This is a genomic window from Sedimentisphaera salicampi (genome assembly GCF_002117005.1).
In the GTDB taxonomy this organism is placed as follows: domain Bacteria; phylum Planctomycetota; class Phycisphaerae; order Sedimentisphaerales; family Sedimentisphaeraceae; genus Sedimentisphaera; species Sedimentisphaera salicampi.
The window spans coordinates 115,343-346,028 of record NZ_CP021023.1 but is presented as its reverse complement, the minus strand read 5'-3'; the positions used below and the strand labels follow the sequence as shown (position 1 = coordinate 346,028).

The 230,686-nt window shown below is 45.4% G+C and carries 157 protein-coding genes, 2 tRNA genes, 1 pseudogene and 1 riboswitch (2 of these 161 cut by a window edge); of the genes and pseudogenes, 65 read left to right on the top strand and 95 right to left on the bottom strand.

Going from position 1 to position 230,686, the window contains the following annotated elements; translation table 11 throughout:
- Positions 1–1,687 carry the 3' portion of a hypothetical protein gene (locus STSP1_RS01265; protein ID WP_085754610.1) on the top strand. The gene continues 239 nt to the left of window position 1, outside the view, so the window shows 1,687 of its 1,926 coding nt (coding positions 240–1,926); its start codon lies beyond the left edge, outside the window; the stop codon is at positions 1,685–1,687.
- A 60-nt stretch (positions 1,688–1,747) separates the two neighbouring features.
- Here the strand turns inward: STSP1_RS01265 and STSP1_RS01260 are convergent, their stop codons facing one another.
- Positions 1,748–2,410, bottom strand: coding sequence for a TetR/AcrR family transcriptional regulator (locus STSP1_RS01260; RefSeq protein ID WP_085754609.1), 663 nt, complete (start codon positions 2,408–2,410; stop codon positions 1,748–1,750).
- A 196-nt stretch (positions 2,411–2,606) separates the two neighbouring features.
- Here STSP1_RS01260 and dapF point away from each other — a divergent pair, with 196 nt between their 5' ends.
- A complete protein-coding gene (gene dapF, locus STSP1_RS01255; RefSeq protein WP_085754608.1) occupies positions 2,607–3,482 on the top strand; it encodes a diaminopimelate epimerase in 876 nt (291 codons plus the stop codon).
- A 16-nt stretch (positions 3,483–3,498) separates the two neighbouring features.
- On the opposite strand, the gene STSP1_RS01250 is transcribed toward dapF, so the two are convergent.
- The gene (locus STSP1_RS01250) at positions 3,499–4,485 is read right to left on the bottom strand and encodes a hypothetical protein (RefSeq protein ID WP_123806944.1); all 987 of its coding nucleotides are present in this window, start codon (positions 4,483–4,485) and stop codon (positions 3,499–3,501) included.
- Positions 4,486–4,633: 148 nt separating this feature from the next.
- Between STSP1_RS01250 and STSP1_RS01245 the strand changes: the two genes are divergently transcribed.
- The 5 genes from STSP1_RS01245 to STSP1_RS01225 are packed head-to-tail and all read left to right on the top strand — an operon-like array spanning position 4,634 to position 11,309.
- A complete protein-coding gene (locus tag STSP1_RS01245) occupies positions 4,634–5,392 on the top strand; it encodes a uracil-DNA glycosylase (protein ID WP_085754606.1) in 759 nt (252 codons plus the stop codon).
- Between the two features lie 43 nt (positions 5,393–5,435).
- Positions 5,436–7,577 carry an ABC transporter ATP-binding protein gene (locus tag STSP1_RS01240; RefSeq protein ID WP_085754605.1) on the top strand — a complete coding sequence of 714 codons (2,142 nt, stop codon included), beginning with the start codon at positions 5,436–5,438 and terminating at the stop codon, positions 7,575–7,577.
- Positions 7,578–7,589: 12 nt separating this feature from the next.
- Positions 7,590–8,687, top strand: a complete 1,098-nt coding sequence (locus STSP1_RS01235; protein ID WP_085754604.1) for a phosphotransacetylase family protein — start codon at positions 7,590–7,592, stop codon at positions 8,685–8,687.
- A 25-nt stretch (positions 8,688–8,712) separates the two neighbouring features.
- Positions 8,713–9,600 carry a homocysteine S-methyltransferase family protein gene (locus tag STSP1_RS01230; protein ID WP_085754603.1) on the top strand — a complete coding sequence of 296 codons (888 nt, stop codon included), beginning with the start codon at positions 8,713–8,715 and terminating at the stop codon, positions 9,598–9,600.
- A 41-nt stretch (positions 9,601–9,641) separates the two neighbouring features.
- Positions 9,642–11,309 (top strand): 2-oxo acid dehydrogenase subunit E2, encoded by a 1,668-nt coding sequence (locus STSP1_RS01225; protein WP_085754602.1) that lies wholly within the window; start codon positions 9,642–9,644, stop codon positions 11,307–11,309.
- Between the two features lie 12 nt (positions 11,310–11,321).
- On the opposite strand, the gene STSP1_RS01220 is transcribed toward STSP1_RS01225, so the two are convergent.
- The 7 genes from STSP1_RS01220 to STSP1_RS01190 form a co-directional block, all read right to left on the bottom strand.
- Positions 11,322–11,573 (bottom strand): hypothetical protein, encoded by a 252-nt coding sequence (locus tag STSP1_RS01220; protein ID WP_085754601.1) that lies wholly within the window; start codon positions 11,571–11,573, stop codon positions 11,322–11,324.
- Positions 11,573–12,847, bottom strand: coding sequence for a Gfo/Idh/MocA family protein (locus STSP1_RS01215; protein ID WP_085754600.1), 1,275 nt, complete (start codon positions 12,845–12,847; stop codon positions 11,573–11,575). Before STSP1_RS01215 ends, STSP1_RS01220 begins: the two co-directional genes overlap by 1 nt.
- Positions 12,840–13,574, bottom strand: coding sequence for an FAD:protein FMN transferase (locus STSP1_RS01210; RefSeq protein ID WP_161491552.1), 735 nt, complete (start codon positions 13,572–13,574; stop codon positions 12,840–12,842). Before STSP1_RS01210 ends, STSP1_RS01215 begins: the two co-directional genes overlap by 8 nt.
- A 41-nt stretch (positions 13,575–13,615) precedes the next feature.
- Positions 13,616–14,941, bottom strand: coding sequence for a Gfo/Idh/MocA family protein (locus STSP1_RS01205; protein WP_085754598.1), 1,326 nt, complete (start codon positions 14,939–14,941; stop codon positions 13,616–13,618).
- A 10-nt stretch (positions 14,942–14,951) separates the two neighbouring features.
- A complete protein-coding gene (locus STSP1_RS01200) occupies positions 14,952–16,307 on the bottom strand; it encodes a 3-keto-disaccharide hydrolase (RefSeq protein ID WP_085754597.1) in 1,356 nt (451 codons plus the stop codon).
- A gap of 130 nt (positions 16,308–16,437) precedes the next feature.
- Positions 16,438–17,484 (bottom strand): uroporphyrinogen decarboxylase family protein, encoded by a 1,047-nt coding sequence (locus STSP1_RS01195; protein ID WP_085754596.1) that lies wholly within the window; start codon positions 17,482–17,484, stop codon positions 16,438–16,440.
- Positions 17,485–17,518: 34 nt separating this feature from the next.
- Positions 17,519–19,483, bottom strand: coding sequence for a glycoside hydrolase family 97 protein (locus STSP1_RS01190; protein WP_085754595.1), 1,965 nt, complete (start codon positions 19,481–19,483; stop codon positions 17,519–17,521).
- A 221-nt stretch (positions 19,484–19,704) separates the two neighbouring features.
- Here STSP1_RS01190 and STSP1_RS01185 point away from each other — a divergent pair, with 221 nt between their 5' ends.
- Positions 19,705–20,415, top strand: a complete 711-nt coding sequence (locus STSP1_RS01185; protein ID WP_085754594.1) for a hypothetical protein — start codon at positions 19,705–19,707, stop codon at positions 20,413–20,415.
- Positions 20,416–20,427: 12 nt separating this feature from the next.
- Here the strand turns inward: STSP1_RS01185 and STSP1_RS01180 are convergent, their stop codons facing one another.
- Positions 20,428–21,930, bottom strand: a complete 1,503-nt coding sequence (locus STSP1_RS01180; protein ID WP_085754593.1) for a hypothetical protein — start codon at positions 21,928–21,930, stop codon at positions 20,428–20,430.
- A gap of 147 nt (positions 21,931–22,077) precedes the next feature.
- Between STSP1_RS01180 and STSP1_RS01175 the strand changes: the two genes are divergently transcribed.
- The 4 genes from STSP1_RS01175 (at position 22,078) to STSP1_RS01160 (ending at position 27,031) form a co-directional block, all read left to right on the top strand.
- Positions 22,078–22,974 (top strand): HD domain-containing protein, encoded by an 897-nt coding sequence (locus tag STSP1_RS01175; RefSeq protein WP_123806943.1) that lies wholly within the window; start codon positions 22,078–22,080, stop codon positions 22,972–22,974.
- A gap of 124 nt (positions 22,975–23,098) precedes the next feature.
- Positions 23,099–24,520 (top strand): trypsin-like peptidase domain-containing protein, encoded by a 1,422-nt coding sequence (locus STSP1_RS01170; protein ID WP_085754591.1) that lies wholly within the window; start codon positions 23,099–23,101, stop codon positions 24,518–24,520.
- 98 nt (positions 24,521–24,618) lie between these two features.
- A riboswitch (cobalamin riboswitch) is annotated at positions 24,619–24,801 on the top strand.
- A 124-nt stretch (positions 24,802–24,925) separates the two neighbouring features.
- On the top strand, positions 24,926–26,218 hold the full coding sequence (locus STSP1_RS01165; protein ID WP_085754590.1) for a hypothetical protein: 1,293 nt from the start codon (positions 24,926–24,928) through the stop codon (positions 26,216–26,218).
- A gap of 54 nt (positions 26,219–26,272) precedes the next feature.
- On the top strand, positions 26,273–27,031 hold the full coding sequence (locus STSP1_RS01160) for a prepilin-type N-terminal cleavage/methylation domain-containing protein (protein ID WP_085754589.1): 759 nt from the start codon (positions 26,273–26,275) through the stop codon (positions 27,029–27,031).
- A gap of 55 nt (positions 27,032–27,086) precedes the next feature.
- Here STSP1_RS01160 and STSP1_RS01155 read toward each other — a convergent pair whose 3' ends face one another.
- From STSP1_RS01155 to STSP1_RS01040, 24 genes are all read right to left on the bottom strand, one after another.
- Positions 27,087–27,464, bottom strand: coding sequence for a carboxymuconolactone decarboxylase family protein (locus STSP1_RS01155; RefSeq protein ID WP_085754588.1), 378 nt, complete (start codon positions 27,462–27,464; stop codon positions 27,087–27,089).
- Positions 27,465–27,476: 12 nt separating this feature from the next.
- Entirely contained in the window at positions 27,477–28,247 is a 771-nt protein-coding gene (locus STSP1_RS01150) for a helix-turn-helix domain-containing protein (RefSeq protein ID WP_085754587.1), read from the bottom strand.
- A 19-nt stretch (positions 28,248–28,266) separates the two neighbouring features.
- Complete coding sequence (locus tag STSP1_RS01145; RefSeq protein WP_085754586.1) at positions 28,267–28,950, bottom strand: hypothetical protein; 684 nt, start codon at positions 28,948–28,950, stop codon at positions 28,267–28,269.
- Positions 28,940–34,648, bottom strand: coding sequence for an amino acid adenylation domain-containing protein (locus tag STSP1_RS01140; protein WP_085754585.1), 5,709 nt, complete (start codon positions 34,646–34,648; stop codon positions 28,940–28,942). Before STSP1_RS01140 ends, STSP1_RS01145 begins: the two co-directional genes overlap by 11 nt.
- Before the next feature lie 11 nt (positions 34,649–34,659).
- Positions 34,660–35,061 carry a VanZ family protein gene (locus tag STSP1_RS01135; protein ID WP_085754584.1) on the bottom strand — a complete coding sequence of 134 codons (402 nt, stop codon included), beginning with the start codon at positions 35,059–35,061 and terminating at the stop codon, positions 34,660–34,662.
- 26 nt (positions 35,062–35,087) lie between these two features.
- Complete coding sequence (locus STSP1_RS01130) at positions 35,088–37,028, bottom strand: hybrid sensor histidine kinase/response regulator (RefSeq protein WP_085754583.1); 1,941 nt, start codon at positions 37,026–37,028, stop codon at positions 35,088–35,090.
- Positions 37,028–38,659 carry a lipopolysaccharide biosynthesis protein gene (locus STSP1_RS01125; RefSeq protein ID WP_085754582.1) on the bottom strand — a complete coding sequence of 544 codons (1,632 nt, stop codon included), beginning with the start codon at positions 38,657–38,659 and terminating at the stop codon, positions 37,028–37,030. Before STSP1_RS01125 ends, STSP1_RS01130 begins: the two co-directional genes overlap by 1 nt.
- Positions 38,660–38,715: 56 nt before the next feature.
- Positions 38,716–39,930 (bottom strand): polysaccharide pyruvyl transferase family protein, encoded by a 1,215-nt coding sequence (locus tag STSP1_RS01120; protein ID WP_085754581.1) that lies wholly within the window; start codon positions 39,928–39,930, stop codon positions 38,716–38,718.
- Positions 39,931–39,982: 52 nt separating this feature from the next.
- Positions 39,983–41,323, bottom strand: coding sequence for an O-antigen ligase family protein (locus STSP1_RS01115; RefSeq protein WP_085754580.1), 1,341 nt, complete (start codon positions 41,321–41,323; stop codon positions 39,983–39,985).
- Entirely contained in the window at positions 41,320–42,366 is a 1,047-nt protein-coding gene (locus tag STSP1_RS01110; RefSeq protein ID WP_085754579.1) for a polysaccharide biosynthesis/export family protein, read from the bottom strand. The genes STSP1_RS01115 and STSP1_RS01110 overlap by 4 nt, the downstream gene beginning before the upstream one ends.
- 9 nt (positions 42,367–42,375) lie before the next feature.
- Complete coding sequence (locus STSP1_RS01105) at positions 42,376–44,424, bottom strand: GumC family protein (protein ID WP_085754578.1); 2,049 nt, start codon at positions 44,422–44,424, stop codon at positions 42,376–42,378.
- On the bottom strand, positions 44,417–45,562 hold the full coding sequence (locus STSP1_RS01100; protein ID WP_085754577.1) for an alkaline phosphatase family protein: 1,146 nt from the start codon (positions 45,560–45,562) through the stop codon (positions 44,417–44,419). Before STSP1_RS01100 ends, STSP1_RS01105 begins: the two co-directional genes overlap by 8 nt.
- Positions 45,562–46,686 carry a hypothetical protein gene (locus STSP1_RS01095; RefSeq protein WP_085754576.1) on the bottom strand — a complete coding sequence of 375 codons (1,125 nt, stop codon included), beginning with the start codon at positions 46,684–46,686 and terminating at the stop codon, positions 45,562–45,564. The genes STSP1_RS01100 and STSP1_RS01095 overlap by 1 nt, the downstream gene beginning before the upstream one ends.
- Before the next feature lie 10 nt (positions 46,687–46,696).
- Entirely contained in the window at positions 46,697–47,311 is a 615-nt protein-coding gene (gene udk, locus STSP1_RS01090) for a uridine kinase (protein ID WP_085754575.1), read from the bottom strand.
- Positions 47,312–47,325: 14 nt separating this feature from the next.
- Entirely contained in the window at positions 47,326–48,723 is a 1,398-nt protein-coding gene (locus tag STSP1_RS01085) for a glycosyltransferase (RefSeq protein ID WP_085754574.1), read from the bottom strand.
- Between the two features lie 27 nt (positions 48,724–48,750).
- A complete protein-coding gene (locus STSP1_RS01080; protein WP_085754573.1) occupies positions 48,751–49,086 on the bottom strand; it encodes an STAS domain-containing protein in 336 nt (111 codons plus the stop codon).
- Between the two features lie 20 nt (positions 49,087–49,106).
- Entirely contained in the window at positions 49,107–49,826 is a 720-nt protein-coding gene (locus tag STSP1_RS01075) for a sugar transferase (protein WP_085754572.1), read from the bottom strand.
- Between the two features lie 2 nt (positions 49,827–49,828).
- Entirely contained in the window at positions 49,829–51,049 is a 1,221-nt protein-coding gene (locus tag STSP1_RS01070) for a WecB/TagA/CpsF family glycosyltransferase (protein WP_085754571.1), read from the bottom strand.
- A complete protein-coding gene (locus tag STSP1_RS01065) occupies positions 51,046–52,164 on the bottom strand; it encodes a glycosyltransferase family 4 protein (RefSeq protein ID WP_085754570.1) in 1,119 nt (372 codons plus the stop codon). The genes STSP1_RS01070 and STSP1_RS01065 overlap by 4 nt, the downstream gene beginning before the upstream one ends.
- Before the next feature lie 3 nt (positions 52,165–52,167).
- Complete coding sequence (locus STSP1_RS01060) at positions 52,168–53,328, bottom strand: glycosyltransferase family 4 protein (protein ID WP_085754569.1); 1,161 nt, start codon at positions 53,326–53,328, stop codon at positions 52,168–52,170.
- An 18-nt stretch (positions 53,329–53,346) separates the two neighbouring features.
- Positions 53,347–54,519, bottom strand: a complete 1,173-nt coding sequence (locus STSP1_RS01055; protein WP_161491551.1) for a glycosyltransferase family 4 protein — start codon at positions 54,517–54,519, stop codon at positions 53,347–53,349.
- 148 nt (positions 54,520–54,667) lie between these two features.
- Positions 54,668–55,507, bottom strand: coding sequence for a glycosyltransferase family 2 protein (locus STSP1_RS01050; RefSeq protein WP_085754567.1), 840 nt, complete (start codon positions 55,505–55,507; stop codon positions 54,668–54,670).
- An 8-nt stretch (positions 55,508–55,515) separates the two neighbouring features.
- A complete protein-coding gene (locus STSP1_RS01045; protein WP_085754566.1) occupies positions 55,516–57,138 on the bottom strand; it encodes a response regulator in 1,623 nt (540 codons plus the stop codon).
- 18 nt (positions 57,139–57,156) lie between these two features.
- A complete protein-coding gene (locus tag STSP1_RS01040; RefSeq protein ID WP_085754565.1) occupies positions 57,157–57,606 on the bottom strand; it encodes a hypothetical protein in 450 nt (149 codons plus the stop codon).
- 252 nt (positions 57,607–57,858) lie between these two features.
- Between STSP1_RS01040 and STSP1_RS01035 the strand changes: the two genes are divergently transcribed.
- The 14 genes from STSP1_RS01035 to STSP1_RS00970 all read left to right on the top strand — a co-directional run bounded on the left by STSP1_RS01035 (position 57,859) and on the right by STSP1_RS00970 (position 76,857).
- Positions 57,859–58,383: a sigma-70 family RNA polymerase sigma factor gene (locus tag STSP1_RS01035; RefSeq protein WP_085754564.1), complete on the top strand. Its 525-nt coding sequence runs from the start codon at positions 57,859–57,861 to the stop codon at positions 58,381–58,383.
- Complete coding sequence (locus STSP1_RS01030) at positions 58,361–60,016, top strand: NPCBM/NEW2 domain-containing protein (RefSeq protein WP_123806941.1); 1,656 nt, start codon at positions 58,361–58,363, stop codon at positions 60,014–60,016. The genes STSP1_RS01035 and STSP1_RS01030 overlap by 23 nt, the downstream gene beginning before the upstream one ends.
- Positions 60,017–60,042: 26 nt before the next feature.
- Complete coding sequence (locus STSP1_RS01025; RefSeq protein ID WP_085754562.1) at positions 60,043–60,822, top strand: LamG domain-containing protein; 780 nt, start codon at positions 60,043–60,045, stop codon at positions 60,820–60,822.
- Between the two features lie 100 nt (positions 60,823–60,922).
- Positions 60,923–62,899 carry a LamG-like jellyroll fold domain-containing protein gene (locus STSP1_RS01020; protein ID WP_161491550.1) on the top strand — a complete coding sequence of 659 codons (1,977 nt, stop codon included), beginning with the start codon at positions 60,923–60,925 and terminating at the stop codon, positions 62,897–62,899.
- Between the two features lie 83 nt (positions 62,900–62,982).
- Positions 62,983–64,701 (top strand): RICIN domain-containing protein, encoded by a 1,719-nt coding sequence (locus STSP1_RS01015; RefSeq protein ID WP_085754560.1) that lies wholly within the window; start codon positions 62,983–62,985, stop codon positions 64,699–64,701.
- 65 nt (positions 64,702–64,766) lie between these two features.
- A complete protein-coding gene (locus STSP1_RS01010) occupies positions 64,767–65,768 on the top strand; it encodes a LamG-like jellyroll fold domain-containing protein (protein ID WP_085754559.1) in 1,002 nt (333 codons plus the stop codon).
- 166 nt (positions 65,769–65,934) lie between these two features.
- On the top strand, positions 65,935–68,760 hold the full coding sequence (locus STSP1_RS01005) for a LamG domain-containing protein (protein WP_161491549.1): 2,826 nt from the start codon (positions 65,935–65,937) through the stop codon (positions 68,758–68,760).
- A 23-nt stretch (positions 68,761–68,783) separates the two neighbouring features.
- Positions 68,784–69,857, top strand: a complete 1,074-nt coding sequence (locus tag STSP1_RS01000) for a glycoside hydrolase family 43 protein (protein ID WP_085756633.1) — start codon at positions 68,784–68,786, stop codon at positions 69,855–69,857.
- Positions 69,858–70,039: 182 nt separating this feature from the next.
- The gene (scpB, locus tag STSP1_RS00995) at positions 70,040–70,678 is read left to right on the top strand and encodes an SMC-Scp complex subunit ScpB (protein WP_226997492.1); all 639 of its coding nucleotides are present in this window, start codon (positions 70,040–70,042) and stop codon (positions 70,676–70,678) included.
- 14 nt (positions 70,679–70,692) lie between these two features.
- Positions 70,693–71,187, top strand: a complete 495-nt coding sequence (locus STSP1_RS00990) for an ExbD/TolR family protein (RefSeq protein WP_085754557.1) — start codon at positions 70,693–70,695, stop codon at positions 71,185–71,187.
- Position 71,188: 1 nt separating this feature from the next.
- Positions 71,189–73,402, top strand: coding sequence for a hypothetical protein (locus tag STSP1_RS00985; protein ID WP_085754556.1), 2,214 nt, complete (start codon positions 71,189–71,191; stop codon positions 73,400–73,402).
- Entirely contained in the window at positions 73,374–74,354 is a 981-nt protein-coding gene (locus STSP1_RS00980) for an ABC transporter ATP-binding protein (protein ID WP_085756631.1), read from the top strand. The genes STSP1_RS00985 and STSP1_RS00980 overlap by 29 nt, the downstream gene beginning before the upstream one ends.
- Positions 74,347–75,321, top strand: coding sequence for an ABC transporter ATP-binding protein (locus tag STSP1_RS00975; RefSeq protein ID WP_085754555.1), 975 nt, complete (start codon positions 74,347–74,349; stop codon positions 75,319–75,321). The genes STSP1_RS00980 and STSP1_RS00975 overlap by 8 nt, the downstream gene beginning before the upstream one ends.
- Before the next feature lie 111 nt (positions 75,322–75,432).
- Complete coding sequence (locus STSP1_RS00970) at positions 75,433–76,857, top strand: sulfatase family protein (RefSeq protein ID WP_085754554.1); 1,425 nt, start codon at positions 75,433–75,435, stop codon at positions 76,855–76,857.
- 34 nt (positions 76,858–76,891) lie between these two features.
- On the opposite strand, the gene cyaB is transcribed toward STSP1_RS00970, so the two are convergent.
- From cyaB to STSP1_RS00930, 8 genes are all read right to left on the bottom strand, one after another.
- Positions 76,892–78,385 carry a class IV adenylate cyclase gene (gene cyaB, locus STSP1_RS00965; RefSeq protein WP_085754553.1) on the bottom strand — a complete coding sequence of 498 codons (1,494 nt, stop codon included), beginning with the start codon at positions 78,383–78,385 and terminating at the stop codon, positions 76,892–76,894.
- Positions 78,382–79,071, bottom strand: a complete 690-nt coding sequence (locus tag STSP1_RS00960) for an HAD family hydrolase (protein ID WP_161491548.1) — start codon at positions 79,069–79,071, stop codon at positions 78,382–78,384. Before STSP1_RS00960 ends, cyaB begins: the two co-directional genes overlap by 4 nt.
- Positions 79,064–80,809: a single-stranded-DNA-specific exonuclease RecJ gene (gene recJ / locus STSP1_RS00955; protein WP_085754551.1), complete on the bottom strand. Its 1,746-nt coding sequence runs from the start codon at positions 80,807–80,809 to the stop codon at positions 79,064–79,066. Before recJ ends, STSP1_RS00960 begins: the two co-directional genes overlap by 8 nt.
- Positions 80,810–80,970: 161 nt before the next feature.
- On the bottom strand, positions 80,971–81,495 hold the full coding sequence (locus STSP1_RS00950) for an RNA polymerase sigma factor (RefSeq protein ID WP_085754550.1): 525 nt from the start codon (positions 81,493–81,495) through the stop codon (positions 80,971–80,973).
- 51 nt (positions 81,496–81,546) lie between these two features.
- Complete coding sequence (locus STSP1_RS00945; RefSeq protein ID WP_085754549.1) at positions 81,547–83,256, bottom strand: FecR family protein; 1,710 nt, start codon at positions 83,254–83,256, stop codon at positions 81,547–81,549.
- A gap of 1 nt (position 83,257) precedes the next feature.
- The gene (locus STSP1_RS00940) at positions 83,258–83,782 is read right to left on the bottom strand and encodes a sigma-70 family RNA polymerase sigma factor (RefSeq protein ID WP_085754548.1); all 525 of its coding nucleotides are present in this window, start codon (positions 83,780–83,782) and stop codon (positions 83,258–83,260) included.
- A 164-nt stretch (positions 83,783–83,946) separates the two neighbouring features.
- Positions 83,947–85,482, bottom strand: coding sequence for an alpha-N-arabinofuranosidase (locus STSP1_RS00935; protein WP_118158581.1), 1,536 nt, complete (start codon positions 85,480–85,482; stop codon positions 83,947–83,949).
- A gap of 163 nt (positions 85,483–85,645) precedes the next feature.
- A complete protein-coding gene (locus STSP1_RS00930; RefSeq protein ID WP_085754546.1) occupies positions 85,646–86,497 on the bottom strand; it encodes a prepilin-type N-terminal cleavage/methylation domain-containing protein in 852 nt (283 codons plus the stop codon).
- A 437-nt stretch (positions 86,498–86,934) separates the two neighbouring features.
- Here STSP1_RS00930 and STSP1_RS00925 point away from each other — a divergent pair, with 437 nt between their 5' ends.
- Positions 86,935–89,340, top strand: coding sequence for a glycoside hydrolase family 3 C-terminal domain-containing protein (locus STSP1_RS00925; RefSeq protein ID WP_161491546.1), 2,406 nt, complete (start codon positions 86,935–86,937; stop codon positions 89,338–89,340).
- Between the two features lie 95 nt (positions 89,341–89,435).
- Here STSP1_RS00925 and STSP1_RS12430 read toward each other — a convergent pair whose 3' ends face one another.
- From STSP1_RS12430 to araA, 3 genes and pseudogenes are all read right to left on the bottom strand, one after another.
- Positions 89,436–93,014, bottom strand: coding sequence for a rhamnogalacturonan lyase family protein (locus STSP1_RS12430; protein WP_161491545.1), 3,579 nt, complete (start codon positions 93,012–93,014; stop codon positions 89,436–89,438).
- A gap of 681 nt (positions 93,015–93,695) precedes the next feature.
- A pseudogene (locus STSP1_RS00915) lies at positions 93,696–95,099 on the bottom strand (sodium:solute symporter); the annotation flags it as partial.
- Positions 95,100–95,160: 61 nt separating this feature from the next.
- Positions 95,161–96,657, bottom strand: coding sequence for an L-arabinose isomerase (gene araA, locus STSP1_RS00910; protein ID WP_085754543.1), 1,497 nt, complete (start codon positions 96,655–96,657; stop codon positions 95,161–95,163).
- A gap of 208 nt (positions 96,658–96,865) precedes the next feature.
- On the opposite strand from araA, the gene STSP1_RS00905 reads away from it, so the two are divergent.
- Positions 96,866–98,005 carry a XylR family transcriptional regulator gene (locus STSP1_RS00905; protein WP_085754542.1) on the top strand — a complete coding sequence of 380 codons (1,140 nt, stop codon included), beginning with the start codon at positions 96,866–96,868 and terminating at the stop codon, positions 98,003–98,005.
- 7 nt (positions 98,006–98,012) lie between these two features.
- On the opposite strand, the gene STSP1_RS00900 is transcribed toward STSP1_RS00905, so the two are convergent.
- Entirely contained in the window at positions 98,013–99,926 is a 1,914-nt protein-coding gene (locus tag STSP1_RS00900; protein WP_085754541.1) for a family 43 glycosylhydrolase, read from the bottom strand.
- A gap of 247 nt (positions 99,927–100,173) precedes the next feature.
- Between STSP1_RS00900 and STSP1_RS00895 the strand changes: the two genes are divergently transcribed.
- The 8 genes from STSP1_RS00895 (at position 100,174) to STSP1_RS00860 (ending at position 108,099) form a co-directional block, all read left to right on the top strand.
- The gene (locus STSP1_RS00895; RefSeq protein WP_085754540.1) at positions 100,174–102,534 is read left to right on the top strand and encodes a glycoside hydrolase family 95 protein; all 2,361 of its coding nucleotides are present in this window, start codon (positions 100,174–100,176) and stop codon (positions 102,532–102,534) included.
- A 109-nt stretch (positions 102,535–102,643) separates the two neighbouring features.
- Entirely contained in the window at positions 102,644–102,913 is a 270-nt protein-coding gene (locus STSP1_RS00890) for a hypothetical protein (RefSeq protein ID WP_085754539.1), read from the top strand.
- Positions 102,914–102,965: 52 nt separating this feature from the next.
- Positions 102,966–104,315 carry an electron transport complex subunit RsxC gene (gene rsxC / locus STSP1_RS00885; RefSeq protein WP_161491544.1) on the top strand — a complete coding sequence of 450 codons (1,350 nt, stop codon included), beginning with the start codon at positions 102,966–102,968 and terminating at the stop codon, positions 104,313–104,315.
- A 44-nt stretch (positions 104,316–104,359) separates the two neighbouring features.
- Positions 104,360–105,445, top strand: coding sequence for an RnfABCDGE type electron transport complex subunit D (locus STSP1_RS00880; RefSeq protein WP_085754537.1), 1,086 nt, complete (start codon positions 104,360–104,362; stop codon positions 105,443–105,445).
- Positions 105,435–106,046 carry an RnfABCDGE type electron transport complex subunit G gene (locus STSP1_RS00875; protein ID WP_085754536.1) on the top strand — a complete coding sequence of 204 codons (612 nt, stop codon included), beginning with the start codon at positions 105,435–105,437 and terminating at the stop codon, positions 106,044–106,046. The genes STSP1_RS00880 and STSP1_RS00875 overlap by 11 nt, the downstream gene beginning before the upstream one ends.
- Positions 106,039–106,653, top strand: coding sequence for an electron transport complex subunit RsxE (gene rsxE, locus STSP1_RS00870; RefSeq protein WP_085754535.1), 615 nt, complete (start codon positions 106,039–106,041; stop codon positions 106,651–106,653). The genes STSP1_RS00875 and rsxE overlap by 8 nt, the downstream gene beginning before the upstream one ends.
- A 4-nt stretch (positions 106,654–106,657) precedes the next feature.
- Positions 106,658–107,248, top strand: coding sequence for an electron transport complex protein RnfA (locus tag STSP1_RS00865; RefSeq protein ID WP_085754534.1), 591 nt, complete (start codon positions 106,658–106,660; stop codon positions 107,246–107,248).
- On the top strand, positions 107,245–108,099 hold the full coding sequence (locus tag STSP1_RS00860) for an RnfABCDGE type electron transport complex subunit B (RefSeq protein ID WP_085754533.1): 855 nt from the start codon (positions 107,245–107,247) through the stop codon (positions 108,097–108,099). Before STSP1_RS00865 ends, STSP1_RS00860 begins: the two co-directional genes overlap by 4 nt.
- A gap of 2 nt (positions 108,100–108,101) precedes the next feature.
- Here the strand turns inward: STSP1_RS00860 and STSP1_RS00855 are convergent, their stop codons facing one another.
- Positions 108,102–109,049 carry an alpha/beta hydrolase gene (locus STSP1_RS00855; protein WP_193432581.1) on the bottom strand — a complete coding sequence of 316 codons (948 nt, stop codon included), beginning with the start codon at positions 109,047–109,049 and terminating at the stop codon, positions 108,102–108,104.
- Between the two features lie 178 nt (positions 109,050–109,227).
- On the opposite strand from STSP1_RS00855, the gene STSP1_RS00850 reads away from it, so the two are divergent.
- The 5 genes from STSP1_RS00850 to STSP1_RS00830 are packed head-to-tail and all read left to right on the top strand — an operon-like array spanning position 109,228 to position 119,994.
- The gene (locus STSP1_RS00850; RefSeq protein WP_085754532.1) at positions 109,228–109,515 is read left to right on the top strand and encodes a glycogen-binding domain-containing protein; all 288 of its coding nucleotides are present in this window, start codon (positions 109,228–109,230) and stop codon (positions 109,513–109,515) included.
- Positions 109,516–109,560: 45 nt separating this feature from the next.
- The gene (gene glgP, locus STSP1_RS00845; RefSeq protein WP_085754531.1) at positions 109,561–112,116 is read left to right on the top strand and encodes an alpha-glucan family phosphorylase; all 2,556 of its coding nucleotides are present in this window, start codon (positions 109,561–109,563) and stop codon (positions 112,114–112,116) included.
- A 60-nt stretch (positions 112,117–112,176) separates the two neighbouring features.
- The gene (locus STSP1_RS00840) at positions 112,177–113,706 is read left to right on the top strand and encodes a glycogen synthase (protein WP_085754530.1); all 1,530 of its coding nucleotides are present in this window, start codon (positions 112,177–112,179) and stop codon (positions 113,704–113,706) included.
- 3 nt (positions 113,707–113,709) lie between these two features.
- Positions 113,710–115,746, top strand: a complete 2,037-nt coding sequence (locus tag STSP1_RS00835; RefSeq protein WP_085754529.1) for an alpha-amylase family glycosyl hydrolase — start codon at positions 113,710–113,712, stop codon at positions 115,744–115,746.
- Positions 115,747–115,764: 18 nt separating this feature from the next.
- On the top strand, positions 115,765–119,994 hold the full coding sequence (locus STSP1_RS00830) for an amylo-alpha-1,6-glucosidase (protein WP_085754528.1): 4,230 nt from the start codon (positions 115,765–115,767) through the stop codon (positions 119,992–119,994).
- A 9-nt stretch (positions 119,995–120,003) separates the two neighbouring features.
- On the opposite strand, the gene trpS is transcribed toward STSP1_RS00830, so the two are convergent.
- From trpS to STSP1_RS00815, 3 genes are all read right to left on the bottom strand, one after another.
- Positions 120,004–120,966 (bottom strand): tryptophan--tRNA ligase, encoded by a 963-nt coding sequence (gene trpS / locus STSP1_RS00825; RefSeq protein ID WP_085754527.1) that lies wholly within the window; start codon positions 120,964–120,966, stop codon positions 120,004–120,006.
- A gap of 27 nt (positions 120,967–120,993) precedes the next feature.
- The gene (folD, locus tag STSP1_RS00820) at positions 120,994–121,881 is read right to left on the bottom strand and encodes a bifunctional methylenetetrahydrofolate dehydrogenase/methenyltetrahydrofolate cyclohydrolase FolD (protein WP_085754526.1); all 888 of its coding nucleotides are present in this window, start codon (positions 121,879–121,881) and stop codon (positions 120,994–120,996) included.
- Positions 121,882–122,021: 140 nt separating this feature from the next.
- Positions 122,022–123,053, bottom strand: coding sequence for a hemolysin family protein (locus tag STSP1_RS00815; protein WP_085754525.1), 1,032 nt, complete (start codon positions 123,051–123,053; stop codon positions 122,022–122,024).
- A 395-nt stretch (positions 123,054–123,448) separates the two neighbouring features.
- On the opposite strand from STSP1_RS00815, the gene fusA reads away from it, so the two are divergent.
- The 5 genes from fusA to STSP1_RS00790 all read left to right on the top strand — a co-directional run bounded on the left by fusA (position 123,449) and on the right by STSP1_RS00790 (position 129,425).
- Positions 123,449–125,524: an elongation factor G gene (fusA, locus tag STSP1_RS00810; protein ID WP_085754524.1), complete on the top strand. Its 2,076-nt coding sequence runs from the start codon at positions 123,449–123,451 to the stop codon at positions 125,522–125,524.
- Between the two features lie 362 nt (positions 125,525–125,886).
- Positions 125,887–127,707: a 30S ribosomal protein S1 gene (locus STSP1_RS00805; RefSeq protein WP_085756629.1), complete on the top strand. Its 1,821-nt coding sequence runs from the start codon at positions 125,887–125,889 to the stop codon at positions 127,705–127,707.
- Between the two features lie 171 nt (positions 127,708–127,878).
- A complete protein-coding gene (locus tag STSP1_RS00800; RefSeq protein ID WP_085754523.1) occupies positions 127,879–128,616 on the top strand; it encodes a zinc ribbon domain-containing protein in 738 nt (245 codons plus the stop codon).
- Entirely contained in the window at positions 128,616–129,254 is a 639-nt protein-coding gene (purN, locus tag STSP1_RS00795; protein WP_085754522.1) for a phosphoribosylglycinamide formyltransferase, read from the top strand. Before STSP1_RS00800 ends, purN begins: the two co-directional genes overlap by 1 nt.
- Positions 129,255–129,351: 97 nt before the next feature.
- Positions 129,352–129,425, top strand: a tRNA-Val gene (locus tag STSP1_RS00790).
- 71 nt (positions 129,426–129,496) lie between these two features.
- Here the strand turns inward: STSP1_RS00790 and STSP1_RS00785 are convergent.
- Positions 129,497–132,169: a DUF3604 domain-containing protein gene (locus tag STSP1_RS00785; protein WP_085754521.1), complete on the bottom strand. Its 2,673-nt coding sequence runs from the start codon at positions 132,167–132,169 to the stop codon at positions 129,497–129,499.
- Between the two features lie 5 nt (positions 132,170–132,174).
- Positions 132,175–134,007, bottom strand: a complete 1,833-nt coding sequence (locus STSP1_RS00780; protein WP_123806940.1) for a GxGYxYP domain-containing protein — start codon at positions 134,005–134,007, stop codon at positions 132,175–132,177.
- A gap of 262 nt (positions 134,008–134,269) precedes the next feature.
- Between STSP1_RS00780 and STSP1_RS00775 the strand changes: the two genes are divergently transcribed.
- The 7 genes from STSP1_RS00775 to STSP1_RS00745 all read left to right on the top strand — a co-directional run bounded on the left by STSP1_RS00775 (position 134,270) and on the right by STSP1_RS00745 (position 145,271).
- On the top strand, positions 134,270–135,409 hold the full coding sequence (locus tag STSP1_RS00775) for a uroporphyrinogen decarboxylase family protein (RefSeq protein WP_085754519.1): 1,140 nt from the start codon (positions 134,270–134,272) through the stop codon (positions 135,407–135,409).
- Positions 135,369–136,382 (top strand): uroporphyrinogen decarboxylase family protein, encoded by a 1,014-nt coding sequence (locus STSP1_RS00770; protein ID WP_085754518.1) that lies wholly within the window; start codon positions 135,369–135,371, stop codon positions 136,380–136,382. The genes STSP1_RS00775 and STSP1_RS00770 overlap by 41 nt, the downstream gene beginning before the upstream one ends.
- A 73-nt stretch (positions 136,383–136,455) precedes the next feature.
- Positions 136,456–137,460, top strand: a complete 1,005-nt coding sequence (locus STSP1_RS00765) for a uroporphyrinogen decarboxylase family protein (RefSeq protein ID WP_085754517.1) — start codon at positions 136,456–136,458, stop codon at positions 137,458–137,460.
- An 11-nt stretch (positions 137,461–137,471) separates the two neighbouring features.
- The gene (locus STSP1_RS00760) at positions 137,472–138,590 is read left to right on the top strand and encodes a uroporphyrinogen decarboxylase family protein (protein WP_085754516.1); all 1,119 of its coding nucleotides are present in this window, start codon (positions 137,472–137,474) and stop codon (positions 138,588–138,590) included.
- Positions 138,591–138,619: 29 nt separating this feature from the next.
- Positions 138,620–140,608, top strand: a complete 1,989-nt coding sequence (locus tag STSP1_RS00755) for a sodium:solute symporter family transporter (protein WP_085754515.1) — start codon at positions 138,620–138,622, stop codon at positions 140,606–140,608.
- Between the two features lie 66 nt (positions 140,609–140,674).
- Positions 140,675–142,081: an FAD-dependent oxidoreductase gene (locus STSP1_RS00750; RefSeq protein ID WP_085754514.1), complete on the top strand. Its 1,407-nt coding sequence runs from the start codon at positions 140,675–140,677 to the stop codon at positions 142,079–142,081.
- A 178-nt stretch (positions 142,082–142,259) separates the two neighbouring features.
- Complete coding sequence (locus tag STSP1_RS00745) at positions 142,260–145,271, top strand: alpha-mannosidase (protein ID WP_085754513.1); 3,012 nt, start codon at positions 142,260–142,262, stop codon at positions 145,269–145,271.
- Between the two features lie 88 nt (positions 145,272–145,359).
- Here STSP1_RS00745 and STSP1_RS00740 read toward each other — a convergent pair whose 3' ends face one another.
- From STSP1_RS00740 to STSP1_RS00675, 14 genes are all read right to left on the bottom strand, one after another.
- Positions 145,360–146,067 (bottom strand): PEP-CTERM sorting domain-containing protein, encoded by a 708-nt coding sequence (locus STSP1_RS00740; protein ID WP_161491543.1) that lies wholly within the window; start codon positions 146,065–146,067, stop codon positions 145,360–145,362.
- Positions 146,068–146,184: 117 nt separating this feature from the next.
- Entirely contained in the window at positions 146,185–150,414 is a 4,230-nt protein-coding gene (locus STSP1_RS12605; RefSeq protein WP_085754511.1) for an FAD-dependent oxidoreductase, read from the bottom strand.
- A gap of 293 nt (positions 150,415–150,707) precedes the next feature.
- Positions 150,708–151,478: a PEP-CTERM sorting domain-containing protein gene (locus tag STSP1_RS00730; RefSeq protein WP_085754510.1), complete on the bottom strand. Its 771-nt coding sequence runs from the start codon at positions 151,476–151,478 to the stop codon at positions 150,708–150,710.
- A gap of 62 nt (positions 151,479–151,540) precedes the next feature.
- Positions 151,541–156,415, bottom strand: coding sequence for an FAD-dependent oxidoreductase (locus tag STSP1_RS00725; RefSeq protein ID WP_085754509.1), 4,875 nt, complete (start codon positions 156,413–156,415; stop codon positions 151,541–151,543).
- A 27-nt stretch (positions 156,416–156,442) separates the two neighbouring features.
- Positions 156,443–157,843 (bottom strand): sulfatase-like hydrolase/transferase, encoded by a 1,401-nt coding sequence (locus STSP1_RS00720; RefSeq protein ID WP_085754508.1) that lies wholly within the window; start codon positions 157,841–157,843, stop codon positions 156,443–156,445.
- A 66-nt stretch (positions 157,844–157,909) separates the two neighbouring features.
- Complete coding sequence (locus STSP1_RS00715) at positions 157,910–158,530, bottom strand: PEP-CTERM sorting domain-containing protein (RefSeq protein WP_085754507.1); 621 nt, start codon at positions 158,528–158,530, stop codon at positions 157,910–157,912.
- A 26-nt stretch (positions 158,531–158,556) separates the two neighbouring features.
- Complete coding sequence (locus tag STSP1_RS00710; protein ID WP_085754506.1) at positions 158,557–159,165, bottom strand: PEP-CTERM sorting domain-containing protein; 609 nt, start codon at positions 159,163–159,165, stop codon at positions 158,557–158,559.
- Positions 159,166–159,262: 97 nt separating this feature from the next.
- Positions 159,263–161,509 carry a metallophosphoesterase family protein gene (locus STSP1_RS00705; RefSeq protein WP_085754505.1) on the bottom strand — a complete coding sequence of 749 codons (2,247 nt, stop codon included), beginning with the start codon at positions 161,507–161,509 and terminating at the stop codon, positions 159,263–159,265.
- Between the two features lie 15 nt (positions 161,510–161,524).
- On the bottom strand, positions 161,525–163,663 hold the full coding sequence (locus STSP1_RS00700; protein WP_085754504.1) for a LamG-like jellyroll fold domain-containing protein: 2,139 nt from the start codon (positions 163,661–163,663) through the stop codon (positions 161,525–161,527).
- A 42-nt stretch (positions 163,664–163,705) separates the two neighbouring features.
- Complete coding sequence (locus STSP1_RS00695; protein ID WP_085754503.1) at positions 163,706–165,970, bottom strand: GxGYxYP domain-containing protein; 2,265 nt, start codon at positions 165,968–165,970, stop codon at positions 163,706–163,708.
- A gap of 137 nt (positions 165,971–166,107) precedes the next feature.
- Positions 166,108–167,007 (bottom strand): type II secretion system protein, encoded by a 900-nt coding sequence (locus STSP1_RS00690; RefSeq protein WP_085754502.1) that lies wholly within the window; start codon positions 167,005–167,007, stop codon positions 166,108–166,110.
- Positions 167,008–167,025: 18 nt separating this feature from the next.
- Positions 167,026–167,919, bottom strand: coding sequence for a type II secretion system protein (locus STSP1_RS00685; RefSeq protein WP_085754501.1), 894 nt, complete (start codon positions 167,917–167,919; stop codon positions 167,026–167,028).
- Between the two features lie 77 nt (positions 167,920–167,996).
- Positions 167,997–170,252: a carbohydrate binding domain-containing protein gene (locus STSP1_RS00680; protein WP_085754500.1), complete on the bottom strand. Its 2,256-nt coding sequence runs from the start codon at positions 170,250–170,252 to the stop codon at positions 167,997–167,999.
- Positions 170,253–170,320: 68 nt separating this feature from the next.
- Positions 170,321–172,129: a metallophosphoesterase family protein gene (locus STSP1_RS00675; RefSeq protein WP_085754499.1), complete on the bottom strand. Its 1,809-nt coding sequence runs from the start codon at positions 172,127–172,129 to the stop codon at positions 170,321–170,323.
- 176 nt (positions 172,130–172,305) lie between these two features.
- Here STSP1_RS00675 and STSP1_RS00670 point away from each other — a divergent pair, with 176 nt between their 5' ends.
- On the top strand, positions 172,306–173,487 hold the full coding sequence (locus tag STSP1_RS00670) for a LacI family DNA-binding transcriptional regulator (RefSeq protein ID WP_085754498.1): 1,182 nt from the start codon (positions 172,306–172,308) through the stop codon (positions 173,485–173,487).
- 110 nt (positions 173,488–173,597) lie between these two features.
- Here the strand turns inward: STSP1_RS00670 and STSP1_RS00665 are convergent, their stop codons facing one another.
- Genes STSP1_RS00665 through STSP1_RS00650 form a run of 4 tightly spaced genes read right to left on the bottom strand, consistent with a single transcriptional unit; the run spans position 173,598 to position 180,400 of the window.
- Positions 173,598–175,436, bottom strand: coding sequence for a GxGYxYP domain-containing protein (locus STSP1_RS00665; RefSeq protein ID WP_085754497.1), 1,839 nt, complete (start codon positions 175,434–175,436; stop codon positions 173,598–173,600).
- A gap of 10 nt (positions 175,437–175,446) precedes the next feature.
- Positions 175,447–176,511: a uroporphyrinogen decarboxylase family protein gene (locus STSP1_RS00660; RefSeq protein ID WP_085754496.1), complete on the bottom strand. Its 1,065-nt coding sequence runs from the start codon at positions 176,509–176,511 to the stop codon at positions 175,447–175,449.
- Positions 176,512–176,540: 29 nt separating this feature from the next.
- Positions 176,541–179,396 (bottom strand): alpha-mannosidase, encoded by a 2,856-nt coding sequence (locus STSP1_RS00655; RefSeq protein WP_085754495.1) that lies wholly within the window; start codon positions 179,394–179,396, stop codon positions 176,541–176,543.
- Positions 179,397–179,407: 11 nt separating this feature from the next.
- Complete coding sequence (locus STSP1_RS00650) at positions 179,408–180,400, bottom strand: HAD family hydrolase (RefSeq protein ID WP_085754494.1); 993 nt, start codon at positions 180,398–180,400, stop codon at positions 179,408–179,410.
- A 276-nt stretch (positions 180,401–180,676) separates the two neighbouring features.
- Between STSP1_RS00650 and STSP1_RS00645 the strand changes: the two genes are divergently transcribed.
- The 7 genes from STSP1_RS00645 to STSP1_RS00615 all read left to right on the top strand — a co-directional run bounded on the left by STSP1_RS00645 (position 180,677) and on the right by STSP1_RS00615 (position 188,254).
- The gene (locus STSP1_RS00645; RefSeq protein WP_085754493.1) at positions 180,677–181,825 is read left to right on the top strand and encodes a GntR family transcriptional regulator; all 1,149 of its coding nucleotides are present in this window, start codon (positions 180,677–180,679) and stop codon (positions 181,823–181,825) included.
- A 31-nt stretch (positions 181,826–181,856) separates the two neighbouring features.
- Positions 181,857–183,995, top strand: coding sequence for a metallophosphoesterase family protein (locus STSP1_RS00640; RefSeq protein WP_085754492.1), 2,139 nt, complete (start codon positions 181,857–181,859; stop codon positions 183,993–183,995).
- 314 nt (positions 183,996–184,309) lie between these two features.
- On the top strand, positions 184,310–185,137 hold the full coding sequence (locus STSP1_RS00635) for a hypothetical protein (RefSeq protein WP_085754491.1): 828 nt from the start codon (positions 184,310–184,312) through the stop codon (positions 185,135–185,137).
- Positions 185,138–186,130, top strand: coding sequence for an aldo/keto reductase (locus tag STSP1_RS00630; protein WP_085754490.1), 993 nt, complete (start codon positions 185,138–185,140; stop codon positions 186,128–186,130). It begins immediately after the preceding gene.
- Between the two features lie 55 nt (positions 186,131–186,185).
- Positions 186,186–186,794, top strand: coding sequence for an imidazole glycerol phosphate synthase subunit HisH (hisH, locus tag STSP1_RS00625; protein WP_085754489.1), 609 nt, complete (start codon positions 186,186–186,188; stop codon positions 186,792–186,794).
- Between the two features lie 4 nt (positions 186,795–186,798).
- Positions 186,799–187,560 carry an imidazole glycerol phosphate synthase subunit HisF gene (hisF, locus tag STSP1_RS00620; protein ID WP_085754488.1) on the top strand — a complete coding sequence of 254 codons (762 nt, stop codon included), beginning with the start codon at positions 186,799–186,801 and terminating at the stop codon, positions 187,558–187,560.
- Positions 187,561–187,657: 97 nt separating this feature from the next.
- Positions 187,658–188,254, top strand: coding sequence for a hypothetical protein (locus STSP1_RS00615; RefSeq protein WP_085754487.1), 597 nt, complete (start codon positions 187,658–187,660; stop codon positions 188,252–188,254).
- Between the two features lie 116 nt (positions 188,255–188,370).
- On the opposite strand, the gene STSP1_RS00610 is transcribed toward STSP1_RS00615, so the two are convergent.
- The 21 genes from STSP1_RS00610 to STSP1_RS00510 form a co-directional block, all read right to left on the bottom strand.
- Positions 188,371–190,551: a LamG-like jellyroll fold domain-containing protein gene (locus STSP1_RS00610; RefSeq protein ID WP_085754486.1), complete on the bottom strand. Its 2,181-nt coding sequence runs from the start codon at positions 190,549–190,551 to the stop codon at positions 188,371–188,373.
- A gap of 41 nt (positions 190,552–190,592) precedes the next feature.
- Positions 190,593–192,734 carry a LamG-like jellyroll fold domain-containing protein gene (locus STSP1_RS00605; RefSeq protein WP_085754485.1) on the bottom strand — a complete coding sequence of 714 codons (2,142 nt, stop codon included), beginning with the start codon at positions 192,732–192,734 and terminating at the stop codon, positions 190,593–190,595.
- Between the two features lie 296 nt (positions 192,735–193,030).
- Complete coding sequence (gene bamA, locus STSP1_RS00600) at positions 193,031–195,337, bottom strand: outer membrane protein assembly factor BamA (protein ID WP_085754484.1); 2,307 nt, start codon at positions 195,335–195,337, stop codon at positions 193,031–193,033.
- Positions 195,338–195,398: 61 nt separating this feature from the next.
- Positions 195,399–196,832, bottom strand: coding sequence for a replicative DNA helicase (dnaB, locus tag STSP1_RS00595; protein WP_085754483.1), 1,434 nt, complete (start codon positions 196,830–196,832; stop codon positions 195,399–195,401).
- Positions 196,792–197,325 carry a 50S ribosomal protein L9 gene (gene rplI, locus STSP1_RS00590; RefSeq protein ID WP_085754482.1) on the bottom strand — a complete coding sequence of 178 codons (534 nt, stop codon included), beginning with the start codon at positions 197,323–197,325 and terminating at the stop codon, positions 196,792–196,794. Before rplI ends, dnaB begins: the two co-directional genes overlap by 41 nt.
- 67 nt (positions 197,326–197,392) lie before the next feature.
- The gene (gene rpsR, locus STSP1_RS00585) at positions 197,393–197,641 is read right to left on the bottom strand and encodes a 30S ribosomal protein S18 (protein ID WP_085754481.1); all 249 of its coding nucleotides are present in this window, start codon (positions 197,639–197,641) and stop codon (positions 197,393–197,395) included.
- 76 nt (positions 197,642–197,717) lie between these two features.
- Complete coding sequence (ssb, locus tag STSP1_RS00580; protein ID WP_085754480.1) at positions 197,718–198,224, bottom strand: single-stranded DNA-binding protein; 507 nt, start codon at positions 198,222–198,224, stop codon at positions 197,718–197,720.
- A gap of 27 nt (positions 198,225–198,251) precedes the next feature.
- A complete protein-coding gene (gene rpsF / locus STSP1_RS00575; protein WP_161491541.1) occupies positions 198,252–198,755 on the bottom strand; it encodes a 30S ribosomal protein S6 in 504 nt (167 codons plus the stop codon).
- 48 nt (positions 198,756–198,803) lie between these two features.
- Complete coding sequence (gene pth, locus STSP1_RS00570; protein WP_085754478.1) at positions 198,804–199,373, bottom strand: aminoacyl-tRNA hydrolase; 570 nt, start codon at positions 199,371–199,373, stop codon at positions 198,804–198,806.
- A gap of 9 nt (positions 199,374–199,382) precedes the next feature.
- Entirely contained in the window at positions 199,383–200,027 is a 645-nt protein-coding gene (locus tag STSP1_RS00565; RefSeq protein ID WP_085754477.1) for a 50S ribosomal protein L25, read from the bottom strand.
- A 57-nt stretch (positions 200,028–200,084) separates the two neighbouring features.
- Entirely contained in the window at positions 200,085–201,035 is a 951-nt protein-coding gene (locus STSP1_RS00560) for a ribose-phosphate diphosphokinase (RefSeq protein ID WP_085754476.1), read from the bottom strand.
- 78 nt (positions 201,036–201,113) lie between these two features.
- Positions 201,114–201,185: transfer RNA gene (locus STSP1_RS00555), tRNA-Gln, on the bottom strand.
- Positions 201,186–201,452: 267 nt separating this feature from the next.
- A complete protein-coding gene (locus STSP1_RS00550; protein WP_085754475.1) occupies positions 201,453–201,830 on the bottom strand; it encodes a peptide chain release factor family protein in 378 nt (125 codons plus the stop codon).
- Entirely contained in the window at positions 201,827–202,594 is a 768-nt protein-coding gene (locus tag STSP1_RS00545) for an ABC transporter ATP-binding protein (protein ID WP_085756628.1), read from the bottom strand. The genes STSP1_RS00550 and STSP1_RS00545 overlap by 4 nt, the downstream gene beginning before the upstream one ends.
- Positions 202,591–203,709: an MlaE family ABC transporter permease gene (locus STSP1_RS00540; protein ID WP_085754474.1), complete on the bottom strand. Its 1,119-nt coding sequence runs from the start codon at positions 203,707–203,709 to the stop codon at positions 202,591–202,593. The genes STSP1_RS00545 and STSP1_RS00540 overlap by 4 nt, the downstream gene beginning before the upstream one ends.
- Before the next feature lie 129 nt (positions 203,710–203,838).
- Positions 203,839–204,828, bottom strand: coding sequence for a D-glycero-alpha-D-manno-heptose-1,7-bisphosphate 7-phosphatase (locus STSP1_RS00535; protein ID WP_085754473.1), 990 nt, complete (start codon positions 204,826–204,828; stop codon positions 203,839–203,841).
- Positions 204,829–204,847: 19 nt separating this feature from the next.
- Entirely contained in the window at positions 204,848–206,347 is a 1,500-nt protein-coding gene (gene rfaE2, locus STSP1_RS00530; RefSeq protein WP_085754472.1) for a D-glycero-beta-D-manno-heptose 1-phosphate adenylyltransferase, read from the bottom strand.
- Entirely contained in the window at positions 206,331–207,383 is a 1,053-nt protein-coding gene (lpxK, locus tag STSP1_RS00525; protein WP_085754471.1) for a tetraacyldisaccharide 4'-kinase, read from the bottom strand. The genes rfaE2 and lpxK overlap by 17 nt, the downstream gene beginning before the upstream one ends.
- A 30-nt stretch (positions 207,384–207,413) precedes the next feature.
- Complete coding sequence (locus STSP1_RS00520) at positions 207,414–209,636, bottom strand: NADP-dependent isocitrate dehydrogenase (RefSeq protein ID WP_085754470.1); 2,223 nt, start codon at positions 209,634–209,636, stop codon at positions 207,414–207,416.
- Positions 209,637–209,707: 71 nt separating this feature from the next.
- Positions 209,708–209,944 (bottom strand): NifU family protein, encoded by a 237-nt coding sequence (locus STSP1_RS00515; RefSeq protein ID WP_226997489.1) that lies wholly within the window; start codon positions 209,942–209,944, stop codon positions 209,708–209,710.
- A gap of 306 nt (positions 209,945–210,250) precedes the next feature.
- Complete coding sequence (locus STSP1_RS00510) at positions 210,251–214,513, bottom strand: InlB B-repeat-containing protein (protein ID WP_085754469.1); 4,263 nt, start codon at positions 214,511–214,513, stop codon at positions 210,251–210,253.
- 722 nt (positions 214,514–215,235) lie between these two features.
- Here STSP1_RS00510 and STSP1_RS00505 point away from each other — a divergent pair.
- The 4 genes from STSP1_RS00505 to STSP1_RS00490 all read left to right on the top strand — a co-directional run bounded on the left by STSP1_RS00505 (position 215,236) and on the right by STSP1_RS00490 (position 221,788).
- A complete protein-coding gene (locus tag STSP1_RS00505; protein ID WP_085754468.1) occupies positions 215,236–215,673 on the top strand; it encodes a LexA family protein in 438 nt (145 codons plus the stop codon).
- Positions 215,637–216,926, top strand: coding sequence for a Y-family DNA polymerase (locus STSP1_RS00500; protein WP_085754467.1), 1,290 nt, complete (start codon positions 215,637–215,639; stop codon positions 216,924–216,926). Before STSP1_RS00505 ends, STSP1_RS00500 begins: the two co-directional genes overlap by 37 nt.
- Positions 216,927–217,055: 129 nt before the next feature.
- On the top strand, positions 217,056–217,979 hold the full coding sequence (ftsY, locus tag STSP1_RS00495) for a signal recognition particle-docking protein FtsY (protein ID WP_085754466.1): 924 nt from the start codon (positions 217,056–217,058) through the stop codon (positions 217,977–217,979).
- Between the two features lie 38 nt (positions 217,980–218,017).
- The gene (locus STSP1_RS00490; protein ID WP_085754465.1) at positions 218,018–221,788 is read left to right on the top strand and encodes a DUF3857 domain-containing protein; all 3,771 of its coding nucleotides are present in this window, start codon (positions 218,018–218,020) and stop codon (positions 221,786–221,788) included.
- Positions 221,789–221,887: 99 nt separating this feature from the next.
- Here the strand turns inward: STSP1_RS00490 and STSP1_RS00485 are convergent, their stop codons facing one another.
- The 4 genes from STSP1_RS00485 to STSP1_RS00470 form a co-directional block, all read right to left on the bottom strand.
- The gene (locus tag STSP1_RS00485) at positions 221,888–224,242 is read right to left on the bottom strand and encodes a glycoside hydrolase family 2 protein (RefSeq protein ID WP_123806939.1); all 2,355 of its coding nucleotides are present in this window, start codon (positions 224,240–224,242) and stop codon (positions 221,888–221,890) included.
- A gap of 50 nt (positions 224,243–224,292) precedes the next feature.
- Positions 224,293–226,899, bottom strand: a complete 2,607-nt coding sequence (locus STSP1_RS00480; protein ID WP_085754463.1) for a glycoside hydrolase family 43 protein — start codon at positions 226,897–226,899, stop codon at positions 224,293–224,295.
- A 217-nt stretch (positions 226,900–227,116) separates the two neighbouring features.
- Positions 227,117–229,507 carry a LamG-like jellyroll fold domain-containing protein gene (locus STSP1_RS00475; protein WP_085754462.1) on the bottom strand — a complete coding sequence of 797 codons (2,391 nt, stop codon included), beginning with the start codon at positions 229,505–229,507 and terminating at the stop codon, positions 227,117–227,119.
- 86 nt (positions 229,508–229,593) lie between these two features.
- Positions 229,594–230,686, bottom strand: partial view of a LamG-like jellyroll fold domain-containing protein gene (locus tag STSP1_RS00470; RefSeq protein ID WP_085754461.1) — the 3' end only. Its footprint extends 1,301 nt past the window's final position; the window shows 1,093 of its 2,394 coding nt (coding positions 1,302–2,394); the start codon falls outside the window, past its right edge — the gene reads right to left on this strand; it ends in the stop codon at positions 229,594–229,596.

Below are 230,686 nucleotides of genomic sequence, written 5' to 3'. Positions count from 1 at the left end.
TATGCTCAGCTACCTGCAGGGCGAGCTCGGCTCTGCCGCTAAAGACGCTGACGAAAAGAGTGTACAGGATATTGAAGAGGACTTGGACTGGTGGCTGAGGCTTTATTTCGAGTTTCACCCGGATAAAAATCAGGGCAAGCACGCTCAGCTCAGCAGCACCCTTGCTAAAGAGCTTGAGTCGGTTTTCTTTACGTACGCTTCAGTTATGAGCAATTCGGAGGAAGTCCAGGGGGAGCTGATATGGGCAGTTGAAGGAAATAAAAGCAAAACAATTAAGCGTTGGATAAGAACCTACCTCTGCATAGAAGCAGTAAGAAATGAGCAGAAGTTCAAGGCCGCAGAATTCAGCGACGGCAAAACAATCGAATATCATTATGCTTTATGGACTGAATTCTTGGAACTATTTGTTCTTGAACACTGCAAATTCGGATTGTTTCCGGAAATTTTCTCAAGCCCTGATCAGGCCTCTATCCTGATTAGCCTGTTTAATCTTTATGATTTCACAAAAGACAGCGACCTAAAAAGAAAGGTAGATATTCTTATTACCTTTATCCTCGCAGACTGGTCTCACCTGCATTACAACGGGGTTTATGCTGGAGCAAGAACAGGGATGAATTTCGAATCTTCAGATATCTATTCCCAATCTGATAAATGGCGGTATTACACAGCACCGTTTGTGGGAAGCAGCAATGAATGGCTCGAAACCGAAAAAGATGTGTATGCAAACGACTTCGGGATCTATGTTTCCGCAACAACAAACTATCAGCTCCCAGATGTTGTTTTGGCAACAGCACTCGGCAAAAAACCTCGAAAGAGCTTTGTTTCAATATCTGCCTACCCTGCAAATATTATCGAAAAGCAAGGCAGAGAGTACCTTGATAAAGACGGGAAAAAATTCCTCTCATACTCATATGTAACAAATTATTACTGCCAATCATCAGTAATTGCATCACCAGAAGCTGTTAGTGGGTTTGAAGATGAAAAAAAAATGAATATTGCCTCAGATGCCTTCGAGAACATTATGAGCGGCCTGACTTTTCAAAGCAGCCCGGGGAGCATTATCTATCCGGTACTGAGAAACGGAGAAAACGAGATAAGAGAATACAACTCTTTAGTTTCTGTTCAAAATAAAAATATTACTCTTTACATGCCAAATCGAAGCAGATATCCCGAAGGTGCAGTTGAACTAATAATGTCATCTGGCCTTTCCTCTAATATGAGGCTAAGCAGCGGCTGGAAAATTTTCAAAACAGGCGGAGTATGGGTTGGAATAAAAGGGTTTTCGCCGAAGGACGGACAAACCACAGATGAAGGCAGATGGGCAAACGGCAGCAGGCTCATATTCGACAAAGAGAAAGGGCCTGTAGCAATGGTTACAGGGCTGAGCTATAAATACAAAGATTTTGAGGCTTTCTCGGCTTATCTTGAAAAACAGTTTGCTTCAATTGAAGATGGCAATCTTACTTTCTACGGCGTAAATACGGACAAAGAACCTGCGAAAATACAGACAGATCTCCAAGACTCCGAGCGGCCTTCTGTAAACGGAGAAAAACCTTCACTCCAAAGAGAATACCTTTATGACTGCCCCCTTATTAGGTCTAAGGAAGGCAGCGGAATCCTCTTTTTCAGCAATGAATCCAAAAGTATGGTAATCGACGTTGTAAAGGACATTATTTCAGAAAGCTGAAAAAACAAATGGCAAACACAAAACCTCCCGCCTTTTTGCGGGAGGCTTTTTATTTCTTTTTCAGCCCTTGTTCACCAACCCGTCTAAAAGGTAGTAAACTGAATCAACGTAAAGCTTTTCACCATCAAGCTTGTACTCTTTGAATTCGGGCATAGCCATCGTTTTCTGCAGGTTAGCTGAAGGCTTTATTAAAGACATCAATCCGGCAGACATTCCATAATGATAATAAATAAACTTCTGGCACTTAGTTACAGAAAGGTCAGGGAAGTATTTTTGTATAATTTCAGCTCCCTTTTCGATTAGGGGGAAAAGCCTGCTCTTGTAGTTGAAAAGACCTTTTTCGGAAGAATATCTCTCCAGTGAAGCGCCGAGTCTGGTAACCAGCCTGAGAAACCTCTCGCATTCCATTGTATTTTTCGCCCATGCAGAAGCAAAGACCTTAGCATTGCCCTTTTTAACACCGGAAAGATTTTTGGCCTGATAGTCGAGCATTAGATCGAAATACTTAATTACCAGTCTGAGGAAGATATCTTCCTTGGTTAAAAAATACCTGTAAATGTTAGGTTTGCTGATCCCCGCTCCCCGGGCGATTTCGTTAAGACTTATCTCTTCGAAATCTTTTTCCTGAAAGATCTTATCAGCAGACTGCAGAATTTCATCGGTGCGAAATTCCTTTTGCTCGGGGGTTCTTGCTCGAACCCAGTTCTCCCTTGGAGTATTCATAGTTACACCTCTTACTTTAAAAAATTACATCAACTTAATTACCATTTCCTGCAAAAGTAATTACCACGACAGCTCTTATTGAGTTTACAGCGGTAAACTTCTATTATTATTTTGACATATAAAAATTGAAATGCAAGAATATTTACATATAATGCTGTGAAAAATTGAAATATTTATAAAAAAGCGGGAAAAACAAATGAAATTTACTAAGATGCAGGGCCTCGGGAACGATTATGTCTACATAAACTGCTTTGAAGAGACAGTGGAGAACCCGGCAGAATTAGCAAGATGGGTAAGCGACAGAAACTTCGGAGTTGGTGCTGACGGACTGATCCTGATATGCCCCTCGCAGACGGCAGATGTGCGTATGCGAATGTTCAATTCAGACGGGAGCGAATCAGAGATGTGCGGAAACGGGATCCGCTGCGTAGCCAAGTACGCCTTCGACCACAAGCTTGCCGAACCCGGGACAAGCTTTTCTGTTCCCGGCCAGCGTCCCTGCCCGCATTCACTGAATATTGAAACCGGCAGCGGCATACTGAAAGTTGGTATTATTCCGGATGAAGAGGGTATCGCTGAAAGTGTATGCGTTAATATGGGAAGGCCAGTTCTTTCGCCAGATGAAATCCCAGTAAATTTTGAAGGTGAAAGGGTTGTAGATGAACCCTACGAGTATTCCGGCGCACAGCTCCGGATGACCTGCGTTTCGATGGGCAACCCGCATGCAGTGTTCTTCTGCGACGATCTGGAAGGGCTGGAGCTGGGAAAGATAGGGCCTTTCATAGAAACAGACCCCATATTCCCGAGAAGAACCAACGTGCATTTTGTAAAGGTAAACACGCCTGAGGAGATAACAATGAGAACATGGGAAAGAGGCTCCGGGATAACCATGGCCTGCGGTACAGGAGCTTGCGCGTGTCTTGCTGCAAGTGTTCTCAACGGAAAAAGTCAGAGGGCTGTGCTCTGCCACCTGCCCGGTGGAGACTTAGAGCTTCATTGGTGTGAAGAGGACGGGAATATCTATATGACAGGCGCTGCTACTGAGGTTTACAACGGCTACCTTCTCGGCTGAAGACTCTCGCCACACCTCAATTTATGCTTAAAGAGAGCTTCTCTACAGCCTCTTCAACATTCTGGGCATTAACGAGCTCTTCAATCCTGACAGCAGATTGAGGCGATGCTGAAATTTTTAATCTCTTCCTGTCTCCGTTTATCATCTCAAGCAAAGCTATTGAAAGCTGACGTGCAATATCAGGCGCATTGGCTCCTGGCTGGGCATTCACAATTTGAGCTGAGGCCTGCTGCCTGAGAACCTCAGGAGTCTGATTGGCCTGTTTGGCAGCTGCAGCAAAAATCTTGTCTATAAGTGTTTCATTTATCAGCTCAAAAGATATATGCTCCAAAGCTATCTCGAGCATTTCGGAATGGGGCATCTGATTTTTAACACCCTGATCCTGAAGCTTTTTGGCCTTAACCAGAAACTTGGCTATATCAAAACCGGAAACCTTAACCTCTTCAGTAAACTGAAAAACTCCTTCAAAATCCAAAGAGGCATTCAAGAAATGCTCATTTTTCTCAAAATCTGAATTAGATGTGATATTGTAATTTATCACAATCTCATCCCCCAGATCTAAAGATTCCACTACCGAATTGATCTCTTGAAAAAGTTCGTCCGCTACGAGAGGATTATTTGAAAGGCTCTCTAAATTCTTCGTTACCGGAACTGCAATTTCCTCGAAACTGACATCCATAGATTCCGGGATAGGCCTTGTCTGGCCGTTTGGCAATTGAACTTCAATACCGGGTTTGTAGTCGCTGATTCTAACGCTTCCGATACTTCCCCCTAAAAACGGGGAAGACAGTTTAACGTCTTCAATCGATACGCTTTGCCGCATAAGGGAAGTGTTCACTTTGTCATATTCGATATCGCAGAAGGTTTCCCAGCCTGCAAAAACGGCATCAACCTTCGCCTGTGCTTTTCTCTGAACAGTAAGCTTAACACCAAACACAGAAACACAGATAAAAACTGCTAAAACAGCCAACACCAACAAAGATTTCCTATTTTTAGAAGCCATTTGTATTCTCCAAATAAATGATTATTCTAATAAAATACCGGATTCAACTTGCGGCGTCAATTAAAATACCAGATTATAATTCAACCTTGACGGATTAGATGAAGGTATTTTGCTTGAAAGATAAAAGCGATACAATAAACTCTTCAGCATGGAAAAAGAGAAAAAAGCAATAAACCAGCTTCTTGATATTGACAATTTTTTCAGCGGGGGATTCGCGGTTAAAGGTGAAGGAATCTCTCAGAAGCTTGAAAGCTCAGAGGATGAAGCCGAAAAAAAAATCAGCAGCGTCCATGCTGAAACAACAGAAACGGAAAATGAATTGAGCAAAAGCGAACAGCTTGAAAAAATAGCAGAAGAAGTTAAAGTCTGCACGAAATGCAACCTCAGCCAAACAAGAACGTTCGCCGTACCCGGGGAAGGCAATCCCGATGCGCGTATAGTGTTCGTAGGCGAGGGGCCGGGAGGCGATGAGGACAAGAGCGGAAGGCCTTTTGTAGGCAGGGCCGGGCAGCTTCTTACAAAAATCATAAACGCAATGAGACTCACTCGGGAAGATGTGTTTATATGTAATGTGATTAAATGCCGGCCGCCCAACAACAGAGACCCTCTTGCAAGCGAGAAAGATGCTTGCAGAGATTATCTCTATAGGCAGCTTGCCGTTATAGAACCGGATATTATTGTCGCTCTCGGTTCTCATGCGGCTAAAGAACTCCTTGATACAGATACCGCTATCGGAAAACTCCGCGGGAGATTTCACGATTTTACGATAAAAGGCGGCACCGAGACAATAAAGTTTATGCCCACTTACCATCCAGCATATCTCTTGCGTAACTACAGCACCGAAAACCGAAAAAAAGTTTGGGATGATATGAAGATGGTTATGCAGGAAATCGGGATAAAATCCTGAGCTCAAACTAAAAATGATAACCCGCAATTAGGGACTCTCATCTGTGAATTATTTCAAGAGACTGTTAAATTATATCTGGCCACAGTGGCCTCGGATAATTGTAATACTTATCTGCGTGTTTGTTATTGCCCTCACCTTTTCGGCAAGCTTTCTGACCGTTATCCCGCTTTTGAAGGTTATGATGGGTCAGGAAGGCCTGCACGGCTGGGCGCACAGAAAAATCTGCAGCGACAGATACGGCATAGATTTTTACGTGCCTGATAATACCGAGCTTTCAGACCCCGAAAACGGCTACACGACCTTTCTGCTTCTCACAAAGGCAGAAGAAGACAAGCTGGGCTATAAAAGCGGACTTCGGGCAAACGACAGGATAGTTTACGTTTCTGAAAAGAACTTCGGAGACGATCCCGGGAGCATGGCGGCCTCAGAAATGCTCGATAAGCTGGCAAATCTCGGAGCGGATAAACGGCTCTATATAAAGTATGTAAGCTTTGAAGACTCCGGCGAGGAATCAGAACACAAAACAGAAATAAAGGCCAACGCTCCGCCCTTCTATCTCGGGGCATCTCAGGGACTTTTGAGTATGGTTTCGCAGGCAAATTCGCAAGACAGCAAAAGCGAGGCAATGCGGGTGGTGATGTTGATCGTTGCCGGCATGACTGTTCTAAGGTGTGTAAGCCGATTTTTCCAAGGTTACTTATCACAGAAGGTGGTTAATATCGGTCTTGCAGACCTGAGAAATGATGTTTTTTCGCACATAGTGGAAATGCCCATAGGCTACTTCTCGCTCAAGGGCTCCTCGGACACGGTGAGTAAGTTCCTCCAGGACTCTCAGATGGCTGGCAATGGGATTAAAACAGTTTTCGAAAAGGCTATCAGAGAACCTGCAAAGGGGCTTATGTGTCTTGTTATGGCGTTTATGCTGAGCTGGCAGATTGTGCTTGTTTTCCTGTGCGGAATACCTTTTCTGGGATTTGCTATTAACAAGCTCGGCAAAAGGATAAAAAAGGCCACAAGAAAATCTCTCGTTAGCTGGGGTCAGATGCTCTCAAAACTTGATGAATCTGTAAACGGGCTCAGGGCAGTGAAAGTTTACAATCAGCAGGACAGGGAGAAGGAATCTTTCCGCGGGGTAAACCAGAGGCTCCTTAAGGAACAGAATAAGATCGCCAAGGTTAATGCACTAACAAGCCCTCTGATGGAGATTTTAGGACTTTTTGCTGGCATTATTGGCTTTCTTATGGCTCTGGAGTGGGTGCTTGCCGGAAATATGGATGAAACAGAATTCTTTGCCATGCTTATGCTTCTGGGCACATCAGCAGAGTCCTTCAGAAAAGCGAGCAATGTATGGAACAAACTACAGCAGGCAAATGCTGCCTGTGAGAGGATATTCAGCCTTGTGGATACCGAAAAAGAGCGTGATACAAACAGGCCGGCAGCTCCAGCAAAAATTGAAAAAGAGATTAGTTTCAAAGATATCTCTTTCAGATATCCGGGTGCAAAAAATGATGCCCTGAAAAACGTAAATCTAACAGTTAGAAAGGGCGAGAATATTGCGGTTGTGGGCTCGAACGGCTCGGGAAAGACCACTCTGCTGAACCTGCTGCCGAGATTCTACGACCCCACTTCGGGTGAAATCCTTATAGACGGTGTAAATATTCAAGATATGTCTTTGAAAGGGCTTCGTGAAAAGATTGCAGTTGTATCACAGAAGGTTATAACGTTCCACGATACAGTTTCGCAGAACATAGCATACGGCCGCCCTTCTGCAAGCAAAGATGAAATTATTCAGGCCGCCAAACTGGCCTACGCTGATGAATTTATAAGGTCTATGCCTGAGGGGTATGATACATTTATCGGTGAGAATGGAGCAGGTTTAAGCGGCGGACAGCTCCAGAGGATAGTGATTGCAAGAGCGATTCTGAAAGACCCGGAAATTCTCATTTTTGATGAGGCGATGAGTCAGGTGGATGCCGACAGCGAGGCAAAGATAAATCGGGCCTTGGAGCAGCTTACAACTGAGCGAACAAGCTTTGTGATAGCGCACCGTTTCTCAACTGTAATCAATTCTGATGTGATTGCTGTGATACATGAAGGCAGGATAGTTGATACAGGCAAACACTCTGAGCTTATAGAAAGATGCCAAACATATAAGAATTTGTATGAAACCCAGCTTCTTCAGTAGGATTAAGCAAGTATGAATAATATATACATAGCAGCAACACTCAAAGACTGCGGAAAAACAAGCGTTACATTAGGCCTGATGCAGCAGCTTCGCGAAATCGGGCACAACCCGGGCTATATAAAGCCTGTGGGGCAGCAGTATATTGAGCATAACGGACAGAAGCTCGATGAAGATGCGGTTCTGATTCTTGACGGGCTGGGCTTTCAGATAGACAACCCAAAAGATATGAGTCCTATAGCAATAGAGAGAGGATTTACGAAAAAATATATAAATCACCCTGATCCCACAAGGCTCGAAAACAAGATACATAATGCTTTCAGCAAACTCAACGGAAATCACGAGCTCAATCTCGTAGAAGGCACCGGCCATGCTGGAGTAGGCAGCTGCTTCGGGCTTTCAAACGCAAGGGTAGCTGAGCTTACAGATTCAAAAGTTATAATTGTTGCCCCGGGCGGAATTGGCAAGATGCTTGATGAGGTTTCCCTTTCGCTCTCCCTTTTCAGAGAACATAATGTTGAAATTCTCGGGGTAATACAGAATAAAGTGCGTCAGGATAAATACGAAAAGGTTGTTGAAACCGTAACAAAGGCTCTTGACAACATGGGGATTAAATTTCTCGGAGCAATCCCCTACTACAAAATGCTTACTCAGTACACTATAGAGCAGATTGCACAAACCTTCAATTATGAGGTTTTGTGTGGCGGCTGCGCAGTGAGGAACAAGATCGACAGCGTGGTAGTAGCAGCAATGGAGCCTGAAAACGTGCTGAGGCACATCAGGCCGCGATCGCTTATTATTACCCCGGGAGACAGAATGGATAATATTCTTCTTGCCATAAGCCTTTCAAAAACTAAAACATACCATGACAGTTTTTGTACCGGCGGGCTTATTCTTACCGGCGGGCTTATGCCGCACGATGAAATTCTGAATCTGCTTGTGGCAAGCGAGATTCCTGTTCTTTTTACGCAGGAAGAAACATACACCGTTTCTGCGAGAATGAAAGACCTGCTCTTTAAGATCAGGCCTAACGATACCGATAAAATTAAAAAGACTCACCAGATGGTGAAAGAACATGTTGACGTTGATTACATATTAAGTAAGTTCAATTAATGTTGTTTAATTCATTAGGAGAAATATGTCCAGAAAGAAAATCAGTGAAATCGCAAAAACCAGAATTCTCATTTCAGACGGTGCTTGGGGCACTTACCTCCAGAGAAAAGGCTTAGAACCTGGGGAATGCCCTGAAAAATGGAACCTTGATAAGCCCGATGAAGTTTTGGATATTGCTCAAAGCTACGCCAATGCTGGCGCAGATATGATTGGAGCGAACAGCTTCGGCGGGAGCAAACTGAAACTCGAGCATTTCGGGCTTAGCGAACAATGCTTTGAAATAAACAAGGCAGCCGCTGAGATTTCACGTAAAGCCGCAGGCGAGGATAAATGGGTATTAGGCTCGCTCGGGCCTTGCGGGAAGATGCTCTTGATGGGAGATGTAACAGAACAGCAGATGTATGACAGCTTTGCAGAGCAGGTTAAAGGGCTTGAAGCGGGCGGCGCTGATGCGATTTGTGTGGAAACAATGAGCGACGTACAGGAAGCATCCCTTGCTGTAAAAGCTGCGAAAGACCATACAAACTGCGAGGTTATCTGCACGCTTACCTATGAGAGAACTACCGGCGGTGAGTACAGAACAATGATGGGAATCGACCCAGAGGCCGGCACGAAAGCCGCAATTGAAGCTGGGGCAGATATCGTTGGTACAAACTGCGGGAACGGCTTCGAAAGGATGATCGATATTGTAAAGCAGATTAAAGCAGTTTGCGGGGATAAGCCTATCCTTATACACGCAAACGCAGGGCTTCCGGAAAATGTTGACGGTGTGGATGTTTTCCCTGATACGCCTGAATTTATGGCCTCGCTCGTGAAAGATATTGCCCAGGCGGGTGCTAATGTAGTTGGCGGATGCTGCGGAACAACCCCCGAACATATTAACGCAATTGCTCAGGCAGCCAAAGATATTTAATGTAAGAAATACCAACCGAATTCAGCATCAGAAATACAATTATGGAAAAAGACATCACACTACCGGCTTTCGGGAGTTCCATGAAGGAAGGATTGATTGTTACGATTCTCGTGGAAAAGGGGCAGAAAGTTTCTAAGGGAGATAAACTCTTTGAGCTGGAAACAGACAAAGCCTCTTACGATATGAAATGCCCGGAAGATGGAACTGTAAGCGAGATTTTCGTGGGAATAGACCAGACTGTGCCGGTAGGTGAGCCTGTAATTCGGCTTGAAATCCCAGATTCAAAAGAAAGCGAGGATTTCCATATAGTCCGGCTTTCCGGGCTGGGAGATGACACAGATGAGGCAGTGGTCGCTGAGATATATTATAAAATCGGCGACCACATTAAAAAAGGCAGCGTAATTGCAGAAGTTGAAACTGACAAGGCTGCTTTTGATGTTATTAGCGAAAAAGACGGCTGGGTAAGAGAGCTTCTCGCCAGCGAGGGAGATGAAATCAACAACGGCTGCCCCGTGGCCGTCATTGGCCCAGAGGCTGGAGAGATACCGTCAGATATAAAAAAAGAGATCGAAGGCGTTTCTGGAGAAAGTGCTGAGCTTCCTGACGGGTTTGAGGTGGTGAAACTGCCTCGCCTTGGAGAAGAAACCAAAAGTGCTGTTATATCCGCCTTCCTATGCGAGGAAGGGGAAAATGTTCAAAAATCCGACCCGCTCATAGAGATTGAAACCGACAAGGCTGCTATGGAAGTGGAAAGCCATCTCAGCGGAATGGTTGAATGCATAGTTGCCGAAGAGGGAGAAGAGGCTGCAGTTGGAGCCGTTCTGGTTATAGTGAAAACAGAGCAGTCCGAAAGTTCCATTTCTGGAGAGCAGATTGAATCGATTAAGCAAAACAATAAGAATCTGCTAAACGAAGCCAAAAGGAGTGAGCCAGAAAACTTCAGATTTGAGGAATTCGGAGACTTGCAGGAAGGGCAAGTAAACGATTCAGATGTTAGCCAGAGCCTTACTGTAATCCCTGAAACTCCGGACAGAGGCGAAACTGTACCGCTCTCAAGGGTACAGAAAATAATTGGCGAAAGGATGGTGTTTTCTAAGCAGAATATACCGTGCTTTTATCTAAACAGCGTAGTGGATTTCACCGAGCTGATTGAATACCGCAAACAGGTAAATGCTTACGGGGATGTTAAGGTTTCATTCAACGATTTTATTATGAAAGCAGCAGCGGATGCCATGAAGGATTACCCGCTGATGACCGGCCAGGCAGCCGGAGACCATATCAAACTCGCTGAGGAGATTTCTATCGGGCTTGCCGTAGATACAGGAGAGGCGCTTCTTGTTCCGGTGTGCAAAAATGCCGCAGGAAAATCACTTCGTGAAACAGCACTTACAAATAAGCAGCTCATAGAAAAGGCCCAAACAGGGAGTCTAACAGCCGGGGAGCTTGAAGGCGCATCAACAGCCATAAGCAATCTAGGAAATCTCGGAATAGACTGGTTCATCCCGATTGTTCCCCCCGGACAGACAAGTATTATAGGCGTTGGACGAATAAAAGAAACGCTTACCAAGCGCGGCGGTGAGATTCAGGCAAAACAGGTCTGCACGCTAACGATCAGCGTCGATCACAAAGTGGTAAACGGAGCTTACGCTGCTCAGTATATGGATAAGGTTCGGCAGATTCTTGAAAGTCCGAACGAAAACTTCAACTGAGAAAACGGTCGTTCATTCCTTTGAGCGATTCTTCGTGAACGGGTAAGCTGCCAGCCTGAGAATCAATCGCAGGATATACAGCAGAGCAAATAACACAAAGCTCAACACAACAACAATATGAAGCTTGGTGATAAGCTCTGTAAAGCTTGTGTTATCGTATTTTACAATGCTGTAAATATTCATCCCGAATGCAGTAAGAAAACACAGCAGCCAAATCAGGAGCTCCTTCTTTATCGTTTTGGCCTTAATCACTAAATCCTTCATTATGCCAGCTCCTTCTGGAAATTAACTATCTCATTATCTACCATAGCCTTATCGCCTAATATCACAGCAACAGCAGCATCGATGCCGTGCTCTAGCATACCCGGAACAGGTTTGCCCTTCTTTACAGTTTCGGCAAATGCCTCAAGCGAAAGAAGCGTATTGTTGGGGATTCTGCTCCTGTGCATATCAACAATATACTCGCCCTTGTATTTTGATGCAGTTTCGGGCACCCAGCTCGCTCCGGCAATGGGAACGGGATCAAAGATTGAATGTTCAATATCATTTATCAGCCTGAGAATGCCGGCAGGTGCGGGAGGATTTTCCGAATAAAACTTTCCAAGCTCGAGCTCGTAAAGCCCTTTATCACCCATCATCTGAAGCTCGCAGCCGTAATGCTTATTGCTGATCAGCGAATCGTATATCACATGAATCCCGCCCGGATATCTGTAAACCACGTTTACATTGTCGTACACCTCACGTCCGTCTTTCCAGTAGTTAATGCTTCCTGAACCCATAACCTTTTCCGGAGTGGCGCCGAGGAACCAGTTAGCCACCTGGAGGTGGTGTGAGGCGAGCTCTGTCATTAACCCAAGGGAATACTCACGATACATCCGCCAGTTGATTTTTCTCTCGAGAGAGGGCTTTGGGACATGCCTTCGCCAGTCGCCGTTTCTGTGCCAATATGCCCTGATCTGAGTTATCTTGCCGAGTTTGCCCGCTTTCATATCCTCAAAGGCCTTGAGGTAGCGGATATCAAAGATTCTCTGATGCCCTGTTTGAAGTATAAGGCCGGTTTCCTTCTGCGCGCTGCTAACTTGTTTTGCTTCTTCAATAGTTTTGGTAAGCGTCTTTTCGCAAAATACGTGCTTGCCTGCTGCAAAGGCGTCCAGAACCATCTGAGCATGGAGATGCAAAGGTGTAGCGATTATAACGCAATCAATACTCTTATCTTTGAGGAGCTTCTTGTAGTCTTTGTATCCCTTTGGGCTGCCTTTGGCTATTTCCAGCCCTCTTTTGAAATTGGGCTCATAGTTATCGCATGTTGCAGCAATATTTATTGCAGGCACATTGTTGGCGTACCTTATCAGCGCTTTCCCTCGGGAACCTGTGCCTATAAAACCCACATTCACTTTATCTGACGGAGCAACTGATGCCGGTACATTTTCGCTCAAAAGGGATATCCAAGGCACTGTGCCCGCAAGGGCCCCGCCTGCGGCAATCGTTTTCATATTCTCTATTAATTCTCGCCGCGTAAACTTTTTATCATTAGACATAATGTTTCCTGATTATTTCACCATTACCATTCAATTCTATTACTGCTGTTTTAATTGAGGGGAAAAGATCTTTTCCTGGGAGCCACTTACCTGAACTGGCATAAACAGCTGTTGAAATCACTTCCGATTTTATGCTGCTATCTGATAAAACGCATACCAGCATATTGTTTTGGGCAAGTCGGCCGGTCTTCGGATCGACTATATGATATCCCGAGACACCGTTCTGCAAAACAGAAAAACCCGATACTGACAAAGAACTGTTTAGCAGTTTGAAATTGTCAAGGGACTCATCTTTCCTGAAAGGATTGCATACAGCAACCTCCCAGCAGTTCCCGTGCGGATGGCTTCCAAGGCCGTAAATGGAGCTCTCTCCAAAACTCACAAAAGCTCTGGAGAGAGCATAGTCCAATAATATTTTCCTCACTTCTTCAAGTGCATAGCCCTTGCCAATGCCCCCGAGGTCTATTTCACCTGAATATGAGGGGTTAAAATAGCCATCAGTTTTTTCAGAATAATCTTTGCAGATTCGCAGAGCCTTTGACAAATCCCCGGAAACAGTGATTATATCTTTTTCACTGCTCTGGTTAAATCTATAAAGCTCTGCTTCGCTGTCAAATCTGCTGAAAACTTTCTCAAGCCTCAAAACTTCGGTTTTTACTTGTTCGAAAATTTCTTCAGAATGTTCGAAATCAACACTCGGGAGAACGAGGTTAAACCTTGTGTTCATAGCCCAAAAACTGCTGTGAAAACAATCCTTCATTGAGATGATTAAACTTTCGGCTCCCAACCGGGCTCATAAACCCTTCTCCAATACCTCTGAGCATCGGGATTATCGAGAATATGTCCGTTTTTCGGATCGCAATGGAGCATAGTTGAGGTTTTGGCAGCAATATTCCCCAGAAGCCCGAGAAGGATGCTCTTATAGCCTTCATCCACAGGAGAGTTTATGCTGTCTTTGCCGAGGATCGAATAAACAAAATTCTCTGCGTGATAATCATTAAGGCCAGGGTCTATAACATTTGTGCTGTCCTTGCTTTTAGCAGCCTGATCTTCATGCCTTAGAAGCTTGCCGTTTAGATCGAAAACTTTATATGAGCTTGAGCCGTATTCAACGTATCCTTTTGTGCCTTGTATCAGAGCCCCGCGGCTGTGGCCGCAGATCTTCATTGAAGCGCTGCTGATTCCTTCCCATGTTATGAGTTTATCGCCTTCAAATTCAACACTTATATTCTGTGTATCAAAAAACTCCCAGTCATCTTTGGGGTAGTGGTATCTGCCGCCCAGACTTGTTACTTTTGTGGGGAAGTCCACGCCGAGAGCCCATCTGGCAACATCGAGTTCGTGCGTGCCGTTATTGAGGGCTTCTCCTGTGCCCCAGTTCCAAAACCAGTGCCAGTTGTACGGGTGTACGTTATCGCGATATTCTTCTCTCGGGGCTGGTCCCTGCCAGAGCTCCCAGTCCAAATATGAGGGTACATCAATCACCTTGCCCTTGCCTATCGGGCCGCGTTTTCTTGAATACCATGTGCGTGCGAAATACGGCCTTCCGATCTCTCCGCTCCTGATCTCATCAATCATCTGCTCAACAATACGGAATGAGCGGCGCTGGTTGCCCATCTGGATGAGTTTGTCATATTTATTCATAGCCTCCACCAGCATCTCACCTTCTGCGGGATTGTGGCAACACGGCTTTTCTACGTACACGTGCTTGCCGGCCTTCACAGCTTCAATGCTCATTGGGGCATGCCAATGTTCCGGCGTGGCAACAACTAATCCGTGAACGTCTTTATCATCAAGGGCTTCGCGGTAATCTTTGATAGCCTTCGGCGCCTTTCCCTGCTTTTGTTCCACACTCTTTGCGGCATGGTCAAGGTACCTTGAATCAACATCTATAACGTATTTAACTTCGCAGTCTTTTATGCCGGCAAAGTTTTCCGCCAACTGTCTTCCTCTGCTTCTGATTCCCGCAACAGCCAAAACGACCTTAGAGTTAGCCGAAGCTGCTGCTGAGATTTGCGATATTCCGCCAAGACTCAGCGCACCTGCGGCAGAAAGCGAGAGTTTGCCAAAATTTCTTCTTGTAATGTTGTCCATATCTAGCCCCTTATTTTAGTTCTCTTATTTTAATATTTCTGAATGATACTCTGTTTCCGTGGTCCTGAAGGAGGATATTGCCTTTGGGCAGCTCTCCGAAATTGTCCCATTTAACATACTTGCTTTCCTGAACTAGCTTCCTGAATTTCGGAGTACGTCTTTCATACTCCAAAACCTTTCTTCCGTTGAGCCAGTGCTGGATGTGATTGTCTTTTGAAACAATCCTCGCATGATTCCAATCACCCATAGGATTTGGGTGCTTATTAACCGCCATTATGAGATCGTAAAGAGATGCAAGCGTACGGCTCCCTACATGATTTCCTTTTTTGGCATCGGGATGCCTTTTGTCATCAAGAATCTGGTATTCAAGGCCAATCGATGAACCCGGGCCTTTGTTTATCTCAGTGTCAACGTAGTATTTGATGCCTGAATTTGCCCCGGGGGTAATCTTAAAGTCAACACGAAGCTCGAAATCTTTGTACTGCTTCTTTGTAACGATATCGCCTGCATTTGCGGCTTCTCCGCCGCCGGATTCCTTGATAGTAAGGATTCCGTCATGCACATACCAGCCGAAATCAGGAAATCTATCAAGCTTTGCTCCCCGCCATTTGTCTGTTGATTTGCCGTCGAAGAGAAGCTCCCAGCCGGCTCGTTCCTCGTTTGAAGTGAGTTTGTTGTGGAGGTCTCTCTTAGGCAGAGAAATCGGTTTGGAGTATTTCTCAGGATTATCCGTAATTATCTGGATATCCTTCCACATAACCTTGATCCCCTCTTTGCCCTTATCGTTGCCGATTGAATGTACCTGAAGGCCGATGAAGCCTTCTTTTGTCATATCGTCTTCAAGATGAACGGCAGGCTTACCGTTAAGCCAGGTTTTGAAGGTACTGCCGATTGCCTCTATTCTAAATTCGTTCCATTCATTCTGCTTGAATGCCTTCGCAGCGGGTTCGCCGTGAGAGAGCGGGTGAAGCCAGCCTCTTCTTGCTTCATCGTAGATGCCGCCTGTCCAGGCCCTGCTGGAGGGGTCTATTTCCACCTGATACCCATGGACTCTGTAGTTTCGGTAATCAGCCAAGCTGCGGCTGCGTATCTGCACGCCGGAATTGAGCTTTGAATCAACCTTGAACTTAAGCCTCAATATAAAATCTGAATACGTATTATTAGTGCAAAGAAAGCTGTTCGGCGTGTTCCTTACTGTTTTGCCTACAATTGCACCATCGGAAACTTCATAAACCGCTTCCCCATTTTTCTGATGCCAGCCGGAGAGGTCGTTACCATTGAAAAGCCACTTCCATGGGGGCGTATCAGCAGAACAGACTGCAATAAAACCTATAGATAAAACACAGAAAGCAATTTTTCTAAACATAAAAAGCTCCATAAAATAAATGATTATTATATGATTTCACGAAAAGCAAGATTAAACTCAAGCCTTGAGTTTGAAGATAACAATAAAATAACTTCTGTCAAGGAAATTTACGGTTATACAAGGATTTATCTTATGACGGCAAGGAGCTAATATCACCAAGTGCGTCAGTAAATGAGCGTATATTTTCGGTTGAAACCCCGTCCGGCATACCGCCGCCTGCTGAAGCAATAATTCGTGAAGTATTCTCCAAGCCTGAAAAGTTTGATTTTACGCTTTCTGCAACCTGCTCAGGAGTTCCCGATGCCAAGACATCTCTTGGAGGTATATTTCCAAATAATGTAATTTCTCCTCCTGTCCATTGCCTCAGCTCTTGTATTGAATGCAGGAAGCTGAAATTAAACATATTCACACCAACTTCCGCCAAGTGCGGGCTGCACCCTTTCGCATCAGCGTCGTTATGGAAGAATCGCACTGAACAGTCAAACGAAGAGAAAAGCCTCTTCAGGTATCTGGAAGCGAACTCCTGAAAATCCGGCTCCCCGCAGAATCCCACTATATCATCAAGTATGAGGATGCCGTCTATGGTATCGAACTCCTGCTTTTGCAGCCGCAGCCAGTTTTCTGTGTATTCTGTGATTATTCCAAGCAGCTTATGCGCCTTATCTGGATCCGTTCTAAGAGCAATAAGGAATTCTGTTGTACCCATCAGAAAAGAGGCTATATTGAGAGGCCCTCTTGCGCAGGCGAATCTAATTGAATGGCCAAGGCTCTCAATTTTCTTTCTGTTCAACCGAATGCGATTCAAAACAAAAGACGCCAATCCGTCTGTTTCGGTTTTCGGAAGAGTGAGGCTGTCTATATCGCCAACAGAGCTGATGATTTTCTCGGCATGGGGCAGATCATTCTTCTTGAAGCTGCATTTAGCCCCGAAGGCCGAAGGCTCGGTACACATCCCGTATTCAGACCAGAATCCTGGGAGAAACATTACATCAGGGAAGGTTTCCACTGCCCTTTTGTTAGCCTCAAACCATAGCTCATCATTTGAGAAATAATCAATTGTAGATATTCCGAACCACCCGGGAAGCCACGGGCTGTCTATAATAAATCCGGGGGGTATGGTTTCGCATTTAGTTCCGTTTATAGTCTCAAGAAGCTTTTTCCATTGTATCTCTTTCAAAGCGGGGCTCCAGTTAAATAAAAAATCTTTTCATCTATTCAGGTATAAACCTCGCAGCAAATCCGCCGCCGGAGGCAAGATCAATTTTCAGATTATCGCTGCTGGTTACTTTCTTCTTAATATATGCATAATCGCTTGCGTATCTATCCGCATTTGCGCCGTCTTTCCAAATATGCGCAGTATAGCTGCCTTCATTGAGGAATGAAAGATCTGCTTGGAGCTCTCTTTTGCTCCAGTCTGTCATAGCCCCGAGATACCACTCTTCGCCGGATTTCCTCGCAACAACCGCATACTCAGCTATCTCCGCATCAAGTACGTCAGTTTCATCCCATACAGTGGGCACGGCCGAGAGAAATTTCATACATTCAGGCTCTTGGTAATAAAGCGACGGGCTGTCGCATAGCATCTGCAGGGGACTTTCGAAAATCACATACATCGCAAGCTGATGGCAGCGTGTTCCGAGGCTCATCGGGCGTTCAAATCTCTCAGCGAAGTTGTCCTTCTGGGCATTAACCATCGCACCGGGCGTATAATCCAATGGCCCTGCATACATCCTCGTAAAGGGAAGAGTGATGTTATGTTCAGGGTTTGCATACTCGCTCCATTTGTTCTGCTCCCCGCCTCGCACGCCTTCGCGAGTTATAACATTCGGGTATGCCCTTCTGAGCCCGGAAGGTTTGTATGAACCGTGAAAATCCACAAGCAAATGCCGCTTTGCAGCCTCTTTGGCCACCTTCTCATAAAAATTCACCATCCACTGATCGTCTCTCTGCATAAAATCAACCTTGAGCCCCTCAGCGCCCCATTTCTCAAACATGGGCATCACCTGTTCAAACTGCTCATTTAGTGTGTGCCAGGTCATCCAGAGGATAATCCCAACATCCTTTTTCTCAGCATAGCTGAAAAGCTCAGGCAGGTTCATATCTTCAGCTGGAGCTGTAAGGTCTTTCAGCACATACCAGCCTTCATCTAGTATTATGTAATCAATGCCGTATTCAGAAGCGAAATCAATAAAATACTTGTATGTCTTGGTATTCACTCCGGCCTTGAAATCAACGCCGAAAATATTATTGGCATTGTACCAGTCCCAAGCTACTTTCCCGGGCTTTATCCATGAGGTATCTTCCAGCTCGCAGGGGCTTGCAAGCTTCCAGACAAGCTGGCTGTCTATGAGGTCCTCATCGGCTTGAGCAATCCCAACCACTCGCCACGGGAAAGCCCTGCTCCCCTTGGTTTCTGCAATGTAATCTGCGCGTTTATCTACAACCGGAACTCTGTCGCCCTTGCCAGCAGCCCTAATATGAGACTCTAATACATAGTTCGGGAAAACCGCCTCCAGCGATGTTGCTCCATTACCCTGCAGATAGAAACCCGGATAATCACGAAGGTCAGATTCTGTGAGAATAACCTTAGGGGCGTTCGTAGGCGCGATAAGGGCAGGAATCGAACAGAACCTCATTGAATCTATTTTTGAAAGGGAAGTATGAAGATATTCTCTCTCCTGATGGGTAATCATACTGTTTTCTTCCGGGAAATAGAGCTTGTGGTCTTCAGGAAAATTGAACTGGGCGGTTTCAGATTTTATTATCTGCTCTCCGGGCAAATCAGTTTTGAATCTGTAGGCAGCGCCGTCGTTATAGATCCGAAACTCCAAAGACCACTGCCCCTTAAAATTAAGCACCAGCTCCTGAAAATTATCCTTTACTTCACTTCGTTTCTCAGCTACTGCAGGCTTGAGTATCCTGCTCACGGTACGTTTATTTTGCGAGACCAAATCAGGTTTAGAGCCAAACGCCCCCCTGCTTGAATTGAGCATAATTTTTGATGGCGAGAGAACCTTTTTTCCGCTTTTTGAAACGGACCAGTGAATTTCTTTCCCAACATTTACAGAAACCGCTACAGATTCATCAGGTGATTTAACCTTTAAGGTTTGCGCATTAAGTGAATGAACCGCAAACAACAAGATGGTAACAAAAAGCATAAATCTCGAAAACCGCATAGTAATCCTTTCTTAATGATAACGCTTAATAACTTGCATTTCCATTTATTGTAATTGATAGTATAAAAAGATAAAGGGAAAGCTTGCAAGTAAAAACACTTTAACTATAGCTTTTGAGGTATAATTTTTCCTCCAAATCGATTTTTTATTTGAAATAGTTTTATTCGTATATTATAAGAAGCTTAGGTAAAGGCTTTCTAACAGTAAGTGAAGGAGTAATTATGTGTTATTCATTAAAAAACCTTTCAATTGCGGCGTTACTTTTATCTTTGTATGCTTTGCCAGTTTCGGCAGTCTCAGTATCAAACGACGGAAGTTCTTTCAATGTAAATCCGATTACAGGGAGCGAAACAGCCGCACAATACTACGATTACGGAGGGTTAGCTAACGGAGGTAATCCGGATTTCGGTCCTGAAAGTAGAAAGGGATTTTTCTGGCTTTATGAGCAGGAAGGCACCTCTACCATGCAGCTGTGCATGATTGTAAACAGACAAGGGGGAGTGGCCTCAAATGTGGATATGCGTTTTTTCAACGCTGATGCCGGCCTGCCCGCTGGATTTGACACGGTGCTTGTGGCAGATGACAAGTCTTCAGAACTTCAGTACGAGGCTTCAGAAAATGAATTTCAGGGCAATTGGTTATGGAGCTCTTACGGGGATGGCGGCGTAATCGGCGATTTGCTCTCCAACCCTGAAGAAAACAGCGAAATCCAGGTTGCTGTTGGCAATACGGCTTCAACTGATTTCGATTGGTATTTCGTTTCTCAAGGCGAAAGCAAATACGCCAATCCTCTGAATTTTTATGATGATGGAACTTTTGAGGGTTCCGGCTCGCTCACCGATCCGCAGATGATTATTACGATCCCCGAGCCTGCTTCAATCGCCATACTCGGCTTAGGTCTTCTGCTCAAAGACAGAAGAAGGAATAGATAAGCGAGGCAAAGATTATTCTATCGGGTCTCTGCGTTCTCTCTGGTGCTTCGGGATTGATTCGTAAATTTCGCGTGCCTGTTTAGCATATTTTGTGCCCGGGTATTTCTCTATAACCTCTCTGCATGCCTCTATGAGCTTCTTAGAGCTGCCCAGACGCGTGTAGCTGCCTCTGAGCATCTCGGCCTTCTTCAGGAGCCTTTTAGCCTTATACTCTTCAGTTTCTGAAAGCTGGCTTGACTGAGCCTTTTCGGGGGAATTAGGGTCTGCCGGCTGCTTTGATTGGCTTTGCTGTGAGGGATTTTGCTGCTGAGGCTGGGCAAACGGGTCAAACCCTTCCCCGCCGAAAGGATCTTCAGAAGCACCTGCGCCCACCAGCCCCTTCAGGGAATCCGGATGGGTGATTCCGCCCATAAGCCTGTCGCTCAAAAGTCTGAATACAACACCGAACTCCGGGCCTGCGTATTTTATACTGCCGGCATTATCACATACCAAAACCGCCATATCCAACGCATTCGCCCACGCTCCGAGATCCTCGGGAAGCTCTTCAAGCTGCTCATCTTCTTCTTTAGGCTGAGATACAAAAACAGTATCCTTCTGCTCAACATCTGCATTTTTGAGCATTTCTTCTGCTTTGCTTCTGTCTTTATCAACATTTAGAGAAACAAAATTTGCTGCAGGAAGCTCTTTGTTAATATTCTTGAGGTGTAAAAAATATTCCAAATTTTGGGCAATTCTGTTTTTTTCAACATTCCTCTGCGAGATTATATCGCTTAGAAGCTTATCATTTTCAGAGTAAGTTTTCTGAGCTTGGGTAAGCTCGTATTTACCTGCAGACCACATAAAAATGCAGTTCAGGGGCTTCATATTATCCTTTTTGAGAAGCTTTCCGTCTATGCCAAGCTCGGAGATGTTCCTGCCTCTGAGTTTGAAAATATTTTTATCATAATCAAGCTTCACAGGAATATCATAAGAGCTCACCGATTCAGCCTGCTCTTCGTCCATACGCTTGAGGAAATATTCCCTGTCTATTGGCTTTTCAAGAGCAATAAGAGAAAACACAGTGAGGGATTTATATGCAATCTCGCTTCCTGGTGAGAGCTTGCAAGCGCTGAGAGCCTTTTTCCTGCAGCGTCCCGGATCTTCGCCTTCCAGATAGCCGTACCATGCATCGGCCACGTAAAGATCGCTCTTCTGTTCATTGCTCATATAACGGCTGTATTTCTTACCGGCAATGAGCTTCATACGAATCTCTCGTTTCTGCTTTTTGTCTAATTCTTTAGACTCAGCGACCAAGCCGGCCAGTTTTGAAACAAGCTGTTTTATTTCCTGATGCGCAGTTTGAGCTTTATTTTTCAGCTCGTTCAATCTCTGCTCCCTGCTGGAATTCCTGTCTATGCTGCGAGTATCCGGAATCGCCCTCCTGCGGGCATTCGGTACACGCTCAGCAGCTTGCAGCCCGTTATAGAATACGAAAGAAAATAATACTGCGGAGATTACAGTTAATTTGATTCTCATTTATTACCCCTTTTCCCTCGTTTTATGCATAATATTTGAATCTACGTGTAATCATTTTAACATTGAATAAAAAAACTGCAAAGATTTAATTGTTTTTTAACCCTCAGCGCTTAAGATTTTCAAATTGGATTAAAATGGAAAACACCTGTGCACTTAATTTGGAAGAACCAGATACTTATGGAAATAGGCAGCCTCACAGACATAAAAAAATGGGCAGAAAACTATATCAAAAGCTTTTACTGTGATGACGATTTCATAAATGAGAAAACAAGACTCAAACATATCCATACTTATAAAGTTGCCGAGATAATACGCTGGCTAGCAGGCGAGCTGGGCATGAATAATCAGCAGATACTTCTCGCTGAGGCCATAGGCTTGCTGCACGATATAGGCAGATTTCGCCAGATTCAGGTTTACCGTACATTTCAGGACAGAGACAGCGAAAGCCATTCTCTTCTCGGCGTGAAAGTTATAAATGAGCTTGAAGTTTTAGAGGGGATAGATGAGCAGAAAAAGCAAATTATTTTACAGTCGATAGAGCACCACAGCGATATGGATGTAAATCTGCCCCTCGGCCTTCCTGCTTTAACGGACCTTTACTTGAAAATGATACGAGATGCAGACAAACTCGATATATGCAGGGTAATAAAAGAGACGCACCAGAAACTCTTGAGTTCTAATTACGACAGCAATTTTCTGGTTACGCTGGGGATAAGAAGAAGCGAGATTACCGACGAATACACAGAAGATGTTTTACAAGATGTAATCCAGCGAAGACAGGCAGACTACAACAAGGTTCAAACACTTACAGACCGCAAACTCCTTCAGCTCTGCTGGGTTTATGATCTAAACTTCAGGCAAACATTAAAGCGGTTTGTAGATGACGGCTATATTCAGTTCTTTTTTGACATCCTCCCCCAAAACTCGGGGATAATGCAGGCCAAGAAATCTGTTTCTTCGTATATTGAAAACAAGATACCTGGGCTGAGCTCACAACTCTCTCTTAACAGCGGGGAAACAGGCTCTATTATTAATGCAGAGTGAACATATTTTCAAATTCGAACAAGAATTTTCAGGAAGCGTAATTTGATTGTTGTTTTGTTGGAGCTGCTTAGGCAGCACAAAATTTAACTTTTTCGAATTTAATATTTAATTGCGAGGTAAAATAATGAAACGCAGTTTATTTGCAGCAGTTTTAGTTTCACTGATTGTTCCCTTCTCGGCATCAGCCGGCATGACGGATTCTTTCAGCAATGTTGTTGAAAAGGTGAATCCGGCAGTGGTGTTCATTGAAGTTACTCAGGAACGGGAAGTAGTAAGCTCGCCGTTCAAAGAATTTGACTGGATACCTTGGGACAGAGGACAGAGAGAAGCCCCCGAAAAAGAAAAACAGATCATCAAAGGAAGCGGCAGCGGAGCGATAATAGACGCTGAAAAAGGGTATGTACTTACTGCTGCACATGTAATTAAGGATGTAGATGCTGCAGTTGTTCACCTTCCGGACGGCAGAGAATTTGAGGCAATAGATTTCATATACGACACACAAACGGACGTTGGAGTAGTTCAGATAGACACAGAAGGCGAAAAGCTGCCCGAAATCTCCTTCGGTGATTCGGATGAGGTGAAAGTTGGCGACTGGGTACTCGCTATGGGCTCTCCGCTGGGCGAGGCACTGGCTAATTCAGTATCGGCTGGTATAGTAAGCGGTAAAGGCAGAAAAAGCGGCATCCTCGGCAAACTTGGGATTGAAAATTTCATACAAACCGATGCAGTAATCAACAAAGGAAACAGCGGAGGTCCGCTTGTTAATACCGACGGAGAGATTATCGGCATCAACTCCAACATCATATCAAGAACCGGCTTTAATGCAGGCCTTGGTTTTGCAGTTCCCAGCAATATAGCTTCAGATGTGGTTGAAAAACTCATTACTGAGGGCGTGATAGTTCGCGGCTGGCTCGGGGTAACAGTATCACCGCTGGATGCAATAGAAGATGAAGATATGCTTGAGGAAATCCCTGAACGCATTATGGACAGAGGCGGTGCATACATTGTTGACGTCTTAGATGACGGCCCTGCAGATGAAGCGGATATGGAAGCAGGCGATATAGTTCTCTCAATTAACGGCGAGGGTGTTAAAGACGCCAGCGAGCTTATTAAAATTATCAGTTCAATGGAACCGGAAACTGAAGTGGAAATCCAGATTTTCAGGGACGGCGAAAAAGAAGAGCTGGAAGTTACTCTTGGAATTCGCCCGGGCACAGGCCGCCAAGGCGGTAAAGGCGTAGTAACGGGTAAAGACCGAGAGACTGAGTCTTTCAAGAAAATCGGAATCGCTATTGAAAGATACAATGAACAAGGCGAGGCAGACTTCTCCGAAGGAGCTGTGGTTAGATATGTACGCCCAGATTCAATTGCTGAACAGTTCGGAATCGAAGTGGGCGATCGAATCATGGAAGTTAACGGTGAAGGCTTTGAAGAGGCAGAAGATTTCCAGGAACTTATTGAAGACGCTGACCTTGAGGACGGAATACTGCTGAATGTGGTAACCAAGAACGACAAGGAAAGAAAAGTTTACCTCAAGGAATTCTAACAGAAATTAATTCTGAAGCCCATAAGACGCATCGGTTTGAAGCTGATGCGTCTTTTTTTAATTATTCCTTGACTTAACTAAAAGATAATCTAAACTTCCAGCAATCTTTAAAAATTGAAAATGTGCAATAGTTTAAGGGAACGCAGTGAAAAACTGCGACGGACGCGCCGCTGTGAGCGTTTCGGGTTTCCCGAAGACTGCTTCATTAAGCCACTGCCGAAGGCGGGAAGGCGGAGCAGTTTTACGCAAGTCAGAAAACCTTTCTATTGCTTGAATGCTTGTTCTCGCGTTACAGGACAGAGGCATATTCAAAACATTACGTAAATACTGTTTTTAATAAGGCCTTGTTCTCTTTGCGGGAGCAGGGTCTTTTTTATTAACTCTTTCCAGAAGGAACGCGTATCTATGAAAAATTTTATTGTAATGTTTTGTTTTTGTATTGCCGGCAGTCTGCTTGCAGAAGACCCAAACACAATTATCTGTGATGAAGTTATCGGAAGCGGCAGTTCAATCTGCTATCTGTCAATCGATTTTGATTCAGACCTTACAAACGACAATGTAACCTACGGCTATATGTTTGAGGCAGGCCAGACTGTAACGGGGCTCGATGTTATCGATGCGCTCGCTGCTGAAGGTGTGATTGAATGCGATTATACAACGAGCACTTACGGTGCATTCATCACTCGATTCGCAGCAGGCGGGCGAGATTATGAAGCGGTTTGGGGCTCGCAGGCTCAACAATGGTGGGCATACTACACCTCCGTAGACGGCCAAAACTACTCCCAAAGCTTCACAGGAGCTGGATCGAGAGTGCTCTCGGACGGCGATTTTGACAAATGGGTTTACACAATAGAAGGTACAAGCGATTTTGGTTTATGGGTAACTGATGCGCAGGGTTCTTTCGACGGAGGAACATACAGAAATCCGGAAAATATCACGGGCAAACCCGCCAGCTCGTTCTTCGATTCATGGTCTGGAGAGACCCGCATTACAAAGGTTGTGGAAGCCCCTTACGGCGAAAATACCCTTCTTTCTGTTAATGAAGGAGAGTATGCTGTCGTAAAATTTGACCACAAAGTGATGGACGACCCATCAAATCCCTACGGGAAAGATTTTATCGTTTTCGGCAACGCTTTCTACTCCTGTGAATCCGGCTGGGCAGACGATGACAGCGATATGTCAGCCTTTTACACCAGCGGAAGCATCGGAAGCGGAGAAATTACAGTCTCTGTAAGTCAGGACGGGGAGAACTGGTACACATACAGCTCCGGCCCCTTTGCAGACGGTGAATTCCCCACGCAAGGCTTTCACTGGGATCAGGACAAATACGACAGCGAAGGGTATGGATGGACATCCATTGAAAAAGACTTCACTCAGCCAGTTGACCCATCCATTAAGAACAACCTTCTCGACGGAAGCTCAGTAGATATTTCAAGCATAATAGATGCCTACGGCAACAGCGGCGGCGGAACAGCCTTCGACCTGCAACAAAGCGGCTTTGAATGGATTAAGTATATTAAATTCGAAGGCAGCAGCGGAGAAATTGATGCTGTTTCCGATGTTACATACTGCGGCGATCCTCAGCATCCCCAACCCGCGGGCGATGTTACCGGAGACTGCCGAGTTGATATTGAAGATTTTGCCCAGCTGGCAGCGGACTGGATGAACTGCACATGGGGCTGCCAGGATTTGAATTAAGAATTCAATTTAACATATCTCGGGGGAGCGGTTTAACCCCGCTCCCATCATAATATGGCAAGAACAGAAAAACATAAATCAGGTTTCACGCTTATAGAGCTGCTTATAGTTATAGCCGTAACAGCTATGCTGATTTCAGTTCTACTTCCTGCGCTAGCTTCAGCGAGGCAGGAAGCTAAATCTGCTGTTTGCAAGAGCAGACTCAGGCAGATGTCTTTGGCTGCAAACTCATACAACAACACCTACGACGGCTATTTTCCCCTTGCCTACGATTTCAAAAAAACCGATTCTGGATTTTTGCACATCAACTGGGATTTTATAATCAAGAACTCAACTACGACTAAGCCTGGACTTCTCTGGATGGGCGAAAGCGAGCCTGAGATTCAGCAGTGCCCCGCTTTCAGGGGAAACTCAAACACCCCGTCAGACAGTTACACCGGCTACAATTACAATACCAGCTACATCGGCAGAGGGGCAAACGAAACCGTGAGCAGACCGGCTAAGATTGAAGAAATAAGCCGGCCTTACCGCTGCGCTGTGTTTGGAGACGGCGAATTTTCTGGGGGAGCAAACAAGTTTATGCGAAGCCCAGAGCCCAGCCGGTTTGACAAATCTTTCAGCGGAAGAAATGCAGGGACGCAAGGCTACCGGCACAACGGAAAAACCAATATTGCTTGGGCAGATGGACACGTGAATTCACAAAAAAAATGTTTTGCTGAAAACAGCAATGCGACCCGAAGCGATATTGAAAATCTGGCTGAGGGAACAGGATTTCTCTCCTCAGACAATTCTGCATACAGCCTCAAGCCATAAAAAAGACCGCCCAAGGAAATTAGACGGCCTTTATCTGAACAATTTTGAAAAGGAATCAGTCTGCCTTAATGTCATGATTCAGGCCAATAGACTTGTTGTATGTATTGAAGAGGCTCATCATAGACGCCATCTCAATAGCCGCAGTAATTTCCTCATCGCTGATCCCCTGCTGCTTGGCAAGAGCTCTGTGGGCATCAATGCAGTAGCTGCAGCCATTAGCTGCACTTACGGCAATCGCTATCAGTTCTTTGGTTTTTCCGTCCAGCCCTGCACCGGCGGTTTCCATAACCTTCAGCACTCCTTCAAGGAAATTGCCGTTTCTGCCCATAGCCTGAAAAGTTTCTGGAAGGAAGCCAAAATTCTTTTCCAGATTATTCTGGATCTCAACTGCTTTCTCATCCCCTGTCTTGTTGTAAAGTTTTGTAATAGCCATAAATGTTCCCCTTTATAAATATTGGTATTTCAGTACAGCTTTATAGACCCCGTTCAGCCGGTAAGTAGAGGCTTTAGACGGCGGGAAATCGGTATTCCTCGGCTGCAGCCTGATACTTCCATCATTTTCATAATAAACCCTCTTAAAGGTAGCCTCAAACGGGTCTTTGAATCTTACGAAGCAGTCATCTCCGTTGTTCACCGCCCTTGAAGGCGAAAACACAACGATATCCCCCTCGCAGTAATCTGGTTTCATAGAATCCCCTACAACCCTCACAGCAAATGCATTCGGATCGTTAAGTCCCGGGCAGTTAATGTATTCGTCAGCAAAGCCGGCAGGGTAAGACAGGTCTCCAAAATCAGCCGGATATCCTGCGCTTACCTTATTGATAACGGGAATCACACCGGAAATGCTGTTTTTGCGAAAATCCTTTATGTCTAAGTGATGTTTCTCGAGAAACCGGCGAACCTGTCCGGTATTATCCTCCTGAAGCATTTCTGAGAGAATCCGCCTGAGTCTTTCGTTTTCCACAAATGAGCCTTCAATCTGATCCCTGAGCAGGATGGGCATCTTCTTCATTTCGGCAAGATAAAGCAGCTCGCCCCTGTCAAAACCAAGCAGATCTTCCAGCTTTGTAAGAAAATCCTGCCCGGGGGGATTGCGAACTTTTCCGGTTTCAACGGTGGAGATGTACGGCTTAGAATAGCCGATTTTCTCGCTTACATCATCAAGAGTAAGCTGGAGCTCTTTCCTTCTCTTCCTTATTATCTTGCCAAGTACCATCGTTTTCCCGCTTTGCTTTTCAATGAAAGTTTATGCAGAAGAAAGTTAAAATGAAATCCTCATTTACAATATAATCATAATAAAAAGAACGGTGAGAATCACGTAAAAATTTTTTTTGCATATAATCGGAGATCGGAAGAATTTCAACTGCCCCGTTATTTTTGTAATCAATCAGGACTTCGGCAAAATCTATAAACCTCCTTTCAAAATTGCCGAAACATTTGGCTATAGATTCCCTGAGAGAAAATGAAACTGCCGCCCTTGGCAGGGATAAATCTGAGATAATCTGGCGGAATTCAGTCTGCGGGATATAGCCTTCAATGTCCTCAGGGTTTATATCTTCCAACACCTCCATATCCGCTCCTATGCTTTGGAAGCTGCTTGCCGGAGCGGCAGCCGCAAACACAAACCCTCCAGAATGGGATATTGAGCAGGTTACACTGCTGCCGGTTTTAACGCTTCCATTGGGGGTTACCGTTAGATCTCCGAAAGACACATTCATCTTGGATAATATTTTTTTTAGTAAATGCCTGCCGGTAGAAAATTCCTCTGCCCTCTGCTTTCGGGCATTTCTGATAGCCTCATTCTCTAAAACAGAAAGCTTGCTGGTGTAATCAGATGCTTGGGCAATCTCAAAACGAACATCCGACGGCAGTATTTCTCTCCATCCCCTGCTAAGAGCATTTAGTCTTTCAGTTTGCATTGATCACCTGATCAATTTTTTCTCTTATGAACTTCGGCAGGACTTTCGATTTCCTGATAATAAAACCGTGATCACCTGGGATAACTTTAAGCTCCACATTGTTGACAAAATTTTTCCATCCGAGAGTATCGCCCCTGAGAAGCCAATGCTCTCTTTTAGCGGCAGTGCAAAGTATGATTTCGCCATTGTATTTATGGATTTTATGGCTTCTGGCTGCATTGAGATTTATTTTGTAAACACCTTCTCTGTTTGAAACATATTTATTCTTAATTTCATTATCCTGCATGCTGAAACGCTCTCCTATAATCTCCTCAACACTTTCAAACTGTTTATGTTTCTTCAGATATGAAATTATGAATTTAAACATACCAGACGGCCCGAGCGATGCCAGATTACAAGCTATATCAAAATAGTATGACAGATTAATATCAGCTGGAGGCATTGACGGGGCATCTACCATCAAAAGCATGCCCACCTGCCTTCCCATACCTTTGAGCATCTGAGCCATCTCGTAGGCAATAAAACCGCCAAAACACCAGCCTGCGAGCAGAAAAGGCCCTTCGGGTTGAAAATCAAGCATAAGCTTTACATAATGCTCCGCCATTTCAGGCAGTGTTTTATGGGCTTTATCCAAATCAGAAAGGCCGGCAGACTGAAAGCCATAACAAGGCTGGTCTTTGCCGAGATGATGAACCAAATTTGCATAGCCGAGCACATCTCCGCTTAGAGAATGGATAAAATAAACAGGCAGACGCCCCCTGCTGCCCTTATTAAGTTCAATAAGACATTTCTCCCCGCTGCAGCATGCTTCTCCCGCAACCCTGAAGTCCAGACATCCGGAAAGCCTGGAAATCTCAGGATACTGAAGTATCTTTTCTATTCCGACATAGAGCCCCCGCTCAGACAGCAAAGAATCCATTTTTATAAGCATCAATGAATGTCCGCCCAAGTCGAAGAAATTCTCATAAACGCCAAAATCGCTCCTCCCCAGCAGCTGCTCCCAGATATCCCACAGAACCTCTTCCATAGGATTGCGAGGCATAACAACTTTTGAATCCGTCCGGTTTGGCTGGGGCACATCCTCTTTAGCTATTTCAAGAAGTGCATCACGGTCTGTCTTGCCGTTGTGGTTTAACGGAATTTTTTCAACAGTGAAAATTTGAGCGGGCTGCATATAATCCGGGAGCTTCTCTTTAAGATAAGACAGCAGTTTTTCTTCAGAAAAATTATTTATATCATCAGCAGCCACAAAGCAAAGCAGTTTTATTTCCGAATCCTGTTCATCTGATGATATTACCGCCGCCTCCTTTACACCTCCATATTCTGTAACCGCTTTTTCAATCTCGCCGGGCTCAACACGGAAACCGCGTATCTGAATCTGAGAGTCTTTTCGGCCTATGTATTCAAGATTTCCGTCTTCTTTTCTTCTTACCAAATCGCCCGTGCGATACATTCTCGCTGCCGGGTCAAACGGGCTTTGAATAAATCTTTCTTCCATCTCTTCATCAAGCCCAATATACCCGCGTGCTACCCCCTTGCCGCTGATGCAAAGCTCACCCTCGCTCCCTTTGGCAACAGGCTTGAGATCTGCCCCTAAAATGTGCGCTTTATTTCCTGAAATTGCAACACCTATATCAGGGAATTCCCCGCCAGCACAAGCCGGAGAAACCTTCCCGGATGTTGCTATTACGGTACATTCTGTAGGACCGTATTCGTTATACAAATCAAAACTGAGTCCCGCAGGCGGGCGTTTCTTTAGTCTCTCACCACCCGTTTTAAGTACCCTAAGACTGCATTCTGAAGGCCAATTTTCGAAAACGGCAAGTTCAGCGAGCTGGGTAGTCATATCGCATATTGTTATCCGACTAGCGCAAAGCCATTCAATCATTTTCTTAGGGTTAAGTACGATTCTCTCTTGAGGTATATAAACGCTCGCTCCAGCCATCAGATAAGGCCATATCTCAGATACAGAGGTGTCGAAGCTGCTTCTTGCCAGATTGCTTGCCCTGTCGCGAGCATTGATCTGATAATAATTCAACTGCCACTCAATAAGATTTTTGAGATTCCTCCTCTCAACCTCAACTCCCTTCGGATTTCCGGTGGAGCCTGAAGTATATATAACATAAGCAAGGCTGTCCTCCGAAACATCAACACAAATCCGCTCCTTCCTTTCAGTATTTTTCAGCTGATCTAAATCAACAGGAAAACAGGTGATACCTTCAAGAAAGGCTTTATTCACTGTGCCTGCTGGAGCAAAAGCGCAAGAAACCTGAGCATTCTGAATAATATAATCAATTCTCTCATCAGGATAATCGGGATCTACAGGAACATATCCCCCTCCTGCTTTGAGCACCGCCAGCGCAGCGGCAATAAATTCGAGGCTGCTGTCATAAAAAACCGCAACCCTGCTGTCTGCCTTAACACCGGCATTTATCAGCTTACTAGCGAGCAAATCTGTTATTTTATCGAGCTCTGAGTAAGTGAGAAAATTTGAATCAGCACAGACTGCCGGCTTATCCGGGCTTAACCCTGAAAATCTAACAAAACTTTCTGGCAGATCAATAGGTCCATTTTCTAATTCTGACATCTTACTTTCATTGAAGGGCTCTAAAGAGATCAAATCAGAAATTTTAGAGTCTGGTGAAGAGATTATTTTATCTGAAATTTCGAAAAGTTCGTCCGAGAGTTCATCGACTACTGAACTTGTAAAAATATTTGTGTTATATTCAAACCATCCCTCAATATTTCCATTACGTAATTCCAGAACCAAGGCTAAGTCAACCTTTGCTGTGTTATTGCCAATATCGTCAACGCGCATTTTACTGCTTCCCAATTCTGCTTCAGGGATGTGGGCATTTTGGAAACTGAAAAGATGCTGAAAAAGAGGATGAGCAGAAGGATACTTCACTAAATTCAAATCATGCACGTGATTTTCTAAAGGATAATTCTGGTTTGCAAAGGCCTGCAAGGTATCTTTTTTTACAGTATCAAGCAATGAAATAATACTGTTTTCAGGCAAAATATTTAATCTTTGAACTATACCATTTATGAAGAGCCCAACCAGCTGCTCTGTTTGCAAGTCGGGACGGTTGGCTATTGGCGAGCCTACAATTATTTCATTTGTATCAGTATGTCCTCTAAGCAGAAGCGAGTATGCAGTTAAAAGAAGCATATATTCAGTAATCGAATTTTTTGAGCAGAAATCCTCAATCTTTCTGCTTCTTTCTTTTCCAAAATTAAAATAATGCCTTCTGCCTTCAAATGTATATGCTTCTGGCCTGGGAAGGGTGCAATCAAGCATCAAGAGACCTTTTATTCCATCTAATTTGTCTAGCCAGAATTTTTTCTGCTCCTGTGCGTCCTGAGACCCCAGCCATTTCTCAAGCCACAGAGAGTAGTCAAAATATGAAATCTCAGGTCTTAAATTTTCTGCATCGCCGCCTACTAAGAGAGTTTCATAAATTCCCTTTAACTGTTTAACGAAAACTGCAAGGGAGAAACCATCAAAGACAGCATGGTGGAAACTTGCGAGCAAAGTGTAGGTTTGAGAGTCATATTTAAGGAGAGCAAATCTGCAAACATTCCCTTCCTTTAAATCAAACTTGCAATCTCTAAACCCGCAAATAATCTCTTCCGATAAATCCTCGGCCTCTTCGGCTGAGATATCCGAAAGATCATGAAAGACATAATCAACTGAGTAATCCTCTTTTTCTTTTATGAGATAAGAGTCTGAAATAAGAAACTTAAGCCTCAAACAGTGCTGAAATTCAACAAGCTTTTTAACAGACAACTCAAGAAGCTCAACATCTAACTTGCCAGAAATCTCAAAGCTGCAGATAATATTGCAAACATTAATCTCCGAACTGAAAGAGTCTAAGAGCCACATATGGACTTGCCATGGGGTTGCGGGGGCCTTATTAAGCCCTTTATGTTCAATACGCGAGCCAGAAAACTGCTCAGATCCTTTAACTATCTCTGCGAGAGAGCGAATCGTAGGGTAATCAAACATATGCCTAACGGTTATTTTGGAGCCGAATCTTTCATTAATCCTCGAAACCGCCCTGAAAGCTTTGAGCGAATGCCCGCCGGCATCAAAAAAATTTGTGTCTGCGGAAAAGTTATCATCGCCCAATACTTCTTCCCAAATTTCAAAAATCGCTTTCTCTTTATCAGAAAGTTCTTTTGGATCTGCATTTTCATTATTATCAGACTGATTGAAATATTCTCCTGAAGCTAAGGCAGAGCGGTCTATTTTGCCGTTTAATGTTTTAGGCAGACTATCCAAAAATATAATTTTTGATGGCATCATATAAGAAGGTAAGTTTTCTGAGATAACCTTCTTGAGCTTTTCCAAACAATCTGATGTGTTATCCAGAGTTTCAGCAAAGGCAACAATCCTCTTTGCCGCCTGCCCCTGCTTAAGAACAACCGCTGCTTGCGATATATATGACTGTTTTAATATTAAAGACTCAATTTCACCAAGCTCAATTCTAAAACCTCTAATCTTAACCATCCGGTCTGTTCTGCCGTGAAATTCAATGCTGCCGTCTTTGAGCCTTGCCCCGAGATCGCCCGTTTTATACATTTTCGCATCTCGGGTTTTCGAAAACTTATCAGGGAGAAATTTAGCCTTGGTAAGCTCAGGGTCTTTCAGATAACCATCCCCAACACCTGCTCCTGCGATAAAGATCTCACCCACCTGACCATCTTCCACAGGATTAAGGCTCTCATTAAGGATATAAACCTTAGCTCCCGAAATAGGAAAGCCAATATTTGGAAATTTATTCTTGCTTTGCTCAGGAGTGATCTCTGCATACGTTGAAACTACAGTACATTCGCTTGGACCGTAGTGATCAAACATTTTGAATGGAGCATCGGGCTTAGGTGCCTTGCGAAGGGCGTCCCCGCCGCTGAAAAGATACTTCAAACGGCATTCTTCAGGCCATTTCAAGTCTAAGCAGCTCTCAGCTAAAGGCGTTGGCATAAAACAGGTGTCCAAATTATTTTCTTTTATCCATTCTAATAATTTGGGCGGCTCATAAAGAAGCTCATCAGGAGGTATTGATATCAAACCGCCGGAAGCGATAAACGGCCATATTTCAAACAGAGAGGCATCAAAAGCTGGCCTGGAAATCCAGCTGGTTTTAGTTCCCGACTTGAAATTATAACATACTACCATCCAGTTAACAAAATTTGCAAGGCATTTATGAGTAATCTTAGTGCCTTTCGGCTCGCCTGTCGAGCCGCTGGTGAATATCACATAGGCAAGTCTGTCGTCCGATACTTTTCGCTCATTTCTTAAAGGAGAGGATGTTTTTATATCATCTATTTCAACATAAACAATTTCAGCACCTTCGGAAATCTGAAGTGCAGGAATATCAGGCTGAGAAAGAAGAAGCTTAATATCTGCATCGCTGATTATTTTTTGCAGCCGTGCCAGCGGGAGTTCAGAATCAAGAGACACATAAACGCATCCAGCCTTCATAATGCCAAGGGCTGATGCGATAAATTCAATACTTCTGGATGAATAAATCCCAACAACTTCGCCGGTAAGACCCCTTTTTTCTATTGCTTTGGCAATATTCTCAGAAGCATTATCAAGCTCAAGATAGCTCAGAGTTCGCCTACCTTGCAGTAAAGCTGAAGCATCTGGCGTTGCCTCGGCCTGTTCGAGGAACATATCAACAATATTATTCATTACTGCCTTTCTTAATTAGACAAAATAAGGCGTATTTTGCCGATTGTCAAATAATAAAGCACCTTGAGAGCCTTTGCTGCAAACGTGCCTGAAACAATACCCTTTAAGTCTGCATAATAGTCTGCCATACAATATTCTCTGCCGAAAAACTGCTGGGTGTATTCATCAAGGAAACCAACGCCTGCAAGAACGATGATAATCGCAAAACTTATAAGAACACTTTTCCAGCTCGCAGCGCTGAAACTGAGGTTGTAAAGGAATGCTAACAAGAAATACGCTGCAAAATGAATCATTTTATCATTATAATTAGCCGCATCGGGCAACCAGCCGGCTGGTATATGAGTAAGAAAAAAAACAACAATTGTTAATATTACAGAAAGAACAACTGCTTGGTATTGAATCTTTAAAAGCATATTTATTTTCTCAAATCAGGCCTCGTTCAATCAAGCATACTCTGTATTGCATCAACCAGCGTATCTCTGTCAACAGGCTTTGAGACATACGAGTTGAAGCCTTCTGAGAGCAAACTGTCTCTGTCCCCTTTCATAGCCTTGGCTGTTAATGCTATAACAGGAACATCAAGTCCTCTTTCACGGAGTTTTCTAAACGCTGTTACACCGTCCATCTCGGGCATCATTATATCCATCAGAATAACATCATAGCTTGATTCTTCCAGCATATCAAGCGCTACCTTGCCGTTCTCCGCACTTTCTACCTTATACAAATCACCTACCATCATCTGAACCGTGATTCTGCCGAATTTGTTATCCTCCACAAGCAAAACACGGGGCATCTTTATCTCTGCCTCCTCTGAAGAGCCTTCACCAAGGGCAGTGCTGCTCTGGTAGGCACTAAGCTGTCCAGATGATTTATCGTATTCTTCTCCTGGGAGCTGATAGCCGCCGGCTTCTCTGGCCTTGATCTTATCTAAATTCGCAGGAACAGAAAACTTGAACTTAGTTCCTTTGCCCACCTCGCTCTCGGCCTTTATGCCGCCACCGAGAAGGTTGAGAAGCTTTTTACATATCGCAAGGCCAAGCCCTGTGCCGGAATATTTTTTTGTTGTAGAGCTGTCCACCTGCTTGAACTCATCAAAAATACCGTTCATATCTTCCTGGGCAATACCGATTCCGGTATCCTCAATCTCAAATTTCAGCATATCGTCCTTGAGAAAACACCTCAGATATACCGTGCCCTGATCGGTGAATTTGACAGCGTTTCCAAGTATGTTAAGGAGAACCTGATTTACCTTTTGCTTGTCTGAATAGATAAGATCCGGAACGGAGCTACCGATCTCAAGGGCAACTTCAACATCTTTATCACCCACCATCCCCTTTGCAACACTCCTCAGAGGCAGCAGCAGCTCCTGAGGATCGAACACGTCATATTTAATATCCAGCCTGCCCGCTTCAATCTTGGATAGATCGAGGATATCGTTTATTAGCAGCAAGAGCCTCTGGCCGCTTTCGTTAATTATTTTGAGCCCTTCAATCTGTTTTTCCGTAAGGTTGTCTAAATTGTATTTTGAAAGGGTTTGCGATATCCCTATTATTGCGTTCATCGGCGTTCGGATTTCGTGGCTCATATTTGCAAGAAAATCGCTTTTTGCCTGATTAGCTCTCTCAGCTGCCTCTTTAGCCCTGAGAAGCTCAGAGACATCCATAAGAGTTATGATATACCCGCCCTTCTGGTCTGCCCCCTGAACGGCGCTGAGCTTAACCTCATAAACCCGGTTTCCAATTTCGTATGTACAGGGTTCAGAGGGCTTATTGCACGGCTGAGTATCCATTTTACCCGAAACAAAGCTGCCGAATTCACCGAGATCTTTAAGGTACTTTCCTACAAGCGAGCTTCTCATAGTATTGAAACAATCAGCGAAGCGCTTGTTGACCTCAATTATTTTTCCGGATTCATCAACAGATGCTATGCCATCATTAATATTGGCGAAAATGGCTTTCAGCTTGGCCGCTTCTTCTCTAACCTTTTTTTCAACCTTGTTTCTCTCAATTGCATAAAGTATAAACTGAGGCAGAGAGTGAATCATCTGATCGTTTTTAACGATGTAATCTGAAGCCCCGTTTTTAATAGATTCAAGGCCGATCTTGTCATCATCAAGACCTGTAAGCACGATAATAGGGATGTCTTCAGAATTCTTTTTCACGCTAGTAAGCGTAGCAACGCCTTCACTGTCCGGAAGCCCGAGATCAGTGAGAACGAGATTGTAGCTGTTGTTTTGAATGTAATCCAGACCGGTTTTGAGGTCTTCTGCAAAATCTGCCTTGAGAAGATTAGAGTGCCTTGATTTTTTGAAAGACAGCCTGATAAGTGAACTGTCATTTTTATTGTCTTCGATTACTAAGATTCTATTTTGTTCGCTCATTAAGCACTCCTTCTCAATTTCCTATTAAAGAAATCTGCAATCAGCTTATTTAAATCTGCTCGTTCCTGTTTTTTAATTCCTATTGTATAGAACAACATCATATACATTCCGCAAGACAGGGCTGATAAAAAGACTAATGCCAGCAGCTTTAACATACCTGAATGCTCAGCAAAATACCTGACAATCATCCCTGCATTTTCCCCTGCGGCAATATTCAATACCCCCGAAACAATAAGAGGGTAAACAGTGTCTTTAAGGAAAAACGTAATTGCTGCAATTACCAATCCGGTTACCAAACTACCTAGTACAGAATATTTCAGGAAATAAAGCGGCGACACTTTTGCAAATCTGCATGCTGTCGGCACATTGTAAACACAACCGAAAAAGACATTTGGAACCAAAGTTCCTATAGCTACGCCTATTATTCCCATCATTCTAACGAGTATAACACTTATTAGCAAATTCGCAAGACACTCAATCACAGAAACAATTGCCAATTCCTTCTGCCGGTCGCACATCAGCAGTATCTGGATAGAGCTGCTTCGCATTACAACGTAGAAGTACTGCGAAACCAGAAGTATGACAGCGCAGATTTGGCTTTCAGCCCTTGTTAGGTCTAACCATGTTTCAAAAAGCGGTCCGACGAAAATAATAAGCGGCACAAGCATCATCGTAGAAATAAAGGCTATCACCCTGCTGGAGTAAAGCTGCATTCTCGCAAGGGAATCCAGATCACCAGAAGTATGCATAACTGAAGCCACAGGGCCGAGATTATCATTGAACTGCATTGCAAAGCTTTGAAAAACGCTGCCAAGCTTGCTGGCAACCTGATAATACGCCACGAATGCCACACCTATACTTGCTGAAATTACCAAATTGTCTGTCCTGAAGATTATGAGTTTGCTGCAGATTATAAGGTAAACAAATATCGAAAAGCCCATAACCTCTTTTATCATTGAAGGTGAGAAAAACCTAAAACTGATTCTCATATGCTCCAGTTTGATAAAGGCGTATATCAGCATAACTATCTTGCTGCCTATATGATTTAAAACTGTTGCTATTGTCATTTCCCACAGCCCGTAGCCGTTTTTTATAAGCCACACCATAACAATGAGATTAAGAGCCGCAAAAACAGCATCTATGTTGTTTCTCAACCAGATAAGCTGTATTCCCCGCAGAAGTCCTGGAGAGAATCCTACAGGGAAAATGAGAGCCGTCCCAAAACCGAATAGAAGGAAAACTTTTCTGTAGTAATCAACGTTACTGCCCGGTTCAAGATTGCTGATTGGCTCAATAAAAATGCTTATAATCACTGTAGCGACAATTATGATAAGAGAAATAAACCAATAACTGAAAAATACAGTGGATACAAGTTTGTTGAATCGCTCCCAGTTCTTATTTACTGTTACCTGACTGGCGTATTTCTGAACAGCTGTACCAAGACCGAAATCAAGAAGCAGAGAATAGCCGAAGATTGTCCATAAAAGCCCCCAAAAGCCATAATCCTGCCTTGAGAGCCCTGTAAACTGAACTCTCACTAATATGATCATTGAGATCATATTAAACAGCAGCAGTCCGTAATTGGACAGGGTGTTCAGGAACATTTTTTTAGCAACACCAAAGTTGGACATTTAATTCTCTCTTAATTATTTCACCTTAAGAAGGCAATGTAAAACAAGCTGTTAAGTCAGCTAAGCACGTCTTTTAAGAGCTCTTTAGCATTTTTTAAACGTTTTAAAAGTTTTTCACGCACTTCTTTACTCTTCTCTTCAAATTCTTCCCTGCTGCCAAGATGATAAACTGTTTGCTGATAAAGCCTTTCAAAGTTGCAGCTCTCAACATTTCCGGCAGACTGCATACCAAACTCAGCAAGGAAATTATCGACTTTAGACCCTCTGCTTATACCAATAAACGGCACATGTAGAATTGAAGAGAGTATCAGCAGGTGCAGGCGGCTGCTTATTATGCAATCCAGTTTTGAGGTTAGAGCAAGTATATCCGCTGGTTCGTATCTACCCTCAAGCAGCAGTGAATTTTCAGGGCTTCTCATCTGCATTTTTATCTGATTCATCAATTCAGAATCTGTTACAGGGTTCATAGGCACAAATATAATCCCAACCCCCTGCTCTGTGAGCTTGTCGAGAAAATCAACCAGTCCCCTGCTGTTCTGAACCTGCCGCTGGGCAGAAATACAAATACCAACCTTCTGTTTTTTAGACTCACAAAACTCCCTAACCTTTGAAGAGAACGGGGCATCAGACCACGGTGTTTGCTCCTGTATAAGAGCTGAATCAGCCCCTACAACCAATTCGCCTGCATTCCCGCATTTCTCAACCTCACTCTTTGTAGGATGATCTCTCAGCACAACCAAATCAGAATTCAGAAGTGATTTGGCTATTTGCCGGCGCATTGTTTTATCAATTCTGCAATTTTGTTTTTTCACAAAATCAAAAACTCCGAAGGTCAAAGCATCAGCAATCTGAAGGATGTTTTTCAGTTTACCAGGCTGAAGGCGATACATAAACGGGTTCAGGCATGTATTCATACCCACACCCCAAACTACTGTTTTAGTGCCGGCGTTTTGCGATTTTTTGAGCATATCTGTTGTTATATGAGGGTAGTCTGAAAGACCTGTTGCACCGCTCCAGATAAACACATCGCTTTGCTTTAAGGCCGCATCCATACTATCACGATCAGCTTCAGGCTCGAAATATGCAAGAGGTACAGTATTCACATTCAATTTTCTTTTAGCAGCATTCTCGTCGTTAGTGCTTACAGTGATCTCGGAATGCGGCGCATACTCCCGAACAATCTTTACTACATTTTCAAGTATGCACTCGTCTCCTACATTATTGCAGCCAAACGGCACGCCGCCCAGCAGAATCTTCAGTTTTCTTTCCATTTATATCACCTTAAAAAAACGCTATTCTAAGAAATATTACTAAAACAAGGCTCTACTTGAGCATTGCAGCAGGCTTAAGCAAGGTGCCTTTTCTGTTTATTCTGTCCACACAATTAATAACTGCAAAAACAAACATCAACTGATACAAGTTGTTAGTTTGCCTGAGAACCCATTCAAGCGTTGACTGCACATAAATGGCCGTCAAACTGCCCCAGAGCCCCATTGAAATCACTTTAAGCCTCATATCATTTGCCTTAAAGATATTCATAATATTCCTGAAATAAAATGAAAAAATGAAAGCAATAAATATTCCCAGATTATACCAGCCGGTTTCTGCGGCAGTAAGCAAATAAACTGTTTCTACAAGCGCCCCCTGATTTTCTAAAGTGCCGTCCCAACCTATATCTATATGGCTTATGTAAGGATAATCGACAGTCATATACCTTGTAAAATTATTTATTCCAACTCCTAATATGTTCTCATCTGCCATCTTTTGAGCAGCTATTGCAAGAGAAACTCTGGTTTCAGCAGATGCCTCAGGGGCATTGACAAATCTCTCCACAATAGAATCCAGCGCTTTCAAAAGCCCAGCCATGCCCACTAGCGCGAAGAGCGTGATAACAAATACCTTGCGCATACTGAATCTCCAGGATATCTGCTGAACGAAAACAATGAACACACCTATTATGGTGCATAACATACCCGCTCTTGAAAGGCTTGAGACAACACAGAAAAACTCTAACCCGATAATAAAAATCCAATACAGCATCTCAGGTGTTTTTTTTGCAGACATCAGCATTGAAAAGTGTACGCACAGAAAAACAGAAATATACATAACCATCGAATTCTGATGCGGAAAAGGACCTGAAGACTGGAATTCGCCTATAAGATATTTCTGCTGTGCTACAAGTATAGCTATATATATAGCTATAAAAGAAGTAAATATAAATGCTCTTCTGATGATTTTAGGAGTAACAAGAAGATTGTTCATCAGCCAGAAGAATGTATAAACCCTTAAAAATTTGAACAGCTCAAAACCGGAGAACAGTTTGTTTTCCGCATTTACCATTGAAAGAACGCAGCCGAGAAAAAAAACTCCGAAAAGCAGTGAACCCTTGGGCAAGCCGGTAAGATGATATTTATCCTTTTTCGATATTGCGTAGGTGAGCAGTATAATAACTGTCATATCCACCATTCCAATCGCAAAGCCCCTTGAAGTTCCTCGGAACCATTCGTGAGAGAAAAAATTTATGTCTATCAGCTTTGAAGTAAAAAATATGCAAAAACCCAGAAAAAACCATGAGGTTTTAGGGAACCGGTTTATAACGATAGAGCATACCGGCACAACAGTTATAAAAATCAGAAAAAACTGTATGTACTTAGCTTCTATCAACGCCCGTTGTCCTCATTGTTGGTAACGCCTGCATAATCAAGGGTTTCGAAAGTAGGCATAATCTGGCTGATCAAATCATTCCAGTTAGCTATAGGCGTCTGTGGGACATATACGATATCTCCGGGTTTCAATTTGAAGTCCAGCATCTGGCCGTCGAGTATCTCGGGATAATTAACCGTAAACACTACAGGATTGCTCAGCCCTCCCCTCACAACTCTGAGATCCTTCCTTCTTGCACCAATCTTGAAGCCGCCGGAGTAAGTTATCGCATGGCTTACTGTCATATTATCGCGATAGGCATAAGCCGCCGGCGATGGTACAGCACCAAAGACGTATATTTCCTGATTCCTTGTAGAAGGCACATATATATAATCCCCGGGCAGAAGAGGTATATTGTGCAGCATATCCTGCTCACGGATAAGTTTAACAAAATCAACGGGTAGGGTTTTTCCGTCTCGTACTATGTAAGAATTTTCCAGATCGGCCATTTCAACAGTGTTCCCTCGAAACATACCCGTTTGAAATCCCCCTGCTGTTGCAATAGCATCCAGCAGATTCATCTGGCTTGAAATCGGGAAAGTACCCGAGTCTGTTACCTTTCCGAGAATTGTAAAACTCCCGCTTTTCATTTCCACGGGGTTCAAAGTAACCCTCGGCTCTACAAGATACTTTTCGTAAGCCTTTTCTATTTTTCCTGTAGCCTGAGCTACTGAGAGCTCCATAACCTCTATATCACCAACCAAAGGCAGAGAAATACATCCGTCGGTTCGAACTGTCAGATTTTTGGAACTCAGCTCAGGCTCATTATAAACCTGAACATCAAGCACATCAGACATCCCGATAGTGTAGGGCTCCATCCGCACCTTCTGAAGCTCTCTTAACTGTTCAACCACCTGCTGCTCTGTTCTTGGCCTTGCGCCTACAAATGTATAGGCGGCCTTATCCATCTCCGGTGAATCTACTATGTGCGGAACGAATCTCTCTCTGTTTGCACAACCAAGAAAAAGAGAAGCAAGCAAAATGTAAATCGTGCATCTAATCATATCTATACATCAACCCAAACTTAAATCACCAAAATTAATCACTGTACCAACTTTTTTGTCGGTCCCTGCTGAAGCAAGTTTGGTAACCTTATCCAAAGCAGATACTGTATTGCTTCCATACTTTGTTACAAGAATATTGTAGTTTGAAGAATGCATAATGCAGCTGGAAACCTGATAATTTTTCTTCGGAGAAAACAGCTCAACGAAGATGTAATCATATTCTGAGAAGCTGTTTTTGAAGTTTTCCACCATTTCGGGAAGAATGTTCATCTTGCTGACGTTGCTGTCGATAATATAGTAAAGCCTTGAGACCCTTTCATTTATCCTAACCGGCTCGGGCAGATCCATATTCTCTTCCCTGAAGTCTTGGAAATTGATTATAGATTCCTTTGGCACCTGAATAATCCTCTTTGCGTCTTCTTCTACTACACGCTTTAGGATCAAAAACCTCTTGCCTGTAACGGATTTCATATCTGTTATATCATCCATTATTGTGCTCTTACCCTCTTTATTCTTCACTGAAGAGAAGCTTACCATTATAGTACCGCTGCTTGTGAGCTGGTCGATCTTATTAACCACCACCTGAAGCGTAGAAAAATAAGTGGTAAGGGTAGAATTCTTCTTTTTGGGAAGAGTTCCTATAAATTCAACGGCTGTCATGGAATCAAGGTCTCCGGGCACCTTGACGCCCGGACTAAATATTGCATAAACCAGCACAAATACCACGCCGAAGAAAGCGGTGCCGAAGGTTGAAACAATTGCCAGAATTTTCCGGCCTGTGGGCTCCGGGAAAACCGGAGCAACCGCCCTTTCAAGGATACCTATATCGTGGGAACTTGAATCCTTAGCTATCCTAACTTCAGATATTCGTCTGTCTATAACGTCCAAAAGCTCTCGTGAAACATCAACTTTATGCTTGGCATTCATATATTCCTCCTGAATATTTGAAATGCCTTTGAGCTCTGAACGAATCTCCTCAATGCGTTTTTTTCTTTTTGAAATAGTTTCATCCAAAACTACATACTCATTCTTCATAGAAGTGAGCTGCGATTCGAGATCTTGACGAATCGTGTTAAGTGAAAATGTCCTGCTGTCCGGGACTTCCTTTTCCTGAGCATTCTCTTGTTTGTACTTTTTAAGCTGCTTAAGCTTGAGCTTCATCTCTTTTATCTTGGGGTTATTCTCTGTGTATCTCTGAAGGCTCCTTTCAAGTTCCCGCTCAAGCATTTCGATTTCTTTGCCGCTCTCTCTTGTAATAGTTTCACTAACCTGAATCTTCTCCGGCAGGTCGGCAATCCTTTTCTTCATATCCTCAATTTTAGAATTGAGCTCCTCCTTCTTCATAAGGGCTTCCTGATAAGCCACCTCCGCATCACTGAGCTGACCCATCTTCATTTCGAGCTCTTGATCCGGCTGGATCACGCCCAGCTTTTCCTTAACCTTTTTCAGCTCATCTTCAGCATCGCTAACCTGCTGAAACACTTTCTCCCTTTGACTGAGATAGTACTGATAAACCTCCTGAGCAGATTCATTGAAAACCTTCGAATAAGTTTCAATAAAAACCTCGCACATTGTATTTGCTATATCTTTGCAAAGCTCGGGATCCTTGTAAGTGGTGGTTACGTAAAAAGTATCAGACCGATTCCCTGCACGAACCTTTATAATCCCGTATAGATCCCTCACATTCATTTCAAGATCCAGCCGGTCTATCACCTTTTCCAGATTTCGTCTTATCTTAACTGTTTCCAGAACAGTATTAGCATCAACCTGAGGATACAGATACGGCCCCTCTTCGTTTCGGCCGAGCCTAACCATAATTGCCTGAGTGGTGTAAACCTTGGTTTTGTATTTTGAGATATAGAAAAATGAAGCAAGCCCCGAGCCGATCGAGATCATGGTAATAGGCAGAAGCCAGTACAGCAAGAGCTTAAGTATATACTTAAAATTAAGCCTTATAAGGAGGTTCATTCCCCCCATTTCCTGCTGGGCATGCATCAAGCCTCTTGCAGCAGGGTCAAATGAGTGGGTTAAATGCTGATCATTGTCAGGTTCATACATTAGAGATCTCTCGCTCCAAGGCTCTTCTAATATCAGTTATTGAATTTACGTCTTCGGGTATATGCCTGTCGGACTTTATAAAACAGTAAGAATCTTTGTCATCCGGATGATAGCCGTGCATTCCGGGAATGCTCTTAAGCCCCATAAAGCTCGGGACTATCAAGGTGCCGGCATTCATCAGGAAAATCACCTCTCCAAATTTACGGTCTTCAAAGAACACCCGCATCTGTTTGAGTTCTTCATCGCTTACTATATACCCTTTACTGCATTGATTTAGCTTTTCTGTTATCCGGCTTCTGGCGCTGTCGTTCATAAACCAGAATCTTGCCATAGTAGAATCGTACATAGCAACATAATCCTTGCCAAATTCAAGGCCGAGTGAGTCTATTTGTGAGATCAGATCTACCGATTCTGTTACGTTAGCCATTCCGTGGTCTGAGATAGCAAAAAACGCAACTTCATCATATTTTTCTTCAGCAAGCTTTTTCACTTCCCTTACCTGCTCTTCAAGCCATCTTATCTTCTCTTCCACCTGCGGAGCATTATTCCCGAATTCGTGCATAACAGCATCAAGCTTGGGGAGATAGAGATACATAAATTCAATCTTGCCCTCGTTAATTGTATCCTTGGCAATCTCGAGATTTCTCTTCTCAGGCAAACGCCAGTTGGAACAGTGATAGGGAATCTCTTCGCTGTAGAGCCTGTCGAAAATGGTGTCGGTAGCGAGTATGCCTCCGGGAACAAAATAATCTCTCTTCTCCAAATAATCAAAATACGGCAAAACCTCAAATGGGACGCTGTATATTTGGAAATAGCCAGTATATCCGTAAAACTTCGCGAGTATCTTGCTCAGCCAGTGCCGTACACGGCCTCTGTCGAAGATCTGGCGGGGCAGTATGGAAAGCAGTTTCATAAGTTTGAACGGCGAATTTTCGGGGGCATAATAAAAGCACGACCAGTGGGTATGCTCATCAGGATAGCGGCCGGTAAGTATTGAGGGGTCTGCTGCTGAAGAGAAGCCGAAAGTTGTACGAAGCCTTCTCGCCTCCGGAAGAATATCATCCAGAAAACCGTACCTCTTGTAAACTTCCCATCCGAAAGCATCGATAAAGGTGCATATTGTTATCTTCTTGCCCATCAGTTAAACCTTTCCCACAAACGCATAAACCTTTCACGTTTGCGATCTTCCTTTTCACAGCCTAGTGCGCAGCAAATCTGCCTTAAATCCAGAGTTTTATCCCCGAGAAAATGAGGCAGCACATAAAAAAGCCTGTATCGTGGGTACTTCAAATACCATTTAAATGAAAAATTCTCAAACCCGCACGTGCGGGAGTTCAGTACAACATTTTTGAGAATCTGCTTTAAGCTGCAATTCTGCATTTGCTTATTTTTTATCGAATATAAAACCGCTTCAAAATTATTATCAGTTTGGTAAAGCCTGCTCATTGTATAGCAGTATATTTGCAGATGCAAATCAACAGTTTTTTCGAGTAGCTCTTCCAACTGCTTTTTCGAAAAGATATTCCTCTTCGGGCGAAATTTATATTCCATAGAATCTGCATAAAGCTCTGCAAGACCGAATTGAGCTGTCTCAGGATTCTGCTGAAGGCCGTTAAATATCTCAAGCCTCTTGAGGTATGAATAATGATACTGCCCTTCAGCCATAATTAGCGAATCGCCCTGCGCCATCAGGGCCTTATAAATATTCCGCGTAATGAATTCGTCCTTCTCTTTATCAAGCCGCCCCTCCTTTAATCTTTCAGAAGCAAGGGTAAGCCCGGCACCTCTGTTCAGCAGGAGCTTGGCTGCTTCCATAAGGCTGATCCGGCTGCCTTCATACTCGGGCATTATATCAAGGGCATTTTTATTTCCCCAGATAATTTTATGCCCGTATTTGAGCTCATAGTTAAAAAGTGTAAACGGCGCGCGTTTCATTTGAGAAACAGTTTTAAGGGGGCCGAAATCCACCTCTATACCGCATTGTTCCTCCAGAGAAGGAGAAAGTGCGTTTAGCTTTTCCTGATAATCAGACGCCTTCGCTCCGTCTTTAATTACGACAAACATATCGTAGTCGTTGTAGAGTTTCTCCTCTCCATCTTCAAAGAAAACGCCTCCCTCCTGCCTTCCGTATCCGCCTGCAAGAACTACCGCCACAAGTACGTGGTCAGGAATTACAGATAACACCGCCTGATTTATAATCTCGCAGTGGCTGTCTATAAGCGAATCAATCTTATCTCCGTAAACTGTATATCTGCTCGCCATAGAAACCTTTCTATCCAGATTTTCTCAAACCGTAGATCTTATCGATTAAATCATCAGTAATCTGCTCCATATCGCCTTCGCCGTCGAAAACGCAGTCGGCTTCTTCTCTGCTGGGGTAAATATACTTTTCGTGCATCGGCCTTACTGTGCTTAGATACTGATTTATTACCGATTCAACACCTCTTCCCCTCTCGCTGGTATCACGAATTATTCTCCTTGCAAGCCTGATATCTGCGGGACATTCCACAAAAACTTTAAGCGATGCCAGAACCAGAAGTTCCTGCTGGCAGAGGGTAAAAAGCCCTTCAATAAACACAAATTCAGCAGGCTGGATAATCTTCGTTTCAGAGGTTCTGGTATGGGTTGAGAAATCGTAAACCGGCACTTCAGCAGGCTTGGATTCGGCAAGGCTTTCCACAGCGCTGCAAAGCCAGTCTTTATCAATTGCCGAGGGCATATCGAAATTGTGGTTAAGAAGCTGCTCTTCTGAGAAGGACGATAAATCTTTATAAAAGTTATCGGTGGGTATTACAACACCCGCCGGCTCCACCCTGCTCAGAGCAGTGGAGCAGAGCGTTGATTTACCCGAGCAACTGCCTCCTGCTATTAAAATTACTGTGGACATCCCTGTACACCATTTCACTGATTATTATAAAAAAATCTGTTAAAGATAGACCCAAACAAAACCTGAATATCCATAAGCGGCGTTCTGTGATAACAGTAAAACGAATCGTTGAGCATAGCCTGATCTAAGTCGTAATTTGGTGATATGCTCTCAGAGTAGCTGAATATTCCTGGCCTATAAAACTGAAGAGATTCAATAAAATTACGGGTTTTATCAGTGTCCTCATAGAGCGTGTTGCCGGTTAGATGAATATTTCCCTTGAACGCCTCTATCAGAAGCGGGAATTTATCGAGAGAAAGCTTAACAAACAGGTTGAGAATAAAATTGCTTTTATTTACAACATTCACTCTCACTGTGCGCAGATTTTTTGAAATCACAAAGCTTTTTCGTTTAAAATTATCTCTGCTCGCATTGACAAACGGCCAAAAGACACTGTAAGGAACGCAGTAAACTATAATAAGGAAAATCGTAATAGCGTAGTGAGCAAATTTTCTTATTGTAGCTGTTCTGGCCTTCTCAGCAATCTTGGAAGTGAGGAAGCTGTCAACAATCTCTATCCTGTCGCCGGTATCCGGAGAGATCAGGTAATTCTTGTACACGATTTTGTTTACAAGCTCAACGCCAGGACCGATATAGCTGTTTCCATATATAATACTCGAAGATACTGTGGCATCGGAGTCTATGATTATATTATCGCCGATTATTGTTTCCGCTCCGATAGAGCAGGAATTTCTGAGCTGCACGTTATTTCCTATCATAACGGGCTTATCGATCCTGCTGCTTTTTGCAAGAGCAACATTCTGGCCGATAAATACATCCCTCTCGCTGCTGTAGCCCGGGAGAACAAAATTGGCGGCTCTTTCCCTTATAACCGACCTGCTCAGGGCGAAATAGTCCTGAATGCCGTCTATACGGGAGATTGAGAGCGTGGAATCAAGAAACTCCTCAAGAGCTTCCCAGTCAACACGCCCCTCCGTATCACGGCTGTTCAGAGAATAGATTCTGAAATCACCTTCCTGAAGATAGCCCGTAGAGGCGTTAATAAAATCAGAGTAATCCACCTTTTCCTTGTCATAATTGATAAAACCGAATCCATCAATCACCAAAAGATCAGAGCTTGTGCAGAAACCCTTGTTTTTCAGGAACACCTTTGCAAGAGAATCTTCTTTTCTTGAAAGATTGTAAGTTATATCAACGCCCAGACTCTCTCCGCTGCCAAGGAAGTTGTTGATGCTTCCGTTATCATCAACTGTAACCACCCTTATCTGTTTGATTCCTATAAGCGCGCAGAAATCCACATAATACTCCAGAAGCGGCTTATTCGCTATTCTGAGCTTATACGGAGACTCGTCTGGGAAAAAGCTTTTCACCCAGTCGGTATTGTCAGGTCTGCAATAAATAAGAGCCTTCATAGAATCCCTTCAGCAGGAAGAATATATTTACAAACTAAAACTCTCAACCGCTGTATCTAAATCGTCATAGATATCAAAGACCTTATGAGCACGAGTAATCTCAAACACCATTTTCGGTTTTGGAGAAAGATTAACAATTTTGAGATCACCGCCCTTGGGGATGGTTTTCTTCAGACATGAAACCAGCCCTCCAAGACCAGTACTATCTATAAACTCAAGCTTCTCAAGATTAAAAACAAACTTGCTGTTTGTTTCGATATACTTATCGAATTGAGTTTTCAGATTTTGCACAGTGTTAGAGTCCAGCCTGCCTTCCAAAGAAAGCACGCAAACATCATCCCGTATTTCCATGTCGAACTTCATAAAGTTCCTTTCTTCTTTATTTAATATCCGCCTTTGCCAAGCAAAACTGCCGGTATAGTTTTTAAGAGTAATTTAACATCAGTAATAAAGCTCTGGCTTTTTATATAGTCCAAATCAAGCTGCACCTGCTGTGTAAATGGTATATCGCTTCTGCCGGAAACCTGCCAGACGCAGGTTATCCCCGGGCGAACATGCAGTCTTTTTCTCTGCTCCAGTGTATATTGGGCAACCTCAGCAGGGAGCGGAGGCCTTGGGCCTACAAGGCTCATATCTCCTTTAAGCACATTAAACAGCTGAGGCAGCTCATCTATGCTGAATTTCCTGATAAATCTGCCGATGGGGGTTACTCTTGGGTCCTTTTTCATTTTGAATATAACACCATCAGAAGATTCGTTGGAATCTAAAATTTCGTCTTTGATCTTGTCTGCGTTTACAACCATAGACCTGAATTTATACATATCGAAAAGACGCCCGTTCTTGCCCACTCTTTTCTGAACGAACAGCACAGGGCCTTTATCGTGCAGATATATTGTTAACGCAGTGATAATAAAGACGGGAGACAAAATCAATATCGCCGTCAAAGAGCCTGCTATATCAATAACTCTTTTCAGAAATAAAGAAAAAATCAGAGTCCATTCCCAACTATAGACCTTCATCTTTCTCTTAAGCAGCTCCGACTTTGTCGGTGCTGTTACAACTTCATCAAGAAGCTGCTGTCTTACAATAGGATCGATGTCCATATTCAACCCTTATCTAATTGCTTCTTCCATTTTTGCACCCGGCGAATAAACACCGGGTTTCCCAAAATATAACGCCGCCACATTCGCCCGGGCTCCTGAATAAGGCGGTAAATCCACTCGCCGCCTAAATCCCTCAGCCAGCCGGGGGCTCGCTTTATATTGCCCGAGTAGAAATCGAACAATCCGCCCACGCCCATTACTACCGGCGGAGCAAGCCTGCTTCTGTTTTCATAAATCCACTTTTCCTGAACAGGCACGCCAAATGCCACAAGAAGTACCTGAGCACCTGTTTCATTTACTGCATCTATAACAGACTCGCTCTCAGTATCTTTGTTGAAGTAGCCGTCTCGGAAGCCTGTTATCTTTAATCTGGTATATTTCTCTTTCAGCATTGAAACCATCTTGGCGGCTATGCCTGGTTTTGCACCAAGAAAGTATATAGAATAGCCCCTCTGCTCGCACATACTGCAAAGCAAAGGGAACATATCAGTCCCATTTACATTTTGTTTCAGAGTCTGTCCTGTCATTTTACTGCCTATGTTTATTCCTACTCCATCAGGAAACACATAATCGGCCTTCCTTAGTATATCAAAATAATACTTGTCTGTGAAGGTTTTATTTAAACAATCAGGATTTATAAAAAAGTACATTCCTTTGGCAGAATTCTCAACCCCCTTCTGAATAAACCTCAATGCCTCGTTCATAGTACAGTTGTTAAAGGTAACATCCAGAAGGGTAACGCTGTCTTTAATAGAGCCCTCATCGGATTTATAGATCGAAGCAGGAATGTATTTTACCATTATAGCAAAGTCTTTTTTGAGTCCCCTTCCGCTGAGCTGGAGAAGATCTATATCTGTTTTTTCAGCATGATGGATTTTTGTATGCCTTTTGACATACCACAAATTAAAAATCCCCGGCTTGAATTCTGCAATTTTTTCAGGTATCTGGCTTTGGGAGTATTCCTCGCAGGGGTAGAAACTCGTACCGACAAGCGTAATATCGCCTTTAAGCAGGCTTAAAAACAGGGGCAGCGAAGAAAAAAAAGAGCTTTGCATCCCAAACCAGCAAACCTTAACCTGCTTGAAATCTTTACCGAAAATTATTCTGCAAGTCAGAAAATCTTTGCCGGCAAATATTGAGACAAACGCCCATACAATCCCGCTCGGCAAGCAAATCAGAATAAGGACTATAACAGAAACAATTATGTCTATAAGCCGCCTCACTTTCGGCTCCTTATGTTTGTGAACTGATCCAAAATTGACTCAACGTGCTTCTCCCAACTGAAGTCCTCAACCCTCTTTTTCCCTTTCTCAATCAGCTCTGAGCTGAGCTTTTCATCCTTGACAGCCAGTTCTATCTTTTCTGCGATTTCCTGCGGATTTTTCGGATCAAAAAGCAATACGGCATCTCCGCCGATCTCTTCCAGAGAAGTATTTTCGGAGCAAACACAGGGAATGCCGCAATACATCGCCTCCAGAAGAGGAATACCAAACCCCTCGCAAAATGAAGGAAACGCATATACCGATGCCCCTTTGTAGAGTTGAGGCAGGTAGGAATCTTCAACAAAGCCCAGAAAATTTATTCGCTCTTTTTTCTCAGATCTCTCGGCGGCCTCCCTTACAGCTCTCGCGCCAGACCAATCGCTGCCCGCAAAGACAAGCTGATACTCAGAATAATGATCATTTAGCTGCTCAAAGGCTTTTATGAGGTTCAGGTGGTTCTTGCCCGGGTGTTCAATTCTTGATATATACAAAATATAAGGTGGCTCAACTCTCAGCTCAGCGAGCTTTTCCGGGGAATATTCAGTGTCAAGACGCTTACGGTCGAAGCCGTTGTAGTTTACGAATATCCTGCTCTTATCTATATTGTAATATTTGAGTATATCATCCTCTGTGCTTTTGCTGATTGCACAGATCTTATCGGCCCTGTTCAAAAATTTTCTCAGAAACTTAAAAACATACCAAACCCTCAAACGGTCGTATTTTTCAGATACATGGAATTGTGAGAGGTCGTGGAAGGTTGCCACAGAAGGCCTTGAGAACCACGAAAAGAGCCTCCTGTTTGCCGCAGGGAGGAAAATGCAATCACATTTACCCGCAGCAGGACGGAAGGGCAAAACAAACAGATGCCAGAGGGCATTGAAAGCTGGGCAGCCGAAAAAATCAGGATATTTCACAAGCTCAACATTCTCCATACCCTCAAAGAATTTTGCATCGGAGCTCAAAACAGCAAGCTCAATCTTAGCTTTCTTCGCAAGCCCGCTAACCACGTTATAGATGTAGTTTGAGATGCCGCTTCTTCCGCTGTCGAACGCCATAGCGCTAACGAATATTTTCATAAATTACCCTCCGCCAGCTTCCGTACAAATATTTCTCATAGCAGCTTCAAAATTCTCCGGCGAGCAGTTTTCTCTCACGAGTCTTTTTCCTTGCATTCCCAGCTTTCCTCTTAAATGCTTATCTTCTTTGAGCTTCTCGATGGCCTCGGCAAATTTCCGCACATCGCCTTCAGGCACGAGAAAGCCGTTTGTGTTATCTTTGAGCCATTCGCTTATCCCCCCAACATTAAAACCCACAACCGGCTTTTCGTGTGCACCTGCCTCCACGCCCACAAGCCCGTACGGCTCCTGCCAGCGGGATGGTACAGCAACCACATCGCAGCTTTTATAAAGCTCTTCTGGACTGCTGCTCCAGCCTAAAAAATCGATCTTATCGTTCAACCCCTCAGATTCAGCAAGAAGTTTGAGATTTTCCGAATCGTTTCCTTGCCCTACAATTTCGCACTCCCAGCCAGGACTGAGATATTTCAGGGCTTTGATAAGAAGATCCACCCCCTTGCCCTTTATAAGCTGGCCGATATACAGTATCTTAAAATTCCCGCCTTCGGAACTTGAGTTCGTTTGGGCGGGCTGAATTATCGGGCGCAATTTTCTAATCCTGCTGGAATCAAACCCATTTACCGTAAGATTATCTCTCATATAATCAGAGAGAACGAGGAATCGATCGCTCCTTTTGAGCCTGCGAAACATAGAGTAGAAACGCCTGACATCCAAAAAAGAAAAGTTTAGAGGGCTGCTGAAATTTTTCTCTATCATACCAGAACAAAGCAGGCAGTACAGTCCTGCGGGTTTATGGCAGTTTCGCCTTATTATGGGGAAATACTTATGTTTTCTAAGGCAATAATAATCATGATCGTGAAATAGGACGATTGTCTTAAATCTTCTGCTCAGCTCATCAAGCAGCTCCGGCGAGAATATCTTATGCACAAAAGCAATCTTAACTCCTTCAGTTTTAAGCGAATCAAGGCTCTCTTCGAGCCTCCCGGAATTAACAAAAAAAGCGTCTTTGAAAGCATTTTGATAAGAGCTCTCAAATTTATGCTGCTTTTCAAAAAGGCCGTAACACTCCCAGCCGGCGGCAGAGAGGCTCTGTGCGGATTTGAAAACAAAAGATTCAACTCCGCCAAAAAAGCCGCACTGGTGATTTACATAGAGTATTTTCATTCAACACGCCCGCTAAAGCTAATCCGTTAGACTTTTGAAAGTGTTTATGTAGAGGTTAGTTAAATACTCATAAGTGTATTTTTCCCGAACCAGCTTTTCCCCCGTACTCGCCAACTCGGGGAAATCAGCCCTATTTCTAAAGGCCTTCTCCATCTTTTCAGCAAGATGGTCAACATCCGCCCTTCTGAAGTTATATCCGTTCACACCTTCTTCCACAAGATTCGGGTCTACCACATCACTCTGAAGAACCGGCGTACCGCTAATCCAGCTCTCCACCACAACCGCACCGGAATTCATAAAACGGACTGGTATAACGTGAATATCCGAATGCCTAAGCCATCCGATAACCTCTTCCCTATCCACCATTCCTGTAAACAGCACTCTGTCTTCAAGCCCGTTTTCCTCAATTAAGGCCTTCATTTCAGATGTTATCTGCGGGTCGTAATCCTGCCTGCCCACGAAGACCAACTTCGCTTCGGAAACCTTCCCTGCCGCCTTTGCAAAGGCCTTAAGGGCTATATCCTGCCCCTTTATTTTACATACACGGCCAAGCGAGAGGAAAACAAACTCATCTTCTCTAATCCCATACTTCTCCCTCGGATTTGGAGCATCAAAATTATCGTATTCCTCCAAACGAATGGGAACTGGGGAATAGCCCACGCTGGAATTATATTTTTTGAAAAATTCAATCTCCTTATTTGATATTGCGAAGATATAGTCAAATCTTTTGAGGAAGAATTTCTGATACCACTTCGCCTCCTGCCTCTCCATAATATTGGGGTCTATATCACCAGTCTGGTGCATTATTTTACTGTAATCAAGCCAATCGAAACAGCAGAGCACATTTTTCTTGCCGCTTAATTTTGCAGCAATAAATCCGAGCATATTATTTTTGCTCAAAGCGGGGAAATACATCACAACATCGTAGCTGCCCGTAAAAATCTTAAAAAAAACAGCCGGCATTAATGTTTCGGTTTTTATGTTGGGATATTCGCCTTTGCGGTTTTTCCAGTCTTTCAGGCGGAAAAGTTCGAAGCCGCTGAGCTTTTCATAATCTGGGGCATCAATACGTTTTGGACAGAAAACCGACACCTCATGCTGCTTTGCAAGGCTGCAAGCCTGAAAGTAGATGTTAGTTTCAGCTCCTCCGACCTCAGGGTAAAATCTGTTGGTAACAATAGCTATTTTCACTTTTACGCAGCTCCAAAACAGAACCTGATTAAAACCTGAATCCGCATCCTTCAAAGCTGACTCAGTTCAAAACTGGCTAACATTACCTATACTAAAAATAAATGCCCTCTATACAACATAAATTTTTAAAAAGGCTTTATTAATGGGGCTAAGTGTAATATTCTTTAATCCCATTATACACACTGCTTCTCTGAAGCCAGCGGTATTTTGGCGCCCAGAGGAACAAATCCAACCGGCCGATTTTTAGAAGATATATCCAGTCTCTCAAGGTCTCCGCCACCACCGGCTTAATAACGCAAGCTGGGAAGGTCTCTTCTGCAGGCCTTCTTCCATAAATTGCAGGCTCGGCGAGCCCCTCGCCGTAGAATCTTTTCTTTATTTCTTCAACTGTATAATTGTGAGAATGCTCAACAACCGCCCCCTCTGCAAAGGCAATCTTCTCGCCCCTCTGCCTTGCCCGCCAAGCCCATTCCACATCTTCAGAATACTGAATTTCTTCATTGAACGGGTGTTCGAGCAATGAGCTCTTCCTGATTGCACTTGTGGCAAGGGAGAAAAAATTCCCCCATTTGAGCGATTCTCGGCTGAATGCCCTGCTGTAATCCTTTACCACAAGAGGATCTGCATCTTTTCTCGGCACCTGCTTGCCGTAAACAGCGGTTACCTGCTGATCCTCGAAAGGCTTGATAAGATTCTCGAGCCAGCGTTCATCCTGGATAACGCAGTCTGAATTATTGAAAACGATTATCTCGCCCCTGCATTTACTCACCGCTTCATTGAGCACTTTCCCGGGCACGTATCTGCCTTCAATGCGGTAGGCTTCGGAGCAGTAGGAGCATAATTTTTCGTATGTGCCGTCTGTAGAATTTGAATCGGGGCATAAAAGCTGGAAATTCTGAAAGCTCTGCCTTGAGATCATCTCAAGGGTTTGTTCAATGTACGCTATATCATTGCACGCTCTTACAACTATACTTACTTGAGGTTTCATAAGCCCGCCTAATCATTCACAAGATATACGGAGGTTTCGTTCATACCGTCAAAACGCTGCCTCTTTATCGCCTTGGAGATACTCTTGATGATCGCCATTCCCCTGCCGGATTCTGAGAATTTATCCAGCTTCTCGAAAAAGCCTGCCAAGCTCGCCTGCAGTATATCTGGTTTCCATTCAACTCCATTATCTACAAAACGCAGGTTCACTCCGCTTTCATCAAATAAGAGCTGCACTAAAACCAAAGGCACTTCATTTGGCTTCAAGCCGTGGGAAATTATATTAGTAACAAACTCGCTTGTAACCAGTTCAGCTTCTGCAGCGAGCTTGCTGGAGAAGCTTTTTTCATAGCAGAGCCTTTCGATTATCTTGCTCGCAAGAGACACGTTGTCCAGATTGTAGTCTGCGGGTTCAAACTTGGTGATTCCGGATTCTGCTGCGCCTGTGAGCTGGCTCAGCTCGAAAGTGAAGGTGTTTGGGTTGGAGCTCTTCTCATAACTGAGCATTGAGAAATCATCCTGACTGATCTCGTAGCCGGCATTGTGCAGCCAACTCTTCACCTTGTGCGGCAGGAGCAGGCAGGTATCAGGGATTATCACACTCTCAAGCAGGTCTATAAAGCCCTCAATCCCCAGTTCTTCGCTGTCCGGCCCTTCGCACTCAATAATCCCGTCTGTAAGCAGGATGTAAATGTTATCACCGGAGAGGGTGATTGTATCCTGCTCTTCCTTGTGGTATTCAAGGGAAGAATCCCAGCCGATTGGGATTGAGCCTTTGTTTGCAAGCTGAGAGCCCTTTCTCTGCTTGCAGTTAAATTGGATAATTGGAAGATGGCCTGCGTTGAAAAAGGTAAACTCATCGCTGCTTAAATCAATCACGCCGGCAAGAAGTGTCATATAATGATTCTCGAATAAATTGCCGGCAAGGGTTTTGTTGAGTATGTTCATAAGCTCATAGGGCTCTATTTCACCCTCCTTTTCCTCTATGATCACCCTTATAGTGGACTTAACAGCAGCCATAAGAAGGGCTGCCTGAGCCCCGTGTCCGGATATATCGCCAATATAGACGAAAATCCGATCAGCAGAGAGCTTTATTATATCGTAGAGATCCCCTCCGATCTGGGTGGAGGGGGAATAGCCGGAACAGAAATTCATATCAGTATCTACAACAAACTCCGGCGGAAGCATATGAGACTGAATCTTCGAAGCGACCTTCAGATCTCTTAGAAGGCTCGAATAAAGCTCCCGTATTTTATTCTCGGCCTCTTTGTTCTTCAGTATATTGTTAGTCCTGGCCTTGAGTTCGAGGTCATCAACAGGCTTTCTGATATAATCTATCGCTCCTGCCTCAAACCCCTTGCGGAGATAATCGCTGTCGCTTAGGGCTGTAACCAGAATCACAGGGATGTTTTCATTGATTTCCTTGATTTTTGCGCATACCTGAAACCCGTCAATCTCAGGCATCATAATATCCAGATAAACTAAGTCGTACTTGTTCCGCTTAACCATCTCAATACACTGAAACCCCGATTCCGTGGAATCAACAGCAAAGTCCTCCCTGTACTCCAGCATAGACTGAAGAGTAAAGATGTTTGAAGGTTCGTCATCTACGACCAAAAGCCTTTTCAGCATAAAAATAAATCTCCGTTCTTATCTTGTATCAGGCGGCAAATCGGCAACATAATGCAAAAAGTCTATCCACATATCGAACACCCTTTCCATTATTGTTGGTGCAATCAAAAAGCTTACACCTGCAACCAGAAGCATATAAATCAAACAGAAAAGGGTGTAAATCGGCCTTATCAGCATAAGACAGGTACTTGCTATGAAGATTGGTATAAGTATGCAGTACAGACCGACTAATATGTAATTCGAGACAAACCCGCTGTACTCATAGCTCTCGCCTACTGAGAAGTAAATCTCAAGGCAAAAGAAAAACAGCGGAACAGATATAAAAATAAATACAAAAAGTCCCCCTCTGACAAAAGGCGATACCGTACCGGCAACAGAAAAATTGTTTGAAATATTCTGCCTTCTGTTCCTGTAGAACTTATCCCCGAAATTTCGGGACGAAAATATATTTATTGGATTAAAGCCCAATTACTTCCCCGCTTACTTCTTATCGGTATATACTAATATGTCTATAATAATTTTCAATCGTTTTATATTACTTTGAATTTCAATTTATGTTTTCACAAGAGTAAACTGAAGGGTAGAATCTCTTTTGCTGGTTAGATAATTTGTGCCATTTCTCTGAAAATATCAAATTTTACTTTTTTTAACCCTCTAATTTTGGAAATTTAGCCTATAACATAGTGAGGGAAAAAATAATAAGGGTTTTAAGAAAAATTAATGCAAACTTCAAAAACCAATTTCATAGAGCTGTATTCTAAATCTCAGAAGAAGATTTTCTTCTACATTCTGAGTTTGGTTCATCACAGAAGCGACGCTGAAGACCTGCTCCAGCAGACTGCTTCTGAAATGTGGAGGCTGTTTGACAAGTATCAGGAAGATAAGAACTTCGCTGCTTGGGGTATAGCCATAGCCCACTACAAGATCCTTGATTACCGAAAATCTCAAAGCAGGAACAAGCTGTTTCTCTCGAATGATGTTTACGAACAGATATTAGATGAATTCAACGATTTATCAGAACTCGAAGAGCAAAGACGAAATGCCCTTGATGGGTGCCTGAAGAAATTGAGCGATGAAGATCAAAAAATGATCTGGATGCATTATGAAGAGGGCCTGAGCTATAAAAAGGTGGCTGAGAATCTGCAAAGGTCTAAAAGCGGGATATATAAGGTGATGGCCAGGATTCACTGCAATCTGCTTGCCTGCATTAAGAAAACTTTGATTGTTTGGCAGAGAAATGGATAAGATCAGCAGAAAAGATTTTGTAAATATTGTACTTCGGTCTTTCGAGGCAGAAGCTTCAGCTGAAGAAATATCTCTTATCAACACGGCTATGAGAGAAAATGAGGCCTTCAGGAGGCTGTACGCAGAAACTGTTCAGCTTTATGTTGAGCTTTCGCCATACGGAAGTGTTGAAATAGAAAAAACAGATAAAAAGGTGGATTTGAGTTTAGCACGCTCAGTGCTCAGCAATGAAAACGACAGCGGCATAATATCATTCCCCAAGACGAAGCAGGATAATGAAAAAACTAAAGAGCAAATTTCGGAATACGAGAGCTCACCAGCCAGCAATAGAACTTTCAGCAAGCTCACCTTTGGCCTTCTTGCAATAACTTCAGCTGCGCTTGTATTTCTTGTTGTATATGCAAATTTTTTCGCACCGGAACTAATTGAAACAGCCGTACTGAGAAGCTCCATTAATGCTGAATGGAAGGGAACGAACCTCACAGAAGGCAGCACGCTGTATGCACAGAAAGAAACTATTACCCTCGCCGGCGGAATCGCAGAATTCGAAACTGAAAACCAGACTAAGGTGCTTATTGAAGGACCGGCAGAATTCAGGTTCAACAGCCCTGCTCAGGTTAGGCTGGAACGCGGAAAGCTTTATTCGATAGTGAAGGATGAAGATTTCGGCTTTACCGTAACAACCCCGAACTCAAAGATAGTTGATCTGGGCACTGAATTTGGGGTGTTTGCCGGAAAAGACGGCGATACTGAGCTGCACGTTATTAAAGGCAAAACCAAGCTGCTAAACACTAACAGCTGGATAAACAATACTGTAATGGAAGTTACAGAAAACACCGCTTGCAGAATTTCAAACAACAGTTCATCTGTGAGCAGGATTGACGTTAAGGAAGAATTCTTCGCGCGCTATATCAACAAAGAAAAGGATATTGTATGGCGGGGGGAAAAACAGCTCGATTTAGCCGATATGGTAGGCGGAGGAAACGGCCTCGGGACAGGAAAAATCAATTTTGGAATCGACACATCAAAAGGTGTTTTCAGAAGGATTCAAGGGGATAAATCAACTGTCTCAGATAATTCTTTTCTTCCGGTTAAAAGCAAATTTATAGAAGGGATTTTTGTGCCAAAAGGTAAAACAGAAATTTCTGCAACTGGGCTTACCTGTGACTTCGGAAAAACCGATGGGGTCTGCTGGTCTTCGCCGGCATACGGAAAAATAAACAAAACAGATTCATTAATTAAGGGTTTCCCTGCCTTAAGAAATAAAAACCTTAATTACCCGCATAACTACATCTACCTGCACTCCAACATGGGAATAACATTCAGTCTCAATGCAATGCGCACGGCTTTCGATGAAATAGAGGCTGAAAGATTCTCCGCAGTTTGCGGAGTTGGAAGTACCGCTAAAAAAGATGGTTTTGGGGAGATGGATTTCAAAGTGCTTGTTGATGGAGAAGTGAAATTCAACTGGCCCTCAGCAACAGCTGATAAATCAGTGAGAAGGGTTTCAATTCCGATTAAGCCGGAAGATGATTTCATCACACTTACTTCTACAGATGGCGTGGATACCCCAAACGGAGATTGGGGTATATTTGCAGAGCCGAAAATTCGTTTTATTAAAAAACAGCGTTAATAATTTCTTTTCTGAAAGGATAAATTATGAGTTACAAGTATTACTTAATTCTGGTTTTTGGGGGTCTCACAATTAATCTTCAAGCGGGTTTTATAAACCACTGGAACTTTGAGCAGGGGCAGGGAGACACCGTATATGACACAGGCTCCAATCCCCACAACGGCACATTAAACGGAAGTGCAACATGGAAAACTGGCGATCCTGAAAGAGGCACCTGTGCAGAATTTCCTGTTTCCGGCTACCCGGGCGTAGATATATATAATTATAACGCTGTGCAGGGAACCAACGCATTCAGCATTGCCGGCTGGATAAAGACTACTGACTCAGATGCAAGCATCATCGGGTGGGGAGACCCTTACGCTGAAGGAGATTGGTGGAAAAGCAGCGGAAGTTCAATCTGCGTTGCAGTGTCAGGAGACAACAAATTAAGGTTTGATGTTTTCGGGGGAATGAAAGCGACTCAGGCAAGCATAAATGACGGCGAATGGCATCATTTTGCGGTTTCAGTTAAAGAAAACGCCACAATAGGGGACGTTGATCTGTATCTGGATGGAGCTTTGCAAACAAATTTCAGCACTGAAACTGAAACAACCGCTATTGATATTAAACAGGGCCAGCACGTTAATATGGGATGGGGCGGCTGGAGCCCATGGTTTACAGGCTACGATGGACTAATGGATGATATGAGGATTTATGACCACGCTCTCAGTTCTTCAGAGGTTATGCAGATAGTTCCAGAGCCTGTCACCTTGAGTTTGCTTTCGTTTGGAGCTCTGGCTTTAAGAAGCAGAAAGAAAAACCGGTAATGACAATAATCTTATTTTTTTAGTGAAAGGTTCATTTATGTTTTTCAGAATATATTTTATATTAGCTTTTATTTGCTGCTCGTTGGCAAAAGCTGAAATTTTGAATCAATGGAGCCTCTACAAAGGCTCGGGAACAGAGATTCAAGACAGCGGTTATGCCATGGCAGACGGTGTGCTCAGCGGAAGCGCCGCTTGGGTTACTGATGATGCGCAAAGAGGTACGTGTATTGAATTTCCCGCAAGCGGCTACCCGGGACTGGATATCCCCGGATATCACGCCGTTCAGGGAATTAACCCATTCACTGTAACCGGATGGATTAATACTACTGATTCTAACGCAAGCATTATAGGCTGGGGAGATCCGTTCAATGATGAAGGGAAATGGTGGCCCAACAGAGGGAAGTCAATCTGCGTTGCAGTGTCAGGAGACAGCAAGCTGAGGGTTGATGTTTTCGGCGGAATGAAGGCAACCCAAGCAGTAATCAACGACGGCCAATGGCATCACTTTGCGGTAGTAGTTGAAGAAAATGACACAATCGGGGAGATTGATATTTATCTCGACGGTGCTCTGCAAACAGATTGCAATACTGAAACCGAAGGGACCGAAATCAACATTGAAGAAGGTCAGGCAGTAAATATGGGCTGGGGAGGCTGGAGTCCTTGGTTTACAGGCTTTGAAGGCTTTATGGATGATATGAGGATTTATGATGAGGCACTTGATGCTTCTGGCGTGCAGGCTGATATAGAAAACAAGTTTGTAAACATTTTCCCTCAAACAGGACAAACTGAAGTTGCTCTTGATTCTTCATTAGACTGGCAGACAACAGACACATCAAACTTCAGTGAATACAGCGTATTCTTCGGCTCAGACCCTAACAACCTTACCGAATACACTGTTACAGGAGACACAAGCTTTTCGCCTTCCGGTATGGTTAATGAAACCACATATTACTGGCAAGTGCAGGCTGAAGAAGGCGGAGAGGCTTATTCAACGCCAAAATACAGCTTTACCACTCTCCCCTTCGCACCAATAATAGTTTCTTCCCCAGAGCCTCAGTACCTTGAGCAGTCTCAGACAGCTCAATTCAGCATTGAGGCAGAAAATATAGAAATGTATGCATGGTTCAAGGAAGGCAGTCCCGACCCGCTATCAAATACAACAAGAATATCCGGAGCAAATTCTGATACACTTACTATTGAGAACGTTTCAGTAGAGGATGAAGGCTATTATTATTGCCAAGGGCTGAGCGCAGGCTTCGACCCCGCTGTTTCAGACTCGGCGAGACTAATGACTTTCAGGCTTGCCGGCCACTGGAAACTCAATTCAAATCTTGAAGACAGCGTAGATGAAAATATCCCAGCTGCAACAACTCACGGTGGTGTGATAAACGACCCGAATTACATCGCAAACGGAATTGATGGAGAGGGTGTTGAATTTTTCGGTGATAACAGGCCTATGATAATTCAAGAAAGCACTGACTACTTCAACTTCTATCCATACGGTTTTACGGTAAATATGTGGGTAAAAACAGATGATTTTCAAACATGGAGAATGCTTATGGCCAAATTCGACGATCCAGACAATCAGGGCTGGTTTATAAGCACTGCTGCCAATGGTAATCAAACTCCTTTTTACATTTTTGAGACATCCGGCGATTCGCAGCTCTGGCCAGGAATAAATCTTGCTGACAATCAATGGCATATGGTTACTGCACAATACGACCCGGCTCCAGATGCAGAAGCTTACAGGCTCTTCATAGACGGTGAGCTTATAGTTGAAAACTCAGCAGTAGCCGCAGGAAATCTTCCTGTAAATGATCAGCCTCTGGTTATAGGGGCAGGTATGCAGGACTGGGATACGTTCTTCGGGATGCTTGATGATGTAAGGATATATAATTATCCGCTGAGCAAACCAGCCGTAGCGCAGCTTTTCTTCGATTTAAAACCAGATGCAGAGCCGTTCTGCTATGAACTGCCTGAATACGACCTGAACGAAGACTGCAAGGTAGACCTGCAAGACCTTTCGCTTATAGCGGGCGAATGGATGGTTAACAACATTATGCCTGATACATTGTAATAATCCATAAAAATGCTACAGTTTAAGCGGGAGCGGACAATTGTTCGCTCCCGTTTTTTGAGATAATTTATTCTGGTAATAACATGAAAAAAAACATTAGACTCGAAACGCTCGCAGTTCTTATTACTTCTCTTTTTTGCAGCGGATCTCTACACCTCGAAGCTGATTTGAATACAGACAACTTTGTTGACATTTCAGACTTCGGTATTTTATCCTCAGACTACAGCGGGATTGAAGATTTTTACTTAATCGAAGAGCTCAACTCCGAATGGCTGCTTGCAAGCTCAGGGAACTATGAACAAGATCTCTATCTGCCTCTCGGAAATGCGATGGTTCCAGGCAGCTCTTATCCTCGTGTTATAGAGCTATCAAACGGAAATTTAGTGGCCACTTTTTCCCGATTCCCTGAAGATTACAGTAAGGTCCCGTATTTCCCCGTTTACAAAAGCTGCGACGGCGGGAGGAGCTGGAACAAGATTTCGGAAATCCATGATACACATAACGGTTCTTCCAGCATTAGATGGGGGATGAGATGGCAGCCGGTATTATTCGAAATGCCAAGGGATGTTGTCGGCTGTCCAGAAGGCGCAATACTATGCGCCGGGATCACGGTATCTCCAGACTGGCAGCATATAAAGATTGACGTTTACAGAAGCCTTGATGAAGGGTTGAGCTGGTCTTACCTGAGCACTGTGGCTGAGGGAAACTGGGGCAGCCAGCCAATATGGGAACCTTTCTTTACACTTGGAGATGACGACAAACTTTACTGTTTCTTCTCAGATGAGAGGGATCCTGAACACGAACAGAAAATCTCCCATAAAAGCTCTTCCACAGGCGGGTATTTCTGGGGAGATCTAACCGAAGATGTTGCTCTTGGAACTAATCTTAGACCCGGTATGCCAATAGTTGAAAGAATGCCCAACGGAGAATATATAATGGTTTATGAAATAGTAAAACTTCAGGGAAATCCTATTTACTATAAGATAAGCTCCTCACTTTCAAATTGGCCAGACAGTTCACAGAGAGGGACAAAAATTACAAGCGAATGCGGCTATACTCCCGGCTCAAGCCCCTTTGTAACAAGCGGAACCTACAATCAAAATGGCTCAGCGGTAATTGTTTCAGGGATGTTTCAGTCGCCCGGGACCGCCAGGGGAAGCGATAACTTTATAAATTTCAACAACGCAAGAGGCAGCTGGTACAGGATGCAGAATCCACTTGAGTATCAAATTTACAACAAAGAGGGATACAGCAGATCCATAGAAATAAGCAGCGATAACACAACGCTTTACAGTATGGCTCCTGTAAACCATCAGGGGGAAAAAGCTAAAATTTCATTCAATATGCTCCCAATCAAAATAATGAACGGCTTTAATTACAGGCTCACCCCCGCGTCACATCTTAATCTCAACGCAGATGTTGAAAGCGCTTCGAATGAAAACGGTGCTGCTGTTATACTATGGGACATATTAGACAATCCTAATCAGTCTTGGAAATTTGAAATTGCCGAAAAAACAGAACAAGCAACATACTACAAGCTGAAAAATATAAACAGCTCGCAGTATTTGGCTGTAGGCGGGGGAAGTATGTACGACGGTGCTACGCTTTGTCAGTGGCCAGAAACTGGAAATCACTCCCAGCATTGGAGCCTTGAATATACAGGAGGAGGTTTTTATTATCTCCAAGCCAGACACTCAGGAAAGGTTCTTCAGGTTAACCCAAACGGAATCCACAAAAGGCTTGTACAGTACACAAAAAACGGCAGTGATGAGCAGCGGTGGCTAATTTTGCCGGTAGAATAATTATTTATCATTGCCTAAATTCAAAATCATAGATAGAATAATCCCAACTTCTTGAAGGGATTAGTATGGTATCAAGAAAAATTATATTATTGCTGACTGTAATGTGCCTTACCTTAACGGGCTCTACTCTAACCATCTACAATCCAGACGCAAATGATGAGGCGTATATGTACTTGGCTAAAGTTACCCTCGATTCAGGTTCCCCTTCAGTTATAGAAACTGCACCGGCTTCTCTTGAAATTAGCGATGGTCTAGTGCACCGTTGGAGTTTTTCCGGCGATCTGACTGATTCAGCAGGCTCAGCAGACGGCCAGCTCTACGATCCTTCCTCTTCAGCAGCTTCATTTGTAGATGGCAGCCAGCTTCTTCTTGATAATCCTCAGGTAAGGCCTGTTGATGATCCTAACAATATTGCTTATGTAACTCTGCCGGACGGCATAATATCCTCTGCCGGGAATTTTATGACAATAGAAATATGGGTTACTCCGCACAGGGTAGTTGAACCGTCGAACTGGCTTGCCCCCATTTTTGCATTCGGAGAAGATAATGACAGCGATATATTGAACGACAGCGGCGGCCAGGGCATTTCAGGAATGCTTCAGACACCTGAAAGCGGGCCTTCAGTAGGCGTTAATATGCCGAACGGTAACGCAAGATGGTCTGATCCTGCTCAGGCAATCGAGGGATCTGAATTTATGCTTGCTATGGTTTGGGACGGCAATAAAGGCGAAGGCAGACTTTACATTAACGGAAATCTTGCAGCAGGGCCTTTGAACCTGCCTGTTAATTTGTCTGATATAAATGATGTGGATAATTTGATAGGGCATAACTGGTGGAGCAACGGCCTGATTAATGCATCATTTAACGAAATCAGGATTTACGACTGGCCATATGATGCCCCTTGGATACAGGCTCATTATAATTCAGGCCCAGATGTGATTGATGTTAATCCTTGCATGAACCCTCCTGAAACGGATCTGGATGGCGATTGCCAAATTACGCTTAACGACTTTGCATTACTCGCCTCAGAATGGCTTTACTGCGGCAGACTCGGCCCCTGCAATTAAATTATGAATCAAGGTATTAATAACGGAGGCTGCCGAAACTGCGCAGCCTCCGTTTAACCATTAAATTATAAATGGAAATCTGAGGATGATAAAAAAATATTCAACACTTTACTTTTCAATAATTATTTGCCTATTCAGTCTATTCTCTCCTTCATACTCAGCTGAATTGACATCCGGCAATTCTGCGCTTACCATAACTAAAGTAAACGGCATCTCGTTAAGCATAGACGGTGAGGCCAGATTCGGACGCAAAAGCCCTGTTGAGGTGGAATGGATAGACTCTCAGGGCAATTCTAATTGGGAAAAAACAAATTATAACCAAGTTGAAAGCGGCTCAAACAGCATTGTCTGCCGAGGACTGATAGAAAGCCCTAACGGTTCAAAACTTCTATTCCGTGATATTTATCAAGTCCGAAATGAAAACAGTACCTTTTTTTTGGAACGAAGCGTTAGAGTTTCAGAAGCTAATCAGAACGATAGCGGCTTTTCCTCAAGATTTGGATTGAAAACTGCACTCCAACATTCAATCTTAGATTTCAACTATCTTTCTCCCGGGATATTATACAAGCAAAACCAATTTGCCCCTCCCAGAGCTATAGCCTCATATTCAAAGCTCCAAACCGACGATGATTTCTTCTTTTTTACTACTCACTGCCCTCTCGGTCCTTTTATAATGATGCAGAATACTGGAGATAAATATCACCTGACATTAGCTCAGGAAGCCCCCGAACCTTCCTCAAGTTTTTCAGGGGACGACTTTCGCCCAAGGATAATCAATGAGAAATTGCAGTACGGGGCATTGGGAATAAGAAAAGAACCTAAACCCCTGATAGGTTTTGTTTTCCCCGGAACAGAGCAAGACCGAACATATGTTGGAAGCGGCGGAACAAGTACATTAAGAAGCCATCCGCTAAAACAAGGGATAACACATAATTATAATCTGATCTTAAAGTCTGGAAGCTCGCCTGATTTTAATAGAGCAGCAGAAAACACAATTGATTACTTCTGGGAAGTCTATAATCCCTCAAATAATATCCTTTCTGTGGATATGGAAAAGGCATACGAAGCAAATATAAGCCTTATCTATGATATATGCGAGCCCAGAGGGCCGGAAAATATAAGAGGCATACCTTGGGGCGATATAGATATATTTTCAGGTGAACTCAAAAATCCAAGCTACCAAATGGGCTGGATAGGAGCTCAAATAGAAGGTGCTTATCATTTGATTCGATACGGACAGGAAAACAACAGCGAAACCCATAAGAGCTACGGCAGAGATATGGTAGATTTCTGGGCAAACCGAAGCTGGCCGGATTACAATGCGCTGCCTTCTAAATGGTATGCAGGCGGCTGGGGAGACAACTGGAGCCAAGAAGGTGATTTAAGGCATTACGGCGACGGTTTTTTCGTGATAATGAAAAGCTATTCGTTTGAAAAGAATCGCGGCATTAAACATCCTAACTGGCTTGAATACTGCAAAGAATTCGGCGACTGGCTTACCGATAATCAAAACAGCGACGGAAGCTGGTACAATAAGTACAATATTCAGGACGGAACACCTAAAACTTCTAATAAATCTCGAAGCTGTTTTGTAGTGCCTTTTTTGACAAGTCTCTACAAAGAAACGCAAAACGAAAAATACCTGAACACAGCAGTAAAAGCAGGAAATTTTGCATTCAGCAACAATCATCTGCCCTGCCGATATACAGGCGGAGCAATAGATAACGGCAATGTAACAGATAAAGAGAGTGTGCTGATTACGATGCGGGCATTTACAGCTCTTTATAATGCCACTGACAATTCAAAATGGCTCGAAGCGGCGGAACAAGCAGCAAAAATCGGCATAACATGGACATATACATGGAACATTGAAATACCTGAAAATAACTATTCTAAACTTAACCTTTTCTATGAGCCGGAATATTACACCAGCGGACAGGGACTTGTAGCTTTGGGGCATTCATACTGCGATTTTTACGCAGCAGAGCATGCCGGCGACTATTACGAGCTTTACAAAATCACCGGCAAGGAAAAATATAAACTTGAATCAGAGCTGCTTCTCAACAACAGTATGCAGCTGGTTGATTTCGAGTCTTCTATAGCCGGCGGCAAAACCTTTCATGAGGGGTCCTGTCCTGAAGGACTTGCAGGTACTGCTATGGGAGGATACCGCGGACATACAAACAACGCATGGCTTGGTTTCAACACTATGGGAAGACTCACAGGAATCAAAGATATTGAGGATTTATCGGCAGCCCCAAACAGTTACAGCTCTCTGATTCAATGGAAATTTGATGATAATGCGAAGGATACAAGCGGGAACAACAATCACGGCGTCCTCCATCCAGCAGAAGCCGGCAATATAACTTTTGTGCAGGACGGCAATGATGGCTGTGTTCAATTTAAAGACCCTAAAGACAGAATCAAATCCCCGACAATAAACTTCGGCGAAACTTTCACAGTTTCAGGGTGGATAAAAATTTCGCCAAACTTTACAGGCAACTGGAACCGTTTTATTGTAACAGAGGATGTAAACTCAGGATTTGGACTCTTTCAGGATTCAAACTCTATGAGCTGGAAATTCACAGTAAACGGGAGCTGGGGGCTGCCTCTGGGAGGAACATTTCAGCCCGGAGAATGGCAGTATTTAACAGGAACTTATGACGGCGAGCTTGCTAGATTGTACGTAAATGGGAACTTAGTTTCAGGCCCTGCCTCGCTCCAGCCTCCTGCAAACCCTCAACAGCAGGTCGTTTTGGGAAGAGACAAGAATACATGGGAAACCGGATTTACCGGGAGATTTGATGAATGCGTGATATACCAGAGAGCTCTGAATCAACAGGAAATACGAAACATATATAATCATCAGAAAAATCCCTGCGTTTTCCCGCCTGAATACGATTTAGATGGTGATTGCTTTGTTGGCACTTCCGATTTTTTTATGATGGCCAGCGAATGGCTTGAATGCGGCAGAATGGGAACATGCAAATAATAAAAACACAAAAGGAAAAGAAAATGAGATTTAAGTTAATTACTCTGCTGATTATATCGGTCGGGCTGTGTATCAGCGGATGCACTGCCAAAACAACTGATTCCGCGCAAACCTTCACCAATCCCCTGCTTGAATCGGGGCCGGATCCGTGGGCATTTTACAAGGATGGATACTATTACTATATCAAATCCCAAGGCGAATCACTGCTTCTGCTGAAAACAGCAGATATAACCGAGCTTGCCAATGCTGAGAGGAAGGTAATCTGGCAGGCACCGGAGGGCACGCCGCATTCCAAGAATCTCTGGGCTCCGGAGATTCATTTTATCAGGGGCGCATGGCATGTTTACTATGCCGCAGATGACGGGAATCACCATAACCACAGGATGTTTGTGCTGGAAAACAAAAACCCAGACCCTTACGAGGGCGAGTTTAAGATGAAAGCAAGGATCAAAACCATGCCCGGGGATAACTGGGCTATAGACGGCTCAATTTTTGAACATAATGGAAAACTCTATTTTATCTGGTCTGGCTGGGAAGAAGATAAGGTGCACGTGGAAACCCAACGGATTTATATTGCTGAGATGGAAAACCCGTGGACTGTGAGCTCTGAGAGGGTTCAGCTCAGCGAGCCCGAATACGACTGGGAGAGAAACTGGGATTATGATAAGGGCTGGAGCCCCGATTCCCCGATATACGTTAATGAGGGGCCTCAATTTATCCGCCATGGCGAAAAAATGCACATAGTTTACTCGTGCAGCGGGTGCTGGACACCGAATTACGCCCTTGGCATGCTTACCGCAGATATTCAGAGCGATCCAATGAATCCGGAAAGCTGGGAGAAATCTAAAGAGCCGGTATTCCAGCAGTGCCCGGAAAATGAAGTTTACGCAACCGGACATAATGGCTTTATCAAAAGCCCGGACGGCACGGAAGACTGGATAATCTACCACGCAAACGACAATCCGGATGACGGCTGCGGGAATTCCCGCTCCCCAAGACTCCAGAAAATAGAATGGGCTGAAGATGATATGCCTGTTTTCGGGCCTGCTCTGCCGAAATCTGCAAAGATAGAAAAGCCCTCCGGCACTCCTGAATGAGCGGAAAAATAAAGCTCAACGGCGATATATCTTGGGAAGTTATTCTATAACCGCACAACTTTTAAACTCAAGATAATCCAAATATCACTAATCTCGTGGGTTAAACCTTGAACTCAAGCGGAAAACTAATAAAATTTCGTACCGAAGGCAGAATTGTATTTAATACCGGACGGGTTAGCTGAGTGAGTAATAGTTCATTCGAAAATAAACAGGCAACAGAGCTTCAGGACAACTGCGGCTTAGAGCAAGCCGAAAACGCCCAGAATGAGGCTGAGAATCCAGGCAGTGATGAAAACGCTTTTATCGAAACCACGCTGGAATCGGTGGTTGAGGCAGCATTATTCGCCTGCGATGAGCCTATAACAGCTGCCAAGCTTGCTAATATTGCCGAGGTAAATTCGCCCAAGGATATAGATGAGGCTGTAGAAAAGCTCAACAGCGCATATCAGGAGCGTAATTCGGCCTTTAAGATTGAGAAAATTGCGGGCGGATACCAGATGCTTACCCACAGCGTTTATAATGCCTGGCTCAAAAAGCTCATCAGCGAGAAAAAGGAAAGCAAGCTCTCTCAGGCCGCCCTTGAAACGCTTTCGGTGATAGCGTATAAGCAGCCTGTTATCAGGGCGGATGTTGAATCTATAAGAGGCGTATCTTCAGGCGAGATTATCCGAGGCCTTATGAACAAAGGGCTGGTGAAAATGGCCGGGAGAGCAGAGATTCTGGGAAGGCCTGTACTCTACGGAACGACAAAGAAATTTCTGGAACTCTTCGGCCTCGATTCGATTAAAGATCTGCCGGACGTAGGCGAATTTAAGAAATAAGGCGATTCACAGATATGGCATTCCAACAAAAGCGAAAATATTTTTCAATACGTGCAAATATCGTAAAACGTATCAAAAGCTCTTCCTCAGGGTTGAAGTTTCAAATCACCGCTCTTACAGATATTGTTTTCCTGCTTTTGGTTTTCTTTGTAGCCACAACACGTTTCCGGCCTACAGAGGGCGAGCTGCCTATGGGACTGCCCACTACCAACCTCGCTGGTGCTGCAAGTACAGTGCTGATTGATCCGCTGATTGTTGAGCTTGATTCAGAGCAGGAGGGGATGATAATACGTTACGGCGAGAATGAGGTGATGGCCGAAACCACTTCCCCCGAGGCTATGGATCAAATAGCAGCGAATTTCTTCGATTTTTACACAACGCAGAACAGAAGCGTTGAGGATCCACTGGAACTTGCATGCTCTGAAGACCTCAAATGGGATCATCTGGCAAAATTTTACAATATTATGTACGGACTTGGAATTGAGAATATAACCTTCTTGATGGATTAAAATGAATAAAACCACACTCCTTACAGCCCTGCTTCTGTGTTTCTCGGCATTTGCGCAGGACCTTCCTGAGAAGAACGATATAATCAGCAATGAAAACGCTGCAATGAAAATCTACAATAAGCTTCAGGAGGCCTGCTTCCCTCATCTGATTGAATACTATTACAGGGAAGAAATAACAAATCCCGAATCACAAAAGAAGCTTTACAGCTTAACATCGCAGGCCTTAACCCGCCTTAAAGAAGTGCAGGAAAACCACGCGGCTGTTCAGAAAAGAATCGAAAAATACCATCACAGAACATGGGACTTGAAGTACGGCAAAAACCAGCTCTGGAGGAGAAGCAATAACCTCACCAATCAATTAAAATTTATGCTGCAGGATGCCAAATACCTGCAAGCCCTGAGCCTCAGCGGCAATGCGCAGCAGGCGGCTGCGGACAAGGTTATTGAAGAGATAAACGAAATTCAGGACAGTGTGCCTCTTTCCAAGCTATTCCTGCTCAAAGTGAAGGCCAGATATCTCAAGGCAGGCGAAGGGGAGGCCTTTGAGAACAGAATATTCAACGATTTAGAGCAGACATTTGTAAACACCGAGCGTAACTCTCTGGAACATTTCGAAGCAGAAATCTACAGGCTCAGGATCCTGCGTCCTTTCGGGAACGATGAGCTTCAGCGTATTATCAGCCGATACAGGGACAAGGGAATCTGGAACTATCCGGACCTTTCCATACAGTTTGCCTTTCTTGAGCTGGAAGTGGGCGAGGGAAGCCTTCTGCTTGAACTTTTAAAGAAATGGCAAGGGCTGACCGAAAGGATTTCAAGAATTGCCTTCAAGAAAGCAAAAAGGATGCTTGAAGAAGGCGAGCTCCTTGAGCAGGTAAACTCAATGAGCCCAGTGGAGAGGGAGCTGATTATATATTCCGCTCTACTAAATAAATCCAAAAACTTTGACTCGTTCATTATCGCCTCAGCGGCGGATGTATCCTATCAGAGCAAGGTGATAAACTACGCAGCGGCTACAAAGCTGATAGGCCAAAACGATAAAAAGGCCTTCGATTATGCCTCTAAAGCAATTAAACTGAAAGATAATTTTGAAAAGATGTATCCAGCGGTTACGGATTTGAATATCTATACTACCGCCGCAGCGGCAGGCTATGAAACCCTGAAAACAGGCAGTGAGGCTGAGAAGGAACGTGTTATTGAGATATTCGATAAGTACAAAGAGCTTGCGGGGGAAGATGCAGATGAAGAAATATCTTTTCTTTATGCAGTGCAGCTCAAAGAGAGAAGGCCAGAAGAATCGCTTGCTACATTCAAAAAGACTTTTGAATCAGGCGGCAAATATAAAACTCAGGCACGCTTTGAAATCTTAGTTTACAAATTTGAAAACGGCGAAACTGTTCTCAAAGAGATTCGAGAGATCTACGAGATGCTCGAAAGAGATGACGACCCTTATTTTTATGCGGATGTTATAGATTTGTACTCGCGTTCATTGGCAGAATCGGGCAAATTAAATCAGGCAGCAGAACTGCTTTACGAGCAGCTTTCTTACGATATAAACCCAACGAAAGAGTGTTACAGCTATGTGCTTCAAAAATATATGGCCAAGGCCGAAACAAACTTCGCCAACGCAGAATCCAGAGATACAGCAGAGAGATATATATCAGAGATAGCAAGATTCATCAGACGCAAATATACTAAGGGTATGCCCGACCGCATTCAGCTTACCTATCAGGAGGCTATTGCTATATCCAGCAGCAGAGGCGATCTGACAATGGAGGATTACTCCGAACAGGTTACCAACGGTTTGAATTACAACCGAGTTCTGGCAAGGCAGCTTATGAACAAAACTGAGTTTGTAGAAGCAGCGGCGATTTGGGGCAAAATAGCCAGATCCATCGCCTCACAGGGCGAATTTGACCCGTGGAGATGGGCGCGGGCGAAGTATTACCAGATAAAATGCGGCCTATCCAGCACGGAACTCAGCAGCGAGGACAAGATACATTCTTTTGATGTTCTCGAATCCGACCCTAAATGGAAAAATGAGTTTTGGCAAGCTAAGCTCAAAGAGCTCAAGCCCGATTACGTTAAAGAGGCGCAGAAGCAGGCCGAAATAGAAAGACAGAAACAGCGCTCCACACAGGCTCCAGAAACAGATTCCCAAGCACCAGCTGAAGAGAATGGCGAGAATGAGCAAACAGGTTCTGAAAATAGATGACCTTTACGTAAGCTTTTACACCGATGAAGGCGAGGTTAAGGCCGTTTCAGGCCTTTCGCTGGATATAAATGAAGGCGAGACAGTGGCTCTTGTAGGCGAGAGCGGCTGCGGGAAAAGTGTGAGCTCTCTTTCGGTTTTGGGGCTTCTTCCCGATCCTCCTGCTAAAATAAAGCAGGGAGAAATATTGTATAAGGGACAGAACCTTCTCAATCTTGAAGAAAAACAGCTCAGAACTCTTCGCGGCAGCGAGATAGCAATGATATTTCAGGAGCCTATGACAAGCCTCAATCCGGTTTATACTATCGGAGATCAGATAATCGAAACCATACTCGCCCATGAAAAGATAGATCTGGAAGAGGCAGAAAAGCGAGCAGCGGAAATGCTCGGTCTTGTCGGCATTCCCGATCCCCTTGCAAGGCTGGATGAGTATCCCCATCAACTCTCAGGCGGGATGAGGCAGAGAGTAATGATTGCGATGGCTTTGAGCTGCAGCCCCTCTCTCCTTATAGCGGATGAACCTACAACAGCGCTTGATGTAACAGTGCAGGCACAGATACTTGAGCTTCTCAAGAGGATTCAAAGGGAAACAAGTATGAGCATACTGCTGATAACTCACGATCTCGGCGTGGTTGCAGAGAATGCAGACAGGGTTGCAGTTATGTATGCATCAAAGATGGTTGAGAAGGCGGGCGTGAAGGATATTTTCGATACCCCCAAACACCCTTATACCAAGGGGCTGATGCAGTCTTTGCCGAAGCTTGGGGAAAAAAGGGGAAGGCTGGATACGATAAAAGGAACTGTTCCGGATCCTCTGGAATTTCCTTCGGGATGCAAATTTCACCCGAGATGCCCGCTGGGGCATTCAGATCCGCAGTGCATAGAGAATGAGCCGCAGCTTGAGCCTGCCGGCAATAATAGATTTGTTTCGTGCTGGAAGTGGCAAGATGAGTGAGAAGCTGATAAAAGTTGAAAACTTGAAAACCCATTTCCCAGTGCGAAAAGGCCTTTTCTCTAAGATTACAGGCTATGTGAAGGCGGTTGACGGGGTGAGCTTTGAGATTCCTCAGGGCAAAACCCTCGGGCTGGTAGGCGAAAGCGGATGCGGAAAAACAACCATAGGGCGCACTATGCTTCGGCTTGTAACAAGCAGTTCAGGTAAAGTGTTCTACAAAGACAGAAACGTTTTGGATGCAGGAAAAAAAGAACTAACCGAACTCAGAAGAGATATGCAGATCATCTTCCAAGACCCCTACGGCTCACTCAATCCAAGAATGACAGTGGGCAAAATCGTTGGCGAGGCGCTCAGCGTTCATAAAATAGCCAAGGGCGAAAAACGCCGTGAGTTAGTGGCTGATCTGCTCTCCCGCACAGGGCTTTCGCCGGATTTTATCAACAGATACCCCCACGAATTCTCAGGCGGGCAGCGGCAGAGGATCGGCATTGCAAGAGCTCTTGCCCTCAATCCAAACTTCATTGTCTGCGATGAGGCGGTAAGCGCGCTTGATGTATCTCTTCAGTCTCAGATAATAAATCTGCTTATGGACTTGCAGGATGAATTCGGCCTAACATACCTTTTTATCGCCCACGATTTGGCTGTCGTGGAGCATATTAGCGATATCGTTGCGGTTATGTATTTAGGGCGGATTGTTGAAATATCAAAAGCTGACGAACTTTACAAAAACCCCATCCACCCATACACAAAGGCTCTAATGAGCGCAATACCGCGTCCTGAACCATCTTCCGGACTGAAAAGAATAGTGCTGGAAGGCGAGGTTCCAAGCCCAATCAATCCGCCAAGCGGCTGCCCTTTCCATCCGAGGTGCCGGTATGCAGAGCAGAGATGCGCTGAAGAAGTTCAGAAGCTAACTGAATCAAGCTTCGCAAGGGAACACAAGGTAGCCTGCTGGAAATTTGCCTGAACCCCTCAAATCTGAAAACAAGAAAAAATTAAATCATTTTTTGGAAAAAATCATTCCATCACAACATACTATTACAGAAACATTAAGTAATTCAGTATTGAGAGGCTTAGAATGCAAAGAAGAGATTTTCTCAAATCAAGCGCGGCTGCTGTAATCAGCGGTGCAGCAGGGAAGGGTTTGCTGGCGAGAACGGCGAAAAAGAAACCAAACCTGCTTTTCATCTTTCCAGACCAGTTCAGGGTGCAGGCTCTCGGCTTTACCGGTGAAGATCCTACAATCACGCCGAACTTAAACAAATTCGCCAGAGAATCGCTGAATTTTTATAATGCAGTAAGCAACAGGCCGCTTTGCAGCCCTTATCGCGGCATGCTTATGACAGGCAAATGGCCTTATACCACCGGCATAACCACAAATTGCAATTCCTCGCAACCTGATATCTATCTGCGGAATGATGAAGTAACTTTTACCGATGCTTTATCGAACGCTGACTACCAAATTGGGTATCTGGGCAAATGGCATCTGGACACTCCGCGGGGAGTGCCGGTTGCAGATCACTGGAAGAAGGCTCAGTGGGACTGCTACGTGCCCCCAAAGCGTAGACACAGCATAGACTACTGGCACGCCTACAACTGCAAGGACCGCCATATGAACCCGCACTACTGGATTAAAGATGCGGGAGAGGACGATAAGGCGTTCTTCGATCAGTATTCCCCCATACATGAGGCTGAAACTGCAGAGAAATATATAAAGAACGAAGACGGAAAGATGAGAGACTCCGGCAAACCCTTTGCATTGTTTGCTGCTATGAATCCGCCTCATCCGCCTTATCACCTCGTACCTGATAAATACAAAAAGCTATTCAAAGATAAGAGTCTCGATAAGCTTATCAACAGGCCAAATGCGGACAGGAAACTTGCAGGCAGGATTGCTAAGGATTATTTCGCTCAGGTTGCAGGAGTGGATGACGCGTTCGGGATGATTATGGACGCTCTGGAGAAATCCGGCGAGAAAGAAAATACAATCGTAGTTTTCACTGCCGACCACGGTGAGATGATGGGCAGCCACAACCGCAAGGGCAAAGGCGTTATATACGAGGAATCCTTCAGAATACCTCTTATGGTTCGCTGGCCGGATAAGATAATGCCCGGCAAAGACGGCCTGCACATAAATGTGCCCGATACGATGCCCACCCTGCTTGGGCTTATGGGATTAGAAAAGCATATTCCCAAGCAGGCAGAAGGAACGGATTTCTCTAAGGTGTTTGAAGGCAAGGAATTTGAAAGGCCTAATACGAGCTTTTTCATTTCGCCCGGAAGCGAGGAAATCGGCGCTCGGGGCGTTCGCAGCGACAGATACACCTATGAAGTGAAGCTGAGAAAAGGGAAGAAACAGATAAGGCTCTTTGATCGAAAGAGGGATCCCTATCAAATGCAAAATATAGCATACCAGAAGAAAGATGTGGCTGAAATTATGCACAAAGAGCTTCAAAACTGGCTTGAGAAAACCAGAGATCCCTACGCCAAACAATATGCGTAAAGCGGTTAGCTGATTCAGTGATGTGCGGCTGCTTTTACGCAGTAAGAACCTTCACAGCAGAAGGGAGCACCTTTATCTCAAGCGGGAGCTTCGGTCCGGGGTCTCCATCGATCTGCGATACAACGCTCCCTCCGAGCGAGGTGATTGAGATATTCCGGCACTGCCTGTAGATATTTTCTGTGCAGTAGCTGTTCATCTGAAAAAGGCTCATCACGATATATCTGAGCAGGTCGTTCTTATTCTCGCAGGGCATAATACACAGATCAAGTAAACCATCGTTGTAATCGGCTTCACTTAGAATCCGCATACCTGTTGCGTATCGCGAGATGTTGCCGATGAAGAGAATTGCTTTGCCGGAAAAAACGTCCTCTCCGTCTGCCGAGACTTTCATATTCGGTATCTCGTGGCTCCAAAAGGCCTTCCACGCAGGCCAGAGATAATCGATATGGGTAATGTTGCCCTTCCTCGTTTTGGAAAGCATCTCAACAGTTTCCGCATCGTAACCTATACCGAGAACTGAGGTGAATGTAAGTCCGTTCACCTTGGCAACATCAAGGTTGCGGAGCCTTCCCTCTGCTAATATCTTTTTGTAATGCTCAAGGCTTCTCTGGTAGCCCAGCTCCTTGGATAGAAGGTTTTCCGTGCCGCCCGGGATGAGCATAAGAGGCTTCTGCGTGCCGCAGACAGCATCAATAGAGCATCTTACAGTGCCGTCGCCTCCGCATACAACAATAAGCGAGCAGCTCTCATCGCCTGCAAGCTCCTCAAGGCAGGCCTTTATCTTTTCGAAGGATTTTGAATCGTAGAAGTGAGTATTGAGCCCCTGCCTGCCGAAATACTCATACACCTGTTCTGCAAGCTTTACGGATTCCCCTGACCCTGAGCTGCGGTTTACCACGAATGCGATTTTTCCGGATAGTGGCGAAATGTCCGGAGCATCTTTTTTACCGTCTTTTTCCGAAACAGTTTCAAAGAAAAAGCACCTCTTATGAAAGCCTTTTTCCTCGCATTTTTTTACCACAGCCTCAGCGTAGGAGCATTTCTCCGGGGGCAGGGAGAGTTCGAGCTCGGTGCATACCGCATTTACGCTCTCTTCATCTTCGCCCTCAACCTCAACGAAATCACCTATATGCGGTAAAGTATCAATACATATAAGGCAGTTTTGAAAATGCCAGTGGAATCGTTTTTTCTCAAAGGCAAGGGATACTGAATAGCCAAGCCCTTCGAGGATAAGTTTCATTTCCGGGAAATTATCGATTCTGGTTTCGTTTTCACTCCTCGTTTTGATCTTAGAATCTTCCCGTTTGCCCTTGAAGCACAGCCAGCAGTCATCTTTGCCCGTGTTCAAATCTTTCTCTTTCCTCAGCCTCAGGGATTCTCCGCGGGAGTAAACCGACGCGTCATTATCGTCAAAGTAGTAATCTCTTTGAAGTACAGAACTTCCAAGCACAGCGCCTTTTCTGCTGAGTTTCTCAAGGAAAATCGACAGTGAATCTAATTTTGCTTTATATTCAATTTCCATACTCATAAGAGAATTTTTCCAAGGTCTTCAAATGAATCGATTATAGTTTCGGGCAAATACTCTGCGGACAAAGAGGCATCTGTGTTCATATTCTTGGGAGCCTTTATCATTATCGTACGCCATCCAAGATGGTTCGGGGCCTTGAAATCTTTTTCAGGATTATCAGCAATGTAAACGCACTCATCAGGGGCAAAACCGCCCTTTTCCAAAATCATATTGAACGCCTTCGGTGCAGGTTTCCAGAAGTCCCTGCCGAGCTTCTCTGTGCAGATTATATAATCAAAAAAGCCTTTAATGCCCAAGGCCTCAATTTTGAGCTCCTGTGCAGGAAGGAAGCCGTCTGTGATAAGGGCGAGCGTGTATCTGCTCCGAAGCCTTTCGAGCAGATTCCATACGCTTTCAGGGAGAGTGATATCAGGGCTGTGAGATCTGTATTTTTCCACCATCTCCATAATAAGCTCTCTGGAATAAACCGCTCCGAGGCTATCAAGTGCTCTGTTGAAAACTTTCCCGTCGCCGGCGAGGTTAAAGCTTTCTGTAAGCTTTTCCGTAAGGACATCAGGCGAGACTCCGAACACCTGCGAAAACTCAATTCCAAGCGACTTGAAGCCGGAGAGACAGTAGTCCCTCTCGGGATAGAGAGTGTCATCAAGGTCAAAAACTGGGCATCGAATTTTGTGTTTATCAATCAAATTTGAAATCCCGAATAACAAACTGAGGTCTCTTTTCACCATTGTACTCGTTAAAAATCGGCTCGAATGCAACAGAAAAATAATCGCTTTCGAGAAGTTTATTGTAATATGAAGCCATCTTAAAAGCAACACAGGGCATTCTGCCTCCCGCATCCCTTATCACAAAGCGAAGGTGCTCTTTTGCTGCCCCTATTTTCTGCGGGCTCCCCTCGAGCCTAATCCCCCTTGCTGCAAATAACGGTCTGGGATTGCCCTTGCCGAAAGGGGCAATCTTCTCGAGCTGCTGAAAAGTTTTGGGGCTGAAGTTCTTAATGCCGAACCAGCCTTCAATTTCAAGCTTTTGTACTAGGATATCATCAGAAACGTTCTCTTTGGCATACTCTTCAAAATCTTCCACAAATCGCGGGAGATTTTCTGTTTCGATTGTTATGCCCGCTGCCTCGGAATGACCGCCAAATTTCACAAGATGATCTGAGCAGGCATTTATGGCATTCAGTATGTTGAAACCTTCTATTGTGCGGGCTGAGCCGGTTGATAATTTCCCATCTGAATTGAGCAGTATAGTTGGCTTGTAAAACTTCTCTATAATCCTTGAGGCAACAATCCCTACAATCCCAAGATGCCATTCTTCCCCTGCGATGATAATGCTTCGCCTGTCTGGATGGTCGAGTCCTGTGGCAGAGATGAGGTGGGATGCTTCCTTTAAGATTCTCTTTTCAATCTTTTTGCGTTGATTGTTCTGCTCCTTGAGATACTCCGCTATCCTCAGCGCCCTGATATCGTTATCTGTTGTAAGCAGTTCCACAGCGAGCCTGGCATGCCCCATCCTCCCTGCGGCATTAAGCATGGGCGAAATCCTAAAACTCAGGTCAAAGGTGTCCAGCGATTTGCCGCTCAAGCCGGCAGCGTTCATCAACGCCCTAATCCCGGGAAGGCTCGAGAGACGCAGAGAATTAAGGCCGTAGCTGATTAGCGATCTGTTCTCGCCCGTGAGAGGCATCACGTCTGCCACAGTGCCCAGAGAGGCGAAATCTGTGGAGATTAGCAAGAGATCTCTGCACTGCTTGTCTGACAGGCCGCTGCCTCGATATTCCTCGCAAAGCGCCCATGCAAGCTTCATCGCCACCATCGCCCCGCAGGATTTGGGACTGGGATAGTCATCAAGCATAGGGTGTATTACAGCGGAAGCAGCCTCGGGGAGCTTCTCTTCAGGAACGTGGTGGTCTGTTATTACCACATCCATGCCCAGCTGGACGGCATAATCCACCTCTTTGCTGCTGCAAACGCCGCAGTCAACAGTTATTAGCAGTGCAGCGCCGCTTTGGGCGATTTCGTCTAATGCTGCTGTATTAAGCCCGTAGCCCTCTTCGATCCTGTGGGGAATATAAAAGTTGTATTTAGCCCCAACAGCATCAAAGAAGCGGCATAAAATTGATGTAGCTGTGATCCCGTCAACATCATAATCTCCGTAAACAAAGACCTTTTTACCTTCCTTTATCGTTTCAACAATCTTCTCTACCGCTTCTTCCATCTGCGTAAAGCGTTCGGGAAGGATTAAATCTTTCAGGGATGGCTTGAGAAACTTCTTTGCTTCCTCCATCTCCGTAATATTTCGGTTTATAAGCACCTGAGCGACTGCAGGAGTTACACCGAGCTGGGAGCAAACATCTTTTATCTTCTCTTTGTCAACGTCTTTGACCTGCCATTTTTTCTCTATCTTGCTGAGTTTATTTTTCATTCTAAGCTGCAAAACGCTTTCATTTACTGAACAAATTTACCAAATATCTGATTATAGTGATTGCGGGCAAATCTTCCAGTTTCAAGCGAAATGTTTAAAATCTTTAAAAAGCCGCTCAGCGAAAACAGCAAGATAATAAAGGAGATTTGAAACTTCAGTTTTTAAACAGCAACATCTTCTCTTCTAAGCTCTATATTCAATTTTCGCCGGAGTTTTCTATGGATTTTCTGAAGCTTATAATGAACGCATCTTATAGAGGTGGAGTGTATTTCAGCAAGTGATTTGAGGGTAAGCCTGTCTTCATAGCGTTCAGAGAGAAAGGCTTTCTCTTCTTTCGTGAGAAGCTGGAGCTGTTTATCCAGCATTTCTTCAATTTCGGACTTCTGCCTTTGGCTGAATCTTCCGGAACGGGATCGGAAAGCCTCAAGCAGCTCAGGGTCGTGAGAATTAACTTTGCAATGCCTTTTCTGAAGATTGTAGTAACGAAGGATCTGAAGCCTGGCGATAGTGAGCCCCCATGCCTTAAACTGTTCGCTGTCTGTAAAAGGCTTGTACTTTTTCCACATCACAAGACAAACCTCTTGCATTATATCTTCTGCATCATTTTTGTCAGACACATGAAAGGCTATGTAGCGATAAATAATCTTATCAACTTTTTGAAACATCCTTACAAAGCTTTTATCCATTACAATGTCCTTTAAACGCAGATAAGCTGTTAAATAATAAAGCTGTATCTTTTAGCGGCTCTCGGCCAGATTTAAGACAGGATCTTTTAACAAAGACCAGCAGTAATTTACTTTCCTTCTGTCAGCAGGCACAGCGGTTATCACAGTTAGAAATTCGTCTGAAGACTGAATAGAGACATCAATATCGCAAGGCTGGTCTTGAGGTGTCTGGGCTTCCTTGTGGAATTCCATTTCCCCGTCAAGCAAAACATAGATATCACAGGAAGGCATATTGGTGTCTGAGAAGTTTTTATTCAGTTTCAATTTTGAATTGTCGAATACAGTATCGGAAAGGCCAAATTCAGCAGTGAAACCTGCAAGAGATATATTCCCATACGCCTCTCTGATTCTCCTCAAATCAAAGGTTATCCCCTGATTGGGATGCATAAAAATACCTTTAGCCTTTGGATACCTCAAAACCTCGCCGGCGAGGCTTAGATTATGCCTGAAAACATCAGGATTTTCAAAATGAACCATCCCATTGATAATACCCCCCCAGTAACGCCCTGAAGCTCGGGGCATCCAACTGAACGAATGGCCTTCTGAGCTTATTTTAACCTCACCATTGCCGGATGCAGGCACAAAAACACCATCAATAAACTGCAAATCTTTCACGGGATTGAATCTGTTAGAGTTTGCTCTTTTCATTATCATACGAATTGATCGTCTATGGCCAAAATCTCCATTAAGAGAATTTATAGCGAAAGCTGTTTTACCAGTTCCTAAGCCGTTTCCCCCACCCACAATATCAGCTAAATCAATCCGTTTTTCACCCCTCCAGACTACTTTGGCGGTTTCATCGAAATGGCGGGCAAACTTATTTTTTGCCAGTTCAATCTTCTCAACCGCAAGCGAGGCCTCAGTTACCTTGCAGGCCATACTTTCCACTACATCAAAGGCCGTATTGTTCAGCCAGCCCTTGCTGCTTATAAGGCGTGTTTTGCCGCTGAATACATGCAGCTGCGAACTGCCCTTTTTATCCGCTGTAACGCCGAATTCTGTGCCCAGATCAACCACTCTTGAGTTATCGGTGGACACTGCAAAACCCACGCCTTCCACAGGGACATTTGAATAGATACTACCGTAATCCAGATTAATCTCTGAAATGCTTGAAAAACGAAACTCTGCCGGGCCTTCAACCACCAGCTTAACCCCCCTGTCGGTTTTAAACTCGGCCAAACCCTTTTTTAGCTGAATATTTTCAGAGCCGGTATAAATCGGATCCTTCTTATTATAAACCTGTCTGCCCCATTCTGCCTGATAGCTGTCTTCGAGAGCAGCAACCTTCTTCATCTCAGGAACAAACAAGTTTGCATAAATCAGGAAAAATATTATAGCTGCAGCAGAAACAGCGCCCGAAACGGCAGTAAGCCAGCTTATATGCCTTGGCTGTTTTTGGGCGAGATCCTGATTAATCTTTTTCTTTGCAGGCTCTTTAGGTTTTTTCTCGCTCCGTGAAACAGCAGGAGCATATTTCTCATACCATGCAAGCTCTGCAAGGACATTGAGGCAGTTCTCCTGAGAGAAGCTGTCCTGCTCGCAGACATAACCGCCTATTGAATTGAGCGAGCTGCAAACCTGAATATATTCTCTATAGAAATCCCTTGCCTGCTTATCTGATGCGAGTATTTCGTTGAACCGGTGTCTCTGCCGGTCGGTAAGCATACCGTTTACTGAGCTTTCGATAAGAAGACTGAGCTCTCTGCACATTTCCGAATTCATATTATAATCCCTCTCTTTCAAGGGTGTTTCTGACGCATTTGATAAGGTTCAAGTGTATTCTTGAAAAACTCCTGAAAACCGACTGTAAAGACCGCTCGGTCTGCTCTGCAATCTCGCGGAGCTTCATACCCTTAAAATACCGCATATCGATAAGCCGGCAGTCTTTTGAGTTCTGCTTTGATACGCAGGTTTTTAATGCTTCAATTCTTTTATTAAGCTCATCCTGCTGGTATTGGGCTTCTTCCGCGAGCAGCTCAAACACCTCGCTTGTAAACACAGACTTGCGTCTCTTCTTGCGGTAATATTTGAGGCATTCATATTTTGCGATCTGAGCGGCCCATGAAACGAAATCAGAATCAGGCCTAAAGCTGTCAAATTTTTGAAGCATAATAACTGAAGTATCCTGCATAATGTCATCAGCATCCGCCTTGTTCGGGACAAGTGTAAGGATGAAATTGTAGATGCGGGGATAGTTTGCAGTTAGAAGATTAGTAAACTCTTTAGTTTTTGACGACTTATTACTCATAATAAACGCAATAAAATTTTATTCCTTTATTATGATACTCCCGCCGGCTCTGTTTTTTTCGGAAAAATTTTGAAAATCCACCCAAAAAAAGCAGGGCTTTTAAAAACCCTGCTTCAAATAGGCTCAATCAGCTGCCTGAGTGCTCAGATTTTATTCCTTGAATTTCAATTTTTCTGTTTAACAGTAAAAGCGGAAACAGATTTTGCTGGCAGTTCGAGGCTGAGCGTATTGCCTTTGATTTGCACGTCGTTCAGGGCGGTGGGCTGAACATTACCCGGACTGCTGAATGTGTTATGTGAGTTGATTTTATTTGCTGTAAGGGTTCTGCCTGAAACATCTGCGATATCTCTGCCTTCAACCTCAATAGAAATCTTCTCGCCGGATTGGTGATTGATATTACAGATGGTAACGTAAACCCCGTTGTCTGTTTTTGAAGCAGATACATTAAGAGCAGGTAAATTTTCGCCGCCCAGACTGTAAGAACGGGCTTCAAGACTGGAATTTACAAGCTCGGAACCCTGATGGTGCTTATACATCTCAAACACGTGATAGGTTGGAGTTAGAATCATCTTTTCTTGCTTTGTGAGTATCATAGCCTGAAGCACATTGACAGTTTGTGCAATGTTTGCCATTTTAACACGTTTGGCGTGTTTGTTAAATTCGTTCAGGAATATACCCGCTGAAACCGCATCCCTGATAGTGTTCTGCTGATACAGAAAGCCTGGCTTTGAGCCGGGCTGACGATTCCACCACGTACCCCATTCATCGACATAAAGCCCGATGCTTTTGTCCGGGTCGTATTTGTCCATAATCTCTATATGAGCGGCAAGCAGATCTCTAACCTTCAGGGCATTGTCCATAAGCTTGAACCAGTCTTTTTCTTCGAAATCAACAGCGCTGCCTTTATTACCCCAGCTGCCAGTCATAATATAGTAATGCAGGCTTATGGCGTCCATCTTACCGCGGCAGTTTCTCATCAGCACTTCCATCCAGTGCGTGTCCCAGCTGTTCGGGCCGCAGGCAATCTTTTTAACTCGGCTGCCCGGGTAGTTTTTTACGTATGTCTGATAGCGTTTATAAACATCAGAATAGTACTCCGGCGTCATATTTCCGCCGCAGCCCCAGTTTTCATTGCCCACACCGAAATACTTCACATCCCAAGGCTCTTCTCTGCCGTTTTTTCTGCGGAGGTTTGCCATCTCGCTTTTCCCTGCAAACGTAAGATACTCCACCCAGTCCATCATCTCTTCAGGCGTTCCCGAGCCTACATTCCCCGCAATATACGCCTCGCAGTCCAGAAGCTCGCAAAGCCGCATAAATTCGTGTGTGCCAAAAGAGTTGTCCTCAGTTACCATTCCCCAATGAGTGTTTACTATCTCTGGGCGCTGGTCTTTCGGGCCGATGCCGTCTTTCCAGTGGTACTCATCTGCAAAGCAGCCTCCCGGCCAGCGGAGTACAGGAACATTGAGATTCCTGAGGGCATCAAGCACATCTTTGCGAATACCTTTAACGTTTGGTATATCGGAATCTTCTCCAACCCATATCCCGCCGTATATGCATCTGCCGAGGTGCTCAGAGAAATGCCCGTAGATCTCAGGGGCTATAATAGGAGCCCCGCTTTGTTCTGAAATCTTTAGCTTATTAATATCAGCCCCGTGTTTAACAGCTGTTTTCGATACTACGCTGGAAACTGAAACCATAAGAAAGACAGTAATGCAAATTGAAACAGTTTTAGAGAATCTCATTTCAAAGCTCCTTTTAATTACACGAAATTATCAAATTCGAAACACATAAAATAAAGGGGGCAGTGAAGCAGCTGCTCCTTAGGCCCCCAAAGGTTTTATTAGCTTTTATTGAATTGCCCTACCACCAGAACCATACACCGCCTGTGGTAAGCTTGTGTTTGATATTCTCAAATTCGCCTGTATCTCTGTACTGACCAGTATCACGCCAGCTTACGTGGCCGTCAACGTAGCCGATATTGGCACCGTCCGGTGCAGGCTCGCCGGTTCTGCCCACGTTTTGATTCTTTGATCTGTGGTTAGACCTGTCAACCACGCCAAACTCATGATAAGCCCCGCCGGCCTGAATCCGGAAGAAATTAGAGCCGCTGCTGTCGCTGATGATGTTGTCCATAATCAACGGGGTTTCGCTGGTTTCATCAACGCCTTCCATACTCTTAACCCAGCTTGCAGATTCGCCTGTCTCAAGCTCTCTTGGGGTCATTGTTGGGTTCTTGTAGAACATATAGGTATAAGGCATAACGCGGTAATGCTCTTTCTGCACCTGTTCGGGCATTTTTGATTCATCCTGAATCGGGACAGGACCAGCTGTTGCGTCGGTTGGCCAGCCGCTTCTCCATGTAAACTGCCAGAAGCGGGCATCATCCGGCTCACGCAGATTGTTTGAAGGGCAGAAAAACACCTCATTATCGGTAAATCCGGCGTATTCCGCAATTTGGTTTGTAGTCCAGAAACTCAGATCCCAGAGCCAGTTGCCCTGGCCGGCAAGGTCTTCCCCGATTGTAGGGACTTTGTAATTATTCTCAGTAGCGTACATATTAACACCAATGCACTGCTGCCTCACGTTATTGCTGCATACTGTTTTCTTCGCTGCTTCTCTTGCCTTTGAAAGCGCCGGCATCAAAACAGCCATCAGGAGAGCAATTATTGAGATAACTACCAAGAGCTCTATTAAAGTGAATGCTTTTTTCATAATCAACCTCTTAAAACGTCTTAACTATTCAGTTATTGATATTTTATTGTTTCTTGTTGACTCCCATATTAGCAAATCAGGGACACTATAAAAGGCCATTTAACGTTAAATCATAACCATTTTGCGTTTTGCGATTACTCAATCAATCTCCGCTGCATTGCTCGGATTTAATCATTTTTCACCAACAAGCCTCCGCAGGATTTTGGCGGAAGCTTTGCATGAGAAAATGGTGCGAAAAGGCAAAATACAACAGCTGTTTATATTTGCTATCGAATCCGATTCTGCTAAAATCGTTAATCAAATGTATTTTAAGATTACTTTTAAGGGTTTTAAGGATGGCACAGTCAAAAAAACTATCAACATCTATTATTCTGGCTGCCCTTTTGATTTCAATCATTTCGGGCAAGTCAGAAGCGAGTATTCACAGGGAGGAGACAGTGGAAAAAATTCTTAACGAAATGACGCTTGAGGAGAAGGTGTCCCTATGCCACGGAGCAACGCATTTCACAACTGCCTCAATAGAGAGGCTCGGGATAAGGCCGCTTGAATTTGCAGACGGCCCGCACGGAGTGAGGAACAGAGATGAAAACCACACCTACTTTCCAACAGGAATTTCTGTGGGAGCTACTTGGAACCCAGAGCTCGTCAGAGACTACGGCAGAGCTCTTGGAACTGAGACCGTCGCTTCCGGCAGAGATGTTATATTAGGTCCTGCAATCTGCATCAACAGAAACCCGCTATGCGGGCGGTTTTTCGAGTATATGAGCGAAGACCCTCACCTCGTTTCAGAGCTTGCCGCCGAATATATCAGGGGCGTACAGAGCACCGGAGTTGCGGCGTGCGCAAAGCACTACGTGGCGAACAGCCAAGAAGAACAAAGACGCACGATAAGCGAAAATGTTGACTTGAGAACGCTGCACGAGATATATTTCCCGGGCTTCAAGGCCAGCGTGCAGGAGGGGAATGTGCTTACCGTTATGAGCGCATACAACAAGCTCAACGGGACTTACTGCTCAGAAAACGGTTTTATCCAAACCGATATACTTAAAGAGAGATGGGGTTTTGACGGACTTGTTATGAGCGACTGGGGAGCTGTTCACAGCGTTAATGCTGCTGAGGGCGGGCTCGACCTCGAAATGCCCGGCAATGATAACAACTATCTCGGCGAGCCGCTTCTTGAAGGGTGCAGAAATGGAGAGATCCCTGAGAGCAGGGTTGATGATATGGTAAGGCGGATGCTCAGGCTGCATTATGAAATCGGAGCTCTCAAAGAATCGCCCAAGCGGCAAAGACCTAAGCTTGATAAAGAGGCAAACAAACAGATTGCACTTGAGACGGCAAGAGAGGCAATCGTGCTTTTGAAAAATTCACCAGCAGCCCTGCCGCTGGAGAGGAAAGAATTAGATTCTATATTTATCACTGGCATCAATGCAGACAGAAAACACGGCGGGGCAGGAGGAAGCAGCACAGTTCACTGCGATTATGAGATCACCCCGCTGGAAGGCATGCGGACAGCCTGCGAGGGAAGCAATACAAAGCTGCATTACAAACCATACACCGGTCCGCACCAATTGAAGCCCATACCGGCAAAAAACCTGCTTACTTCAAAATCAGCCAATCAAAACGGGCTCATCGGCCATTACTACGATAACAAAAATTTCGACGGCAGCCCCGCTGAAGTGCAAACTGACAGTCAGGTAAATTTCAACTGGACAGGGAAATCGCCGGCAAAGAGAATACTCAAAACGAACTTCTCTGTAAGATGGACTGGTGCTTTGAAAGCAGAAGAAACAGGCAATTATATATTAGGGCTCAACAGCGACGACGGGTCAAGACTGTATATCGACGGCGAGCTTGTTATAGATAACTGGGGCAACCACGCTGCAAAACTTGAAACCTGCAAATACAGGCTCGAGAAAAAACAAACCTATGAGATAAAAATTGAATATTACAACGGCATCAGAGATTCAGTTGTAGAGCTGCTCTGGGGCAAAGAGCCCAATTATGACAAGATATTCAGAGAAGAAGCCCAGATGGCTTCCCGTTGCGGAGCGGCAGTTATATTTGCGGGGCTGAGCCATAAATACGACAGCGAAGGCGGAGATAAACCGGATATGAAGCTCCCGGGCATACAGGTCGAACAGATCAAGGCAATTGCTGCGGAAAACCCCAATACGATTGTTGTTCTGGTGGGCGGTTCGCCTGTTGAGATGGGCGGTTTTCTTGGAGACGTGCCTTCTGTGATTCAGGCGTGGTATGCCGGCCAGAGAGGCGGAGAGGCCATAGCTGATATTATTTTCGACAAGGTTAATCCCTCAGGCAAGCTGCCTGTTACCTTGCCCAAACGACTCGAAGACACCCCTGCCTTCGCAATCGGCGAATACCCGGGCGAGAACGGCGAGGTGGATCATAAGGAAGGAATCTTTGTGGGATACCGTTACTACGACACGATGGACGTTGAGCCGGAGTTTGCCTTTGGCCACGGGCTTTCATATACAAACTTTGAATATTCCGATCTGAAAATTACCAGTGAAGAGCCGTTCTCAGCTAACGTTTCCCTCACGGTTAAGAATACCGGCAAAAGAATGGGCAAGGAAACCGTACAGCTCTATATACACGACAAAAAGAGCTCTCTTAAAAGGCCTGTTAAAGAGCTGAAGGGCTTTGAGAAAATATCTCTTAATAAGGGGCAGGCTAAGACAGTTCAATTCACTCTCAGCAAAGAAGATTTTTCATTCTTCAACCCAGAGCTTGACTGCTGGATTGCAGAGCCAGGAGAGTTTGTGATTATGGCAGGCAGCTCTTCAAAAGACATAAGGCTTGAGGGAAGCTTAGAATTCTAAGAAGGCTCCAATCTGATAAAACGAACATTTCAAAATTTTAGAAGAGAGGCTGCAAATTTAGTCCTCTCTTCTTTTTCAATTTCAAAACGGAGGTTTTATTCAGCTATAAGCTCCGAATATGGATTGCTGTTTTCCAGCCATTCTGAACAGAAAGAGACAAGCTGCTGGAGTGAATAACCCCAATCTTGTGCGAAAAAGCTATAATCTTCAAGATCCACGAAACAATCCTCGTTCAAATCGGAATCTATATACCCCCAAGCCCCGCACTGATAATGGAGGAATTCTGAGGGCTCAAGGGCTCTGCTCGAAAATCTTACATCATCAATGAAGCCGGTTAGATGGTCAACCTGCGACCCGTCAAACCAGCCGCGGCCTATAGTCCAGTTCTGCCCTGCAGATGCGAGGGAGTTATCGTTTTCGGGATTCATGGAGAGAGTTCCCGCAAGCTGTGAACCGCTTCCATCAAGAGCATCGGCATACATCTTCAGGGTGCTTCCGTCGGAGACCGCTGCAAGGTAGTACCACTGGCCTGCCTGAGCGGGGAAATCAGAATCAAGAATATAACGCTGCCCGCCGGCGGTATCGAAATTCAAGCGAAATTTGTTGTCTATGCCGTTTTTCTGAAGATAGAAATCAGACTCAGCCTCTCCCTGAGATGACCCGTCCCTGCCTATAAAAGTTTGCCATCCCTCGAGGGTATCAAGCTTAACTGCGCACTCAATAGTCCACTCTTCGGGCGACCAGCTGTTGATTCCCTGATTGGTTGTGTAGGCGTCCTGACCGCCGCTAAGCCGGCAGCTAAGGCCGAGACCGCTGGGCGTCTGACCTTCCTGCGAAAATGCCGGGCCGTAGGTATCGTTCCATGCATACAAATCATAGCCGTTGCCGGATAAATCGGGCACGGAAGGCTGACCTGTCTGGCCAGTATCGTTCATGGCAGCTCCGGGAGTGCCTCCATCGAAATTCCAATGCGCTGCAACCAACTCATCAGGTTTGACTTCTGGAGTAACCACGGATATATCCGGCTGGGGTGGAGGAGTCATCCCGAGGCCTATGTAGAAGCTTGGATGCGGGGGCTGATTGTAGCCAACATTCTGCCACGCCACAGCTGAGCGATACTGCGAATCGTGCATAAGGGTATAGATTCGGTGGCTGGTTTTGTATGTGGTAGTGAAGATTCTGAGCTTTGTGTTATCGGAAGACCTGTAAATCATCTCTTCCCGCCAGTCGCCGAGGATATCTGCTGTAAGGCAGGGATTAGCTTTGGTGTAGTTGTTGGCGTTTGTGCTGTAAGAATCAGGGATACCATATATATTCATCAAGCGATATGGATAATCATCACCGCTGTTCCACTTCTCCATCACCGGATTCATTCCCTGCCCGTCAGCGGCATGAAGCATTTCACGCTGGAGGTCGCCTGTCCACCAAATTGCAAAATTCAGGCTCGGCATACTGTTGCTTATTTGAGAGCCGTCCACGTTGTATGTTCCGCCGGCGGCGAAAGACCAGAGCTGATAACCGATTTCACGATTGTCAATGTTGGAAGCAAGGGCTCTGCCCACATCTCCGGTGTTTTCGTGTTCCCAAATTATCTCACCCGTTCCGGCGTCTCGATAGGTTGCGCCTGAGGCGGATGTTTCATGACACTCCCATACCTCGAGCCCTGGACGTGAAGGATCCATATCTGCTACATGAAGGGCATCTCCGTGTCCAAGGCGGGTGGAGTAAAGGCCGGTGCCGTCATCATCTATCGTGCACGAACCGAAGACAATCTCATCTCGGCTGTCTTGATCCACGTCTGCAATGCTGAGGCTGTGGCAGCCTTGGCCTGCGTAAGCGGAATTACCCGGATCGTCGCTGTCGAAGATCCATCTGAGGGTAAGCTGCCCGCCCCGCCAGTCCCAGGCAGCGAGAACAGTTTTTTCGTAATAGCCGCGGGTCATAATAACGCTCGGTCTCTCGCCATCCAGATATGCAACGCCTGCAAGGAAACGGTCAACTCGGTTTCCGTAAGAATCTCCCCAGTCTGAAACGTTTCCCCTTGCCGGCTCGAAATCCTCTATTGCAAGAGCGGCTCCTGTCTGTCCGTCGAAGACTGTGAGGTACTCAGATCCGGAGAGTATCCTGCCGTCTGAATTGCGGTAGTCTGCGTTTGGATCGCCAATCACATTGCCCTGCCCGTCTTTTGCTCCGTCGGCAGTTCTGCATATCATCTCAGCCATTCCGTCACTGTTCAAATCGTAAACTATAAACTGGGTGTAATGTGCGCCTGCCCGAATATTCTTTCCCAGATCAACCCTCCATAGAAACGTTCCGTCCATTTCATAGGCATCGATATACACGTTTCCCGTATAACCGCTGTGCGAGTTGTCCTTGGAATTGGACGGATCCCACTTAAGAACTATCTCATACTCACCGTCGCCGTCGAGATCGCCCACGCTTGCATCGTTGGGGCTGTAAGAATAATCAAAGCCATCGAGAGTTGTCCCACCGGAAGGCCTTTCAAGAGGCACGTCTTTATAGAAATTATTCCACACTGAAACTGGGCTGGATTTTTCTTTCTCCTCACCATCAATCACTGCTGCAATTCTGTACGTACTGCTCTGAGTGCCCGAGGTGTCGATAAAATTCGTCGAATTAGAAATTGAGGAGGAGTTTATCTTTTCAGAGCCGCGGTAAACGTTATATTCAACTTCCTGCGGCTCCGTGCCCAGCATCCTCCAGCCTACATATACCCCGCTGTCTATATCAACCGCCACTGTACCGCGGCCGAGCTTTTCCATTTTGCGTTTAGTTACATGGGAAGCTGCAAAAACCGGCTCGCTGTCTGCGGACTCATTGCCCGCAGTGTCAACTGCTGAGACAACGTAATAATAAGTTGTCCCGTTTTCCGCTTCATTATCTATATAGCTGCTTGCCTTCACATCTGAAGCCGCAATCTCGAATGCGCCTTCAGGCTCAAGCGAGCGTTTCACCATATAGCCTGCAATATCGGTCTCAGGATTTTCATCCCACACCAGGGAGACCGCATTGTTAATTCCGCTTGCAGAAAGCCCTTCCGGAGCGGAGGGGGCGTAGTTGCGGATGCTTTCATCAGGGCCAATGCCGGAGGGTGTAAAAGAGGGGCTGGTGGTTAGCAATATCTTATCAACTCGAAATCCATCCTCCCTCATCCACACATTCACGGTATGCAGGCCGGTTGAATCCACCTCAAAAGAGGCGTCTGTTCCGTCCATTGTTGAATTAGACCAGTTCCAGCTTTCAAAATTTGAGCTTCTCGCCCTGTCTGCGGAGGCAAGCTCCTCGCCATCAAGACCGATATGGAACGAATCGCTGTAGCCGTCTAAAGGAAGACACCTGAACCATACGTAATGAGTTCCAGTTTTAACGAAATAGACATCAAACTCCATACTCGGGCTTGTCGCTGAATAGCCGGTGTTGATGCTCGTTCCATCATCAGGCTGGGCCTGCATGGCCTCATTGCCGCTGCAGTCAGGTGAGTTTATTAGATTCCAGCTATGTGAACTTTTGGGTGCCTTGCTGGTGAAGCTTTCTGCTTCCAGGGAAATAATACCCTCGGAGCCTTTATCCTGAACAAATTCTCCTATGCCGTAAGCACAGGCTGAGGACAATGCCAAAAAACATAAATAAAATTTGATTACGCTAATTTTCATAAAAACTTTCCTTTACTGACAATTAGCTTTGGCGCTGGCAAAGGCATACATAAGGATTTCAGGCCTCTGAAAATTAGAGGCCTGAAACCTATTTGATTGGAACCTGTCAAACACCAATCATTATGAGGCTGTTAAGAAACAATGGGTTTCCCCAAAAACCCCTGATTACCAGAAGTAAGCATAAAATGCAATAACTATACCCAAGATTATTGCAGAATGGATAATATCCCATTTGTTCCAGCTTCTTCTGGTTTCTTCTCGTTCTTCTTTCGTAGCAGAGAAATACGTGTAATGCTGCTGCTGAGGAGTTGGAGCAGCGGTCATAAGGCTTACTACAACTGTAATTGCGATGCACAGAAGGAAGAGAATAATGCAGAAATGCAGCCAGTTGATAGCAGCTATCCTGTAAAGCAAACCGTGCTGCTGTACAAAGAGCTGGCTTAGGAGAGTTTCAGATTTTGCAAGCAGTTCTGAGGCCTGAGTTCCGTCGCCCCCTGCCTTCAAGGCTTCGATAGCCTTCTGAACCTGCATCTGCGCCTCCCCTCCTGCATTTGGAAGGTGTTCTGCAATACCCTGCTTGAGAGTTTCAAGCTTGCCCATTATATCAATATGGCTGTCTGCGGTTATCGAAAGCACCCTGTCTTTGAGCTTGGCTGCCTGTATAACTACGCCGTTCTTGGCTCCGTACATAACATTTAGAACCAAACGGAACATTCCCAGTATAAAGCCGATTGTGAGCCCCCAGTAGCCTCCGGCGGGTGTGGTTCTCTTCCAGAATACACCCATAATAAATACCGAGGCAATTGCCGGAGCAAGAAGCCCCTGAACCGCCTGGAGGTATTCGTAGAGTACATTGCTGAACACCTTCATCACGGGAATCCAGAGGATTCCGAGAAGAACAATAGTTCCCGTTGCGATCCTTCCAACGATCACCAGATTTTTCTCGCTTGCCTCCGGCTTGTACTTCTTGTAGAAATCACCCACAAACAGTGCAGCGGAAGAATTAAACAGCGAAGCCAGAGAGCTCATAAGAGCTGCCAAAAGCCCGCATACCACTATTCCCCTGAATCCTATCGGCAGGATATGCGAAACGAGAGTGGCAAAAGCTGCATCAGAACTTTCAACATCCATCTTGCCCTGCTTGAAGAGAGCAAAAGCTATCATGCCCGGGATGAGGAAAATGAAAACGGGAAGCAGCTTGAGGTATCCTGCGAGAATTGCACCTCTCCTTGCCTGCGTCTGATTCTTGCCTGAGAGCACCCTCTGGACAACGTACTGGTCTGTACACCAGTACCAGAAACCTATAATCATAGACCCGAAGACAACGCCTGTCCACGGGAATTCCGGATCGTCGTGGGGGCGGATAAGGTGTATGTTATCTCCGCAGGCCTCTACAACATTGCCCCAGCCACCTGCTGCATTCAGGCCTAAAACCAGCAGCGCAACAGAGCCGATCAGAAGCACGGGTGTTTGCAGTACGGAAGTGTACATAATCGCCTTCATTCCGCCGAGGATTGTGTATATACCGGTTATAACCACAAGACCGATTGCACTTACCCAAAAGAAATCAACCGTGCGTCCCATAATCTCTATAGAATCGATCCCGAAAACCGTTCCAAAAACTACGCCACCGGAATAAACCGTAACTGCAACCTTCGTGAGGATGTAGCTGACAAGCGAAATCATGGAAAGAACAGTTCGTGTTCTGGAGGAGAAGCGGTGTTCGAGAAATTCTGGCATTGTGAAGATTTTGATGCGGTCGTAGAATGGGACAAACACCCATCCAAGAACGAGAATCATCCAAGCGTGCATTTCCCAGTGAGCCATCGCCATACCGCTAACAAACCCCGCACCGGCCAGGCCTACAAGGTGTTCTGAGCCGATGTTTGAAGAGAAAATCGATGATCCGATCTCAAGCCATTTGGCTTTTCTGCCGGCGAGGAAATAGTCTTGTGATGTTTCCTCTCTCTGCTTGAGTACCCAAACTATGATACCGACCATGGCTGCAAAAAAAGCAATCAGGATTGAAGTATCAAGCACGTGCCAATCGCCGGCAGCGACAGGAAGAAAAGACAGATTAGTCATAGTTAAACACCTCTATTTATTCCTTTAAAAAACGCTATTACCTTTTTCAATTATCAAATCTTTAAGAAAGTGATTTGGAAAGCATATAATAAATTTCATTGGTACGCAAATCATTTTTGAAACTGCTTACAGTAGTATCTTTGTCTATATGCAGATACTCAATTCCTGCGATTTCGGCAAAATCTTCCAAATGCTCTGAATTAAGAGCCATACTGAAACCTGTATGGTGAGCTCCACCTCCGTGTATCCAAGCTGCTGCTGCTGTTGCGAGATCCGGTTCCGGCTTCCAGAGAACTCTCGCTACCGGCAGATTCGGCAGGTCTGCATCCGGAGAAACCACTCTGCAAGGGTTAATCAGCATCCTGAAGCGGTTGCCCATATCCATCACTGATGCGTTGATGCCGCTTCCATTAGGGACATTAAACACCAGTCGAGGCGGGTCAGCTTTTCCGCCGATTCCGAGATGGTGAACCTCAAGTGCCGGCTTGCTTTCAGCAAGCGAAGAGCAAACCTCGAGCATATGAGCACCGAGAACCTTCATATTCCCCGGCTCGAGGTGGTAGGTGTAGTCTTCCATAAAGGAAGTTCCGCCATCCATCCCCTCAGACATAACCTTCATAGCCCGAACAAGCGCTGCTGTTTTCCAGTCGCCTTCTGCACCAAAACCGTATCCATCTTCCATAAGCCTTTGAACCGCAAGCCCCGGGAGCTGCTCCAAACCGTGGAGATCTTCGAAGGTTGTTGTGAAGGCCTTGAAACCGCCCTCTTCAAGGAAACTACGCATCCCAGCCTCAATCTTAGCTGACTCACGAACACGCGGCATATGAGAATCATCAAAATCCAGCGTGTACGATGATTTATAGCTGTCTATCACGGCCTGAACTTCTGAATCGCTCGTGTTTTGTATGATTTCGACTAGATCGCCAACTCCATAGCCGTTTACAGAAAAGCCGAACTGCTTCTCAGCCTCAACCTTATCGCCTTCAGTTACGGCAACATTTCGCATATTATCGCCGAATCTGGCGACTTTCAGGTTCTGCCATTCATTCCAGCCGGCAGCAGCTCTTATCCAGATCCCGAGCTTCTCGATTACCTGCTTATCCTGCCAATGGCCAACGATAACCTTGCGCTGCTTTCTCATCCTGCTGCAAATAAAGCCGAATTCACGCCCGCCATGAGCGGATTGATTGAGGTTCATAAAGTCCATATCGATGCTGTCCCACGGGATGTCTCTGTTGCATTGGGTATGCAGGTGTGCAAACGGCTTGTTAAGTATGCTTAAACCCTTAATCCACATCTTCGCAGGGCTGAATGTGTGCATCCACATAACAAGACCTATGCATTGCGGGGAGTTGTTGGCCTCTGCTGCGAGATTAGAGATTTCTTCGGAGGTGGTTAAAACGGGCTTAAAAACCACTTTACACGGCAGCTCTTTTGAACCATTGAGCCCTTCGCATATCGCCTGAGAGTCTGAATTTACCTTATCAAGAGCCTCTCTGCCATACAAATGCTGGCTGCCGGTAACAAACCATACTTCGTAATTTTCTAAAACATTCATGTCATTTCCCTTTTCTGATTTTGATTTTTACTAACTTTTAAGCAATAAAACATAAAAGAACCCAGCAGATATTCAGCACGATTTCAAAGATTTTCTCAAATCTTGTAAGCCTGCTGAAAAACTGCCTTTATAAAAAATATCAGAAAATCCATTCTCTTTAAGGCCATTTTGCGTTATAATATAACCATTATGCGTTAGAGGTGAATTTATGAAGAAAATACTGATAGTTGTAGATACTTCTCGGGCTACAGGGCGGAAATTCCTGTCCGGAGTGGAGAAATACCTCTCAACCCTGACAGACTGGGAGGTTTATGTGCAGCCGCCGGATTATCTTCAGGAGTCTGCCTCAGGTTATGATTTTGACTTTAAATACCTGAAACCTGACGGCCTGCTAATCCGAGATGCCTTCAAAGTGCCGGAGCTGCTGGAGACAGAGACTGCCAAAGTGGTAAGCGATACCCTTCATGAACTAATCGCCGGAACCTCCACAATAATGACCAACTCCAAAAATATAGGGCAGATGGCAGCCGACTATTTTACCGGCCTTGGTTTCTACAACTTTGCGTACTGCGGATTCAGTGAATTCGAATGGTCTCAGAAGCGTCTTCAGGCCTTCAGACGCTCGCTTGAACATACGAAGATAAACTCGTTCTACAACTACCTCAGCGATTCGCCCGAAAACAACATCCATCAGTCAGAAAGATTGAACATAGCTGAGTGGCTGAAGAAACTCCCTCGGCCGATCTGTGTGTTCGCCTGCAACGACGACCGCGCTGTGTCTGTACTTGAGGCCTGCAAGATAGCCGAGATAAACGTTCCCGAAGAAATCGCTGTTTTGGGTGTTGATAACGATGAGCTGATTTGCAACCTCTCCTCTCCCCCGCTTTCAAGCATTGAACTGGACTTTGAAAGGGCAGGATATTCCGCTGCCCAGCACCTCAACAGCCTGATTGAAAACACAGGCGGGTATAAAATAATAAAGGTGTCTCCTTTGGATATCATTGAGAGACGCTCGACAGATATCCTCGCAATAGATGATGAGGAGGTTGTTTCGGCAATAGTGTTTATACGAAAAAATTTCGACAAGCCGATTCAGACTATTGATGTAGTAGAGGCGACTTGCCTCTCCAAACGGGAGCTGGAGAAAAGATTCAAAGCCACATTGAAACGCACAATAAAAAGCGAGATAGAAAGGCTTAGGATAAATCTTGTTAAAAACAAACTGCTGAACAGCTCAAAATCCATACACCAGATAGCTCAGGAGCTCAAGTTTACAGATCCCGAGCACTTCTCAAGATACTTCAGAAACGCTACAGGCCAAAGCCCGAAGCAGTACAGGATGGAATAACATCTTTTCAGTTATAATAAGGATTGCTGGTTTCAAGCCACTGGGCAGAAAAGGATTCAAGCTGATCTATAGAACCCGCCCAGCTCGGAGCGAATAAAGAAAAATCGTGTATGTCAACGAAGCAGTCCTGATTGTAATCAAATTCGAGATATCCCCACGCACCGCACTGATAATGAAGAAACTCTGAAGGCTCAAGGGCTTCTGAGGAAAATCTCACATCGTCTATAAAGCCGCTAACATGGTTAGTATAGACTCCATTGTACCATCCGCGTCCGATGGTCCAGTTGTAGCCGGAGGCGGCTAAGGAATTATTGCTGCTTGCATCCATCTGCATCCTCCCGACCACCTGCGAGCCCTCGCCGTCGAGCTTGTCGGCATACATCTTCAGCTGCTCACCGTTGGAAACAGCAGCAAGGTAGTACCACTGGCCTGCCTGAGCGGGGAACTCAGAATCAAGAATATAACGCTGCCCGCCAACCGTATCAAAGTTGATTCGGAATCGATCATTTACCCCGTTTTTCTGAAGATAAAAATCCGCCTCTGTTTCGCCCTGAGATGAGCCGTCTCGGCCGATGAACGTCTGCCAGCCGCCTGGATTATCAAGCTTAACGGCAAGCTCTATTGTCCAAACCTCCGGAGACCAGTTGTTGATTGCATCATCTTTTGTATAGACGTCTTGGCCGCCGCTGAGCCGGCAGCTAAGGCCGAGGCCGCTGGGCGTTTGGCCTTCCTGAGAAAATAATGGGCCGTAAAAATCGTCCCAAGCATACAAACCATAGTCGTTGCCTGATAAATCGGGCACCGATAACTGGCCTGTATAGCCGCTATTGTTCATAGGTGTCCCTGCGGGGCCGTTATCAAAATTCCAATGGGCAACAGTTATCCCATCCGGCAAATCTTCCGGCTGGGTAAGAGAATCGCCCATAACAGGCCAGTCCTGCTGATCGAATTGGAGATAATTCACACGAAGCGTGGGCGTTCCTTCGTCGAGACCATCATAAGCGTGATAGGTAAAATAATTCTGCCCATCCACTGTTGTTATATCAGCGTGCCCAGGACCGATCCACCTGCCGGAGTCTCCTGCAAAGAGCGTCCCACCTGTACCTTGAAGCAGAGGCTCGCCGTTTTTGTCTTTGTATGGACCTTCAATAGATTCAGACCGCCCCACGACAATCTTGTATGTGCTGTCTGTGCCTCGGCAGCAATGATCCCAATTCACAAAGAGGTAGTACCATCCGTTTCGATAGGTGATGTAAGGGGCTTCAATCGCAGATGAATTGCTCCTGCGGGCAATCTGGTGTATCTCGGCGGGAGACGAAGCGGGCTTCAGGGTGGAGTTATCCAGCCTTGTGAGCATAATGCCTTCCCAGAATGAGCCGAAAGTGAGCCACATATTGCTGCTTTCATCCTTCACAAACGCCCCGTCTATGGCATTGTATGCCGGAGGGTCTGCCGGCGGTGAATCGATAATCTCGCCCTCATCCACCCACTGATAATTGGGATCAGTGGGGTTGAGCGTGGCGTTAGAGGCCAAGCCAAGAACAGAGGTTTGAGAGCCGAAAGTGGAGGCGGAATAGCAGATATAGTATTTGCCGTTGTGATAGGTGATATCGGGAGCCCAGAAGCCCGAAACACCCTCTACCTTATCCTGAACCCAGCTGGGAATATCCGAAAACACCCTGCCGATGTATGTCCAGTGCTTCAGATCGCTTGAACGCCTTATCGAGATTCCGCTGCCCGTAGAAAAGACGTAATAAAATCCTTCGGAATATATCATTGAAGGGTCATGAACGTGTTTCATCCCCTGATTGACATCCTCCTCAAGGGCAGGAGCCAAACTGGAAAATACAATAAGCAGCAAGATTGCTGCATCGCAGAATCTCATAAAACCACCTCGGCATTCATATTTTATTCTAACCATAAAGATAAACCTCTTTAGACTTTAAATACTTTGAAACCAAAAATCAATTCAAAATTTCAGTAAAAATCCCCCAGCAGTGGTTAAACTGGGTTTTGCCGGCAGTTCGTCAAGCTATCACGATTTAGGCTTCAGCAAATGCTCTTTTTTGATACAATTGAAAGGGTTGAAGCGATAAATTAATATACGCTTTGATATAATTTCTGCGACAGAGAGAATCTATAATCTCGTTTCTGTGAAAGGATGCAAAATGAAACTCATAAAGGAAAGTACGGCCGTGTTGATTGCGGCTGCGTTGTTGATTATTAACATTACGGCGGTCTCTGCTGGAGGCAGCTCTTCGCATTTATGGTACGAGGAGCCTGCTGAGAAGTGGACAGAGGCTCTTCCCGTGGGCAGCGGCAGGCTCGGCGCGATGGTTTTCGGCGGGATAAGCGAAGAACGAATCCAGCTCAATGAGGATACGGTTTGGGCGGGGCCTCCAGTACCGGAGGCAAACGAGAAGCTCTATCCTGCTTTCAAAAAGGCGCGCAGGCTGATCTTTGAGGGCAAATACGAACAAGCAGATGAAGTTGTGCAGGCGGCGCTGCCGCCGAGGATTGTTCCCAGATCATATCAGACACTTGGAGACTTAATACTCGATTTCGATATGAAGGGCGAGGCGAGCTATTATAAACGAAGCCTTGATCTCGAGAACGCAATATGCAAAACAGAGTTTACCATAGCGGGAAATAAAATAACCCGCGAGGTATTTGCAAGCCGCCCGGATAGAACTATAGCCGTTAGAATAACGGCAAGCGAACCGAAATCTCTAAATTTTGCAGCAAATCTTTCAAGGCCGGCGGATTATAACACAGAATCACTCGGGGATAATATGCTTTCCATGCGGGGGCAGGCAAGCCACAACGGCAAACATAAAGGTGTAAGGTATTCCTGCTTAATGAAAGCTGAAAGCATAGACGGGCAAATTTTAACAGAAAACAAAAGGCTCAGAATTGAAAATGCAAGCTCTGCTGTAATCCTTATTGCAGCAGAAACCAATTACAATAAAGAAAAACCATACACCCCGCTTACTGACAGTCTAAAAGAAAAATGCCTTCAAACATTAAAGGCTGCCTCCAAAAGAGGTGTTAAAGAGCTAAAGAAAAAGCATATCAGCGAGTACAGAAGGCTATACAGCAGAGTAAGCCTCAATCTTCCTGAAACCAGCAGCTCCCCCAAACCTACGGGTGAAAGACTAAAAGCAATAAAGCAGGGCAAGAGTGATCCTTCATTCAGTGCGCTGTATTTCAATTTCGGCAGATATCTTCTTATAAGCTCGTCAAGACCGGGCTGTATGCCGGCAAATCTTCAAGGAATCTGGAATAAGCATATTGCTGCCCCATGGAACAGCGATTATCACGTGAATATAAATATGCAGATGAACTACTGGCCGGCGGAGGTTTGCAATCTATCGGAATGCCATAAACCTTTCTTCGATTTTATAGAAAACGTTTACAGCAAAGGAAGCGAAACAGCAAGGAAAGCCTATGGGGCAAGGGGCACAGTAATTCATCATACCACAGACCCGTGGCTTTTTACTTCTCCATTCGGTAAGGTGAGATGGGGGTACTGGCCGTTTGGAGGGGCGTGGTGCAGCTCGCATTTTATGGAGCATTACCGCTTCACTCAGGATAAAGAATTTCTTCGGGAAAGGGCTTATCCGGCTTTGAAAGCAAATTCGCTGTTCCTTCTCGACTACCTTGCAGAAGATCCTGAAACCGGACTGCTCACTGCAGGCCCAGCAGGTTCTCCGGAAAACGCCTTCAAAACCAAAAACGGGAAGGATGGATTCCTTGATATGGGGGCGGCTATGTCCCAGCAGATCACGTGGGATGTTTTCACAAACACAATAGAAGCCGCAGATGTTTTGAAAATTGAGAATCAGTTTATTGAAAACGTAAAATCAGCCAAGGCGAGGCTGGCTCTTCCCAAAATCGGCGAAGACGGCAGACTGCTGGAATGGTCTGAGGATTTTGAGGAGCCAGCCCCTGGGCACAGGCATATCTCGCATGCCTACGGCCTGCATCCTGGCAGGCAGTACACCTACTCAAGAAGCCCTGAAGAAACTAAGGCTGTTAAAAAGAGCGTGGATTTCAGGCTTGACCACGGCGGCGGGCATACAGGCTGGTCGAGGGCGTGGATAATCAATATATGGGCAAGGCTGGGCGAAAGCGAAAAGGCGCATTCGAATCTGCTATCGCTGTACAGTAAATCTACTCTCCGAAATCTTTTCGACACTCATCCCCCGTTCCAAATAGACGGAAACTTCGGCGGCTGTGCAGGTATTGCGGAGATGCTCCTGCAGAGCCATACCGATTCGATTGAGCTTCTTCCCGCTTTGCCTAAGGCTTGGGAAAAAGGAGAGATTACAGGGCTCAAAGCAAGAGGCGGATTTGAGATCGATATCAAATGGGAAAAAGGCGAGCTTGCTGAAGCCTCTTTTATTCCAAGCCGAAGCGGCAGCTTGAAACTGCGCTATAAAAACAAAACCGCTGAAATTCCTTCAAGAAAAGGAATAAAATACAAATTTAACAATTCGCTCGAAATCATATCTAAACGAGGAAAATAAGCAGTAAATCGAGAATTTGGCAGACTCTAATCAAACCAGCAAGGTTGAAATCGAAAAAGAATTATGTATAAATCTAATTTTTACTTAATTTTTCTGTGATTAGCTGTTTATGCCAAAAAGAGACTGCAAGAAATGTAACGAGAAAGACGGATGCGGGAGCGTGTATAATACTCTCGGGCACTCGGACTGCAAGCCGGTAACACTGAAGGTTATCGCTGCTTTTGTTGTGCCTATACTGACGTTTATAATCAGCTATTCACTTCTTGACAATAATTTTGAGAGCTCAAAAGGATTTTCGCCGGCTGCTGCTTTTTTTGCATTGATTATAACTGCTGGTGTTATATCAGTTTGTTCGTTTTTGATAAAAAAGCTCAAATAGGCTTTTCTCAAAACAATCTTTTTGGGTTTTGAATTTAAAAGAGGTGTCGAAATTGAAAAAAACATTCAAGGGAGGAATTCACCCTCCCGATAACAAGGATTTGAGCAAAGACTGCCCGATCACGGGTCTTGTAAAGCTGCCCGGTCAGATCTCCGTGCTGATGAGCCAGCATATAGGGGCGATATGCAAGCCTGTTGTGAAGAAACGCCAGGAAGTGGAGAAAGGCGAGCTGATCGGAGACAGCGAGGCATTTGTTTCAGCGAAGGTGCATTCGCCTGTAAGCGGAACAATCAAGGATATAAACCTGCGTTCTCACCCTGTTCTCGGAAGGGTTCAGGCAGTAGTAATAGAACCGTCTGAGGCTGAGCCTGCTTGCCCGCCTGAGCAGAACAGCTTCGCAGATTTTTCAGAAGACGACTACACCCCGGAACAGATAAATGAAAAAATAGCTGAGGCAGGCATAGTGGGTATGGGCGGAGCAGGATTTCCCACGGGAGTGAAGGTGGGGCCTAACCCAAAGATGCCCAAGGAAACTATGATCGTAAACGCCTGCGAATGCGAGCCTTATATAACCTGCGACTACCGCGTGATGCTGGAATGGACAGACCAGTTCCTTGCAGGGATAAAGCTTCTCCGCAAGGCATCGGGATGCAGGAAATGCTATATCGGCATTGAGAACAATAAGCCCGAGGCAATAAAGCTTCTGCGGGAGAGAACCGAAAACGAGGAGAATATAGAGCTCAGCGTTCTGGAAACGAAATATCCGCAGGGAGGCGAACGTCAGCTGGTTAATTCTGTGCTTGGGAAGGTTATACCGACAGGCAAGATCCCGCCTATGGTGGGTGTTATGGTGTGCAATGTTTCAACCGCAGCCGCTGTAGCAGAGGCAGTTATCGATTCTGCTCCGCTTACGCACAGAGCTGTTACTGTAACGGGGAAAGGGGTTCAAAAGCCGGCAAATCTTTATGTGCCCACGGGCACGCCGACAGAACATCTTATCGAGCAGTGCGGAGGGCTTAAAGAGGAGGCTGTGAAGGTGGTTCTGGGAGGCCCTATGACAGGCTTTTCAGTTGGCGAGCTTCAGACCCCGACCACCAAGACAACAGGATGTGTTCTCTGCCTTACCAAAGAAGAAGTCGGTGAGGCAAAATATCTTTTCAGGCAAACCCCCTGCATCCGCTGCGGGAGATGCCTCAGTGTTTGCCCGGAAAAACTCAACCCTACGAAAATCGCCCATGCAGTGAAGGCAGACAGGCTGGATCTTGCAGAAAAGCACAATATCTCGGCCTGCATGGAATGCGGGAGCTGCAGCTATATATGCCCTGCAAATATTGAAGTTACGGGTTATATAAAGACGGGCAAAATCAGGATAGCAAGAGCGAATAAAGATATGCCCGCTTAAAGCGAGAAGTAATCTGTATTTAGAGCAATATAACGGAATTTAATATGAGCGAAAACTTGAGAGTATCCCCGGCTCCGCACATTAGCCGAAAACATTCCACAAAGACAATTATGCTGGATGTTTTGATAGGGCTTGTGCCTGCCTCGGCGGCTGCTGTATATCACTTCCGCCAGCATGCAGTTATCCTTATACTCACCTGCATACTGGCAAGCGTGGCTGTGGAGTATATCTGCTGCAAGCTTATGAAACGCGAAAACTCGCTTGGAGACTTGAGCGCTGTTGTAACGGGTTTGATTTTGGCCCTGTCGCTGCCGCCTAAGCTGCCGGTGGTGTATGCTGTTATAGGCTGCATATTCGCTGTAGGCGTTTGCAAGATGGCCTTCGGCGGTCTGGGCTGCAACATCTTCAATCCCGCTATGGGTGCAAGGGCTTTCCTCACAGTGAGCTTCGGGATGGCAATGGCCTCATGGCATCTCCCCGCCCAGATGAATCCCGATATGCCCGGGCTCGGCCCTGACACGCAGGTTAATGCCAAGAACAGTTCACAAGAACAAAAAGACCAAGACGTTAAGCTTGATGCGGTAACCCAGGCCACCCCCCTTTCATGGGTTAAGAAGGCCGTTAAAACAAGGAATGCGGAAAAGGCCTCTGAGATCATCAAATCAAACTGGCCTAATTCTCAGCTCAAATACGCCCTTACAGGGAATATCGGGGGGTCTCTGGGAGAAACAAATGCCCTTGCCCTGCTTGCAGGCGGGATATATTTGTTGATAAGACGCACAATTTCATGGCATATACCCGCAGCGGTGCTTGGTTCGGCCTTTGTATTTGCCGAAATAGGGTATCTATTTGATAAAACAGCCTTCGCCAATCCGCTTGTGCATATGGTATCGGGCGGTATGCTGATCTGCGCATTCTTTATAGCAACTGATCCGGTATCAAGCCCTATAACCAGAGCAGGGACCGTGGTGTTTGGCTGCGGCGTGGGGCTGATAATAGTATTGATAAGACTTTTCGGGGCATATCCAGAGGGCGTAATGTTTGCAATTTTGATAATGAACGCATTTACACCGCTGATAGACAGGATGCTGCCGGCAAAACCAATCGGAGGAATACCTGATGGCAAATGAAAATAAATTGGTTCTTTTCTGGAAAGAGAGCTGGCTGCTTGTGGTATGCTCACTGATTTTCGGGCTTCTGCTCGCTTCGGTAAACTACACTCTTCAGCCCAAGATACAACAGAACAAGATTGACAAGCTCAATCAATCGCTGAAGAAAGTGCTGCCGGAAGCGGAAAATTTCGAGCAGGTAATCGACAAGAAAAAGTTCGAATTTGCCAATGAAAAAATCAGCGTATATAAAGCAGAAAATTCAGGAAAAACTTCCGGCTGGGCGTTTACCGCCTCCGGCCCTGGATATGCAGATACAATCAAGCTTCTGATTGCAGTAAACGCTGAATTCGAGAATATCCTCGGATATAACGTGCTAATGAGCAATGAAACCGCCGGCTTCGGAAGCAAGATAAAGAGCCCATACTACAAAAATCAGTTCGAAGGGGCTCCTGCCAAAGAACTTGAGCTTATCAAGATGGGCGATGAAACTGTAATTGACAAAGAGATTGTTGCTGTAAGCGGAGCCACAATCAGCAGCAAAGCGGTTGTGAAGATATTCAACAAGCATCTCTCAGGAATCAGAGAGAAGCTAACAGAGGAAGGGCTTATAGATGAGTAATGCAAAAACAAATCCTCTTTCAGTTTTCCTGAACGGACTTGGGGATGAGAATCCGGTATTCGTACTTCTTTTGGGGATGTGTCCTACGCTTGCAGTTACAGGCGATCTGGCCTCCTCACTTACAATGGGGCTCAGCGCAACATTTGTGCTATTCTGCTCGAATGTTGTTGTAAGCCTGATACGCAATCTGCTTAAGCCGCATATCAGGATACTTATGTTCACCCTCACGATCTCCACTTTCGTAACGATTGTTGATCTGATCCTGAAGGCGTATTTGCCTGAGATGAGCGCAAAGCTGGGGCCTTATATCCCGCTGATTATCGTAAACTGCCTGATTATATGCAGAGCGGAGGCCTGCGCAAGCAAACAAAAGCTCGGGATTGCAGTTCTTGATGCCCTCGGGATGGGGCTTGGCTTCACTCTCACGCTCTCAGCTCTGGGTATCGTTCGGGAGGTGCTCTCCTACGGAACAGTGCTCGGATTTGCGATAGCTCCTGAAGGCTCGCTCAGCATATTCGGCTTTGCTCTTCCAGTTGGGGCGTTCATTACGCTCGGATTTATGCTCGGGATTGTGAATATTATAAACAGAAGAAACGCAAAGGAGTGATCTGATGGAACTGCTCCAGACATTAATTCTCAGCTTTTTGTCTATCGTAATAGTAAACAACCTCGTATTTTCTAAGTTTCTCGGTATATGCCCTTATCTGGGGGTATCGGGAAGGCTTGATATGGCATTCGGAATGGGTATGGCTGTTACATTCGTTGTTACGCTGAGCGGAACGCTGACATGGCTGATAGACAACTTCATACTGATGCCTCTGAATATTGAAGTTATGCGGTATGTATGCTTTATCCTCGTTATAGCAGGCGCTGTGCAGCTTGTTGAGATGTATGTTCGGAAATTTTTTCCGGCTCTTTACGAGAGCTTCGGGATCTTTCTCGCCCTTATCACAACAAACTGCGCAATTCTCGGGCTCTGCCTTTTCCTCAATCTGTGGGGCGTAAGCAATTTCCTGAACGCTCTGGTTCTCAGCTTCGGGGCAGGTGTGGGCTTTACGATGGCAATATGCATAATGGCAGGGATAAGGGAGAACCTGGATCTTGCAGACGTGCCGGAATCGCTCAAGGGAGCTCCGATAACTCTAATCACAGCAGGAATCCTTTCATTGGCCTTTATGGGCTTTAACGGGATGATCAAATGATATTTGGACAGGAAACTATGATACTCGCCAGCTTTATTGAATTTATAAACAACATCTGGCCTGCAGGACTCACCATGGTTCTGCTGGGAAGCATCTTTGCAGCAGTTCTTCTTATTGCGAGCATTAAGCTCAAGGTGAAGGTTGACCCGAAGATAGAAGCTATAAACGAGGTTCTGCCCGGTATAGACTGCGGTGCATGCGGATATGCGGGCTGCTCATCTTATGCAAAGGCTGTTTATGAAAATCCTGAGCTGATCGGACGCTGCGCTCCGGGCGGTAAGGATGTAGCAGAGAAAATTGCTGAAATACTCAATCTTCAGGCAGGCGGAGGGGATGTGCCGCTCAGGCCTGTTGTGAGGTGCAATGCGCACTCGGAAGACAAAATATATTATGCCGATTATCTCGGCATTGAAAGCTGCACAGCTGCGGATGCACTTCCAAATTCGCAGGCCTGCAAGTACGGCTGTCTCGATTTCGGCGACTGCGTTAAGGCTTGCAGGTTTGATGCAATACATATCATAGACGGGCTGGCAACCGTAGATTACGACAAATGCACCGGCTGCACGGCGTGCGTGAAGGCGTGCCCGCGTAATCTGATTAAGATGATTCCATTCAAAAATGATGATATGTATGTTGTGGCGTGCAGGACGCAGGAAATGGGCAAGCAGGCCAAGGAGAGGTGCAAGGTGGGCTGTATCGGGTGCAAACTCTGCACTAAGGTATCTGAGATGTTCGAAATGGACGGTAATGTTGCAGTTATAAACTACGATAAATACGATGAAGAAAAGGCCCGCGAAGCAGCGGAAAAATGCCCCACGGGCGTGATTGTTAAAAGAGGGAAAAACTCTTAGTATTATCTGCTGATAATCGTTCTTTCAAGCCAGCTTCGGCACTGCTTTGGCCATTGGGAGGGGCCGAGTTTGGCTCCGGACATCATACCAAAGCCGTGGCCTCCTTTTGGATAAATATGCAGCTCTGAGAGAACGCCCGCCTCTATAAGCCCCTCATAGAACAGCACTGAATTTTGATACGGAACTGCCCCGTCATCGGCTGCGTGAATGAGAAATGCCGGCGGGGTGCTGGAGGTAATTTGAAGCTCGTTTGAAAGATTATCAACGAGCTGCTTATCAGGATTCCTGCCTAAAATTGAAACCCTTGATCCGCCATGCGTTACACCCTTCTGCATAGAAATCACAGGATACACAAGGATCATAAAATCCGGCCTTGAACTGAGTCTTTCGATGGGATCTTCTGCATCATTATCTCCGCTGCTGAAATGGGTGCCGGCAGTTGATGCAAGATGGCCGCCTGCTGAGAAGCCCATTATGCCAATTTTGGACGAGTCAATACCCCATTTTTCTGCTTTTAATCTCGTGAGACGGATTGCCCTTTGAGCATCCATAAGCGGAACAGGGTACTGGAAATATTTATGGCGGTATTTCAGTACAATTCCGGCAGTCCCGAAGGTGTTGAGCCATTCGGCAATCTTCCGCCCTTCCTTCTCTATCGAGAGTATGCTGTATCCCCCGCCAGGGCAGATCACAACAGCAGAGCCGTTTCTATTATCCTTTGACGGGAGGTAAATCTCAATCTCGGGCGTGTCAACATTGCTGATATGGCCGCGTTGGTCTATAGTTTCTTCAAGGCCTATGTCCTTGAAATGAGGAATCTCGCTCTTCGGCCATAGAGACATTTTCGCTGGAGCTTTTTTGCTCATTCTCTGCAGTCCTTCGCCCATACCTGAAGCGGCAAGAGCCAAACATAAAACTAAAACAAAAGTAAAGGTTTTTCTAAAGCTCATAATTTTGCTCCTTAAAATTGAAGATTGGATTATTTTACATATTTTTTCCATTTTGGCAAAACTGATTGACTCAGCCTTTCTTTATAGCTTGAAATTTGAAGACACTGAAATATAATTGAACTCAGTATGGTTGTGAGCGTTTGCGGAGGCAGAAAAAGCTATTTATGAGGTGACGGAAATGGCGCAGAAGAAAAACAATGTACGCCGCAGGCGAGTGGTATTCGAGTATGAAGCAGACCCTGGTAGTGAGGTTTACGTTGCGGGAAGTTTTAACGACTGGAAAGAAAATGCAAAAAAACTGAAAGACCAGGACGGAGAGGGGCACTTTAAGGCCACTGCTATGATACCTCTGGGAACTCATGAATATAAATTTAAGGTATCGGGTAAATGGTGCATCGACCCCAACAACCCAAACATCTCCAAAAACTGCCACGGGACGCTGAATAACGTCCTGATAGTAGAGTAACTAAAACGACAGACATAAAAACAGCAAGTGAATAAGGACATTTGTATGAGAAACATTCGTCTTTTTAATGTTTTACCGAAGATTCCCCAAAAGCTCCAATTTTTAGAAACCCTTGCAGATAATGTATGGTGGTGCTGGAACAAAGAAGCAATTGCCCTTTTCAGATATATAGACCTTGATCTTTGGAAAGATTGTAAATCAAATCCGAAAATCCTGCTAAAAAGAGCAGGACAGAAAAGGCTTGAAGAGCTTTCGGAAGACCCAACCTTCCTTAAACAGTTAGAGGAAGTTCGCGAGAAATTTCAGGCTGAAGTTGAGAAACCGGAAAAAGAGAAAAAAAACAGCAGCGGAAATAACTGCATAGCATATTTCTCACTCGAACACGGGCTTCATGAAAGCATTCGTCTTTATTCCGGCGGGCTCGGCATCCTTGCAGGCGACCACTTAAAAAGCGCTTCAGAGCTTGAGCTCCCGATGGTAGGCGTCGGCCTTTTATACCGTCAGGGATATTTCCGCCAGACGATAGACAAAGAGGGCTGGCAAAACGAGCATTACCCTGACAACAACATTGAGCATATGCCTCTTTCAAGGGCGAGGGATGCAGACGGTGGCGAGATAATGGTTTCGCTCCGCCTTGCTGATCAGGTGGTTCATGCGATAGTATGGCAGATGAAAGTCGGGAATGTAAAATTGTATCTTCTTGACACTGAGATCCCTGAGAATTCACCTGATATGCGCAGCATCACTTGGCGGCTCTATGGAGGAGACAAGAAAATGCGGCTCCATCAGGAGCTTCTCTTGGGCATCGCAGGCCATCAGGCGCTAGTTAAGCTTGGATACGAACCGAAGGTATGCCATATAAATGAGGGGCACGCCGCTTTCATAAGCCTTGCGCGTATTTCGCACCTTATCGAAACAAAGGATATAGACTACAACACTGCTATCCAGATTGCATGGCGGACAAACATATTTACCACCCACACACCTGTACCAGCAGGCAATGAAGTGTTTGACATAGACCTTCTCCGCCCATACCTCGAGGCGCTTCAGGAAGACCTTCATTTAGACCCTGCCAGGATACTGCGCTGGGGGCTGCCTCCTGATTCAGGGGAAGATATCCGCGAGTTTTCGATGACAATTCTCGGTCTTCGCATGGCGAACTACTCAAACGGTGTAAGCAAACTCCACGGGCAGGTTGCAAGGAATATGTGGGCGCATTTGTGGCCGGATAAGCCGAAGGATGAAGTTCCTATCAAGCACGTAACAAACGGTGTGCACGTGAGAAGCTGGGTTTCAAGGCGCAATCAGGAGCTTTATGACAGGTATCTCTCGCCCGGCTGGGAACACTTTATAGATAATGAAACTATATGCAGTGAGATAGACCGGATCCCGGACACCCTGCTCTGGCAGGTTCATCAGATGGAAAAGGCTGACCTAGTGCACAGTACCAGAAGCGCTATAACCAAACAGCTTTCAAACCTGAACGCCACAGAAAAAGAGAAAAGAAGCGTACATAACTGCCTCGACCCCTATGCACTTACTATCGGCTTTGCAAGGAGATTTGCCACTTACAAACGCGCAACTCTTCTGCTCTCGGACAAAGAGAGGCTTGCAAACCTTCTAAAGAGCGAGGACAAGCCTGTGCAGTTTATATTTGCGGGCAAGGCGCACCCTGCAGACGAGAAAGGCAAGAGCTTTATCCATGAGATAATCCAGTTTGCCAAGGAATACGGTGTATCGCACAGGGTAGTGTTCCTTGAAGACTACGATATCAGAATCGCAAGAACGATGGTGCACGGCGTAGATGTATGGCTGAATAATCCCGAGCGGCCAAAAGAGGCCAGCGGCACCTCCGGTATGAAGGTTGCAATAAACGGCGGGATAAACTGCAGCATCCTCGACGGCTGGTGGGCAGAGGCCTACTGCCCCGAATGCGGGTGGGCAATCCCCAGCAGGGATGACGTTTATGATGAGCAGTACAGGAATGTAATTGAAGCTCAGGCGCTTTTTAACATTCTGGAAAATGAAATCATCCCCTGCTATTACAGCCGCAAAACAGGCGAAATGCCCGCAGAGTGGATAGCAAAAATCAAAGAGAGCCTGAAGATGGCCTTGTACAATTTCTCAAGCAACAGGATGGTTTACGAATATAAAAACCATTTCTACGCGCCTGCATTAGAGGCGTACGACAAACTTACGGCTTCAAAATGCAAGTATGCCAAAGAGCTTGCACAAGTGAAACAGACATACTACGAAAAGCTTGGGAACGTTAATATCGGGATACCGCAGATAATAGAAGATATATCGCACGTTTATGTTAATGATAAGATAACAGTACGGCTTGAGGTTTATTTAGACGGCCTTGACCCGGAGCAGGTGGATGTGGAGCTCTATTACGGGCCTGTAGATCCTACAAATCAGGTTATCTCGAGCAATACAGCTAAAATGAATATAATAGAAGATAAATCTAAAGGCAATTATTTATACGAAGCGCAGGTGGACTGTCAGATGGCAGGCAGGTTCGGCGTAACGGCCAGACTCACCCCTGCAGGAAACATTTGGGACAATCATATACCTAATTTCGTTGTCTGGTCTGATTAGTTCAGCCGGTCTGGAGGGTATATAGCCTGTCCCTTCTCTGAAGAGTAACAGCGAGGTATTATGGCTATTAAGAAACGCGCCTCCAAAAGTAAATCCCTACGGATTTTAGTGGTTACGCCTGAGGTAACCTACCTGCCCGACGGTATGGGCAATTATGCCAACCAGCTTGCCGCCAAGGCGGGCGGGCTTGCAGATGTGTCTGCTTCTCTTATCTCATGTCTTTATGAGCTTGGCGCAGATGTGCATATCGCAATCCCCAATTTTCGAAGGATATTCAGCTTTGAAATCGGAAGGCTTGTGGAAGATGAGCTCAGGCTGTATCTAAACAAGCTAAGCCACAGCAGGATACACCTCGCCGAAGACAGGGTTTTCTACTATCAGGACAAGATCTACGGCAACTATATGAAGGAAAGCTTCAAGGTTAGCCTTGCTTTTCAGAGAGAGGTTGTAAACAACATAATCCCGAATGTAAATCCGGATATAATACACTGCAACGACTGGATGACCGGACTTATCCCCGGCTTTGCGCGGAGGCTCAATATCCCCTGCCTTTTCACCGTACACAATATCCACACACAGCGGCTCACGCTTGAATACATCGAAGAGCACGGCGGGATAGATGCAGCAAATTTCTGGCAGAATCTTTACTATGAGTATCCCCCGCAAAACTATGAGGAATCTCGTTCGAGCAATCTTGTTGACCTTCTTACAAGCGGAATTTTTGCTGCACATTTTATAAATACCGTGAGCCCGACTTTCCTGGAAGAGATTATAAATGGGCAGCACAACTTCATTCCCGGGCAGGTGCGGAGCGAAATATCTAACAAGTATCACTCGGGCTGCGCCGCCGGTATTCTGAATTCTCCAGACCCTTCATACAACCCTGAAACAGATGAAGCTCTTGAAGAAAATTACGACACCACAAATTTCTATTCGGCCAAAAAGGCTAATAAGGCGGCCTTTCAAAAGGCTCTCGGGCTTACCGAGGACCCTAATGCCCCGCTCTTTTTCTGGCCTTCAAGGCTCGATCCGAATCAGAAAGGCTGTCAGCTTCTGGCTGAGATTCTCTTCAAGACCATCAATGAAAACGTTAAGGAGAATCTGCAGGTGGCGATTGTTGCCAACGGCGAATTCAAAGAGCACTTCCATAATATCGCCGCCTTCCACAATATCCACAGCAGCCTTGCAGTACACGATTTCAGCGAAAACCTCTCAAGGCTTGGATTTGCGGCGTCTGACTTTATGCTGATGCCTTCGCTATTCGAGCCCTGCGGTTTACCTCAGATGATAGCGCCGAAATACGGGAGCCTTCCGGTTGCAAACGATACTGGAGGTCTTCACGATACTATAGTTCATATGGACTCACTTAACAACTGCGGGAACGGGTTTCTCTTCAACACATACAATTCCGAGGGGCTCAAATGGGCAATAGAACAGGCTGTTGAGTTCCACAAACTCCCCGAAGAAACCAAACAAAGGCAGATTAAAAGGGTAATGGAAGAGGCGAATGCAAGATTCAACCATTCCGTTACTGCTCAGGCTTATATTGATATTTATGAAAAGATGGCCAAAAGGCCTCTGATAGATTAGCTGATGAAAACTCCAAACAAAACATATAAAAGCAAAGCAGCCGCCCTGCTCGATGATCCTTACCTGCAGCATTACCAATCCTTCATCGACCGCAGGAAAGAACTGCTCGAATTTAAAAAGAAGAAGTATGCCGGCAGCGGCAACCTTTCTGATTTCGCTAACGGGCATCATTACTATGGAATGCGCAAAACTTCCGCCGGCAGCTGGACATTCAGAGAATGGGCTCCAAATGCCCAGCGCATATTCCTGATAGGTGATTTTTCCGGCTGGAAAGAGATGTCGGAGTTTGAACTGAAACGGATAAATAAAAAGGGCGACTGGGAAATCGAGCTGGCTGAAGAGAAAATCAGCCACGAGATGCTTTATAAGCTGAAACTTTACTGGGAAGGCGGAGAAGGCGAAAGGATACCCTCCTACGCAACAAGAGCTGTGCAGGATTTCAGCACCAATATATTCAGCGCTCAGGTTTGGGAGCCTGAAAGACCTTACGTCTTCAAACACAGCTGCCCTGAACAGGCAGACCCGATTATCTATGAGGCTCATACAGGTATGGCAGGCGAGGCAGAAGATGTTTCAAGCTTCATTCATTTCGCTGATCATATCATACCCTATATCGCCGAATGCGAATACAACACAATTCAGCTGATGGCTGTAATGGAGCATCCGTATTACGGGTCTTTCGGTTATCACGTTTCGAATTATTTTGCAGTAAGCTCGAGATTCGGAACGCCGGAGGATTTCAAGTATCTCGTGGACAGGGCTCACAGCTTTGGGCTAAGGATAGTTATGGATATTGTACACTCCCACTCCGTTAAAAACGAGCAGGAAGGGCTGGCAAGATTCGACGGAACGATATATCAGTATTTCCACGAAGGGGAAAAGGGCAATCACTGGCTCTGGGATTCATACTGCTTTGATTACAGCAAACCGGAGGTGGTGCATTTTCTCCTGTCAAACTGCAAGTACTGGCTTGAGGAATACAATATCGACGGCTTCCGGTTCGACGGGATAACCAGTATGCTCTATTCGCACCACGGCCTCGGGAAGGACTTTACAAGCTACGACGATTATTTCAACGGCGATGCGGATGAAGATGCTTTCTGCTATCTCGCCCTTGCCAATGAGCTGACACATCAGATTCATCCTAACGCTATGACAATCGCTGAAGACGTGAGCGGGATGCCCGGGCTTTGCTGCCCTGTCTGGGAGGGAGGCTGCGGATTTGATTTCCGAATGGCGATGGGTGTAACGGACTGCTGGTTTAAATTGCTGGATATACCAGATGAGAGCTGGAATATCAGCTATCTCACTCACGAACTGCTCAACAAGCGGGCTGAAGAGAAAACGATAAGCTATGTGGAATGCCACGACCAGGCTCTCGTGGGCGGAAAGACTGCAATATTCACTCTCATAGACAAAGAGATGTATTTCAATATGCACGCCGGTTCTGAGAATTTAGTTATCGACAGGGGCATCGCCCTGCACAAGATAATGCGTATTGCAACGATATTCACGGGCGACAGCGGCTACCTGAATTTTATGGGCAATGAGTTCGGCCACCCTGAATGGATTGATTTTCCGCGTGAGGGTAACGGCTGGTCTTACAAATACGCGAGAAGACAATGGAGCCTGAAAGACGACAAGAACCTAAGATACCATCACCTCCTGAATTTCGACAATGCGGCCATAAAAATGGCAGGAAAAGAAGAGATCTACAAAACCGACCCCTGCCTTCTGCACTTCGACAGTCAGGACAAGGTGTTTGCTGTTAAGAGGGGCGAGATGGTGCTGTTTGTCAATCTTCATCCTGAGAAATCCTACGAAGGATACGGGGTTGAATGCCTGCCGGGTAAATACCATATAGCACTAAACAGCGACAAGGGATGTATGGGTGGATTTGAAAGAATAGACGAACAGATTGATTATTACACAGAGCATTATATTGAGAATGATACTGTGAAGAATATTCTCAAGGTTTATCTGCCCTCCCGAACAGCAGTTGTATTAAAAAGAAACGAAGCGCTTGCGAGCCATCCATAATATTTACCGGACATTACTATGAAAATAATTCAAACCCCCTCCCCCGGCACAAATCTTCTCAAACACGAAGGCGATACTGTTAAATTCATTCTCAAAGTTCCTGATCATCTAAAGGGGCAGGCCTATCTGAGAAGCAATCTTTTCCGCGGGCATCAGCAAAGGAAGCAGATTATTGAGAGCGTTGAGAAGGCAAAAGAGGTGCTCGGGAAAGACTGGCACGACATTAAGATGCACCACAAGGGCAAGGGTGTTTACGAGGTTGAGCTTGCCCTTACAGAAACTGGCTGCTTTTCTGCGAAAACGCTTTTTATATCAGAAGGCGAAATACCTCAGGTTTACTGGCCTGAGGGCGAGAATACAAACATAAAGGTTGAGCCGGCTTTCACTTTCGGCGGAAATACTATATATTCAGTTTTCCCGCGGCTTTTTGGGATTAACAAATACAAAAAACAAACTGTTGATGAAGAACAGATCAAAGATTTAGACGGCCGGGGATATACCATTATCCCCCCTTCCGGTACATTCAGGGACGTGATAAAAGAGCTCGATCATATAATCGGCGATCTTGGCTTCAAGATAATCCAGCTTCTTCCCGTTCATCCTATCCCCACTACCTTTGCTCGAATGGGCAGGTACGGCAGTCCGTTTGCGTCGAAGGATTTTTTCGATGTTGACCACGGCAGTGCTGAATTCGACAAAACCGCCTCTCCAATGAATCAGTTTGAAGAGCTTGTAGACCAGATACACCTAAGAGAAGGAAAGGTTTTCCTCGACCTGCCGGCCAACCATACCGGCTGGGCATCGCAGATTCAGGAGCATTTCCCCCAGTGGGTTAAGAAAAAAGATACTGGGGAGTTTGTAAGCCCGGGAGCTTGGGGCGTTGAATGGGCAGATTTATGTGAGCTGGATTATTCCAGCAGCGGGCTTTGCAGATATATGGCAGAGGTATTTCTCTTCTGGTGCAGCAAAGGGGTGGACGGATTCCGCTGCGATGCGGGATATATGATTCCTCTGGATGTATGGAGATACATCACAGCAAGGGTTCGGGAGGAGTATCCACATACGATTTTCCTGCTTGAAGGCCTCGGCGGCCCGCTTGAAACCACCAAAGCCCTGCTAACCAAGGGCAATCTGAACTGGGCGTATTCCGAACTCTTCCAGAACTACAATAGAGAGCAAATCGAGGGCTATGCACAATTCTTCCTCGATACCTCGCTAAACCTCGGAACGCTTGTGAATTTTGCTGAAACTCACGACAACAACCGCCTCGCAGGCTCTGGGAAAAATTTTTCAATCCTTAGAACTCTTCTCTGCGCTCTGCTATCAGACTGCGGGGCTTACGGAATCACCTGCGGGGTGGAATGGCTCGCTGAGGAAAAGATTGATGTTCATAACTGCTCCTGCCTGAACTGGGACAGCGAAGATAATATCAAATACACGGTTAAAAGTGCAGTAAGGGTAATAACGAACCACCCGTGTTTTCAGGCGGGAACTAGAAGGCGATTCATACATTCGGGCAGTGAAAACAGCTTAGCCTTGCTCAGACACGCACCCGGAGGCGAAAAGCTGCTTATCCTCTCGAATTTAGACAGCGGGAATGAAAGCTCAGTACAGTGGAGCTGGGAAGATTTCTCCTGCAAGGATGATACATTAGTGAATCTGCTTACAGAAAGTGAAAAAGACTTCTGTATGGAAAACCATACAGCAAAGGTCAGACTTGCCCCGGGTGAGGTTTTGTGTTTATCCAGAAGCAAAGAATATCAGAATTATTGCCAGCAGAAAAAGGATGCACCTGAGCATACAAAGCAGACAGCTAAAGCAAGGATGATGCAGATATGGCAGAATCTGAACGAGGAGGCAGACTGTTCAAAAGTTGATTTCCGCAGGCTTGGAGAAGATTTTATCAAAAATCCTCAAGCTGCAGTTAACAAGCTGCTCCGAGAAAGCGGACATTCAAACAAAATAGTCCACTGGAAGGCCCCCGAAGATTCACGGCGAAATGTAATCCTGCCCTCAGAGCACCTGCTTTTCGTTACTGCGGAAAGCCCGTTTCTCGCAGAAATCAAAAGCAGCGGAAAGGTTTTTGAGCGGCACTATTCCATCCGCTGCGAAGAAGGCAAATACATCGCCGCATTTAACCCAATGGAGGAAACCGGCAGCGTTGAGGAGTTTGATTTTATCCTCCGGCTCTTCGAAGATAAACCCAAACAGCTTAAATCTAAGCTGGTTTGCCCACCTGAAGAGACGCCCGTTAAAATCTGCCTTGATAAAAATTACGAGGACATTCGAGACCGCAGCGACTATGCAATATGCAGCAATGAGATCGGCAGTATGGCGCAGGTTCGCAGCCGCTGGGGAGAAATTTACAGCAAATATGATGCGGTTTTCGCAGCTAATTTGAGCCCCGAATTCCCTGCAGACCGGATAGCATCAGTTGTGAGGTGCAGGGTATGGCTGAGATACAGAGACTACAGCACCCCCATTGAGGCAAGCTGTCAGAGGATTTTCACAACCGATATGAACAACCGCGTTCTATGGGAATTTCAGGCACCTGTAGGTATGGGGAAGATGGTGCCGTTCAAAATCATACTGGATTTCAGTGAGACTTCCAACTCAGCCGTATTGCGATTTAGCCGACCTAAGGCAGACGACTCCGGCCTGTGTCTGGAAGATAGCGAGCAAGTTAGAGTGATTGTGCGTCCTGATGTGGATGCAAGACTCTGCCATATGGTTACCAAGGCCTACAAAGGCCCCGAGCGAGATTACGAAAAGATGAAAAACCATACCAAGCGAGAGCTCATATTCAGCCATTCACAAAATTACAGGCTCAGTGTTGAAGCTGAAAGGGGAAGTTTCACGCCGCAGAGTGAGTGGAAGTATATGCACAATTTGCCGGTTGAAGAGCATAGAGGTCTCGAGAGCACAACCGATCTTTTCAGTCCGGGCTATTTCAGCTTCAACCTTGCAGGCGGAGAACATTCCGGACTGAGTATTGCGGTGAATGAAGAGAATCCGAAGGCATTCAGCGAAGTTCGAGAGCCCGAAACAGGCCAAAAATATAAGATTCAGAAGCTGCTGAAAACTGCATTGAAGCGGTATATAGTTAGAAGGGGCGAATTCAGAACGGTTCTTGCGGGCTTCCCATGGTTTTTAGACTGGGGCAGGGACACCCTTATTGCCCTGCGCGGATTTATTGCTGCAGGATTTTACGAGCAGTCTCGTAAGATAATCCTGCAGTTTGCAAAATTCGAAGAAGGCGGCACTCTTCCGAATATGATACGGGCCGAGGACGTATCCAACCGCGACACCTCAGATGCCCCGCTTTGGCTTTTTGCTGCTGTGAAGGAATATATATCCTACTGCAGCAAGGATATACTGAACGAGAAAGTGGACGGGAGAACACTGCTGGAAGTTCTCGAGTCGATTGCGGAGAATTATCAGCGTGGAACTGATAACGGCATAAAAATGGACGAGCAGTCCGGTCTGATCTTCAGCCCATCGCACTTCACTTGGATGGACACCAACTACCCTGCCGGCACGCCGAGAGAGGGGTATCCTGTGGAGATTCAGGCCCTTTGGGAAGCGGCTCTGAGATTTCTCTCGCAAACCAAATCGAAGAATCCTTCACGCTGGGCAGAGCTTGCCGAAAAGGTTAGAGAAAACATTTCTCTGTTGTATGAAAACAAAAACGGCTTGTCAGACTGCCTGCACTGCTCCCCAGGGACACCTGCAAACGAGGCTGAGCCGGATGACCACTGCAGGTGCAATCAGCTTTTTGCGATAACTCTCGGAGCGATAAGTAACAAAAAGCTCGCTGAAAAGATCCTGCAGAACTGTCAGAGGCTTTTAGTTCCCGGCGGGATACGTTCCTTAGCGGATGAGCCGGTGGAATATGAGCTTGAGATTAGAGATGGCAGCGGCCAGCCGCTGAACGATTCATTCTATCCGTATAAAGGCGTTTACGGCGGCGATGAGGACACCAGCAGGAAGCCGGCATACCATAACGGCACTGCTTGGGGATGGGTTCTGCCTTCTTACTGCGAGGGCCTTGCAATGGTGCATGGGACAAGCGGGATTTCAACTGCGAAAGCTGTTATCAATGCGGCATTTCAGACAATACAAAACGGCTGCATTGGCCATCTGCCCGAGATTCTCGACGGAAATGCCCCGCACAATCAGCGAGGGTGCAAGGCGCAAGGATGGAGCGTAAGCGAATTTTACCGCTTAGCCAAAACTCTGGAAATATAGAAGCAAACGCTACCTTATGCCGATATTGTGCCTTGCTCTTGCGAGGGTTTCGCCTGCTGCGGCTCTTGCACGCTCGGCGCCGCCTTTTAACACCTTCTCAATGTATGCGGGGTCTTTATCGAGCTCTTCGCGTTTTTCTCTGTACGGCTTAAAAAATTCAAGCATCAGCTCTGCGAGGCGTTTTTTGGCATCGCCATAGCCCATACCTCCCTCACGGTATTTCTTGTCCCACTCTTTAAGCTCATCTTCAGAGGCGAAAAGCTTCAGCAGGGCAAACACGCTGCAAGTATCAGGATTTTTCGGTTCATCCACGCCGGCAGAATCTGTTTTAATCTTCATAACCTTTTTGCGCATCTTCTTTTCCGGCTCGAAGATCTCGATGGTGTTGTCGTAGCTCTTGCTCATCTTCTGACCGTCGATTCCGGGAACAACAGCGACAGAGTCTATTATGTATTCCTTTGGTATCTTGAAGGTTTCGCCGTAGAGATGGTTAAACTTCTGGGCGATATCGCAAGTAACCTCAATATGCTGCTTCTGATCAGCACCAACTGGGACAAGGTCGCTCTCGAAGGCGAGGATATCCGCCGCCTGAAGGAGCGGATAGGTGAAAAGGCCGTGATTGGCGGAGAGTCCCTTCGCTAGCTTGTCCTTATAGCTTACGCACCTTTCCATAAGCCCTACAGGGGTAACGCAGGACAAGAGCCACATAAGCTCCACCACCTCCGGCACATCTGTCTGCCGCCAGAATACTGTTTTCTCGGGATTCAGCCCAAGGGCAAGGTAATCCGCAGCCACAGCGAAAACATAATCTCTGAGCGTATCCGGCTCAGGATTGCTTGTAAGGGCGTGATATTCGGCGATAAAGTAAAACCCATCGTTGGCGTCCTGAAGCTGAAGGTGCTGTTTCATAGCACCAAAATAATTTCCTATGTGCAGCCTTCCTGAGGGCTGAATTCCTGAGAGTATTTTCATTTCGTTATCTCATAAAGGTATTTGGTGTTATTTAATATTGTTTGCTGTCTTAGAAGAATCTACAGTGTTGTAGAGAAGCATAGTAATCGTCATAGGCCCCACGCCTCCCGGTACCGGCGTAATAAAGGAAGCCTTCTGGCTGACAGCATCAAAATCTACATCGCCGATAAGCCTGTAGCCTTTCTTTTTCGTATCATCGGGAACACGGTTCACGCCAACATCAATCACAACCGCCCCTTCTTTAACCATATCAGCTGTAACCGAATTTGGGAATCCAGTAGCAGCTACAACGATATCTGCCTCAATTGTATGTTTTGAGATGTCTTTTGTTCTTGTATGGCATACTGTTACAGTTGCATTGCCCAGCTCGCTTTTCTGCATAAGGATATTGGCCAAGGGCTTTCCAACAATATTGCTTCTTCCAACTATCACAACGTTCGCCCCTTCCAGCTGAACGCCGGCTCGTTTGATCATCTGAACGATTCCGTGCGGGGTACACGGGAGAAAGGCTTTCTGCCCCACTACAAGCTTGCCGACGTTTACAGGATGGAAGCCGTCAACATCTTTATCGGGATTAACCGCAAGCAGAACCTTCGCCTCATCAATGTGTTTGGGCAAGGGAAGCTGAACGAGTATTCCATGGATAGATGGGTCATTGTTCTTCTCTTCTATCAGTGAGAGAAGCTTTTCCTCTGAAATATCTGAGGGGAGCTTGTTGTCGTCTGAGTATATACCAATCTCTGCGCAGGCCTTCTCTTTAGCCCGTACATAAGATTGAGATGCCGGGTCTTCGCCTACCAGAATCACAGCGAGGCCAGGGGTGATTCCTTTTTCCTTAAGGCTCTCAACTTCCTGCTTCAATTCTCCGCGTATATCAGATGCCAACTGCTTGCCGCTTATTATTTCTGCTGTCATAATAACTCCTGAACTTTAACATAAATTCAATTCGAAGACGCACATTATCTTAAAGCGTGGTGCTTTGTCAAACCGCAGATATATTGAAAATTGAAAGCAGCAGAAGCTCCAGACGGCAGAAAAAAGGCAGAAAACAAGGCCTATTCTTCTTTTTTCCTTTTTGATTCGAGAAGCTGCCTTGCAAGTGCCTGCATATCCTCTACGGCGTCTGTCTCATCCACAATTTCCTCCCCTAGAAGGGTTTCCAAAACATCCTCAAGGGTAATAATGCCTTCCGCCCCGCCGTATTCATCAACCACAAGAAACAGATGCTCGCTGCGTCTCAGGAATTCATCGAGCACAGCTTGCAGATTCGCCAATTCAGGCACCGCGTGTATCGGACGAACAAGCTCGCTCACCGCTTTGTCCCCCCTTTCCTCGCTACGAGCCTTGAACAGGTCTCGGCGGTGAAGCAGGCCTTTTACATCATCCAGAGATTCACCTACAACCGGTATGCGGGCAAATCTCGGGGGTTCGGTTTCTGTAACCTCGCTAACTGTCTGGTTTTCCTGAAGCGTGGTTACTACGGTTCTGGGTGTCATAACATCCTTCACTGTTACGTTTCGAAGGGCGATTATATTCCTCATAACCTTCGCCTCGTTGTGTTCGAGCGTACCTTTGAAGTGGGCAAGCCAGGCAAGACTGCTCACCTCCTCGCGGCTTATCACAGGAACCGGCTGCTTGCCTCCCATCCACTTGGAAATCAGGTTGCAAACTGCCACAAGGGGCTTTAAGGCCAAAACCAATCCGTGAACTGTCCAAACTGTGAAACAGGCAAGCTCTTTTGCGTGCACCGCTCCAAGTGTTTTGGGGATAATTTCTGAGAACACAAGAATTACAAGCGTTAGGATAAAGCTTACCATTCCAACCCAGGCCTCTCCCCAAAGCAAGGCTGCCTGAGTGCCAACACCTGCCGCACCGAGGGTATGGGCAAAGGTATTGAGCGTGAGGATTGCTGCCAGAGGCTGGTCAACATCGTCCTTCATCTTCTCGAGACGCCTGCCCGCACGGCTCCCGTTCTCGAGCATCAGCGCAACGTGTGAACGAGGAACGCTGAGAAGAGCTGCTTCAAGAAGCGAGCAAAGAAATGATACAAATATTGCCAGAAACAAATAAGTTATAAATAGAATCATAGCGCAGAGACCCCTGATTTAAGGGCTATCAGTTTTCCGTCTAGTAATCACAGTTTTTCTTTCAGATATTTTTATCTTAGATCCATCAGTTTTTGTGTAAAGAGAATTCTGCTCGGCCTTCCCTCTTAAAAATGGCCTTAAAAGTGATTTGAACCTGTTTTCTTGTGCCTTTTTGCAGAACGAGGTGATATTATCTGCCTGCTTTGCTTGACTTTTTAATTTTTTTATAGAAAATTAACAATTCTATTTCTTTGGTTATGTTTATTATACTACCCGCTGCAATTTTTCCTGCGGCATAAGTATGTAAAAAAATCGAGCAAGGTGTATCTTGCTCGGTTAATTTTATAATAGAAATAAAAACCTAAATCTTACGAATATTCTAAGGGAATCAGAATATGTCTGACTTAAACAAACTTCGTAATATCGGCATAATGGCTCACATTGATGCTGGCAAAACGACAGTTACTGAAAGAGTACTGTTTTACACAGGACGAACCTACAAGATAGGTGAAACTCACGATGGCACAGCCGTTATGGACTACATGGAAGATGAGCAGTCCAGAGGCATCACCATCACCTCCGCTGCAACAAAATGCAGCTGGGACGGGTATGATATGAACCTGATCGATACTCCCGGCCACGTTGACTTCACCGCTGAGGTTGAACGTGCCCTGCGCGTTCTCGATGGAGCTGTGGCAGTTTTCGATGCAAGCGAGGGCGTTCAGGCGCAGAGCGAAACTGTCTGGCGTCAGGGGCAAAAATACAACGTGCCATGCCTTTGTTTTATAAACAAAATGGACAAAATCGGGGCTGACTTTGAGATGAGCATCAAGAGCATCAAAGAAAAGCTCGATGCAAATCCTGTGGCCATGCAGATCCCGATAGGAGCAGAGAACAACTTTAACGGCGTGATTGATCTTATGGAGATGAAGGCCTACTACTACACTCCAACTAAGGTTGGGGCGGATGTAGAGGTTAAAGACATCCCCGAGGAGCTGAAAGAAACTGCTGAACAGTGGCGTCATAATATGGTTGAAAGCATAGCTGAATGCGACGAACAGCTCATGGAAAAATACCTGATGGAGGAAGAAATCTCCAATGATGAGCTCAAGAAGGCAGTTCGTGAAGAGACAATAAACTGCAGGATGCATCCGGTTTATTTCGGTTCAGCCCTGAAAGACAAGGGTGTAAGGAAGCTTCTTGACGGCGTTATTGAATACCTCCCCTCCCCGCTGGAAACCCCTGCAATCACAGGATTGAACCCGAAAGACGAAGAGGAAACATACAGAGTGGAATGCGACCCCAAAAAGCCGCTGGTTGCTCTGGCATTTAAGATTACCCACGATAAGCACGGCGACCTTTACTTTGTGCGCGTTTATCAGGGCACTCTCAAGAGCGGGACGAGGGTTATGAACTCCACAAGGGACAAACGAGAAAACATCACCCGCATCTTCGAGATGCACGCTGATGACAGAAAAATTCGTGATGAAGTCAGAGCAGGCGATATATTTGCCTGCGTTGGGCTCAAAGAAACCCTTACAGGGGACACCCTCTGCGATACAAATGCACCGATCCTCCTGGACACTATAAACTTCCCCGAGCCGGTAATCAGTATGAGCATTGAGCCGAAAAACTCTTCAGACAGAGCAAAGCTCGGAGATGCTCTCGGTTCGCTGAGAAGAGAAGACCCCACCTTCCAGACTCAGTACGACCCTGAAACAGGCCAGACCATTATCAGCGGTATGGGCGAGCTGCATCTGGATATTCTGAAAACACGGATAACCCGTGATATGAACGTTGATGTAACGGTAGGTCAGCCGAAGGTTGCATATAAGGAATGCATCACAAAGAATGTTCAGCAGCAGGGTAAATTTGTTCGTCAGTCCGGCGGGAGGGGCCAGTACGGTGATGTGATAATCACTATGGAACCGATTCTCGAGGAAGACGGAAATGTGAGCAATGACATAACATTTGAAAGCAAGATTGTTGGCGGAGCTGTTCCGCGTGAATTCTGGAACAGCGTTGAGAAAGGCTGCCGCGAGGCTCTTACTTCAGGCATACTTGCCGGCTATCCTGTTGTGGGCGTACACATTGAGCTGATTGACGGCTCTTTCCACTCCGTTGACTCCTCGGAGATGGCGTTTGAGCAGGCCGGAGCGATGGCGGTGAAAGAAGCCCTCTCCAAGGCCGGACCAAAACTGCTTGAACCGATTATGAAGCTTCAGGTGGTTGTGCCGGATTCCGCTTTCGGACCGGTTCAGAGCAACCTTATCAGCAAGCGAGGAATGGTTACTGACTCAAGGCTGAGCGGACAGATGAGAATCCTCGACGCCAAGGCACCGCTTTCAGAGCTTTTCGGCTATACAAGCGAGCTGAGAAGCGCAACTCAGGGACGCGGTTCGTTCAGTATGGAACCGCTGAACTATGAGAAGGTGCCGGACAATATCGCACAGGAAATCCTCTCAGACTAATTTCAAATTTAAAAACAAAACCAGCCGTTTACGGCAGGTTCCCCGCCCCGCAAGGGGCTTTTAGAGAGCCCACGTATTAAAACGTGGGCTTTTCTTTTTCTGGTGCGGTTTGAAAATGAACACTAAACAGCCAAAAAAATTCTCAAAAAAGCCTTGCATACCGACGCCTCAATCATGATAATAGCAATTTCATTCAAGCTGAATTGAATAGTTAAGCAGGCCTTTCGGGTGCGTAATCCGGTTTTTGGGTCTGAATTGAGGTCAGCGCTGTGCAGCGGTTGTACAGCTGCCCCTTGGTGTGAAACGCAGGCACAACAAGGGTGATAAAGGTTTATTACTCTGCGGAAAGGTTTTTTAATTTAATGGTAGATTTTAATATTTATAAGAAACTCGGAATCACCCCCGAGTCTATCGAGCAGGAGCTCAGTTCACTCTTCACAGAAGAACACAAGGAACTATTAAACGGGGTTGTTGAAGAAAAAGCAGAAGCACTCAGCCCCGGAACAATTCACTCAGGCAAAATCGTAGAGCAGATCGGCAGCGATGTTATAGTTGAACTAGGGCTTAAAAGCGAAGGTGTTGTTGATTCAAGCGAATTTGATGACCCTGAAGAGATCGTAAAAGACACAAAGATTGATGTATATCTTGAAGAGGTGGATGCTGAAGACGGCGTTATCCTCCTCAGCAAGCGCAAGGCAGACCGCATCAAGGGCTGGCAGGAGATCGTCAATACAAAAGGCGAAGGCGATATCGTTACCGGCAAGGTTACGCGCAGAATCAAAGGCGGACTGCTCGTGGATATCGGCGTGCCGGTGTTCCTGCCTGCATCGCAGGTTGACATCCGCAAGCCAGGAGATATCAGCAGGTTTATCGGAGACGATATAGAATGCAAGATACTCAAGATAGATACTGAAAATAAGAATATCGTAGTTTCACGCAGGAAGATTATCGAAGAAGAGCGTCAGGCGAGCAAAGAAAAGCTCCTGGAGCAAATCGAAATTGGACAGCGCCGCAAGGGCATTGTGAAGAATATCGCAGATTTCGGCGTGTTTGTAGACCTTGGCGGTCTGGACGGACTCCTGCACATCTCTGATCTGAGCTGGGGCAGGGTTTCTCATCCATCTGAGGTTGTTGAGCTCGATCAGGAAATTGAATGCGTTGTAATCGGCGTAGATAAAGATAATGAGAAAGTTTCTCTCGGCCTCAAGCAGAAATCAGAGAGCCCGTGGGAGAATGCTGAAAGCCGCTACCCTGTGGGAAGCAAGGTTAAAGGCACTGTAGTAAACATAATGAACTACGGCATATTCCTGCGTCTTGAAGAAGGCATTGAAGGGCTTATCCACATCAGCGAGATGAGCTGGACGAAACGCATAGTGCATCCGGGCGATATTTTCGAGATCGGTCAAGAAGTTGAAGCGGTTGTACTCGAGGTAAATAAAGAGAAGCAGGAAATCAGCCTGAGCATCAAACAGCTTGAGGTGAATCCGTGGACTGTGGCTGCGCATAAGTATCCTCCGGGAACTGTAGTAAATGCGAAAGTTACAAGCCTTATGAACTACGGTGCATTTGCGACGATCGAAGAAGGCATAGACGGACTTATTCACATCAGCGACCTGAGCTGGACAAAGAAATACAACCACCCGAACGAGGCCCTCGAGAAGGGGCAGGATATCCAGTGCGTTGTGCTTGAAGTTGATGAAGAGAAGCAGCGAATAAGCCTCGGCGTTAAACAGCTTACAGAAGACCCATGGGCAAAGGCTATCCCTGAAACATATCTGCCCGGTCAGGTAGTTAAGGGTAAAGTTACCAAGATAACAAACTTCGGTGTCTTCATTGAGCTTGAAAACGAGCTTGAAGGCCTGCTCCATGTTTCCGAGCTAGCCGACCACAAGGTTGACAAGCCTCAGGATGTAGTAAGCGTGGGCGATGAGATTGAGGTTAAGATCCTCAGAGTGGATACAGAAGCCCGCAAGATCGGACTGAGCCTCAGACGTGTTCAGTGGGCAGCTGAAGATGCTGAGAAGGGTAAAGAAGAATCTTCTGAGCAGCAAGGCGAATCCGAAGAAAAACAGACTGCTTCCTCTGCTCCGCAGGAACAGGACAATCCTAATCTCCGAGGCGGACTTGAAGGAGGCGATCTGATGATTGATCCCTCGCTCTTCGGCAAGAAAAACGAAGAATAAATTTCCCAAATTGCATTAAGCGGCCGGCAGTTTTTAACTGCCGGTCTTTTTTTCTCTTTGAAATTTTAATACCCGTAAAAAAGCCTTAAGTTTTCGGTTGAAGTAATCGAAACTAAGTACATAATAGTATTTTTGTTGCAAGATTTTAATAACTGAATATGGAGCATACTCATGGGACCTTTACTCGAGGGACTTTACAAGCTGCAAATTGAAGAAGACAAGCTTCGAGGAATGAATAAACGTCTTGAACGTGCTCAACGGGCCGTAGTGCTTCAGCAGGACAAACTCAAAGAACTCGAAGAGAAACACGCCGAGACTCAGGAGGAAATCAAGAAACTCAAACGCGAAGCCGATTCTCTCAATCTCGAAATAAAAAGCAGAGAAGAAACTGTAGAGAAATATAAAACCGCACTCAATACTGCAAGAAACAACAAAGAGTATGCGGCAATCCTTACAGAGCTGAACACCAATAAAGTCGACAATTCTAAACTGGAAAACAAAATCCTTGAGATATATTCGCTTATAGAGCAGAAAGAGAATGAGTGCAGCGAAATAGAAAAGCAGATTGAAGACCAGAAAAAAACCATCAATGAGGTGAAGGAAAAAGCTTCCGATAAGATTAACGAATGCGAGGCCTCGCTTGAAGAAACAAGGAAGAACTGGGAGAAGGCTGCTTCAGAGGTGGATTCAGAAACGCTCGAAATATTCAAGAGACTGGCAGATACATATGATGGAGATGCTGTTGCATTCATTGAACGGGCAGATCCAAAGAAAAATCTTTTCCACTGCGGCGGCTGCTTTATGGCCTTGACAAACGAGGTTTACAACAGGCTGCTTTCTAAGGACGAGATAATCAGATGCCCCAGCTGCAGCAGAATCATAATACTGAACCCCGAAGAAGAATACTAATGAGACCAACACGAATCGCTATACTTCTCAGCGGCTCGGGCAGAACTATGGTTAATATCTCCGAGCAGATCAATGCGGGCAGGCTCAATGCCGAGATTGCTGCTGCGGTTAGCTCAAGGACAAACTGCAAGGGCAACAAGCGGGCTGAGAAGCTTGGGCTTACCCCCGAGATAATTCGGCCCAGAGATTATGCAGATGTGGATAAATTCAGCGGCAAAATAGACGATCTGCTCCGCGAACGGGAGATTGATTTGGCCGTTCAGGCCGGCTGGCTCTGCTACTGGAAGATTCCCTCAGGCTACGAGAACAGAGTAATGAACATACACCCAGCCCTTCTGCCCAGCTTCGGCGGAAAGGGAATGTGGGGCCATCACGTACACGAGGCGGTGCTGAAGAGGGGCTGCAAGGTTTCCGGCTGCACCGTACACTTCTGCAGCAACGAATACGACGCAGGCCCGATAATACTTCAGCGAACCTGCCCTGTCTTCGCTTATGATTCGCCGGAAACTCTCGCTGACAGGGTGTTTGAACAAGAGCGTATAGCTTACCCTGAAGCAATTGAGCTTTTCTGCGAAAACCGGCTCACTGTGCAAAACGGCATAGTCCATATAAAAGCTTCCCGTGAGCAAAACGCTTGATGTGTTTCTCGCCTTCAAGCCGTCGTTTTTGCTTTACAATCCTGCTTTTTTTCGTAATATTATGTGCCCTGCCTGCAAAGGCATTTCAGCATATCTCGGGCGGTTAGCTCAGCTGGCTAGAGCATCTGGTCGACATCCAGGAGGTCATTGGTTCGAATCCAATACCGCCCAATGTATCCACTTTGGCATTCAGCCTTTTATCAGCAATCTCTTTCATTTTCTTATCTCAATAGATAAAAGTCTTACTGCAAATAATAAAGGTTGTTTGATTCATTCACTTCAGTTATTCTCATTGAAGGATCAACTGCGTAGAAACCTTTTTTGTTGTCTATGGGTATCTTCTCATCGCTGCTGATTTTTGAAATCTCATATGAATTAAATCTATTTTGCGTAATTCCGTTGAGAGGTACAACAACTTCTTTAGAGACAATTTTCTTTGGACCCATGTAAGTTCTGACTTTTCGGTTCAGCTCTATCACGGCCTGACATTTGCGGTCTGTACGGCTTTTTATCATAATATCGAAGCCCTGAGAATGGGAAGGTATTACCATTTTGCCGGTTTCGAAAGTGATATTGCCTTTGCCGTCGTCGCTGTATCTATTTTTCCGGAAAATGAAGTCTCTGTTGAAATCGACGTTATAATCTTCAGCCCCAATTATTCGGATACGGCCTTCAATCGGCTCTCCGTGCCAGCGGTAATGGAACATAGTCTTGAAATCGTTCCATCGCTGTGTCCAGATCATAGCAGCAGATTCTTTCATGCCGCACTCGTACCCTTCCAAGGCAGGCAGCGCAAAGGGATGCTCAAAACCTGAATACATGATGTTTATCTTCTCAGCATCGCAGTTTCCTTCATTGCAGAGAAGAGCAGTATCGCCGTTTTTAACGACAGTCAATTCGGGTACAGACTTTTTTCGTACCCATACAGGAGTACCGAATACCCTGCTGCCGTCCTTCTGGATTACGGCGACAGCGTAAGGCCTTTCATCCTCAGAAGGCTGAAGATTTTCAAAAACACAGCTTACGTCTCTCTGATTTTGCGGTGATTTTTCGCCAATCTTTTCAAGGCCTCTGTAAAGATAGATTTTGTCTATCAGATCTGTTCCTGAAACCTGTACATTAATATCAAAAGATTCATCTGTGCGAAGCTCATCGCCCATAAAGGCATCCTCAGCCCTCACTTCAAGGAATATCCTCTCACCGGTTGTACCGTAAACATGCCTGTTGTGATAGGCGTTCATAATTCCCCTGCGGGTATAATCTGAGGTGATTGCGGCAGTAAGCCCCTGGGGGTGGTCGTGATTTGGAGCGCAGCTTCCTACTGTCCTTCTACCGGGCAGGCCTGTATGTGAGTCTGAATCTCCTATAGCAGCAAGCTTATAACCTTTGTCAATTACCCAGAGATAGCTTTCTGTGTCAGAATTCCTTGCAGCTCCGAATTGCGAGTCTTTATCAAATTGCTTATAGGGGAAATACATTCCGCCCCAGTCTGAGTACACCTCTACCGCAGGCGTAAGCTCTTTACCCGCTGCGTTTTTTGTATGCACAAGATTATAGAACGGAAGCCTGTCTGCATGGCCGTGCGGTATGAAGAGGGCTTCAGTGTCTTTTAGCATCTCACGGATATTGAAACCATAGTCTGTGTATCGCTTGGTGAAATACTTATCCATATCCTCAAGCTTTGCTTCGGGAACGTATATGTTATAGTGGCCGCTGTCCATGGATGTCCATTCATAGCCGAAAAGGGTTACAAACTTTCCTGGGTTGTTGTATTTTTCCGCCTTATAGATTGTATCTTTCCATGCCTTTAGGCTGTCTGCATTGCCCGTTCGCCATCTAAGCAGCCTGCTTACATACCTGCCCTTTACCGGCTTTTGTCCCCTATGGTCGCTGAGTGCTACAAAGTCCATTCCGGAAATATCGCGAGCGAAGGAATAAAATGTATCCAGATCGGTCCCCCAGCATTCAGAATACTGGCAGTGGTTGTGTATATTCCCCCAGTAGATTGGATTTTCTACCTTCTCACGAACAACAATCGGATTGCTCTCGAAATATTTTGAACTTCCTGAAAGGCTTGCCTTAACTCTGTATATGCCTGGTTTCCGGACTTTGAGCCCTTCAATAGTTTTGCTGCAATCATCTGAATATCTGAATTTCACTCTATCAGGAAGAGCAGAAAGATTCTCAAGCTCTTCAAGTACCACATCATTCTGATAACTTGGACAGGCCTTATTATCAAAATCATCTATAACTGAAATTTTTAGACTGAAGGGTTTATCAACCTGAATTAATGAAGGCGCAAACAGCCTGAGTTTTGAAGCTCTGCCGCCGTTTATGTCAAAATGGGGAAGAGAGCTTATCCAGCCCATTTTTGCCCAGTCCATTTCTTTACCCTCAGAGCTTTTCCATGGATTTTTGTTTGCCCTGCCAGCTAAACAGGTGTATGTCTCGAAGGTGAGATTTTGAACTTGGGTAGGGTTTATCAATGCCTTAACGCTTCCGTCTGGCTGTTTATTACCAATCTTCAGTGCAAAGCTTCCACCTGCATTAAGGCCTTCAGGGAAAACGATTTTGACTTCTCTAAATCCTACACCGTTTACTCTCTTCGGCTCGAGTTTTATATTGGGCAAAGACGTTTTATATTGGGCAACCTTCAAATCAGTACTTGGGGGACAATGGAAAAAGGTCTTTACACTAACCGGCTCGATTAAAACCCTATGGTAAGAGCCTGCGGGGAGGGCATAACTTCCGTTTTCGTATCTTAGCTCTAAATCTGCTGTTTCTGCAGCTGTAAGCTTGTTTGGCGACAAACTCCATTTCCCGGGCGAAGGGATTTGGGGCTCAGCAGTTAAAACGCTTGGCAAGCTTGCTGCTCCGCTGACACCTACAAGCTTTAGGAAATCGCGTCTTTTCATAAAAATTACCTTTCGGAATATTTTTTCTGTAATCTATTGATAACTTCTTCTGTTTGTTCAGGTCTTTTTTCCATCCTTACTCTCCAGATAAGCTCTTCAGGCGTTACTACATGCACATCTTTATGATTGAGCCTGTCAACACACCACTTAACTGGGGTAAGTCCGCTTTCAGCATTTTTAAGCTGTTTTTTTGAGGCTTCTTTTGGAACGTTCTCTGCCTCTTGATCGTTATCTGGAATCTTATTGAATTTAGACCATGCATGAGAACTCACAATGCTGAAGCCGGTATCTGTTGAATCTTCATTTATCAGCCTTGCTATTTTGGCAGGCGTTCCGCCGCCTTCCCAGCGGGCATTATTCCATATTGAATGGGTGGCAGTAATCACAGGAATCTCAGTTCCTTCTGAATTTTTATACCAGAAAATTTCGCCGTCGCCCCCGTTGTATGGATAATACTGCACTGCAATCATTCCGTATATGCCTTTGAGCTTTTTGGCATACAGTGAATATGCCTCCAGTGCTTCAGGACTGTCAACATCTTTACAGATAAAACTAAAGACCTTTATTCCTGTTCGATTCAGATAATGAGAAATCCTTTCTGCGTGCATCTCGAGATACTTTAAGCGGTTCTCTCTTTTTTTTGCAAAAAGGTCAGGATAGTAATAACCGCCTCCATATTCCATCAAACCGGAATTCTTCGGCTGGGTGTCTGAAAGATAATTGAAGGCGGCAGGGCAAAGCTGTGATAAATGTCCCGGGCAGATTGTCCAGCCCATAGGAAAACCTCCGTGATAGGGATTAGCCCAGTATCTCCTGTCCATACAGAATTTTCCGGTAATCCACTGCAGATTATCCCCGTCGCTCATAATAAACGCAGCAGGACGGCGATTGTCGTTGTAATTTATATCGGAAGGTTCGACTGCCTTTATTCTCCTGAGTTCTGCATTTTCCGAATCCGCCGAAAGCAGCGGAAGGTTTAATGCCCAGTTTGTAGCGGTTTGGAAATGCCCGTATTCTGTTACAAGTCCTGTCTGTTCGGCTTCTCCCCCGCAGTTCCAGCCGAATACTGGCGAGGGAGGATTAAGCCATTCGCTGAATTTGGCTGTTATATCGTTTATCCCGTAAACACAAGCGCAACGGTTAGCTATAGCAACAGCCCTGTTGTAGCCAACTTTCGGGTCAACAGTAAGAAGAGCATTTCTGTTGAGCTCGCCAAGAACATTATCATAACACCAATCCATAGTTTTGCCGCGGGCATCAAAAAGCCTTTTCAATCCAAGCCTTCTGCCTATAACCTCAACATTCTCCTCAAGCAAAATAGCATTTCTGATGCCTGCAAGAGTTGTTGCAACATTCAGAGAAGAGTCTATATCCTCCCTTTCAGTATATGCGCCGCCCTTTGAATCATCGTATGAATAAACTATATATCCTTCAATCAGGCCTTGTTTTTTGAAACGCTTAATCAGGCTGGTCAAAGAATGAACACCTTTATCCTCAAAACCAAGCCTTTCCTTTGTCATCTTGAACCACTTTTGATAATCGCTGCTTCTTTTCTGTATCCATATCATTTCATCAGTTTTGCCCTGATTAACACCTTTGGCAGCCAATCCAGAAACAGACTGAGCAAGTATGTGCATTAAATTTCCAAAATGCTTTTTGTTTTCCATCTTATCAGGCAGCTCACTTCCCAAATCTCCCATATAATTTGTCTTCAAGACAAACTCCGGTGGTTCTTGAGAGGGAAACCATCTGGGTGAATTGGCTATGGCGTTCGCTGAAAATGAAAACACACACACAAATAAGACTGCAATAACCTGATTGTCCCTTGAGAAATTCATAAAAAAGCCCTTAAATTCGGTTAACAATATACAGAAGTCAACAAAGCTTTTGTAACACTGCTTTAAGCGAGATCACTAAATCTTGAACAAAACAGTAATAAAAAAGTTTTAGCTATCAGATACAGTTTATGAAAGAGAATATACTGCAAATTTAAAAATCGTCAATATATTTATTGACAAATATTTGCTATTTGTTAGTTTTACCATATGCAAAAGTTGCTTCGTGTTAACATTTTTTTATTTGAATTTGTTGAGGTATCAAATGGCTCAAGTACCAGACGGTTTTCTTGAAGGCAACGTAGAAAGGTATCGAAAGCTTATAAGGGGTGAGCGGGTGGAATATGCACCTTTTCGCTTGTGGCTGGACTGCACTTTTGTATGCGAATATGCAAATGTAAACCCCAAAGACTACAGCAGTGATATTGAAGTAATGTTCGAAGCTCAAAAAATTGTCAACGACCGCTTTTACGGCCTCAGGGATTTCTCAATAGACATTGGAAATGCCGATATATTCTTTGATCTCGAAAAGTTTAACGAAGACCACCCTGAATCCGTGCCTGACAGGGTACTTGAGAAAGACTTAGACAATTTCGACCGCTATTTCTGCACTACACCAATCGCTGAAACCAAGGCGGCAAAGGAAATAACAAAAGCAATTGAATATTTCAACAGCCGGCTGCCTGACGACAAAAAAGTTTATCACTACCTTGGTTCTACAGGGGCAATGGATCTATACTCAATATTCAGAGGTACTGAAAAGTTTTTCATAGACCTCTACGACCACCCCGCAAAGGTAAAAAAAATATTCGACTTTCTTTTCCAGCGAACGCTTGAATGGATTGAATTTACCGAATCAAGATGGGGCAATATGCCAGCAAACAATAACCTCTACGACAAAGTGGACATCGGCGAGGACTACTGCGCATACCTGCCACCAGAGCTCTTTGATGAATTTGTCCGTCCTTACACAGGCGAAATCTTCAACAGATACAAAGGCAAAGCTCTCTGCAGCCTTCATACCGACGGAGACATTATACCCTCAGGGATTTCCCAGCTCAATAAGCTTAATATCGATGAGCTGATGGGCTTCTCTCCGAATATCGATATAAAAGACTTCAGAGAGGCTCTTCCCGATGTGATACTTGCAGGGAATATTCATCCGATCAACGTTATGATTGAGGGGACTCCTGAAGACGTAAAAAATGCTGCCAGATACTGCTTTGAAACTGCAAACCAGAACCAGAAATTTGTTTTATGCACCGGCGGGGCAATATCAGCAGGTGCTAAACCTGAAAATGTGGATGCTTTCATTGAAAGCACATATGAAATAGTTAAATACGATAATCAATGCGAGGACAGCTATGACTCCCAGAGAATTAGTAATACGAACGTTAGAGTTTGACAACCCTGCAAGAATACCGAGGCAACTCTGGCTTCTGCCTTGGGCTGAGAATCATTATCCGAAAGAAGTTTCCAAAATTAAAGCAGATTTCCCAGACGATATTGTCCCGCCTCCAAACTGCCTTAAAACGCAGCCTAAAACTGAGGGTGATCCGTTCAAGCTGGGTACTTTCTTTGATGAATGGGGCTGCGAATTTGTAAATAAGCATGAGGGGATTATCGGCGAGGTAAAATCGCCTATTGTGGAAAGCTGGGATGATCTCTCCAATGTTCGTCCCCCTTCAGAAATGCTTAGTGTTGATAAGGATAAGGTAAACAGCTTCTGCAGAGAATCGGAAAAATTCATCCTTGCTGGGGCGTGTCCAAGGCCTTTTGAGAGACTTCAGTTTCTCCGCGGGACAGAAAATGTAATGCTTGATCTAGCGATGAAGCCGCCTGAGCTAAAAACACTTATAGATACAATCCATCAATACAACCTCAAACTGCTTGAAGTGTGGGCGGGAACTGATGTCGATGCGCTTACCTTTATGGATGACTGGGGAGCCCAGAGATCGCTGCTGATTTCACCTAATCAGTGGCGCGAAATTTTCAAACCCATGTATCAGGAATATATAGATATAGCCCACTCAAGCGGCAAGAAAATTTTTATGCACTCCGACGGATATATTCTGGATATTTATGAAGACCTGATTGAACTGGGTCTTGATGCTATAAACAGCCAGATATTCTGCATGGGACTTGATGAAGTAAGCAGGATTTGCAAAGGCAGATTAACATTCTGGGGTGAAGTAGATCGCCAGAGGCTTCTGCCGGAGGGAAGCCAAGATGATATCCAGAACGCCGTCAGAGAAATATTTGATAAATTATACCAGAACGGAGGAACAATAGCCCAGCTGGAATTCGGCCCCGGCGCAAAACCTGAGAATGTTTATACCGCTTATGAAACCTGGAACAATATTTCAGCTAATTTATAGACTTGCGAATTTGGCAAATGAAGTTATGTTTGTCATTAGATAATAATTATAAATTTAAGCAAAAGGGAATCTAATGACTTCACGCAAACTGGTAACAAAAACACTTGAGTTCGATAATCCTGAAAGAATTCCGCGACAGCTCTGGCTTCTTCGCTGGGCTGAGATTAATTATCCGGAGCAGGTTTCGAAAATCAAAACGACTTTTCCGGATGACATAATTTCTTCGCCTAATTTTCTTAAAACAAGCCCGCAAACCTTTGGAGACCCCTATATTTCAGGGACATACAAAGACGAATGGGGCTGTGAGTTCTACAATAAACACGAAGGAATTATGGGCGAGGTTAAATCGCCATTGATACAAAACTGGGATGAACTTTCAAAAGTCAGCCCACCTTCTGAAATGCTCACTGTGGACAAAGAAAAAGTAAACCGCTTCTGCAGCGAATCTGAGAAATTCATCCTTGCAGGCGCTGCTCCGAGGCCTTTTGAGAGGCTTCAGTTTCTTCGCGGGACAGAAAACGTAATGCTTGATTTGGCAATGCAGCCCACCGAGCTTGAAACGCTTATCGGCACGATCCATCAGTATAACCTCAAGCTCCTTGAAACTTGGGCTGAAACTGATGTTGATGGGCTTATGTTTATGGACGACTGGGGAATGCAGAATTCGCTGCTTATTTCGCCGGATCATTGGCGAAGGCTTTTCAAGCCGATGTACAAGGAATATGTCGATATAGCCCGCTCAAAGGGCAAGAAAATCTTTATGCATTCCAACGGCTACATATACGATATAATGGAAGATTTGATAGAAATTGGGCTGGATGCCTTGAGCAGTCAAATATTTTGTATCGGATTAGACAAACTCAGCGAAAAATTCCGCGGGCGGATAACATTCTGGGGCGAGATAGACCGCCAGAATCTTCTGCCGGAAGGAAGCAGCGAGCAGATAAGAAACGCAGTTGAAGATATCTGCGGCAAACTCTACAAAAACGGAGGAGTAATTGCACAGGTTCAATTCGGGCCGGGTGCAAAGCCGGAAAACATTTATACTGCCTTTGAGGCCTTTAATAACATTCTATAAAAGAGCATTAGGTGAATTTTGCAAAATTGAACAGCGATGCAGTTTTTGGCAGATCAGATGGGAAAATCCTCTGGCAGCCGCGAATAATATGCTGGTACCATGATAAGATATTCAGCGGCGAACCTCTTCCTGAAAAGTATGCCGGGCTGAGCATCTACGATATCTACAGAAAGCTCGGCTGTTCTGCACGGCTTTACGAATTCGGGGAATGTTTTGAAAGACAGGAAGATTACAGGGTACAGCAAACCTTCCAAGAGAACCCGGACGGAAAAATCACCCATACAATTGAAACACCTGCCGGCTGCCAGACAGAAATACTTCAAAAAAGCAAAACCTCTCAGTGGCCTAAGCATCTGAAGCGAGAAGTTGAAACTGAGAAAGAACTTGAAACAGCAGCTTGGCGGGAAGAAAATTGCTCATGGAAATGGAACGGGGAGAAATATAATAAACTTATAGAAGAGATTGGCGACTTGGGAGCTCCTGCGGTTATAATGCCCCGAATGAATATCCAAAGCCTTTATCTTGAAAAAATGGGCATAGAGAACGGCATTTTTGCGATGCAGGATTGGCCTGAAACTGTGGACAGGTATTTCAATGCCCTTGAAGAAAGTCACAGCAGACTTATAGAATTGATAAACGATTCACCTGTTAATCTGGTTAATTTCGGTGAAAACATACACAGCGACAGCCTACCACCATATTTATTCGAAAAATATCACCTGCCGGCCTGCCGGCGAAGGTGCGATAAGCTTCATTCGGCAGGCAAATTTGTTTATTCTCACTGGGACGGGAACTGCCGACCACTACTGAAATACGCAAGACAGACCGGCCTTGACGGAATTGAGGCTATAACTCCAACCCCGCAGGGCGATGTAACCCTGGAAGAAATAAAAGAGGCTCTCGGCGACGATATGTATTTGATAGATGGAATTCCTGCTGTGTTTTTCGATGAGACCTACTCTGAAAAAACTCTTACAGATTGCACAGAAAGAATAATCGAACTTTTTGCACCTAAACTTATTTTAGGTATTTCCGACGAGATTTCTTCAACTGGAGACATTGAGCGGATAAACCTAATAACGGATATAGTAAACAGTTATAACAGTCAATTCGAAACAGTTAATTTTTAAACACTACAACATTAAAAGGTATACTTAAGATGCATTATTTAAGCTGGCTGGACTACACGATCATTGGTTTGTATTTTGTATTTTTGCTGTGCATCGGTCTCTACATGCGCAAAAAAGCAGCAGAAAGCCTTGATGACTACTATCTTGGCGGAAGGAAACTGCCTTGGTGGGCTCTGGGCTTTTCGGGAATGGCAATGTGGGTAAACATTGTTGGCACAATGATAATAGTAGCATTCATATATATGATCGGCCCAAAGGGATTATATATAGCCTTCCGTGGAGGGGCAGGGCTTGTTATGGTTTTCATGCTGCTTTGGACGGGAAAATGGCACCGGCGATCAGGCTGCATGACGCTGGCTGAATGGATGATGTTCCGATTTGGCAAGAGTTTTGGTGCGCATCTTTCACGAATCGCTCAAGTTGTAGCTATAATACTGCTTACAATAGGGCTTCTCGGTATGACTATAAAGGGGCTTGGCATATTCCTGTCTCTTTTCCTCCCGTTTACACCTTTCCAATGCTGCCTGATTTTCGTTGGTATGGCAACAGTTTACACAGCAATATCCGGCTTTTACGGCGTGGTTTACAGTGATATTGTTCAGGGTCTTTTCATTTTCATAGGCGCAATTTCAGTGGCGTTTCTCGCCGGCTTTGAAATACCTGATCTTACTTCATTTTCAGATACAGCAGCACAGGTTACAGGGAATCAGGAGTGGGCAAGCAGCGCGCCGGAAATAAAGACAAAATTCCTTCCGGGTTATGAGCAGTATTCAAACCTGCTTTCTTTCGCTCTCTCATATCTGTTTTTGAACATACTTCTCGGAATGAGCGTTTCGGGCGCTGAGCCAATGTATTTCGGGGCAAAAAGCGACAGAGACTGCGGGCTTATGTCTGCATTCTGGACGGTTATCATGAGCCTGAGATGGCCTCTGATAATGGCATTTGCAGTGTTTGGAATATATCTTGTTCGGGATTCATTCCCCGATACTAACGCAATACCTCAGGCCGCAGAATTGATAAGGGCACATCTCGGTGAGATTCCAGCGCACAAATGGTATGATACGCTGGCTCATATAGTACAGGCGCCTTCCGAATATTCGCCTGAGCTTATAAATGGTTTGAAAGACTTATTCAATGAAGGCTGGAAGAGCAAGACCTTAATGGTTAGCTTTGAAGGCGGGGTTAATCCGGAAACTATAATGCCGGCAGTTTTGATGAAGAGCATCCCATCAGGGGTGAGGGGCATAATCTTCATAGCATTGATTGCCGCTGCAATGTCCACGCTGGACTCTTCAATAAATAAAGCGGGTGGATATTTTGTAAATGATTTATACAAAAGATACCTTCGCCCTAAAGCAAAAAACAGGGAGCTTATTACTGCAAGCTACTTGTTTACATTCATATTAGTAATAGCAGGTTTCCTCCTCGCTTACACCCTCAAAGGCGTTACGGATATATGGGAATGGCTCGTTATGGGTCTCAATGCTGGCCTTGTGGCTCCATGCTTTTTGAGGCTTTATTGGTGGCGTTTTAACGGCGAAGGTTTTGCAATCGGCATGTTCTCCGGTATGACTATTGCAATACTCCAAAGAGCAATAGCCCCCGGACTCGACCCGAGAATACAGCTTTTGATAGTTTTTGCTGCAACGCTTCTGTGCACCATAGCGGCGACTTACTGCTTCAAGCCTACCGACTGGAACACTCTCAAAAAATTCTATATGAGGACTAGACCTTTCGGGCTCTGGAAGCCTCTGAAAGACACTTTAAGCCCTCGAGAGAAAAAACTTATGGAATCCGAGCACAAGAATGACATTATAGCTGTGCCTTTTGTAATGGGATGGCAGGTAACCTTATTCCTTATGCCTATGCAGCTGGTTATTCATTCGTTTAATGCGTTCTTTATAACTCTCGGCATTTCGGTCTTCTGTATGGTTGGTATGTACTTCTTCTGGTACAGCAAACTTCCTCCGGCAGATGGGCCTGTAGAAAGCTATAAATTTGATGAAAATGCCGAATAAAATGTTTGCCTGATAAAGCAAGTTTTAGGAAATTATTCTCTAATAAAAATTGTATGAGGTTTTATAATGTCAGCTATAAATAGTTTCAACAGAAGGAATTTTATAAAGAGCTCGCTGCTTACGCCAGCTTTCTTAACTTCAACCATGTACGGCAATAATGATAAGCTTAATGCAGGCCGTAAATTAGATATTGATGCCGTTGAAACCGACGTACTGGTATTGGGTGCGGGCGCCTCAGGCATACCCGCTGCAATCTCTGCTGCACGCGAAGGGGCAAGGGTTGTGCTGCTTGAAGAGGATCAGCAAATAGGCGGCGCGCCAACAGATATGTACGTTGGGTATCTTTGCGGAAATCCGATGGTGGGTATTTTCAAGGAAATGGTCGATAAACTGAAAAATGACCATTCGCTTTTGAGGCCTCAATCCAATAATAAGGATAAATTGTCTGACTTCTGGTATGTCCCATCCTCTTACAGTATGATTTTGGATGATATGATATCAGCAGAAAAGAATATTCAGGTTATCTGCGGGGCAAGAGCTGTTGAGCCTCTGATAAGCCCAAAAGGAAACAGAGACAGATTTGAGGGAGTGATCGCTTCCGGAGCCGCTGGGCATTCGATTGCAGTAAAAGCAAAAGTTACAATAGATGCCACGGGCAACGGCGCAGTATGTGAAATGGCCGGCTGCGAGTCAATGTACGGAAGAGATTCAAAAGCACAATTCAATGAAACTCACGGGAAAGAAAAAGCTGATGAGAGGGTTATGCCCTGTACGCAGATGTTTATAAGTCAGAAGTTCGGAACTGAAAAATCTGACTTCAAGGTTTATGAAGAGCTAAATGCAGGATGCATCGATTACGGCTACGGTTGGTTCAAAAATGTGAAAGATAGCTTTTACAATAGAAAGACCGGGATTTATATTCACTGGGGAGCCACTGAAATTTGCAAGGATACGAGAAACCCTATAGAAGTGTCAAATACCCAGAGGCTCTTGCAGCAAAGATTGAAACCAACGGTAAGAAAGCTCTTTGAAAGCGGTTTCACGGTAAATTTTGCGCCTAAAGTAGGAGTAAGGGAAAACAGAAGAATCAAAGGCGATTTTGTAATTACCGAAGGCTACATGAGGAAAGGCAAATATGCAGATGACACTGTAGCTATCGGTCAATACTATCTTGACGGCTGGGGTGAGAGCTGGACTAAAGAAGACAAGCATATCCCCCCTTTCGGTATTCCTTACCGATCTCTTATCCCAAGCGGATTTGAGGGTCTCTTAACAGCCGGAAAAATAATCAGCGGCACACATATAGCAATGACGGCCTACAGGGTTCAGCCTATAGTTTCGCAAACCGGACAGGCAGCCGGACTTGCCGCAGCTATGGCAGCTGGTAAAGGGACTGGGCTGAGAGATATTTCCGTAACAAAAATGCAGAAAAAACTCAAGAAACAGGGTATGCTCAGAGACCTGAAATCTTGAAAAACCGTCCAGCTTTCCAGCTAATAAAAAAAATACTTCATTAACAATTATTTAGCGCTATAATTGCCCAGCCTTGAGCCTGTAAAATGTTTTACAATTAGGCTCAAGCTTCATTAGTGCGTATAAATGATAAGACACTGTTTTTTCTTCTAATCTGAAGGAAGGCGAAGGATAGAATATGTTTAGATTTTCCGAGAAGCAGATTGAAATGATGATCCAATTTGCAGACGATATAAAAGAAAAAATTTATACCCCAAAGACACCCCTCAATATTGAGGGTTACACAACTAAAGAACCTCTTCCCTTTGACAGGAAAACCGAAGGTGAAAAGAAAACCTTTAAGCCGGGAGATAAATGGGGCGATGTTTTCGACTGCTGCTGGTTTCACATTACAGGAGATGTGCCAGAGGACTGCAAAGATAAACATACCGTTCTCCTGATAGACTTCAACGGAGAGGCCTGCGTATTTGATAATCACGGGAATCCTCAGAGAGGATTAACCAACGGCAGCTCTTCATTCTGCTTTTCGCTGGGACAACCCGGAAAAAGGGTACTTCAGCTCTCGAATGATGCAAAGCAAACCGGCAAAATAGATATATGGATTGATGCAGGCTGCAACGACCTTTTCGGAACACTATGCAAAGACGGCAGAATAGAACAGGCAGATATAGCCGTATGCAGGGATGACATAAGAGATCTCTACTACGACTACTGGACAATCAGAGAGCTTATGCAGGTGTTGGATAAAGACAGTGCAAGATATGCAAGGGCTTCAAGAGCTCTTTATGAGGCGATGGTGATACTTCATAACTTCGATGAGGATGAAGTAAAGCGGGCGAGAGACCTGCTAAGTAAGGAGCTGAGCAGAAAAAGCTTAGACCCATGCCTGAAAGTCAGCGCTGTAGGCCATGCCCACATGGATCTAGCCTGGCTCTGGCCGATAAGAGAAACCTTCAGGAAGGCTGCAAGGACATTTTCAACCGTACTGGATTTAATGGGACGCTACCCTGAATACATTTTTGGAGCCAGTCAGCCCCAGCTATATCAATGGGTTAAAGATGAATACCCTAACCTCTACAGCAAGATAAAAGAAAAAGTCGCTGAGGGAAGATGGGAGCTTCAGGGTGGAATGTGGGTTGAATCAGACACCAACCTGCCTTCAGGTGAATCCCTCATAAGACAATTTGTTTACGGTAAAACATTCTATAGAGAAGAATTTGGGCTTGACGTAAGGAATCTCTGGCTTCCTGATGTATTCGGATATTCAGCATCTCTTCCACAAATAATGAAGACTTGCGGAGTTGATTACTTCATGACTCAGAAACTCTCGTGGAATGACACCAACAAATTCCCCCATCACACCTTTTACTGGAAAGGCCTGGACGGAACAGCAGTATTGAGCCATATGCTTCCGGAAGAAACATACAACAGCAATGCAGGCCCGCAGTCTATAGCTAAGTCAGAAAAGAATTACGCCCAGAAAGCTGTAAGCGATAGATGCCTGATGCTTTTTGGAATTGGAGACGGAGGCGGAGGGCCTGGCGCAGAACATCTCGAGAAGCTCAAAAGGCTCAAAAACCTTAGCGGACTTCCCCCTGTAAAGCAGGAATTCAGCTCGGACTTTTTCGAACATCTTAACCAAGACAGCGCAAACTACCCTCAATGGCACGGAGAACTCTATCTTGAAAAACACCGAGGCACATACACCTCGCAGGCTGAAACCAAAAAATACAACAGGATGCTGGAACTGCGTCTGCGGGACCTCGAATTCCTGGCAACCGTCGCTATGCAGAATGGGTGGGATTACCCGCAAGAAAGGCTTGATGAGATTTGGAAAGAAGTCCTTCTCTATCAATTCCACGACATACTGCCAGGGTCTTCAATGAAGCGGGTTTACGATGAGTGTCTCGAAAGATATGAACTGCTGCTTCAGGAAGTGCAGCAGCTTACCAGAGATGCATTAAAATCACTCTCAGAGAATAAAAACGGCAGATTTGACGCGAGCAGCAATGATATAGCAGTATTCAACACCCTATCATGGAAAAGAAGCGAGTGGGTTCAAACAAAATACGGTTGGCTGAAAGCCGAAGTGGAACCGATGGGCTTTAGATGCTTTAAAAAATCAGAGATTATTGAAGAAAGTTTTCCTCTGAAAGCCGAAAGAAAGCTCCTTGAAAACGAACTTATCAGGCTTGAATTTTCAGAAGATGGCCGCCTTATATCCGCTTATGACAAGCAGGCAGGATTTGAAACAATACATGAAGGCAGCAAAGGCAACACCCTTGATGTTTACACCGACAACGGCGATGCATGGGATATACTTGAAGACTATCAGAAGCTCCCTTCTGAATCCTTCAAGCTCGAAAGCAGCTCTGCAAGCCTCAGCGGTCCAAAGGCGATTCTGGAACAGACATACTCCTACGGTAATTCAAAACTTACCCAAAAGATTGTCCTAACTCACGGCAGCAAACGAATAGACTTCAATACGGAGGTTGACTGGCATGAAAACTCCAAAATGCTAAGGACGAAATTCCCGCTGAATGTTTTCAGCCATTTTGCAACCTGCGATATACAGTTCGGCAATCTAAGACGCCCAACCCATACCAACACAAGCTGGGATAAGGCTATGCTTGAGGTATGCGCACATAAATTTGTGGACATATCACAGAAGGACAGAGGCGCTGCAATTCTAAATGACTGTAAATACGGCTATAATTTATTTGGGAATGTGATAGACATTAACCTGCTCAGAAGTACGAGTTTCCCCGGAAAAGAGGCAGATCAGGGCAAACACAGCTTCACATATTCGCTTCTGCCGCATAAAGGTAATTTAATTCAGGGCGGGGTTGCTGAGGCTGCGAGCGAGCTAAACTCGCCCCTTATCATAAACGAGGACTGCCCAATTCCTTCAGCAAGCAGCAATTCTTTAAGCTTCTTTGATATAGAATCAGAAACTGCAGTTTTAGAGACTGTTAAAAAGGCTCAAGAAGGCAGCGAAGTTGTGCTTAGGCTTTATGAATCTGCCGGCGGAAGCAGCGAGGCCAAACTCAAATCAGCCTTCGAAATCGAGAATGCATGGCTTACAAATGCCCTGGAAGAAGAAATCTGCGAACTAAAATCCAGCTCAAAAATGATAAACCTCAGCTTCCGGCCATGGGAAATAAAGACGATTAAACTGAAACTGGAATAATATATGCAGAGGCTTTTTCAAAGTGTGCAGCATTTATCAGCTTGAATTCTTAAGTATTCCGGCCTCTGCATATATCTCAGTTATGAGTTCAATTTTTGCGTTTTCTTCTAAACAATGATAAACCGCCAATCCCCAGCAAAGTCAATGTTGCAGGTTCTGGGACAGCAGTTACAGTGGTTAGGTCGCCTTGGGAATCGTAATCAACCTGAATGGAAGTCATACCTTGTATAGGGTTGAAATTATCTGAATAGGTGTTCATAAAGGTCCTGTGGTCTCCGTTTAGTTTCAGCTCCCCGGAACCAATATTAACGGTCCATTGATTGCCTGTTTCTATTCCGTTGGCAATTATTTCACCATCGTAAAGATTAATTGTGGCTTCTCCTGCTGGTTTGCCGCACATGAAGATTCCATACTCCGTATTTAAGTTCTTCACAGTTCCGTCATAAACATTTATGACGCCTGTACCATAATTGGAAATATAGAGCCTGTTGTAAGCCGTATCAAGGGTCCCGCCGTTAGTGATATTAACAGTTGCATCGACTTTTTTGCTGGCGTTTACAAACCATCCTGTAGTTAATGTAGCTCCATCAACTGTGAAGTTGACATCGTAGTCGTTTTCGTAACCCAGATCAATTCTGCTGCTGGAGGCATTGGCCGAGACAACGATTTCCTGCGCAGGTTCCGCCCCCAACTCAAGGTCAGTATCCGGGGTTGGAACACCGTCAGGGTCCCAGTTTGCAGCATCATTCCAGGAGGTTGTGCCTGCACCTCCATCCCAGTAAGCTGCGTAACTCACAGTCGATAAGACCAACACGATTGTCAGTAACTGTCTAAATTTTCCATTAGTCATAATTACACCTCTTTTAAATAATAGTACTTTCAAACACTCAATTTAACACAAACTTAAAACAAATCACATATCTTCAAGCCATTGGCTGCCCATTATTGTAAGATCTTGAATATCTGCAACTTTGTCTGAATTCAAATCAGCACCATAACACATATCACAAAATTTAAGCCAATTTTTTCCAAGAAAAGCAACGTCCTTGAAATCGACGCAACTATCACAGTTCACATCTGCCTTTCTTAAAACAGCATGAGCATGCCTTGAATAATGTCCTCTCAAGTCGGATTTATATTGCTGCAATATATTTAATGCCACATCCTGATGATCTCCGCAGCGATAAAGAGCTCTGGCCAGAATAAGTTCCCTTAATGTTTTGCCCCTGCTTGTATACGTCTTTGGTATTGCTTGCTCAATGTCTGTAATTGCAAAGCCGGTCATACCTTCTTCTGCAAGGAGGTTGGCTAGCGGCTCTGCGGCCTGAGGTGATGCTATAGACTCAAGAGCAATTGCTACAGCTCTGTGATGCGAGAGCTCATGGCCGGCATTGAGCAGTTCCACTTTATCTAAAATTGCCTGCAAACCTGCTGGATTGCCCGTTCTTCCAAGAGCAACAATGTAACTGTCAAGTTCACTCAAGCTGTTCCCGAAATCTCTTTCCACTCCAGCAGGAACATTAACCTTTAAGCCTTCATCCCATTCAGAGAAGTTTTGTACTGCATCAATAATTAGATCTATGCCAGTGTCATTACCTAGCATACCGAGAACGTGTGCAGCTCTAAACCTCGCATCTTGAGAGTTGGCTGTATTTATGCAGGCCTGTTCAAGGTATGGAACAGCATCATTTGGCTGCGCAAGAATTCTCTTAAGTCCGCTGTATTCTGAACTACCAATCATCTGGTCAACACTTTGCTGAATTTGAGTTTCCGTAAAAGGAAAAGAATCAGTGTGGCCTTTAACTTCCGGCTCTAAAATATCTTTGTCAACAAGGTCTTGCTGGAGTTGTTCAATATCAATAGTTCTGGTATGCCCACCGTTGTGAGCAGCGTAGGCAGCAGCGAGACCAGCAGCATATCCTTGATTCTGGATATCTGGCTGCATTCTTATGACTGGAATGGTGTCTCTATGTGCGCTTATTCCCAAACCAGTTGCGAGAATACCATCAAGATTTTCAGGGATGAGAGAACGATAAGGTATGTAACAATAATTGTTAGTCTGAGAAGTTTTTATATCAAAGAACTTGTGTACTGTCATGCCATGAGTGTCGTAATGACCTCCATAAGCCTTAGTTATAGTATCAGGGAAAGTCCTTAAGTTCAGGAAATCTACGACATCAAGAAAGTGCTCTCCCACGATGCGTCTTCTTTCCCTTGTCAGAATGAACTGACTTATGTCATATGCGGAAGACCATTTATTGAAACCTGTCAAGACAGTTCGGAAAACATCCATAGTATCCGTTTCTTCTACATAGGTCCAATCGTTGTTGGCATACCAAAAATATTTAGAGTAGTTGTCATTAAGGTTTCGAGGAGGGAAACCTGTCCCCTGCAATGCGGCATGCTCGTCATCAGTATATCTATAATCCGAACCAGCACAGATTGCAATATCGGCATTTCCAGTCGAATCGATTACTACATCCGCCAAGACAACACCCCTTCCGAATGGGGTTGCAACTACTACACCTTTCACTTTATTATCTTCGACTACCGCGCCGCAACCTATGGTTTCAAACCATATATCTCCGCCCGCAGACATTATTTCATTTCTGTACCACTGTTTTTTTGCTTCAATATTCCAATCCGAATTTTCGCAAAGTTCGGGCGGATTCATTTGGGCAATACCTTGGTCGATTTCTGATGTAAAACCAACTCTGTTTCCTGCATAATAGTTTCCTATGAGCCCTAATGTTCCCACTCCGCCAAGGTCGTGAAGTAATTCGACAACCAACGTATCTGCCCCATCTCTTGCGGCAGAAATCGCAGCGGGTGCACCTGCCGTACCACCCCCTACAACAACCACATCATATTCAGCCAGAACCTTCAAAGATCTTTGTTGAGCAGGTATCATTGACTGGCAAAACCGAGTGGGACTTATTCCGTACTTGGACTCCTTCACCACACCATTTATGGTGGGAGATTTATGGTTTGATTTTAGTTTGACGTCTTCCTGCTCAGGCAAACTCATTGCCTTGGCAGCTGCAAAACCGCCAATTCTTTCGCCAAGAGCTATATAAACAGGCGGGTAGAGAAGATTTTCCGCTGTTGACCTTGACACATCAGCACATCCTCCAAGGACATAAATTCGATCAGTTGAGACAGGTAAAAAAGCTCCTTCAGGGATATCGCTTACAGAAGTATAATTTCCTGTATAAGGGTTTCTTGAAATGACAGGGTCAGGAGGAACCTGCCAGATATTTTCTGATGAATCAACCTGCTCAATGCTAAAAGTAAGATCTCTTATACTCATTTCGGCGGCGGCAAATGAAGCATAGGAATCGTCAATCATATTCACCGATACCTGATATTCAACAGCCTCATAATTTCCACTGTAAGGCCCTGATACCGGAGCAGTCATTTTCCTTGACTGAATATTTGGTGCTGTCTGCTCCGGACCTCGAATTACATACCTCTGAAAAGAGCTAATTCCCTGCGGATAAGGTTCAAATTCAGCACCTGAGTTGCGTGCAACACTAGCACGAGCAGTTGCATCAATTATAACTTTGCCAAGTATAGCCTGTCTGCCGGATCTGTTAGTAACAACAACACCAGCAGGCTGGTTTTCTGAATCCCTTATAATTTCCGTGGCATATGAACCAAAAACATAGGGCACATCAGCATCAAAAAGGGCATTATTCAATTCAGTTTTAACTTGCATAGGAGTAGGAGGTCTGCGTCCCGTGGCTTCCTGCTGAGCCAGAAGAACCTGCACTTCTGCAAGGAGCATCCTTGAGACATTTTCTGGTTTTCTTACTTCAAAACGAAGATAGCGATACTTTGCATCTAAATCAGCAACCAAATCAATAGGATCCTCTTCATAAGAACCTGTGCCAAGCAATTCATTTTCAATAAAGGCAAGTTCATCCCAGGATTGACTGTCATTACTCCCGTAAACCGTTACATCCTTGACCTCGAAATTATCATCTCTCTGATATGCCATCACATTGGTTTTATCAAATGATAATCTTTCGCCTAAGTCAACAGTTATAGTAACATCGCTGTTATATTGAATGCTCTGAGAAACTGGATTAGTGAACTTGCCGTCATTAAGAAGACTGGGCGGGTCGGTGTCTTCATGTTTTGGATCTGAGGGTACGCTTGCAGTGTATTCATAATCAAGAGTTCCCTGATAAGGTTCAGGCTCTTCAAAAACTGTTTGCGCCAATTCATTGTTAGGGTCAACTCCATTCTCAAGCCATAACCTGTAGGACCCGCAGACATCTTCCCCTAAATATTTTTTGGGGGCAACCAAGTATACGCTTGCCCCAGACTCTGATGCACTTACTGCTGCACTCACTGCTGCAGTAGAACCACCTACAACTACTATATCATTTTCGGCTACAACTGGTATTTCGCGTGGTTCCTCTAAAACGTAGTTTTCCTGCTCATCTTTTTCCGCATAAATCACCGTTTTATCTGTATCAGAATCATAATTTACCTTTATATCGGTCATACCTTGTATAGGGTTGAAATTATCTGAATAGGTGTTCATAAAGGCCCTGTGGTCTCCGTTTAGTTTCAGCTCCCCGGAACCAATATTAACGGTCCATTGATTGCCTGTTTCTATTCCGTTGGCGATTATTTCACCATCGTAAAGATTAATTGTGGCTTCTCCTGCCGGTTTGCCGCACATGAAGATTCCATACTCCGTATTTAAGTTCTTAACAGTTCCGTCATAAACATTTATGACGCCTGTACCATAATTGGAAATATAGAGCCTGTTGTAAGCCGTATCAAGCGTCCCGCCGTTAGTGATATTAACAGTTGCATCGACTTTTTTGCTGGCATTTACAAACCATTTTGTAGTTAATGTAGCTCCATCAACTGTGAGGTTTACATCTTTGCCATTCTCGTAACCCAGATCAATTCTGCTGCTGGAGGCATTAGCCGAGATAACGATTTCCTGCGCAGGTTCCGCCCCCAACTCAAGGTCAGTATCCGGGGTTGGAACACCGTCAGGGTCCCAGTTAGCAGCATCATTCCAGGAAGTTGTGCCTGCGCCTCCATCCCAAAAAGCAGCATAGCTCGCAGTTGATAAGACTAACACAATTATCAGTAAGTGGCTAAATTTTCCATTAGTCATAATTTCACCTTCTTAAAAACAGCACTTTTAAACACTCAATTTAACACAAATTAAAAACAAATTACATATCTTCAAGCCATTGTCTGCCCACTATTTACTGGTTGTCTATATCTGCAACCTTGCCTGAATTCAAATCATCAGTATAATAAAACGACAAAACTTAAGCGAAGCATTACCTAAATAATATTAACGTCGTTATCTATAAAACATTTTCTTAAAAACATTTTGAGCGTGCACTAAATAATGCACACTCAAAAATAGCACCCTCCTCGGCATATATCTCAGTTATGAGTTCAATTTTTGCGTTTTCTTCTAAACAATGATAAACCGCCAATCCCCAGCAAAGTCAATGTTGCAGGTTCTGGGACAGCAGTTACAGTAGTTAGGTCGCCTTGGGAATCGTAATCAACCTCAATTGAAGTCATACCTTGTATAGGGTTGAAATTATCTGAATAGGTGTTCATAAAGGTCCTGTGGTCTCCGTTTAGTTTCAGCTCCCCGGAACCAATATTAACGCTCCATTGGTCAGAATATGAACCGGCCCGCAAACCGTTAGCTATAATCTCACCACCATAGAGATTGATTGTTCCGTTACCTGAACTTTTGTCGCACATAAAAATCCCGTAAACGGTGTTCAGGTTTTTGACAGTTCCGTCATAGACATTCACCACACCGGTACCCGAGTTGGCAACATAAAATCTATTAAGAACGGTATCAAGGGTTCCGCCATTAGTAATATTAACAGTTGAATTAACATTTTTGCTGGCGTTTACAAACCATCCTGTAGTTAATACAGCTCCATCAACTGTTAGGTTTACATCCTTGCCGTTATCGTAGCCCAGATCAATTCTGTTGCTGGATGCATTGTCTGAGACAACAATTTCCTGAACAGGATCCGCTCCAAGGCTAAGGTCAGTATCCGTAGTGGGGACGCCGTCCGGGTCCCAGTTTGCAGCATCATTCCAGGAAGTTGTGCCTGCACCTCCATCCCAGAAAGCAGCGTAACTCACAGTTGACAAAACTAACACAATTGTCAGTAACTGCCTAAATTTCCCATCAATCATAATTTCACCTCTTTTTTAATAATACATTACTTTGGAACATTTAATTTAAGACTCGAATCAAATCACATTTGCTCAAGCCATTGACTTCCTATTATTGTTAGATCATCGATATCTGCGATTTTGTCTGAATTCAAATCAGCACCATAGCACATATCACAAAATGTAAGCCATCTATCACCTAAAAAAGACAAATCACCTAAATTTACTGAGTCATCGTTATTGATATCCGCTTCTCTTAAAACAGCGTGGGCATGCCTTGAATAATGCCCTCTCAAATCAGATTTGTACTGCTTAAGCGTATTCAAACCGAGGTTATTATAATCACCGCAGCGGTACAAAGCCCTCGCCAAAATTATCTCTCTCAGAGAATTTCTCCTGTTTAGCGGGTTATTCAAAGCCTGCTCAACATTTGTAACTGCATGACCTCTAACGCCGCTTATATTCAGCAGGTTCGCAAGGGGCTCGGCGGCCTGAGGTGATGCTATAGACTCAAGAGCAATCGCAACAGCCCTGAAATGAGAAAAAGCATCAGTTTCACCCAAGAGCTCTGCCTTATCTAAAACTGGCTGAAGCCCTGAGATATCGCCTGTTTTACCCAAAGCAATTATGTAGGAGTCCAGCCTACTCAAACTGGAGCCAAACTGGCCGCCTGACCTGAAATTCCAGCCTTCGTCCCACTCTGAATAATTTTCCACAGCATCAACAAGCAGAGCAGAACCTGCAGAATTACCAAGAAAGCCAAGGACGTGCGCTGACCTGAGCCTCTGCTCAAAGCTCTTTGATGTATCATAGCACACATTTTCGAGGAACGGCACAGCGTCCTCCGGCTGCGCGAGAACTTTTTTAAGGCCTTCATAATCCGAGCTTGCAATCATCTGCTGGACCGCTTGAGAAATCTCACTTTGTGTAAACGGGAAAGAGTCTTGATGGTTTTTGACAGCAGATTCGATTATCCCCTTATCTACAAGCATCTCCTGGAGCTGTTCAACATCTATATCTCTTACGTGTCCGCCGTTCTCTGAAGCTAAAGCGGCCGCCGCACCAGCGGCATAACCAATATTCTGTATATCAGGCTGCATTCTGAAAACAGGGATAACATCTCTATGAGCACTAATCCCTAACCCTGCGGCGAGAATCCCGTCCAGATTAGCGGGTATCAGAGATCGATACGGTATATAACAATGATTATACTCAGATGTCTTAATACTCTGGAACGGATGTACTGTAAAGCCGTGGGAGTCGTATTTTCCTCCGTATGCCTTGGCTATGGTGTCAGGGAATGTTCTCAGATTTAGAAAATCCGGCACCTGTAAACAGTAATCCCCGACAATGCGCCTTCTTTCTCTTGTTTGTATGAACTGGCTTATATCATAAGCAGAGCTGTATTTATCAAGCCCCCTTACGCTTGTACGGAACACGTCTTTAACATCTGTCTCATCAACGTAGGTCCAGTCGTTATTTGCATACCAGAACGGAACGGAGTAATTATCATTCAAGTTTCGGGGAGCAAGTCCTGTTCCCTGCATAGCGGCGTGGGCGTCGTCTGTGAACATATAATCAGAACCTGCAGGAATTGCGATCTCACCGTTACCGGTTGCATCAATAACGACATCTGCTAGAACTGCACCTCGCCCAAGAGGCGTAGCAACAACAACGCCCTTAACCTTGCTGCCGTCCACAACTGCTCCGCAGCCTATAGCTTCAAACCATATATCACCGCCCATAAATGAAATCATATTTCTATACCATTCTTCCTTGGCCTCAACATTCCAATGAACGTTATCGCTTAGCTGCGGGGCGTTCATAGCAGCAACACCAGTATCAAGCTCTTCTGTAAATCCTACTCTGTTACCGTAATAGTATTTGCCTATCAAGCCAAGCGTACTCACGCCGCCAAGGTCGTGCATTGCTTCAACCACGAGGGTATCTGCGCCGCCTCTTAAAGCTGCTATAGCCGCAGGAGCACCCGAAGTCCCGCCGCCAACCACTACAACATCATATTCTGCTAAAACCTTCAACCCGCGGGCTTCGCTTTTCACCATTGAAGCGGTGAAGTCTGTCGGACGGGCTCCATATTTGGATTCTTTAACTTCTGCCGAGATTGAAGCAGCCTTATTATTAGATTTCACTTCAACATCCTGCGGCAATGATATATTAGAAGCTGCCAAGGCAGCAGCGCCGCCTATTCTTTCACCGAGAGCTATATAAACAGGAGGATATAAAAGCTCCTCAGCAATAGTACGGGAAACATCAGCACATCCGCTGAGAACATAAATCCTGTCTGTCGAAACAGATTTGAAACTCTCTTCTGGTATATCATCAATTGAGCTGAACTCGCCGCTGTACTGGTTAGAAGAGAGCACTGGGTCTTGTGGAATCTGCCAAATTCCCTGAGAAGTATCCACCTGCTCAATGCTGTATGTAAGCTCTCTTGCTGTTTGTTCTGCCTCTTGGAAAGAAGCGTAAGAATTATCGGGCATAAATATTTCTATCTGATACTCCAAAGCATCATAATTGCCGCTGTAAAGGCCGGATACCGGCGTTGGCATTACTCTTGACTGAAGCTTAGGCCCTGTTTTTTCTTCACCTCTGACAACATATCTCTTGAACTGCTGATTACCCTGAGGGAAAGGCCTGAACTGCGCACCGCAGATCCGTGCAGCAGCAGCTCTTGGAGTAGCATCAATGATTACCTTTGCTTTAATGGCCTGCCTACCGGTGCGGTTTGTAATAACTACGCCGGCGGGATTACCACTTGCATCTTTCAAAATCTCAGTTGGATAAGAACTGACAATATAGGGGACGTCAGCATCAAAAAGTGCATCGTTTAGAACTGTTTTTACCTGCATTGGAGTTGGCGGTCTTCTGCCGGACTGCAATCCGCCTTCAGGCTCCTGAATTATTTGCAGCTCAGCGAGCAGAACTCTTGAGACATTGTCGGTTTTCTGAACATCAAATCTTAAATAGCGATATTGCCCATTAACCTGAGCCTCTAAATCAACCGTATCGAAATCTGTCAAACCTTCGCCGATCATATCGTTTTCGATGTATGCTATCTGCTGCCACTGCTGCTGGTCGCTGCTTGCGAATACAGTTACATCTTGAACTTCAAAGCCGTTGACTCTTTGGTAAGCCTTTAAATTCAGCTTGTAGAAGGATTCAATGGCGCCCAAGTCAACTGTGATTTTTACATCCCCATCATATTGTACACTTTGGGATACTGCGTTTGCGTATTTGAAGTCGTTCAAAAGTGATGGAGGGTCAGTATCTTTGTGGCCGCCTGCTGAAGGAATATCAGTTGTGTAATCAAAATCCAGCATATTTTCAAAGGGCTCAGGTTCTTCAAAGACCTTTTCTGCCAGTAAACTGTTGGGCTCTAACCCATCTTCAAGCCACAAACGATAGGACCCGTATATATCTTCTCCCAGAAACTTCTTAGGAGCAGCAAGAAATACGCTTGCACCAGACTCTGAAGCGCTTACTGCTGCACTAACTGCGCCCGTAGAACCGCCTAAAACTACAACGTCTTTTTCGGCTATAACTGGTATTTCTCGCGGGTTCTCTAATACGTAATTTTCTTGCAGAATTCTTTCTGCAGAGACCACTGTCTTACCCGTGTCAGGTGAATAGTTCACATTTATATCTGTCATACCCTGAACAGGGATAAAATTATCCGAATAAGTATTTAGAAAGCTTCTATGGTCTCCGTTTAGCGTGAGCTTGCCCGAGCCAATATTAATCCGCCACTGATCGGGGTAAGAACCGGCTTCTATCCCATTAGCAATAATTTCACCGCCGAAGAGATTAATTTTGCCGTTGCCGGTAGGCTGATCGCACATAAAAATCCCGTAATCAGGATTCGAGTTTATGACAGTCCCTTCATATACATTTATAACACCAGTGCCGGAGCTTGCTACATAAAGCCTGTTTTGAACAGTATCAAGGGTTCCGTCATTAATAATATTAATAGATGAATTAACATTTTTGCTTGCATTTACGACCCATCCGGAAGTCCACGCGGCTCCATCAACTGTAAGGCTGACATTTTTGCCGTTATCATAACCAAGATCGGCTCTGCCGCTGAAGGCGTCAGCCGAGATTACAATTTCCTGCCCAGAATCCGCTCCAAGGCTCAGATCATTATCCGATGCTGGAACACCGTCAGGGTCCCAGTTTGCAGAATCATTCCAGGAAGTTGTGCCTGCACCTCCATCCCAGTATAGATTATCGTTTTGCACAACCTCTTCAGCAGAGACTACTGTCTTATCAGTATCGGAATAATAATTGACATTGATATCTGTCATGCCGTCAAAAGGAATAAAATTATCCGAATAGGTATTTAGAAAACTTCTGTGGTCTCCATTGAGTATGAGCTGGCCCGAACCGATATTTATCTGCCACTGTCCAGAATAAAGCCCTGCTTCAATACCGTTAGCTATAATCTCGCCTCCATAGAGATTGATTGTTCCGTTGCCTGAACTTTTATCGCACATAAAAATCCCGTAAACGGTGTTCAGGTTTTTGACAGTTCCGTCATAGACATTCAGCACGCCGGTGCCTGAGTTGGCAACATATAATCTATTAAGAACGGTATCAAGGGTTCCGCCATTAGTAATATTAACAGTTGAATTAACATTTTTGCTGGCGTTTACAAACCATCCTGTAGTTAATACAGCTCCATCAACTGTTAGGTTTACATCCTTGCCGTTATCGTAGCCCAGATCAATTCTGTTGCTGGATGCATTGTCTGAGACAACAATTTCCTGAACAGGATCCGCTCCAAGGCTAATGTCAGTATCGGTGGTTGGCACACCGTCAGGGTCCCAGTTTGCAGCATCATTCCAGGAAGTTGTGCCTGCACCTCCATCCCAGAAAGCTCCAAAATTCGCAGCCGAAATGGCTAAAACAAAAACAGTAATTGCAGTAAAGTATCGCATTTTTCTCTCGTGATTTAGTTAAGCATTTTATGAATTAAGTTCTCTGTGTTTTTTCATAACAGCATCGAACCAGTTTTCAAAATCTCTTATCATTTCTTTTGTTTTCTCGGGGTACTCATCAGAGATGTCATTCTTTTCAAACGGGTCTTTATCTATTCTGTAAAGCTCGTAGTCCGGTATATCATCGGGCAGAGGCAGATCAGCTGGCTGGTCCCATCTCTTGAAAGACTCAATCGCAGGACGATTCAGCTTCCAATCTCCATCTCGCATGGCGCTGTTGCTCTTTGATGTGGGGCGGACATTATTGAAAGACCAATACCTCTTGGTATCATCGCCCTTTTTGCAGTTGAGCAGGTAATCTACATAACAATCCCCGTCGATATCAGTTCCTTGCGGGATATCTGCTCCGGCAACGGTCAGCAGCGTTTTGAACCAGTCCACTGTATGCATCATATATGGATAATAACTGCACGGGCAATTGTACTTCTGCGGCCAATGCACAATAGCAGGCACTTTTATGCCGCCCTCGAGCGTATAAGATTTCTGGCCGGCTAAATGACCGTTATATCGCTCTTGTGATAATCCTTTATATGCACCGAATCTAGGCCCGTTATCGCTTGTGAACACTACCATAGTATTATCATATAGGCCTTTTGCCTTGAGCTTTGCAAGTATCTGGCCGATACCATGATCCATACGTTTTATCATCCCATAGACAACCTTTGTTCCCTCTTCAAGGTCGCTGTTATCCCTGAACGGATCTATATCCTCCTCGGGAGCCTGAAGCGGAAAATGAGGGGCAGTATAAGCAAGATAAAGAAAGAATGGGTTGTCCTGATTCCTTTCGATAAATTCCAGCCCGCTTTCAGTTATCATATCGGTGCTGTATTTACCGTTAGAAGGTTCAGTGTTTCCTTTTGTGTGTATTGTGTAGTCCCAGTAGTCACACCATCCACCCGGGGCACATACAGACCATTCATCGAATCCGATAATATCCATACCGCCCGGGAAGTGACCGACATGCCATTTACCGGCCACTTTGGTTGTGTAGCCTGCCTGCTGGAGAATTTTTGGGAAAAATCCGACATCAAGAGAAGGGTCTCTGCCGTCAACGGTCATCCTTGAGCCTGTTTTGTAGGGGTATTTGCCTGTTAAGAAGGATACCCTCGTAGGCTTGCATACCGGCCCGGCGCTGTAATACTGAGTGAGCGTCTGGCTGTTTTGGGCGAAAGTGTCTATATTTGGACTTTGAACAACAGGATTTCCATAGCAGCCCAAATCGCCGAAACCTAAATCATCGGCCATTATAAACACTATATTCGGCTTGCTTACTGCAGATTTTTCTGCCGACACCCCGGCAGCAAGGCCTGTCAATGAAAGCCCCATACCGCAGGCGGCTGAAGCCTTTAAGAAATCTCTTCGTTTCATCTGTATCTCCTAAGAAATGTAAGGCAGAGGGCATGAGCCCTCTGCTAAATAATAATAATAAAGTTGTCATTTCTTTTTTCTGCGGATGAAAAGACCGCCAATGCCAATCAGAGCCATGGTTGCTGGTTCGGGGACAACAGAAACGTTGTCTATCCAGACCTCGCCGTTGAATGAGTCTGAGCCTGAAGCGAACTTATTCTTGGTTATCCTGATAACTCCTGCTATATCAGTTCCTGTTCTGGATGAAGCGACACTCAATGTTTCCCAAGTGCCCTCGGTTGGCGTCAAGTCCAAAACTTCCGCTCCAATAAAATCACCATTGACATTGCCTAAGCTGTCGATTACTGCGTTTTCCTTGAATAAAAATCTAGCTTCAGGATTACCATCAGTTGTGCCTGCGGTTTTGTAGTCAAACGTGAGTGTATAGGTTTCGCCTGATGTAACTTCAAAACCTCTTGACCTAAGACCGTAATCTTCCGTACCGCTGGCTAAATAAGCCGATTTGCTGCCTGGCTCGCTTGGTCCGTTATCCGAGAATGTAAATGCCGAATCTTTGAACCAGCCTGTTACTAGTTCGCCAACATTACCATCCTCGAAATCTGGGTTTTCAGGAATCATATTGAATGCCGCAAGGCCTGCAGAGGCAAAGGCAAACAGCACTGTTAATGTTAGAAGTTTGATCTTCAAAGCGTCTCTCCTTTCTAATTATATAATTAAACCTTTTTCCTGCGGATGAAAAGACCGCCAATGCCAATCAGAGCCATGGTCGCTGGTTCGGGGACAACAGAAACGTTGTCTATCCAGACCTCACCGTCAAATGAACCAAATGTATTCTTGGTAAATCTCAAATAGGAAGCTAATTGAGTGCCTGTATCAGAGGCTGTTATACTGAATGTGTCCCACTCATTATTAGTTACAGTTAAAGTTGACTGCGATTCTCCAATGAAATCACCGCTTACATTTCCATTAGTATCAATTGTTGCATTTTCTATGAAAATGAACCGCAGCTGCGGATTTCCTGATGTTGAGTTAGCAGTTTTGTAATCAAAGGTGAGTGTATAGGTTTCGCCTGAAGTTACCTCAAAGCCTTTTGAACGCAGGCCATATGTTTCTGAACCGCCGGCCATAAAGGCAGACTTGCTGCCCGGCTCGCTCGGGCCGTTATCCGAGGTAATGACTGTACCATTTTGGAACCAGCCTGTTGGAAAATCGCCAACATTACCATCCTCGAAATCTGGGTTTTCAGGAATCATATTGAATGCCGCAAAGCCTACACAAACACACCCAAACAATACTGCTAAGGTTAGAATTTTAATCTTCATACTTTTCTCCTAAAAATTAATAAATTAGTTTCTTCTTTTACGCCAACTATTTTTGCAAAAACTTACCTCCTTTCATAATTAATTGGCAGAAGTTTTTTCAAAATTTCATTACAACCCTTCCCTGCTGCTTTATCTGAGCAGTAACCAATCCGTTGCTGTACGACCAGCCGGAAGCACCCATTACACGTTTTGGGATCTCAGAACTTGCTGCTATTATTTCTCCCTCACCGGAGAGCTTCTCAATATCAGCAATGAGGGTTTTATTGCCTTTATCAGGGAATATTTTGGCCTTGCTTATGTGGCGAAGTCTGTGAATGAACGGCGAGTTAGTCTGAGAAGTTGGTGCTATTACAATCTCCTCTTTTGGTGAGTAGTCGTTTCGCATAGGGCCAACTTCAATAAAGCTTCCCTTATCGGCGACAGGTGCGTTCCTAACCTGCCAAGCTGGAGCAGTCTGCCTTACCAGCCAAGACAGCCTTCGGCTGCCCCCTGCTGACACCTCGAAAACGCTTCTCTCCGGCGTTTTTACAGGAAGCTGGTAAGACTCGATCTGAGAGCTGGAAAGCGTGCCCGAGAAGCTGCAGTTTGTTCCGTCTGCCTTAACGCCCGGGTTCACGGTAGAGGTTTGGCCGTCTGCATCTGCAAACATAACCTCGGCCTGATCAATATCAATATATTCTGAGAAGTTAGAGAATACAGCCTCAAACCCAATTTGCACCTTTCTGTCAGAAGTTATATCGTTATAGATCAAATCTTGATTCTCCGTCCCTGCAACTTCAATATCGTATTCAAGTGTGTTCGGCTTGTTATTGCATGCGAAAGTTTCAAAGCTTGGGATCTCGAAATCATAATCAAGAGTCTGCATACCGCTGCCGAGGGTTACAGACGGTTTGATCAAAGTCTCCAGAACATTCTGATTATTGTCATAAACATTGCATTTAACCAGAAGATTCTGCCCGCCGCTGTGGCAATCCATCTTCATTCTGAATTTGTATGTCTCCCCTGGAGGGCATCTTAAATAGCTGTTCCTTGCAGCTCCCCTCATCGGGACGCAGAAGTAAGTATTCCCAGATTCATTACTTAAAAGCCTCAGTTTCGAATTAGACCACTCATACTTATCCGGCGGCAAATGAAAGCCGGGAGCCATAATTCCGCCGCTTGGTCTTTGTTCATGCCAGAGGAAATCCTTATTAAAGTTGAAAATTTGAGTATCTGTTCCCGTTATAAACAGCTCTCTCTTGCCTTCACCTGTATTGAGAATTTCTTTCTCTTTATCTGATCCCCCTATAAGCAGCGGATCTGAGCCTCCAGCATTGCAGTGGTGGTTGAAAGCGGAGATTATCTGGCCGTCTCTAGCACCGCCGAATCCATAACTAATTGCCGGCTTTTCGCTGAGATTCAGAGATGTAGAGCCGTTAATTGTATGATTAAGGAACGAATAATCGCTTGATATTTCATCGAAAAACTTATCAGCTTCGGCATTGTAGCCGCGAACCGTTAGATAATCGCTGCCTGCCTCAAGGTAGAATCCGCCCAAATCATAGGGCAGAACTGATTCATTCGCAAATCCGCCTATCCTTCCAAGCGAAACATAAACCTTCCCGCTTTTCGGAACTACTTCATAGGTATGGTTATGGCCGTGCAGCCAAGCCAGTACATTTGGGTGCTGATTGATTATATCGAGGATTGTCTGGCTGTTAGCAACCTGTCTGTAGGCCTGATCGGTATAATACTCAGTTGTACCTGCGAGCGAGTTGTGGCTGAATATAACAGTAGTTTTGCCCTGATTAACTGCCAAATCCAGCTTCAGCCATTCGATTTCTTCTTCAGTAATATAATTCGCTCTTGCAAGCTCTGGAAGAGATATAAAATGGATTCCCTTGATGTCAAAGCTGTAGTATGGCCTGCAAGCAACGCTTCCGAGCTTTTCAGCGAATTCCTCCGGATCGTATTCTGCATTCCATTTATCAACTTCGTGATTGCCGGCGGCATAGAAGAACTGTGATGTTCTGCATCCCCCTTGGATCACATCTGTCCATCTGCCCTTATCCGCTTCAACAGCGTAGTTGTGGTGGGCATCTCCGGTATCTACGAAGGCATCAAGATCGGGAAATCTGTTCATAATTGTTTCCATAAGCTGTTCCTGATACTCAGGCGAAGGCTGCTCGCCATTATCCCAGCCGAAATGCGCATCCCCTACGGCAAATATCTTCACCTTTGATGATCCGCCCTGCGCAAAACACATATCCGAACCGGGAAGAACCTTTCCGCTTAAAAGAATCGCTGATGCTAAACCGCCGCTTGTTTTGAGAAGATCTCTTCTTGTGATTTTATTAAATTTCATTTTTACTAATCCTCATTAAAATGTGTGAAGCCAATTTAGAGAAAGCTCTGCAAAATCAGAAATATCAACATTACAATCATGATTGAGGTCTGCCGCAGAATTACATGGAAAAGAATTAAGCCATCCGTGAGCAAATATCATTATATCTTGCTCATCAATAATTCTGTCGTAGAAAAGATCGCGAGTGGGCATAATAAGCTGAGCTCTGGATTCTATATAGGCCTGATCTCTGGCTTCATTGTGGAACTGAATCTCATCTACCAGCCCCTTAAAGCCGGCAGGATTGAGGGTTTCTCTCCAGACTCCGCTGAAATTGTCTATTGTTCCATCGTAGGATTTTGTATCTGCCAAAACCCCGTCAACATAAAGCTTCAGATTTTCATAATCGCCGGTAACTGCAAAATGGTGCCAGTGCGGCCAGAGATTCCCGCCCGCTAATTCAACAGTTCCTGAGAGCTGCTGATTATGGTAAACGAATAATGAATTGCTGCTGTCTATGCCTGCAAAGAAGCCGAGTGTGGAGAAAATTCTGTTGACTTGGCCGTCATCAAAATTGTCTGGATGAGGCCTTATAAAGCCTTCAATCGTATAAGCTGCCGGCAGATTCAAATCATCTGTCAGCTCAGAATATACAAGAGGCTCGCCAGTCTGCTCAGCAGTATTCGACAAAACAAAAGAGTCTCCGAGAATTCCGGGCAGATAATTTGCCGTGCTGCCTGAATTCGGAGCCTCGCTCAGATCGTCCTGCAGAGAGCCTTTAGCAGCGCTGTCCTGCATATTGCTGTTGAAATCATACTTCGCTGTTACGCCAAAATAATCGGGGGTGCGGACATTGAACTCAACCTGATCGCAGGCCTGAAGCTGTCCGTCATCAACGCAGAGCTCAAGGAGATAATCGCCAGTTTCACTAAAGATTACTTCTGGCGATAGGACATCTGATTCTTCTTCGCTTCCGTTATTGGGATTGAAAACTATGGACGAGCCTTCGGGCTTATCAAGGACTGTCCAAAGAACTGAAGGAGAAGAATCCGACGGCAGGCCGTCATCAGTAAATGCCCCTTCAAGCATCTCACTTATCTGGCTGCTGTCTAATCTGAGCAGTTTGCTTATTCCAGCATCAACCAAGGGAGACTGATTTTCGAACACTGCAAATTTGGCTGAAAGATTATCTATAATCAGCTCTCCGCTTGAGGCGGTGTCTGCAATAAATCTTATATCAATCTCATCAGTATTCTGCTGAGTAATTGTTTTTTCAAGCTGAAACACTGCCCAGTCATCAGTTGGGTTAAGTTCATAGGAATCCTGAGACAAAAAGGCAGTGCCGCCGCCGTCGTTATCAAAATACCGCAAAACAGCTTCAAAGCTTGCGTCTGAATTAACCTTATAATCAAACGAAATTTCAAGCCCGTCACCGTAAGCAGCGTTTGTCTTAACAGTGCGAATATCATCGCCCGCAGGGATTTCAGCTGCATAGATGCCCTCAAGGCTCTCGCCATTATCGCTGATCACGTTAACCCCGGAGCTTTTATACCAGTTTGTGAGGTCGCCGGTTTCAAAGCCCGGGTTACTGAATAGGTTGTCAGGATCAGTTTCAACTAAGTAAATTTTTACGTTATCTATCCAGACCTCGCCGTTGAATGAGTCTGAGCCTGAAGCGAACTTATTCTTGGTTATCCTGATAAGCCCTGCTATATCAGTCCCTGTTCTGGATGAAGCGACACTCAATGTTTCCCAAGTGCCCTCGGTGGGCGTCAAGTCCAAAACTTCCGCTCCAATAAAATCACCATCGACATTGCCTATACTGTCTATTACCGCGTTTTCCTTGAATAAAAATCTAACTTCAGGATTACCATTAGTTGTGCCTGCGGTTTTGTAGTCAAACGTGAGTCTATAGGTCTCGCCTGAAGTAACTTCAAAACCTCTTGAACGCAGGCCATAGTCCTCTGTACCGCCGGCTAAATAAGCTGATTTGCTTCCCGGCCTGCTCGGACCGTTACCCGAGGCTGTAATTGCCGAATCCTTGAACCAACCCGATACAGGCTGTCCGACAGCATCCGACTCAAAATCAGCATTATCAGTAATCAAGTTCTCGGCAAAGCAAATGCTTAAAGCAAATGCCGAAATGCAAAAAAAACTAAACTTTAAAAGTTTCATAATTGCTGTTCCTTTTATAAATCATTTACCGGCTCGCTGTTATTAATCGAGCCATGAATCTTGGAAATATATCAAATCATCAAGATCCATCTTATCATCGCTTGTAAGGTCAGTTGTCCCCATACCTGCATCAAGCCAAGTTTTTGAAAGCAGAGAGTAGTCGGCAAGGTCGACTTCGCAATCCTGATTCAAGTCTGCCTTCTTTGGCACCTCGCCGCAGGGCGAAAGATTCATATAAACCTGTTCGATAAGCTCTTCAGGCGTAACAACCCGCACATCCGAATCAAGCTGCTGGATTGTATTGTACACCTCATCAAGCCCGTAAGACCAAGCATGCACTACAACAAAAGTGTAGCTGTCCGGGTTTGATGGATCGGCAGGCGAAGCGTTTATAGAGGCTGCGAGCTGATTTGCGTTTTTGCTTATTCCATCATACTGGCCTCCATCCCAGAGCGTATATCTGCAGGGTATCATGGGCTTGCCGTCGAACCAGTATATCCTTTGAGCGTTGCCGTCATCGGCCTCTCTTCCATATCGCGCATAATCGCCTGCAACATCCACATAAAAGAGCCCTTTAACGGCATCAAGCCTTGTATAGTAATGGGCTGTAGGGTAATAATCGGCTTCAGTTAGAGGCTCAGGCCACAGTTTATCAAGGATCATAACGTTATGCATATCAGCTCTCTCCATAAGCTGCCCCATTTTCCTTGTGTTTTTGTACAGCTCAGGAGTTAACGTAGGATAGATATATCCCAATCCCGCCCCCGGAACAATAAAACTGTCATTAGCAGTAGCATTTCTGTACCAGTATTCAAGGACTGTGGGGGCAAGCTCCAAATATGAAGGCGGAATTCCCCAGCCCATTGCAAAATCTCCGCGTCGAGGGTTGTCGTAGTAGTCTTGTTTTGTATGCCATCCGTAATGATTGAGATGCACACCGAAATTGTCCATATCGCTCATATTGAAGGCTACATAATGAACGCCAGATTCAGTGGTGAAATCTTCATTGGAGATCGGCTGGCTGTACTGCTTATCAGGGTATTTATTTGCCATGCCCGCCAGAGTAGATTTATTCATAGCTGAAGTACCTGCCCCTGTATAAAGGCTGAACTGGCTGTGAAAGCTTACTGTATCAAGCTCCCCGCCTGCTGCCGGGTCGTTCCAGCCGTAGCAGTATGAGCTGTCTATGACAGATTCATACACCTGCGAAGAAAGCGATTCGCTCTCATCCCACCACCAAAGCAGTTTCTGGGCGATGTACCAGTCTATTGAATTATATGCCCACGCTACTTCATTTCTGTCTGGAGATTTTACAACAATACCGTTTTTATTGAGCTGGTCCCAGTAGTTTTCATAAGCCCAACGGCAGTCTTTACCCCTCGTATCGGCGAGTTTGGAAAGCCCGAAGCTCTGAACCCAGCTTTCGAGCGAATCATCAACAATAACGGCATTCATAATCCCTGATATTGAGACGGCTGCTGTCATAGACTGCGGTTCATCAAGGTCTGCAAGTATGTATCCGGACAGATCACTGCTGTAGTTATTCATATACCAGAAGAGGCTGTCAACCCTCGTATAATTCACACCGTGGTTTGCTTGTAAATCGTTGAGATAATCGTCATTGCCCATATCAATGTAGATTTCCGGCTTGTCTTGAGCGAGCAGTCCCTGAAGGCTTTGGATCAAAACCTTTTCCTCCTCGTTCATAGAACCCTTGCTTATAACATAGAGCTGATCTGGATAATTATCGCATGAGCTGAATTTCGGCAGCTCCTGGTAGAGGTAAATATCATCGACGAAAAATTCGCCCTGAGAATTTTTCTGGAATGCCCCTGTTATAAAGCGGACATCCAGATTCACTGTTCCATTGGGAACAACAATACCTTCATGCGTATAATCAATCCACTGTCCGGAAGTCAATACAAGCTCATAACTTGCAGCATTGAGCACTGAGCCGCTGCTGTCCAAGAATCTAACCTGCGCATAACTGCTTCCCTGTTCAATAGAAGAACCCGGCTCAGACTTGAATGAATATTTGAATTTCAGTTTCTGGTTCGGTTCGCCTACCAGCTTGACAGAACGAATATCACTGTGTGTTCCTGATACTGGCTGGAGTTTGAAACTTTTCTCTCCCGCTCCGGCCGATATATCTGCTATTTCTGCATTCTGGCTTCGGTACCAGTTCTGCCAGCCGGCCTCGCCGTAGGGGTTATTCACTAAATTATTGTTTTCATTATATACGCTGGAAAATGCTGAGACAGGAAACATAAGAGAGAATAAAATTAAAAGCTGAACTGATATCTTCATAAAGCCGCCTTGTATTAAATAAATTATTGCCAATTCATTTGGCGTAAGCTAAAAGCGGCAAAGCCGTTTTAAACGATAAAATGCCGCTGTCGTTATATTGCACCTGCGCAATTAAACATTTTCATTACGTTCGAATATTAAAAGAAAGCGTAGTTTTCGCCTGTATAGTTCCATATCTTATTGTCTTTTTGGGAAATGTGCCGTGGATCCAGATCTGAAACCTTCTCCGCGGAAACTGATCCGTCCAGCCTTCCAACATTGCATTTGTATGAGCTGAAGCGTTTAAGCGCTTCATCTGGAGCAAGGCCGTTATCAACTTTTGTCTGTCCTTCTCCGTTATCGCCGTGAGTATAAACAAACCACCCTTCTTTGGGCCAGTAGCGGTATCTGTCTGCCATCATCACAAGAGAGCCCTCATCGGAAGTTTTCATTGGAGATTTCCATTTTTTTCCTTCATCCGGCCATTGTTCCCATTGGAGCGTATCGAAGCCAGCGAGGTAGCAGTAGCCAATTCTTGCAATCCACCCTGCACCACCATATTTTGTTATATACGGCATTGTCGCTGTTTGCTGCCCCCTAATAATGCTTCTCTGCCCGCTTTCCTGGAGATCGTATTCCTTACTCTCCAGCTCCGGACATACGAAATTATCCTTCGCATCAGAATTAAAAATGGCCTCGGCCATATCCGCAAGGTCTTCTGGATCTGCTTCGTTTTGGGGATCAACCTTTCCGCCTGCATCAACAAGATATGTACACAGGTTTAAATATTCCTCAGCACGAAAAGCAATTGCCTCGTCTCTGTTGATCCCGCCATAATTGAATCCGCCCTTGGGCAGTCTGTTGTCGTTATCCTCGGCTGCCATTGTAGCGCCGTAGATATTCTGCTTTATCCTGCTGGCGCATACAGTTACTCGAGCCTGAGACCTCGCTCTACCAAGTGCGGGCATGAGGATGGACATTAACAGAGCAATGATTGATATAACAACCAGAAGCTCTATGAGGGTAAATCCTTTTCGTTTGTTTTTCATATTCACCATAGTTAAATCCTAAAGTTATTAAAAGTAGCAAAAATCGGCGCTTGTGTGGCTCCACATTTTATTATCTTTTTGCGTAACGTGTCTTCCGGGCAGATTGGTAACCTTGTCTTTTGTTACAGATCCGTCGAGACGACCAACGTTAGTAACGCAGTTTCCGCCGCCGCCCTTTTCAGCAGCTTTCTCAGGAGTAAGGCCTTTACCTACAAACTCCTGTCCTGAGCCGCTGTCTCCGTGAACGAAAACAAAGTACCCAAAGTCCGGCACGTAGCGATACCTGTCTGCAATAACAGTAAGAGAGCCTTTGTCAGTAGTTTTCATTGGGGAACGCCATTTTTCGCCTTCGTCCGGCCATTCTTCCCATTCAAGTGTATCGAATCCGGCTACGTATGAATAGCCGATTCTGGCTGTCCAGCCTGCTCCGCCGTACTTGTGAATAAATGGTTTTTTGGCAGTCTTCTGGCCTCTTATAATGCTTCTCATACCTCTTTCCTCAAGGTCTATTACATCATTTTCCATCTCCGGACAGACAAAGTTCAGCCTCGCGCTGCTTGTAAGAACCTGCTTGGCTGCCTGGGCAAGTATCTCTGGGTCAACCTCGCGTGAGGGGTCTATGCTCACACCAAGGTCTGTAACATAGCTTGTAAGATTGATATATTCTTCCGCTCTAAATGAAATAGCGTCATCAAAATTATGCCCGCCGAAATTAAAACCGCCTCTGGGGAGTTTTTCGTTATTATCCTTGGCTGCCATCGTGGCGCCGTAAACGTTTTGTTTCTGTCTGCTGGCGCATACAGTTACTCGAGCCTGAGCCCTTGCCCTTCCCAGGGCAGGCATAAGAATCGACATAAGCAGAGCAATGATTGATATAACAACCAAAAGCTCAATTAAAGTAAATCCGTTTTTATTTTTCATATCAGCACCTCTCAAAGGAAGATATCCGGCCGGGCATACCGCATGCCCAGCCGGATAATATTTTCAGGGCAAATTAATTATTCACCTACCCAGGTTTCTCCCATAATTACAAAGTCTTCAAAATCAACTTCGCAGTCTTGGTTAAGATCCATTACCGGCTGATTGCTGCCGCAGTTTATTGTGTCAACAAAGGAAAGGTCGTCGAAGTCTATCACGCCGCTGCCCTTGCCGGTGGTTGTATCATCGCCTACAACGCCGAAGAACATACCGACTACGTTATCCAGATCGGCCTTTTCTGATGCTCCGCTCTGGAAATTCATATCGTTCAGGTCTATTACCCACTCTGTCCAGCCTGTCGGAGAATATGAACTTCCGTCTTCTGCAGAAAGGGTATATACCGCCTGAATGCCTTCCTGGGAAACAGTTTCGTTGTAGAACTTGAAATAAAGCAGCTCTTCTTCGCTGTTTCCTGGATGACGGTTCAGCCATACATGAATTTCATCATAAACACCAAAGTCCACGCTTTCAGCAAACAGTGTGTTGAACTCAACCCAGCTTCTCTCTTCTGAACCATTATTGTCATATGTCCATCTGAGAGCCTGGCTTCCTGAATAAGCCTCGGCTGGGTCAGTAATCAGCGATACGCTGCCTGTTCCTCTGTTAGCATAAGACCCGGAAGTATTAGACCATGAACCTGAAAAGGCGTTCGGGTCTGCGTAGCTCTCGAAATCATCAATAGGCTCATCCGGTTCAAGCGGCTGGAAGTCATTTGTCAGCCACTCACCTGCCATATTTTTGAGATGAGGCACGCCGTATGAACCCATTCCGAGAGGCGGATATAGACTCATATTGTCCATATAGCATGCGCCGTCTGCGTTCATAACGCAGAATACATCCACCCTGCTTGCTGGGCTTGGAACAATAATTTCCTCGGAGAGGGTAACCCATTCACCATTAGTTGTTTCTGGATTGACCTGCACATTGCCGACAACGCTTCCGCTGTCCCAGAATCTTATCTGGAATCTGGTGTTTGCGCTTGACACAGTAACGCCGGCTTCACTCTTGAAATCGCATTCAAAGAGCAGTTTGTCATAGTCGCTGAAATCAGGATAACTCTGATGAGTTATTTTTCCGAGCCCTGCGCCGCCGTCATCTGTAGTAGTAAACTTGGAGGAATAGCTGCCTGAGCTCACTTCTGAGCCGCATATCTCAACGAGGTTTATCGGGTTCCAATTTGTAAAATCACCTGTCTCAAATCCGCCGTTTACAAACAAATTGTTAGATGCATCATAAACCGTCGGCATCTCAGGATGAAGCCTCATATTGTCCATATAGCATGAGCCGTCTGCATTCATTACAGTATAAACATCCATACTGTCCAGGCTGTCAGGTACGACAACTTCCTGAGATATAGTCTGCCATTCGCCGTCAGTGGTAGTGGGTGTTACTATATAATCAGAAACAACGCTTCCACTTTCCCAGAATCTTATTACCATTCTTGTTATACTAGAAGCTACAGTTATCCCGGCTTCACTCTTGAAATCACATTTGAAGAGATACTTACCACCGGGAGTTACAGAAGGACGCGTAGTATGGTTTATCTTCCCATATTCTGCGCCGCCGTCATCAGTAGTGGTAAACTTGCAGGAATAGCTGCCTTCACTAAAAATTGAACTGTTGATTTCCGTTAAGTTTATAGGGTTCCAGTTAGTGAAATCGCCTGTTTCAAATCCGCCGTTTACAAACAGATTCTCGCTTGTGTCATAGTAAACCGGCATCCTTGATGTATAGAGATGAATCTCATCAAAGCGGACAGTACCGTCAGCGTCAGCGAAGGTGTTCATTGTTATCCTGATGTCTACCTCTGCAGCATTGGGATCAGCAACAACCGCCTCATATTCCGCTGTTACCCATTCACCGTCAGTAACCTCAAGCGGATTTACGGAACTTGCAGCGCCGATGTAGTTGTTGTCCGAATCAAAGCAGCGCACACTGGCCCGAAGACTTTGAGGACCTCCGAACTTGTCGAAACCCGGGAGCGTTTTGTACTTGAAAGTAAACAGAAACGCCTCGTCCGGCTCTACGACATAACGCTGAGAACGGATTCCCGCCTGATCGTAAGGATTTTCAACATTCGAAAGCTCAAAACACTTGCTCCCCTCAGTGCTGTCTTCAGTACTGATATAAGAATTAGTTTCTGAATGGAACCACACATTGAAATCGTCCTCTGCACCTCCGTTGGTTACAAGGTCATCCTCCATGTTATAGTTCTGCGCAAAGACCGCCCCTGAACAGACTAATAACAACATTGATAAAACTGCAAAATACTTCATTCCATTACCTCTTTTAAATAAACCTTAAATTTATACATAACAACTTTTAGCTAAAAAAGATGTTTTAACTACTTCAGTCTGTTAAGTTCCGGTACTCCTGTGCGGTTGATAAGCCTCTGGCCGAACTCTGTGAGATGAACCCATTCGCTTACGGCGAGGTTTTCGTTATCAACTTTAGATTTAACATTTTCTTTAGAGAAGAGCTCTACATCATCGAAACGCACAACGCTTCCGGAATCCAATTCTCTGTTTGTCCAGGCGCCAAGCTGAATATAGAATTTAGATATCCCCAGCTTACTGTACGCCCCCTGCTTGCTGACTGCCTTGTCATACAAATCGGGTATATTCACCTGAAGAGTATGCCACTTATCAGGGTCATCGCTGATTTTCCAGAAAAAGCCCTGATTCTTCAGCGCAATCTGCTGGAGAAACGCCCAGTTCTGCTGTTTGCCGTGAATCTCATATCCAATGCATCTGGGCAGATAATCTGCCCTGTACTGATTGCTGCCCCAGTGGAACATCATCAAAAACTTAAAACCGTCTTCAGCAACTGCATTGAAGCGGATAAAACCGCCGGCATTTGCAGGACGCTCTTTGGTGAAATATTTCGCTTTTAGAATCGGGCTGTCCCCTGGCGATGATACCATCTGGTAGATTGAATTGTTATCGTCGTTTGCCCAGAAGATCCTGCCCTTTGGAATTGTATGAACATAGACGCTTTTCTTGCCAGCTGTGCTTATATCGCTTTTGACTTCTGTTTTGAACATAGGGTCTTTGTCGGATATATACCTGTAGGTCTGATACCAGCCCTTCAACCCCTCTTCAAAAGAGCCGTTAACCAATTTCGTGTTCGGCTTTAAATCAATCGCCTTGGTGAACCACCGCGGCTCGATATCTTCTGAAAATTCCTTGAAATCGTTTGGATAATGGTATCCTTTTTCGACTCCTGTCAGCCGACCTTCCAGAGAAACGTCTTCACCATCAACATGAACCATCATATAGTAGCCGCCTGTAGGCAGGCCGTGTTCGTAGCGATCGTATTCTTCGCCGAAATTCCTTCCTTCTATAATCGTGGGAACATTTACAAATTTTGTTCCCTTATATTCCCAGCTCGTTTTGACAGAGGCCTTGATACCGTTGTGCACATGGCCGTTGAAGAAATACTTAACGTTGCCGTGCTTTGTGATTAAATCAACCATTTTCTTTCGAATCTCAAGCCTGAACACATACCATTCAAGCTGAGAGAGGCCTATAGGCATAAGGGGTAGATGATTGAAAAAGATAGTTGGGCGGTTTTTGTTTTTCTCAAGGTCTGCCTCAAGCCAGCTGAGCATATTCTTCTCGGTTTCGATTTCAATCTCAGATGCGCCATTGAGATTACACGGAGTTACAATGAAATGCCAGCTGCCGACATCATATGAATAGTATGTTCTCTGCATTCCGTTCACCCGCTTCTGCATTTCCTTGTACTTTGTGTAAGGCGGGCGTGTATCGTGGTTTCCGTGAACTAAAAGCACTTCAGGTTCGCAGTGTTTGATGCAGTCAACAAAGTTTTTAAATGAGGCATCATTGGGGACGTTTACAAGATCGCCAAGAAAAAGAGCGAACTGAGGCTTAGGAGAAAATGAGTTGATTTCTTTGACTGATTCAATCTGAAAGCGGCGGGCATTCTTTGCAACCCTTGAATTTGAGTTCATAGTGCCTACCTGAGGGTCAGCAAAAATTGCGAACGAAAATTTATCGCCGCAATTTTTCATCTTCTGAAAATTGACTTCGCAGCTCTCAGAAAAATCTGCATGAGCAGCAAACAGGCTCGGAGCTAACCCAAGGCCAAGCTCTGCAGCACCAATAGACTTAAGAAAATCACGTCTTTTCATTAAAGCTCCTTAAAATGTTATGAGTTTCCTGTAATCATACTGATAATTTAACATTTTATAAAGCCGTGTCAATAACAAATTTCATATTTTGTAAATATTGCTATTGACAAATTTGCATTTTTTTTGTAGTTTGTTTATTGTTGCAAAAAACAAAAAACAGATTAAGCTTAAAAAAAATGAAAACAGATACTACAAATAACAACGCCAAACATACTCAGATTTATGACAGGCTTTATGCAAGCATAATTGCCGGGGACTATCTTCCAGAAAATAAGATCCCTACAGAGCAAGAACTTTCCAGGCACTTCGGGGTGTCTCGTCCGACCGTAGGCAAAGCGCTGCAGAGACTAGTTAAAAGGGGGATTATTGAAAGAAGGCAGGGTTCAGGTACTTATGTAAAGCCGAACATAAATAATCAAAAAGACAGCTGCAGCGTTGGTGTAGTAATGCCGAGGGTGTCTTTCAAATCGAGCCAATTTGGCAATATGAGCTCGCTTTTTGACAATGTATTAGCAGAGATGTCTCACGTTGCAACTAACCGAGACTGCTATGTTGTTTACAATAATTTGATAGCCCAGACCAACCAAGAGCTTGTAAAAAACACAATAAAAATCTGCGACTCTTTAATCGAAAGAAATGTTGACGGAGTTCTTCTTTTCCCGCTTCCAATCCTTGAAGACAATCAGAATGTAAATATTGAAATTGCAGAAAAATTCAAAAATGCCGGCATTGCAGTAGCCCTGCTTGACAGAGATATATACGAAGGTCCTAAAAGAAGTAAATATGATTTGGTCAGTTCTTACCACACCGACGCCGGCTATGAGGTTACAGAACATTTAATCGAAACCGGCAGGGAAAGGATCTTATTCCTCTCTGACAAAATAAGATGCTCGTCCACAAAGGACAAGATTACCGGTTACAAAAATGCTGTAAAACAGCTTTCCAGCAAAGAGGGCTGCAAGGTATTCAAATTTGAAGCTAATCCTCTATCGGACATAGAACATACGTTCAAAAAAGAAAACATTATTGAAGTGGTGCAGGAGCACGAACCGGATGCCCTTGTATGTATGCACGACAGAATGGCAGCTGAGGTTATCCAGATAATAAGGAAAGATCTTAAAATGAAAGTTCCCGAGGATATATCGGTTGTAGGGTTTGATGATGAATCTTTTGCAGCGTTTATGTCTGTACCGCTTACAACGATGCGGCAGCCGACAATTCAGATAGCTGAAAATGCAATAGAAACACTTCTTTCAAGGATAAACAATCCTGACCAGCCTCCTAAAACTATCCTGATATCTACCCAGCTTATTGTTCGCAAATCCTGCGGCGGTCTTAGAAACATACTTCCACAATAAGCAAGAAAAGCGGATTTCAAGCGAGGGAGCCTTCTTTGAAGACCCCCTGCTCAAGGCTGTTATGAACTTTTCTCGCGGTATAATAAACATTTGACTTATTTGAAAGTTGTTTATTGGTTTCCGGTTAGTTCATCAATAACTTCTTTTGTCTGTGCTGGGTTATGATTCATACGAATCCTCCACAAAAGCTCCTCGGGAGAAACCACATTCACATCTCTGTCAAGTTCATCAACGCACCACTTCGTAGGTGTAACCCCGGCCCAGCTTCCGTCGGCCTCAAACGCTGTGCTTTTGATTTCCCCGTTAGCTTTTTTGAAACCCGACCATGCATGGATTATAGTCCAGGCAAAGTACGGATCATCAGAATCGCACATTTTATCAGCGTCCTTGTTTATCATTTGAGCCACCTCGGAGGGGGTTCCGCCGTCAGGCTGATTGTAGTTGGCCCAAATTGTATACTTGCAGTTTATCACTGGAATCTGAACTCCGCTCGAGCTTCTAACCCACATAATCTTACCTTCCTCAGCGGTGTAAGGGGCATACTGAAGCACAAATATTCCTGCGAGCTGTTCAATCTCTTCGGCAAAAACTTTGTAAGCCTCCATTGCATTTTTACCGTCTATATCATCGCAGATAAACTGAAGCGTCCTGGAGTTGTTGCGCTTCATATAATAATTCAGCCTTTTTGCGTGTTTTCTTAGCAGAGCGATCCTTTCCTTATCACTGTAGCGAACTCCGAATACATCCGGCATATAGTATCCGCCTGCATGCAGGTTCAATGTGCAGTCTTTTGGCTGAGTTTCTTTCAGATACTGCATTGTCTCCGTGCAAACTTGATCCAAACCGGCAAAAGGAAGTCCCCAGCCGAACGGGAAATCCCCATGATCAGGGCTTGCCCAGTAAAACTTGTTAAAACAGAAATCCCCCATGAGCCACTGTACATTGTCGCCGTCGCTCATAATGAAAGAAACCGCATTCGAAGCAGGATCATAGTTTTTCTTGAACTCAGCCAAATCCATAGCTTCGAATTTTACCGGCTCGCAATCTTCCGTTTCAGCTGACAGTATCGGGAGGTTCATACACCAGTTGCTGGCAGGAAGGATGTGGCCGTATCTTGAAAGCTGCTCGATAAACTGTCCTTCGTGGGTACCGTTGTAACCAATAATGCTTGAGAGCGGATTCAGCCACTCATAAACAGAATCAGCTGGTTCATCCATTTCATAAAAGACCATCATTTTGTTTGCTATTGCAAGCGCCCTCTGGCGGGGCATTTTTGGGTCTTGGGCTAATGCATAGTTTCTGTTTAGCCTTTCTTTGTATTCCAGAAACGCCCAGGATTCATCCTTTCCTCGAACATCAAGGAGCTTCTTGAGGCCGAGCTTCTTTGCCCTTGGCTCAAGCTCTTCAGATATCAGAACTCCGTCCAGAATTCCCGCTGCGACAGTAGCAGCGTTGGCTGAGCTGTCCATCCATGGCCTTGAACCGACGAACGGGCCTTCAGATTGGTCAATAGAGTAGAGGACATAACCTTTATACACCCCCTTGTCCTTTAGATATTCAAGGAGTTCGAAAGGGGTGTAATGCCCTTTTACTTTTACCTCCAGCCTCTGCAAGGCTTTCTTATACCAGTATCTGTAGTCATCCTGATGACGCCAGTTGGGCAGCAGGTCTATCCAAACCATCTCATCAAAGCTGCCTTCATTCACGGCTTTAGCGGTCAGGCCGGAAAGAGACTGAAGCATCATATGCACGGGAGAATATTTGATTATATAATTCTCGGCTTCAGGATAAGTGGGGCTCGCTTCGGCCAGTGAAGTTTTCAATATTTTCTTCGGTGCCTTTTGCACTGGCCACCATCGGTTATCAACCGCTTTATCTGCGAATACCAATCCGCAGGTAAACAAAATCAGCAAATTTACGAATGCAGTTTTTCTAATGACACTGTTCATAATTTTCCCCTTAAAAAGATTTTTCGTTTTCCCTTATTTTTTGCGCTGCTTCTACCATTGCCAGATAGCTATCCGGCAAAACGTAATCCGGTATTGAATTTCCCGAACCAAGAGCGAATCCGTTAGCAGAATCCCTGAATTCAGCCCCCTTATGATATACGTGCTCGAATACCTTATTCGGGTCTTTGGAGCTGTAAAGGAAATCAGCATCAATTCCGCCAAAAAGGCCAATTCGGTCTGAATAAAGCTCTATCCACTTCTCGTATGGAGCTATAACGTCTTCATTGGAATGTTTTGCATCAATCCCAATGCTGATAAAATCATTCATAACTTCAAATATATTCCCGCAGCTGTGCAAGAGGAATTTGAAGCCTGCATTATGCACCTTTTGAATAATCTTGGCGTACTGAGGAACAATATGTTCTCTGATATTCTGCGGGGAGATGAGAGTTCCGCTTTTGTAGCCGAGGTCGTCTCCGATACGGCACAGACAGAAAGGAGCTGAATAGTTTTTCAGGAACCAATCCCAAATCTCGCACATCAAATTACCAATTCTGCTGAAGATTTTCGCATACAGCTCAGGGTTGTCATACTGCATATAAGCAAGGTATTCCATGCCGACAAGATCTTGGGCTATTTCGAATACCCCGTTGCCCGGGCCTCCAACAGCCTTCATTCCAGACGGCATATTATTCCCCAAAGCCTCAAACAACGGAGCTGCTTTGCATTTGAATTCTTCTGTTATTTCATTCCACTGAAAATGATCGAAATCCTGGTCAGTCTGTATAGGGCCAGGTTTCTTGCCCATAAGCGAATCTCCCGCATGCGGGAGAGACTGAACGATACTCACCTCGTAAGATACTGTATCATAAGTCAACTTTTTGAAGAAACCGCAGAACTTGTTAAAAAATTCATCAAGGTCATTTCCTGAAGAATACTCTAAATCTGCAAATTTTTCATCAAGCACTTTCTCCATAAACCCAGGGGTTATAATATGCTCGTAAAGAGCAAGTCTCTCTGAACGCAAGTTACTGCCTGCCGATAAGATATTTCTGTAGTCCGGTTCAAAAGCCATAATCAACACCTGAAAACTTTAAGTTGAGCTTATTTTTCAAAACGCAGTGTTTCTATTCCGTGCGGACGTATTTCAAATTTAACAGTACCGCCGGAATTTTTGATTTCTTCAATATGCTTCTCATTAAGCTGCACTCTTGAGGCTTTGAAATCTGAGAACGGGGTTTTAATTTGCACATCTGCCTTTTCATCAGAGCTGTTCCAAACCCTCAGCAGGACAGCTTTGCCATCTGAAGACTGAGTGAGTGCGGAAACCATAATCCTATCTGAAGGAGTAATCTCAAAGAAGCTCTTGCAAGAAGGAAGCTCTCCTGTTGAATACGGCAGTGCATGGATTGCAATTGTCTGTACTTTGTGGTCGTATGCCTTCTGTAAAACATTGGCCGAGTGCCAGTCTCCCTTGTGCGGGAAGAGGGCATACTCATACTCAAGTGTGCCAAGTGAATGCTGCCCGCGGTGCTTTTCGAGCTCTTCAGGCGTCATATCGGAATTTGCGGTCATATATGCTCGGTGTGTTCTCAGGAGGGTAATCGCCACGGTTCTCTGGGGGTCGTCTTTAACTTCATACTCCCTGATACCCTTGTTGAGAACAGCAAGTCCGATTTTTCCATCGCTTACATCAACGAAATTCTGCATCGGATTGAACGGATAGAATCCTTCCCAGTTTTCTTTGGTGTCTTCCCATTTTATCGTTCTCTTGTCAACAGCAAATGCATTCTCAACATCAGCATAGTCGGTATAGATGTTAGTTGGGAAATTCACACGCAATCTGTGGTCCCGTGCGTTGTTAGTCAGCTTTGTTTTTATCTTTAGATATTCACTTTCCTTCTCAAGCGTAAGCCATGTTGTGATAGGAACCACGCTCTGCTCGGTCAGGCGATCGTCCCCAGGGGCAGTAGCTCCTGCTGGAATTGTAATCTGAGTTTCAATGCAGATTACGCCCCTCAGTCCATTTGATTCTGATATAGATATTCTACAGGGCTCTCCAAGACTGGTCTGCACAGAACCCCTCTGTGGAACGCTGCTTAAATGAGCACTCCCAACTTCACCGTTATCAGTGAAGTAATGCAGGTTATCCATCTTATGTCCGGTTTTCTTATCGAGCATTGAGAAAGTACCGTTGGAATTAACCTGAACTTTAATGTTTTCGTTTTCGAGTATTCCATCCCTTGCCAAAAGCTTTCTGTCTTCGCCAATCTGTGGATGAGGCGCATATTCTCTTTCTCGAGGTCTTAAAGCATAGGCAGCATATCCCATTGCAGGGACCTCAGCGTGCAGAAGAATCCTTCTTCTAATAAAAGAGCTCTTAATTCCTGAAGTGTCCATTTTGCGGTCTATGGCCATCTTGATGTCATCTTTGCTGATGACGGTGTAATCAATTTTATTGCCGCTGCTGTCAACGATATCGAAGAAGTCTATTTCCCTATCGTCTTCCTCTGCTCCTATGCCGCTGCAGGGGTCAACCATATCTCCGCCTGTTTTGAACTTGGGCAGATCAATGACGAGCTGAACAACTTTCTTTCTTGCAAACGGAAGATTATTAAACAAAACGATTGTATGATCATCCTGCTGGAAATCAGAAACAGTATCAATCTTTTTGTAAATCTCCTCGACACTTCTTGAGGTAATCTCCTCGGCTACGGTTTGAGCAACCGAGAAATTGTACATCATATCCTCATGAGCCTGATCCACTGCTGCCCCGCAGATGCTGTCGTGAGCGTGGTTTAAGAGCAGATGTCTCCATGCCCTTTTCATAATCTGCTGGGGGTATTCCCCGCCCATCATATAAAACACTGATGCAAGCGGCTCTGCGTGGTATAGAAGCTTTGTTTCCACTTCTTCATTCTTAATCTTGAGCTTCATTCTTGAGGAGTGAGTAGCTCCAAGCAGGCCGTTAAAGCCCGGCTCAACTGCTGTATATCTGAGCTCTCCCTGATGAACTGGCAGATTTCTCTGCTTAGACTCCTCTATAATATTCTCCATATACTCATCCAAGGTGTCCTGTACAATTTCAATATCATCAGAAACCTCGTTGAGATCTTTGATCATCTCAGGCAGAAGCGGGAAAGGCACATCGTTATCCTCAAGGTTCATTGCCAGATAATGATTGCCTATAACGTAAGGTGCAGCCTGCTCCTTTATGTCTTCCAAAGCCTTTTTAAGGGCCTCGGGATCTTTGTTGTATGCGTATTCTTCTCTAAGAAGTTTTATTGCTCTAACATAATATTCCTGATCGCACATATGTGATGGTATGTGCTCAGGATTGTACTCATAGCCGAGAGTTCGAGGAGGCTTGCCTGTAACCAAAGGCTGATGGACGTAGAAGAACCAGTTGGTTCGAGTAACCTCATCAAAAGCCCTGAGGGTGTAAATCTTGGTGCCGTCTTTACCTTCCCACTCAAAAAGAGGCTCTAATGTATGCTTTGTTGTTCCGCGGTAGAAGATAGCGCTGTTTATATCAAACCCCTTGTAGATCTGAGGCAGCTGAGAAGTTTGGCCGTACCCTGTGGCTGTGTAGCCCGAATCAATAGCTCCGCCAAATTCATCAGCCATCTGCTGTCCCTTCTGTATATTCCTGATAAGGGCTTCAGGTGCAACTGTAAATGTTTCCGGGAGCGTGTACCAGTTTACCAGCTGAACTCTTCCATCTTTTATGAGCTTTGAGAGCCGGTCGTAATTTTCCGGTCGAACAGTAAAATAATCTTCCAGCACGACCATTCCGCCGTCAAGACAAAATGCCTTGTAATCTTCATTTTTCTCAAGCACATCCATCATCGTATCAACGAGCTCTACCAGCCTGGGCTTGGACTGCTCTGAAGTGTGCCTCCATTCTCTGTCCCAGTGGGTGCCGCTGATCACATGCATTTTGTAATTTTTGTCAGACATAAAAAAACCTCTTATAAAATCAAACTTTCAATTTCTTCAAAATTATCGCAGTAATGCTCGCAAAGAGCTTTTGTTCCGCTTTCAATTATATTTCCATCTGCTAGGCCGAAAGCAGCGAAACCTGCCAGCCTTATAGAGCAAACGCCGGCACCAGAATCTTCTATTCCAATTACGCTTCGTCTTTCCGAGGGCTCCAGCCCCAACCCTACTCTTGCAACTTCCGCATAAAGCCATGGGTGAGGCTTTGGCGAAAGTTCTCCGAGTGTTCCTGCAGAGCCTTTTCTGAGCGGGAAGCCAGCAGTGATAATTGCGTCGTAGAAGTTTTTGGGGTCCGGCATATCAAGCTGCCTGAAAGCCGATAGAATCTCCGGCCATGCCTTTTCGTATAGACCTGATGTTACCAGACCGATTTTCAGGTTGGCCTCTTTGAGCTTCAGCAGGAATTCTTTAATACCGGGAGATGGCGTAAATGCATCTTTTCTGCCCCTTCCCTGAACAATGAGCTCCATCTCTTCGTGTGTATGCTTGAAATAAAACTCCCTCGCCTGCTCTACGCTTTTATCCGGACAGTATTTATTTACGCAGTATTTCAAATGTTCCGAGACACTGTGGCCGGAGACATAGGGCAAATCCTCATCTTCTAGCTCAAAATTAGGGTTTCCAAGAAGGCTTGCGGTGGTTTGTTGAATTATCCAAATCCAAAACGATTCACTCCTAACGCTCGTCCCGTCCAAGTCCATAAGCACTGCTTTCAATGGCTTATCAATGCCTGCCGGTTCTACCGGATAATACGCAGGATAGCCCATTGAAGATCTAACAAATGCTATTGATTTGTTTTCAAAGGCAATGAATTCGACTTTACCATCTCCAGTGGCAGCAATCGTCTGCACACCGTTCGAGCCGACAGCAAACCTGCCGGCGGAACAAATATCAAGCTTCTGCAGGCCGCTGTCTTTGCCGAAACTGCCCAAATCAGGAATTACAATCTCATTAAATTCTCGCACAGAATATCTCCGTAGTTAAAAACTTATTCTAATGTTAGTAAAAATAATATTACAAAAAAAGTATTTAAAAAACAAGGAAGAAATACAAATAAATTGCAAATCTAAGCAGAAAAATCTCACATAATCTACATAAAGCAGCTAATCCTTGAAAACAGCACAACCTAAACATAAATTGTTTGCACTTTTTTTGCATTATTTTCTTGATTACTTTGTATATTCTACTATCATAAGATTATCTAAAAGCAAAAATTATTTAATTTATAAACAGTATATTTTATGGACGAAAACCTTAATCCTCAGCAGCCCATAACTAGAACTCCTAAAAAAGAGCAGCCTCTGTATGAGCAGATCAGGAGGCACCTTTCAACAATGATTGAGTCTGGAGATTTACAGCCCGGGGCCAACCTCCCGGGGAAATCTTCGCTGGCCGAGCAGTTTAATGTAAACTACAGGACAATTAACAATGCCCTCAAACTGCTGGAAAAGGAAGGGCTTATCAAATGCATCCCGAACAAAAAGCCGGTGGTTATAAAAAATTCCGGCCATAGAGCGGGAAATGATAAAATCACCAGCATTTCTTTCATACGGATGTTTGCCGACCCCTTCTCAGTTTCCATATCCAAGGGGATAAATGAATTTGCAGAACAAAACAATATTGACTGCATAATTTCTGACGCAGACAACGACTACGAAAAATTCATAGACTCAATAAAACACTCGGGCAACGATATTAACGGTCTGCTGATAATCCCGTATGAAATGCCGAAATGCCGTCAGGCTGTGTTAGATGCGATAAACTCAGGCATTGAAGCAGTTTTTATAGACAGAATCATTGAGGGCATTGAAGCCTGCTCTGTTTGTTCAGATCACTACTCTGCAGCTTATCAGGCCACAAAGCACCTTCTCCAGGAACAGGGCCTGCCTGTTTACCATATTGGAACGATTGATGAGCCAAGCTCTTGCAGGCAATGGGTTAAAGGGTGGAGAACCGCCATGAACGAATTCAACTACACAGAGACAGAGAAATACCTCTTCAAGGTGGGCTCATCTGAAACAGAACTTGCCACTCACTCCGACGATTACAACAAGAGCCATATTGAAAACGCCAAAAACTTTTTCATGAATATCAAAGAAGAAAAATATTCAATATTTGCGGGCAACGACTATGTGGCTAGAGGGGTTTACTATGCCTGCGAAAAATTCGGTCTTAAAATCGCCGAAGATGTGTTTATTGCAGGGATAAGCAACCTTCCTTTTGCCCAAAGGCTCTCAGTACCGCTTACAAGCGTTGATCAGAACCTTGAAAAAGTTGGATACGAATCTGCCAAAATCCTCTACGAAAAAATGCTCGGCATATTGCCTAAGCCCATCCACAGAGTCCTTCCGGTAAACCTGATAGTAAGAGAAAGCAGCCTGAGAAAATAAGAATATTTTATATTTTTAAGGAGATCAAGCGATGACAAGAAAAAGTGCAGCATTTTCAGCAGTTTCAATCCTGATAATATTTGCATTAGCCTGCCCGGCTATATCGAAGGCGAGCTCAAATCAGAAACCGTTTAAGTGTTTTATTGTTTCTGATTCCCACTTCGGCTGGAAGCACCCTGCTCAGCCTTCAAATTCAACTATAGCCCACGGTGTAAAACACATAATGTATAGATTCCCTGATCTGGATCTTTTCATTGATACAGGCGATATTCATCACAGCGACGCAGACGATAGGGCTCGTGCAGACTGGACGGAAATAATACAGGGAGGAGCAAATTATCTGCCGTTTCACGTTGCAGCGGGAAATCACGAAACCGTAACTTTCAACGGTGTTGACAGCGAAAAAAGAACGATGGCACTCTCGAGCATAACATGCCGCCCTTACTACAGCTTCGATTTGCAGGGAATTCATTTTATCTGCCTTCCTCAACTTATAACCCCAAACCTCGTAACTCACGAGAGCATTGAGTGGCTGAAATTAGACCTCAAACTGAATAAAGACAAAACAACAGTAATCTTCACTCACAACTCTCTGAAAGATACAACATCTTCTCATGACAGCAAGATATACAGAATGGTAGCCAACAGCGATGAAGTTTTGAAGCTGCTAGACTCTTACCCCAATGTAATAGCGTGGATGCACGGGCACAATCACACATGGGAGCTCGTAGAAAAGAATGATAGATTCTACGTTTCCAACGGCCGGATTGGCGGCTTCTCCCCTTCTTTCAACAAAGACTTCAGACACCACATAGGCGGAATCTATTTTGAAATCGGCAAAAATCATTTCACTGTTAAAGCCTATGACGCAACCGCAAAAGAATTCTTCGACGAAAAGCCCGGTTACAAACACCTCACAAAAACAATGAAACTTAAAACTTCCTACAATCCTGAGACCAGTGCGGCTGTAAGCTGGGGAATGGGCTGTTCAAGAGACGGACAGAAAGTTGAAGCATTCCAGCATCACATCGGCTCAGGAAAAAATGAGCAGCAATTAGTCCTTGCTCCCTGCAAAGGCGGGGCATTCAATGAAAACCAGAATCTTTCAATCACATCAGAGAATAAAGAAGGCTGGTCTAAAGGCCGGTTAATACCGGGAATCTCAATATCTCCGAAGAAGACAGTCGAAGGAGAAATTGACGGGATACGTTTTATAGAAGAAGGAATAGAGCTTTTGCCTCTTGGAGAAAACATAACTAAAAGATCATTGCATTCCCCTAAAAGAGGCGCATATTACGAATATTATCAGATTATGCCCGGGCAAACCTATAAGGCCTCTGCAGAGATGAAGGCTGAGAAATACGGAGCGAAATGCGGGCTTATTTTCAGGATTTATGACACAAATGGGAATCTCATCCATACCAAAAAAGTCAAACCCAAAGCGATTGATACCGGAAAAACAATTATTAAAAGCATATTCACAGTACCAGATTCCCTAAAAGGTTTCGGGATGTACGGCGATGATGATTCCTCGAATGTGATCAACCTCGCCGTAGAGGCAAAAATCACTGAACATACTATGCCCGTAAAGGTCTATAAATTTGCTGTTGAACAAGCCTCCGTCGGCAACCCGGGAGACAATTTCAAGGTAAGAATCAATGACAGATCTTATAAGGCTGGGTTAAAAAATGGGGAGATTAAAAAATTCAAACTGGGACAAAACATAAACGCAAGAGAAACTGTTAATGTATCCACTCCGGCAGATTACAGACTTACGTGGACGATAAAACAAACAGGATTAAAATGGCAGGTAAGAAATGCTCCTGCTGAATATCTCGAAAACGGCGAAATTAAGGTAGGCCCGATAAGAAACAAATTCTCAGAGAATAATGAGATTATTATAGTGCCGCTTAAAAAAATAGATGTTCCCTACGTTCACAGGATGAAGGGAATCAGCAAGTGCCGCATTCAGCCCTACAACCCCAAAACAAGGGAAATCAGGATTTATGTGGAAGAGTTAAAGGGCGAATATCACGAGGTGAAGTTTGCCAATGTACGCCAAGGAGCTTCGAATTTTATAAATATGGGCAAGTTGAATTTCGAAACCTTCGCTCCAAACATATTCGGAGCGGAAATACTTGAAGAAGGCCTTGCTGTAATTAAATTCTAAAATAAATTATCACAAGGCCAAAAAATACTCAAAAAATCATTGAAGTTTTAACAAGGCGATACCGTTTTGAAACCGGCTTCCTCACACAGTCATTTTATTAGTTCCAGCTTGAAAAATTTAAGACTGTAATTGAGGCTGCAAAGTACTTTTCATAATCCCCCTTCCCAATCGACAAAAACTTTCAGGATTCAGCACCCGTGATTGGACAGTCCTTAAACATACTATTCTTTTTGACTTTCCTCGGGAGAGATATAATATATTCAAAAGTGGTTAGATTATTTAATGCCGCAATTTTTCAGCCAAGGAGAGATTAGATGAGAATCATTTCAATTTTAATATTTGCAGCTGCTGTTTTATGCCCGGCAGATGAGGGGCAAAGCAGCAAGGCGGATGATTCAGGGTTTACACTGAAAACTCTGGTGAACGACGGGTATGCCCTTAGCTCTGCGAAGGGGAAGATTTCCTTCAGCAAATCCGACAACACATATGTATTTAAGCCTGCAAAAGACATTAAAGACCCCTCGGGCGTTATTTTTTCCGGCAGAAAGGTGAAGCTTCTGCCCTGCAACATACTTGAGCAGATAGAAAAACACCTCAAAGCCGAAAAGAAAGAAAGCATTGAAGTAAAGGTTTGGGGGATTATAACAAAATACGACGAAGAAAATCTTCTGTTTATAAACTCCGTTATGCCTTTGGACGAGGAAATAAAAAGCGAAGAGCGTCAAAACCAAAAACCGGACGAACAAGAAATGCAAAATGATAAGGAGAAAGAGAACGATTCGCTTTTGCCGGTGGAGCAGCTTGAAAAGCTCAAAAAGCAATCACCGATTTCTTCCGAACAAACCAAAATTTTTCAAAACATCAATCCCAACCACATTGAGGCAGGGCTTACCGGCAAGTTTGAACAAACTGGTGAAGGCCTTGTTTTTCGCACGCAGCACATGGGACGCAAACTCGGCTCACAAGAATTCAGGGTAGTTAAATCCGGCAAGATGGCAAAGGTGATGGGCAGGATAAGCCGGCTGCCGTTCCGACCGCTTTTCCGCATAACAGGAATCGCTACTGAATACAACGGAAAAAATTATATACTTCTGCAAACCGCAGTTAGAAAATATTCATATGGGAACTTCTCGGGAGCATAAATGCATACAGCAGACAGCGAGAGATACAATAAATTAGACTATGTGAGGTGCGGAAAAAGCGGGCTTAAGCTGCCGCCTTTATCGCTGGGGCTTTGGCACAACTTCGGACAAGAAGACGATTACGAAAAATCAAAGAAGATAGTATTAACAGCCTTTGATAACGGCATCACCCACTTTGATCTTGCCAACAATTACGGCCCTCCGCCCGGAGCGGCAGAGCAGAGGTTTGGGAAGATTCTTCGCGAGGAGCTGGGGAGATACAGGGACGAAATTGTTGTATCCACGAAGGCCGGCCATCCGATGTGGGACGGGCCTTACGGGAACTGGGGCTCAAAGAAACATCTCAAAGCCTCGTTAGACCAGAGCCTTGAGCGGCTTGGACTGGATTACGTTGACATCTTCTACACACATCGGCCTGACCCGGAAACACCGATTGAGGAAACAATACAGGCCGTAAGCGATTCGGTTAAGGCCGGCAAAGCTCTTTACCCGGGAATCTCAAAATACAAGATAGAGGGCACTGTAAAAGCTTTAGAATTATTCGAAGAGCTGGGAACTCCCCTTCTCGTTCATCAGATCAACTACTCAATGCTGGACAGAACTCCCGAAAACCTTCGCCTTTGGGAAATATTAAAGGCCAAAGGCAAGGGAGCAGTTGTCTTCAGTCCGCTCGCTCAGGGGCTGCTTACAGACAAATACCTAAATGGCATACCTGAGGGCTCAAGAGCGGCCAGAGAGGGGACATTTCTCTCAAGGGATAAAATTACGCCGGAGCTTTTGGAGAAAATCAAAAAGCTCAACAAACTTGCCCGGCAGCGGTCTCAAACGCTGGCGCAAATGGCTTTGCAGTGGGCAACCAGAGATGATTGCGTATGCAGCGCTATTGTTGGAGCAAGCCGGCCTGAGCAGATTTTAGACAGCCTCAAATTCAAAAAAGCTGAACCGTTCAGCGATGAAGAGCTCAACAAAATAGAAAATATACTCTCAGATTAAACACTGATACTGTAAAATACATACATCGAAAGCAGGCATTTACAAGGCAAACAATATGATAACAGTTATAGATTATTCAGTTGGCAATATCAGGAGCGTATGCAACGCACTTGACAATATCGGCTGCGAGAACAGACTCTCAAACCTGTCTGATGATATCAAAAACGCAGATGGGATAATCCTTCCGGGCGTGGCGGCATTTGGCTATGCAATGAAGGCGCTGGGGGAGGAATGCGGAGAGCTGCTCAAGGAAGAGGCAGCCAAAGGCAAGCCGCTGATGGGGATCTGCTCGGGATATCAGGTTCTCTTTGATTCAAGCACTGAGCTGGGTTTTAATGAAGGACTCGGGATGATAAATGGGGCTGTTGAACGGCTTCCGGAGGGGCTTGTAATCCCGCATATGGGCTGGAATCAGGTTCGAATCAACCCTGAGATACCGCTGTTTGATGGGCTCGCAGAAGAAGAATATTTTTATTTCGCTCATTCATACTACGCCATTCTAACAGATCCGCAGGCAAAATCTGCCATGACTGAATACGGGGAAACGGATGTGCTCGCCTGCGTGCAGAAGGAAAATATCTTCGGACTTCAGTTTCATCCAGAAAAAAGCAGCAGGCTTGGAATGAAAGTGTTGAAAAATTTCGAAAAGATCTGCAGGAGGTAAAAAAATGCTATCCAAAAGAGTAATACCGTGCCTGGATGTGAAAGACAACAGAGTTGTAAAAGGGGTAAACTTTTTGAATCTGCGCGACGCAGGCGATCCTGTGGAGCTGGGGAAAAAATACAGCGACGAAGGCGCTGATGAGCTTGTTTTCCTCGACATCACTGCCACTATCAGAAAAAACAAAACCATCGTGGACTTGGTAGAGAGGGTAGCAGAGAACGTTTTCATTCCGTTCACAGTGGGCGGGGGCGTTGGCTCTGCTGATGAGATCGATGTTCTGCTTCGAAGCGGAGCGGATAAGGTTTCCATAAATACTGCGGCGGTTAAGAAGCCGGAAATTCTCACTGAATCGGCTGAGCGTTTCGGGGCGCAGTGCGTTGTGCTGGCGATTGATGCGAAGTACAGCAGCAAGAAGGATAAATGGCTCGTACACCTCAAAGGAGGCACAGAGCCCACTGATATTGAAGTGATAGGATGGGCTCAAAAGGCAGAAGAGCTCGGAGCAGGCGAGATCCTGCTTACATCTATGGATGCAGACGGAACAAAAGACGGGTACGATATCCCTCTCACAAGAGCAGTGGCTGAGGCAGTTGATATTCCCGTAATCGCTTCAGGCGGAGCGGGCGAGCTGGATACATTCAGAGAGGCTCTGCAGGAGGGAAAAGCAGAGGCCGTGCTTGCGGCGAGCGTTTTTCATTACGGAACATATACCATCGAGCAGACAAAACGATACTTGAAGAGCAAAGGCGTGCCTGTTAGACTATAGATACAGTTAGAGTTGTCTTTCAAATCTTTAAATACTGAGCAGGCTTTCGATCAAGAGAGCCTGAACAATTTATATATTTTTGCAAGGAGAGTTTGTTATGTGGAAAATCATTAACAGCCCAATCGTTATTACAATCATTGTAATAGCAGCAGCCTTCATCTTTAAGGCATCTGCCCAACCGAAGCTTGCTTCGGAAATTCGTGCGGCCTACGATGAAATCAACGCTATTCTGGAGGAAGGGGCGACAGAGGCCGAGAAAACAAAAGCTATACAGCAGTTCGCAGAGCAGGTGGGCAGTCAGCTAAGCGAGGGCTTTTCCTCCGGCTTCGGCGGCGGAAACTTGGAGAAAAAGATTGAGGAGAACAAGGCCTTTATCAAAGCGAGAAACAACTTATCAATATCAGGCATTAAATATGCCGAATCTCAGTTCAATAGACGCGAGAAGGTTATTTTCAAGCTGAAAAATAACGGCAAGAAGGCCTTAACCAGACTCAAGTTAAATTTTGAATTTTACAAAGACGACAAGCTTATAGACTGCGAAAATGTATGGATCAACGAAGTCAACCTTTTAGAACCGGGAAGCGAAATTGCTCTGAACCAGACAAGGTCTTTGCCGAAAGAGAACCAGAAAGAGCATAAATCAGATGAGGTGATAATCAAGGTTACATCTTTCGATATTGAGAAAATAGAATAATTTAACCCCCCAAGTTTCCAACTGTCCAGATTTCCCAAAGCTGTAAAAAGTAACTTAAAAGAGCCTCCTCAAAAAAGTGAGAAGGCTCTTTCATTATAGAATATTTCTTCAAGAGATCATTCTACTTTGGGGTACAGATTTGATTCCTGCCAGTCCAGAGCGAATATTGCAAAATCAGCAAGATCCACACGGCAGTTTCCATCGAAATCGTACATCAAGGCATCAGAATACGGGTCTTTGCAGAAAGTTTCCCCTGTGATGTCGTAGTACTGCTGAGCAATCTCATCGGTTGTTAGGGCATAGTTGTACATTTTGATTTCATCAAACACGCCGACAGTGGTTTGAATCAGAGTGCCGGCAGAATCAATATTGCTGCACATCAGATAAACCGGATTTTCAGCTTTTGTAATCTGATGAGTCTCGTCAACGGCAACAAGTGCCCCGTTTACGAACAACTTGCCTGTTTCTCCAGCTTCATTAACGAAGGCAACCTGAGCCCACTGATCCGGTGCGAGATAATGCACATCCGGAACGCCCCAGCCATTGTAGCCCGGTGCATTTGCGTAGGGCTGACCGTCATTGGTAAGCTCGAAGAACCAGTTGTTTCCGTTTTCTGTAGTGTTTTGACCGTGGCTGCAAACAAGACCGCCGTAGTATTGATCTGGATTCGGCTCACCGCTCCATTTAACCCAGAGAGTTATTGAAAGCTCATCTGTGTATTTTGCCGGCTCGAACGGCTCAGTTGATGCGGCAACGAGTGCATTAGGCTCAGTATCGAGGGCCTGCCCTGTTACAGCAGGGTCAACGCCGTCAACCCACTGCGTGGCGAGAGGAGCGGTATTCGGGTCTGCGTGATGCTCATCGCCTGAATAATCCAGATAATCCCCATCGAGAGGCCAGTAGCCAATCATCCGCTTAACGCCGAGCCTTGCATAATCAGAATCTGCGATCCCGTCTGCATTGGTTGCACGGCAGAAATATTCGCCCTGATCGGCCTTTTCAATATTTGAAACAGTCAGGCCGGAGGTATAGCTGTCGCCGTGCTGAGATCCGGAGATAGTTATATCAGGGTCGCTCTCGTCAAGAATGATCTCAGGATCTCCTGCTTTCACCCACTGTACGTTGGCTGAAGATTTGCTTGTGAAAGCGGCGCTGAAGCTAATCTCAGAACCCGGAAAATCAGCGGCATCTTGAGGCGAAGCTGTGATTGCTGGAATTGCAGGGAGAGCTTTGAATTCCCAGATCGGGCCGAGTATATTGGCTGGGTCTCCTTTAGATGCTCCGCCGACCTGCTCTTCAACCTGCCAGAATACCTCATCGCCGAGGTTGAATGAGTAAGGAACCTGCACAGGATCGCTGCCTGCTGCTACGAAAGTGTCAACAGCAGCTACATTATTGGCTGGATTTGTCGGATCAAATGTTGAGTAGATCGTAACAAAGTGCCCTGTAACGTTCGGGTTCGGGTTAGATGTATTTGCAGGGTCGCCGGCAGTATCGAACTGAACTGATGTTACAGCAACAGGGTCTATATTTTCAGCATTATTTGCCGGCAGAGGATTTCTCGGGAGTGTTTCCAAGTCAACAACATCCTCGAAAATCTGTCCTCTTACAGCAGAGCCTGATTCGGTTTCCATAGCAACTGCGCTATCATTTGAAGTTACCAGAATATGAGAATCACCACCGCTGAGTCCACCCATATTACCGTAGTCGTAGTCTTCGCCCGGGCCGGGAACCTGATTCAATACGCTCACAGTTTTGCTTCCAGTAAGGTTAGCCGTTCCTACTGTACCGGATATAGTTTCTTCATAGAGCCTTCCGTTAATCATAACTACCAGCTCGCCGGTATTTGTGTTGAAAGAGGCAAAAGCTCTCGTTTCCACACCGGCATAAACCGGCCCCATAGCAACCGCAAAAGCGCTGTCTGATGCGTCAGTATCGTTGAGATCAGCAATAGTTACACCAAGACCTCCGCTTCCATTAGCTCCCTTAGAGCAGAATGTAAGCATACCATTACAAATATAGACACCAGTTCCAAAAGTCGTGCCGCCTACTTCTATAACGATAACGGGACCATCGGTTTTGGTAACATCGGCTTCTGTAGGGGTAAATTTTGCTGCCAGAGTCATAAGCCCTGAGCCCTGAATTGCAGGCATATCATCGTTGTTTTGAACCTGACGCTCGGCATAGTCAACAAGCGCTGCCGAATCATCAAAGCCGGGCACAATTTCCCCAGCAAAAGCTGCTGAGAACGCGGCAAGACAAAGCATTAATACAAGGATTTTATATATTTTCGTCATTTTACTTTCTCCATAATTTTTAATTAACACTTACAAATCGATTACTCGCCTGCAACAGGGAATAACATATCATTCAGCCAGTCTAAAGATACAGCAGCAAGATCGTCTATATCGACCGTGCAGTCTCCATCAAAATCGAACTGCAAGTTTTCAGCATTCGGAGCCACACAAATCTGCTCTCCTGTAACATCATAGTAAACACCAGCCAGTTGTTCTGGAGACAGGGCATAGTTGTAGATTCTTACATCATCAAATTTTGCCTCCATCATTGTGTCTATAGTGCCGTTATTGTTGGCAAAATAAACGGGGGTGTTGTTTTGATTGATGCTGTATCTGCCCGGGTCGGTGATGTCAATCTGCGAACCGTTAATGTAGAACGCTGCCACTTCGTCTGCTGAGGAAGTGAATGCAATGTGCGTCCATTCATCAAGAGGCAGGTTGGCATAAGAGTATGCATTGTAGCCCGGCGCATTAACCTGCAGGCCGGCATCTCTCTGATCTATTTCCCAGAACCAATTATTATCACTCGAGGATGAACATATACCTCTGAAGTGTCCTGCGGCAGGGTAGTCATCAGAGCCGGGGAAATTGATCCAGAGAGAAATAGTGAGCTCGTCGGTGTATTCTGCTGCAATGAACGGATCAGTAGCAGCGGCTGCTTCACGGTTTACCGTAGTGTCGAGGGCCTGCCCTGTCTGTGCAGGTTTAACGCCGTCAATCCACTGTTCAGCAATCGGGTCAGCGTAAGGAGTGAGATGGTTTTCCTCGCCGGAATAGTCCTGATAGTCTCCGTCGAGAGGCCAGTATGCAACCATACGCTTAATTGCAAGAGAAGCAGAATCAGACTGAGTATCGCCCGCTGTGTTAGATGCGATGCAGTAGTAATAGCCTTGGTCTGCAATCTCTGCATTATCTACGTAGAGCGTTGAGGTGAATTCATCACCGTTCTGGGCAAGATCAATTGTAATATCGGGGTCGGATTGGAGCAGCTCAAAATCTGGTTCGCCTTCTTTATACCATGCTGAACTCGCAGCAGTTTTGCTTGTGAAGGTAAACTCAAATACCGCCTGCTCACCTTCAAATACGGCCTCATTTTCAGGCTGAGAAACAGCGGCCGGCGTAGCTGGCAGAGTTTCAAAGTTCCACAGAGGCCCAACTATATTTGCGGGATCGCCTTCCGGAGCTCCGCTGATCTGCTCCTCAACGCCCCAGAAAACCTCTTGCCCGAGCTCGAGCTCGAATGTTTCAGGAGTGTTTATAGGCACTGTGACAGGATCTGCTCCTGCCGGCACAAAGGTTTCATAGAGCGGGGTCATGCCAAGATTAGGATCGCCGTCCATTCCGCGATAGAAAGTTACAAAATGCCCTGTTACATCAGGATTCTGAGAGCCGGCATTTTCCGGGTCTTCAGCAGCATCAAAGCTTACTTCTGTAAAGGTGTCTGGGTCAATATTTAACGAAGCAGATGCTGGGGTTGGGTCGTTAGGGAGAAGCGTTGGGTCAACAACCTGACTGAAAATCTGACCTCTAAGAGACGTCCCTGCCACGGGGTTCATGCCCCATACATTTGAGTCGTTAAGCAAAGGCTCAACTGAGAGGTTCAAACCTCCCATATGACCGCCAATGATACTGCCATCTGTTAGAAAACTAACACTTCGGTTGCCTGTAAGATTTGTTGACGCCGGGAAAGTGTCCAGATAGGTAATTCTCTTTACTCCATTAACTGAAGAAAGAACTATCCCTGAGTTTAAGTCGAGGGAAACCCACGCCTTTACTTCCTGCTCCGCCTCAATATCACCCATCTTCACTGCACCAGCACCATCAGCAAATTCAAAATCGTTAAACGTGCGGTCATTATTCCCACTCACATTTGCCCTGAAAGCGTAATGAAGCTCGCCGTTGCAGATCCAAATGCCGCTGCCGTAGGTAGTACCGCCGGTTTCAATTACAGCCACAGGACCTGATTCCTCAGTAACATCGGCCACTGAAGGGGTGAATTTTGCGGCGAAGGTGATAGTGCTGCCTGGGTTCAGAGCTTGGATATCTGCAGGGTTTGCAACTCCATCTCTGGCAGCGGTGTAATCCACGAGGGCATCGCCGTCATCAAACTGGGGTACTATCTCCCCTGCCCATGCGGATGCCGCAACCAAACAACTAAAGATAACTAAAAGCACTTTTTTCATAATTAATGCCTCCGTAAAAGATAAATAATTTTAACACAAGCAGCAACTTAATGCTGCAACTACTCTCATTTTTACAATTAGGTGTTCTACACTAAGCCTTTTAATAGAATAACCAAATAACTTTGAAAAATTTACAAAAAAAATTTTTTTTATTAAAAAAAGTGCAATTTATTTGCTCAAAATGCAAAAACGCCGCCCTTTTGAAAGAGCGGCGTAAGTTTTACTATGCTGCAAACCGTTGTATTCAGCCATAAGGCAATACATTTTCAGGAATCAAACTAAAACTGATAAAAAAATCAGAAGAGCCTTCCCATTGAGAAGCTGAAGAATTCTGTTTCGTCTTCGCCTTCTTTTGTGATTGGAGCTGCAATTTCAAACCGCATAGGTACTGGGCCGAACCACTGAGGAATCAGAATTTCGATACCCGTACCGATAGAAGTTCTCGGGCCGCCCTCATCAATCATCCCCGCATCGCCAAAGAGAAGCCAATTGTAGCGGTCGCTTGCGAGTGGGAAGGTGATCTCGGCAGTGCCGATGGCGATCCAGTCGCTCCCGATTGGGTCGTCATAAACGCCGGGCGTGGTTGTGCTCTCGCCTCTCGGGCTCACGCCGCGGTAGTCAAATCCTCTAAGGCTGCCAGAACCGCCTGCATAGAATTTCTCAAACGGCGGAGCATCACCAAGAATAGCCGCACCGTATATCTTCGTTGAGAATACGGTTCTTCTGCCGGCCAAATCTTCCTTGAGCGTCTCGTAATTTGTGTATGAGGAGCTTACAACGCCAAAGTTGTAATCGCCTGTAACCTGTTCAAAGGAGGCATCGAACACATAGCCCTCTGTGGGGATATATTTGTCGTCTGTTACCTTCTTCTTGGCTGAGAATTTCGTTCCGAAAAGGCCTGTATCGCCTTCAACATCATAAATCTCCTGCGGCGAATCTGCGTCGAGATCAGATACTGTTACATTTTCGGCGCGCAGTCTTATTCCAAGATACCAGTCGTCTTCATAGCGTCTTGTAAGTCCGATATAGCCCTTGGTTCTCTCCTCATCGTAGCATTCTCTGCCTCTCCAGAAGCGTGAGGAGCCGAGATTCAAGCTGAAAGGGCGTTCCCATGCGTAAGGGTCGGTAAAATCTATTGAATAGCGATTTACTTCTGTACCGGGCTCGAGGGAGATTCTCAACCTCTGGCCGGCACCCTTGAAAGACCGCCCATCGAAAAACTCGCTGAGCGATTCCGGCCAGTCCTGAATATCGAAATTCCTCTGCTCATAAATAACCTGCCCTACAAGGCCGTTATTGCTGTCAATCCCTGCACCAAACATAACCATTCCCGTCATACCTTCTGTGATATTCACAACGGCATCCTTGGTTCCAGGCTTTTCCCCGTCCACAGACTTGATGAAAACGTCTTCGGCCAGAGTTGCCTGCTTTACATCCTTCTCGAGCTGGCCTTTTCCGTTTCCTTTGGCTTCTTTGCCGTCGTACCATCTTCCAGGCTTGAAGCCCTCATAATCAAGCTCTCTTCTGACGACCTTATCGTGAGTTTGGTAGTTGCCGGTGATCCTCACCTCTCCTATTTTAAAACGCTTCCCCTCATCAATATCGTAAACGAGCCTCACATCTCCATTGTCTGTAAAATCCCTCTCGGCTCTGATTCTCGCTTCAATAAAGCCCTTTTCAAGATACTTGTCTCTGATATTTTCTCTGGTTTTCTTTACGGCCTCGCTGTCGTAGGCCATACCTTTCTTAACCTTGAGCATATTTTCAATCTGTTCTTTATCAAAAAAGCTCACCCCTTTGATGCTGTGATCCAACACTTTGCACTGCCTGCCCTCATTTATATAAAACACCACCTCAGCCTTATTGAGCTTTTCGTTCAAATCTGGCTCGGCATTGCAGTCAACATTTATATAGCCCGCAGAGCGATACTCCTCTTCAATAGCCTCAATATCCTGCTCAATTTTCTTGGTATTGTAATCTCTCTTGAATAGAAAGAGTATTCTGGAATCAAACTTAACAACGCTGTCGAGCTGTTTTTCAGTAAAGACAGTATTCCCCTTATAGCGAACGCCTGTAACCTTGATTCGCGGGCCTTCCTCAATTCTGAATATCACTTTACCCTGCTCGAGCTCTTTTTCGCCGAGCTTTACCTCGGCAAAGTAGTACCCTTTTTCGGTATATTTATTCCTTATGCTATCCAGAGCAGCTGCCAGCGTAATTTTCTCGAGATAGTCTCCCTTATCAAAATCAACAAGGTCTGAGAGGGTCTTATCACTGATCTTGTCATTTCCGTAAAAGGAAATTTCCGAAATGAGCATTTTCTCAACAACAACAAAATTAAGCTTAACCCCGCCTTCAACTGGTTCGGTGTTGTAGTAAGCGAATTGAACAGCATCCAGCTCCGCCAGTTTTTCAGTATCCTGAGATAAAGACTGCTCATCAAGGGTTTGCCCCGGGCGGGCGGATACCGTGCTGAGTATCTTGGATTTGGAGAGGGTAGCGTTACCTTTTACTTTAAGCTCGACAATCCGCAAATCTTCGGCTTGAACCAAACCGCAAGCCAAAGCAGCAAACAATACTAATGCAACGACTCTTTTCAGCATAAAAAATCCTATATCTTATCAGAATACTTCAGTCTCAAACGGGCTATAATAAACCCGCAAATCAAAACGGCTCATCAACAGTACTGATATTGTCAAATCTTGTAAATTCGCCGTGGAACTTGAGATTCACAATACCAGTAGGCCCGTTTCTCTGCTTTGCTATAATTATTTCCGCTTGGTTATCAAATTCATACTCGGCTTCCTGCCTGTGGTAATAGTCTTCGCGGTGTATAAGCATAACAACATCTGCGTCCTGTTCAATACTCCCGCTTTCACGGAGATCGCTCATACGAGGTCGGTGGTCTTCTCTCTGCTCGGCAGCACGATTGAGCTGACTGAGCACAACCACCGGGACATCAAGCTCTCTTGCCATAGCCTTGAGCTGTCTGGAAATTGCGCTTATCTCGTTCTGCCTTGATTCCACCCTTCCCCCGAGGGTCATAAGCTGGAGGTAATCAACAAATACCGCCTTTATATCATACTGAGCTTTCAGCCTTCTTGCCTTTGCCCTGATCTCAAGCGGCGTCATACCCGGTGTATCATCAATAAAGATCGGGGCCTGAGAGAGGTTTTCGCTAGTATCGAGAAGCTCCTGGAAAACATCAGAATCCATCACTCCCCTCCTTACGGCCTGCGAATCTATCATTCCCCTGCTGCAGAGCATACGTTCTGCAAGCTGGAGACGACCCATCTCAAGGGAGAAAATCAACACCGGCTGCTCTTCATCAGCGCCGATATGCTCAGCAATATTCATTGCAAAGCTTGTTTTACCCATACTCGGCCGCCCCGCCATTATAATAAGCTCTCCCTCGTGGAGGCCGGTAGTCATAGTGTCGAGTTTGGTAAAACCTGTGGGGATTCCGGTTATTGCTTCGCCTGTTCGTTTGTCGATCTCCTCGAATGCCTTAACGAGAAGATCACGCATAGACTCGGCCTCGCCGCTGACACGTTCACCAGTTACCTCGAATATCTTTTTCTCGGCCTGATCAAGCTTTTCGCTTATCTCCCCGCCCGGGTCGTATGCCAAGTCCAGCACCTCGCTTACCGTATTGATAAGCTGTCTGAGGATAAACTTCTCGTGAACAATCTTAGTGTAATATTCGGCGTTTGCAGGAGTTGCAACGCTTGCAGGAATCTTTTTCAGATAGTCCTGCCCTCCTGCATCTTCAAACTGTTTCCGCCTTAACAGCTCATTCTTGATAAGAACAAGGTCCATATTCTTATCTGGTGGGAGCTGTTCATAAAGCGAAACGAGGGCATCATATATGATGCGGTTTTCCGGGCGGTAAAAAGACTCTGGGCTGAGCTTCTGGACGATATCGTTCACGCAATTTCTATCCAGAATCATAGAGCCCAGCACTGACACCTCGGCCTCAAACGATTCAGGCAAGGATTTGGCCTGAATCAAATCCGAATCCGATGAACGCTGTGCAGGTGCTTCTGCCTTAGAAGAATTATTCTTCTGAGGTTTCTGATTTTGCTTCTGAGAGCTCATCTTCTTCCTGCTCCGGCTGTTCAGGCTTTTCTTCCTCAAGCGGGATGCTGCCTTCGGAAACAACCTTCACTTCAACAGAGGCATCCAGATCAACAGAAATCTTGAGAGTAACTTTGTGCTCTCCAACTTCCTTGATATGGCCTACAGCAACCATCTCATCTGCAATCTCATATCCGTTTTCTCTAAGCTTCTCAGCAATCATCTCAGGTGTTACAGAGCCGAACAGATGACCCTGCTCGTTTGCCTTCGCTTCAATCACAACAGAAGCGTCTTCAACCTCTTCAGCCACTTTGCAGAGCTTCTCATATTCGAGCTTGCGTTCGTTGGCACGCTTAGCCTTTTCTTCTGCTATCGCCTCAATATTTTCTTTGGAAGGTATAGTTGCAAGGCCGCAGGGGACGAGATAATTCCTTGCGTAGCCGTCTTTAACATCAACTATATCACCAAGCCAACCAAGGCTAATAATATCTTCAAGGAGCAAAACTTTAACCATTTGCTTTTTCTCCAATAAGTTTGTTTTTAGTATTAAATAAGCTCAGTTTCTTACTGCCGTTATCTTATCACGTCTGGTATGGAAGAAGCCCCATATACCTTGCACGTTTAATGGCGTTCTGAACCTTACGCTGACAGCTTGCGCAGTTACCGCTGCGTTTTCTGGAATATATCTTGCCGCGGTTGGTAAGAAGCTTTGAAAGCGTATCGATGTCCATATAATCGACATACTCGGTTTTAGCCCTGCAAAACCGGCATTGATTCTGCTCACGGATTGTGGCAGTTCTTCTTTTTTTGTTTCTTCTCTGATTTTTCATAATTTAATGCTCTTAAATTAAAATTCAAATTTCTCAATACAAATGCCTAAAATCAAAATAAAGCTCAAGGCAATTTTTAGAACGGTATATCATCCGGATTAAAATCGTCGCCTCCTCCGAAAGCATCCTGAGAGGACTGCTGCGGGGGCTGCTGAGGCTGGTTATTCTGCGGTGGCTGCTGTTGAGGCTGCTGATAGCCGCCCTGCTGATAACCTCCGTGCTGGTAGTCGCCCTGTCTTTGAGCCCCACCGCCACCGCCTCCGGTGAACTCGAAATTCTCCGCCTGCACGCGCAGCCTGCTTCGCTTACTTCCGTCTTGAGTTGTCCAGCTGTCGAGAATCAATCTGCCTTCAACCAGAATTGAAGAGCCCTTTTTGAAATACTTGTTGATAACTTCTGCCCGCTTGCCAAACATTCGGCAGTCTGTAAAACATACCTCTTCCCGCTGCTGACCGTCCTGACCTACGAACTTACGGTTCGTAGCCACGGCAAATTCTACAAGCGGAGTGCCGCTTGGCAGATACGAAAACTGCGGGTCTCTAGTTAGGTTGCCGAGCAGGATAACTTTGTTAAAGCTGGCCATTTCAATCTCTCCGTTCTAAAGATAAAATTAAGCTTGTTCTGAAGACTCATCAGCCTTTTCAGATTCATTCTCAGCCTCTTGCGATTCAGGCTTTTCTGCTGATTCTTCTTCGGAAGCAGAAGCAGCAGTGCTCGCCGCTGAAGATTCAATCTCCTGCTTTGCTTCCTGCTCTCTTTTAACTCTCTCTTCAGCTTCTATCGGAGTTTCTTTATCAATCGGCTTTGAAGGATCGATAAAATCAGCACGAAGAACCATCGCCCGCATAATGTCTTCAGAGAGATTTATATCTCTCTCAACATTCGAGAGCTCACGAGGCTCAACATTAAAATAAACAAGGATGTAGGTGCCGCGAGATTTGTTTTGAATCTCGTAAGCTAATTTCCGCTCATCCCATTTCTTAAGGCTGATAATTTCACCGCCTCTTTTTTCGACTAAAGCGGTAATCTTCTCAACCAAACCTGTCCAGTCGCCCGCAGCCAAAGCAGGGTCCACCAAGAACAGGGCTTCATAAAGTCTTTTAGATGTATCCAAGGTAATAACCTCCGGTTTACAAAATTTATTACACCGGCCTTAAGGCCATTAATTTTTACTGTTATATTCTGTCATAGCTTTTTCGAGTCCGTTTTTTATAAGCGTTTCAATGCATTCGACCGCTCTTCCAATTCCGAGCTGAAGCTCCTGCTTCTGCTCCGGCGATGGACGGCCTAAAACATACCCTGTGGTTTCAGGGAGAGGACTTTTGCCAATGCCAACTCTGAGCCTCGGGAAATCTTGGCTTCCAAGCTTTGCAATAATATCCTTGAGGCCGTTATGTCCTCCAGCAGAGCCGGAGGGTCTTAGCCTTATTCTTCCCGGGTCGAGAGCCATATCATCTGCAATAATCACACAATCGCTTATATCAATTTTATAAAACCCCCTCGCAGAGGCTACTGCCTGCCCGCTGAGGTTCATAAATGTCTGGGGTTTAAGAAGTATAATCTTATCCCCGCCATACTCGAAAATTTCACAAAGCGAAGAAAATTTCTTGCCGCTTATGCTTACGCCGCACTTCTCGGCAAAACGGTCTAGTACATCAAAACCGATATTATGCCGCGTGCCATCGTATTTTTTGCCCGGATTCCCGAGCCCTGCTATAAGCCTGCTTGCCATAATCTTCCGCTACTGCTGCTCTTCTTCGTCTTCCGGCTTCTTCTCTGTAATCACTTCCGGCTCTGCGGATTCTTCCTCGAGCTCTTCGCCTTCTTCCGGCTCCGGGGCTACAGTAACTTCGTGGCAGTTTACCACTACAGATTCGGGATCTGTTATAAGCGATGCCCCTCGCGGAAGCTCGATATCCCCAACTGTGATATAATCGTTCAATCCCAGATCCTTTATGAGAACCTCAAAGTATTCAGGGATTGAAACTACCGGACATTCAACGTCAATATGGTCTAAGTGTACATCGACCATACCACCCTCTGAAATGCCTACAGCAGTACCCTTCAGGACAACCGGCACAGTAACACTTGCCTTCTCGTCCATGTCCACACGCATAAGATCTACGTGGATTACCTCTCTCTGGTAGTGGTCGTACTGCATGTCTTTTAGCAGAAGAGTTTCGGTTTTACCGTCAAAAGCAAGATCGAAAAGCCTGTTGCCGCTGTGCATAGCCCTAAGCAAATCGCTTGTTTCTATGCTCACAGCAACCGGCTCCTGCTTGTGCCCGTAAATAACAGCAGGTGTTCTGCCGTTTTCACGAAGCTTGACAGCGGACTTTGTTCCGGTTTCCCGAAGCTCAGCTTTCAATGAAAATGTTTCTGTCATCTTTTCCTCACTGATAAATTATTACTATCACCCAGCTAATAAAGCTGTAACTGATAACTACGAAAGCAGCAAACTGCTTATTGATTCGTTTCTGTGAACCCTTTTTATGGATTCTCCCAAGAGCTCTGCAACGCTCAAAACCGTTACATTGATGCCTTTTCTCACGTCTTCTCTGAGAGGTATCGTATCAGTTACGAAAACCTCGTCTATGTAGGATTCCTGTATCCGCTCTACAGCAGGCCCGCAGAAGAGCCCGTGCGTTGCCCCTGCAATCACCTTATTTGCTCCCATTTTCTTAACGAGCTTAGCGGCAGAGCATATAGTTCCGGCAGTTGAGATCATATCATCCACCATCACAACGTTCTTGCCTTCCACACTTCCGATAATGTTCTCGCTGTGCACGTCTTTGCCGTTTAGCCTTTTTTTGTGAACTATAGCAAGGTCTGCCCCTATATGGCTTACATACCTTGAAGCGGTTTTAACGTTGCCTACATCAGGCGAAACTATCACAGGCTTCTGAATTTTTTTATCTCTGAGATATTTTACCATCACCGGCTCTGCCATCAGATGGTCAACCGGTATATCGAAAAAACCCTCAAGCTGCCTTGCATGTAGGTCTATACCCAGAACCCTCGTAGCTCCAGCTGCGGTAAGAAGATTGGCCACGAGCTTTGCAGTAATTGGGACTCTACCGTCATCTTTTCTGTCCTGACGGGCATAGCCGTAATAAGGGATAACGGCTGTTATCCTGTTCGCACTTGCCCTTTTCAGGGTATCAATCATAATCAAAAGCTCCATCAAGTTGCCGTCAACGGGGGTACAGGTTGACTGAACTATGAAGCAGTCTTTACCACGAACGTTATCATCTATCTTCACGAATTTCTCACCGTCCGGGAATCGACGGATTGTAGCACCGCCCGGAGTTACACCGAGATACCCGCAGATTTTTTTCACCAGCTCCGGATTAGCAGAGCCGCCGAATACTTTTACACTCTCATTTAGAAACATTTATGAATCCTTCCCACGGCTCGGCCTTCAGTTTAATCCGGCCTTACCGGCAATTGAAACCGCTTCTTATTAAAGAAACTACCCGGTCTGGACTCGAACCAGAAATTTCAGCACCAAAAGCTGAGGTGTTGCCAATTACACCACCGGGTACCAAATTACGGCAAGAATGCAGGATTCTGCATATTAATATGCCGCGATTCCCGCTCCGAGCGGGGAGAAGTCTCATTACCTGAAGCTGGAGCTGACCATGTCGCGGACTGCCAACCCCCTTGCCTGAGCATGCTTCCGGGCAACGAGAGAAAGGAAATTATAATACTTCGCGGCTCTTTTACAAGGCTTTTTATTCTATGAGAAAGAAAAAACGGAAAAATAAGAATGATATTTACAGCTAAATGCTCGAAAACATTACAGCAGGTTTTAGGAATGATTTTGCTGATCTGGGTTGTGTTTAGCGGCTGTTCGCCTTTTTCTTCGCTTCTTTTGCTTGCGGATTTTTTCAGTTTTTATCTGCTCTTTGCTTTTAAGGCCCTCGGTTTTAGCCTCAATCTGCTCACACATAAACTTTCGTGCATAGTAGCGATTGAGCCCCTGGCTTCTTTCCTTTTCGCACTTCACTTCTGTACCGGTAGGTTTGTGGAGCAGATAAACGCAGGAGGCGGTTTTGTTGGTTTTCTGACCTCCCGGCCCTGAGGAACGGATAAACTTCTCCTCGAAATCTGTCTCTTCAAGCCCGCACTGCTTCATTCTCCTTCGCAGGGCATCGGCCTTTTTTTGTGTAACCGGAAACGTAATCATTCTTTTGCAGATGCAGCAATTCGATTGAAAAAATTCTGTACAAGGGGATTTTGAGAATTATTTTTGAGCTCTTCAGGGCTTCCCTCGGCAATAATCCCTTTAACGCTTTTATCAAGCATAATTACCCTGTCTGCTATCGTAAAAATGCTGTCAAGTTCGTGTGATACAACGATAAATGTTATGCCGGTTTTGCGTGAAAGGGTTAAGATGAGATTATCGAGTTCAGCGCTTGTTATTGGATCAAGCCCTGCGCCTGGTTCATCAAGAAAAAGGATGTCAGGATCGAGCACCATCGCCCTTGCTATGGCCGCTCTTTTCTTCATCCCGCCTGAAAGCTCGGAGGGCATTAGATTGTAGCTCGTCTCAAGGCCTACCAGCGACAGCTTTGAGATGCAGATTTCGTTCATCAGCTCCTTTGGGAGAGCTGTATATATCTCCAGAGGCAGTCGCAGATTCTCCAAAACGTTCATAGAACCGAACAGTGCCCCGTTCTGATACATCACGCCGAAATATTTTACAAGGTTTTTGAAGTCCTGCTCGCCTGCTGCGGATATATCTTCTCCCATTATCAGCACATTCCCGCTGTAGGGCTTATACAGGCCTATCATATGCTTTAAGAGGGTGCTTTTCCCGCAGCCGGACCCGCCGAGGATAATGAAAATCTCGCCTCTGTGCACATCAAAGCTTACATTCTCCAGCACAGTCTGGCCGAAGTATCCTGAGGTTAGATTATTTACGCTCGCTACTGTCTCAGACATGGCTATATCTCCAGCAAATAAAATATTACAGAAAATACGCCTTCGGTGAGCACAATAGCAACCACACCGCTGACCACTGCCCTTGTAGCAGCGTCGCCTACAGCCTTGCTGCCTGTCTGGGTGTTCAGGCCGCTCAAGCATCCGATCGCAGCGGTTTCAAATCCATACACGAGAGCCTTGAACATCCCTTGGGCGAAATCAGACAGTCCGGTAAGCATTGTTACCTGATCGAAGATTACTTCAAACGGATAGCCCATCGACCGCATTACCAAGCTCATCCCTACAAGCCCGAAAAGGCTGGTGTAGAGAGTTAGAAGGGGAACGAAGAGGGTGCCGGTTAGAACTCTGGGCAATACAAGGAAGGGCACTGGCCCGAGCCCGAAAGTTTTCAGTGCATCTATTTCCTCGTTGATCTTCATCGTCCCCAGCTCTGCGGCGAAGGCCGTACCGCTCCTTGCAGAGAACAAAATTGCAGCTATAAACGGCCCCATCACGCGGAAAAGCGTTAGAGATACGAGGCTTGCAACATAAATCTCCGCCCCGAACTGCTTCATTGATGTTGCAGACTGGAACGAGAGAATAAGCCCGAAGAGAAAGCCTATCAGCATACATATTCCGAACGAATTCACTGCCGCGCTTTCTACTATTCTGAAGAAATCAGACCATCTGAAAATTTTCGGATTCTTTAAAAGCCCTGCAAGCGAGGCAAAAACTCTTCCATAATACTCAATTTTACTTGTTATTGAGCTCAAATAGCTGCAGAACCCCTTACCGAAACCCTCAATGAATTCCCTGAAGACTCTGCTGGGCTGCTCATGCACTTCCTCGCTGGGGCAGTCTTTGATTAAATCATCCACTCTGCACGCGAGATTCTGGTCGTTGAGTTCTAAATCATTTCGGCAGCAGTATTTCTTGATTAAAGAAACAAAAGCCTTCCCCGCACTATGGCAGTGAAAACCGTCACTGCTGTTTATTACGATTCTCGAGGGTGTTTTTGAGGCGGTCTGAAACTGAAATTTTCTATACAAATCACCAGCCAGCGATTTATCCACCACATCAGGCAGCAAGATAATCAGCTCATCACCTGAGAAATATACATATTTTTCACTGTCATTTTTCATTTATAAACAACGCTAACCATTTTCCGCCCGATAAAGACGATATTATTTTTATTCGCTGTACTGTTTTTAAAGAATTCAGAAAAAATTTCCAGAACTTTTTTGCTAAACATACCACTAAATTTTGGAAAGTCAGCTTTTACTTATCAGATAGGCCGATATCGCCATAAGCTGAAGCACTGCAGCAAAAACAAGGGGCGTTAAAACCGAATCAATCCAGTTTATGCTTGCAAACACCCCAATCAGGGCAATCAAAAGGCAAACTAAACTTATAACCTGTACCGCAGCGGCGAAAACCTTCCATTTGCTGAAGACGTCCCTGCCTCTCTGAAGCTCGCTGAGAATATTTTCCTCCATCCTCTCCAAAATGTGAGCAATTTGAGAGATGTCCGAGCTTCCATTCGGGAGCTCATCCAAACTGTCTGTCTTTATGCTGCCTATATCCAAAACTTTATGCCTTCCTTCTTTCTTATGGTGGTACATCATAATGATATTAGCTGCCTCTTTTATGTTTACTGCCGCATAATCGGGAGGCGGGTCTGATTTATCTTTCTTGTCTTCGTTTCCCGGCAAATTAATTAGTATTGTACAGCATCCTGCGGCTCGCCCTGCTTTTATGTCCCTGTATCTATCGCCGATAAGCCATGATTTTTCGAGGGCGATATTGTGTTCTTCTGCGGCCTGAAGAATCATTCCGGGAGCCGGTTTTCTCTCGAAACTCTCCATCCTGTATTCCTCCAGCTCGCCTTCAGGATGGTATGGGCAGTAGTAGATACCCTCCAGCTCCACGCCTTCCTGCATAAGGAGGCTTTTCAGCCTGCTGTGGATTTCATCAAGCCTTTCTTCAGTTAGGAGGCCCCTTGCTATTCCGGACTGATTTGTAACAACGAAAAGCTTGTATCCAAGCTGCTGCATGCAGCGAAGAGCCTTGCCTGCTCCCTGAATCAGCTTAACCTGCTCAGGCTTTGATATGTAGCCCGGATCGGATATGATTGTGTTGTCTCTATCGAGAAACACCGCCTTAATCTTATGGTTTTCATCAAAATCTTCGCTCGCCGAAGATTTATCTTTAGCCCCCTCATCCTGCCCTAATTTCACTTCATCACCAAAGAGATTTTTCATCAATGCCCCCTTAGCAGAATTAAAAACCCTTGCCTTTTACCTTGTTTATTATAGCAGTTGAGCTTATCCCCTCAACTAAATCGGCCAGCACAACCTCGCCGCCGTTTTCTTTCACAAAATCGCTGCCGATAACACCCTTTTTCTCCCAGTCTTTGCCTTTCACCAACACATTCGGCCTTACAGCCTTGATAATCTCAAGAGGCGAGTCTGAATCGAAAATGCACACGTAATCAACAAACTCAAGACTGCTCAGAACTGCTGCCCTTGCATTTTCGCTGTTTACTGGTCTGTCTTCGCCCTTCAAACGCTTAACGCTTGCATCGCTGTTTAACCCCAAGACAAGTACATCACCGTGACTTTTGGCAAAACCGAGGAAATTTATGTGGCCTTCGTGGATAATATCAAAACACCCATTAGTAAACACTATCCTTTTACCTTCAGTTCTTAGCCTTTTGGAGAGTTGGCTTATATCTTCCATTTTCACAATCTTGCTTTCGCCGGGCGAGGTGCGTTTTTTTATCTCTTCGATAATCTCTGCCCTGCTCACAGCGGCAACGCCGAATTTCTCCACCTCAAGCCCGCCTGCGATATTCGAGAGATGTACTGCAAGCTCATAACTCCAGCCGGCAGCCAATGCAACAGCAATAGCCGAGAGAACCATATCCCCCGCTCCGGCCACATCATACACGGTTTTGGCTACCGTAGGCACAAGCATTGAGCTTTGAGCTGTTTTGAGGTATGCGCCGTCTTTGTCCATCGTTATAACAACAGCATCAATTTCAAGCTGGCGGCGTATTATTTCGGCGGCCTCATCGGCCGACTCTGCAGAATCAATCTCCACTCCAGAGATAAGACAGGCTTCCTTGCGGTTTGGGGTGATTACATTACTGCCTGCAAATTTTTGATTATCACTGCTAAGCGGGGGATCCACGACCACCATTTTGCCCTCTCTGCGGGCAGACTCTATTATTCTGCGGCATACATTCTCTGTTAGAACGCCTTTACCGTAGTCTTCAAGGCAGACAATATCAGCCTCAGGGAGTTTTGAGCTGAAACAGCTTAGAATAATCTGCTCTTCCTCACTGTTTAGCTGCCGGCAGGATTCTTCATCGATCCTCATAAGCTGCTGGGGATGTTTATGCTGGGCAAGTCCTACCAAGCGATTCTTGCAGGTTGTAGGCCTGCTGAACGATTCTGCAAGACAGGAGATGTCTGCCCCTGAATGCCCGAGTTTGTCTCTCAAGAGCCTTCCGTTTTCGTCGCGGCCGGTAATTCCGATGCATAAGGGCTCTGCGCCCAATTCGCATATATCAGCGGCTACAGAAGCCGCCCCGCCGCATTTATATTCAGTTTTCACAACCTTCAAAACCGGCACAGGGGCCTCGGGGCTTATTCGCATTGCATCGCCGTGGGTATATTTATCGAGCATAAAATCACCCACAACCAAAACCTTCGGGCGGGAAAGGCTTAGAAGCTTCTCATAAACGCTGGTTAGAGTTTTTTTATCTGCTGAGCTCATTTAATAAATCTTCCAGTCTCCCAAAACCATCAATGAATTCCAAAGAAAGATCAAAATAACCTGCCTTCTGCCTGAATTCTTCCCAGCCGGGGGAATCAGCAATCCTGCTCACCTTCATGAAGTCTTTGCGAGTCATCACGATTATATCCGAATTAGCTGAGGCGGAAAGAATAAATTCGAGGTCTTCGGGGGTGTAGATGTGGTGGTCTTTGAAAATCTTTTTGCCTGTTATTTTTATCCCGCTCCTGCTTATGTTCTCCAAAAAGCTCTCCGGGCTCGCAAGGCCGCAGAATACAAAAGCCCGCTTATCCTTCAAAGACTTCAGTTTGGATTTTTGCCCCTCCATCGAGGAGAAGCATACCAGCCTCTGGCGGAGATTTATAATCGGTGCGAAAGAGTTATAAGAGCGGATTCTGCTGCGGATATTTTCAATTTCTTTCTCGCCTGCGGTTTCGCATTTGGTAACAGCGATGCAGTCTGCGCGGGAGATATTCTTTATCGGCTCTCTGAGCATACCTGCCGGCAGAAGCCTTGAATAGCCGAATGGGCAGCCGGCATCAACAGCAGCAATATCCAAATCTCTTGCTAAACGCCTGTGCTGGAAGCCGTCGTCGAGGATGAAGATATCGCAGCCGGACTGCGTTTCTGCCTCACGAGCAGCCTTCGCCCTGTCCGGATTTACGTAAACCTTGGCAGAGGGACACGCAAGCTTTATCTCTTCCGGCTCATCAGCAAAACCGGAATCTGAGGCGTATCCCCTTGTGAGAACGGCGGGCTTATACCCCTTTCCCACCAGCAGACGGCAAAGCTCAATTGTAAGCGGTGTTTTGCCTGTTCCGCCTGCTGTAATGTTTCCAACGCTTATCACAGGATGATTGGCTTTAGATATTTTCAGCAAGCCCTTATCGTATAGCAGATTTCTCAGCCACACAGCGAAACGATAAAAACAAGAGAGAACACCAAGCACGCAAAGCATAAGCAGCCCTGCATGGCTTCTGTCCTCTCCGCTAACAATTTTTCGCCATTTATCTATCACGATGAAAACTTTCTGGGGCAGTGAGTTTATCTACACGCCTTCGATTATCTCATTAAGTATTTCGCTGGGCCGCATAGCCTTTTCGGCGAGTTTATCTTCGGGCTTATAGTATCCGCCTATATCGGAAGAGCTGCCCTGCACTTTTGTAAGGTCCTGAATTATTTGCGGTTCATTCTCACAGAGCCTGCTGAAAACTTCTGCAAAACGCTCCTGCATCTGCGAATCTTCTTTCTGCTTAGAGAGATGCTTCGCCCAATACATAGCAAGGAAATAAGTGCTCGCTCTGTTGTCCGGCTCTCCCGCTTTACGTGAAGGGGTTTTGCCGTTTTCGAGATAGTCGCTTATGGCCTTATTGAGAGCATCTGCAAGTATTGCGGCCTTTTTATTGCCTGTTCTTCCGGCGATCTTCTCAAGCGACGGCACTAAAGCGCAGTATTCGCCGAGCGAATCCCAGCGGAGATGATTTTCCCTGAGGAACTGGGCAACGTGTTTGGGTGCGGAGCCGCCTGCGCCGGTTTCATAGAGTCCGCCGCCGTTCATCAGGGGCACAATCGAGAGCATCCTTGCGCTGGTGCCAAGCTCAAGGATCGGGAAGAGATCAGTGAGGTAATCACGCAATACATTTCCCGTAACGGAGATTGTATCCTCGCCTCTGCGGACGCGCTTGAGAGAATATTTCATAGCCTCTCTGGGCTCCATAATCTCTATAGTGAGCCCTGATGTATCGAATTCGGGCAGATACTTCTTCACCTTTGCAATAATCTCTCTGTCGTGGGCTCTTTCTTCATCAAGCCAGAAAACAGCGGGCACGCCTTCCTCGCGGGCACGGGTTACTGCAAGCTCCACCCAGCTCTTAATCGGGGCATCTTTAGCCTGACACATCCGGAAGATATCCCCCCTGCTAACGCTCTGAGACATCAGCACTTCGCCGGCGTCGCTGAGAACCTGAATCTTGCCGTCTGCCTCGGCTTCGAAAGTTTTATCGTGCGAGCCGTATTCCTCTGCCTTCTTCGCCATAAGGCCAACGTTTGAAACGCTGCCCATCTCGGCGGGGTTGAACTGGCCGTTCTCTTTGCAGTCTTCGATTATCTGCTGATATATGCATGCATAGCTGCGGTCTGGAATGAGGGCGAGAGTATCCTGAAGCTGGTCGTCCTTATTCCACATCTTCCCGCCGTCGCGTACGACATTGGGCATTGAGGCATCAATAATGATATTGTTGGGAACGTGGAGGTTCGTAATGCCTTTTCTCGAATCAACCATCGCAAGGGATGGGTTGTTTTCATAGGCTTTGCGGATATCGCTCTCGATTTCCTGCTTTTCGGCAGGCTCCAAGCCTTCCAGTTTGCTGAACAGATTCTCAAGGCCGTAATTGAGATTAACACTGAGCGAATCAAACGTTTCACTGTGTTTATCGATAACATCTTTAAGGAAAACCTTCACGCAATGGCCGAACATAATCGGATCAGAGACCTTCATCATCGTGGCCTTCAAATGGAGAGACAGCAAAAGCCCCTCTTTCTTCGCAAATTCCATCTTTTCGCTGTAGAAATTTTCCAGCGCGTCTGCGCTCATTACAGCAGAATCCGCTACTTCACCTTCCAGCAGGGGCAGACTGTCTTTGAGGGTTTTGCCTGAGCCGTCTTTGCCGATAAATTCAATCTTAGCGTTGCAGGGTTTATCCAGCGTAACAGACTGCTCGGAGCCGTAGAAATCCCCTTCCTGCATATATGCCACATCAGCCTTGCTGCCTTGCTCAGGCCAAGCCTTAACCATCCCGTGGGGGTGCTTTCTGGCAAACTGCTTGACTGCCTTTGCCGGCCTTCTGTCCGAATTGCCCTCACGCAGTACCGGATTAACCGCAGACCCCAAAACGGCTGCAAATCTCTCAACGAGCTTTCTGTCCTTATCGGTTTTGATCTGGTGCGGGTAGCTTGGGATGTTATATCCTTTTTCCTGAAGCTCCTTTATAGCGTTTTCAAGCTGAGGGATTGATGCGCTTATATTCGGCAGCTTAATTACATTCGCCTCAGGCTGCTTAACCAGCTCGCCGAGGTAGGCCAAATCATCCGTCTGCTTCTGCTCACTGGTGAGGTTGTCGGGAAAATTTGCAATTATCCTGCCGGCAAGCGAGATATCACGAACCTCTATCTCAATTCCCGCGGCACGGCAATACGCCTCCACCACCGGCAATAGAGAATACGATGCCAGCGACGGGGCTTCATCTGATTTTGTCCAGGTTATCCTGTTCATTTATTTATTCCGTTATCCTTATATAAACAATTCAAAGCTGATTATTCAAATACCTTTTCGGCAGCAGAAGATTATTCCACAGGAATAACCTCGCCCACTCCGGGCACCTGCTCCTTGAGCCTTCTTTCAACGCCCATTTTGAGGGTCATCCGGGCTCCCGGGCACCCTCTGCACGCCCCCTGCAGGCGAACTTTAACGTCGTTATTTTCCGTTACCTCTACAAGCTCAATATCGCCGCCGTCTGACTGAAGCATCGGACGAATCTGCTGGATGCAGTCTTGGATTTTATCACTTATCTGTTCGCTCATTGGTTTTCTCCAAAGTTTAAGTATTAAATTTTGAGACGATATTTTACTTATAAATGTTTTATTTACAACTCCGTGGCTGGAAAACGGGGATAAGAATGCTGACATTTGCAGGATTACAGCACCCCCTGCTGCATATAAAAGTAAATTCAGACGTTGAAATGAGGCAGCCGCGCAGGCACACCCGTACGGGTGTGCTTGCCGCACGCCACGAATCTATCCGCTTGTTTTCCGCCTGCGGCGGACAGGCTCTCCGCCTGCGGCGGGTCTTCATGCGTGGCTCGGTTTAAATGCTCCCTGCTTACCAGCTCACTCCCCTGAGAACTGAATATTATCTATCATTGCCGTATCATCGCCCGCCTGCCAGTAGGAATCCTTGCAGTATTTCCATGTGAAGGTATGCATTCCCGGGGCGAATTCGAGGCTGAATGTCTGCCAGCCGGATTCGCCGGAGAATTTCTCCTGCGGCTCGCCGTCAACCACGAATATGAGCCCATCGAATCCCTCCTCGCTCGAAACGAGATAATCAAAGCTGATCCGGCCGAAGAATCTCGTGTCGCGGGTGAGCGTTATCCCTGCACACTGCGAATCGCCAATCGGCTCTGAGCGGATTGCATAGTCTTCTGCGTGCTGGGTGATCTGCCAGCCTGCATCGCCTGAGGCCTGCCAGCCGCTCGGGATCCCGCCATCAGAGAAATCCTCATCGGGAGCGAAAATATCCCTCGCAGGCGCCGTATGCCCCCAGCTCTCGCCGAGAAGCAGCAGGTCGTATATATCGACATGGCCGTCTTTCGAGAAGTCCACCAGATTCGGCTCGCTATCGGGTGCGAAGCCTGCGCTGCCCCAGTGTCTTGCGAGCCATACGAATTCATGCAGCCCCACCTTCGGCGTCTCCTGCCAGCGAAGCATTGGATACCTGCCTGTCTCGCCGTTGAGCGTGGCCATCTTCCAGCTTCCGCCCTCTGAGAAATCCCAGCCGGCGCCGGTAAACGTTTGCTTCTCGCGGAGCTGCGGAGTTTCGAGGCCTGTCCCGCCGTCGCTGGAATCCTGCCCGCTGGTGAGGATATCCCAGAAGCTCGCAGCGATCGAGCCGTCGTTATAGCTGCAAAGCCCGCCGGCAAACTTCTCCGCATCCACCTTGCCGGCAGAAAGGCATCTCTCTATCCCGCCTACATTGCTCCCGCAGAGCCCGCCTGCAAAGCGGTAGCCGGAGATATCCGCAACGCTCTTGCAGCTAACAATCTGCCCTGCATTCGCTCCGGCTATTCCGCCAGCCTCGTCGTAGCAGTCTATAAGCCCGCTCACATAGCAGCTCTGGATTGTGCCTTCATTTCGCCCGCAAACCGCACCGGACTGAGCGCTTCCTGCAACATCTGCCTCAACAAGCCCGAGCCTCAGCACTTCTCCAGCCTCGCCGATGCAGCCGAACATGCCGGCATAGGCGTTCTCGCTATGAATGCTGAGGGCGGTTATAGTATGGCCGGCGCCGTTAAATGAGCCTGTGAATTTTTCACCGTTAAAACGCCAGTCTGCCGGGTCTTCATCCGGCGAGAATATCGGCTCAGAAAAGCTCTGCCCGCTCAAATCCAAATCCTTCATCAAAATGAAGCTTGCCGCAGGCCAGTGTTTGGCCCATTCAAGGTTGGCCGCATTATAAATCTCGTAAGGCTCTTCCGGCGTGCCCTCGCCGAGCAGCGAATACTGCGCCTCTATCGCAAGATCGCTTACTACACTGCTGAAATCACCATCCCAGCCGGTAAATTCCCAGCCCTCGCCCGGGCTAACCTGCGGGGCCTGCGCCGGATTTCCGTATTCTACCGTCTGCTGCGGCTGGCCGGAGGCTATCTCGCCCTTGCCCGCTGCGCTGAATACAACGGTGAACGTTTGCACTTGATACTGGGCGTTGATCGTTAGATCGCTGGTTACGCTTTCGAACGCTTTATCCCAGCCCACAAACTCCCAGCCGGCATCCGCTTCAACAGCGGGAGCATCCGCTCCGCTGCCGTTTGGAACTTCCTGCTCCGCGCTGCCTTCACTGATCACGCCGTGAGAGCCCGCATTGAATACTACGCTGTAGCTCGCCGGCTCATAAATAGCCCCGATAACAAGGTCGCTCATAACCTCGCTGAAATCTCCATCCCAGCCGGCAAAAAGCCAACCCTGATATGGGCTTATCTCGGGGGCTTCTGCCCCGCTTCCATAATCAACAACCTGCTCTGCATCCCCCGCTGAAATCTCGCCATGAGCCCCAGAATTGAACTCAACGAGGAAAGTGTTTATTTCATATTGAGCGGTTACGGTTAAATCACTCGTTATATTATCGAATGCCTCGCTCCAGCCTGCAAAGCTGTATCCCTCATCCGCCTCTACTGCGGGAGCAGCGGCCGAGCCGCCGTGAGAAACGGTCTGCTGAGTATCGCCTGAGGTGATTGTTCCGTTCTCGCCTGCTGCAAATGTTACATTGTAAGATTTGAGCTCATACTGCGCTGTTATCGTGATATCCTCAGTAACGTTATCAAACGACCCGCTCCAGCCCGTAAACTCGTAGCCTTCGCTCGGCGTTATCTCCGGGGCCTCAGCATCGCCTGCATAAGGAACGGTCTGCTCTGCATCGCCTGAAGAAATGCTCCCATTCTCGCCTGAATTGAAGGTAACCGTTAATCTGTGAAGCGCTGTAAGCCTTGGATAATCATCTTCCGGCATAAGCCAGTTGTCATTACTGCCGTTTCGAGTGTGTCCTGCAAAATCCCAGCCTGCATTTAGAAAGGTATAAATATCCTTCATCAGGCTTGTCGGCAAGCCAGCTCCGCCACTACTCAATGTAGTACCGCTTGCTTCTGTATCCCAGAAACAATTAAGTATTGAACCATCATTCCTGTCGCAAAATCCTTTTTCTGCAATTCCAGCAGAAAAACAAGAAATAATTGTTCCTTTATTATATCCGCAAAAACCGCTGCTGCTACTGCCGCTAATATTACATTCTGCTCCACAGTTTATTATTGTACCTAAATTCTGACCGCAAAAACCTCCACTTTCAGAATTTCCAGCAACAACTCCTCTTGAATAGCAATTTGTAATTATTCCTTGATTTCTACCGCAAAGTGCACCAGATTTCGGGCTTGTATTATTAATCTGTACAGACATTAGACCAATATTTTTCACTGAGCCATTATCAGATATAGAACCAAATAAACCAACATAACTACACCCTGCGTTAATAGTTAAGTTTCTAATTGTATATCCATTGCCACATAGAAAACCGGAAAATGTATTTCCATAAAATGATGAAGTTGACCCGCTATTATTTTGGACAACAACAGAATTTGAATAAGTTTTTCCTGTAAAATCAATATCACATTCAAGCTCATAGGCTGCTGCTACGGCTTGATTAATCTTTTCAAATTGTTCTGCTGTGCTTATTTTGTATGGGTCTTCTTCACTGCCGGTGCCGGGCAAATCTATTTGAGGATATAGAGATATCTGCTCACCTTGAGCATTCTCCCAAGCAAGGCGGGGATAATCATTGCCATCATCGATAGTCCATAGCCCGCTTATTCCCCATCCTACAGCACTGTAAGAGGTTTCGCTCTTCATTTCATCAGTGGTAAGCCCTGTACCTCCTGCACTTGTATTAATTCCGCTTGATTCTTTGTCCCAAAAACAGTTTGTAACTATACCGCCTGCATCTCCACAAAAGCCACCAAGGTTTTCATTGCCTGATACAATTCCTGTTGAATAACAACTGGATATTGTGCTACTGGAACCTTTACTCCCGCAGAGACCGCCAATTTTGCTGCCACCTGAAACATCGCTAGTGGCATAGCAGTTCGTAATTATGCCGTAGTTCCTTCCGCAAAGACCGCCGAGAGAATAAGAATCAGCGCCGCCTGAAACAGAACCGGTTGAATAGCAACTGGATATTGTGCTACTGGAACCATTACTCCCGCAGAGACCGCCGAGACAATAAGAATTATCGCCACCTGAAACAGAACCGGTTGAATAGCAACTGGATATTGTGCTACTGGAACCATTACTCCCGCAGAGACCGCCGAGGCAATCTGAATCAGCGCCGCCTGAAACAGAGCCAGTAACATAGCAGTTCTGAATTGTTTCAGCATCATTATATCCACACAGTCCGCCAAGAAATCTTGAATTATCGCCGCCAGTTATTTGGGCATTTTCAATTCCGAGATTTCGAACTTCGCCCTCATCAATTTTGCCGAAAAGGCCGAGATATCGAGGGTAATTTCCCGTAACATCTGAGGCATCAACGATAAGACTTAAAATCTTATATCCAGCCCCGTCGAATGAGCCGGAAAAAGACGTACCGTTGAAATTCGAATCGGTGTAATCAGTATCAGGGGCGATAACTGCCCGTTCGTAGGTTCTGCCGGAGAGGTCGATATCGCCTGTCAGAACGTAATGGGCTGAGAGATCATTGTTCACCGCTTCGAGGTGGTCGGGGGTGGAAATCTGGTATGGGTTGTTTTCCGTGCCGTCGCCTGCGGCGAAACCAAATGCAATGCCTGCTGCGGCAATAGCTGCGAGAAGGGAAACTCTAAGGGTACACATATTTAACTCCGGATAAAAAATATTAAATTTTAATCTTATCCCCAAATAACGCCAGTTACCCTTTCCGGACTGAACTTACCGAATTTGAGGGGAGAATTCAAGGAAAAAATATAATTTCCGCCGATTTTTTTAATTTTTTTGACAGGATTTACAGCCCCGAACCGCTTTGGCTACGGGGCAAGGATTCACAGGATAAATATTTAATAAGGAAAAGGCGGAGAGAATTTTCAGCCGCTAATCTGCGCTGAGATATTTCAGCCACTAAGCAACTCTAAGAGACACTAAGGATTTTTAATGGGAGATTTATCAGCCGCTGATCGGCACTAATTTTTCACTAATGATTTTGCAACGAGCAATCCGCCGCAGGCGGACTTGCAGCTCTGCCACTCGCTACTCAGCCACGAGCCAAAAATCTATCCGCTTGTTCCGCTCCGCCTTCGGCGGACCTCCACGTGCGGCTCTGATTGTCGTTAGTATTACGCAGCGATTTCACGAAACTAATATTTAAACCGAGCCACGCATGTAGGCCCGCCGCAGGCGGGGCGAAATAAGTGGACATCAGATTTCCATCCCATACTGCCCGCCGCAGCTACGAACTGAGCCGGCGCTCGCACAGAATCGCCGCTACAAAAAACCTTTGGGTTCTTGGTGATTAAAAAGAGGCTTTAATCTATGCGAGCTGAAAAATCGGGGTTGATATTGTATTTGCATACTTCTATAATATGGCTATGAAGATTAAGGTGGAAGAGATATACAAACCGGATACGAGCAGCAGCCTCGGCAGGCCTCTGTTTATTTCAACGGTACCGGCAGGTTTTCCCTCGCCGGCATCAGACTACGAGGAATCAAAGCTCGATCTTAATAAGCATTTGATCAAAAACCCCCCTGCCACGTTTTTCGTTAGGGTTTCGGGCAGCTCCATGAAGGATTCAGGCATACACAGCGGCGATCTGCTCATCGTTGACAGGAGCCTTGAGCCCAAGAGCGGGAATGTGGTGGTGGCGTCGCTTGATTCCGAGCTCACAGTTAAGCGGATCAGGATAAGGAAAAACGAGGTAATACTCGAGCCGGACAACGAGGACTACAAACCCCAAGCAATAAGCGAGGAGAGGGATTTCGAGGTATGGGGAGTGGTAACAAGCGTAATACACAAGCTTTAGGCAATCTTTTTGCCATTATAGACTGCAACAATTTCTATGTATCCTGCGAGAGGGTATTCAGGCCGGATATGCGAAGAAGGCCTGTGGTTGTGCTTTCGAATAACGACGGCTGCATCGTAGCGCGTTCAAATGAGGCAAAATCGCTGGGCATAGCGATGGGCACGCCATACTTTAAGGCCAAAAAACTTCTGCGGGATAATAATGCAGGCGTTTTTTCATCAAACTACACGCTGTATGCCGATATGTCTGAGAGGGTGATGGAAATCATTGAGATGTTCTGCCCTGAATGCGAGATTTATTCTATCGACGAGGCGTTTGTGAGCCTTTGCGGGCTGCAAGAAAAGCCGGAGATATGGGCGAGAAGGCTGCGAAAGACAATTCTAAGCTGGACGGGAATCCCTGTTTCTATAGGCATAGCGGAAACAAAGACGCTTGCAAAAATTGCAGGGCGCACCGCAAAGAAATCTGCTGGAGGTGTTTTTATCCTGCCGGAAGATCCTGAAAAGAGAAAGGGAATTCTTGAAGGGGTAAAGATTGATGATATTTGGGGGGTTGGCAGGCGGCTCGGCTTTAAGCTGAAAAATCTGGGGGCGGGAAATGCCCTTGACCTTAGCAGAATGAAACCCGAAACCGCCCGCAGAAGATTCAGTGTTAATATGGAACGCACAGTGCTGGAGCTTGGCGGGGAGCCCTGCTTCTCACTTGAGCTTGCGCCTCCGGCAAAGAAGGCAATAACTGTATCGAGAACATTCGGAAGGCCTGTAAGCAGCCTGAAAGAGCTGAAAGAGGCGGTGAGCTTCTATGCCGTACGGGCTTGCGAGAAGCTCAGAGCTCAAAACAGCCGGGCGGAGATTTTAACCGTTTTCGCAAACACAAACCGTTTCAGCGGAAACGCATATTTCGGGAAGGAGGTTAGGGTTTTGGAAAGCCCAACCCTCCAGACTTCTGAGATAATCAAAGAGGCCGAGAGCTGCGCAGAGAAAATATTCAGGCAAGAAAAGAGGTTCGTAAAGGCAGGGGTAATACTCTCCGGCCTGCTGCCGCTGAACTGCTCTGGCCCGGGGCTCTTCGATGCTTCCGGCAGGAAACAGGAAGAGAAATTAATGAAAACGATAGACAAAATCAACCAGTTCAACGATGCGGGCATCACGTGGGCATCAGCTGGACTTGAAAAGCCCTGGAAAACTGCCGCAAACCGCAGAAGCCCGAGATATACTACCTGCTGGAAAGAGCTTCCAATGGCAAAGGCATAATACATAAAAAAGGGGGCTATCTTAAAATTTCGCCAGTTGGGCAAAATTTTAATTTTATTTTTCCCCGTTTTTTTGTATTTTTCTTTTCTAAAACTATTAAATATTAAATTTTAGATTTACAGGATAATTATGGGCTTATTTTCCAAGACTGTAGGATTTATAAAAGACAGGCTCGAAAAAACCAGAAACAAGATTACCAAATCGCTTTCTGATGTGCTTTCCTTCGGGCGAAAAATTGATGAAGACCTTCTCGACGAACTTGAGGAGGTGCTTATAAGCGATGATCTGGGCTACGAAACCACAATGAAGCTGATTGAAGAGCTCAGGGAGTCTTACAAAAACAAAGAAATCGAAACAAGCGAGCAGATTATACCTTTTCTCAAAGAAAAGATAAAAAACTACTGGCCCCAGCGGGACAGAGAGCTTGCCAAATCAGATTCCGGCCCTACCGTTGTACTGGTGGCAGGCGTGAACGGCTCGGGCAAAACCACAAGCATAGCAAAGCTCGGCTTCAATCTCAGCTCTGCTGGGCACAAGGTTGTAGTTGCAGCGTGCGACACATTCAGAGCGGCGGCTGTGGATCAGCTTTCAATATGGTCTGAGAGAATCGGGGTTGAGATAATCAAACACAAGCAGGGTGCGGATCCTGCGGCTGTGGCATACGATGCCTGCCAGGCGGCAATTGCACGAGATGCGGACTATCTTATCGTTGATACGGCCGGCCGGCTTCATACCCAAAAGCACCTGATGAAGGAGCTCGAAAAGATCAAGGCGGTAACATCCAAGAAGATTCCGGGCTCGCCTCATGAGGTGATCCTCGTTGTTGACGGTACAACCGGCCAGAATGCGATCGCACAGGCAAAAGAATTTACCGGAGCGATTGATGTAACGGGGATTTTTCTCGCCAAGCTTGACGGCAGCGCAAGAGGCGGTATTGTTATAGCGATAAAGGACAAACTGGACATCCCCGTTAAATTTGTAGGGCTTGGGGAAAAACCGGAAGACATAGCAGAATTCGAACCTGAAGAGTTTGTAGAAGCCCTTTTCTCATAATAAATTATGTTGGCTGTTCAAAGATAAGGAGATTTCAAATGTACAAGAAAGTTATGCTGTTTTTACTGCTTGCTATAGCGGCTTCAAGCTTTGCTGAAGTGCTTATATACCGGCCTGAAGCGATGGCTTCAGCAAAAGAAGCAGACAAGGAGAAATACCCGAATTCCGATCAAGTTCTCGTTTCGGGATACACAAAAACAACCTACAACCCCGACGGAACTTCAGTAGATATCTCAGAATACTACAACAAGGTGCTCACCGAAAAGGGCAAACGAAACAACCAAACAATCACTTTCCATTTTACTCGACCTTACGACACAATCGAGCTTGAGCTGGTAGAGCTTATCAAGCCGGACGGCAGCACCGTGGAGATAGATACCGAAGCTAACAGCAAGGTAATGACAGACAACTCCAGCATGAGCGCAAACATCTACAACCCAAACAGCAAAGTGCTTGTAGTATCACTGCCCGGGCTTGAGGTGGGTGATACGATCCATTATATCGCAGCAGACCGGTACACCAAGGTGCGGATGAAGAATACATGGAGCAATTATTTTGTATTCGAATCAAAGTATCCGATTGTCAAGGAGGTGTATGAAGTGTATGCGCCGGAGGAGCTGCCGATCAAAAGCATGGCACTGAAAGACAAGGTGGATGACACTGTAAGCTATGAAAAAACAGAAAAGAGCGGCAAAACCGTGCATAAATGGACGGCTCGAGATGTGCCGAGATTCTATCCTGAAACGAGTATGCCTGACTACTGGACTTGCGTTCAGAGGCTCCTTGTAAGCACGATAGAGCAATGGGAAACTGTTTCAAAATGGTACTGGGAGCTTTCCGAGCCGCACCTTGATACCACGCCGGAGATGGAAGAAAAGGTTGAAGAGCTTCTCGAGGGCATTGAAACTGATGAAGAGAAGATCCGGGCAATCTTCAAGTTTGTTTCTCAGGAAATACGCTATATGGGGATTACCATAGAGAAAGAAGCTCCCGGAAACGAACCGCACGATGTGAGCCTCACTTTTGAAAACCGGCACGGAGTGTGCAGGGATAAAGCCGCCCTGCTGGTGGCTATGCTGAGGCTTGCAGGCTTCGAGAGCTATCCCGTGCTGATTCACAGCGGCCCGAAAAAGGATAAGGAAGTTCCCCAGCCGTATTTCAATCACGCTATAACATGCGTCCGCAATGAAGACGGAACATACAAGCTGATGGATTCGACAGATGAAAGCACTCAGCGGCTGATGCCCTCCTACCTCAACGACTGCAGCTATATTGTTGCAGCACCTTACGGGGAAACCCTGCTGGAATCACCAGTAGAGCCGGCTGAAAATAATATGCTGAAGATAACTACCAAAGCCCAAATAGATAAAAACGGCAGCTACAAGGCAGAAAGCACGCTCGTTTTTGAAGGCATTAACGACAATGCATACCGCGGGGCATTCCTTAGAAAGAAGCCTGAGCAGAGAAAGTCTTATTTCGAAAAGCTTCTTAAAAATTTCCTTCCGGGCGGCGAGCTGGATTCCTACAGTCTCAAGCCGGAAAATCTTCAAGACACTTCCAAAAATCTCAAAGCTGAGATCACTTATCATGCAGACAATGTTTTGATCAAAGGCAAAGGCAAGGCTCTTCTTCCAATATACAACATTGGGGCTAAGGCAGGAATTGCCAACTTTGTTCTTCAGGCTACGGGGCTGGACAAAAGGAGATTCCCGCTTGAAACAGGCATAACCTGCGGCGTAAGCGAGAGCAAAACCCTCGAAATCGCAGAAGACCTGAAGGTGTTTTCAACTCCTGAAACTTCTGCTATTGATGAGGATTACATGTCATATTCAAGCAATTTCGAAAAGATCGACACCGGCATAAAACTCAAACGGGAAATCAAATTTAAAGAGGTACAGTTCTCGCCCGAGCAGTATCTCGAGCTCAAAGAAAACCTCAAGGACATAGAATACAACTCAAGAAAGAAGATCGTTTTAACTGATACTCGCAAGAATCAGCAGGATTCAGAACTGCTCTCCAAAGACGTTGAATACAAACTCAAAGACGAACATAACTGGACTGTTGAAACTGTAGTTCGCAGGAAGATTCTCAGCTATAAGGGCAAAAAAGACTACTCAGAGCTCAAATTCAGCTATGTGCCTGTTTGGGAAGAACTGGAGCTGAACTATGCGAGAGTCATAAACGACGGGAATGTGAAAGAGATAAGCGAAGTTGAGAAGAATGTAATGGATGCAGGCTGGGTGGCCTCTGCTCCGCAATACCCCGAGGGCAAAACTCTTGTAGCTTCTCTGCCGGGAGTGGAAGCGGGAAGCGTTATAGAATACAGCGTTAAAAGGACGCTCAAAAACCGACCTTATTTTTCTATGTACAGGACTTTTCAAGGTTATGAGCCTCACCGCCGAATGACAGTAAAGCTGAATATCCCTTCAAACATAGAAACTCATATAGTGTGCGATGATAACGGGATTCTCAACCCGGGAACTGTGAGCGGTGAAGGAATCATCGAACGGCAAAGCAGTGAAAACCAAGGGACAAAAAAGTATGTATGGACAGCTAAAGACCTCCCCGCGCTTAAGGCCGAAAGCTCATTGCCTCCAAAATACGCCTATACACCTTTCTTAAGGGTAAGCACAGGTCAAATAGGAGAGTATGCTGATATGGTAAGCGTTGCCGCAGCATCAAGGGTGGCCTCACAGGAAGAAAAGATATCCGAAAAAGTGAAGGAGATAACCAAAGACGCTGAGAGCGATAAAGAGATAATAATTTCTATAAGGGATTTCGCAGCACGGAATATCAGAACCGCCGGCCCTTCATACACCCGAATCCCGCTTGGTAAACACTTCACCTGCAGGCAGACGCTTGAAAACGGCTACGGCAACAGGCTGGACAAGGCAATACTCACCTCGAAACTGCTGGAGCTTTCCGGCATTGAGAATGAAATTATTCTGCCCGCAAATTGCGGGCGGCTCAATGAATTTGAGGATCTGATGAAGGAAACCGTATCCCCGTCTCTTTGGGGTTCTCCGCTTGTAAAAACTCATACTGATGAGGGCGTTTTCTATATCGGCGATACAACTCAATACGCCCAGCTCGGCACGACATACAGAAACCGCAGGATGTCTGTAAATACAGAGACAAGGCAGCTTTTGAGAATTGATGTGCCCGAGGAATACACAAACAGGTCTGATTCGCTGATAGAGCTGGAAATCACTCCCGAAGGAAAGGCTGAGATGCTCCATGAAAGCCGGATATGGGGAACAAATTTTGCTGAATCAAACAAATACTTTTCTGAGGTAACTCCGGAAAAGCGAAGAAGATACTACGAAAAGCTCGTTTCAAACATCTCCCAGTTCGCTGAGGCAGAAAGCGAGCTTATAACAGATTTTTCCGCTTATCCGGGGCTTAAGCAGTATGAGCTGGACATACCCAAATACGCAGTTAAAGAAGGCAATCTGATGTATTTTACTGTCCCTGCAAATCCGGGAAGCATTGGAATAAGTGAAGATGTTCGCGAGAATCCTTACTATATGCCGGGCTACAGCAAGGCAGAGATTACTGTGAATACCGCTGTCCCTGAGGGGATGGAAGTGCTGATGATGCCGAAATCGGAGAAAAGGGTTCTGCCGGCAGGGGCAGGAGTTATCGAAATCGAATGTACTCAAAGAGGCAGGATGATAACAATAAAATATACTATGGAAACAAGACCCGCTGTTATAAGGGAATTCGAGTACGACAGGCTCTCAGAGATAGACAGCTGGCTTAAACATCCTGATAAACGCACAATAACGCTTATTGAGAGCGAAGAATAAAAGCCTGAACATAAAGAAAGCAGTAATGAATAAAGGGCGGAATGGCAAATGCCGTCCCGCCCTTTTGATTGGTTGAACTTAAATCAGATCACCGCACAATCAGCCTTCAGATGAGGTTCCGAGCCAGTCTTGCACGAAAACCAGCATATCGCTCATATCAACGAGACAGTCACGATTGAAATCTGAAGGTGCGTATCCGAGCTGTCCGCAGGATTCATCATCAAAGTTGGTGGTTTCTACTGCAATGCCTACATCAATATACTGCCCGCCGGTTTCCTGACGGCAATGAACAGCGATTGTGTTGGTTTGCCCGGGCTGGATTGCATCTTTGAGTTCCTGCCCTGCATTAACATACAAGTAGTTTGTGGAGAATCCGTCCACAGAGAGAACAAGCGTACCGTTTACATAAACCTCTGCATCTTCATCGTGGTGAATACGGAAAATAAGCTTATCCATTTGTTCGGGAGTTAAATCGCCTGCTTCAAAACTCTTGCGAAGCCATATATCTGAGCTGTCCCAGACTGTGCCGATAACAGCTCCTGGAGTTCCGTCGGTTCCGAATCCGCCCTGTCCTTCCTGCCAAGAAGAATCATCGAATCCGGCTGCCTCCCAGCCTTCACCCGGATCAGAAACCGAATATTTCCAAGTCTGCGGGGTTTGTGCAGATGTCGGGAGAATATGATCATAAGTTCTCTCATACATTTTGTTTGAGAAAGCGATATCGGCAGGGTCCGGCTTAACAACCTTACGATCGTAGGTAATCAGGCCGTTAATCTCTCCCTCAACATCGGTTATCTGCGTGTAAACAGCGCCGCTGTATCCCGGGTCTTTGCGATACTGAACCAGTGTCTGGATATATGAATCGTATATCCTTTCTAGCTCATCGCCTGTTTCGGCCATTGTATAGCTCCAGGAGTCTTCCTCCCACATATGCCCTTCTACTCTCATACCGATTCCGCCGTACTCGCCGCAAACGGACGCCCTGTCCTCGGTTGGAGCTGATGGATTGTGAGGAGGTGAGTATCTGTGGTCGTCTTTAATATGGCCTACTTCATGGTCTGTCCAGCCGCTGGCGCAGGTAACGATTCTTGAAGGATCCTGCTCCATCACATCTTCAGTAACGCGAACAGTATCATACTGTCCCCAGCCTTCATTGAATACCACCCACAATACGATTGACGGATGATTCCCGAGATCGTCAACCATAGCCGCAAGCTCTTTCTCGAACTGCTGCCTCTGGGCTGCATTCCCGCTTGAACGCATACTCGGCATATCCTGCCAAACCATAAGTCCGAGCTTATCGCACCAGTAATACCATCTTGCCGGCTCAATCTTCACATGCTTTCTTGTCATATTAAAGCCGAATTCTTTGGTCATATCGAGGTCGTATTTGAGGGCTTCATCTGTGGGGGCGGTGAAAAGCCCATCCGGCCACCAACCCTGATCCAGCGGACCGATATTGAACACGAAATCCCCGTTTAGAAGGATTCTGTTCTTCCCGTCAACCTTCTTTACTTCAATCTTACGCATACCGAAATAGCTCTCCACCTCATCTATAATACTGCCGTTCTTTTTGAGCTGAACAGTGAGGTCGTAGAGGAAAGGGTTGCTGGGAGACCAAAGCTGAGGATCCCTGAGATTGAGGCTGAGCTTCTGCCCGGGTGCGCCGTTTATCTCGCCGGCCTTTTTCCCTTTTGCAAATGCCTTTGCATGCACTGTAACGCCTTCTCCATCGCCGTCAATATCAGCAGAAATATTCAGGCAGCTATTGTCAACGTCTGGAGTGAGGTTCAATTTTTCTACGGAAGTCTGCGGAACGGGCTCAAGCCATACAGTCTGCCAGATGCCTGTAACGGCTGTGTACCATATTCCGTTTGGATTGAGGTCCTGCTTTCCGCAGGCAATGGCAGTGCTGTTTGTGGGGTCGTAAACGCGAACTATAAGCTCCTGATCCTGCTTTTGAGAATCGATCATTGATGTTATATCGTAGCTGAAAGTATCGAAGCCGCCCTTGTGAACTCCTGCGCTCTGACCGTTTACGTAAACTTCTGATTCCCAGTCAACTGCGCCGAAATGCAGGAGTATTTTGCTTCCATCCCAGCTTTGGGGAACCTGGAAGGTTCTCTTATACCACACCCTTTCGTGGTGCTCTTTAACCCCTGAAATAGCCGATTCCACAGGGAATGGAACGAGGATATCGCCGCTTAGACTCTGGCCTGCGGGAACATCGTCGCCTTCACTGCCCGATTGAAACTGCCAGATACCGTTTAAGTTCATCCAGTCCTCACGGACCATCTGAGGCCTCGGGTATTCGGGCAAAGTATTCTGGGGGTCCACCTCGCTTGCCCAGTCTGTCATGAGCGGGGCCTGCTTTAACGACCAAGCCGAAGCCTGCTGCTGGGAAAACATACACACAACTAATGCGCATAAAACTAATTTGCTTACTTTTGACATAGTAACCTTTCTATTAAAAACAAATCTTAGAATAAAATCTGAAACTTCATTCAATCCTGAACTAAAGTGTCTGAAAGCCACTGCTGAGCGAAAAAGCTGAAATCGTCCATCCCAACCTTGCAGTCGAGATTGAAATCTGCTTTGAGATAGCCTGCCGAGCCGCACTCATCATCTTCAATTATGACAACAAAAGGCTCTGCTGTGAGGCCGTTGTAGTACTGATCTTCAGAGCTGGACGCACTTACCTCAACAGGCACTGTATCCAGAGGGCTTTCAAGCATATCATCATCAACCGTCTGAACGCAGACATCCTGCCCTACCGACCAATTTTGAGCGGTGAAAAGGAGGCTTTGGGGGGAAACAGTAAACTGCCCGCGTGAATATTTTTCTGAAAGCTCAAGCTGGACATCACCCATCGGTTTGCTGTTTAGATTGACACTGAAACAGCCTGTGGCTGAGGAATCCTCAGCAAGCACAATCTCGGAAGGCTGGGCAGCAATACCCGGTTCAAGCTCGATAGAATCAAAACTCCATATCGGGCCGATCAAATTATTCGAATCCACATCCGCCAGCGTGCTTTGACCAACTGTAAAAGTCTGTTCGCAGCCATCCATAATTGCAACCACTGCCCAGCGGTAGGAAACGTTAAAATCAAGCTCAATACCTGCAAGGGATGAAGAGGGGTTGTAGTTTCCCGGGTCCATTGCTGTCTGGCCGGCATAATAAAGGCTGTCATCCTGAGGATCCGGGGAGCTTATAAAAACGCACTCATTAACAATATCCCTCATAACCGGCTCATCGGGCGTTCCCGGAGCATTCCAGGAGAGATAGGCATCAACCACATAGTTGTCCATATCCGCAGTTAAAGCCGTTTCAGGGTTGTAGGGGGAAGGCCCTTGGAGGAGGTCTGTAACCCTGAGGTCTCCGGCGGTTATTCTCACCTCATCAATATAGCCCCAAGCACGGTCTGCATGTCCGCCGTCAAACATAGCCCTGCCTACAGTCCAGTTGCCGGCGTCCCAGTCCGGCCCATCTCCTGCGCCGGCAGTGAGGGCGGTATTTGTGCTTTCAGTTTCTTCGAGCATATTCTCCTGAGCGACGAGCTTATAGCCTTCCTCGGGGTTATCATGGTTGTAGAGGTAGAGCGAAAGGAATTCTCCGTCGCTTACTGCTGCTGCGCTGTAAAAAGGGACTCCCTCGCCGGAAGGATTCGAATTCCAGTCGTAGGTTTCTATAATACCAATGTCTGAGATTGCATCGTGCCAATATCCCTGCACATCACAGAATTTAACAGCAATCCCGTTATTAGGAATCGCCTGCAAATAAAAAGCTGAAAGCTGCGTGTCTTTATCTGCCGAGCCGAAGCTGTCTCTGCCTACAATCCCGCGATAGCCACCGTCCTCCAGCTTGAAAGTTGCCTGTACAGTGAATTCTGAAGGGCTCACTGAAGACAGAAATGAACCTGTCCCTGTGAACATCCCGGGGTTTCCGCCGGAATTTTTAACGCTGAAATTATTCGCCTGCCCTGTTAAAGGAACGGTATCGAAGGCAGTTTGATCTTTATAAACGTATCCGCCAAAGCTTTCGTTCCAAACAGAAAGCGGGTTTCCGTTTCCGGTAACATCAGGGACAGCCGGATAGAAGAGCCCGTCTTCAAGCCCTCCGTGAGAGACCTGCGCATCTGCGGGGCCTTCTTCAAAACGCCAATATGCAAGTTCGGGCTTGTTGCCGTCAATCTTGGGGGCAGGAAGCTCCTCGCCCCTCGTAGCTCGGCTGTGTAAGACACCGTTTGAGTCGAACCACATCGGATCAATGCAGATAAAACGATTCCAATCCACATTATCGTCCTGTTTCTGGTGATAAATATGCCAGAGATTTCCATCATCGTCTGTGGTAACAGAGCCGTGCCCTGGGCCATAAACACCGCCGCCCCTTTCGATGATGGGATTGTTTTCGTATTTTGTAAACGGTCCCATAGGGTTGTCGGCAGTTGCATAGCCCACAGCGTATTCGGGAGTATCCGCCCCGCTGCCTGAAAACAGGAGGTAGTATGTACCGTTGTGTTTTAGCATCCACGGGCCTTCATTCACCCAGCCTGCCTCCTGGTCCCAACCCTGATCGGGCTGAAGGATAGCCTGCTTCTCGCCTGTTAGCTGAGTTGGACTGGACATCTGCTGAACGTACATATGGCCGATATCTGTGAAGTACAGATAATAATTGCCGGCGTCTTTGAATAAGTGGGCATCTATGAAACCATCCAGAATTATGCCCTGATCTATAAACGGCCCGTCCGGTCTGTTCGATGTTGCAACGCCGATTTTGAAATCCGCGGTGTAATACATATAAAATTTGCCGTCGTCTTCGTTGTAGTAAACATCCGGAGCCCAGATATTCACTCCGCCCGGCTGGAACACTCTGCCCCCCTTTGTCCAGTTGACAAGGTCTGTGGATGTGTAAACATGATAGCTGACATTATCACCGGTAGGATACATATAGTATTTCCCGTCGTACTTGATTATCGTCGGGTCTGCCGGCCCTATCTCGGAGATTACAGGATTTGTATAAGTTTCTCCTGCCTGAAGCGCTGCTGATAAAAGCAGGAAAAAGGCAAAGAACCCTAAGAGCTTTTGGCTGTAATTGCGAATCAATAAATTCATTTGGCAACCTTATAAAAACACTTTCGATTTGTGAATTCACTTATATATGAAAGAAATCATTCAATTTTCAACATTAAATTTATACGAAGAAGTATGGACGTATATACGGTAAAAATCAGGAAGAGATTTAGTTCAAGAGAAATTTTTTTAAAAAAGCAGACGAAGGACTTAATCCCTCGCCTGCTGTTTGTTTACTTAGAAGCAAGAATCAACCCGATTAGTCTGCAGGATAGATCCCGCTTACAAGCCATTCAGATGCCATAACCATAAAATCATCAATATTGATTTGGCAGTCGTTGTTTGTATCAAGGCCTTCATCCGGACGCTGAGAAGCAACACAAACTGTTTCACCAGTTACTGTGGTGTATTTTTGAGCTATATCAAGCTCAGAGAGCTGATAGTTATAAATCTTAACTTCATCAAGCTGTCCTTTGAAGAAATTGCTGCCGGTTTGAATAGCACCAATCCGAATGTTATCCCCGCCTTGTTTCAGGCCGGCAGGAGCAACAGTTTCGGTTTCGAGAACACCGTCAACAAATACCTTAATCTCACCGGTTTGATAATCACGGGTAGCAACGCAATAGTGCCAGGTTCCGTCATTCAAATCGGTATTTGATTTAAGGGTAATATTCCCGTCATCAGGATCGCCTACGCCGAGGGCAAATTTGCCGTCGAGATAAACAGCCCCTAAATCATCTGACCATCCGGGCAGCTCGCCGTCAACAAGGCCGGCGCCTTCCCACCAGTTGTCTCCGCCCTGCGGAGTTGCAGTGGTTTTAACCCACATTTCAATTGTGAAATTAGACTTCAATGTCCAATCGATTTCGAATGAATCGCCAACGCTCTCGGCATTCAGAGAGATAGCATCTCCTACCATACCCTCTGTATAATCGAATGGAGCATTTGGATCAGTTCTCATTGAAACGCCGTGATTTGTTCCCTGCGAATCCATGATATTGTTCTCGAATTCGTACCAGTGCAGAAGCCTTTCAATTTCGAGCTGGGCGGCATCGCTAAATGCCGAAACGGAGCTCTCGTTTGTAACTTCGCAGTAGTAGTAGCCTTCATCAGCAAGAGCGGCTGCTGGTAAGATCATAGTGCAGTCATACGTTGTGCCGTGCTGAGAAATATCCAGAGTTACCTCCGGCTCATTCAGTGCGGTGTCGTCTTCAGGGGTATCGCTTGCCTGATCTTCAGATTTATACCACTGGAATGAAGGGGCAGTAACGCTTGTTACCTCTACAGTGAACGAGGCATCCTCGCCGTCTGCGACGACTTGATATTCCGGGTTCTCATCAATAACAGGTACAGATGCCATTGCATCAAACTCCCAGACAGGCCCGTGTATGTTGTTATTCGGGTCAGCATCTGCAAGGGTGCTGACGCCCGGAGTGAGGCTTTGCTCGTAACCGTCCATAACGCCAACAACTGCCCAGTGATATGAAGTATCGTAACTGAGGTCAACAGGGCCAAAGGAAGATGCCGGGTTGTCTGTGCCCGGGTCTGAGCCAGTTGCTCCTGCATAGTAAAGCACAGGGTCTTCTTCATCGCCTGAGCTAATGAAAACATACTGATCTACAAGGTCCGGCTCAACAGCATTTGAACCGTCTCCAGATGAATCCTCGCCCGGAGCATCCCAGCTGAAAGTAACATTTACATCGCTGTTTGCAGGGTCTGATTCCTGAGAAACGCCTCCATTGTAAGGTGTTGGGCCTTGAAGCAAATCTGTTATCCTTAGGGCAGAATTGCTGATCCTTACCTCATCAATATAGCCGTATGCACGGTCAACGTGTCCGCCATTGAATAAAGCTCTTCCTACAGTCCAATTACCTGCATCCCAGTCTCCGCCGTCTCCAGTACCAGATGTGAGAGCGGTGTTTGTGCTGTCTGTCTCTTCGAGCATATTCTCCTGAGCAACAAGCTTATAGCCTTCCTCGGGCATATCATGGTTGTAGAGATACAGCGAAAGAAATTCGCCATCGCTCACTGCTGCCATGCTGTAGAAAGGAACGCCTGCACCAGAGGGGTTTGTTCCCCAGTCATAGGTTTCTATAACGCCTGTTTCTGAGATAGCATCATGCCAGTAGCCCTGAACATCGCAGAATTTTATTGCAACGCCGTTCTCCGGAATAGCCTGAAAATAAAGAGCTGAAAGCGCAGCATCTCCTGTTACACTGCCTTGGCTGTCTCTGTTGATGATGCCGCGATAACCGCCGTTTTCAAGCCTGAAGGTGGCCTCAATTGTAAACTCTGACGGCTCGATAGTGCTGATCTGAGAGCCGGTTTGAGTGAACATACCTGGCGAGCCGCCTGTATTTTTAACGCTGAAGTTGTTTGCCTGCCCAGTGTATGGGACGGTATCATAGCCGACTTCGCTTCTGAAACCATATCCTGCGAACGACTCGTTCCATACCGAAAGGTCATTGCCATTACCGGAAGCATCAGGTATATCCGGAGCGAATTGACCTTCGCCAGCCCCGTGGAGAACCTGAGCGTCTGCTGGGCCTTCTTCAAAACGCCAATAGGCAATAGTTTCGCCTACCGCAAGCGACTGCAGAAGGAATATCTGCGCCGCAAAGAATACTGTTAAAAGTAATTTTTTACTCATAATTAATCTCCTTATTGTTATTACCTGCAGAGAGATAAGCTCTGGTCTGCAAGTTTTATAACATTATCATTGTAAATCAAACACCATTACTGAACTGGGAAAATGCCGCTAGTGAGCCATTCGGCAGCAAGGCCGGCGAAATCAGCCATATCAATCTGGCAGTCATCATTTACATCAAGGCCTTTATCAGGTGCTTGAGAGGTAAGGCAAACAGACTCGCCAGTTAGAGAAGTATAGTTATCGGCAATTTCTACCTCAGAAAGCTCGTAGTTGTAGAGCTTGAGCTCATCGATCAGTCCGGGGAAGAAATTCATACCGGTATGCAATGCTCCGATTCGAAGTGTTTCAGGCTCATCTTTCAGCCCTGTGGCTCCGCTTAAAGAGGCCTCAAGCACGCCGTCAACATAAACCTTCATATCGCCTGTCTCATAGTTGCGTGTTGCAACGCAGTAATGCCAGGTGTCGTCGTTGATGTCTGATTCAGACTTAAGCGTCATCTGCATTTCGCCGTCGTAATCACCGATTCCCAGAGCAAATTTGCCGTCGAGCAGGGCTGTCCCCATATCGTCAACTTGTCCGTTCTGTTCGCCGTCAACAAGGCCTAAGCCGTTATACCAGCCGTCGGTTCCTGGAGAATCGCCTGTTGTCTTAACCCACATCTCAATAGTGAAGTTTGCCTTTACAGACTGGTCTATTTCGAATGAATCGCCTACACCGTCGGCATTGAGAGAAATAGCCTGTCCAACCATTCCTGATGCATAATCAAACGGAGCGTTTGGATCAGTTCTCATTGAAACGCCGTGGTTTGTGCCCTGAGAATCCATAATGTTATTCTCAAATTCGTACCAGTTAACCAGCTTTTCGATCTCAATCTCGCCGGCCTGTGAAACTGCTGAAGCTGCGCTTTCATTTGAAACTTCGCAGTAGTAATATCCTTCGTCTGCAAATGCTGCAGCTGGAACAGTCATTGTGCAGGTGTAGCTTTCGCCGTCCTGAGCAATATCAAGTGTTACATCAGGATCGCTTACAGCAGCATCATCTTCAGGTGTATCATTTGCCTGATCCTCAGACTTGAACCACTGGAATGATGGCGCGGTAACACTTGTTACCTCAACAATCAGTGAAGCATCTTCGCCATCTGCAACAACATCATAGCCGGGGTCTTCATCGATTATCGGA

Bases quoted from the DNA above. Each gene is read 5' to 3' on its own strand.
- STSP1_RS01260 (WP_085754609.1), bottom strand. From the start codon at position 2,410: ATGAATACTCCAAGGGAGAACTGGGTTCGAGCAAGAACCCCCGAGCAA.
- dapF (WP_085754608.1), top strand. From the start codon at position 2,607: ATGAAATTTACTAAGATGCAGGGCCTCGGGAACGATTATGTCTACATA.
- STSP1_RS01250 (WP_123806944.1), bottom strand. From the start codon at position 4,485: ATGGCTTCTAAAAATAGGAAATCTTTGTTGGTGTTGGCTGTTTTAGCA.
- STSP1_RS01245 (WP_085754606.1), top strand. From the start codon at position 4,634: ATGGAAAAAGAGAAAAAAGCAATAAACCAGCTTCTTGATATTGACAAT.
- STSP1_RS01235 (WP_085754604.1), top strand. From the start codon at position 7,590: ATGAATAATATATACATAGCAGCAACACTCAAAGACTGCGGAAAAACA.
- STSP1_RS01230 (WP_085754603.1), top strand. From the start codon at position 8,713: ATGTCCAGAAAGAAAATCAGTGAAATCGCAAAAACCAGAATTCTCATT.
- STSP1_RS01225 (WP_085754602.1), top strand. From the start codon at position 9,642: ATGGAAAAAGACATCACACTACCGGCTTTCGGGAGTTCCATGAAGGAA.
- STSP1_RS01220 (WP_085754601.1), bottom strand. From the start codon at position 11,573: ATGAAGGATTTAGTGATTAAGGCCAAAACGATAAAGAAGGAGCTCCTG.
- STSP1_RS01215 (WP_085754600.1), bottom strand. From the start codon at position 12,847: ATGTCTAATGATAAAAAGTTTACGCGGCGAGAATTAATAGAGAATATG.
- STSP1_RS01210 (WP_161491552.1), bottom strand. From the start codon at position 13,574: ATGAACACAAGGTTTAACCTCGTTCTCCCGAGTGTTGATTTCGAACAT.
- STSP1_RS01205 (WP_085754598.1), bottom strand. From the start codon at position 14,941: ATGGACAACATTACAAGAAGAAATTTTGGCAAACTCTCGCTTTCTGCC.
- STSP1_RS01200 (WP_085754597.1), bottom strand. From the start codon at position 16,307: ATGTTTAGAAAAATTGCTTTCTGTGTTTTATCTATAGGTTTTATTGCA.
- STSP1_RS01190 (WP_085754595.1), bottom strand. From the start codon at position 19,483: ATGCGGTTTTCGAGATTTATGCTTTTTGTTACCATCTTGTTGTTTGCG.
- STSP1_RS01185 (WP_085754594.1), top strand. From the start codon at position 19,705: ATGTGTTATTCATTAAAAAACCTTTCAATTGCGGCGTTACTTTTATCT.
- STSP1_RS01180 (WP_085754593.1), bottom strand. From the start codon at position 21,930: ATGAGAATCAAATTAACTGTAATCTCCGCAGTATTATTTTCTTTCGTA.
- STSP1_RS01170 (WP_085754591.1), top strand. From the start codon at position 23,099: ATGAAACGCAGTTTATTTGCAGCAGTTTTAGTTTCACTGATTGTTCCC.
- STSP1_RS01165 (WP_085754590.1), top strand. From the start codon at position 24,926: ATGAAAAATTTTATTGTAATGTTTTGTTTTTGTATTGCCGGCAGTCTG.
- STSP1_RS01160 (WP_085754589.1), top strand. From the start codon at position 26,273: ATGGCAAGAACAGAAAAACATAAATCAGGTTTCACGCTTATAGAGCTG.
- STSP1_RS01155 (WP_085754588.1), bottom strand. From the start codon at position 27,464: ATGGCTATTACAAAACTTTACAACAAGACAGGGGATGAGAAAGCAGTT.
- STSP1_RS01150 (WP_085754587.1), bottom strand. From the start codon at position 28,247: ATGGTACTTGGCAAGATAATAAGGAAGAGAAGGAAAGAGCTCCAGCTT.
- STSP1_RS01145 (WP_085754586.1), bottom strand. From the start codon at position 28,950: ATGCAAACTGAAAGACTAAATGCTCTTAGCAGGGGATGGAGAGAAATA.
- STSP1_RS01140 (WP_085754585.1), bottom strand. From the start codon at position 34,648: ATGAATAATATTGTTGATATGTTCCTCGAACAGGCCGAGGCAACGCCA.
- STSP1_RS01135 (WP_085754584.1), bottom strand. From the start codon at position 35,061: ATGCTTTTAAAGATTCAATACCAAGCAGTTGTTCTTTCTGTAATATTA.
- STSP1_RS01130 (WP_085754583.1), bottom strand. From the start codon at position 37,028: ATGAGCGAACAAAATAGAATCTTAGTAATCGAAGACAATAAAAATGAC.
- STSP1_RS01125 (WP_085754582.1), bottom strand. From the start codon at position 38,659: ATGTCCAACTTTGGTGTTGCTAAAAAAATGTTCCTGAACACCCTGTCC.
- STSP1_RS01120 (WP_085754581.1), bottom strand. From the start codon at position 39,930: ATGGAAAGAAAACTGAAGATTCTGCTGGGCGGCGTGCCGTTTGGCTGC.
- STSP1_RS01110 (WP_085754579.1), bottom strand. From the start codon at position 42,366: ATGATTAGATGCACGATTTACATTTTGCTTGCTTCTCTTTTTCTTGGT.
- STSP1_RS01105 (WP_085754578.1), bottom strand. From the start codon at position 44,424: ATGTATGAACCTGACAATGATCAGCATTTAACCCACTCATTTGACCCT.
- STSP1_RS01100 (WP_085754577.1), bottom strand. From the start codon at position 45,562: ATGGGCAAGAAGATAACAATATGCACCTTTATCGATGCTTTCGGATGG.
- STSP1_RS01095 (WP_085754576.1), bottom strand. From the start codon at position 46,686: ATGGCGAGCAGATATACAGTTTACGGAGATAAGATTGATTCGCTTATA.
- udk (WP_085754575.1), bottom strand. From the start codon at position 47,311: ATGTCCACAGTAATTTTAATAGCAGGAGGCAGTTGCTCGGGTAAATCA.
- STSP1_RS01085 (WP_085754574.1), bottom strand. From the start codon at position 48,723: ATGAAGGCTCTTATTTATTGCAGACCTGACAATACCGACTGGGTGAAA.
- STSP1_RS01080 (WP_085754573.1), bottom strand. From the start codon at position 49,086: ATGAAGTTCGACATGGAAATACGGGATGATGTTTGCGTGCTTTCTTTG.
- STSP1_RS01075 (WP_085754572.1), bottom strand. From the start codon at position 49,826: ATGGACATCGATCCTATTGTAAGACAGCAGCTTCTTGATGAAGTTGTA.
- STSP1_RS01065 (WP_085754570.1), bottom strand. From the start codon at position 52,164: ATGAAAATATTCGTTAGCGCTATGGCGTTCGACAGCGGAAGAAGCGGC.
- STSP1_RS01060 (WP_085754569.1), bottom strand. From the start codon at position 53,328: ATGAAAATACTCTATGTAAATCACCAGTGCGGCTTTTTTGGCGGAGTT.
- STSP1_RS01050 (WP_085754567.1), bottom strand. From the start codon at position 55,507: ATGAAACCTCAAGTAAGTATAGTTGTAAGAGCGTGCAATGATATAGCG.
- STSP1_RS01045 (WP_085754566.1), bottom strand. From the start codon at position 57,138: ATGCTGAAAAGGCTTTTGGTCGTAGATGACGAACCTTCAAACATCTTT.
- STSP1_RS01035 (WP_085754564.1), top strand. From the start codon at position 57,859: ATGCAAACTTCAAAAACCAATTTCATAGAGCTGTATTCTAAATCTCAG.
- STSP1_RS01025 (WP_085754562.1), top strand. From the start codon at position 60,043: ATGAGTTACAAGTATTACTTAATTCTGGTTTTTGGGGGTCTCACAATT.
- STSP1_RS01015 (WP_085754560.1), top strand. From the start codon at position 62,983: ATGAAAAAAAACATTAGACTCGAAACGCTCGCAGTTCTTATTACTTCT.
- STSP1_RS01010 (WP_085754559.1), top strand. From the start codon at position 64,767: ATGGTATCAAGAAAAATTATATTATTGCTGACTGTAATGTGCCTTACC.
- STSP1_RS01000 (WP_085756633.1), top strand. From the start codon at position 68,784: ATGAGATTTAAGTTAATTACTCTGCTGATTATATCGGTCGGGCTGTGT.
- STSP1_RS00990 (WP_085754557.1), top strand. From the start codon at position 70,693: ATGGCATTCCAACAAAAGCGAAAATATTTTTCAATACGTGCAAATATC.
- STSP1_RS00985 (WP_085754556.1), top strand. From the start codon at position 71,189: ATGAATAAAACCACACTCCTTACAGCCCTGCTTCTGTGTTTCTCGGCA.
- STSP1_RS00980 (WP_085756631.1), top strand. From the start codon at position 73,374: ATGAGCAAACAGGTTCTGAAAATAGATGACCTTTACGTAAGCTTTTAC.
- STSP1_RS00975 (WP_085754555.1), top strand. From the start codon at position 74,347: ATGAGTGAGAAGCTGATAAAAGTTGAAAACTTGAAAACCCATTTCCCA.
- STSP1_RS00970 (WP_085754554.1), top strand. From the start codon at position 75,433: ATGCAAAGAAGAGATTTTCTCAAATCAAGCGCGGCTGCTGTAATCAGC.
- cyaB (WP_085754553.1), bottom strand. From the start codon at position 78,385: ATGAGTATGGAAATTGAATATAAAGCAAAATTAGATTCACTGTCGATT.
- recJ (WP_085754551.1), bottom strand. From the start codon at position 80,809: ATGAAAAATAAACTCAGCAAGATAGAGAAAAAATGGCAGGTCAAAGAC.
- STSP1_RS00950 (WP_085754550.1), bottom strand. From the start codon at position 81,495: ATGGATAAAAGCTTTGTAAGGATGTTTCAAAAAGTTGATAAGATTATT.
- STSP1_RS00945 (WP_085754549.1), bottom strand. From the start codon at position 83,256: ATGAATTCGGAAATGTGCAGAGAGCTCAGTCTTCTTATCGAAAGCTCA.
- STSP1_RS00940 (WP_085754548.1), bottom strand. From the start codon at position 83,782: ATGAGTAATAAGTCGTCAAAAACTAAAGAGTTTACTAATCTTCTAACT.
- STSP1_RS00935 (WP_118158581.1), bottom strand. From the start codon at position 85,482: ATGGTTTCAGTTTCCAGCGTAGTATCGAAAACAGCTGTTAAACACGGG.
- STSP1_RS00930 (WP_085754546.1), bottom strand. From the start codon at position 86,497: ATGAAAAAAGCATTCACTTTAATAGAGCTCTTGGTAGTTATCTCAATA.
- STSP1_RS12430 (WP_161491545.1), bottom strand. From the start codon at position 93,014: ATGAAAATTAGCGTAATCAAATTTTATTTATGTTTTTTGGCATTGTCC.
- araA (WP_085754543.1), bottom strand. From the start codon at position 96,657: ATGAATGTTTTAGAAAATTACGAAGTATGGTTTGTTACCGGCAGCCAG.
- STSP1_RS00905 (WP_085754542.1), top strand. From the start codon at position 96,866: ATGAAGAAAATACTGATAGTTGTAGATACTTCTCGGGCTACAGGGCGG.
- STSP1_RS00900 (WP_085754541.1), bottom strand. From the start codon at position 99,926: ATGGTTAGAATAAAATATGAATGCCGAGGTGGTTTTATGAGATTCTGC.
- STSP1_RS00895 (WP_085754540.1), top strand. From the start codon at position 100,174: ATGAAACTCATAAAGGAAAGTACGGCCGTGTTGATTGCGGCTGCGTTG.
- STSP1_RS00890 (WP_085754539.1), top strand. From the start codon at position 102,644: ATGCCAAAAAGAGACTGCAAGAAATGTAACGAGAAAGACGGATGCGGG.
- STSP1_RS00880 (WP_085754537.1), top strand. From the start codon at position 104,360: ATGAGCGAAAACTTGAGAGTATCCCCGGCTCCGCACATTAGCCGAAAA.
- STSP1_RS00875 (WP_085754536.1), top strand. From the start codon at position 105,435: ATGGCAAATGAAAATAAATTGGTTCTTTTCTGGAAAGAGAGCTGGCTG.
- rsxE (WP_085754535.1), top strand. From the start codon at position 106,039: ATGAGTAATGCAAAAACAAATCCTCTTTCAGTTTTCCTGAACGGACTT.
- STSP1_RS00865 (WP_085754534.1), top strand. From the start codon at position 106,658: ATGGAACTGCTCCAGACATTAATTCTCAGCTTTTTGTCTATCGTAATA.
- STSP1_RS00860 (WP_085754533.1), top strand. From the start codon at position 107,245: ATGATATTTGGACAGGAAACTATGATACTCGCCAGCTTTATTGAATTT.
- STSP1_RS00855 (WP_193432581.1), bottom strand. From the start codon at position 109,049: ATGAGCTTTAGAAAAACCTTTACTTTTGTTTTAGTTTTATGTTTGGCT.
- STSP1_RS00850 (WP_085754532.1), top strand. From the start codon at position 109,228: ATGGCGCAGAAGAAAAACAATGTACGCCGCAGGCGAGTGGTATTCGAG.
- glgP (WP_085754531.1), top strand. From the start codon at position 109,561: ATGAGAAACATTCGTCTTTTTAATGTTTTACCGAAGATTCCCCAAAAG.
- STSP1_RS00840 (WP_085754530.1), top strand. From the start codon at position 112,177: ATGGCTATTAAGAAACGCGCCTCCAAAAGTAAATCCCTACGGATTTTA.
- STSP1_RS00835 (WP_085754529.1), top strand. From the start codon at position 113,710: ATGAAAACTCCAAACAAAACATATAAAAGCAAAGCAGCCGCCCTGCTC.
- STSP1_RS00830 (WP_085754528.1), top strand. From the start codon at position 115,765: ATGAAAATAATTCAAACCCCCTCCCCCGGCACAAATCTTCTCAAACAC.
- trpS (WP_085754527.1), bottom strand. From the start codon at position 120,966: ATGAAAATACTCTCAGGAATTCAGCCCTCAGGAAGGCTGCACATAGGA.
- folD (WP_085754526.1), bottom strand. From the start codon at position 121,881: ATGACAGCAGAAATAATAAGCGGCAAGCAGTTGGCATCTGATATACGC.
- STSP1_RS00815 (WP_085754525.1), bottom strand. From the start codon at position 123,053: ATGATTCTATTTATAACTTATTTGTTTCTGGCAATATTTGTATCATTT.
- fusA (WP_085754524.1), top strand. From the start codon at position 123,449: ATGTCTGACTTAAACAAACTTCGTAATATCGGCATAATGGCTCACATT.
- STSP1_RS00805 (WP_085756629.1), top strand. From the start codon at position 125,887: ATGGTAGATTTTAATATTTATAAGAAACTCGGAATCACCCCCGAGTCT.
- STSP1_RS00800 (WP_085754523.1), top strand. From the start codon at position 127,879: ATGGGACCTTTACTCGAGGGACTTTACAAGCTGCAAATTGAAGAAGAC.
- purN (WP_085754522.1), top strand. From the start codon at position 128,616: ATGAGACCAACACGAATCGCTATACTTCTCAGCGGCTCGGGCAGAACT.
- STSP1_RS00785 (WP_085754521.1), bottom strand. From the start codon at position 132,169: ATGAAAAGACGCGATTTCCTAAAGCTTGTAGGTGTCAGCGGAGCAGCA.
- STSP1_RS00780 (WP_123806940.1), bottom strand. From the start codon at position 134,007: ATGAATTTCTCAAGGGACAATCAGGTTATTGCAGTCTTATTTGTGTGT.
- STSP1_RS00775 (WP_085754519.1), top strand. From the start codon at position 134,270: ATGGCTCAAGTACCAGACGGTTTTCTTGAAGGCAACGTAGAAAGGTAT.
- STSP1_RS00770 (WP_085754518.1), top strand. From the start codon at position 135,369: ATGACTCCCAGAGAATTAGTAATACGAACGTTAGAGTTTGACAACCCT.
- STSP1_RS00765 (WP_085754517.1), top strand. From the start codon at position 136,456: ATGACTTCACGCAAACTGGTAACAAAAACACTTGAGTTCGATAATCCT.
- STSP1_RS00755 (WP_085754515.1), top strand. From the start codon at position 138,620: ATGCATTATTTAAGCTGGCTGGACTACACGATCATTGGTTTGTATTTT.
- STSP1_RS00750 (WP_085754514.1), top strand. From the start codon at position 140,675: ATGTCAGCTATAAATAGTTTCAACAGAAGGAATTTTATAAAGAGCTCG.
- STSP1_RS00745 (WP_085754513.1), top strand. From the start codon at position 142,260: ATGTTTAGATTTTCCGAGAAGCAGATTGAAATGATGATCCAATTTGCA.
- STSP1_RS12605 (WP_085754511.1), bottom strand. From the start codon at position 150,414: ATGACTAATGGAAAATTTAGCCACTTACTGATAATTGTGTTAGTCTTA.
- STSP1_RS00730 (WP_085754510.1), bottom strand. From the start codon at position 151,478: ATGATTGATGGGAAATTTAGGCAGTTACTGACAATTGTGTTAGTTTTG.
- STSP1_RS00725 (WP_085754509.1), bottom strand. From the start codon at position 156,415: ATGCGATACTTTACTGCAATTACTGTTTTTGTTTTAGCCATTTCGGCT.
- STSP1_RS00720 (WP_085754508.1), bottom strand. From the start codon at position 157,843: ATGAAACGAAGAGATTTCTTAAAGGCTTCAGCCGCCTGCGGTATGGGG.
- STSP1_RS00710 (WP_085754506.1), bottom strand. From the start codon at position 159,165: ATGAAGATTAAAATTCTAACCTTAGCAGTATTGTTTGGGTGTGTTTGT.
- STSP1_RS00705 (WP_085754505.1), bottom strand. From the start codon at position 161,509: ATGAAATTTAATAAAATCACAAGAAGAGATCTTCTCAAAACAAGCGGC.
- STSP1_RS00700 (WP_085754504.1), bottom strand. From the start codon at position 163,663: ATGAAACTTTTAAAGTTTAGTTTTTTTTGCATTTCGGCATTTGCTTTA.
- STSP1_RS00695 (WP_085754503.1), bottom strand. From the start codon at position 165,970: ATGAAGATATCAGTTCAGCTTTTAATTTTATTCTCTCTTATGTTTCCT.
- STSP1_RS00690 (WP_085754502.1), bottom strand. From the start codon at position 167,007: ATGGTGAATATGAAAAACAAACGAAAAGGATTTACCCTCATAGAGCTT.
- STSP1_RS00685 (WP_085754501.1), bottom strand. From the start codon at position 167,919: ATGAAAAATAAAAACGGATTTACTTTAATTGAGCTTTTGGTTGTTATA.
- STSP1_RS00680 (WP_085754500.1), bottom strand. From the start codon at position 170,252: ATGAAGTATTTTGCAGTTTTATCAATGTTGTTATTAGTCTGTTCAGGG.
- STSP1_RS00675 (WP_085754499.1), bottom strand. From the start codon at position 172,129: ATGAAAAGACGTGATTTTCTTAAGTCTATTGGTGCTGCAGAGCTTGGC.
- STSP1_RS00670 (WP_085754498.1), top strand. From the start codon at position 172,306: ATGAAAACAGATACTACAAATAACAACGCCAAACATACTCAGATTTAT.
- STSP1_RS00665 (WP_085754497.1), bottom strand. From the start codon at position 175,436: ATGAACAGTGTCATTAGAAAAACTGCATTCGTAAATTTGCTGATTTTG.
- STSP1_RS00660 (WP_085754496.1), bottom strand. From the start codon at position 176,511: ATGGCTTTTGAACCGGACTACAGAAATATCTTATCGGCAGGCAGTAAC.
- STSP1_RS00655 (WP_085754495.1), bottom strand. From the start codon at position 179,396: ATGTCTGACAAAAATTACAAAATGCATGTGATCAGCGGCACCCACTGG.
- STSP1_RS00645 (WP_085754493.1), top strand. From the start codon at position 180,677: ATGGACGAAAACCTTAATCCTCAGCAGCCCATAACTAGAACTCCTAAA.
- STSP1_RS00640 (WP_085754492.1), top strand. From the start codon at position 181,857: ATGACAAGAAAAAGTGCAGCATTTTCAGCAGTTTCAATCCTGATAATA.
- STSP1_RS00635 (WP_085754491.1), top strand. From the start codon at position 184,310: ATGAGAATCATTTCAATTTTAATATTTGCAGCTGCTGTTTTATGCCCG.
- STSP1_RS00630 (WP_085754490.1), top strand. From the start codon at position 185,138: ATGCATACAGCAGACAGCGAGAGATACAATAAATTAGACTATGTGAGG.
- hisH (WP_085754489.1), top strand. From the start codon at position 186,186: ATGATAACAGTTATAGATTATTCAGTTGGCAATATCAGGAGCGTATGC.
- hisF (WP_085754488.1), top strand. From the start codon at position 186,799: ATGCTATCCAAAAGAGTAATACCGTGCCTGGATGTGAAAGACAACAGA.
- STSP1_RS00615 (WP_085754487.1), top strand. From the start codon at position 187,658: ATGTGGAAAATCATTAACAGCCCAATCGTTATTACAATCATTGTAATA.
- STSP1_RS00610 (WP_085754486.1), bottom strand. From the start codon at position 190,551: ATGACGAAAATATATAAAATCCTTGTATTAATGCTTTGTCTTGCCGCG.
- STSP1_RS00605 (WP_085754485.1), bottom strand. From the start codon at position 192,734: ATGAAAAAAGTGCTTTTAGTTATCTTTAGTTGTTTGGTTGCGGCATCC.
- bamA (WP_085754484.1), bottom strand. From the start codon at position 195,337: ATGCTGAAAAGAGTCGTTGCATTAGTATTGTTTGCTGCTTTGGCTTGC.
- dnaB (WP_085754483.1), bottom strand. From the start codon at position 196,832: ATGAGCTCTCAGAAGCAAAATCAGAAACCTCAGAAGAATAATTCTTCT.
- rplI (WP_085754482.1), bottom strand. From the start codon at position 197,325: ATGGTTAAAGTTTTGCTCCTTGAAGATATTATTAGCCTTGGTTGGCTT.
- rpsR (WP_085754481.1), bottom strand. From the start codon at position 197,641: ATGAAAAATCAGAGAAGAAACAAAAAAAGAAGAACTGCCACAATCCGT.
- ssb (WP_085754480.1), bottom strand. From the start codon at position 198,224: ATGGCCAGCTTTAACAAAGTTATCCTGCTCGGCAACCTAACTAGAGAC.
- pth (WP_085754478.1), bottom strand. From the start codon at position 199,373: ATGGCAAGCAGGCTTATAGCAGGGCTCGGGAATCCGGGCAAAAAATAC.
- STSP1_RS00565 (WP_085754477.1), bottom strand. From the start codon at position 200,027: ATGACAGAAACATTTTCATTGAAAGCTGAGCTTCGGGAAACCGGAACA.
- STSP1_RS00560 (WP_085754476.1), bottom strand. From the start codon at position 201,035: ATGTTTCTAAATGAGAGTGTAAAAGTATTCGGCGGCTCTGCTAATCCG.
- STSP1_RS00550 (WP_085754475.1), bottom strand. From the start codon at position 201,830: ATGATTACGTTTCCGGTTACACAAAAAAAGGCCGATGCCCTGCGAAGG.
- STSP1_RS00540 (WP_085754474.1), bottom strand. From the start codon at position 203,709: ATGAAAAATGACAGTGAAAAATATGTATATTTCTCAGGTGATGAGCTG.
- STSP1_RS00535 (WP_085754473.1), bottom strand. From the start codon at position 204,828: ATGAAAAATCTCTTTGGTGATGAAGTGAAATTAGGGCAGGATGAGGGG.
- rfaE2 (WP_085754472.1), bottom strand. From the start codon at position 206,347: ATGAGCTCAGCAGATAAAAAAACTCTAACCAGCGTTTATGAGAAGCTT.
- STSP1_RS00520 (WP_085754470.1), bottom strand. From the start codon at position 209,636: ATGAACAGGATAACCTGGACAAAATCAGATGAAGCCCCGTCGCTGGCA.
- STSP1_RS00515 (WP_226997489.1), bottom strand. From the start codon at position 209,944: ATGAGCGAACAGATAAGTGATAAAATCCAAGACTGCATCCAGCAGATT.
- STSP1_RS00510 (WP_085754469.1), bottom strand. From the start codon at position 214,513: ATGTGTACCCTTAGAGTTTCCCTTCTCGCAGCTATTGCCGCAGCAGGC.
- STSP1_RS00505 (WP_085754468.1), top strand. From the start codon at position 215,236: ATGGCTATGAAGATTAAGGTGGAAGAGATATACAAACCGGATACGAGC.
- STSP1_RS00500 (WP_085754467.1), top strand. From the start codon at position 215,637: ATGGGGAGTGGTAACAAGCGTAATACACAAGCTTTAGGCAATCTTTTT.
- ftsY (WP_085754466.1), top strand. From the start codon at position 217,056: ATGGGCTTATTTTCCAAGACTGTAGGATTTATAAAAGACAGGCTCGAA.
- STSP1_RS00490 (WP_085754465.1), top strand. From the start codon at position 218,018: ATGTACAAGAAAGTTATGCTGTTTTTACTGCTTGCTATAGCGGCTTCA.
- STSP1_RS00485 (WP_123806939.1), bottom strand. From the start codon at position 224,242: ATGTCAAAAGTAAGCAAATTAGTTTTATGCGCATTAGTTGTGTGTATG.
- STSP1_RS00480 (WP_085754463.1), bottom strand. From the start codon at position 226,899: ATGAATTTATTGATTCGCAATTACAGCCAAAAGCTCTTAGGGTTCTTT.
- STSP1_RS00475 (WP_085754462.1), bottom strand. From the start codon at position 229,507: ATGAGTAAAAAATTACTTTTAACAGTATTCTTTGCGGCGCAGATATTC.